The organism is Kaistia geumhonensis (assembly GCF_030815145.1).
Lineage (GTDB): Bacteria > Pseudomonadota > Alphaproteobacteria > Rhizobiales > Kaistiaceae > Kaistia > Kaistia geumhonensis.
The window spans coordinates 622,687-849,502 of record NZ_JAUSWJ010000001.1 but is presented as its reverse complement, the minus strand read 5'-3'; the positions used below and the strand labels follow the sequence as shown (position 1 = coordinate 849,502).

202 protein-coding genes, 1 tRNA gene and 1 riboswitch (2 of these 204 running past the window's edge) are annotated in these 226,816 nt (G+C 67.2%); of the genes, 112 read left to right on the top strand and 91 right to left on the bottom strand.

From position 1 onward, the window contains the following. Both QO015_RS03930 and QO015_RS03925 read right to left on the bottom strand, forming a co-directional pair. Positions 1-736, bottom strand: partial view of a nucleoside hydrolase gene (locus tag QO015_RS03930; protein WP_266281317.1) — the 5' portion only. It extends 212 nt beyond the left edge of the window; the window shows 736 of its 948 coding nt (coding positions 1-736); its start codon is at positions 734-736; its stop codon lies beyond the left edge, outside the window. Further along, entirely contained in the window at positions 733-1,515 is a 783-nt protein-coding gene (locus QO015_RS03925; protein WP_266281319.1) for a glutamine amidotransferase, read from the bottom strand. The genes QO015_RS03930 and QO015_RS03925 overlap by 4 nt, the downstream gene beginning before the upstream one ends. Before the next feature lie 277 nt (positions 1,516-1,792). Between QO015_RS03925 and QO015_RS03920 the strand changes: the two genes are divergently transcribed. The 3 genes from QO015_RS03920 (at position 1,793) to QO015_RS03910 (ending at position 4,574) form a co-directional block, all read left to right on the top strand. After that, positions 1,793-2,674: an alpha/beta hydrolase gene (locus QO015_RS03920; protein WP_266281321.1), complete on the top strand. Its 882-nt coding sequence runs from the start codon at positions 1,793-1,795 to the stop codon at positions 2,672-2,674. Positions 2,675-2,750: 76 nt separating this feature from the next. After that, positions 2,751-3,764 carry a LacI family DNA-binding transcriptional regulator gene (locus tag QO015_RS03915; protein WP_266281323.1) on the top strand — a complete coding sequence of 338 codons (1,014 nt, stop codon included), beginning with the start codon at positions 2,751-2,753 and terminating at the stop codon, positions 3,762-3,764. Positions 3,765-3,914: 150 nt separating this feature from the next. Further along, positions 3,915-4,574 carry a DUF2076 domain-containing protein gene (locus tag QO015_RS03910; protein ID WP_266281325.1) on the top strand — a complete coding sequence of 220 codons (660 nt, stop codon included), beginning with the start codon at positions 3,915-3,917 and terminating at the stop codon, positions 4,572-4,574. Between the two features lie 11 nt (positions 4,575-4,585). On the opposite strand, the gene QO015_RS03905 is transcribed toward QO015_RS03910, so the two are convergent. Then, the gene (locus tag QO015_RS03905) at positions 4,586-5,554 is read right to left on the bottom strand and encodes a nucleoside hydrolase (RefSeq protein ID WP_266281327.1); all 969 of its coding nucleotides are present in this window, start codon (positions 5,552-5,554) and stop codon (positions 4,586-4,588) included. Between the two features lie 123 nt (positions 5,555-5,677). Then, complete coding sequence (locus tag QO015_RS03900) at positions 5,678-6,202, bottom strand: winged helix-turn-helix transcriptional regulator (RefSeq protein WP_266281329.1); 525 nt, start codon at positions 6,200-6,202, stop codon at positions 5,678-5,680. A 96-nt stretch (positions 6,203-6,298) separates the two neighbouring features. Here QO015_RS03900 and QO015_RS03895 point away from each other — a divergent pair, with 96 nt between their 5' ends. Continuing rightward, a complete protein-coding gene (locus QO015_RS03895; protein WP_266281331.1) occupies positions 6,299-6,940 on the top strand; it encodes a dihydrofolate reductase family protein in 642 nt (213 codons plus the stop codon). A 10-nt stretch (positions 6,941-6,950) separates the two neighbouring features. Here the strand turns inward: QO015_RS03895 and QO015_RS03890 are convergent, their stop codons facing one another. Together QO015_RS03890 and QO015_RS03885 are read right to left on the bottom strand one after the other, a co-directional pair. Further along, positions 6,951-7,388, bottom strand: coding sequence for a universal stress protein (locus tag QO015_RS03890; protein WP_266281333.1), 438 nt, complete (start codon positions 7,386-7,388; stop codon positions 6,951-6,953). A gap of 90 nt (positions 7,389-7,478) precedes the next feature. After that, the gene (locus QO015_RS03885; protein ID WP_266281335.1) at positions 7,479-8,318 is read right to left on the bottom strand and encodes an SDR family NAD(P)-dependent oxidoreductase; all 840 of its coding nucleotides are present in this window, start codon (positions 8,316-8,318) and stop codon (positions 7,479-7,481) included. A gap of 239 nt (positions 8,319-8,557) precedes the next feature. Between QO015_RS03885 and QO015_RS03880 the strand changes: the two genes are divergently transcribed. After that, a complete protein-coding gene (locus QO015_RS03880; protein ID WP_266281337.1) occupies positions 8,558-8,929 on the top strand; it encodes an MAPEG family protein in 372 nt (123 codons plus the stop codon). 3 nt (positions 8,930-8,932) lie between these two features. Here QO015_RS03880 and QO015_RS03875 read toward each other — a convergent pair whose 3' ends face one another. The 6 genes from QO015_RS03875 to QO015_RS03850 all read right to left on the bottom strand — a co-directional run bounded on the left by QO015_RS03875 (position 8,933) and on the right by QO015_RS03850 (position 16,044). Then, the gene (locus QO015_RS03875; protein WP_266281339.1) at positions 8,933-10,360 is read right to left on the bottom strand and encodes a gamma-aminobutyraldehyde dehydrogenase; all 1,428 of its coding nucleotides are present in this window, start codon (positions 10,358-10,360) and stop codon (positions 8,933-8,935) included. A 14-nt stretch (positions 10,361-10,374) separates the two neighbouring features. Continuing rightward, complete coding sequence (locus QO015_RS03870; RefSeq protein ID WP_266281341.1) at positions 10,375-11,187, bottom strand: ABC transporter permease; 813 nt, start codon at positions 11,185-11,187, stop codon at positions 10,375-10,377. Next, on the bottom strand, positions 11,177-12,094 hold the full coding sequence (locus QO015_RS03865) for an ABC transporter permease (protein WP_266282474.1): 918 nt from the start codon (positions 12,092-12,094) through the stop codon (positions 11,177-11,179). Before QO015_RS03865 ends, QO015_RS03870 begins: the two co-directional genes overlap by 11 nt. A gap of 17 nt (positions 12,095-12,111) precedes the next feature. Continuing rightward, positions 12,112-13,119 (bottom strand): ABC transporter ATP-binding protein, encoded by a 1,008-nt coding sequence (locus QO015_RS03860; protein ID WP_266281343.1) that lies wholly within the window; start codon positions 13,117-13,119, stop codon positions 12,112-12,114. A 157-nt stretch (positions 13,120-13,276) separates the two neighbouring features. Then, on the bottom strand, positions 13,277-14,386 hold the full coding sequence (locus QO015_RS03855; RefSeq protein ID WP_266282475.1) for an ABC transporter substrate-binding protein: 1,110 nt from the start codon (positions 14,384-14,386) through the stop codon (positions 13,277-13,279). A 149-nt stretch (positions 14,387-14,535) separates the two neighbouring features. Continuing rightward, positions 14,536-16,044 (bottom strand): CoA-acylating methylmalonate-semialdehyde dehydrogenase, encoded by a 1,509-nt coding sequence (locus QO015_RS03850; protein ID WP_307288566.1) that lies wholly within the window; start codon positions 16,042-16,044, stop codon positions 14,536-14,538. A gap of 108 nt (positions 16,045-16,152) precedes the next feature. On the opposite strand from QO015_RS03850, the gene QO015_RS03845 reads away from it, so the two are divergent. From QO015_RS03845 to lhgD, 4 genes are all read left to right on the top strand, one after another. Continuing rightward, entirely contained in the window at positions 16,153-17,049 is an 897-nt protein-coding gene (locus QO015_RS03845) for a LysR family transcriptional regulator (protein WP_266281345.1), read from the top strand. Positions 17,050-17,114: 65 nt separating this feature from the next. Next, positions 17,115-18,560: a mannitol dehydrogenase family protein gene (locus tag QO015_RS03840; protein WP_266281347.1), complete on the top strand. Its 1,446-nt coding sequence runs from the start codon at positions 17,115-17,117 to the stop codon at positions 18,558-18,560. A gap of 99 nt (positions 18,561-18,659) precedes the next feature. Then, positions 18,660-19,514, top strand: a complete 855-nt coding sequence (locus tag QO015_RS03835) for an aldo/keto reductase (protein ID WP_266281349.1) — start codon at positions 18,660-18,662, stop codon at positions 19,512-19,514. Between the two features lie 80 nt (positions 19,515-19,594). After that, positions 19,595-20,800, top strand: coding sequence for an L-2-hydroxyglutarate dehydrogenase (lhgD, locus tag QO015_RS03830; RefSeq protein WP_266281351.1), 1,206 nt, complete (start codon positions 19,595-19,597; stop codon positions 20,798-20,800). A 3-nt stretch (positions 20,801-20,803) separates the two neighbouring features. Here lhgD and QO015_RS03825 read toward each other — a convergent pair whose 3' ends face one another. Beyond that, positions 20,804-22,849 (bottom strand): NAD(+) synthase, encoded by a 2,046-nt coding sequence (locus tag QO015_RS03825; protein ID WP_266281353.1) that lies wholly within the window; start codon positions 22,847-22,849, stop codon positions 20,804-20,806. Positions 22,850-23,075: 226 nt separating this feature from the next. Between QO015_RS03825 and QO015_RS03820 the strand changes: the two genes are divergently transcribed. Beyond that, positions 23,076-24,149 carry an NAD(P)-dependent alcohol dehydrogenase gene (locus tag QO015_RS03820; protein WP_266281355.1) on the top strand — a complete coding sequence of 358 codons (1,074 nt, stop codon included), beginning with the start codon at positions 23,076-23,078 and terminating at the stop codon, positions 24,147-24,149. A gap of 100 nt (positions 24,150-24,249) precedes the next feature. On the opposite strand, the gene QO015_RS03815 is transcribed toward QO015_RS03820, so the two are convergent. Beyond that, complete coding sequence (locus tag QO015_RS03815; RefSeq protein ID WP_266281357.1) at positions 24,250-24,978, bottom strand: esterase family protein; 729 nt, start codon at positions 24,976-24,978, stop codon at positions 24,250-24,252. A 344-nt stretch (positions 24,979-25,322) separates the two neighbouring features. On the opposite strand from QO015_RS03815, the gene QO015_RS03810 reads away from it, so the two are divergent. Together QO015_RS03810 and dnaE are read left to right on the top strand one after the other, a co-directional pair. Beyond that, the gene (locus QO015_RS03810) at positions 25,323-26,333 is read left to right on the top strand and encodes a zinc-dependent alcohol dehydrogenase (protein WP_266281359.1); all 1,011 of its coding nucleotides are present in this window, start codon (positions 25,323-25,325) and stop codon (positions 26,331-26,333) included. Between the two features lie 494 nt (positions 26,334-26,827). Further along, positions 26,828-30,307, top strand: a complete 3,480-nt coding sequence (dnaE, locus tag QO015_RS03805; protein ID WP_266281361.1) for a DNA polymerase III subunit alpha — start codon at positions 26,828-26,830, stop codon at positions 30,305-30,307. Positions 30,308-30,417: 110 nt separating this feature from the next. On the opposite strand, the gene QO015_RS03800 is transcribed toward dnaE, so the two are convergent. Further along, positions 30,418-30,981 carry a hypothetical protein gene (locus QO015_RS03800; protein WP_266281363.1) on the bottom strand — a complete coding sequence of 188 codons (564 nt, stop codon included), beginning with the start codon at positions 30,979-30,981 and terminating at the stop codon, positions 30,418-30,420. Between the two features lie 241 nt (positions 30,982-31,222). Here QO015_RS03800 and rpsB point away from each other — a divergent pair, with 241 nt between their 5' ends. The 15 genes from rpsB (at position 31,223) to QO015_RS03725 (ending at position 46,669) form a co-directional block, all read left to right on the top strand. Then, entirely contained in the window at positions 31,223-31,999 is a 777-nt protein-coding gene (gene rpsB / locus QO015_RS03795; RefSeq protein ID WP_266281365.1) for a 30S ribosomal protein S2, read from the top strand. A 109-nt stretch (positions 32,000-32,108) separates the two neighbouring features. After that, positions 32,109-33,035, top strand: coding sequence for a translation elongation factor Ts (gene tsf, locus QO015_RS03790; RefSeq protein WP_266281367.1), 927 nt, complete (start codon positions 32,109-32,111; stop codon positions 33,033-33,035). 109 nt (positions 33,036-33,144) lie between these two features. Further along, positions 33,145-33,867, top strand: coding sequence for a UMP kinase (gene pyrH, locus QO015_RS03785; RefSeq protein ID WP_266281369.1), 723 nt, complete (start codon positions 33,145-33,147; stop codon positions 33,865-33,867). 48 nt (positions 33,868-33,915) lie between these two features. Then, positions 33,916-34,461, top strand: coding sequence for a ribosome recycling factor (frr, locus tag QO015_RS03780; protein WP_266281371.1), 546 nt, complete (start codon positions 33,916-33,918; stop codon positions 34,459-34,461). Positions 34,462-34,477: 16 nt separating this feature from the next. Then, complete coding sequence (locus tag QO015_RS03775; RefSeq protein WP_266281373.1) at positions 34,478-35,260, top strand: isoprenyl transferase; 783 nt, start codon at positions 34,478-34,480, stop codon at positions 35,258-35,260. Beyond that, positions 35,257-36,117, top strand: a complete 861-nt coding sequence (locus tag QO015_RS03770; RefSeq protein ID WP_266281375.1) for a phosphatidate cytidylyltransferase — start codon at positions 35,257-35,259, stop codon at positions 36,115-36,117. Before QO015_RS03775 ends, QO015_RS03770 begins: the two co-directional genes overlap by 4 nt. After that, on the top strand, positions 36,114-37,343 hold the full coding sequence (gene dxr / locus QO015_RS03765) for a 1-deoxy-D-xylulose-5-phosphate reductoisomerase (RefSeq protein WP_370877392.1): 1,230 nt from the start codon (positions 36,114-36,116) through the stop codon (positions 37,341-37,343). The genes QO015_RS03770 and dxr overlap by 4 nt, the downstream gene beginning before the upstream one ends. A 28-nt stretch (positions 37,344-37,371) precedes the next feature. Beyond that, positions 37,372-38,511 (top strand): RIP metalloprotease RseP, encoded by a 1,140-nt coding sequence (gene rseP, locus QO015_RS03760; protein ID WP_266281377.1) that lies wholly within the window; start codon positions 37,372-37,374, stop codon positions 38,509-38,511. Between the two features lie 204 nt (positions 38,512-38,715). Continuing rightward, entirely contained in the window at positions 38,716-41,061 is a 2,346-nt protein-coding gene (gene bamA, locus QO015_RS03755) for an outer membrane protein assembly factor BamA (RefSeq protein WP_266281379.1), read from the top strand. An 85-nt stretch (positions 41,062-41,146) separates the two neighbouring features. Next, a complete protein-coding gene (gene lpxD / locus QO015_RS03750; protein WP_266281382.1) occupies positions 41,147-42,217 on the top strand; it encodes a UDP-3-O-(3-hydroxymyristoyl)glucosamine N-acyltransferase in 1,071 nt (356 codons plus the stop codon). Then, complete coding sequence (fabZ, locus tag QO015_RS03745; protein WP_266281384.1) at positions 42,214-42,669, top strand: 3-hydroxyacyl-ACP dehydratase FabZ; 456 nt, start codon at positions 42,214-42,216, stop codon at positions 42,667-42,669. The genes lpxD and fabZ overlap by 4 nt, the downstream gene beginning before the upstream one ends. 9 nt (positions 42,670-42,678) lie before the next feature. After that, positions 42,679-43,491, top strand: coding sequence for an acyl-ACP--UDP-N-acetylglucosamine O-acyltransferase (gene lpxA, locus QO015_RS03740; RefSeq protein WP_266281386.1), 813 nt, complete (start codon positions 42,679-42,681; stop codon positions 43,489-43,491). Further along, positions 43,472-44,362, top strand: coding sequence for an LpxI family protein (locus tag QO015_RS03735; protein ID WP_266281388.1), 891 nt, complete (start codon positions 43,472-43,474; stop codon positions 44,360-44,362). The genes lpxA and QO015_RS03735 overlap by 20 nt, the downstream gene beginning before the upstream one ends. Further along, on the top strand, positions 44,359-45,546 hold the full coding sequence (gene lpxB / locus QO015_RS03730) for a lipid-A-disaccharide synthase (protein WP_266281390.1): 1,188 nt from the start codon (positions 44,359-44,361) through the stop codon (positions 45,544-45,546). Before QO015_RS03735 ends, lpxB begins: the two co-directional genes overlap by 4 nt. 91 nt (positions 45,547-45,637) lie before the next feature. Further along, positions 45,638-46,669: a CorA family divalent cation transporter gene (locus tag QO015_RS03725; RefSeq protein ID WP_266281392.1), complete on the top strand. Its 1,032-nt coding sequence runs from the start codon at positions 45,638-45,640 to the stop codon at positions 46,667-46,669. 86 nt (positions 46,670-46,755) lie between these two features. Here the strand turns inward: QO015_RS03725 and cydX are convergent, their stop codons facing one another. Genes cydX through QO015_RS03710 form a run of 3 tightly spaced genes read right to left on the bottom strand, consistent with a single transcriptional unit; the run spans position 46,756 to position 49,661 of the window. Continuing rightward, positions 46,756-46,893, bottom strand: a complete 138-nt coding sequence (gene cydX, locus QO015_RS03720) for a cytochrome bd-I oxidase subunit CydX (protein WP_266281394.1) — start codon at positions 46,891-46,893, stop codon at positions 46,756-46,758. A 15-nt stretch (positions 46,894-46,908) separates the two neighbouring features. Continuing rightward, the gene (gene cydB / locus QO015_RS03715; RefSeq protein ID WP_266281396.1) at positions 46,909-48,060 is read right to left on the bottom strand and encodes a cytochrome d ubiquinol oxidase subunit II; all 1,152 of its coding nucleotides are present in this window, start codon (positions 48,058-48,060) and stop codon (positions 46,909-46,911) included. A 14-nt stretch (positions 48,061-48,074) separates the two neighbouring features. Further along, positions 48,075-49,661: a cytochrome ubiquinol oxidase subunit I gene (locus QO015_RS03710; protein ID WP_266281398.1), complete on the bottom strand. Its 1,587-nt coding sequence runs from the start codon at positions 49,659-49,661 to the stop codon at positions 48,075-48,077. Positions 49,662-49,907: 246 nt separating this feature from the next. On the opposite strand from QO015_RS03710, the gene QO015_RS03705 reads away from it, so the two are divergent. Together QO015_RS03705 and QO015_RS03700 are read left to right on the top strand one after the other, a co-directional pair. Beyond that, positions 49,908-50,945 carry a glycosyltransferase gene (locus QO015_RS03705; RefSeq protein WP_266281399.1) on the top strand — a complete coding sequence of 346 codons (1,038 nt, stop codon included), beginning with the start codon at positions 49,908-49,910 and terminating at the stop codon, positions 50,943-50,945. 60 nt (positions 50,946-51,005) lie between these two features. After that, entirely contained in the window at positions 51,006-51,980 is a 975-nt protein-coding gene (locus tag QO015_RS03700; protein ID WP_266281401.1) for an urea transporter, read from the top strand. A 5-nt stretch (positions 51,981-51,985) separates the two neighbouring features. On the opposite strand, the gene QO015_RS03695 is transcribed toward QO015_RS03700, so the two are convergent. Further along, positions 51,986-53,263: a DUF1576 domain-containing protein gene (locus QO015_RS03695; RefSeq protein ID WP_266281402.1), complete on the bottom strand. Its 1,278-nt coding sequence runs from the start codon at positions 53,261-53,263 to the stop codon at positions 51,986-51,988. 157 nt (positions 53,264-53,420) lie between these two features. Here QO015_RS03695 and cydD point away from each other — a divergent pair, with 157 nt between their 5' ends. Further along, the gene (gene cydD, locus QO015_RS03690; RefSeq protein WP_266281403.1) at positions 53,421-55,199 is read left to right on the top strand and encodes a thiol reductant ABC exporter subunit CydD; all 1,779 of its coding nucleotides are present in this window, start codon (positions 53,421-53,423) and stop codon (positions 55,197-55,199) included. Beyond that, the gene (gene cydC, locus QO015_RS03685) at positions 55,196-56,848 is read left to right on the top strand and encodes a thiol reductant ABC exporter subunit CydC (RefSeq protein ID WP_266281404.1); all 1,653 of its coding nucleotides are present in this window, start codon (positions 55,196-55,198) and stop codon (positions 56,846-56,848) included. Before cydD ends, cydC begins: the two co-directional genes overlap by 4 nt. Here cydC and QO015_RS03680 read toward each other — a convergent pair. Beyond that, complete coding sequence (locus tag QO015_RS03680; RefSeq protein ID WP_266281405.1) at positions 56,845-57,426, bottom strand: TetR/AcrR family transcriptional regulator; 582 nt, start codon at positions 57,424-57,426, stop codon at positions 56,845-56,847. The two genes, cydC and QO015_RS03680, sit on opposite strands and share 4 nt — an antisense overlap. A gap of 154 nt (positions 57,427-57,580) precedes the next feature. Between QO015_RS03680 and QO015_RS03675 the strand changes: the two genes are divergently transcribed. Next, the gene (locus tag QO015_RS03675; RefSeq protein ID WP_266281406.1) at positions 57,581-58,219 is read left to right on the top strand and encodes an FMN-dependent NADH-azoreductase; all 639 of its coding nucleotides are present in this window, start codon (positions 57,581-57,583) and stop codon (positions 58,217-58,219) included. A 69-nt stretch (positions 58,220-58,288) separates the two neighbouring features. On the opposite strand, the gene QO015_RS03670 is transcribed toward QO015_RS03675, so the two are convergent. Beyond that, entirely contained in the window at positions 58,289-60,283 is a 1,995-nt protein-coding gene (locus QO015_RS03670) for an aq_1923 C-terminal domain (RefSeq protein ID WP_266281407.1), read from the bottom strand. 79 nt (positions 60,284-60,362) lie between these two features. Beyond that, on the bottom strand, positions 60,363-61,517 hold the full coding sequence (locus QO015_RS03665) for an aq_1923 C-terminal domain (protein ID WP_266281408.1): 1,155 nt from the start codon (positions 61,515-61,517) through the stop codon (positions 60,363-60,365). A 233-nt stretch (positions 61,518-61,750) separates the two neighbouring features. On the opposite strand from QO015_RS03665, the gene crcB reads away from it, so the two are divergent. Genes crcB through QO015_RS03650 form a run of 3 tightly spaced genes read left to right on the top strand, consistent with a single transcriptional unit; the run spans position 61,751 to position 63,941 of the window. Next, a complete protein-coding gene (crcB, locus tag QO015_RS03660) occupies positions 61,751-62,137 on the top strand; it encodes a fluoride efflux transporter CrcB (RefSeq protein WP_266281409.1) in 387 nt (128 codons plus the stop codon). Between the two features lie 33 nt (positions 62,138-62,170). Beyond that, positions 62,171-63,175 carry an RluA family pseudouridine synthase gene (locus QO015_RS03655; protein ID WP_266281410.1) on the top strand — a complete coding sequence of 335 codons (1,005 nt, stop codon included), beginning with the start codon at positions 62,171-62,173 and terminating at the stop codon, positions 63,173-63,175. After that, entirely contained in the window at positions 63,168-63,941 is a 774-nt protein-coding gene (locus QO015_RS03650) for an ATP12 family chaperone protein (protein ID WP_266281411.1), read from the top strand. Before QO015_RS03655 ends, QO015_RS03650 begins: the two co-directional genes overlap by 8 nt. A 19-nt stretch (positions 63,942-63,960) precedes the next feature. On the opposite strand, the gene QO015_RS03645 is transcribed toward QO015_RS03650, so the two are convergent. Then, the gene (locus QO015_RS03645) at positions 63,961-64,371 is read right to left on the bottom strand and encodes a hypothetical protein (RefSeq protein ID WP_266281413.1); all 411 of its coding nucleotides are present in this window, start codon (positions 64,369-64,371) and stop codon (positions 63,961-63,963) included. Between the two features lie 211 nt (positions 64,372-64,582). Here QO015_RS03645 and QO015_RS03640 point away from each other — a divergent pair, with 211 nt between their 5' ends. After that, complete coding sequence (locus QO015_RS03640; RefSeq protein ID WP_266281414.1) at positions 64,583-66,115, top strand: acyl-CoA carboxylase subunit beta; 1,533 nt, start codon at positions 64,583-64,585, stop codon at positions 66,113-66,115. Between the two features lie 197 nt (positions 66,116-66,312). On the opposite strand, the gene folK is transcribed toward QO015_RS03640, so the two are convergent. The 5 genes from folK to QO015_RS03615 form a co-directional block, all read right to left on the bottom strand. Further along, positions 66,313-66,813 (bottom strand): 2-amino-4-hydroxy-6-hydroxymethyldihydropteridine diphosphokinase, encoded by a 501-nt coding sequence (folK, locus tag QO015_RS03635; RefSeq protein ID WP_266281415.1) that lies wholly within the window; start codon positions 66,811-66,813, stop codon positions 66,313-66,315. Then, positions 66,806-67,177 (bottom strand): dihydroneopterin aldolase, encoded by a 372-nt coding sequence (gene folB / locus QO015_RS03630; RefSeq protein WP_266281416.1) that lies wholly within the window; start codon positions 67,175-67,177, stop codon positions 66,806-66,808. The genes folK and folB overlap by 8 nt, the downstream gene beginning before the upstream one ends. Then, a complete protein-coding gene (gene folP, locus QO015_RS03625; RefSeq protein ID WP_266281417.1) occupies positions 67,174-68,046 on the bottom strand; it encodes a dihydropteroate synthase in 873 nt (290 codons plus the stop codon). The genes folB and folP overlap by 4 nt, the downstream gene beginning before the upstream one ends. A gap of 4 nt (positions 68,047-68,050) precedes the next feature. Beyond that, the gene (locus QO015_RS03620) at positions 68,051-68,647 is read right to left on the bottom strand and encodes a short chain dehydrogenase (protein WP_266281418.1); all 597 of its coding nucleotides are present in this window, start codon (positions 68,645-68,647) and stop codon (positions 68,051-68,053) included. A gap of 76 nt (positions 68,648-68,723) precedes the next feature. Further along, positions 68,724-69,563, bottom strand: a complete 840-nt coding sequence (locus tag QO015_RS03615; RefSeq protein WP_266281420.1) for an alpha/beta fold hydrolase — start codon at positions 69,561-69,563, stop codon at positions 68,724-68,726. 218 nt (positions 69,564-69,781) lie between these two features. On the opposite strand from QO015_RS03615, the gene QO015_RS03610 reads away from it, so the two are divergent. Next, positions 69,782-71,785, top strand: a complete 2,004-nt coding sequence (locus tag QO015_RS03610) for an acetyl-CoA carboxylase biotin carboxylase subunit (RefSeq protein ID WP_266281422.1) — start codon at positions 69,782-69,784, stop codon at positions 71,783-71,785. A gap of 12 nt (positions 71,786-71,797) precedes the next feature. Here the strand turns inward: QO015_RS03610 and QO015_RS03605 are convergent, their stop codons facing one another. Then, on the bottom strand, positions 71,798-72,955 hold the full coding sequence (locus QO015_RS03605) for a ceramide glucosyltransferase (protein WP_266281424.1): 1,158 nt from the start codon (positions 72,953-72,955) through the stop codon (positions 71,798-71,800). 224 nt (positions 72,956-73,179) lie between these two features. Here QO015_RS03605 and QO015_RS03600 point away from each other — a divergent pair, with 224 nt between their 5' ends. Continuing rightward, the gene (locus QO015_RS03600; protein ID WP_266281425.1) at positions 73,180-73,851 is read left to right on the top strand and encodes an HAD family hydrolase; all 672 of its coding nucleotides are present in this window, start codon (positions 73,180-73,182) and stop codon (positions 73,849-73,851) included. Then, the gene (locus QO015_RS03595) at positions 73,848-74,129 is read left to right on the top strand and encodes an acylphosphatase (RefSeq protein ID WP_266281426.1); all 282 of its coding nucleotides are present in this window, start codon (positions 73,848-73,850) and stop codon (positions 74,127-74,129) included. The genes QO015_RS03600 and QO015_RS03595 overlap by 4 nt, the downstream gene beginning before the upstream one ends. 11 nt (positions 74,130-74,140) lie before the next feature. On the opposite strand, the gene lipB is transcribed toward QO015_RS03595, so the two are convergent. Beyond that, the gene (lipB, locus tag QO015_RS03590) at positions 74,141-74,869 is read right to left on the bottom strand and encodes a lipoyl(octanoyl) transferase LipB (protein ID WP_266281427.1); all 729 of its coding nucleotides are present in this window, start codon (positions 74,867-74,869) and stop codon (positions 74,141-74,143) included. 144 nt (positions 74,870-75,013) lie between these two features. Between lipB and QO015_RS03585 the strand changes: the two genes are divergently transcribed. Both QO015_RS03585 and mgtE (QO015_RS03580) read left to right on the top strand, forming a co-directional pair. Next, a tRNA-Leu gene (locus tag QO015_RS03585) sits at positions 75,014-75,098 on the top strand. Positions 75,099-75,309: 211 nt separating this feature from the next. After that, complete coding sequence (gene mgtE, locus QO015_RS03580) at positions 75,310-76,740, top strand: magnesium transporter (RefSeq protein WP_266281428.1); 1,431 nt, start codon at positions 75,310-75,312, stop codon at positions 76,738-76,740. A gap of 14 nt (positions 76,741-76,754) precedes the next feature. On the opposite strand, the gene QO015_RS03575 is transcribed toward mgtE (QO015_RS03580), so the two are convergent. Beyond that, entirely contained in the window at positions 76,755-77,306 is a 552-nt protein-coding gene (locus QO015_RS03575) for an AAA family ATPase (RefSeq protein WP_266282480.1), read from the bottom strand. Between the two features lie 210 nt (positions 77,307-77,516). On the opposite strand from QO015_RS03575, the gene QO015_RS03570 reads away from it, so the two are divergent. The 5 genes from QO015_RS03570 (at position 77,517) to QO015_RS03550 (ending at position 82,542) form a co-directional block, all read left to right on the top strand. After that, positions 77,517-78,461, top strand: a complete 945-nt coding sequence (locus QO015_RS03570) for a Gfo/Idh/MocA family protein (protein WP_266281430.1) — start codon at positions 77,517-77,519, stop codon at positions 78,459-78,461. Continuing rightward, entirely contained in the window at positions 78,461-79,621 is a 1,161-nt protein-coding gene (locus tag QO015_RS03565) for a DegT/DnrJ/EryC1/StrS family aminotransferase (RefSeq protein ID WP_266281432.1), read from the top strand. The genes QO015_RS03570 and QO015_RS03565 overlap by 1 nt, the downstream gene beginning before the upstream one ends. Before the next feature lie 59 nt (positions 79,622-79,680). Continuing rightward, entirely contained in the window at positions 79,681-80,832 is a 1,152-nt protein-coding gene (locus QO015_RS03560) for a GGDEF domain-containing protein (protein ID WP_266281434.1), read from the top strand. Between the two features lie 74 nt (positions 80,833-80,906). Next, a complete protein-coding gene (locus QO015_RS03555; protein WP_307288515.1) occupies positions 80,907-81,734 on the top strand; it encodes an aldo/keto reductase in 828 nt (275 codons plus the stop codon). 16 nt (positions 81,735-81,750) lie between these two features. Further along, entirely contained in the window at positions 81,751-82,542 is a 792-nt protein-coding gene (locus QO015_RS03550; protein ID WP_266281435.1) for a YdcF family protein, read from the top strand. A 6-nt stretch (positions 82,543-82,548) separates the two neighbouring features. On the opposite strand, the gene QO015_RS03545 is transcribed toward QO015_RS03550, so the two are convergent. From QO015_RS03545 to QO015_RS03530, 4 genes are read right to left on the bottom strand one after another with little or no spacing between them, the layout of a single operon-like run. After that, positions 82,549-82,971: a GFA family protein gene (locus QO015_RS03545; RefSeq protein ID WP_266281436.1), complete on the bottom strand. Its 423-nt coding sequence runs from the start codon at positions 82,969-82,971 to the stop codon at positions 82,549-82,551. After that, on the bottom strand, positions 82,968-83,252 hold the full coding sequence (locus QO015_RS03540; RefSeq protein ID WP_266281437.1) for a DUF3253 domain-containing protein: 285 nt from the start codon (positions 83,250-83,252) through the stop codon (positions 82,968-82,970). The genes QO015_RS03545 and QO015_RS03540 overlap by 4 nt, the downstream gene beginning before the upstream one ends. A 2-nt stretch (positions 83,253-83,254) precedes the next feature. Beyond that, complete coding sequence (locus QO015_RS03535) at positions 83,255-83,959, bottom strand: DUF599 domain-containing protein (RefSeq protein ID WP_266281438.1); 705 nt, start codon at positions 83,957-83,959, stop codon at positions 83,255-83,257. 15 nt (positions 83,960-83,974) lie between these two features. Then, positions 83,975-84,172 carry a hypothetical protein gene (locus QO015_RS03530; RefSeq protein WP_266281439.1) on the bottom strand — a complete coding sequence of 66 codons (198 nt, stop codon included), beginning with the start codon at positions 84,170-84,172 and terminating at the stop codon, positions 83,975-83,977. 106 nt (positions 84,173-84,278) lie between these two features. On the opposite strand from QO015_RS03530, the gene QO015_RS03525 reads away from it, so the two are divergent. Then, the gene (locus tag QO015_RS03525; protein ID WP_266281440.1) at positions 84,279-84,716 is read left to right on the top strand and encodes a DUF1489 family protein; all 438 of its coding nucleotides are present in this window, start codon (positions 84,279-84,281) and stop codon (positions 84,714-84,716) included. Positions 84,717-84,772: 56 nt separating this feature from the next. On the opposite strand, the gene panC is transcribed toward QO015_RS03525, so the two are convergent. After that, positions 84,773-85,621 (bottom strand): pantoate--beta-alanine ligase, encoded by an 849-nt coding sequence (gene panC, locus QO015_RS03520; RefSeq protein ID WP_266281441.1) that lies wholly within the window; start codon positions 85,619-85,621, stop codon positions 84,773-84,775. A 151-nt stretch (positions 85,622-85,772) separates the two neighbouring features. Here panC and QO015_RS03515 point away from each other — a divergent pair, with 151 nt between their 5' ends. After that, entirely contained in the window at positions 85,773-86,402 is a 630-nt protein-coding gene (locus QO015_RS03515) for a DnaJ domain-containing protein (protein WP_266281442.1), read from the top strand. Positions 86,403-86,461: 59 nt separating this feature from the next. Here the strand turns inward: QO015_RS03515 and QO015_RS03510 are convergent, their stop codons facing one another. After that, positions 86,462-88,015, bottom strand: a complete 1,554-nt coding sequence (locus QO015_RS03510; RefSeq protein ID WP_266282482.1) for a serine hydrolase — start codon at positions 88,013-88,015, stop codon at positions 86,462-86,464. Between the two features lie 399 nt (positions 88,016-88,414). On the opposite strand from QO015_RS03510, the gene QO015_RS03505 reads away from it, so the two are divergent. Then, a complete protein-coding gene (locus QO015_RS03505; protein ID WP_370877391.1) occupies positions 88,415-88,747 on the top strand; it encodes a phasin family protein in 333 nt (110 codons plus the stop codon). Positions 88,748-88,831: 84 nt separating this feature from the next. On the opposite strand, the gene QO015_RS03500 is transcribed toward QO015_RS03505, so the two are convergent. The 5 genes from QO015_RS03500 to QO015_RS03480 form a co-directional block, all read right to left on the bottom strand. Beyond that, positions 88,832-89,014: a hypothetical protein gene (locus QO015_RS03500; protein WP_266281443.1), complete on the bottom strand. Its 183-nt coding sequence runs from the start codon at positions 89,012-89,014 to the stop codon at positions 88,832-88,834. Positions 89,015-89,135: 121 nt separating this feature from the next. After that, positions 89,136-89,318 (bottom strand): YgdI/YgdR family lipoprotein, encoded by a 183-nt coding sequence (locus QO015_RS03495; protein WP_266281444.1) that lies wholly within the window; start codon positions 89,316-89,318, stop codon positions 89,136-89,138. A 358-nt stretch (positions 89,319-89,676) separates the two neighbouring features. Beyond that, positions 89,677-90,519 carry an HAD family hydrolase gene (locus QO015_RS03490; RefSeq protein ID WP_266281445.1) on the bottom strand — a complete coding sequence of 281 codons (843 nt, stop codon included), beginning with the start codon at positions 90,517-90,519 and terminating at the stop codon, positions 89,677-89,679. Positions 90,520-90,609: 90 nt separating this feature from the next. Then, on the bottom strand, positions 90,610-94,323 hold the full coding sequence (locus QO015_RS03485; RefSeq protein WP_266281446.1) for a vitamin B12-dependent ribonucleotide reductase: 3,714 nt from the start codon (positions 94,321-94,323) through the stop codon (positions 90,610-90,612). A 783-nt stretch (positions 94,324-95,106) separates the two neighbouring features. Next, entirely contained in the window at positions 95,107-95,511 is a 405-nt protein-coding gene (locus tag QO015_RS03480) for an NADH:ubiquinone oxidoreductase subunit NDUFA12 (RefSeq protein WP_266282485.1), read from the bottom strand. Between the two features lie 230 nt (positions 95,512-95,741). On the opposite strand from QO015_RS03480, the gene QO015_RS03475 reads away from it, so the two are divergent. Then, complete coding sequence (locus QO015_RS03475) at positions 95,742-96,167, top strand: organic hydroperoxide resistance protein (protein WP_266281448.1); 426 nt, start codon at positions 95,742-95,744, stop codon at positions 96,165-96,167. Positions 96,168-96,244: 77 nt separating this feature from the next. Here the strand turns inward: QO015_RS03475 and QO015_RS03470 are convergent, their stop codons facing one another. Next, entirely contained in the window at positions 96,245-99,115 is a 2,871-nt protein-coding gene (locus QO015_RS03470; RefSeq protein WP_266281450.1) for an Rne/Rng family ribonuclease, read from the bottom strand. Positions 99,116-99,910: 795 nt separating this feature from the next. Here QO015_RS03470 and QO015_RS03465 point away from each other — a divergent pair. The 4 genes from QO015_RS03465 to QO015_RS03450 all read left to right on the top strand — a co-directional run bounded on the left by QO015_RS03465 (position 99,911) and on the right by QO015_RS03450 (position 106,636). After that, positions 99,911-101,197 (top strand): N-acetylmuramoyl-L-alanine amidase, encoded by a 1,287-nt coding sequence (locus QO015_RS03465; RefSeq protein ID WP_266281451.1) that lies wholly within the window; start codon positions 99,911-99,913, stop codon positions 101,195-101,197. A 294-nt stretch (positions 101,198-101,491) separates the two neighbouring features. Next, on the top strand, positions 101,492-103,915 hold the full coding sequence (locus QO015_RS03460; protein ID WP_266281452.1) for a penicillin-binding protein 1A: 2,424 nt from the start codon (positions 101,492-101,494) through the stop codon (positions 103,913-103,915). A 315-nt stretch (positions 103,916-104,230) separates the two neighbouring features. Then, positions 104,231-105,598, top strand: a complete 1,368-nt coding sequence (gene mgtE / locus QO015_RS03455) for a magnesium transporter (protein WP_266281453.1) — start codon at positions 104,231-104,233, stop codon at positions 105,596-105,598. A gap of 180 nt (positions 105,599-105,778) precedes the next feature. Next, the gene (locus QO015_RS03450; protein WP_266281454.1) at positions 105,779-106,636 is read left to right on the top strand and encodes an NYN domain-containing protein; all 858 of its coding nucleotides are present in this window, start codon (positions 105,779-105,781) and stop codon (positions 106,634-106,636) included. Between the two features lie 3 nt (positions 106,637-106,639). Here QO015_RS03450 and QO015_RS03445 read toward each other — a convergent pair whose 3' ends face one another. Further along, entirely contained in the window at positions 106,640-107,236 is a 597-nt protein-coding gene (locus tag QO015_RS03445) for a DUF4893 domain-containing protein (protein WP_266281455.1), read from the bottom strand. Positions 107,237-107,343: 107 nt separating this feature from the next. On the opposite strand from QO015_RS03445, the gene prfB reads away from it, so the two are divergent. Next, positions 107,344-108,472 (top strand): peptide chain release factor 2 gene (prfB, locus tag QO015_RS03440; RefSeq protein WP_266281456.1). Its coding sequence is split into 2 segments (ribosomal slippage): positions 107,344-107,412 and positions 107,414-108,472, totalling 1,128 coding nucleotides; the frame shifts between segments, so codons are not numbered across the junction. Between the two features lie 96 nt (positions 108,473-108,568). Here the strand turns inward: prfB and QO015_RS03435 are convergent. The 4 genes from QO015_RS03435 to QO015_RS03420 all read right to left on the bottom strand — a co-directional run bounded on the left by QO015_RS03435 (position 108,569) and on the right by QO015_RS03420 (position 112,863). Next, on the bottom strand, positions 108,569-109,816 hold the full coding sequence (locus QO015_RS03435; RefSeq protein WP_266281457.1) for a M23 family metallopeptidase: 1,248 nt from the start codon (positions 109,814-109,816) through the stop codon (positions 108,569-108,571). Between the two features lie 339 nt (positions 109,817-110,155). Continuing rightward, the gene (locus QO015_RS03430) at positions 110,156-111,367 is read right to left on the bottom strand and encodes a peptidoglycan DD-metalloendopeptidase family protein (protein ID WP_307288501.1); all 1,212 of its coding nucleotides are present in this window, start codon (positions 111,365-111,367) and stop codon (positions 110,156-110,158) included. Between the two features lie 183 nt (positions 111,368-111,550). Next, positions 111,551-112,393 carry a ferritin-like domain-containing protein gene (locus QO015_RS03425; protein WP_266281458.1) on the bottom strand — a complete coding sequence of 281 codons (843 nt, stop codon included), beginning with the start codon at positions 112,391-112,393 and terminating at the stop codon, positions 111,551-111,553. 2 nt (positions 112,394-112,395) lie between these two features. Beyond that, positions 112,396-112,863, bottom strand: coding sequence for a peroxiredoxin (locus QO015_RS03420; RefSeq protein WP_266281459.1), 468 nt, complete (start codon positions 112,861-112,863; stop codon positions 112,396-112,398). A 262-nt stretch (positions 112,864-113,125) separates the two neighbouring features. Here QO015_RS03420 and QO015_RS03415 point away from each other — a divergent pair, with 262 nt between their 5' ends. Together QO015_RS03415 and QO015_RS03410 are read left to right on the top strand one after the other, a co-directional pair. Then, on the top strand, positions 113,126-116,512 hold the full coding sequence (locus tag QO015_RS03415) for a YhdP family protein (RefSeq protein WP_307288498.1): 3,387 nt from the start codon (positions 113,126-113,128) through the stop codon (positions 116,510-116,512). 62 nt (positions 116,513-116,574) lie between these two features. Then, a complete protein-coding gene (locus QO015_RS03410; protein WP_266281460.1) occupies positions 116,575-117,390 on the top strand; it encodes a class I SAM-dependent methyltransferase in 816 nt (271 codons plus the stop codon). Positions 117,391-117,397: 7 nt separating this feature from the next. Here QO015_RS03410 and tyrS read toward each other — a convergent pair whose 3' ends face one another. Further along, positions 117,398-118,651 (bottom strand): tyrosine--tRNA ligase, encoded by a 1,254-nt coding sequence (tyrS, locus tag QO015_RS03405; protein ID WP_266281461.1) that lies wholly within the window; start codon positions 118,649-118,651, stop codon positions 117,398-117,400. A gap of 100 nt (positions 118,652-118,751) precedes the next feature. Further along, a complete protein-coding gene (locus tag QO015_RS03400) occupies positions 118,752-119,828 on the bottom strand; it encodes a 3-deoxy-7-phosphoheptulonate synthase (protein ID WP_266281462.1) in 1,077 nt (358 codons plus the stop codon). Between the two features lie 281 nt (positions 119,829-120,109). On the opposite strand from QO015_RS03400, the gene QO015_RS03395 reads away from it, so the two are divergent. Next, positions 120,110-121,210 carry an anhydro-N-acetylmuramic acid kinase gene (locus tag QO015_RS03395; RefSeq protein WP_266281463.1) on the top strand — a complete coding sequence of 367 codons (1,101 nt, stop codon included), beginning with the start codon at positions 120,110-120,112 and terminating at the stop codon, positions 121,208-121,210. 166 nt (positions 121,211-121,376) lie between these two features. Beyond that, positions 121,377-123,263: a potassium/proton antiporter gene (locus tag QO015_RS03390; protein WP_266281464.1), complete on the top strand. Its 1,887-nt coding sequence runs from the start codon at positions 121,377-121,379 to the stop codon at positions 123,261-123,263. Here QO015_RS03390 and QO015_RS03385 read toward each other — a convergent pair. Continuing rightward, positions 123,260-123,871 (bottom strand): hypothetical protein, encoded by a 612-nt coding sequence (locus QO015_RS03385; RefSeq protein WP_266281465.1) that lies wholly within the window; start codon positions 123,869-123,871, stop codon positions 123,260-123,262. The genes QO015_RS03390 and QO015_RS03385 overlap by 4 nt on opposite strands. A 79-nt stretch (positions 123,872-123,950) precedes the next feature. Continuing rightward, on the bottom strand, positions 123,951-124,607 hold the full coding sequence (locus tag QO015_RS03380; protein ID WP_266281466.1) for an alpha/beta hydrolase: 657 nt from the start codon (positions 124,605-124,607) through the stop codon (positions 123,951-123,953). A 249-nt stretch (positions 124,608-124,856) separates the two neighbouring features. Here QO015_RS03380 and QO015_RS03375 point away from each other — a divergent pair, with 249 nt between their 5' ends. From QO015_RS03375 to QO015_RS03325, 11 genes are all read left to right on the top strand, one after another. Next, positions 124,857-126,014: a cysteine desulfurase family protein gene (locus QO015_RS03375; RefSeq protein ID WP_266281467.1), complete on the top strand. Its 1,158-nt coding sequence runs from the start codon at positions 124,857-124,859 to the stop codon at positions 126,012-126,014. 48 nt (positions 126,015-126,062) lie between these two features. Then, complete coding sequence (gene sufB / locus QO015_RS03370) at positions 126,063-127,541, top strand: Fe-S cluster assembly protein SufB (RefSeq protein WP_266281468.1); 1,479 nt, start codon at positions 126,063-126,065, stop codon at positions 127,539-127,541. Between the two features lie 48 nt (positions 127,542-127,589). Next, positions 127,590-128,627 carry a glycosyltransferase family 9 protein gene (locus tag QO015_RS03365; protein ID WP_266281469.1) on the top strand — a complete coding sequence of 346 codons (1,038 nt, stop codon included), beginning with the start codon at positions 127,590-127,592 and terminating at the stop codon, positions 128,625-128,627. 23 nt (positions 128,628-128,650) lie between these two features. Further along, positions 128,651-129,400, top strand: coding sequence for a Fe-S cluster assembly ATPase SufC (gene sufC, locus QO015_RS03360; RefSeq protein WP_266281470.1), 750 nt, complete (start codon positions 128,651-128,653; stop codon positions 129,398-129,400). A gap of 7 nt (positions 129,401-129,407) precedes the next feature. Continuing rightward, positions 129,408-130,721, top strand: a complete 1,314-nt coding sequence (gene sufD / locus QO015_RS03355) for a Fe-S cluster assembly protein SufD (protein ID WP_266281471.1) — start codon at positions 129,408-129,410, stop codon at positions 130,719-130,721. Continuing rightward, positions 130,718-131,968, top strand: coding sequence for a cysteine desulfurase (locus tag QO015_RS03350; RefSeq protein ID WP_266281473.1), 1,251 nt, complete (start codon positions 130,718-130,720; stop codon positions 131,966-131,968). The genes sufD and QO015_RS03350 overlap by 4 nt, the downstream gene beginning before the upstream one ends. Before the next feature lie 43 nt (positions 131,969-132,011). Continuing rightward, positions 132,012-132,398: an SUF system Fe-S cluster assembly protein gene (locus QO015_RS03345; RefSeq protein WP_370877390.1), complete on the top strand. Its 387-nt coding sequence runs from the start codon at positions 132,012-132,014 to the stop codon at positions 132,396-132,398. 10 nt (positions 132,399-132,408) lie between these two features. Further along, entirely contained in the window at positions 132,409-132,849 is a 441-nt protein-coding gene (locus QO015_RS03340) for a VOC family protein (RefSeq protein ID WP_266281475.1), read from the top strand. A gap of 92 nt (positions 132,850-132,941) precedes the next feature. Beyond that, entirely contained in the window at positions 132,942-133,325 is a 384-nt protein-coding gene (sufA, locus tag QO015_RS03335; RefSeq protein WP_266281476.1) for a Fe-S cluster assembly scaffold SufA, read from the top strand. 6 nt (positions 133,326-133,331) lie between these two features. After that, the gene (gene tenA / locus QO015_RS03330; RefSeq protein WP_266281477.1) at positions 133,332-134,003 is read left to right on the top strand and encodes a thiaminase II; all 672 of its coding nucleotides are present in this window, start codon (positions 133,332-133,334) and stop codon (positions 134,001-134,003) included. A gap of 6 nt (positions 134,004-134,009) precedes the next feature. Continuing rightward, entirely contained in the window at positions 134,010-134,372 is a 363-nt protein-coding gene (locus tag QO015_RS03325) for a TfoX/Sxy family protein (RefSeq protein ID WP_266281478.1), read from the top strand. Between the two features lie 55 nt (positions 134,373-134,427). Here the strand turns inward: QO015_RS03325 and QO015_RS03320 are convergent, their stop codons facing one another. Both QO015_RS03320 and QO015_RS03315 read right to left on the bottom strand, forming a co-directional pair. Beyond that, complete coding sequence (locus QO015_RS03320; protein ID WP_266281480.1) at positions 134,428-134,565, bottom strand: hypothetical protein; 138 nt, start codon at positions 134,563-134,565, stop codon at positions 134,428-134,430. A gap of 99 nt (positions 134,566-134,664) precedes the next feature. Next, positions 134,665-138,150: an acyl-[ACP]--phospholipid O-acyltransferase gene (locus QO015_RS03315; protein WP_266281482.1), complete on the bottom strand. Its 3,486-nt coding sequence runs from the start codon at positions 138,148-138,150 to the stop codon at positions 134,665-134,667. A gap of 212 nt (positions 138,151-138,362) precedes the next feature. Between QO015_RS03315 and QO015_RS03310 the strand changes: the two genes are divergently transcribed. Next, positions 138,363-138,962: a TetR/AcrR family transcriptional regulator gene (locus QO015_RS03310; protein WP_266281483.1), complete on the top strand. Its 600-nt coding sequence runs from the start codon at positions 138,363-138,365 to the stop codon at positions 138,960-138,962. A 48-nt stretch (positions 138,963-139,010) separates the two neighbouring features. After that, on the top strand, positions 139,011-139,688 hold the full coding sequence (locus QO015_RS03305) for a Crp/Fnr family transcriptional regulator (RefSeq protein WP_266281485.1): 678 nt from the start codon (positions 139,011-139,013) through the stop codon (positions 139,686-139,688). 76 nt (positions 139,689-139,764) lie between these two features. Here QO015_RS03305 and pgi read toward each other — a convergent pair whose 3' ends face one another. Next, positions 139,765-141,420 carry a glucose-6-phosphate isomerase gene (gene pgi / locus QO015_RS03300; protein ID WP_266281486.1) on the bottom strand — a complete coding sequence of 552 codons (1,656 nt, stop codon included), beginning with the start codon at positions 141,418-141,420 and terminating at the stop codon, positions 139,765-139,767. Between the two features lie 167 nt (positions 141,421-141,587). On the opposite strand from pgi, the gene QO015_RS03295 reads away from it, so the two are divergent. After that, positions 141,588-142,835 carry an ROK family protein gene (locus tag QO015_RS03295; protein ID WP_266281488.1) on the top strand — a complete coding sequence of 416 codons (1,248 nt, stop codon included), beginning with the start codon at positions 141,588-141,590 and terminating at the stop codon, positions 142,833-142,835. A gap of 10 nt (positions 142,836-142,845) precedes the next feature. Here QO015_RS03295 and QO015_RS03290 read toward each other — a convergent pair whose 3' ends face one another. Continuing rightward, a complete protein-coding gene (locus tag QO015_RS03290; protein ID WP_266281489.1) occupies positions 142,846-144,030 on the bottom strand; it encodes a pyridoxal phosphate-dependent aminotransferase in 1,185 nt (394 codons plus the stop codon). A gap of 129 nt (positions 144,031-144,159) precedes the next feature. Here QO015_RS03290 and QO015_RS03285 point away from each other — a divergent pair, with 129 nt between their 5' ends. The 6 genes from QO015_RS03285 (at position 144,160) to aat (ending at position 149,909) form a co-directional block, all read left to right on the top strand. Next, on the top strand, positions 144,160-145,548 hold the full coding sequence (locus tag QO015_RS03285) for a M48 family metalloprotease (RefSeq protein WP_266282490.1): 1,389 nt from the start codon (positions 144,160-144,162) through the stop codon (positions 145,546-145,548). A gap of 58 nt (positions 145,549-145,606) precedes the next feature. Further along, complete coding sequence (locus tag QO015_RS03280) at positions 145,607-146,425, top strand: DsbA family protein (protein ID WP_266281490.1); 819 nt, start codon at positions 145,607-145,609, stop codon at positions 146,423-146,425. A 146-nt stretch (positions 146,426-146,571) separates the two neighbouring features. Continuing rightward, positions 146,572-147,009 (top strand): type II 3-dehydroquinate dehydratase, encoded by a 438-nt coding sequence (gene aroQ, locus QO015_RS03275; RefSeq protein WP_266281492.1) that lies wholly within the window; start codon positions 146,572-146,574, stop codon positions 147,007-147,009. A gap of 34 nt (positions 147,010-147,043) precedes the next feature. Then, entirely contained in the window at positions 147,044-147,508 is a 465-nt protein-coding gene (accB, locus tag QO015_RS03270; protein ID WP_266281493.1) for an acetyl-CoA carboxylase biotin carboxyl carrier protein, read from the top strand. Between the two features lie 14 nt (positions 147,509-147,522). Continuing rightward, positions 147,523-148,866, top strand: a complete 1,344-nt coding sequence (gene accC, locus QO015_RS03265; protein ID WP_266282491.1) for an acetyl-CoA carboxylase biotin carboxylase subunit — start codon at positions 147,523-147,525, stop codon at positions 148,864-148,866. A gap of 365 nt (positions 148,867-149,231) precedes the next feature. Then, on the top strand, positions 149,232-149,909 hold the full coding sequence (gene aat, locus QO015_RS03260; RefSeq protein ID WP_266281494.1) for a leucyl/phenylalanyl-tRNA--protein transferase: 678 nt from the start codon (positions 149,232-149,234) through the stop codon (positions 149,907-149,909). Here the strand turns inward: aat and QO015_RS03255 are convergent. Beyond that, a complete protein-coding gene (locus tag QO015_RS03255; RefSeq protein WP_266282492.1) occupies positions 149,846-150,265 on the bottom strand; it encodes a DUF2155 domain-containing protein in 420 nt (139 codons plus the stop codon). The genes aat and QO015_RS03255 overlap by 64 nt on opposite strands. Positions 150,266-150,677: 412 nt before the next feature. On the opposite strand from QO015_RS03255, the gene QO015_RS03250 reads away from it, so the two are divergent. From QO015_RS03250 to QO015_RS03210, 9 genes are all read left to right on the top strand, one after another. Next, a complete protein-coding gene (locus QO015_RS03250) occupies positions 150,678-151,616 on the top strand; it encodes a DMT family transporter (protein ID WP_266281495.1) in 939 nt (312 codons plus the stop codon). Positions 151,617-151,624: 8 nt separating this feature from the next. Further along, positions 151,625-152,428 carry a bifunctional hydroxymethylpyrimidine kinase/phosphomethylpyrimidine kinase gene (thiD, locus tag QO015_RS03245; protein ID WP_266281496.1) on the top strand — a complete coding sequence of 268 codons (804 nt, stop codon included), beginning with the start codon at positions 151,625-151,627 and terminating at the stop codon, positions 152,426-152,428. A 549-nt stretch (positions 152,429-152,977) separates the two neighbouring features. Then, positions 152,978-154,297, top strand: a complete 1,320-nt coding sequence (gene proS / locus QO015_RS03240; RefSeq protein WP_266282493.1) for a proline--tRNA ligase — start codon at positions 152,978-152,980, stop codon at positions 154,295-154,297. 61 nt (positions 154,298-154,358) lie between these two features. Next, positions 154,359-155,627 (top strand): lipoprotein-releasing ABC transporter permease subunit, encoded by a 1,269-nt coding sequence (locus tag QO015_RS03235; RefSeq protein ID WP_370877389.1) that lies wholly within the window; start codon positions 154,359-154,361, stop codon positions 155,625-155,627. Next, positions 155,624-156,352 carry an ABC transporter ATP-binding protein gene (locus QO015_RS03230; RefSeq protein WP_266281497.1) on the top strand — a complete coding sequence of 243 codons (729 nt, stop codon included), beginning with the start codon at positions 155,624-155,626 and terminating at the stop codon, positions 156,350-156,352. The genes QO015_RS03235 and QO015_RS03230 overlap by 4 nt, the downstream gene beginning before the upstream one ends. Beyond that, positions 156,349-156,627 carry a TM2 domain-containing protein gene (locus QO015_RS03225; protein ID WP_266281498.1) on the top strand — a complete coding sequence of 93 codons (279 nt, stop codon included), beginning with the start codon at positions 156,349-156,351 and terminating at the stop codon, positions 156,625-156,627. Before QO015_RS03230 ends, QO015_RS03225 begins: the two co-directional genes overlap by 4 nt. 150 nt (positions 156,628-156,777) lie before the next feature. Then, a complete protein-coding gene (locus tag QO015_RS03220; RefSeq protein WP_266281499.1) occupies positions 156,778-158,133 on the top strand; it encodes a UDP-glucose dehydrogenase family protein in 1,356 nt (451 codons plus the stop codon). A gap of 203 nt (positions 158,134-158,336) precedes the next feature. After that, the gene (gmd, locus tag QO015_RS03215; RefSeq protein WP_266281500.1) at positions 158,337-159,410 is read left to right on the top strand and encodes a GDP-mannose 4,6-dehydratase; all 1,074 of its coding nucleotides are present in this window, start codon (positions 158,337-158,339) and stop codon (positions 159,408-159,410) included. 33 nt (positions 159,411-159,443) lie between these two features. After that, positions 159,444-160,655 carry a WcaI family glycosyltransferase gene (locus tag QO015_RS03210; protein ID WP_266281502.1) on the top strand — a complete coding sequence of 404 codons (1,212 nt, stop codon included), beginning with the start codon at positions 159,444-159,446 and terminating at the stop codon, positions 160,653-160,655. 42 nt (positions 160,656-160,697) lie between these two features. On the opposite strand, the gene QO015_RS03205 is transcribed toward QO015_RS03210, so the two are convergent. The 11 genes from QO015_RS03205 to QO015_RS03155 form a co-directional block, all read right to left on the bottom strand. Then, a complete protein-coding gene (locus QO015_RS03205) occupies positions 160,698-161,063 on the bottom strand; it encodes a hypothetical protein (RefSeq protein ID WP_266281503.1) in 366 nt (121 codons plus the stop codon). A 491-nt stretch (positions 161,064-161,554) separates the two neighbouring features. Then, positions 161,555-163,066 carry a CYTH and CHAD domain-containing protein gene (locus QO015_RS03200; protein WP_266281504.1) on the bottom strand — a complete coding sequence of 504 codons (1,512 nt, stop codon included), beginning with the start codon at positions 163,064-163,066 and terminating at the stop codon, positions 161,555-161,557. A gap of 18 nt (positions 163,067-163,084) precedes the next feature. Beyond that, entirely contained in the window at positions 163,085-164,347 is a 1,263-nt protein-coding gene (locus QO015_RS03195; protein ID WP_266281505.1) for an MgtC/SapB family protein, read from the bottom strand. Between the two features lie 78 nt (positions 164,348-164,425). Continuing rightward, positions 164,426-166,237 (bottom strand): allophanate hydrolase, encoded by a 1,812-nt coding sequence (gene atzF / locus QO015_RS03190; protein WP_266281506.1) that lies wholly within the window; start codon positions 166,235-166,237, stop codon positions 164,426-164,428. Beyond that, the gene (gene uca, locus QO015_RS03185) at positions 166,237-169,890 is read right to left on the bottom strand and encodes an urea carboxylase (protein ID WP_266281507.1); all 3,654 of its coding nucleotides are present in this window, start codon (positions 169,888-169,890) and stop codon (positions 166,237-166,239) included. Before uca ends, atzF begins: the two co-directional genes overlap by 1 nt. Before the next feature lie 5 nt (positions 169,891-169,895). Further along, positions 169,896-170,558, bottom strand: coding sequence for an urea amidolyase associated protein UAAP2 (locus QO015_RS03180; RefSeq protein ID WP_266281509.1), 663 nt, complete (start codon positions 170,556-170,558; stop codon positions 169,896-169,898). Positions 170,559-170,567: 9 nt separating this feature from the next. After that, entirely contained in the window at positions 170,568-171,404 is an 837-nt protein-coding gene (locus tag QO015_RS03175; RefSeq protein WP_266281511.1) for an urea amidolyase associated protein UAAP1, read from the bottom strand. Then, positions 171,401-172,237 (bottom strand): ABC transporter ATP-binding protein, encoded by an 837-nt coding sequence (locus QO015_RS03170; RefSeq protein ID WP_266281513.1) that lies wholly within the window; start codon positions 172,235-172,237, stop codon positions 171,401-171,403. The genes QO015_RS03175 and QO015_RS03170 overlap by 4 nt, the downstream gene beginning before the upstream one ends. 9 nt (positions 172,238-172,246) lie before the next feature. Beyond that, positions 172,247-173,068, bottom strand: a complete 822-nt coding sequence (locus tag QO015_RS03165) for an ABC transporter permease (RefSeq protein WP_266281514.1) — start codon at positions 173,066-173,068, stop codon at positions 172,247-172,249. Positions 173,069-173,309: 241 nt separating this feature from the next. After that, positions 173,310-174,347, bottom strand: a complete 1,038-nt coding sequence (locus tag QO015_RS03160) for a putative urea ABC transporter substrate-binding protein (protein ID WP_266282495.1) — start codon at positions 174,345-174,347, stop codon at positions 173,310-173,312. Between the two features lie 121 nt (positions 174,348-174,468). Beyond that, positions 174,469-174,579, bottom strand: a riboswitch (guanidine-I (ykkC/yxkD leader). 104 nt (positions 174,580-174,683) lie between these two features. Further along, entirely contained in the window at positions 174,684-175,586 is a 903-nt protein-coding gene (locus QO015_RS03155; protein ID WP_266281515.1) for an AraC family transcriptional regulator, read from the bottom strand. 184 nt (positions 175,587-175,770) lie between these two features. Here QO015_RS03155 and QO015_RS03150 point away from each other — a divergent pair, with 184 nt between their 5' ends. From QO015_RS03150 to QO015_RS03120, 7 genes are all read left to right on the top strand, one after another. After that, the gene (locus QO015_RS03150; RefSeq protein WP_266281516.1) at positions 175,771-177,264 is read left to right on the top strand and encodes an alpha-glucosidase/alpha-galactosidase; all 1,494 of its coding nucleotides are present in this window, start codon (positions 175,771-175,773) and stop codon (positions 177,262-177,264) included. 143 nt (positions 177,265-177,407) lie between these two features. After that, positions 177,408-179,492: an ABC transporter substrate-binding protein gene (locus QO015_RS03145; protein ID WP_266281517.1), complete on the top strand. Its 2,085-nt coding sequence runs from the start codon at positions 177,408-177,410 to the stop codon at positions 179,490-179,492. 78 nt (positions 179,493-179,570) lie between these two features. Continuing rightward, positions 179,571-180,581 (top strand): ABC transporter permease, encoded by a 1,011-nt coding sequence (locus QO015_RS03140; protein WP_266281518.1) that lies wholly within the window; start codon positions 179,571-179,573, stop codon positions 180,579-180,581. After that, positions 180,578-181,759: an ABC transporter permease gene (locus tag QO015_RS03135; RefSeq protein WP_266281519.1), complete on the top strand. Its 1,182-nt coding sequence runs from the start codon at positions 180,578-180,580 to the stop codon at positions 181,757-181,759. The genes QO015_RS03140 and QO015_RS03135 overlap by 4 nt, the downstream gene beginning before the upstream one ends. A 4-nt stretch (positions 181,760-181,763) precedes the next feature. Further along, a complete protein-coding gene (locus tag QO015_RS03130; protein WP_370877388.1) occupies positions 181,764-183,434 on the top strand; it encodes an ABC transporter ATP-binding protein in 1,671 nt (556 codons plus the stop codon). 38 nt (positions 183,435-183,472) lie between these two features. Then, entirely contained in the window at positions 183,473-184,840 is a 1,368-nt protein-coding gene (locus QO015_RS03125; protein WP_266281521.1) for an alpha-glucosidase/alpha-galactosidase, read from the top strand. Between the two features lie 126 nt (positions 184,841-184,966). Then, positions 184,967-185,425, top strand: coding sequence for a hypothetical protein (locus tag QO015_RS03120; RefSeq protein ID WP_266281522.1), 459 nt, complete (start codon positions 184,967-184,969; stop codon positions 185,423-185,425). A gap of 33 nt (positions 185,426-185,458) precedes the next feature. Here the strand turns inward: QO015_RS03120 and QO015_RS03115 are convergent, their stop codons facing one another. The 6 genes from QO015_RS03115 to QO015_RS03090 all read right to left on the bottom strand — a co-directional run bounded on the left by QO015_RS03115 (position 185,459) and on the right by QO015_RS03090 (position 192,142). After that, the gene (locus QO015_RS03115) at positions 185,459-186,043 is read right to left on the bottom strand and encodes a LysE family transporter (RefSeq protein WP_266281523.1); all 585 of its coding nucleotides are present in this window, start codon (positions 186,041-186,043) and stop codon (positions 185,459-185,461) included. A 7-nt stretch (positions 186,044-186,050) separates the two neighbouring features. Further along, complete coding sequence (locus QO015_RS03110) at positions 186,051-187,592, bottom strand: tryptophan halogenase family protein (RefSeq protein ID WP_266281524.1); 1,542 nt, start codon at positions 187,590-187,592, stop codon at positions 186,051-186,053. A 25-nt stretch (positions 187,593-187,617) separates the two neighbouring features. Then, positions 187,618-188,424 (bottom strand): CDP-diacylglycerol--serine O-phosphatidyltransferase, encoded by an 807-nt coding sequence (pssA, locus tag QO015_RS03105; protein WP_266281526.1) that lies wholly within the window; start codon positions 188,422-188,424, stop codon positions 187,618-187,620. Further along, positions 188,424-189,122, bottom strand: coding sequence for a phosphatidylserine decarboxylase (locus QO015_RS03100; protein ID WP_266281528.1), 699 nt, complete (start codon positions 189,120-189,122; stop codon positions 188,424-188,426). The genes pssA and QO015_RS03100 overlap by 1 nt, the downstream gene beginning before the upstream one ends. A gap of 76 nt (positions 189,123-189,198) precedes the next feature. Further along, positions 189,199-191,091, bottom strand: a complete 1,893-nt coding sequence (locus tag QO015_RS03095) for an ABCB family ABC transporter ATP-binding protein/permease (protein WP_266282496.1) — start codon at positions 191,089-191,091, stop codon at positions 189,199-189,201. A gap of 190 nt (positions 191,092-191,281) precedes the next feature. After that, positions 191,282-192,142, bottom strand: coding sequence for a LysM peptidoglycan-binding domain-containing protein (locus tag QO015_RS03090; RefSeq protein WP_266281529.1), 861 nt, complete (start codon positions 192,140-192,142; stop codon positions 191,282-191,284). Positions 192,143-192,713: 571 nt separating this feature from the next. Between QO015_RS03090 and QO015_RS03085 the strand changes: the two genes are divergently transcribed. Further along, positions 192,714-193,328: an LOG family protein gene (locus QO015_RS03085; protein WP_266281530.1), complete on the top strand. Its 615-nt coding sequence runs from the start codon at positions 192,714-192,716 to the stop codon at positions 193,326-193,328. A gap of 5 nt (positions 193,329-193,333) precedes the next feature. On the opposite strand, the gene cimA is transcribed toward QO015_RS03085, so the two are convergent. Further along, a complete protein-coding gene (gene cimA / locus QO015_RS03080) occupies positions 193,334-194,932 on the bottom strand; it encodes a citramalate synthase (RefSeq protein ID WP_266281531.1) in 1,599 nt (532 codons plus the stop codon). Further along, entirely contained in the window at positions 194,929-195,330 is a 402-nt protein-coding gene (locus QO015_RS03075) for a hypothetical protein (protein WP_266281533.1), read from the bottom strand. Before QO015_RS03075 ends, cimA begins: the two co-directional genes overlap by 4 nt. 103 nt (positions 195,331-195,433) lie before the next feature. Here QO015_RS03075 and QO015_RS03070 point away from each other — a divergent pair, with 103 nt between their 5' ends. Then, positions 195,434-196,882: a DHA2 family efflux MFS transporter permease subunit gene (locus tag QO015_RS03070; protein WP_266281535.1), complete on the top strand. Its 1,449-nt coding sequence runs from the start codon at positions 195,434-195,436 to the stop codon at positions 196,880-196,882. Here QO015_RS03070 and QO015_RS03065 read toward each other — a convergent pair whose 3' ends face one another. Both QO015_RS03065 and QO015_RS03060 read right to left on the bottom strand, forming a co-directional pair. Next, positions 196,883-197,656 (bottom strand): RlmE family RNA methyltransferase, encoded by a 774-nt coding sequence (locus QO015_RS03065; protein WP_266281536.1) that lies wholly within the window; start codon positions 197,654-197,656, stop codon positions 196,883-196,885. It abuts the gene before it with no gap. Continuing rightward, entirely contained in the window at positions 197,653-198,741 is a 1,089-nt protein-coding gene (locus tag QO015_RS03060) for a Ppx/GppA phosphatase family protein (protein WP_370877387.1), read from the bottom strand. Before QO015_RS03060 ends, QO015_RS03065 begins: the two co-directional genes overlap by 4 nt. A gap of 501 nt (positions 198,742-199,242) precedes the next feature. Here QO015_RS03060 and eno point away from each other — a divergent pair. From eno to QO015_RS03045, 3 genes are all read left to right on the top strand, one after another. Beyond that, positions 199,243-200,520: a phosphopyruvate hydratase gene (eno, locus tag QO015_RS03055; RefSeq protein ID WP_266281539.1), complete on the top strand. Its 1,278-nt coding sequence runs from the start codon at positions 199,243-199,245 to the stop codon at positions 200,518-200,520. A 218-nt stretch (positions 200,521-200,738) separates the two neighbouring features. Continuing rightward, positions 200,739-201,356, top strand: coding sequence for a helix-turn-helix domain-containing protein (locus QO015_RS03050; RefSeq protein ID WP_266281540.1), 618 nt, complete (start codon positions 200,739-200,741; stop codon positions 201,354-201,356). A 96-nt stretch (positions 201,357-201,452) separates the two neighbouring features. Beyond that, positions 201,453-202,670: an alpha/beta hydrolase family protein gene (locus QO015_RS03045; protein WP_266281541.1), complete on the top strand. Its 1,218-nt coding sequence runs from the start codon at positions 201,453-201,455 to the stop codon at positions 202,668-202,670. A 12-nt stretch (positions 202,671-202,682) separates the two neighbouring features. On the opposite strand, the gene QO015_RS03040 is transcribed toward QO015_RS03045, so the two are convergent. Further along, positions 202,683-203,957, bottom strand: a complete 1,275-nt coding sequence (locus tag QO015_RS03040; protein WP_266282497.1) for a DNA polymerase IV — start codon at positions 203,955-203,957, stop codon at positions 202,683-202,685. 150 nt (positions 203,958-204,107) lie between these two features. Between QO015_RS03040 and gatC the strand changes: the two genes are divergently transcribed. The 3 genes from gatC to QO015_RS03025 are packed head-to-tail and all read left to right on the top strand — an operon-like array spanning position 204,108 to position 206,243. Further along, complete coding sequence (gatC, locus tag QO015_RS03035) at positions 204,108-204,395, top strand: Asp-tRNA(Asn)/Glu-tRNA(Gln) amidotransferase subunit GatC (RefSeq protein ID WP_266281543.1); 288 nt, start codon at positions 204,108-204,110, stop codon at positions 204,393-204,395. 48 nt (positions 204,396-204,443) lie between these two features. After that, positions 204,444-205,928: an Asp-tRNA(Asn)/Glu-tRNA(Gln) amidotransferase subunit GatA gene (gene gatA / locus QO015_RS03030; protein WP_266281544.1), complete on the top strand. Its 1,485-nt coding sequence runs from the start codon at positions 204,444-204,446 to the stop codon at positions 205,926-205,928. Positions 205,929-205,934: 6 nt separating this feature from the next. Then, positions 205,935-206,243: a chorismate mutase gene (locus tag QO015_RS03025; RefSeq protein ID WP_266281545.1), complete on the top strand. Its 309-nt coding sequence runs from the start codon at positions 205,935-205,937 to the stop codon at positions 206,241-206,243. Positions 206,244-206,263: 20 nt separating this feature from the next. Here the strand turns inward: QO015_RS03025 and QO015_RS03020 are convergent, their stop codons facing one another. From QO015_RS03020 to QO015_RS03005, 4 genes are all read right to left on the bottom strand, one after another. Further along, entirely contained in the window at positions 206,264-206,521 is a 258-nt protein-coding gene (locus tag QO015_RS03020; RefSeq protein ID WP_266281546.1) for a YjhX family toxin, read from the bottom strand. Positions 206,522-206,755: 234 nt separating this feature from the next. Beyond that, on the bottom strand, positions 206,756-207,982 hold the full coding sequence (locus tag QO015_RS03015; protein WP_266281547.1) for an SAM-dependent methyltransferase: 1,227 nt from the start codon (positions 207,980-207,982) through the stop codon (positions 206,756-206,758). An 8-nt stretch (positions 207,983-207,990) separates the two neighbouring features. Beyond that, positions 207,991-208,779, bottom strand: a complete 789-nt coding sequence (locus tag QO015_RS03010) for a DUF1365 domain-containing protein (protein WP_266281549.1) — start codon at positions 208,777-208,779, stop codon at positions 207,991-207,993. Next, positions 208,776-210,101 (bottom strand): NAD(P)/FAD-dependent oxidoreductase, encoded by a 1,326-nt coding sequence (locus QO015_RS03005; protein ID WP_266281550.1) that lies wholly within the window; start codon positions 210,099-210,101, stop codon positions 208,776-208,778. The genes QO015_RS03010 and QO015_RS03005 overlap by 4 nt, the downstream gene beginning before the upstream one ends. Positions 210,102-210,259: 158 nt before the next feature. On the opposite strand from QO015_RS03005, the gene QO015_RS03000 reads away from it, so the two are divergent. From QO015_RS03000 to QO015_RS02990, 3 genes are read left to right on the top strand one after another with little or no spacing between them, the layout of a single operon-like run. Further along, a complete protein-coding gene (locus QO015_RS03000; RefSeq protein ID WP_266281552.1) occupies positions 210,260-210,814 on the top strand; it encodes a sigma-70 family RNA polymerase sigma factor in 555 nt (184 codons plus the stop codon). Further along, complete coding sequence (gene chrR / locus QO015_RS02995) at positions 210,811-211,452, top strand: cadmium/peroxide/UV radiation responsive anti-sigma factor ChrR (protein ID WP_266281553.1); 642 nt, start codon at positions 210,811-210,813, stop codon at positions 211,450-211,452. Before QO015_RS03000 ends, chrR begins: the two co-directional genes overlap by 4 nt. Before the next feature lie 38 nt (positions 211,453-211,490). Beyond that, on the top strand, positions 211,491-212,315 hold the full coding sequence (locus tag QO015_RS02990; RefSeq protein WP_266281554.1) for a DUF1295 domain-containing protein: 825 nt from the start codon (positions 211,491-211,493) through the stop codon (positions 212,313-212,315). On the opposite strand, the gene QO015_RS02985 is transcribed toward QO015_RS02990, so the two are convergent. Beyond that, on the bottom strand, positions 212,312-212,731 hold the full coding sequence (locus QO015_RS02985) for a DUF2177 family protein (RefSeq protein WP_266281556.1): 420 nt from the start codon (positions 212,729-212,731) through the stop codon (positions 212,312-212,314). The two genes, QO015_RS02990 and QO015_RS02985, sit on opposite strands and share 4 nt — an antisense overlap. A gap of 107 nt (positions 212,732-212,838) precedes the next feature. Next, positions 212,839-214,089, bottom strand: a complete 1,251-nt coding sequence (locus QO015_RS02980) for a porin (protein ID WP_266281557.1) — start codon at positions 214,087-214,089, stop codon at positions 212,839-212,841. 766 nt (positions 214,090-214,855) lie between these two features. Here QO015_RS02980 and QO015_RS02975 point away from each other — a divergent pair. The 6 genes from QO015_RS02975 to QO015_RS02950 all read left to right on the top strand — a co-directional run bounded on the left by QO015_RS02975 (position 214,856) and on the right by QO015_RS02950 (position 223,144). Continuing rightward, positions 214,856-215,659, top strand: a complete 804-nt coding sequence (locus tag QO015_RS02975) for a sugar transferase (RefSeq protein WP_266281558.1) — start codon at positions 214,856-214,858, stop codon at positions 215,657-215,659. 257 nt (positions 215,660-215,916) lie between these two features. Further along, positions 215,917-217,194 (top strand): efflux RND transporter periplasmic adaptor subunit, encoded by a 1,278-nt coding sequence (locus tag QO015_RS02970; RefSeq protein WP_266281559.1) that lies wholly within the window; start codon positions 215,917-215,919, stop codon positions 217,192-217,194. A 56-nt stretch (positions 217,195-217,250) separates the two neighbouring features. Beyond that, entirely contained in the window at positions 217,251-220,415 is a 3,165-nt protein-coding gene (locus tag QO015_RS02965) for an efflux RND transporter permease subunit (protein WP_266281560.1), read from the top strand. A gap of 41 nt (positions 220,416-220,456) precedes the next feature. Continuing rightward, complete coding sequence (locus QO015_RS02960) at positions 220,457-220,930, top strand: hypothetical protein (RefSeq protein WP_266281561.1); 474 nt, start codon at positions 220,457-220,459, stop codon at positions 220,928-220,930. A gap of 84 nt (positions 220,931-221,014) precedes the next feature. Next, on the top strand, positions 221,015-222,310 hold the full coding sequence (locus QO015_RS02955; protein ID WP_266281562.1) for an amidohydrolase family protein: 1,296 nt from the start codon (positions 221,015-221,017) through the stop codon (positions 222,308-222,310). A 51-nt stretch (positions 222,311-222,361) separates the two neighbouring features. Beyond that, the gene (locus QO015_RS02950; protein WP_266281563.1) at positions 222,362-223,144 is read left to right on the top strand and encodes an endonuclease/exonuclease/phosphatase family protein; all 783 of its coding nucleotides are present in this window, start codon (positions 222,362-222,364) and stop codon (positions 223,142-223,144) included. A 43-nt stretch (positions 223,145-223,187) separates the two neighbouring features. On the opposite strand, the gene QO015_RS02945 is transcribed toward QO015_RS02950, so the two are convergent. The 6 genes from QO015_RS02945 to trpD form a co-directional block, all read right to left on the bottom strand. Next, positions 223,188-223,454, bottom strand: a complete 267-nt coding sequence (locus QO015_RS02945) for a hypothetical protein (protein WP_266281564.1) — start codon at positions 223,452-223,454, stop codon at positions 223,188-223,190. 157 nt (positions 223,455-223,611) lie between these two features. After that, the gene (locus tag QO015_RS02940; RefSeq protein WP_266281566.1) at positions 223,612-224,823 is read right to left on the bottom strand and encodes a molybdopterin molybdotransferase MoeA; all 1,212 of its coding nucleotides are present in this window, start codon (positions 224,821-224,823) and stop codon (positions 223,612-223,614) included. Continuing rightward, positions 224,820-225,299, bottom strand: a complete 480-nt coding sequence (gene moaC, locus QO015_RS02935; protein WP_266281568.1) for a cyclic pyranopterin monophosphate synthase MoaC — start codon at positions 225,297-225,299, stop codon at positions 224,820-224,822. Before moaC ends, QO015_RS02940 begins: the two co-directional genes overlap by 4 nt. Next, positions 225,296-225,811: a GNAT family N-acetyltransferase gene (locus QO015_RS02930; RefSeq protein ID WP_266281570.1), complete on the bottom strand. Its 516-nt coding sequence runs from the start codon at positions 225,809-225,811 to the stop codon at positions 225,296-225,298. Before QO015_RS02930 ends, moaC begins: the two co-directional genes overlap by 4 nt. Before the next feature lie 2 nt (positions 225,812-225,813). Continuing rightward, positions 225,814-226,611 carry an indole-3-glycerol phosphate synthase TrpC gene (trpC, locus tag QO015_RS02925; protein WP_266281572.1) on the bottom strand — a complete coding sequence of 266 codons (798 nt, stop codon included), beginning with the start codon at positions 226,609-226,611 and terminating at the stop codon, positions 225,814-225,816. A 4-nt stretch (positions 226,612-226,615) separates the two neighbouring features. Beyond that, on the bottom strand, positions 226,616-226,816 hold the 3' end of the coding sequence (trpD, locus tag QO015_RS02920; protein WP_266281573.1) for an anthranilate phosphoribosyltransferase. Its footprint extends 813 nt past the window's final position; 201 of the gene's 1,014 nt are visible here — the last part of the coding sequence; its start codon lies beyond the right edge, outside the window — the gene reads right to left on this strand; the stop codon is at positions 226,616-226,618.

The window sequence follows — 226,816 nt, the reverse complement described above, 5'->3', positions numbered from 1 at the left end:
CGGCGAGGATCGCGCACGGGTCGTGCAGCGGCATCTCCGCCGGGGCGAAGACGCCCGGCCGATGCGTTGTCCGCAGCGAGGCAAGCAACTCGGCTGCGAGCGCCGCGGCCGGCCCGGGCAGCGCGGCGACCCGCGCGACCAGCGGATCGTCGATCGGCACCGTGGCGCTCGCATCGACAGGCACCATGGTGACCGGGATGCCGGAGCCATAGACGATCGCCGCCGCTTCGGGATCGCAGAGGATGTTCCACTCCGCCGCGGCCGTCTTCGTGCCGAGACCCCAAGCCCCACCGAGCGTCACGATGCGGCCGATGCCATCCTTCACCTGAGGATGGCGGCGGAGCGCGAGCGCGAGATTGGTGAAGGGGCCGGTCATCACGATCGTGAGCCCCGGATGGGCCCTCGCGGCGGCGGCGATCTGGTCGACCGAATGCAGCGGGTCGAGCGCGACTCGGTCGAGATCCGGCCGGTCGGAGTCGAGCCCGCTCTCGAAATCGAGGATCCGAGCGATCATGCGTTCCCTGAGTAGCGGCCCCTCGGCGCCCCTCGAGACCGGTACCGTCCTCGGGCGCGCCGCAGCGACGGTGATGGCGGCATTTTCCGCTGTCCGGTCGAACGCGAGATGGCCGGCGCCGGTCGTCACCGCGACGAGATTGACCGCCGGGTGGCCGAGCGCAGCGAGGATGCCGACGGCATCGTCGTTGCCGGGGTCGCAGTCATGCAGGAGATCGATCACGTGCGCCCACCGGATGCGTCGGCGCCCAAGGGCAGGCGACCGGTCCAGGCGCAGAGATTGGACCAGAGCGTGCGGTAGCCGGGCCAGTTCACAAAGTCGGTCGGGCACCAATGCGGGCTGCAATCCGACATGAAGGCGGCCGCGCGGCCGGTGCCGGTCTCGGTCAAAGCGAGAAGCGGGTCACCGGCGACAGTGGCGACGAGCGCGGCATTCGGTGCGAGCGTCACGCGGTTGTAGCCGAGAAGGGCCGGAAGCGGACCCTCGATGCCCGCCATCACCGGATGGCCAGGTTCCACGATCGTGCCGACGACGCCTTCGGGATGCTCGCGGCGGTCGTCGGTCGCCTGAAGGCGTACCGGCAGGCAGGCCTCGACCGCCGTATCCTTCCAGCAGCCCTTCCCCTCGATGCCGGTGAAGGTCAGATAGCCACCGACCATGATCAGCCCGCCGCCGTTGCGCACATATTCGGCAATCGCATCGAGCTTGTTGGCGGACTTCTGCGCGTTCAGCCAAGTGTTGGGGTGCAGCAGCAGCGTGTTGGCGCCGATATCGCTGAGGATGATCGTCGAATAACGGGAGAGAGCCTCCGCCGTATCGGGGAAGCGTGTCGGCGCGACGTGGTTCTCGATCACGTCCACCTCGTAGCCGCTCTCCTCCAGCGCCGCCTTCAACGAGGAATAGCCCTCGCCAAACGTGGTCGTGACGAAGGTGTCGAAGCCTTTGGTGTGCATCGCCGTCGTGACCCAGGTCTCCCCGGCGATGAGAATTCTTCCCTTCATGACGCCCTTCGCTCTTCTGGAGCCGCGCGCTCGTCCGCCTCCGCACGAGTGCGCGGCAGCGCCCCCGGATCGGACAGGACCGTCCCGGCTCTCTGGTGGACTGGACAACTGCGAGAATGCGCAATATGCCGTGCGGAGAGCATTCTACACGAGTAGATTTTGCCTCGCAAGCCGAACGGAGCGATTGTCCGCCGCGATGCCGGAGGCGCGGTGTTGCGGAATCCGGTCGATCCGATCTACCGATCATTCCCCGCCCAGCGAGAGCACGAGCACCGTCATGCCGCTATATCGAGCGTTCGAAACCCAGGAAGAACTCGACTGGGAATACAAGCCCGAGATCCGCATCGAGGACCCCAAGGCCTTCGAGAAGATCATCGCCGGCCGCATCGCCACCGCGAAGGCGGCGCTCGCGGTCCTGGAGCGGACGGCGGACGTCTATTACGGCCCGACGCGGATGGAGAAGCTCGACATTTATCCGGCTGCCGAGCCGAACGCGCCGATCGTGGTCTTCATCCATGGCGGCTACTGGTTCGACGGCCGCCTGAAGAAGGAGAACTATGTCTGGGTCGCCAAAGGCTTCGTTGCGCGCGGCGTGACGACCGTCGTCATCGACTATGACGTCTGCCCGAAGGTCACGATCGACGAGATCGTGCGCCAGTGCCGCGCGGCGGTCGCCTGGGTCTACAAGAACGCCGAGACCTTCGGCGGCGACCGCGAGCGGCTCTATGTGACCGGCAATTCGGCCGGCGGCCATCTGACCGCGATGATGGCGATCACCGACTGGGTGGGCGACTACATGCTCCCCGCCGATGTTATCAAGGGCTGCTGCCCGATCAGCGGCCTCTACGATCTCGAGCCGTTTCCCTACACATGGCTGCAGCCGAAGATTCAGCTGACCGGCCAGCAGATTCGCCGCAACAGCCCGATTCTGAACGTGCCAGAGGGTGGCATTCCGCTCCTGATCAGCTGGGGTGGCAATGAAAGCGCGGAATTCCATCGCCAGTCCGAGGATTTCGGCGCCGCATGGCGTTCGCGCGGAAACAGCGCCATTCTGCATGCGCAGTCCGGTTGCGACCACTTCACGGCGATCGAGGGCTTCGTCGATCCGGACAGCGCCTTCCTCGGCATGGTGATGGATCACATGCGCGCCTGCTGGTGATAGGGCTGCGCTCGACCCGTCCTCCATCCGGAGCGGCGGCAAACCGGCGGAACGAGAACGCGACAGGGAGCGGGGAATGGTCACGCGCGCGGACGTCGCCAGAAGGGCAGGGACGTCGACCGCCGTCGTCAGCTACGTCGTCAATGACGGGCCGAGGCCGGTGGCGGCCGAAACGCGCCAGCGCGTCCTCGATGCCATTGCCGAGCTCGGCTACAGGCCGAACCGCGTTGCGCAGGCGCTGCGCGGCCAGCGCTCGCGCGTGCTTGGCCTCATCGTGCCGGACATCTCCAATCCGTTCTATGCCGAGCTGGCGCGCGTCATCGAGAACTCGGCCGACCTCCTCGGCTATACGCTGGTTCTCGGCAACAGCGAGCAGGATGCGCAGCGCGAGCTGCGCTATGTCCGCACCTTCCTCGACCGTCAGGTCGACGGTCTCTTCCTGATCAGCGGCTCGAGTTCGGAAGAGCTGATGACGCTCTCCTCCGAGGTCGCCATTCCCTTCGTTCTGCTCGACCGGCGTATCAATTACGCGCCCAACGCCTATCTGATCGCGACCGATGGTGTCGCCGGTGCCAAGACGGCGACTCGGCACCTTCTGGACCTCGGCCATCGCCGGATCGCGGCGCTCTGCGGCCCTGCGAAGATGCCGAGCGAGCGCGCCAAGGGCTATATCGAGGCGATGCGCGAGGCGGGGCTGGAGCCGAGGCTCTATCACAGCGCCGATTTCGATCGCGCCTCGACCTATGAGCTGGCCAAGGTCATCCTCGGCGACGAGGATCGCCCCACCGCGCTCTTCGCGACCTTCGATCTCGCCGGCATCAGCGTCATCCGCGCCGCCACCGATTGCGGCATGCAGATCCCGCGCGACATGGCCGTCATCGGCTACGACAATATCCAGGAAGGCCTCTATTCGACGCCGCGCCTCACCACCATGAGCCAGCCGACCGAGGAACTCGGCACGCTGGCGACGCGGCATCTCATCGGTCTCGTCGAGGGCCAGATCACGCGGACCTTCGGCATGCGCCTGCTGACGCCGCAACTCGTGATCCGCGAGAGCTGCGGCATGAAGGAACTCGGGAAACGCGCGTAGCCGTGGGCGGGAGCCGACGCCAGCGGCAAGGACGCGAGTCTCGCGCCCGCCGACCCACGCCGATTTGTCTCGCCAGTTCTCGACACCGCCATTTTCGCTCTCCATCTCCTCCCTGTGCTCCGCGAGGAGCGATGAACGGGAGACGACCTGATGAGCATGAGCAACGAAGACCGCGCCGCGATCGATCGGCTGTTCGGGCGGCTCGCGGAGACCGAGCGGCACGCGCCGCCGCGCGATGCCGAGGCCGAGGCCTTCATCCGTGATCATGTCGGCCGCCAGCCCGGCGCGCCCTATTTCATGGCGCAGACCATCGTTATGCAGGACTACGCGCTGAAGGATGCGGAGAAGCGCATCGCCGATCTGGAGAGCCGGCTCTCGGCGCGCGACCAGCCCGGCAGCCTCTATCCGTCGGGCTTCGGCGCGCAGGGGCAGGCGGCGGCGCAGCCGGCCGCGCAGGGTGGACCCTGGTCGCAGGCGCCCGCCGCGCCGCCGGCGGGCCCATGGTCGCAGAACGCGGCCCCGCAGGGCTCGCGCTTCGGCGGCGGCGGCTTCCTGGCCGGCGCGGCGCAGACGGCGATGGGCGTCGCCGGCGGCGTTCTGCTCGGCAACGCCATCGGTTCCATGTTCGGCGGCGGTTTCGGAGGCTTCGGCGGCGGCGAGCGCGTCGTCGAGGAGAACAATACCGTGAACGAGGACGTGACGGTGAACGACGACAACCAGTCGGTCGCCGACGCCGATACGGGGCCTGCCGATGACGGTGGTGGCGGCTTCTTCGACGACTTCTTCGGCGGCGGCGACGATACGGTCTGACGCCCGGCGGCTCAGCCCCTGCGCGCGAAGGCCTCCGTCAGCAGCGAGAGGAACAGCGCCCTGTCGGCGCCGAACGCCACATGGCAGTTCGGCGCCTTCCTGCGGAATGCTTCCGTGCGCACCTGCGTGTCGATGACGGTGCGGCCGACGGTCAATGTGCCGACGGTCTCGACATCGACATGCAGGAACTCGGTCGTGATCACCTCCGGCCGGATGAGCGAGGCGACGGCGAGCGCATCGTGGATCGGCGCATGGCCGCCCCCCGGCAGCGGCTGCACCGCGTCATAGGCCGCGATGCGATGCTTGACGAAGAGCGATGCCGCATGGCCGGCCGGCGTGCCCAGCGCCTCGAAGGACGCGCTGTCGGCATGGGAGAGCGATGCCTGATAGGTCGCGTCGAGCGGCACCAGCGTCACCTTGCGGAAGCCGGCCTGGAACACCATCGCCGCCGCTTCGGGGTCGGCCCAGATGTTGAATTCCGCTGCGGCGGTGACGTTGCCCCAGCCATGCGAGCCGCCCATGATCACGACTTCCGGCACACGGTCGGCGAAGCCTGGGTCGAGCGCCAGCGCCGCCGCGATGTTGCTGAGCGGCCCGACCGGAACCAGCGCGATCTCGTCGGTCGCGGCGCGATATGTCTCGATCAGGAACTCCACCGCTCCGCTCGACCGCGCCTTCAGCGACGTTTTTGGCAGCGGCAGATGCGGCCCGTGGATGCGGCTGCTCTGGTCGCCCTCCTTGCGCGGCGTCGGGAAGGTCCAGCGCACCAGTGGCCGCGCCATGCCCTGATGGACCGGTATCTCCGGCCGCCCGATATGCTCGAGGACTCGCAGCGTATTGTCGGTGCAGTTCTCGACCGCCGTGTTGCCGTTGACCGTCGTGCAGCCGACGAGCTCCAGCGAGGGATGCAGCGCGGCGAGCATGATCGCGATCGCGTCGTCCGTACCGGTATCGACGTCGAGTATGAGCTTCCTGGCCATGGCGGAGGGAGGGTCCTTGGGGAGGGCGCGCGAAAGCGCTGATGCGGGGCGCACAAAGTCTCGCGAGGCGGTGGGGGAGCGTCAAGCCGCATGCTGCGCCACCCCCTGCCGAATGAGCGGGCATCAGCCGCGCCGATCGCCTTCCATCCGCGCGCGCGTCTCGAGGAAAGCGGCCGTCAGTTCCGCCAGCACCTCCGACCGGATCTCGCGATTGGCGCCGCGGATCGGGTCCTCGACATGGATCTGTCTCAAATCGTCCATGAAGGCCTCCCACATCGGCGGGCCGCCCTTTTCCAGGAGCTCGGCGCGGATGCTGAGGTCCTCGCTCACCGGCAGGTGCCGGCGGCCCCAGGCGCCGAGCGCGGCGAGCACGGGCACGAGTTCGATCGCGACCTCCGTCAGGCTGTAGATCGCCTTCTGGCTGTGGCTCGGGTCGTCCTGCCGGTCGATGAGGCCGAGCGCCACGAGGCGCTTCAGCCGCGCCGCGAGGATGTTGGAGGCGATGCCCTCGTCGGACCGGTTGAGCAGGTCGCGGAAATGGCGGCGGTTGCCGAACATCATGTCGCGGATGATGACCAGGCTCCACCGGTCGCCCAGCACTTCCATGGCGAGATTGATCGGGCATCCCGAGCGGCGCTCGATTTCCATGATCATTCTCCAGCGAAACCGGTTGCAAAATAGGATCGGTTATGGGACAAGACAACCAGTTGCACAATGCAATCGGTTTGCCGGGAGGAATCGATCATGGGCAAGGTTCGCGTCGGCGCCTTTTCAGTGTCGATCGACGGTTATGGTGCGGGCGCCGAGCAGAGCCTCGACGACCCGCTGGGGAAAGGCGGCCGCGATCTGCATCGCTGGTTCTTCGATACGCCCTTCTTCCGGGCCATGATCGGCAAGGAGGGTGGCACCCCCGGCATCGACGCCGACTATGCCGATCGTTCGATGTCCGGCTTCGGCGCCTTTATCCTCGGCCGCAACATGTTCGGGCCGATCCGCGGCGAATGGCCCGACGAGGAATGGAAGGGCTGGTGGGGTCCCAATCCGCCCTATCATGCGCCGACCTTCGTCCTCACCCATCATGCCCGCGCGCCGATCGTGATGGAGGGCGGCACGACCTTCCATTTCGTGACGGGCGGCATCCATGAGGCGCTCCGGCGCGCGCAGCAGGCGGCTGGCGATCTGGATGTGAAGATCGGCGGCGGCGTCAGCACCGTCCGCCAGTATCTCGAAGCCGGCCTGATCGACGAGCTGCATTTCGCCGTCTCGCCGGTCCTGCTCGGTCGCGGCGAGGCGATGTTCGCCGGTATCGACCTGCCCGGCCTCGGATACCGCGTCGTCAAGCACGACACGACCCCGCTCGCGATGCATGTCGTGCTGGCGCGATAGCAGGGCCGGCTCAGCGATAGACGAGAACCGGAATGCCGGAATGGGTCAGCACCTTCTGCGTTTGGCTGCCGAGGAGAACCGCATCGAGGCCCCGCCGGCCGTGCGAGGCCATGGCGATCAGGTCCGCGCCGCGGTCCATCGCGGTCTCGATGATGGCGCGATAGGGCTCCTCGGCGACGACCCGAACGGTCTCGCACCGCACGCCGGCGGCCAGGGCCTTGCCGGCGGCATTGGCGAGGATGTCGTCGGCCCAATGGACGGCGTGCGCCTCATAGCTCTTCTGCGTCTCGCCGAGCTGGTCGGGATTGAGCGAAAATGTATGGAACGGCTCCACGACGGAGAGAGCCGTGATCCGCGCGTCCGTCTCTCTCGCCAGCGCGATCGCATTGTCGAGGGCGATCGTCGCCAGCGGCGAGCCGTCGGTGGGCACCAGGATATGCTTGAACATCGGGTTCCTCCCGTGATTGCACGAAAGGAGCATGCACCCCGATCCTTGGGCGGCCGTTGACCCGCATCAAGCTCCGGTCGATTGCGGCGGTCAGAGCTTCCGCTGCTCGACGCCGGTGAAGCGCAGCGCGCGGCCGTCTTCGGCCGCGAGCGCGTGCATCTCGGCCTCGAGCTGGTCGCGATCGTCGACGCCGCGCAGCAGCCGCCCCGCAAGAGGGTCGAAGCGGCCGGCGGCGATGTCGGCGATCAGCGCTGCGGCACGGGTCGGCGGAACATTGATGCCCTCGTCGAAGAGCTGCTGGATGCCGGGAAGCCAGGCCTGGCCCTCCGGGGAATTGAGCTGCAACTCGGTCATCGAGGTCCGGACGAGGCCCGGATCGACCGCGAAGGCGCGGACGCCGCCGTCGATGGTCGTATCGTTGAGGCACTCTGTGAAGCGCATGATCGCCGCCTTGCTCGAAGCATAGCCCGAGCCGTGCGGGAAGCTGTTGCCCGTGCCGCCGCCGACCAGATTGACGATCCGGCCGCGACCGCGCTTCAGCATGTCCGGCGCCACCACGCGGCAGGTGTGGAACGTACCCCGCAGATTGATCTCGACGTCCGACCACCATGTCTCGGGATCGCAGTCCCAGATCGGGCCGAAGGCGCGGAACGAGCCGTGATTGTTGACCAGCGTGTCGATCGGGCCGAGTTCGACGGCGACACGCGCCAGAACGCCCTCCACGGCAACGCGATCGACGAGATCGACGGGAAGGGGCAGGGCGGTGCCGCCCTCGGCCGCGATGAGCGCTGCCGTCTCCTCGATCTCGCGGGCGGTGCGGGCGAGAAGCCCGACCTTGGCGCCGGCGGCGGCCTGATGCCGCGCGATCTCGCGGCCGATGCCGCGGCCAGCGCCTGTGACGACCGCGACGGTGCTTTCGAGCGATGCCATGGATGATCCTCGTTGGGGCGCCCGGGGATGGCGCTAAATCGATTCAATCATCCACGGACCAAGCGGCCGGTGCAAGAGGTGATCATCGGGCAAACGCGCGTGTCGGGCGGCATCGATGGAACCCGCCCGAAGCCGCCAGTCGGCGGAAAGCTGGTCGCGAGGCTCAGGGGATCGACAGGATGTCGCCTTGGCCGGAAGATCGCCGCCGTCGAGACCACTCGATCCTGAAGGGGGAAACCATGCTGCCGATCACCAGCGCCGTCACGGTCTACTGCGCACTGCTGCTCCTGGGCCTCAGCTTCTATGTGAGCCTCGGTCGTATGAAGACCGGCGTCACCGTCGGCTTCGGTCATGACGAGGACCTTCTGCGCCGGATCCGCGCGCAGGGAAACTTCACCGAATATGTGCCGCTGGTGCTGATCCTGATCGGGATCTCCGAATATCGAGGCGCATGGGCAACAGGGCTCTGGATCGTGGCCCTGCTGCTCGCGGGAGGCCGCGCGCTTCACGCCGCCGGCATGCTTGGCGGCTTCCTGCCGCTGCGCGGGGCCGGCATGCTTGCGACTTACGCGGCGCTTCTCGGGGGAGCAGGCCTCGTCGCCTTCGGCTGAGCATCAGCCATGCGCCACCATCACATGGCGCACGACAGTGTAGTCCTCCAGCGCATAGGCCGAGAGGTCCTTGCCGTAGCCGGAATGCTTAAGGCCGCCATGCGGCATCTCGCTGACCAGCATGAAATGCGTGTTCACCCAGGTGCAGCCATAGCGCAGCTCGGCGGCGACCTTCATGGCGCGGCCGACATCCTTCGTCCAGACGGATGAGGCGAGGCCGTAGTCGCTGTCATTCGCCCAGGCGATCGCCTCTTCGGTGTCGGTGAAGCGCGTCACCGAGACGACCGGGCCGAACACCTCGCGGCGCACGATTTCGTCGCTCTGCAGCGCGCCCGCGATCACGGTCGGCTCGTAATAGAAGCCGCCGCCGCCGACCGTGTTGCCGCCGGTCGCAATCTCGATGTGCTTCTCGGCCTTGGCCCGGTCGACGAAGCCCGCGACACGGTCTCGCTGGCGCGCCGAGATCAACGGCCCGAGCTCGTTCTTCGTGTCGTCGGCATCGTTGAAGACGAGCGAGGACGCCGCCGAGGCGAGGTCGGCCACGAGACGGTCGTGGATCTTCGGCGCGGCATAGATGCGGCAGGCGGCGGTGCAGTCCTGCCCGGCATTGTAGTAGCCGAAGGCGCGCAGGCCGTTCACGACGGCGTCGATATCGGCGTCGTCGAAGACGATGACGGGCGCCTTGCCGCCGAGCTCGAGATGCGTCCGCTTCACGGTTCCGGCGGCGGCCTGGATGACCTTCTGGCCTGTCGTGATCGCGCCGGTGACCGAGACCATGTCGATGCCCGGATGGTTGATGAGCGCATCGCCGACACTGGCGCCGCGGCCGAAGACGATGTTCACGACGCCCTCGGGCAGGATCGCCGCCAGCGTCTCGGCGAAACGCAGCGCGGTCAGCGGCGTTTGCTCGGAAGGCTTGAAGACGACCGTGTTGCCGCCGGCGAGCGCCGGCGCCAGCTTCCAGGCCATCATCATCATCGGATAGTTCCAGGGCGCGATCGAGCCGACGACGCCGACCGGGTCGCGCCGGATCATCGAGGTATGCCCCGGCAGATACTCGCCCGCCACCTGGCCGGAGAGGGTCCGCGCCGCGCCGGCGAAGAAGCGGTAGCAATCGGCGATCGCCGGAATCTCGTCGTTCAGCATCGCATTGATCGGCTTGCCGCAATTCTCCGCCTCGAGCGTCGCGAAGGCGAGCGCGTCATGCTCGATCGCGTCGGCGATCTTGAGGAGATAGGTCGCACGCTGTGCCGGCGTCGTGCGCGACCAGGACGGGAAGGCGGCGCGCGCCGCGGCGACGGCGGCGTCGACCTGTTCGGTTGTCGCCTCGGGAATGGTGACGATCGTGCCGCCCGTGCGTGGGTTGAGGATCGCTTCCTCCGCGCCCTTGCCGTCCTCGAAGCGTGATCCGATCAGCATGCTGGTCTGCATGATTGTCTCCGATGCTATTTGCCGGCGCCGGCGACATGTTCGCCGTCACGCGTGAGATAGAAGGCCGCGAGGATGGGCAGGAAGGTCGCCGCCACCACGAAGAGCGCGACGACATTGGTGACCGGGCGCTGGCGCGGCCGGATCAATTCTTCCAGCATCCAGAGCGGCAGCGTCTGCTGCTGCCCCGCCGTGAAGGTGGTGACGATCACTTCGTCGAAGGAGAGCGCGAAGGCGAGCATGCCGCCGGCCAGAAGGGCCGTCGCGATGTTCGGCAGGATCACGTGGCGGAAGGTCTGGAAGCCGTCGGCGCCGAGATCCATCGACGCCTCGACGAGCGATTGCGAGGTCCGGCGAAAGCGTGCGACGGCGTTGTTGTAGACGACGACGATGCAGAAGGTCGCGTGACCGAGCACGATCGTCCAGAACGAGAACGGGATCTCGAAGGTCGCGAAGGCCGAGCGCAGCGCGATGCCGGTGATGATGCCCGGAAGCGCGATCGGCAGGATGACCAGCAGCGAAATGGTTTCGCGGCCGAAGAAGCGGCTGCGGCTCACGGCTGCGGCGCAGAGCGTGCCGAGGACCATGGCGATCACGGTCGCGACCGCCGCGACCTGCAGCGAGAGGACGATCGCCGCGGTCACGTCGGGCCTGTTCCAGGCGACGGCGAACCATTTCAGCGTCAGCCCCGGCGGCGGCCAGACGAAACTCCGTTCCTCGGTGGTGAAGGCGTAGACGAAGATGATTAGCAGCGGCCCGAGCAGATAGACGAGCCCGCCCGCCGCGGCGAGGCGCAGGAAGAGCGGGGCGCGGCCGTCCTCAGAGCGCATCGAACGCTCCGAGCCGTTTTGCGATGGTGAGATAGATGCCCATGATCACCACCGGCACGACGGTGAAGGCGGCGGCGAGCGGGATGTTGCCTGCCGTGCCCTGCTGCGCATAGACCGCCTGGCCGATAAAGAGGCGCGAGGTGCCGACGATCTGCGGGATGATGTAGTCGCCGAGCGTCAGCGAGAAGGTGAAGATCGAGCCCGCGACGATGCCGGGGAAGGCGAGGGGCAGGATCACATGCCGGAACGTCGCCGAAGGGCGCCCGCCGAGGTCGGAACTGGCGTCGACGAGATTGGCCGGCACCCGCTCCAGCGCCGCCTGCGTCGGCAGGATCATGTAGGGCAGCCAGACATAGACGAAGACGAGGAAGGTGCCGATGGAACTCACCGACAGCGAGTTGCCGCCGACGCCGGGGATGGCGAGCACGAGATCGAGCAGCGGCGTCAGGTGCAGCGTCTCGAAAAGCCAGTTGAGGATGCCTTCCTTCGCGAGGATCAGCTTCCACGCATAGACCTTGACCAGATAGCTCGACCAGAGAGGCAGCATGACGGCGAGGTAGAACAGGGCTTTCCAGTGTCCCCGCGCATAGCGCGCCGCCATATAGGCGATCGGGAACGCGATGATCGCGTCCGCCACAGTGACCAGCGCCGCCATGACCACCGTGCGGCGTATGATGTCGAAATTGGCCGGTGTCAGCAGCTGCGCATAGGTCGAGAGCGTGAATTCCGGCACCACGAGGCCGGAAAAGTCGTCGAGCGAATAGAAGCTCTGCATCAACAGCGTCAGCAGCGAGCCGACATAGACGATGCCGAGCCACAGAACCGGCGGTGTCAGCATCACGAGCACGGGCAGGCCCGGCCGCCGCCAGAACACGTCGCCGAGCCGGCTGCCGCCCGAAGAGCGCATGGGCTCCGCAGAGGCGGTCACGCGTCGCTCTCCATGAGATGCAGCGCGTCGCGATCGAACATTATCGTCACCGTCTCGCCTTCGGCCGGCAGTGCCGATGTCGAGGGGAGGGCGGCATGGAGGCGGAGACCGGCTGCCTCGATCGCGAGGCGTGTCACGGGGCCGAGATAGCTGCGCGCGACCACCGTTCCGCTGAGGCGCTCGCCGCCGCCGATCTCGCCTCCGTCGACACGGATCGCCTCGGGTCGCAGGCTGGCCCAGCGCCGCTCGCCGGTGAACGTCTCGACGAGTTCGGGCGGCAGGACATTGGACGATCCGACGAAATCGGCGACGAAGGGCGAGTTCGGCGCGCGGTAGATCGTCTCCGGCGTGCCGACCTGGCGGATGCGCCCTTCGCTGAACACGGCCACGCGGTCCGCCATCGACAGCGCCTCGCCCTGGTCGTGCGTCACGAAGATGAACGTGATGCCGAGCCGCTTCTGGAGGCTCTTCAGTTCCTCCTGCATGCTCTCGCGCAGCTTGAGGTCGAGCGCGCCGAGCGGCTCGTCAAGCAGCAGCACGCGCGGATTGTTGACGATGGCGCGGGCGAGTGCCACGCGCTGGCGCTGGCCACCGGAAAGCTGGCCCGGCCGCCGCGCGCCATACCCGCCGAGCTTGACCATTTCCAGCGCAGCTTCGGCCGTTCGGGCGCGTTCGGCCTTCGGCACCCTCTTCAGCATCAGCGAATAGGCGACGTTCTCCGCGACATTCATGTGCGGGAACAGAGCGTAATCCTGGAAGACGGTGTTGACGTTGCGGCGATAGGGCGGCACGCCCTCCACGCGCTCGCCGAAGATCTCGATATGGCCGGCGCTCGGCTGCTCGAAGCCGGCGATGAGGCGAAGGCATGTCGTCTTGCCCGAGCCGGATGGGCCGAGCATCGCGAAGAACTCGCCCTCCGCGATCTCGAGATCGACTGCATCGAGCGCCTTCACGCTGCCGAAATGGCGCGAGACGCCGCGAAGCGAGACGGCTGATCTGCTCAAGTGCCCCCTCCCGAACCCTCGCCCGCTTTGCGGGATAGGGGGCCGTTCCGGTTCATGTCGCCGAGGGCGTCACGTGGCGCGAGCAGGCCTGTCGTCGGGCGCGAGCGGCCCTCTCTCCCGCAAAGCGGGGGAGAGCTGGCGAGGGGGTCTTTCACGCTCAGCCGCCCATGACCGCGATGTAGTCGGTCACCCAGCGCGAATAGGGGACGCAGGTGCCCTGGCTGGCGCATTTGGCGACGGGTGTCTTCCAGAAATGGATCTTCGAGAAATTGTCGAAGCCATTGGTCGCGCAGCCGCCGTCGCCGAGCAGCGCATTGCCCTTGCAGGCGGCCGGTACGACCGGCACCGATCCGAACCAGGCCGCGACGTCGCCCTGCACCTTCGGCGACAGGGAATGCTCCATCCACAGATAGGCGCAGTTCGGATGCGCGGCGTCGGCGGCGAGCATGGTGGTGTCGGCCCAGCCGGTGGCGCCCTCGTCGGGAACGGTCGAGGCGATCGGCTGCTTGTCGGCCTGCAGCGTGTTGACCTGGAACGGCCAGGACGAGGAGGCGACGACGCCTTCGGTCTTGAAGTCGTCGACCTGCACGGCCGCGTCGTGCCAGTAGCGGCCGACGAGCTGGCGTTGTCCTTTCAACAATTCCAACACCGCAGAATATTGATTTTCGTTGAGTTCGTACGGGTCCTTGATGCCGAGCTCCGGCTTCGTGGCCATGAGATAGGTGGCGGCGTCGGCGATGTAGATCGGCCCGTCATAGGCCTGCACGCGGCCGGCATTCGGCTTGCCGTCCGGGAAATCCTGCTTCTCGAAGACGACGCTCCAGCTCTTCGGCGCCTCCTTGAAGACATTGGTGTTGTACATCAGCACGTTGGGGCCCCACTGATAGGGCGTGCCGTAATGCTGGCCGTCGACCGTGAACCAGGCGCCGTCCTTGAGGCGGTCGTCAAGCGTCGACCAGCTCGGAACAAGCGCCGTGTCGATCGGGACCACTTTCTTGCCGGCGACGAGGCGGAGCGAGGCGTCGCCCGAGGCGGTGACGAGGTCGAACCCGCCCTGGTTCATCAGCGTCACCATCTCGTCCGAGGTGGCGGCCGTCTTCACCGAGACCTTGCAGCCGGTCGCCTTCTCGAAATCGGTGACCCAGTCATAGGCCTTGTCGGTCTCGCCCCGCTCGATATAGCCGGGCCAGGCGACGATGTTGACCGCGCCTTCGCCGGGACCGACGGAGGTCGCCTGCGCGAAGGCCTGGCCGCAGAACGCGGCCATCGCCGCGAAGGCGACCGTCGTGTTGAGGATGGTTCTCACGGTTGCTGCTCCCTGTTCCCCGGGAGTGCCGGCTCTGCGTCCGGTCGTCTCCCAATGGCCCAAGCTTAGTCGGGAACAGGCCGATGGCAAATCCAATCGGCGGCGCGTCCTCAGCCCATGGTGGGCATCACGAAGTCCGCGCCGGCGCGGATGCCGGTCGGCCAGCGCGTGGTGATGGTCTTCAGCTTCGTATAGAAGCGGATTCCCTCGGGCCCGTGCATGTGGTGGTCGCCGAACAGCGACTGCTTCCAGCCGCCGAAGGAATGGAAGGCCATCGGCACCGGGATCGGCACGTTGATGCCGACCATTCCGACCTGGATCTGATGCGCGAACTCGCGCGCCGCGTCGCCGTCGCGGGTGAAGATCGCGGTGCCGTTGCCGAAGGGGTGCTCGTTGATCATGCGGGCGGCCGTCGCATAGTCCGGCACGCGGGCGACGGCGAGGACAGGTCCGAAGATCTCTTCCTTGTAGATCGTCATGTCGGTGGTGACATGGTCGAACAGCGTGCCGCCTACGAAGAAGCCGTTCTCGTAGCCCTGTAACTGCAGCCCGCGCCCGTCGACCACGAGCTTCGCGCCTTCGGCGACGCCGGCGTCGATATAGCCGCGCACCTTGTCGAGATGCTGCTTCGTGACCAGAGGCCCCATCTCGGCTTCCGGATCGGTGCCGGGGCCGACCTTCAGCGCGCGGATCTTCGGCTCGAGACGCGCGATCAGCGCTTCGGCCGTCTTCTCGCCGACGGGAACCGCTACCGAGATCGCCATGCAGCGCTCGCCGGCCGAGCCATAGGCGGCGCCCATCAGCGCGTCGACCGCCTGGTCGAGATCGGCATCCGGCATGATGATCATGTGGTTCTTGGCGCCGCCCAGCGCCTGGCAGCGCTTCCCGTGCTTCGCCGCCGTCTCGTAGATATACCGGGCGATCGGAGTGGAGCCGACGAAGCTGACGGCGGCAATGTCGGGATCGGTTAGGATCGCGTCGACCGCGTCCTTGCCGCCGTGAACGACATTGAAGACGCCGTCCGGTAGGCCCGCTTCCTTCAGCCAGTCGGCGAGGAGCAGCGAGGCGGACGGATCGCGCTCCGAGGGCTTCAGGATGAAGCAGTTGCCGGCCGCGAGCGCGACCGGGAACATCCACATCGGCACCATGGCCGGGAAGTTGAACGGCGTGATGCCGGCGACGACACCGAGCGGCTGGCGGAGCGAATGGCTGTCGACCCGCGTACCGACATTCTCGGTCACTTCACCCTTGAGAAGCTGCGGCGCGGCGGTGGCGAACTCGACCACCTCCATGCCGCGCTGGATTTCGCCCTTGGCATCCGAGAGCACCTTGCCGTGCTCTTCGGTGATGACCGCGGCGAGCGTGTCGATCCGCTCCTCGATGATGTGGAGGAATCGGTTGAGGATGCGTGCGCGGCGGAGCGGCGTCGTGCCGGCCCAGACGGGAGCCGCCGCCTTCGCCGCCGCAACGGCGGCCTTGACCTCGGCCGCTCCGCCCAGGCGAACGGCGCGGATCGCCTCGCCTGTGGCCGGATTGAACACCGGCTGCGTCGCCCCGGAGGCGCCGGCCGAACGCCCGCCTCCGATGAAGTGGTCGATCGTCGAGGTGCTGGTCATCATCGTTTCTCCCGCGTCGCTGCCAAGGTGGCAGCAGGGTGATGCCGCATCGTTCCGTGCACAGCAACGATCAGTCTTGCGGCTCCGTTGTGCAGAAATTAAAGTCGCGGCATGGATTGGGATCGCATCCGCATCTTCCTGGCCGTCGCCCGCACCGGGCAGATTCTCGGCGCCGCCCGCCAACTCGGCCTCAATCACGCGACGGTCTCGCGCCAGCTCACGGCGCTCGAGGACGAGGCGAACACAAGGCTCGTGGAGCGACGCACTACGGGCTGCGTTCTGACGCCGGCCGGCGAGCAGCTGATGGTGGCGGCCGAACGGGCCGAGTCCGAGTTCCTAAGGGTCGAGGCGGGGCTGACCGGCGCCGATGCCGGCATCTCCGGAACGGTTCGCGTCGGAGCGCCGGACGGGCTCGGCAACTATTTCCTCGCCTCCGCGCTCGGCCGCCTCGCCGCCGAGCATCCCGAACTGGTCATCCAGCTCGTGCCGCTGCCGCGCACCTTTTCGCTGTCGCGGCGCGAGGCCGACATCGTCATCACGCTCGACCGGCCCTCGAGCGGACGGCTGATGGTGCGCAAGCTGACCGACTACAGCCTCGGCGTCTATGCGTCGGAGGACTATCTCGCGCGGACCGGTCCGGTGCGGACGGAAGCCGACCTCGCCGGGCGGCTGCTCGTGACTCAGATCGAGGATCTCGTCTACAGCCGCGCGCTCGACTATCAGGCGCGGCTCGCCGGTGCCAGCACGCACCATTACGAGTGCGGCAGCGTCGTCGCGCAAGTCGAGGCGGTTCGCGCCGGAATCGGCATCGGCTTCCTGCACGACTATGCCGCCGCTCGCGATGAGCGGCTCGTGCGACTGCTGCCCGAACTCGCTGCCGAACGCAGCTACTGGCTGACCACGCATCCCGATACGCAAGGCGTGCGGCGCGTTACCTCGGTCGCCGATTTCATCACCGAGAGCGTCAGGACCGCCCGGGCCGAATTCATGCTGCACTCGGCCGCGTGAACCGGCCTGCGCTTGGCCGGGGTCCACCGCTCGGCTATGGAGGCCGCAGAGGCGGAGGAGAGACGATGCGGCTTTCGGAAGTAACACTCGCGCAGCTGCCGGCGACCGTGCGCCGTCCTGGCTATGACCGAAGCGCCACGACGCCCGGCATCGTTCACCTGGGCGTCGGCGCGTTCCATCGCGCGCATCAGGCGGCCTATATGGAGGAATGCCTGGCAGCGGGCGAGCGTGGTTGGGCGATCCTCGGTGCATCGCTGCGCCGCGGTGATACGCGCGACGCGCTGGAGCCCCAGGACGGGCTCTACACCCTCGCCATCCGCTCTGGCGAGACCGAGCGGCTTGACGTCATCGGCTCGATCACCCGCCTTGTCGTCGCTCCCGAAGATCCGGAGGCGCTGGTCACGGCGATGGCCGATCCGGCCGTCCGCATCGTCACGCTGACCGTCACCGAGAAGGCCTATCTCCGGAACGCCGAGGGAGGTCTCGATGCCGCGCATCCCGAGATCGCGGCCGATCTCGCAGACTCGGCCCGTCCGCGCACGCTGCACGGTTTCATCGTGGAGGCTCTCGCGCGACGCCGCGCGGCCGGCGTCGCGCCCTTCACGGTCCTTTCCTGCGACAACCTCCCGAACAATGGTCGCACGACGCGCCGCGTGATCGCCGCCTTCGCCAGGCTGCGCGATGCCGATCTCGGTCGCTTCGTCGAGGAGGAGGTGGCCTTTCCGTCCAGCATGGTCGATCGCATCGTGCCCGCGACGACCGACGCGGATCGTTCCCGCGTCGCCGCGACGCTCGGCATGGACGACGCCTGGCCGGTGATGACCGAGCCCTTCATGCAATGGGTGGTCGAGGACCATTTTCCCGCCGGTCGGCCGGATTGGGAGCGCTTCGGCGTCACCATGGTCGCCGACGTCACGCCCTATGAGGAGATGAAGCTCCGCCTTCTCAACGGCACGCATTCGTCCATCGCCTATCTCGGCCAGCTTCTCGGCCGCGAGACGGTTGCAGAAGCCTTCGCCGATCCGGCCATCCGCCGTTTCGTCGAGGTGCTGTGGGAGGATTTCATCGTGACGCTGCCCGCGGATGCGGGGCTCGATACGTCGGACTACACCGCGCGCCTCGCCGAACGCTACGCCAATACGGCGCTTCGCCATCGCACAGCGCAGATCGCGAATGACGGCTCGCAGAAGCTGCCGCAGCGGATCGTCGCGGCGACGCTGGAGCGGATGGAGCGAGGCCTGCCTGTCGACCGATCGGCCTTCGTGCTCGCGGCCTGGATCACGGCGCTCCAGGCGCGCGGAACGCCGCCCGCGTTCACCGATCCGCTCGACAGCGCCTTGACGCCGATCCTGTCAGCGGGTGGCCCGGAGGAAGCGACGGTCGCGGCCGTCTTCAAGGCGGCGGGTCTCGCGGCCGGCAGCAGCCATCGCGAAGAACTCATCGAGGCGACGGCTCGCGCTCTGGCGGCCATAAGGCGCGACGGTGTTGCGGCCGCCCTCGCAGGGCTGTGAGCGCCGCGAGCCTTGCGGCGCGCTCCTCCCGGACCTAGCTGCTTGGAGCGAGCGACGTGGCCGATGGTCCGCCGCAGTCTTTCCCTCGCGGAGCCTTCCATGACCGATACACCCAATGCAGCCGCTTCCGGCACCTTCGCCGTCGGCGGCGATATCGAGGTCCATCGCCTCGGCTTCGGCGCCATGCGCGTCACCGGCCAGGGCATCTGGGGACCGCCGGCCGACCGCCCCGAAGCGCTGCGCACGCTGAAGCGTCTGCCCGAGCTCGGCGTCAACTTCATCGACACGGCCAATTCCTATGGTCCCGATGTCTCGGAAGAACTGCTCAAGGAGGCACTGCATCCCTATTCCGGCCTCCTGATCGCCACCAAGGCCGGGCTCGAGCGCCCCGGACCTGACAACTGGGTGATGAACGGCCGGCCGGACCGTCTCCTGGAGGAGACGAAGCGCAGCCTGAAGAAGCTCGGCGTCGAGCGCATCGATCTCTGGCAGCTGCACCGCATCGATCCCAAGGTGCCGCGTGACGAGCAGTTCGGCGTCATCCGGCGGATGATCGACGAGGGGCTGATCCGCCACGCCGGCCTCAGCGAGGTCTCGGTCGACGAGATCAAGGCGGCCAGCGCCGTCTTCCCCGTTGCGACGGTGCAAAACCGCTACAACCCGACGGATCGCGGCAGCGAGGCAGTGCTGGAGCATTGCGAGCGCGAGAAGATCGGCTTCATTCCCTGGTCGCCGCTCGGCAACGGCGCGTTGGCGCGGGCGGGTTCGGCCGTCGACAAGGTCGCGCGCGAACTCGGCGCCACGCCATCGCAGGTGGCGCTGGCCTGGGCTCTGAAGCGCAGCCCCGTGATGCTGCCGATCCCCGGCACCTCCAAGGTCGCCCATCTCGAGCAGAATGTCGCGGCGGCGAGCCTTCGCCTCAGCGACGCCCAGTTCGCGGCGCTCGGCAGCTGAACCCTATCCGATCTTCGCCCTTTCCGCCGGCCGCCCGTAGTGAAACACTGGCGCCGGCGGGTTTCGGCAGCGGAGCGAGCGTGTCTTACGATTATTGCGTCATCGGCGGGGGAATCGTCGGCCTGGCGACCGCGATGCAGCTTCTGGAGCGCCGTCCTGGCGCGTCCGTCGTCCTGCTGGAAAAGGAAGGCCGTCTCGCCGCCCACCAGACGGGTCACAACAGCGGCGTCATCCATGCCGGCGTCTACTATGCGCCGGGCAGTCTCAAGGCCGAACTCTGCCGTGCCGGCGCCGCGGCGACCAAGGCTTTCTGCCGCGACAACGACATCCCGTTCCGCACCTGCGGCAAGCTGATTGTCGCGACCAACGCGGCCGAACTGGAGCGCATGGGCGCGCTCGAGGAGCGGGCTCGGCGCAACGGCATCGAGCTGACGCGGCTCGACCGCGCAGGGCTTGCCGAAGCCGAGCCCGAAATCGAGGGGCTCGGCGCTCTGCATGTGCCGGCCTCGGCGATCGTCGACTACAAGCGCGTTGCCGCCGCATTCGGCGAACGCATCCGGGCGAGCGGCGGCGAGATCCGTCTCGCTTCGCCCGTCACCGCGATCCGCGAGACGGCGAGGGGAATCGAGGTCGATACCGACCGCACCACCATCAATGCGCGCATGCTCGTCGCCTGTGCCGGCCTCCAGTCCGACCGGCTGGCACGGCTCGCCGGACTGCCCATTACCCACCGCATCGTGCCGTTCCGCGGCGAGTATTTCGTGCTCGACAAGAAGCACGAAGGGCGCATTCGTCATCTCATCTATCCCGTGCCGGATCCGGCGCTGCCCTTCCTCGGCATTCACCTGACGCTGATGATCGACGGTTCCGTGACCGTGGGGCCGAATGCCGTCCTCGGTCTCTCGCGCGAGCGGGAGGCCAAGTGGTCGGCCGATCTCGCCGATCTCGGCGCGATGGCGGGCTTTCCCGGCTTCTGGCGCATGGCGCAGCGCAACTGGCGGACGGGCGCGACGGAGTTTCTGAATTCGATCTGGCGCCGCGGCTATCTCGACCAGTGCCGGAAATACTATCCGCCGCTCGAACTCGCCGATCTGAAGCCCTATCCGGCCGGCGTCAGGGCGCAGGCCGTGGAAGCGGACGGCCGCATGGTCGACGATTTCCTGATGCTCGAAAGCGCGCGCATGCTGCATGTCTGCAATGCGCCGTCGCCTGCCGCGACCTCGGCCCTGCCGATCGCCGCGCGCATCGTCGATCGAATCGAAGCGAAGCGCGCGGATCTCGGCTGAGGCTCAGGCCTCCGGTACGTTGGCGAGCAGCTCGTCCAGCCAGACCTTGGCCTCGGCGTCCGACGGCATGCGCCAGTCGCCGCGAGGCGAGAGCGACCCGCCCGACGACATCTTCGGACCGTTGGGCAGCGTCGAGCGCTTGAACTGGTTGGCGAAGAACCGGCGGATGAAGACCTGCATCCAGTGCCGGATCTCGGCGAGCGAATAGGCACGCTTCTCGGCCTCGGGCATGTCCTGCGGCCAAGGCCCGGACGCCGCGTCGCCCCAGGCCCGAAGCGCCAGATAGGCGATCTTCGAGGGCCGGAAGCCGAAGCGCGTCAGGTAGTAGAGGGTGAAGTCCTGAAGCGCGTAGGGGCCGACGATCGCCTGCGTCGACTGGATCGGCTTGCCATCGGCCACGGGTACCAGTTCGGGCGAGATTTCGGTCGCGAGGATCGCGTAGAGGATGGTTGCCGTCTCGGCGCTGACGTCACCCGAGGCGGCGACGAAGCGGATCAGATGCTGGATCAGCGTCTTCGAGACCGACGCGTTGACGTTGTAGTGCGACATGTGATCGCCGACGCCGAAGGTGCACCAGCCGAGCGCCAGCTCCGAGAGATCGCCCGTACCGACGACGAGCGCGCGGTGCTGGTTGGCGAGGCGGAAGAGATAGTCCGTCCGAAGGCCGGCCTGCACGTTCTCGAAAGTGACGTCATAGACCGGCTCGCCCCCTGCGAAGGGATGGCCGAGATCGGCCAGCATCTGCCGCGCGGCCGGCCGTATGTCGATCTCCTCCGCGGATACCCCGAGCGCGCGCATCAGCGCCCAGGCGTTCGACTTGGTGTGATCGGAGGTAGCGAAGCCCGGCAGGGTATAGGCGCGCACGTTCTCGCGCGGCAGTCCCAGCCGGTCCATGGCCCGAACGGCGACGATCAGCGCCTGTGTCGAGTCGAGGCCGCCCGAGACGCCGATCACGCAGTGCTTCAGCCCGGTTGCGGCGAGGCGCTTGGCAAGGCCCTGGATCTGGATGTTGAAGGCTTCGTAGCAATCTTCGCGCAGCCGCGCCGGATCGGCTGGCACGAACGGAAAACGCTCGACGATCCTGTCGAGGGCGACGGGCTGCTCCGGCGCGTCCATGACGAAATCGACCGTCCGGAAGCGTGGGCCATCTCCGCGATGGAGCGCGACGCAATCGCCATAGGTGTTGAGGCGAAGCCGCTCCTGCCTGAGGCGCCCGAGATCGACATCCGCGGTCGCAAGGGTCGCGTCCGCCGGAAAGCGCTCGGTCTCGGCGAGCAGGGTGCCATTTTCGAACACCGCGGCCTGGCCGTCCCAGGCGAGGTCGGTCGTGGACTCGCCGGGCCCCGCCGCCGAGTAGGCATAGGCCGAGGCGGTGCGTGCCGAATGGCTGGCGCAGAGCAGGCGCCGCGTATCGGCCTTGCCGATGGTGATGTTGGAGGCCGAGAGATTGAGCAGGATCTCGGCGCCCGCGAGGGCCGCGTGGGTCGAGGGCGGAAGCGGCACCCAGAAATCCTCGCAGATCTCGGCATGCATCGTGAAGCGCACGCTGCCCGTCGAGCGGAACAGGAGATCGGTGCCGAACGGCGCGGAACAGCCGTCGATCTCGACGGTTTCTCCGACGAGGCCGGCGCCCGAGGTGAAGGTGCGCCGCTCATAGAATTCGCGATAGTTCGGCAAATAGGTTTTCGGCACAGCCCCCAGGATGGCGCCGCGATGAATGACGACTGCGCTGTTGTAGAGCCGGCCCTTGTGGCGGAGCGGGGCGCCGACGACGAGCATCGGATGGAGCGTCTCGGAGGCGCTCGCGATCGTGCCGAGCGCGCTTTCGACCGCATCCAGCAGCGCGTCCTGCATGACGAGATCGTCGATGGAATAGGACGATATTCCGAGCTCCGGAAAGAGCATCAGCGCCGTGCCGGAGGCCTCGCCGAGCGCGGCGAGCCGCAGTGTCTCCTCCACGGCGAATTGCGTATCGGCGACGCGCGCGCGAGGCACCACGGCGGCGATGCGGACGAAGTCGTGGCTGTAGAGCGAGGCGAAGGGCTTCATCGGTTCGGCTTTCCGCTATGCGGCTTGCTTGCAGCGGTTTTTTCAGTCTGCGGCTTCGGCGTAGCCCGCAGTCTGCCGGACGACAAGGCCCGGCGCGCCATTTCCATCCCCGCTGGCTCTTGATCGAGGTCAACACCCACTTCGAGACGACGGGTCATGCTGGGATTGCTCGATGGGACGGCGCCGCCCCGACCCCCTCCCGGCGCCCCGCAAGAGGAGACGTGCCATGGCCAGGATGAAAGCCGCCATTTTCGTGGAGCCCGGCAGGATCGTGCTCGACGAGAAGCCGGTCCCCGAGATCGGGCCGCTCGACGCGCTGGTCCGCATCACCACGACGACCATCTGCGGAACCGACGTCCACATCCTGAAGGGCGAGTATCCGGTCGAGCGGGGGCTGACGATCGGCCACGAGCCCGTCGGCGTCATTGAGAAGCTCGGCTCGGCCGTCACCGGCTACCGCGAAGGCCAGCGCGTCATCGCCGGCGCCATCACGCCGAGCGGCACCTCCTATGCCTGCCTCTGCGGCTGCTCCTCGCAGGACGGGGCGGGCACCAAGCACGGCTTCAAGGCCATGGGCGGCTGGCGCTTCGGCAATACGATTGATGGCGCGCAGGCCGAATATGTTCTCGTCCCGGACGCGGTCGCCAATCTCTCGCCCGTCCCCGACCATTTGACCGACGAGCAGGTGCTGATGTGCCCCGACATCATGTCGACGGGCTTCTCCGGCGCCGAAAGCGGCGGCATCCGCATCGGCGACACGGTCGCGGTGTTCGCGCTCGGTCCGATCGGCCTCTGCGCGGTCGCGGGCGCCAAGCTCATGGGTGCAACGCGCATCATCGGCGTCGACACCGTGCCCGCGCGCCTTGAAGTGGCCAAGAAGCTCGGCTGCGATGACGTGGTCGACTTCAAGGCCGGCGACCCGGTCGAGCAGATCATGGCGCTGACGGACGGCCGCGGCGTCGACGTCGCGATCGAGGCGCTCGGCACGCAGCCGACCTTCGAATCGGCGCTGAAGGTGCTGCGTCCGGGCGGCACGCTGTCGAGCCTCGGCGTCTATTCGACCGATCTCAAGATCCCGCTCGCCGCCTTCTCGGCCGGTCTCGGCGACAACAAGATCGTTACCTCGCTCTGCCCGGGCGGCAAGGAGCGGATGCGCCGGCTGATGAACGTCGTCGGCTCGGGACGCATCGACCTGACGCCGCTCGTCACCCATCGCTTCAACCTCGACGACATCGAGGCCGCATACGATCTCTTTTCCCATCAGCGCGACGGCGTGCTGAAAGTCGCGATCACCCCCTGATCACTTCCGATCCGAACTGCCGTCCGCGCCCGAAACGGCCGCATCGATGGTGGTCCGGAGGCCGGGCCGGGCGCTTGGGGAGGCGTCCGGCCCGCCGCATCTAGAGGTAGAGCGGCGCCATCTGTCGCCACGAGCGGGCGCTATGCGCCCGCCGGTCCCAGACATGGAGCGCATGGCCGACGCCCTTGCCGCCCAGGACGCGGCTGAGCGCGCGGTTGTTGTCGAGGAAGGGATCCTCGGCGCCGATCGTCAGCACGATGTCGAGCCGCCGCAGCACCGCCAGCTGTTCCGGGCAGTCCAGCCGCGGCAGGAAATGAGACGGCATGCAGAAATAGACGTCCTCGTCATAGTGGCCGTCGAGAAGGTCCGCGAAGCACTCGACCTTCAGCGTCAGGTCGTAGCGGCCGGAGAAGGCGACGAGGCGGCTGAAGCGCGCCGGCTTGCGGAAAGCGATGCTGGCGGCATGAAACGCGCCGAGGCTGCATCCATGCGCCACGGTCCGTGGATCGGCGTTGAGGCTGTCGGCGAACGGAAGCACCTCTGAGAGGACATAGTCCTCATAGGCAAGGTGCCGGCGGACCCTGTTCGGCGGATCTCGCCAGAAGCAATAGAAGCTCTCGCCCGCGAAGCCGTCGAGGCAGTAGAGCTGCAGGTCGCCGGCCTCGATCCGCTCGGTGAGGCTGCCGACGAGGCCGATATCTTCGTATTCGTGGAAGCGGCCGTCGCGGGTCGGGAAGACCAGCACCCTCTGCCCGGCATGGCCGAAAATGAGCAGTTCCATGTCGCGGCCGAGCCGCGGCGAATACCAGCGGTGATAATCGCGCCGCACCGTGATGCTCCGTCACCCGCGCCGGACGCGCAGACCGAATGGGGCGAGAATAGTCGCGGATTGTGCAGTGCAGATGACGTTGGTGCGCCGCCATCGGCGCAAGGGGAGCGTGCCGAAACTGGTCGCCGCGAGCGGCGACGGCGACGGGGCCCATGTCGATCGTCCGCGCCGGTCTTGATATCGGCGATGACCTGCGTGCCATCGATACGGGTAGAAGCGCCGCGGGGAACCGTTGGCCGTCCGGAAAATGCTGCGGTTTCGATCGAAATCATCCGAAATCGGCGTAGCGGTGACCGGAAGGGACCGTTAGCTTCGCACGTCACCGCCACTTGTCGGACAAGCTTATGCGCTCCATCGTCATCGCCGGTCCCGGCAGGGTAGAACTTTCCGAGCGGCCGTCCCCGGAGCCTGGGCCGGGCGAGCTTCTGCTGGCGCCGCTCGCCGTCGGGCTCTGCCGGACCGACCTTGAGCTGTCCGACGGCAGCATGGTCTATCTCCGCCAGGGCCTCGCGACCTTCCCGCTGACGCCGGGCCATGAGTGGGTCGCCCGCGTGGTCTGTCACGGTGAGGGGGTGCTCGGCTTCGCGCCGGGTGATCTCGTCGTCGGCGAATGCAGCATCGGCTGCAGCCATTGCCGCCTCTGCCTTTCCGGCAGCTATCACCAATGTCCCGACAGGGCAGAAACGGGCATCCTTCGCCAGGCCGGCGCCATGAGCGGGCTTCTTGCCTTTCCCGCTCGCGCGGCGCATCGCGTGCCGTCCGATGTCGCGATAGAGGACGCGGCCTTCGCCGAGCCGGCGGCCGTGGCGCTTCGCGCCGTCCAGCGCGCCGACTGGCGGCCGGGGCGGTCGATCCTGGTCGTGGGCGCAGGCACCATCGGCTGGCTCGTCGCTGCCATCGCGCTCGATTATCACGGCGCGGATGTCGCGATCATGGAGGTCGATGACGACAGGGTCGCCCGCGCAGAAGCGATGGGCGCGCGTCGACCTCAGCCGGACGAGCGCTTCGACATCGTCATCGAGGCGAGTGGCCATCCCGCCGCCCTGCAGCAGGCGCTCGCCGTCCTCGCGCCCGGCGGCAGGCTCGTGGTGGTGGGCCTCTTCGGGCAGCCGCACTTGCCGGTCGATGTCGACCACATCGTGGTCAGCGATCACACGTTGACCGGCTCCCTCGGCAGCCCCGGCGTCTGGCAAACCATGCTCTCCCTGCTGGGCCGAGGCCGGCTGAAACCGTCGGCTCTCGTGACCGGGCGCTATCCGCTTCGCGAGGCGGCGGCTGCGTACGCCGCGCTCGCCGCCAATGCACCCGGCACCGGCAAGTTGCTGATCTTCCCTCAGGACGACGATCGCAACTGACGAGCAACGCCATCGGGCCCGGTGGCGCCGCCGGACATCAGATGCCTGTCTGCTGCGCGATTGCCCCGTCAGCGTGATGGCGGGTGCGCCAACGCCTGTCTTGGCCTCGCTCCATCTCGATGCGAGGGATGCCCAGCTGGTGCTGGGCGTCCCCCTCTCGCGGCTGGATTTCCTATGCCGCTGCCGCCCGCGCCGGTGATCGCCGGAAGAGCACGCTGTTGGACCGGCCCGAGGAGGCGGCAACAAACTTGACGAGTAGAACAGAACGTGAACATATGGGGATATCTTGGTGGTTTCGGAGGATAAGACGATGTCCATGCTGATCCGTGATCTCGCTGCCCTTGCCGCGCTCGCCTCGTTCGTCGCCATGATCACCCTCTGGTCGGAGCTGATCGCCCACGTCGTCTAGCCGGCTGCCGCGGGTCCGCGGCGGTGGACGGGCGGAGACGACTCGCGGGATAAGGTCTGGCGATGGACCTTCGAGCGAGGTGGCTATGAGCGTAACGGGCGAGCGGCGGTCCCTGGCGGCGGGCGGTGTCGGTTTCGTGCATCTTCGGGTGCATTCCGCCTATTCGCTGCTCGAAGGTGCGCTGCCGCTGAAGGCTCTCGGCAAGCTCGCCATTGCCGACAAGCAGCCGGCGCTCGCGCTGACCGACACCGGCAATCTGTTTGGCGCGCTGGAATTCTCCGAGAAGATGGCCGAGCAGGGCATCCAGCCGATCATCGGCTGCCAGCTCGCCGTCTGGTTCGACGATGGCTTCGAGCCGGCCCGCAAGCCGCAAGCGGGCGCGAAACCGCTGGCCGACGTCGTCGCTCTGGCAGCCGACGAGACTGGCTACTGGAATCTCGTTCGCCTCGTTTCCCGCGCCTTCATGGAAACCGACGCCGGCGAGCGGCCCCATGTCTCGATCGCTGACCTCGAGGCTGCGGCCGCCGGGCTGATCCTGCTCACCGGTGGCCCGGCCGGTCCCGCAGATCAGGCGTTCCGCGCAGGGCAGGGCGTCGTGGCCGAGGCGCGGCTGGTGCGGCTCGCGGCGGCCTTCGGCGATCGCCTCTATGTCGAACTGCAGCGCCATGGCCCCGACAGCGAGCGCTGCGAGGCCGATCTCGTCGCGCTCGCCTATCGGCTCGGGCTGCCGCTCGTCGCCACAAACGAGCCCTTCTTCCCGAAGCGTGACGACTACGAGGCGCATGACGCTCTGATCGCAATCGCCGAGGGCGCGGTGATCGCTGAGGAGAAGCGCCGGCGCCTGACTCCGGAACACTATTTCAAGACGCGCGGCGAGATGGTGGCGCTGTTCGCCGACCTGCCCGAGGCCGTGGACAATACGGTCGAGATCGCGCTGCGCTGCCACTACCGGCCGGTGAAGCGCAAGCCGATCCTGCCGCGCTTCGCCGGGGCCGACGCCGATCCGGCCGAAGCGGAGGCGGCGGAGGTCGAGGCGCTCCGCCAGATGGCGCGCGAAGGCCTGGCACGGCGTCTTGCCGCCCATGGCACCGCGCCGGGACTCTCCCCGGAGGACTACGCCGAAAGGCTCGAATTCGAGCTCGGCGTCATCGTGAAGATGAAGTTCCCCGGCTATTTCCTCATCGTCGCCGACTTCATCCAGTGGGCGAAATCGCAAGGGATTCCGGTGGGTCCAGGCCGCGGCTCGGGCGCCGGCTCCCTCGTCGCCTGGTCGCTCACCATCACCGATCTCGATCCGATGCGCTTCGCGCTGCTCTTCGAACGCTTCCTCAACCCGGAACGCGTCTCGATGCCGGACTTCGACATCGACTTCTGCCAGGACCGGCGCGACGAGGTCATCCGCTACGTCCAGCAGAAATACGGCACCGACCAGGTGGCCCAGATCATCACCTTCGGAACGCTGCAGGCGCGCGCGGTGCTGCGCGACGTCGGCCGCGTGCTGCAGATGCCCTATGGCCAGGTCGACCGGCTCTGCAAGCTCGTGCCGCAGAACCCGGCCAATCCGGTGACCCTGGACAAGGCGATCGAGGACGAGCCGCGCCTGCGCGCCGCCCGCGACGAGGACCCGACCGTGGCCCGGCTGCTCGCCATGGCGCAGAAGCTCGAGGGGCTCTATCGCCATGCCTCGACCCACGCCGCCGGCATCGTGATCGGCGACCGCCGGCTCGACGCGCTCGTGCCGCTCTATCGCGATCCGCGCTCCTCGATGCCCGTCACCCAGTTCAACATGAAATGGGTCGAGAGCGCGGGGCTGGTGAAGTTCGACTTTCTCGGCCTGAAGACGCTCACCGTCCTCGAAACCGCATTAGCGCTCATCGCCAAGCGCGGGATAAGACTCGATCTTTCGGCGCTGCCACTGGACGACAAGCCGACTTACGACATGCTGACGCGCGGCGAGACGGTCGGCGTGTTCCAGCTGGAAAGCCAGGGCATGCGCAAGGCCCTGGTCGGCATGCGGCCCGACCGCTTCGAGGACATCATCGCGCTCGTCGCGCTCTATCGTCCTGGCCCGATGGACAACATCCCGGTCTACAACGCGCGCAAGCATGGCGAGGAGAAACCGGACTTCCTGCACCCGCTGCTCGAGCCGGTGCTCAAGGAGACGCACGGCGTCATCATCTATCAGGAACAGGTGATGCAGATCGCGCAGATCCTGTCGGGCTACTCGCTCGGCGAGGCCGACCTGTTGCGCCGCGCGATGGGCAAGAAGATCAAGGCGGAGATGGATGCGCAGCGCGTGCGCTTCGTCGACGGCGCCGTCGAGCGGGGGCTCGCCAAGGAACGGGCCGACATGATCTTCGACCTTCTGGCGAAGTTCGCGGATTACGGCTTCAACAAGAGTCATGCCGCCGCATACGCGCTCGTCTCCTATCACACGGCCTATCTCAAGGCGAACTACCCGACGGAGTTCCTGGCGGCGTCGATGACGCTCGACATGGGCAACACCGACAAAATCAACGATTTTCGACGTGAAGCAATAAGACTCAACATTCAGGTCGACTTGCCCTCGGTCAACCGATCCGGCGCCGTGTTCGACGTCGAGGACGGGCGCATCCTCTATTCGCTGGCGGCCATCAAGGGCGTCGGCGCGCAGGCGGTGGAGCACCTCGTCGAGGCCCGCGGCGGGCGAGCCTTCCGCGACCTCGCCGATTTTGCGGCCCGCATCAATCCCCGCATCCTGAACAAGCGGACTCTGGAGAGCCTCGTCGCCGCTGGCGCCTTCGACGATCTCGAGCGCGACCGGGCGCGCGTCTTCGCCGGCATCGAGCGGATCATGGGCATCGGCAACCGTCTGGTCGAGGACCAGACCGCCGGGCAGGACGGCTTCAACTTCGGCGGGGCAGGGGCGGGGGAGCCGCTGGTGCTGCCGATGGTCGATTCCTGGCTGCCGGCGGAGCGGCTGCAGAAGGAATTTGCCGTCGTCGGATTCTATCTTTCCGCGCATCCGCTCGACGAATATGCGCCGGTGCTGAAGAAGCAGCGCGTGCAGAACTGGGCGGACTTCTCGGAGGCGGTGCGGCGCGGCGCGGCGGCCGGCCGTCTCGCCGGAACGGTCACCGCGCGGCAGGAGCGCAAGACGAAGTCCGGCAACCGCATGGGCATCGTCCAGTTCTCCGATCCGACGGGACAGTTCGAGGCGATCCTCTTCTCCGAGGCGCTGAACGAGTTCCGCGACCAGCTGGAGCCGGGTCGCTCGGTGGTCGTGCAGGTGGCGGCCGAGGACCGGCCGGAGGGCATCAGCGTGCGTGTCGTCTCGGTGAAGCCGCTCGACGACATGGTGTCGGGACTGAAGCAGCTCCGCGTCTTCCTCCGGGCCGAGGAGCCGCTCCGAAGCATAGAGCGCCATCTCTCGCGCGGCGGCGACGGCGATGTCAGCCTCGTGCTGCTGCTCGACGAGGGGCAGCGCGAGGTCGAGGTGCAGTTGCCCGGCCGCTACCAGCTCACGCCGCAGATCGCCGGAGCGCTGCGCGCGGTGAACGGCATCGAGCATGTCGAACTCGTCTGACGAGGGCCGGAACGCGCTCCCGACCTCCCGCGGGCCGTGCCGGCCAAGCAGCAGAGGCATGGCGGATCAGGCCGTTCCTGGCCTTTCCGGATTCGCTTTGTGAACTGGGGTCAGTAGCTCGCCGGAGAGAGCAGCGTGATCGCGACGACCATGGCGACGGCATAGGCGAGGGTCGCGACGACCTGGACCCGCCGCGTTCCGACGAAGCCGATGATCGGAAGGGCGATGAGCACGACGTTGATCGCATCGGAAAGCGAGATGGTTCCGGGTGACCAGAAGACGTGGTTGACGGCAAGCGCGGTGACGTTGAAGGCGGCGAGCGCAAGCAGGCCGAAGCGCCCGTCCTGTTCGAAGAAGTCACGCATGCTCTCGCCCGCCGCGATCTCGTTCGGCGGCAGGACCGACGCGGCGGCTATGAACAGCGTCAGCACAAGCGTGACGAGGATGAGGAACTGGAAATAGGTCCAGTGGGCCGAAAGGTTGGCGAGATCCTCAAGGCTCCACCAGAGCGTCAATTGTTGCGCGAAGATGAAGAACGCCCAGGCGAGCGGGACCCAGTCGAGTCGGGCCCGCCGGCGCGCCCTGAGCGCGGCCACGGCGGAGGCGAGGATCCGGGCGACGCCGAGACCGAGGATCATCGAGAACACTGTCGACATCCAGCGGAACGTGTCCATGCGCTCTCCCGAACCTTGCGCGGCACCCCGGCGGACGCCATATGAGCGCATCGCATGCGGCAGATCCGGCGTCCAGACCCGGCCGATCGCTTGCGTTCTTCCGCTTCGCCGCCTATAAGGCGCGCATTCCACACGTGGGGCTCGGGCTCCGGCGGCGCTTTTGCGTTTGTCGGGACCCACCGGTGCCGATCGAGGATTGGCTTTCCCCACGGAGGTTCAACCGGTGAAGGATACCGTTTAGATGGCTCTTCCTGATTACTCCATGCGCCAGCTTCTCGAGGCGGGCGTCCATTTCGGCCACCAGAAGCATCGCTGGAACCCGAAGATGGCGCCGTATCTCTATGGCGTGCGCAACAACATCCACATCATCGACCTCGCGCAGACGGTTCCGCTGCTGCATCGCGCCCTCCAGGCGGTGAGCGACACGGTGGCCGGCGGTGGCCGCGTCCTGTTCGTCGGCACGAAGCGCCAGGCTTCCGAGCCGGTGGCCGATGCCGCCAAGCGCTGCGCGCAGTATTATGTGAATTCCCGCTGGCTCGGCGGCATGCTGACCAACTGGAAGACGATCTCGCATTCGATCCAGCGCCTTCGCCACCTCGACGAACTGCTCTCGTCGGACGTGCAGGGCCTGACGAAGAAGGAGCGCCTGACGCTGTCGCGCGAGCGCGACAAGCTCGAGAACGCGCTCGGCGGCATCAAGGACATGGGCGGCATCCCCGACCTCCTGTTCGTGATCGACACCAACAAGGAAGCGCTCGCGATCCAGGAAGCCCGCCGGCTTCATATTCCTGTCGCGGCAATCATCGATTCCAATTCGGACCCGGATGGCATCACCTATCCGATTCCGGGCAATGACGACGCCGGCCGTGCGCTGACGCTCTATGGCGACCTGGTCGCCCGCGCCGCGCTCGACGGCATCTCGCGTGCCGCCGGCTCGGCCGGCCTCGACCTCGGCGCCCAGGAAGAGATCTACGAAGAGGCTCTTCCCGAGGAAGCCGGCGAAGTCGCGGCCGCCTGACCCAAGCTGCGCCGCCCTTTCCGGCGGCGTCCCTGACGATCGAAACGACGCAGCCGGGCGCCCATCGCCCGGCTGTTCGTTAGAAAACAAGAGATTGACGAGGCAGACGATGACGATTTCCGCTTCGATGGTGAAGGACCTGCGCGAGAAGACCGGCGCGGGCATGATGGACTGCAAGGCCGCGCTGACCGAGACCGCCGGCGATATCGAGGCGGCGATCGACTGGCTGCGCACCAAGGGCCTCGCCAAGGCCGCCAAGAAGGCCGGCCGCGTCGCGTCCGAGGGCCTTGTCGGCGTCGCCGCCTCGGGTCCGCGCGCCGTCGTCGTCGAGCTCAACTCCGAGACCGACTTCGTCGCCCGCAATGCCGAATTCCAGCAGTTGGTGCTCAACGTCGCCAAGGCGGCGCTCGAGACCGACGGCTCGGTCGAGGCCGTTGCCGCCGCTGCCTTCCCGGGTTCGGAGAAGTCGGTCAAGGACACGATCACCGAGGCCGTCGCCACCATCGGCGAGAACATGAACCTCCGCCGCTCGGCCGCCATCGGCGTCAGCGACGGCGTCGTGGCGACCTATGTCCACTCGGCGACCGCTCCGGGCCTCGGCAAGATCGGCGTGCTCGTCGCGCTCGAGTCGACCGGCGACAAGGAGAAGCTCGCCGCGCTCGGCCGCCAGATCGCGATGCACATCGCCGCGACCAGCCCGCTTTCGGTCTCGACCGATGCGCTCGACCCGGCGGTCGTCGCCCGCGAGCGCGCCGTCTATGCCGAGCAGGCCCGCGAGTCCGGCAAGCCCGAGGCGATCATCGAGAAGATGGTCGAGGGCCGCGTGCGCAAGTATTACGAGGAGGTCGTCCTCCTTCTGCAGGCCTTCGTGATCAATCCCGACCTGACGGTCGAGAAGGCGCTGAAGGCAGCCGAGGCCGATGTCGGCGCGCCGATCAAGCTGACGGAGTTCGTCATGTTCCGCCTCGGCGACGGCGTCGAGAAGGAAGAGACCGACTTCGCCGCCGAGGTCGCGGCCGCGGCCGGAACGAAATAAGTTCTGGAAACAAGCGCTTCCCCGAGACATTAGCGAAGGGCGCCGGATGACATTCCGGCGCCCTTCGTGTATCGGGAGCGTGCCCATTCACGACAGCGAGGACATCGGCATGGCGGCTCCCGCCCGGTATCGACGCGTGCTCTTGAAAGTTTCGGGCGAAGCCCTCCTTGGATCCCAACCCTTCGGCATCGACGAAGCGGTCGTCGACCGCATCGCCGGCGAGGTCGGGCAGGCCGTCGAACTGGGCGTCGAGGTCGCGGTCGTTATCGGCGGCGGCAACATCTTCCGCGGCATGACGATCGCGAAAGCGGGCGGCAACCGCGTCGCCGGCGACCATATGGGCATGCTCGCGACGGTCATGAACTGCATCGGCATGCACGAGGCGTTCGAGCGCCGCGGCATCGCCTCGCGCATCTTCTCGGCCGTGCCGATGCCGACGATCTGCGAGAGCTTCTCGCAGCAGCGCGCCGAGCGGGCGTTGAAGCGCGGCCGCGTCGTGCTCTTCGCCGGCGGCACCGGCAACCCCTTCTTCACGACCGATTCGGGCGCCGCGCTGCGCGCCGCCGAGATGGGCTGCGATGCCCTCTTCAAGGGCACCAATGTCGACGGCGTCTATTCGGCCGATCCCAAGAAGGACCCCTCGGCGGTCCGCTTCGAGCGGATCACCCATGCCGAGGTGCTGTCGCGCGGGCTGCAGGTCATGGACGCCGCCGCCGTGGCGCTTGCCCGCGACAACCATATTCCGCTAATCGTGTTTTCAATCCGGTCGCCGAACGGCTTCATCGAGGTTCTGCGCGGCGAAGGTCGCGCCACGATCGTTTCTGATGAATAGCGTCATCCTGCTGCGGATGCTCGCCGGCACCAAGAACAAGAGGACGTCATGAACTTCGACGATCTGAGCCGCCGCATGCAGGGCGCAGTCACCGCGTTCAAGTCGGATCTGTCGGGCCTGCGCACCGGCCGCGCTTCGGCCACCATGCTCGATCCCATCACCGTCAACGTCTATGGATCGGTCATGCCGATCAACCAGCTCGCGACGATCAACGTGCCCGAGCCGCGCCTGATCACCGTCACGGTCTGGGACCGCGGCACGGCGCAGGCTGTCGAGAAGGCGATCCGCGAGTCGAGCCTCGGGCTCAACCCGATCGTCGAGGGCGCGGTGTTCCGCATCCCGATCCCCGAACTCAACGCCGACCGGCGCAAGGAATTCGTGAAGGCTGCCCACAAATATGCCGAGGGCGCGCGCGTGGCGGTCCGCCATGTACGGCGCGACGGCATGGACAGCCTGAAGAAGAGCGAGGCCGACGGCCTCGGCGAGGACGAGGCGCGGCGGCTGACGGAGAAGATCCAGAAGCTGACCGACGACACGATCGCCGAGATCGATTCGGTGCTCGCCGCGAAGGAAGCGGAAATCCTGCAGGTCTGAACAACCCGGCGATGCCATGAACTCGAAGGCCAATGATTCGGGCGCCGAGATCCTGGCGACGCCGGCGACAGATACCGAGGGGCTCAGCGTCCCGCGGCATGTCGCCATCATCATGGACGGCAACGGCCGCTGGGCGCAGGGCAGGGGGCTTTCGCGGACCGAGGGCCATCGTCGCGGCATGGAGGCGGTGCGCAATGCCGTCGAGACCTCGCGCGAGCTCGGCGTCTCCTATCTGACGCTCTTTTCCTTTTCCTCCGAGAACTGGACGCGGCCGCCGCTCGAGATCCAGTTCCTGTTCGGCCTGCTCCGCCTGTTCATCCAGCGCGACCTCGCCGATCTCAACGCCAAGAACGTCCGCGTTCGTGTCATCGGCAGCCGCGAGCGGCTGACGTCGGACATCAAGGGCCTGCTCGACAAGGCCGAGACGCTGACGATGCGCAATCGCGGGCTGACGCTCGTGATCGCCTTCAACTATGGCGGCCGCGACGAGCTCACGCGGACGATGCGCGCCATCGGCGAGGACGTCGCCGCGGGCCGGCTCCCCGCCTCGGCCATCGACGAGCAGCTGATTTCCTCCCGGCTCGACACGTCCTTCATGCCGGACCCCGATCTCGTCATCCGCACCAGCGGCGAGATGCGTCTTTCCAACTTCCTCCTCTGGCAGGCGGCCTATGCCGAGCTCGTCTTCCTGCCGCTCTACTGGCCGGATTTCGACCGCGCCGCCTATCTCGAGGCCGTGAGGGAGTTTTCCAGCCGCGCGCGCCGCTTCGGCGGCATCGCCGCGCGGAGAAGCCCTTGAGCGAGCAGGACGGGCGCGACAGAGCGGCTTCGCCGGCGCAGCGCAACGCCGATCTCGGCGTGCGCATCGCATCCTCGGCGGTGCTGCTGCCGCTGGCGCTCGCCTGCGCCTGGTTCGGATCCTGGCCGACCTACGGTCTCGTCGCGATCGGCGCGACCCTCGTGTTCTGCGAATGGGCGCTGGTCGTGGATTGCTCGCGCACGCTGGTGCCCCGCACCCCGGCTGTCGTCACGGGCGCCGTGTTCGCCGGGCTCGCTGGCCTGATCGCCGGCTCGGCCGGCGCGGCGGCGGGCTGCGCGGTCGCGCTCGCCGGAGCCCTCGGCGTCGCGCTGCTGTCGCGGTCGGCCTGGCTGACGGCCGGCTCCCTCTATGCGGCCGCCCTGGCGATTCCGATGCCGGCGATCCGCGCCGATGCCGAATTCGGGCTGGCGGCGCTGATCGTCCTTCTCGTCGTGGTCTGGGCGACCGACAGTTTCGCCTTCTTCGCCGGCCGCTCGCTCGGCGGACCGAAGCTCTGGCCGCGCATCTCGCCGAAGAAGACCTGGTCCGGCTCGATAGGCGGCCTGATCGGCGGCGTCGCCTCCGGCCTCGTCGCGGCGTCGCTGTTCGGGGTGCCGCTTTCGCTCGGCCTCGCCATGCTGCTCGTCGCGCTGTCGCTTGCGAGCCAGGCGGGCGACCTTTTCGAATCCGCCGTGAAGCGCCGCTTCGCCAAGAAGGATTCGAGCGGAATCATCCCCGGCCATGGCGGCATGATGGACCGCGTCGATGGTCTCGTCTTCGCCGGCGCGCTTGCGCTTTTCGTCGGCTGGCTGCATGGCGGTGGCGATGCGATCGCTGCCGGAGTCCTGATCTGGTGAAAAGTCCCGTTTCCCTGACGCGTCCGGTTCGCACCGGCGATGCGCCGCGCCGCATCTCGATCCTCGGCGCCACCGGCTCGGTCGGCACCAGCACGGTCGATGTCATTCTCGGCCGGCCGGGCGCCTTCGAGGTCGAGGCGGTGACCGCGGGCACGCGCGCTGCCGAACTGGCCGAGATCGCGATCCGTCTCAAGGCCCGCATCGCGGTCGTGGCCGACCCGTCCTGCCATGGCGCGCTCGTCGAGGCTCTCGCCGGCACCGGCATCGCCGCCGCCGCCGGCGAGGCGGCGCTGATCGAGGCGGCGGCGCGGCCGGTCGATCTCGTGGTGGCTGCCATCGTGGGCGCCGCCGGGCTCGCGCCGACCATGGCGGCGATCGAGGCCGGCTCCGACATCGCGCTCGCCAACAAGGAATGCCTCGTCTGCGCCGGTTCGCTGTTTCTCGGCCGCGCCGAGGCGGCGGGCGTGCATGTGCTGCCGGTCGATTCCGAGCACAACGCCATCTTCCAGGCGCTCGAGGCCGAGAACATGCCGGCCGTGCGCAGCATCACGATCACCGCATCCGGCGGGCCGTTCCGCTCATGGACGCGCGAGGCGATGCAGCGGGCGAGCGTCGCGGAAGCGCTCAACCATCCGCGCTGGTCGATGGGACCCAAGATCACCATCGATTCGGCGACGATGATGAACAAGGGCCTGGAGGTCATCGAGGCGCATCACCTGTTCGGGCTCGATGCCGACCGGCTCGAGGTCGTCGTGCACCCGCAATCGGTCGTGCATGGCTGGATCACCTATGCCGATGGATCGATCCTCGCGCAGCTCGGCGCCGCCGACATGCGCATCCCGATCGCCCATTGCCTCGCCTGGCCGCGCCGCTACGCGACCGAGACCAAGCCCTTCGATCTCGTCTCGATCGGTACGCTCACCTTCGAAAAGCCGGATTTGGAGCGCTTTCCCGCATTGGCGCTGGCGCGAGGCGCCTTGTCGGGCGGCGACCGGGCAACCAATATTCTGAACGCCGCCAACGAGGTCGCGGTCGATGCCTTCCTGAAGGGCGGGATCGGCTTCCTCGACATCGCGGCCTGTGTCGCAGAGACGCTCGACAGGCTTGCGGGCGGAAGCGGGCTGCCGGACATCGATTCGGTGGCTGCGGCGCTCGCGGTCGACGGCGAGGGACGGCGCGTCGCGCGCGCGGTCCTCGGCGGGCGGCGGGCGTTGAGGACGGGCTGAGGCCCGAGCGGAGAAGGACGGAAGGCGGATGGAATCACTCGGCCAGATCGGGCATTTCGGAACGGGAGCGCTCGGCTATCTCATTCCCTTCCTGTTCGTTCTCACCACCGTCGTCTTTGTCCACGAGCTCGGCCATTTCCTCGTCGCGCGCTGGTGCGGTGTCCGCGTCAAGGCGTTCTCGATCGGCTTTGGGCCCGAGCTCTTCGGGTTCGACGACCGCCATGGCACGCGCTGGAAGCTCTCCGCCATCCCGCTCGGCGGCTATGTGCGCTTCTTCGGAGACGAGGATGCGGCATCGACGCCGGACCGCGCGGCGCTCGACGCGCTGACCGAGGAAGAGCGGAGCACGACCTTCTTCGGCAAGTCCGTCTGGCAGCGGGCGGCCATCGTCGCGGCCGGGCCGATCGCCAACTTCATCCTCGCCATCGCCATCTTCGCCGCCATCTTCACGCTCTACGGCCGCGAGGTGACGACGGCCCGCGTCGACCAGGTGGTCGCCGGCAGCGTCGCCGAGAAGGCGGGTTTCCGCCCGGGCGACCTGATCCGCACCATCGACGGCAGCCGGATCGAGACCTTCAACGACCTGCAGCGCATCGTCTCGACGAGCGCCGACCGGCCGCTGACCATCGTGGTCGAGCGCGACGGCGCTCCCGTGACGCTGGAGGCGACGCCGGAGCGGCGCGAGGTGACGGACCGCTTCGGCAATATCCATCGCATCGGCCAGCTCGGCCTGTCGCGCGATACGTCGGGCGGCAACGTGACCGTCGAGCGTTATTCGCTCCCCGAGGCGGTGGTGATGGGCGCGGAGGAGACCTGGATGGTCGTCGACCGCACCTTCGCCTATATCGGCGGTCTCTTCGCCGGTCGCGAATCGACCGACGAACTCGGCGGGCCGATTCGCGTCGCGCAGGTCTCGGGCCAGGTGGCGACGCTCGGCTTCGTCGCGCTCGTCAATCTCGCAGCCATCCTCTCGGTCAGCATCGGGCTGCTCAATCTCTTCCCGGTGCCGATGCTGGACGGCGGGCATCTGCTTTTCTACCTCATCGAGGCCATCCGCGGCCGTCCGCTGAGTCCCCGGGTGCAGGATGTCGGCTTCAGGATCGGCCTCGCGGCGATCATCATGCTGATGTTGTTCACTACCTTCAATGATATCTGGCGCCTCATCTGAGGCGCCGGGTCCGGTGTTTGTGCATCGCAGCAGCCTGCGTGGCAGCCCAGCAACGGACGATTAAATTCTCCCGTGGCACACTGGCCCTTGGCTTGCGATTGGGGTCAAAGCCTGCCACAAACTTTGAGAGTGGTTCAGTCTTGAGGGGTCTTTGACCCCCGCTTAAGGCTGGAAAGTCGGAATCGAAAAGGGCGTTTGAACCCAATGTATCTGTTCAAGGCTTTCACCCGGAAGGGCGCCCGCGCCGCGTATCTGGCGATCGCAGCCTTCGCCCTGTTGGTTCAGATCTCGCTGGTGGGCGCCCCTGCTGCCCATGCCGAGGTGGTGAACAGCATCGTCGTGCAGGGTGGCTCCCGCATCGATTCTGAAACCGTCCGCAACTACATCACGATCGAGCCGGGCAAGAACTTCACCTCCGAGGACATCAATGCCTCGGTGAAGGCGCTCTATGCGACCGGCCTCTTCTCCGATGTGAAGATCGCCCGCCGCGGCAACCAGCTTGTCGTGTCGGTCAGCGAGAACAACATCGTCGGCAGCGTGAAGTTCGAGGGCAACAAGAAGCTCAAGGACGACATGCTGACGGCCGTCGTCGAGACCAAGCCGCGCGGGGTTCTCTCCGAGGATCGCCTGCAGAGCGACGTCGAGCGCCTCAAGGAGCTCTACAAGCGCAATGGCCGTGCCGAGGCCGAGGTCAGCGTCGAGACCTTCCCGCGCGACACCGGCCGCACCGACGTGGTCTTCAAGATCAACGAAGGCACGCGCACCGGCATCTCTTCGATCAATTTCGTGGGCAACAAGACCTTCTCGTCGGGTCGCCTGCGCAACATCATGACGATCAAGAAGACGAACTTCACGTCCTGGCTGTCGAAGCGCGACCAGTTCGACGACGCGAAGATCCAGTCGGACGAGGAGCTGATTCGGCGCTTCTACATGCGCAACGGCTTTGCCGACTTCCGCATCGTCGGCACCGACGTTGCGTTCGACGAGGCGAAGAACCGCTACTCGATCACGATCACCCTCGACGAGGGTGCGCGCTATCGCTTCGGCACCGTGATGGTCGATTCCTCGATCCCCGATGTCGATGGCAACGCGCTGATGCGCTATGTGACGACCAAGCCGGGCAAGATCTTCAACGCGACGCAGGTCGAGAAGTCGACCGAGGCCGTCAGCGTGGCTCTCCTCGAGGAGGGCAAGTCCTTCGCCCAGGTCCGTCCCCGCGGCGACCGCAACTACGAGAACCACACGATCAACCTGACCTATCTGGTTGACGAAGGTCCGCGCCTCTATGTCGAGCGCCTCGAGATCCGCGGAAACACCCGCACCCGCGACTACGTCATCCGCCGCGAGTTCGAGCTTTCGGAAGGCGACGCCTACAACCGCGTGCTCGTCGACCAGGCGGAGCGCCGTCTGAAGAATCTCGGCTACTTCAAGACCGTCAATGTCACGACCCAGCCCGGCAGCTCGCCCGACCGCGTCGTCATCGTGGTCAATGTCGAGGACCAGTCGACCGGTTCGTTCTCGGTCGGCGGCGGCTACACGACGGACAATGGCGGCGGCTTCATCGCCACCGTGGCGCTCACCGAGAAGAATTTCCTCGGTCGCGGCCAGTACCTGAAGGTCTCGCTCGGCGGTGGCCAGAGCGACCGTACCTTCAACCTGGCCTTCACCGAGCCCTTCTTCCTCGGTCGCCGCATGTCGCTCGGCTTCGACGTCCTGTACAACCAGGCGCAGGAGACCGACTACCGTCCGTACAACATGAACACGGCCGGTGGCACGATCCGGCTCGGCCTGCCGATCACCGACGACTTCGACGTCCAGTTCAACTACAAGCTCTACCAGCGCGACGTGACGTCCTGGGGCTCCCAGTACATCCTCGACTGGCCGGCTTTCGCCGAGCTCTACCCGCAGGGCAGCTGGATCAACTCGTCCATCGGTTACGTGCTGACCTACTCGACGATCGACAACTACCAGACCCCGCGCAACGGTACGTTCCTGCGCCTCAGCCAGGACTTCGCCGGTGTCGGTGGCGACGGCCAGTTCGTCCGCACGCAGGCCGATGCACGCTACTACAAGGAGATCCTGCCGGACTCCGACGTGGTGGGTCTCGTTCGCGCCGCGGCCGGTAACATCACCAGCCTTGGCGGCGAGCCGGTCCAGGTGCTCGACAACTTCTACCGCGGTGGCGAAACGGTGCGTGGCTTCGCGTCCTACGGCTACGGCCCGCGCTATGTCGGCGTCGAGGACACCTATGCCATCGGCGGCACGACCTACTACAACGCCTCGCTCGAGGTTCAATTCCCGCTGCCGGTCCTGCCGGAGGAGTTCGGCCTGCGCGGCGCCGTGTTCGCCGATGCCGGCACGCTGTTCGGCTATGACGGCCTCGAGAATCTCGACATCGAGGACAGCTCGATGATCCGCACCTCGGTCGGTGTCTCGATCATCTGGAATTCGCCCTTCGGCCCGCTGCGCGGCGACTTCGGCCAGTGGCTGACCAAGGCGAATTTCGACCAGACGCAGATGTTCCGCTTCAGCGCTGGCACGCAGTTCTGATATCTCCTATAGAAGCAGCGAGGGACCGCCGGGCTCACCGGCGGTCCTTCGCGTTTCTGGACCGGCCTATTCCGAGAGCTGCGCCATGGGCGACCCCGTCTTCTTCCTGCCGGCGGCTTCGCCGACGCTGGCCGAGATCGCTGCCCTGACCGGAGCGAAGCTTGCAGAGGGCGCCGATCCCGAGCGGCGGATCACCGGCGTTGCGGCGCTCGATTCGGCCGGGACGAACGACCTCACCTTCATCGACAGCCCGCGCTACCTGCCGCTGCTCGCCGCGACGCGCGCGGCGGCATGCCTCGTGACGGCGAAGCATCTGGACGCGGTGCCCGCCGGCGTCGTCGCGCTGGAAAGCCCGCGTCCGCATGACGGCTATGTCAGCGTGCTGCGCCTGCTCTTTCCCGCGGCGATGCGGCCCCAGCCCGTGTTCGGACCGGGCGTTTCACCGGGCGCGCATGTCCATGCCGAGGCGCGGCTGGAGGAGGGCGTCACGGTCGAGCCCGGCGCGGTGATCGGACCCGGAGCCGAGATCGGCCGCGGGACGTTCGTCGGCCCCGCCGCGGTGATCGGCGCGCATGTCCGGATCGGCCGCGACTGCCATATCGGCGCCGGCGCCTCCGTGACGCATGCGCTGGTCGGCAATCGCGTGATCCTGCATCCCGGCGTGCGTATAGGGCAGGACGGCTTCGGCTACCAGATGGGCGGCCAGGGCCATGCGAAGGTGCCGCAGATCGGCCGCGTCGTGATCCAGGACGATGTCGAGGTCGGTGCCAACACGACCATCGATCGCGGCGCCAACCGCGACACGGTGATCGGCGAGGGCACGAAGATCGATAATCTCGTGCAGATCGGCCATAACGTTGCGATCGGTCGCCACTGCGTGATCGTCTCGCAGGTCGGTATCTCGGGCAGCGCGACGCTCGGCGACTTCGTCGTGCTCGGCGGCCAGGTCGGCGTCAACGGTCACGTCACCATCGGACACGGGGCGCAGGTCGCCGCGACGGCCAGCGTGAAGGACGATCTCGCCGCCGGGGGGCGCTATGGCGGAGCCCCGGCGCGTCCGATAAAGGAGTGGTACCGCGAGGAGCTGGCGATCCGCCGCCTCGCGCAGCGCGCCAGCGCGCGTCAGAAGGAAGACGAGGGGAAAGAGGTGTCATGAGCGAAGGCGACAACAGCCTCGGATCGGCGGATATCGCGCGGATCCTCGAGCTTCTGCCGCACCGTTATCCGTTCCTGCTGGTCGATCGCATCATCGAGATCAACGGCGATGAAAGCGCGATCGGCATCAAGAACGTCACGTTCAACGAGCCGCACTTCCAGGGCCATTTCCCGGGCAAGCCGGTGATGCCGGGCGTGCTGATCATCGAGGGGATGGCGCAGACGGCCGGGGCGATCTGCCTCGCCGCGCGGCCCGGCAAGCCGCAGCTCGTCTATTTCCTCACCATCGACAACGCCAAGTTCCGCAAGCCCGTGGAACCCGGCGACGTGCTCGAATATCACGTCCGCAAGGTCAAGAACCGTGGCAATCTCTGGCGATTCCAGAGCGAGGCCAAGGTCGCCGGCGTCAAGGTTGCCGAAGCCGACATCAGCGCCATGCTGGTGGGGCAGTAACGGAGTTCCATGTCCAACATCCATCCATCGGCGGTGATCGAGGACGGCGCGCAGCTCGGCGCTGACGTCACGATCGGCGCCTTCGCCTTTGTCGGCCGCGATGTCGTGCTCGGCGATGGCGTCGAGATCAGAAACCACGCCTCGGTGACGGCGCACACCACCATCGGCGCGCGCACCGTGGTCAGCCCCTTCGCCTCGATCGGCGGCACGCCGCAGTCGGTGCATTACAAGGGCGAGCCGGGCACGATCGTGATCGGCGAGGCCTGCGTCATCCGCGAGAACGTCACGATCAATTTCGGTTCGGTCGGCGCGCGTGAAACACGCATCGGCGATCGCTGCTTCCTGATGACCGGCGTCCATGTCGCGCATGACTGCACGCTCGGCAACGACGTCATTCTCGCCAATTGCGCCACGATGGGCGGCCATGTGACCATCGGCGACAACGTCTTCATGGGTGGCCTCTGCGCGCTGCACCAGTTCGTGCGCATCGGCGACCATGCGATCGTCGGCGGGCTCGTGCCCGTCTGGCGCGACATCATTCCTTTCGGCGCGATTCGCGAGGGCGCCGAGGGCCTCGGCGGTCTCAACATCATCGGCATGAAGCGGCGCGGCTTCACGCGGGCGGCGATCCAGCGCCTCCGCGCAGCCTATCGCGACCTGTTCTTCGCGCCGGGCTACCTCGTCGACCGCGTCGAGGCTGTGGCCGAGCGCTATGGCGACGACGAGAATGTCATGCACATCGTCGAGTTCATCCGCCAGCGCGGCAAGCGGCGCATCACCGTTCCCCGCGCTGCTGCCGAACATGCCGGCGACGAGGACTGAGGGCGGCACTTCGCCCGGCGGAGCCGCTTCGGCGGCGCCGCTCGGCATTCTTTGCGGCGGCGGGACCTTCCCGCTTGCCGTCGCCCGGTCTGCCGCGCAATCGGGACGGCGGGTCGTCCTCGTGGCGATCCGCGGCTTCGCGGACCCTGCCGTGGTCGAGGGCGCCGGCTTTCCGGTCGAGTGGGTCCATCTCGGCAAGGTCGGTGCAATGCTGGCGGCTCTGCGCCGACATGGCTGCCGCGAGATGGTCATCGTCGGCTATGTCTTCCGTCCGCGCCTCTCGAGCCTCAGGCTCGACTGGAAGGCCGTGGGGATGCTGCGCTGGTTCCTGCGCGCCCGCCGCGGCGGCGACGGACATCTCCTGTCGCATATCGCTTCCTTCTTCGAGAATGAGGGCTTCATCCTGCGCGGCGCGCATGAGGTTGCGCCCGAGATCCTCGTCGCGGAGGGAACCCTCGGGCGGGTCGCCATGACGGATGCGGAGCGCGAGGACGCGCGAATCGGGTTCCGTCTCCTGCGGGCGATCGACGTTTTCGATGTCGGTCAGGCCGCCGTCGTCGCCGAACGCCACGTGCAGGCGATCGAGGCGGCCGAGGGCACGGACGCGATGATCGCGCGCTGCGGCGAAATGCGGGCCTCGGGCCGCGTGCGCCTGCCGCGCCGCTCCGGCGTTCTGGTGAAGATCCCGAAGCCTGGCCAGGACCGGCGCATCGATCTGCCGTCGATTGGCGTCAGGACCGTCGAGCGCGCCGCCGAGGCGGGGCTCGCGGGCATCGCCGTCGAGGCCGGCGGGGTGATCGCGGCCGAGGCCGAGGCAATGGTCCGCGTCGCCGACGAAAAGGGCCTCTTCATCGTCGGGCTCGCCGAATGACGCTGCCAGAGCAGAGGCCGCTCCGGGTCTTCATCGTGGCCGGCGAGGAATCGGGCGATGCGCTCGGCGGACCGCTGATGCGCGCGCTCGCCGACCGGTTGCAGGGCCGCGTGACGTTCCGCGGCGTCGGCGGGACGCGCATGCAGGCCGCCGGCCTCGTCAGCCTCTTTCCGATGGACGACCTCACGGCCATTGGCTTCGGCGAGGTGATCGGCAAGCTGCCGACGATCGTACGGCGGCTCAGGGAGACGGTCGCGGCGATCCTCGCCGATCCGCCGGACCTGCTGATGCTGGTCGACGCGCCGGATTTCACCCACCGCGTCGCCGCGCGCGTCCGCCGCCGCCTGCCGGACCTCGCCATTGTGAAATATGTCGCCCCGACCGTGTGGGCGTGGCGTCCGGGCCGCGCCCGCGCGATGCGCGGGACGATCGACCGCGTCCTGGCGCTGCTGCCCTTCGAGCCCGAGGTCATGCGCCGTCTCGGCGGCCCGCCGACGACCTATGTCGGACACCCCTTGCTGGGCGCGCTCGACACGCTGCGGCCGGACGGCGATGAACAGGCGCTCCGCGACGGCGAGCCGCCGGTCCTGCTCGTTCTGCCGGGCAGCCGGCGCCGGGAGATCGAACGGCTCGGCGCGGATTTCGGCGCGGCCGTCGGTCTCGTCGCCGCGGCCCGGCCGGTGAGGCCGGTGCTGCCGACGCTTCCCCGCCTCGAGGGGCTGATCCGCGCGGCGACGGCGAGCTGGCCGGTTGCGCCGGAGATCGTCACCGGCGAGGAGGCCAAGCATGCCGCTTTCCGCCGCGCCCGTGCCGCGCTCGCGGCCTCCGGAACGGTCACACTGGAGCTGGCGCTGGCCGGCGTTCCGATGGTCGCCGCCTACAAGGTGTCGGCCTGGGAGGCGGTGATCGCGCGCCGCGTGCTCAAGGGCTTCAGCGTCATCCTGCCCAACATCGTGCTCGGCCGTCCGGTGGTGCCGGAATTCCTGCAGGAGGCGTGCACGCCGGCCGCGCTTGCCGCCGCCCTGGAGCCGCTGCTCGCGGGCGGCCCGGCGCGCGAGGCGCAGATCGCCGGCTTCGCGGAGCTGGACCGGTTGATGAGCACAGGCGGCGTTGCGGCCGAGTTCGTCGCCGCGGATGCCGTGCTCGCCACCGTCAGCGGCCGCGGTGTCATCGGGACGTCATGATCGCCGCGTCGTTTCGTGTCTTGCCTTGGGCGGCCGGCTCCATGCCGCGCGACAACCTCGAGCCTTCGGCGGGTGCGGGCCGGCCATGACCATGACGAGCAAATCCCTCGAAAGCCTGACCCAGACGCCGCCGCCCTCCGGCCGTCCCGTTTCGGGCGTCATCTGGCTCTACCGGTTCGACACGGCGGGCAAGGGCAGCGCGCGTCCGATCGACGAACCTTTCGAGCTGTTCGATCCCAATGACGGCTTCCTGTGGCTGCATCTCGATCTCGTCGACCGGCTGGCGCGGGTCTGGATCGAGAAGACCGCCGGGCTGCCGGCGGCTGCGCGGGCGGTGCTGCTCGGGACCGACGAAATTCCGATGCTCGAATGCGACGACACCGCCGTCTGGGGCGTCTTCATCGACACGATCCAGGATCCGGACGACGACGAACTGCGCGCCGCGCCCATGCGCTTCGTGCTCGGCGACGGCTATCTCGTCTCGGGCCGCCGCCATCCCGTGCGCTCGGCGGCGCTGATGCGCAGCCGCGTCGAGGCCGGCCATCCGGTCCCGGGACCGGTGGCGCTGTTCGAACTCATGATCGTGCAGGTGCTGCGGGCGATCGGCGAGATGCTGCGCGAACTGCGCGATACGGCGGATTCGATCGAGGACCGCGTGCTCGACGACCGCTTCCACGACGAGGCGAGGCGCCTCGCGCCGCTGCGCCGCACGACCGTGCGCCTCCGCCGGCAGCTCGGCTCCTTCCGCGGCGTGCTCAAGCAGTTCGTCGAGGATCAGACGGGGCGCTCGATCCAGGAGGGCTCGCGCGAGGCGGCCGAGCGGCTCTTCCAGCGGATCGAGGCGCTCGACCAGGAATTGCTCGAGCTGCAGGACCGCGCCCGCTTCCTCCAGGACGAGATCGCCGCCAAGCTCGCCAACACCACCAACCGCCATCTCTATGTGCTGTCGATCCTGACCGCGATGCTGATGCCGGCGACGCTGGTGACCGGCATCTTCGGCATGAACACGTCCGACCTGCCGCTGGAGCAGGGGGGCCACGGCACTTTCGTCGCGATCGGCATAGCGATCGGCGCATCGGCGCTCGTGCTCTATCTGCTGCGCCGGCTCGGCTTCTTCGAATAAGCGAAAAGACCCGCCGCAGCGCGTGCTGCGACGGGCCAGTTGGCCTTCCGGCGGGCGGCGGGCCGACCGGAAGGTAGCGGAATGGTCTATCGGCGTTTCGGGGAGGGAGAGGCGGCGACCTTGCGGGCGGTCAGCGCGTCGTCGCGCATCTCGTACCACATCGCGTTGAGGATCGCGAAAGCGCAGGCCAGGCTGATGCCCAGGATCCAGGAGAAGTACCACATGACCGAGACCTCCTCTCAGTAGGCGTTGGGGTTCTTGCCGAGCTCGTCGCTCGTCACCTTGCCGCGCATCACGCGATAGACGAAGGCGGTGTAGGCGAGGACGATCGGCAGGAAGACGAGGGTCGCGAGCAGCATGATCCACAGCGTCAGATGCGAGGACGATGCGTCCCAGACCGTGAGGCTGGCATTGGGATCGAGCGAGGACGGCAGCAGGAACGGGAAGATCGAGAGACCGGCCGTCGAGATGATGCCGAAGATCGCCAGCGCGGTGGAGACGAAGGCGAAGCCCGCGAGCCGCCGCTGATAGGCGAAGAGGGCGAGCGCGCTGCCGAGGAAGCCGGCGAGCGGCGCGACCATCATCCAGGGATGGCGGCCATAATTGGCGAGCCAGGCGCCGGCCTCGGCCACAGCCGTCTTGCCGAGCGGATTGGACGGGCCGCCGGTATCCTGGATGCCGGTCACGGCATAGCCCTTGAAGCCGAGGGCGATCCAGATGCCGGCCAGCGCGAAGAGCACGATCGTCGCCAGCGCGGCGTAGCTGCCATAGACGCGGGCCCGCTCATAGATCGCGCCGGACGTCTTCATCATCAGCATCGACGCGCCATGGGCGACCAGCATCGCGAGGCTGACGAGGCCGCTGAGCAGCGCGAAGGGCATCAGCAGACCGAAGAAGTTGCCCTCGTAGACGACGCGCATCGCATCGTCGAAGCGGAAGGGAACGCCCCGCAGCACATTGCCGACCGCGACGCCGAAGATGAGCGCCGGGATGAAGCCGCCGACGAAGAGGCCCCAGTCCCAGAAGGCGCGCCAGCGCGGCTCGGTGAGCTTGGAGCGATACTTGAACCCGACCGGGCGCAGGATGATGGCGATCAGGATCACCATCATCGCGAGATAGAAGCCGGAGAACGAGGTGGCGTAGAGCGCCGGCCAGGCGGCGAAGATGGCGCCGCCGCCGAGGATCAGCCAGACCTGATTGCCTTCCCAGACAGGGCCGATCGTGTTGATCACGATGCGCCGCTCGTCGTCGTTACGGGCGACGAAGGGCAGCAGCGCCGCGACGCCGAGGTCGAAGCCGTCCATGATCGCGAAGGCGATCAGGAGGACGCCGAGCAGCAGCCACCAGATGAGGCGGAGCGTCTCGTAATCGAGGGGAACGAAGGGGATCATGGGTCAGTCCCTCATCACTTGATCTGCGGCTCGGCCGCGACGGCGGCCGGGAGGACGCCCGCGCCCTGGGGCTCGGGCCGTTCGGGCGCGGCGGGACCCTTCCTGATCGCATGCAGCATCAGGTAGATCTCGACGACCGCCAGGCTGGAATAGATCAGGAGGAAGATGCCGAGGCTGATGACGAGATCGGCGACCGTCAGGCCGGAGGCCGCATAGAAGGTCGGCAACACGCCCTCGATGCTCCAAGGCTGCCGTCCGGCTTCCGCGACGAGCCAGCCGACCTCGACCGCGACCCAGGGCAGGGGAATGCTGAACACCGCGACCCACAGCATCCATCGCTTCTCGCCGAGCTTGTGGCGGGAGGCGACCCAGAAGGCGACGGCGAAGAAGCCGATGAAGTAGAAGCCCAGCCCGACCATCACGCGGAAGGCCCAGAACATCAGCGGCACATCCGGGATCGTGAGCTCGGCCGCCTTGGCGATGTCAGCCTCGGTCGCGTTCTCGATGTCGGGCCGATAGAGCTTGACGAGAAGGCCGTAGCCGAGGTCGCGCCAGCTCTTGTCGAAGGTGGCCCGGGCCTCTGTGTCCGTCTTGTCGGAACGAACCTTCTGCAGGGCCACATAGGCGGCGATGCCGTTCCTGATGCGGACCTTGGCATCCTCGACGAGATTGACGATGCCGGGCAGTTCCTGCGTCAGAGACCGCGTGCCGATGATGCCGAGCACATAGGGGATGCTGATCGCGAAGCTGTTCTCCTGCTTCGCGCTGTCCGGGAAGGCGATGAGATTGATCGCGGCCGGCGCCGGCTCGGTGTGCCACATGGCCTCCATCGCCGCGACCTTCATCTTCTGGTTCTCGGTGGCGAGATAGCCGCTCTCGTCGCCGAGCACGACGACCGAGAGGGACGCCGCGAGGCCGAAGCTCGCCGCGACCGCCATCGAGCGCTTGGCGATCTCGATGTGGCGGCCCTTCAGGAGGTACCAGGCGCTCACCGCCATGACGAAGATCGCACCCGTGACATAGCCGGCGCTGACGGTGTGGACGAACTTCGCCTGCGCGACGGGATTGAAGATGACCGCCGCGAAATCGGCGATCTCCATGCGCATCGTGTCCGGATTGAAGATGGCGCCGACCGGATTCTGCATCCAGCCATTGGCGATCAGGATCCAGAGCGCGGAGAAGTTCGCGCCGAAGGCGACCAGCCAGGTGACGATCAGGTGTCCGACCTTCGACAGGCGATCCCAGCCGAAGAAGAACATACCGATGAAGGTTGCCTCCAGGAAGAAGGCCATCAGCCCTTCGATCGCCAGCGGCGCGCCGAAGATGTCGCCGACATAGTGACTGTAATAGGACCAGTTCATCCCGAACTGGAACTCCATGACGACGCCTGTGGCGACGCCCATGGCGAAGTTGATGCCGAACAGCGTGCCCCAGAACATGGTCATGCGCCGCCAGATCTCGCGGCCGGTCATGACATAGACGCTCTCCATGATGGCGAGGAGGAAAGAGAGGCCGAGCGTCAGGGGAACGAAGAGGAAGTGATACATCGCGGTGGCTGCGAACTGCAGGCGCGACAGGGTGACGACGTCGATGTCGAACATGGGCAACCCTCATGCGTGATGATCGACGGTTGCACGAGCCGTGAGAGCCGGGCTTGATTCCGATCAAGCCTCGCCGCCAGGCTTCAGCTTCGGACGAGATGACGCACCCCGGGGCGCATCGGGCAGGAGGCAACCACGGCGTGTGCCAGCGAGCCGGCGCCCTTGTACGCCGGCGCGGTATGGGCGATCGTTCGCATCTCGATCGCGCATTACCTGCGGTTGCCGGCTCGGAGGGAGCAAGCGCCCGTGCCAGTCGATGTCGTCAACTTCATCGTCTCCGACCGCAATCCCTATAACGAGCGTCTCTATGGCGGCGCCGACCGGCGCTATCGGATGCGTCCCGGCACGATCGACGATGCGCTCGATGCGCTCGCAAGCAGCGCCTCAAACCTCTTCCACCTGCACTGGGAGGAGAGAATCCTCGTCGAGCAGCCGGAAAGGGACGCGGCGGCGGCGGCCATGGCCGCTTTCGAACAGCGGCTCGACGCATTCGTGGGGCGCGGCGGCCGCCTCGTCTGGACGGTTCACAACGCGCTGCCGCACGAGCCGCGCCATCTGGACCTGTTCTTCGCGCTCCGTCGCCGCCTCGCCGGGCAGGCGTCGCTCATTCTCGTCCATCACGAGGCGGCGGCCGAGGCGCTGGCCGGCCAATGCGCCATCGACCGATCGAAGCTCGTCCTCCTGCCGCATCCCGCCTATTTCGGCGCCTACGAGCCGGAGGCGGACACCCTCTCCATCGAGCCCGACTGGCAGGCGACACGGCTCCTGACCGTCGGCATGCTGCGCGCCTACAAGGGGCTCGATCTGCTGGCGGAGGCGGCAAGGCTGGCGCCCGATATCGGCATCGACGTGATGGGCGAGCCCGGCCCGCGCTTCTTCGAAGAGATGCAGCCGCTGCTGGATGGAGCACCCTCGATCGCCGTTTCGCCGCGCCGGGTGGAAGATGGCGATCTTCCGGCGCTCATTCGGCGCGCGCGCGGGCTCGTGCTCCCCTATCGCTCGCTGCTGAGCTCCGGCGTGGCGCTGCTCGCCATGACCTTCGGCCGGCCGATCGTGGCGCCGGACGTCCGGCAGCTGCGCGATATCCTTCCGCTGGCCGCGCGGCGGTTTCTCTACAAGCCCCACAATGCCGGATCGCTCGCGGCGCGCATGCGGGAACTCGTCACCCTCGAAGCGGACGAGCAGAGGCAGCTCCGAAGCGACCTTCAGCGCGCCGCTATGCGCTATCACCCGGAGCGCGTCGGCGCGCGGCTGTTCGATCTTCTCGACGCCGTTCGCCGCTGATACCTGCTTGCGCCGGCCATGGCGCCGGGTGCACGCTTCCGGAAGGCGGGGGACCTGGCGATGGAACGGATTCTGCAGGGTTTCGAGCGCGCGGCGGGCGCATCGCCGGCGATCCGCTTCATCGATGTCATGCTGCGCGGCGCCGGCCAGGTCATGTTCATGGACAACCCGCTGACCGGGCTGTTCTTCGTGGCGGCGATCGTCTGGGGAGCATTCGCCGTCGACGCGCCGCTGGTCGCGCTCGCCGGGCTGCTTGCGCTTGCCGTCGCGACCGGAACGGCGCTTGTCGGCGGCTTCGATCGCGCCTCTTGGCGGGTCGGGCTCTACGGCTACAATGCCCTCCTGACCGGGCTCGCGCTCGGCACCTTCCTTGCGCCCGGCGCGATGCACTTCGTCTTCGTGGTGATCGCTGGCGCCTTCTCCGTCGTCGTGAGCGAGGCTGTCGGCCGGTTCCTGAAGGTCCATGCCGTTCCCGGCCTGACCTTCGGCTTCGTCCTCACGGCCTGGCTGTTCCTGCTCGCCAGCCACGGCTTCGCCGGGCTGCCGGCCGGCGGACTGCCCACGGCCGTGCTGCCCGGCGGCGCGACGGTGGTCGCCAGCGATCCGCTCGCGCCGGGCGCCTTTCTCGCAGGCGTCGCGCTCAGCATCAGTCAGGTGTTCCTGAAGGACAGCATCATCGCCGCGCTGCTCTTCCTCGCCGGGCTCGCGGTCGCTTCGCTGCCGGCGGCGCTGCTCGCCCTCGCCGGCGCCGTCATCGCGGTCGCGGTGGCGCATCTTGCCGGCGCGGAGAGCGATCTCGTCACGGGCGGGCTGCTCGGCTTCAGCCCGGTGCTGACGGCGGTGGCGCTCGGTACCGTCTTCGGCAAGCCGACGCCGCGCGGGCTCGCCTATGCGGCGTTCGGCACGGTGGTCACGGTGATCGCGCAGGCGGCGCTCAACGCCGGCCTCGCGCCGTTCGGCCTGCCGGCGCTCACCATGCCCTTCGTGCTGGTGACCTGGCTGTTCCTGCTCGCCCGGCCCGCGCCCGCAGCCTGATCCGTTCAGGCCTCGACCTTCCTGCCCTTGATCACGGCGACGACCGGGCCGAGGACGGAGGCGACGAGGCCGGCCGCGAAGCCGTTGTTGTAGAGCACCAGCCCGCCATGCAGGTCGCCGACGGCGAGCGCGGCCGAGGAATGGATGAAGCCGGCGACGATGCCCCAGTGCCAGCCGAACCGTCCCGCGATCGGTGCCAGCGTCGTGCCGAACAGGGCCGCGAGCTGCAGCGAGGGATCATGCGCGTTCCAGGGCTTGGCCAGAGTGCCGATGAAGACCCCGATCATCACGGGCAGGAAGTTGGCCGGGTGCTTTCCGGCGGCCGCGAAGCCGACGATCGTCATCAGCGCGCCGATGGTCGGCCCGTTGAGGTCGCCGCCGATCACGACGAGATAGAGCGTTCCGAGCGCGCCCGAGACGCCCATATTGACCAGCGTGGCGCCGAAGCCGGCCGCGCCGATGAAATCGGCCGGCGCCTGGCCGCTCATGCGGAGGATCGAGCGGAAATGCCGGGCCGCGCCGCGGTCATGCCAGAGCCCGAGGGCGGCGAGCGCCGCGAAGAGCGCGAACAGAAAGGCCCCGAGCAGCAGATTGTTGCCGCGCGTCCAGATGAAGACGGGCGCCGGCACGAAGCCGTAGGAGCGATAGAGCGCGACGACCAGCGTGCCGAGAATGCCGGCGGCGAAGCCCATATTGTAGAGGCTGAGCCCGCCATGCGCCTTGAACAGCTGGGCCGCGACCGGGACCAGAACCAGCCCCATGCCGATGCCGGTCGCCACCGCCAGCGGCAGCGTCACCATCGGCGAGAGCGTGGTCGAGAACAGGATCTCCGAGACGACCGGTGCCAGCGCGCAGCCGAAGAAGGCGGTGTTGAGATGGGCCCCGAACGCTTCGCCCTTCAGGCGGCAATAGAGCCAGACGCCGCCGACGATCGGCCAGACATTGAGGAGGTTCTTCCCGAATAGGGCGAAGCCGAGCACCAGCAGCAGCGCTGCGACGGCGCCGCCGGTCATCTTCGCCCGGCAACGCCAGTAGAAGCCGCAGGCGACGAGCGTCAGCAGGCCGGCATTGAGGAAAGCCGCGCCCTTGCCGCCGACGCCGATATAGTCGGTCACCAGCGTGTCGCGCACCAGCTGGATGGCGACGAGGCCCTGCAGCGCGGTGCGCGGGCCATCGACCAGAAGGCCGAACAGCACGAAGGCGCCGGCGAGCCCGGCGACCGTCGACAGGATGAAACGATCGGAGGTCGCCGCGGCGGGGGCGTCTTCGGTCGCGTCCGGCATCTTCACTCTCCTCGCCGCTGCGCTCGCCCGGCGTGGCCGGGAGCATAGCCCGAGTCTCGTCGGCTGTTCAGTTGGCACGGTCACCGAGGGCTGTGCGCAGCGGCCGCGTTGCACAACTGCGGCCGAAAACGCATCCTTGCCTCGAAGCGGGATGGTCATGAGCACGATCGAGCACAATCCCACACGCCCTTCGCCGCTGGCCGGCGCGGAAAGCGGCGCGTGGCTCAAGGCGCAGAAGCGGGCCGGCGGCGCCTGGCTCAGGATCGCCATCGCCGTTCCGCTGGTCGCCGGCGTCTTCACGGTCGCGCAGGCCTATGTGCTCGCTGTGCTGATCGACCGGGCGCTCGCGGGAAACGTGCCACGCGCGGAGCAGGCCGGTCTCGCCGCGCTTCTGGTCGCCATCGTCGCCGCGCGCGCTCTGCTCGCCTATGTCGGCGAGCGGGCAGGGGCCCGAGCCTCCGAGGATGCGAAGCACGCCATCCGCGGCGCGCTGCAGGCCTCGCTCGTCCGCCGCTCGCCTGAATGGTTCCGCGACAAGAGTTCCGGCGTCATCGCCGCGCAACTGGTCGATTCGGTGGAGGCGCTCGACGGCTATTTCGCCCGTTTCATGCCGGCGATGATCGCGGCGGCGATCCTCCCGCTCGCCTTCGCTATCGGCCTGATGCCGATCGACCTCGTCATCGGCGTGCTCTTCTTCGTGACCGCGCCGCTCATTCCGGCCTTCATGGCGCTGGTCGGATGGGGCGCCGAGGCGGCGAGCCGCCGCCATCTCACCGCCTTCACGCGGCTTTCTGGCCTCTTCGCCGACCGGCTGCGCGGAATCGTCGTGCTGAAGCTCTTCGGCCGGGCCGAGGACGAGGTGGCCCGAGTCCGCGCGGCGAGCGACGATGTGGCGGCGCGCACGCTCGGCGTGCTCAGGATCGCCTTCCTGTCCTCGGCCGTGCTGGAGTTCTTCGCCGCCATCGGCGTCGCCGGCGTCGCGCTCTATGTCGGCCTCACCTATCTCGGCTATATCGACCTGCGCGGCGCGCCGCTCTCCCTGCAGGCGGGTCTCTTCTGCCTGCTGATGGCGCCGGACGTCTATATGCCGCTCCGGACGCTGGCCGCGCATTATCACGACCGCGCGGCCGCCAAGGCGGCGGTCGCCGACATCGCCTCGGTGATCGGCCTGCCCGGCACCGACGCCGATATCGCGCCGGCACGCTCCGGGCAGGCGCTGCCGCAGGGGCCGCTCGCGGTCACGCTCGCCGGTGTCGGCGTCGATGCGCCGGGGCGGGGCACGGTGCTTCGCGAGGTGACGCTCGACATCCCGCCCGGCACGAGCGTCGCGCTGCTGGGGCCGAGCGGCATCGGCAAGTCGACGCTGGTCGAGGCGATCGCGCGGCTTCGCGCGGCCGAGGGCGGGATCGCGATCGGCGGCGTGCCGCTTCCGGAGATCGGCGAGGAGGAGCTGCGCTCGCGCGTCGTCCTCATCCCGCAGCGGCCGCGTCTTTTTCACGGCTCCATCGCCGACAATATCCGCCTGGCGCGGCGCGGCGCCGACGAGGCGGCGGTCGAGGCGGCGGCGCGCGCCGCCCTCGTCATGGAGTTCGCCGATCGCGGCGAGGGGCTGGCGACGCCGGTCGGCGAGCGGGGCAGGGGCATTTCCGGCGGCGAGGCGCACCGCGTCGCGCTGGCGCGCCTCTTCCTCACCGATCCCGGCCTGGTTCTGCTCGACGAGCCGACCGCCCATCTCGACGCGGACACCGAGGCGCGGATCGTCGATGCGATCCTCGCCTTTTCCGAAGGGCGGACGCTGATCGTGGCGACGCACTCGCAGGCCGTTGCCCGGCGCATGGACCGCATCTACCGCATCGCCGGTGGCCGGTTGCTGCCGGTTCCTCACCGGCCGGCTGCGGCCCGGGAAAAGCTGCGCGAACAGGGAGAGCGGACATGAGGCTGCTCTTCTCGCTGGTCCGCAAGCGGCTGGGGGCGTTTTCGCTGGCGCTCTTCCTCTCGATCCTGACATTGGCGGCGGGAATCGGGCTCCTCGGCGTCTCCGGATGGTTCCTGACCGGCGCCGCGCTCGCGGGAGCGGCGGGCGCGACCTTCGAGCTCTTCGCGCCGTCGGCGCTGGTGCGCGGTTTCTCCTTCCTGCGCATCGGGGCGCGCTATGGCGAGCGGATAACCGGCCACGCCGCGACGCTGTCGCTGCTTTCGGATCTGCGCGCCGCCGTCTTCGGGCGGCTCATCCCGCTGGTGCCGCTGAAGGGCGTGTCCAGCCGCACCGGAGACTTCGTCGCCCGCCTCACATCCGATATCGAACAGCTCGATCTCGTCCTGTTGCAGGCGCTGCTGCCGCTGATGACGGCGCTGGCCGGCGCGGGCGGGCTCGCGCTGCTGCTTGCGCTCACGCTGCCCGAGGCCTTGCCGATCGGGCTCGCCGGCTTCGCGGCCACGGCGCTGGCCGTGCCGCTGGTGCTGGTCGCCACCGGCCGGGCGGTCGGCACCGCGACGGTCAAGGCGTCGGCCGATCTCAGGATCGCCGCGCTCGACGGCATGGACGGCCATCTCGATCTCGCGGCGCTGGGCGCGCTGGCGAGCGGCGAGAAGCGCTTCAGCGAGGCGGCGGCTGTGCTCCGCCAAGCGAAGCTCGCCGAAGCGCGCCGCATTGCGCTCGGCCCGGCGCTCGCCCAGCTCGGCGCCGGACTGACGATGGCCGGCACCCTCTGGCTCGGCCTCGCGGCGGTCGAAGAGGGGCGGCTCGCGGGGCCCGTGCTCGCCGGCATCCTGCTCGCGATCCTGGCGCTTTTCGAAGTGACGGGCCCGATCCTGCGCGGTGCTGCCCGGCTCGGTAGCGCCTTGGCCGCCGGCCGGCGGGTGGAGGCGCTCGTCTCGGCGGCCCCCTCGGTGCGCGATCCGGTGGCTCCGGCGCGGCTGCCGGGCGTCGGGACGCTGGAGATCGAGACGGTCGGCTATGCCTATGACAACGGCCGCGCGGTCCTCGCGGATGTGAGCCTTACGGCAGGGCCCGGCGAGCGGATCGCACTGATCGGGACCAGCGGCTCCGGCAAGTCGACGCTTCTCTCCCTGATCATGCGCCTCGACGACGTCACGTCCGGCGCCATTCGATATGGCGGGATCGACATTCGCGATGCGACGCTCGCCGACCTCCGCGCCCATATCGCACTGCTGACGCAGGATGCGCCCGTCTTCATCGGCACCGTGCGCGACAATCTCAGGATCGGGTCGCCCTTCGCCGATGATGCCACGCTGCATGCGGCGCTGGGCAATGCCCGGCTCGATGCCTTCGTCCGGTCGCTGCCGAACGGGCTCGACACCTGGCTCGGCGAGGCCGGCGCGACGCTCTCGGCCGGGCAGGCGCGGCGGCTCTGCCTTGCGCGCACCCTTCTATCGCCGGCGCGGGTCATCCTGCTCGACGAACCGACCGCCGGCCTCGACGCCGAGACGGAAACCGAGTTCCTCGGCGATCTCCTGACCGCCGCCGAAGGGCGGACGCTGATTCTCGCGACGCACGCCGCCGTCGATCGCGCTGCGGTCGAACGCGTGCTGCGACTCGAGCGGGGACGCCTGGTGCCGGCCTAGACGACAGGCGAAGCCGCAGCCGGCTGCTGGTGTGCGGAGATGAGCGGCCCGGCGAGGCGGCAGAGGCTGGAGCCGGGGCCGTCCGGACCAACACTCCGATAGGCGGCGCGCGAGCCTTCGACGAGCAGGAAGAGCTGGTCGGCCAGAAGCTCCGGATCGCGCAGCTCCGCTGAACGACAGAGCGCGACCAGCCTCTCCCGATGGGTACGCTGGGCCGCCTCGACGGCCTTGCGCCCCGGATGCTCGGGATCGGCGATCTGGATGGCGGCGCTCATCATCGCGCAGCCGCTGTGATCGATTCCCTCTCCGTGGCCGCCTACGGAATGCAGCCAGGCCCTGATCTGCGCCAGCGGATCGCCGGGATGCGCAGCTTCGAGATCGTCCCAGACGCGGACATTCTCCGCCGCCAGCGCGCGGAGATATTCCGCCACCAGCAACTCCTTCGATTCGAAATGCCGGTAGAGCGTCATTTTGTTGGTGCCGGCCGCCTCGGCGATCGCCTCGACGCCGACGCCCTGGATGCCGTGGCGGAAGAACAGCGTCCGCGCCGCATCGAGGATGCGCTGGCGCGGCGGCACGCGCTCCCCTGGGGGAGAGCGGTGAACAGGCTGTTCACGATCAGGCGTGTCCACGGGCTTGAAATCCTGTTACCCGCCGGTAACATTTACGCATGTTACCGAACAGTACCGATCTTGGTCGGGTGTGCCCACCAAGATAGTGAAGGGAACCGCCATGACCAATATCCTTTTCGTTTCGTCGAGCCCGCGCGGCGCCGCCTCGCAGTCGACCAAGGTCGCCGAGCAGCTCGTCGCCGGCATCCGTGCCGAGGACCCTTCGGCCACCGTCACACGCCGCGACCTCGCCCGTCATCCGCTGCCGCATGTCGACGAAGCCTATCTCGGCGCCGTCTTCGCGCCGGCCGAGACGCATACCCCCGAGCAGACCAAGCTCCTCGCCCTTTCGGACGAACTGGTCGCCGAGATCCAGGCCGCCGACGTCATCGTCATCGCTTCGGCCATGATCAACTTCACCGTCACCTCGCAGCTGAAGGCCTGGTTCGACTTCATCGCCCGCGCCGGCAAGACCTTCCGCTATGGCGCGAACGGCCCCGAGGGCCTCGTGACCGGCAAGCGCGTGGTGGTCGTCGAGGCCAAGGGCGGCATCTATTCCGACGGACCGATGAAGCCGCACGACTATCAGCAGCCCTGGATCCGCTTCATCCTCGGTTTCCTCGGCATGACCGATGTCGAGATCATCCAGGTCGAGGGCCAGGCGATGGGTCCGGAGCGCGCCGAGCAGGGCGTGGCCGAGGCGGCCGAGAAGGCCGGCGCCACCGCGCGGGCCCTTGTCGGGAGACGCGCCGCCGCCTGACGGCCGACGCGAAAAAGAAAAGGGCACCGGACCGGATGGTCGCGGCGCCCTTCTTGCGTCTGAGCGGTGTTACGGCTGCGGCGCTGCCGGCGCGGCCGGGGTCGTCGTCTTGACGTCGATCGACAGCAGATCGGGCAGCGAGCGCGGATCGGCTTCGGCGGCCGCGATGATCCTGGTGAGCGGAACCGGCGTCGCCGGCGTCGCGGTCAGCGTCATCGTGCCGGGCGTGCGGATGAAGGCCTGCAGTGCCGGCGCAAGCTTCTCCTGGAAGCCGGGATTCTTGAGCACGAGCATCAGCGTGAGCGGCATCGCGCCGGCGAGATCCTCGCGATATTTCTCCGGCGTCTGGCCCTTCTTCTTGGCCTCCATCGCGATGGCACGGTCGATGATCGATCCATCCTTGACCACGGCCTTGCCGCCCTGGAACAGGAGGCTCGGCAGCGCGGCCTCGAGGCCCTTCGGGTTCTCCAGCGCCTGGCGCGTGAGGCCCGTGAGCACCGCCTCGGCGGCGATCGAGCCGAAATCCTTGATGTCGAACCGGAAATCGCTGAGCGTCAGGCTCTGGTCCGCCTCGCGCCAGTTGAGCTTGAAGCCATAGTTCGCCTGCACCTGCTGGTAGCCGAGCTCGGCGAACATGGCGCGGGCGCGGGCATCGTCGATCAGCGACTGGTCGACGACCAGATTGCGGAAGTCAACCGAGACCTGCGTCGGCACCGGGCCGATATAATTGCCGAGATCGACGCGGCCGCGATCGATGGCGCCGACCGTCTTGCCGTCCTGGACGACGGAGACATTGACCGCCTCGGCATATCCCATCGTCGGGATCAGCGGCAGCGGATCCGACTCGACGCCTGCTTCCTCGGCCCGCACGGCCGCTACGATCGCCTGGAGCGAGGGGAACTTGAAGCCGCCCATCGCCGCCCGCTCGGCGCCGACCGAGGTCTTGTCCGAGGCGACGTCGAGATCCGCGATGCCGATCTCGCCGATGCCGTCGCTGGAATAGTCGTTGATGTGGAAATCGCCGAGATGGAAGCGGTCGACGCCCGGCGCGGTCACGTCGAGATCGACAAAGCGGAACGCGTCCCAGCCGAAGGCGTAGAAGACATTCGGGATCGCATCGAGCGCCTTCTGGCCGAGTTCCTTCTCGGACATCTCGGGATGAGCGAGCATGTCGTCGAAGAAGGCGGCGAAGCTCGCCGGCGGCTGGCGGACCTTCAGGTTCTCCAGCTCGATGCTGCCGAAGCGCGTCTTGCCGCCGGGGATCTCGAAGGAGAGGTTGGTATATTTCTCGAGCGCCAGCGCATTGCGCCAGCGACCGTCGCCGACCCCGCCCTGGTAGCGATCCGGGTCGAACACGTCGATGATCGCGTTCAGGTCCATCTTGAAGGCTTCGAGCTTGTCGGCCCGCATGTTGACGAGCCCGTCGGGGCTCGGCGTCTCCTGTGTGAAGGGACCGGCGACGACGTGGTCGATCATGCCCTTCTGCATCCCCGTCAGCGTGAAGCTGCCATAGGAGGCGTTGGTCGTCTGGTTCTCGAAGGTGGTGGTGGAATCGAGGCTGTCGATCTTGAGCGACGCGATCGTCGTCTGGGCGGCGATCGCATAGGCCTTGATCATGGCGGTGAAGGGCCGCGCCGGATCGAAGACGAAGCCGGTGAAGCTCGGGACCGTCACCGTGTCGGCGGTGATCGGGCCAAGCTTCACATCGGCGAAGGCGCCGAACACGGCACGGCTGTCGCTGGTCGTCACGGAGACCGCCGTGAAGCCGCCATCCGGCGTCTGGCCATAGCCCGTGACCGCCACCTGGCCGAACGCGATCTCAATCTTGGTCGAGAGCGTCTCGCTGCGGATGGTGAGGTTTTTCAGCGTCGCGGTCCGCGATGCGTCGTCATAGGTGAGCGACTCGTAGCCGGCTACCCAGTTGGGCGAGGCGTCGATGCTCGTGACCCAGCCGCGGATCGCGGTCTCGACGGGCTCCTCGGCCATCGCGGGAGCGGCCGCGACGACGAATGCGGCCGAAAAGCCGAGAACGAGGAGACGGGTCTGCGTGCTCCGGCGGGCCATGGCGGCGCTCCTGGATCGGAAGGACGGATCGGGGCGGGGAGGACGCCCCGGCATTGGCCGGGGCGTCCGTCGTCAGGGCTCAGTTATTGGCCTGGACGTCGATGCCGAGCAGGCCCGGGATCGAGGACGGCGCGGACATCGCCGACTGGCCGATGGACTGGATCAGCACCGGCTGCGCGGGCTTCAGCATGACTGTGAAGCTCTTCGGGTCCTTGAGGAAGGCGGTCACCGCATCGACGACCTTCTGCTGGAAGGCGGGGTCGTTGATGTTGAGCTGGCTGAAGCCGAGCGGCAGCGCGGCCGGCAGCATCATGGCGAGGCTGTCACGAGTGGTGCCCATCGACTTTGCCTGCATCTCCAGCACCTTGTTGGCGATGCCGGCGTCCTCGAAGCGGATCGTCGCGTTCTCGAGCGTCGCCGTCGAAGCCAGCGCGCTCATGTCGTCCTGGCTCTGCAGCTTGTCGCGCGGCAGGCCGCCGAACGAGCCGGTGATCGTCAGCTTGCCCATGTCCTTGCCGTCGACCTCGACCTCATTGATCGAGAGCGACTGCTTGGCGTCGTCATAGGAGGCGCCGACATTGAAGTTGAGCAGGAGGCTCTGATAGCCGAGCTGGTCGAGCGTCGCCTTGGCCTGCGGTTCGGTCGCGATCACCGCCTGCGGCACCGACACGCCGGCGACGGAGAACTTCACGTCGCCCGGCTGGCCGTTCACGACATTGGTGAGGTCGATCGAGACCTTGTCGACCTTGACCGGCTCCGGCTGGTCCTTCTTGTTCGTCGCCGAGATGCCGGCGATCTCGAAATGCGAGAACGGCGTCAGCTTGACGTCGCCGGCGAGCTCGGCCGGGGTCGGTACCACGGCGTCGTTGGAGAGGCCGGTCGTCCAGTTGAGCGTGTTGTCGCCCTTGAGCAGCTTGCCGCCGTCAAAGGCGATCGACGTCGCCGTGAAGCCGCCCGGCTGGCGGTCGGCCGGATTGGTGACGACGATGGCGGGGATGGTGACCTCGCCGTTCTTCTTCGAGAGGATCTTGAAGTCGCTGACTGTCACGACATCGCCATTGGCGGTGGCCGAGCCGTAGCTCGCCTGGCCGTCGCCGCGCGCCTGCACGACGGCGACGATGTCGTCGGCGACCTTCTTGGCGTCCGAGGCGGCGAAAGCCGCGCTCGACATCAGCAGCGCCGAGAGCACCGCCAGGCCGGACACGGCGGAGCGGCCAGCAAACGAAACTTTCATCTTGTCCTCCAGGGAACGGTTTCTTGGCATCGGCAACCTGCCGGATACGCAGTCGGCGGCATTCTGTAATGAAGTTCGTGGCGAGAGCAAGAACGCCACGGCCAAGCGGTGAACGCCGTCATAGCGCGTGCGTTGCAAGGCGAGCGGATGGCGATCGGTCGCGCCCGGCGCTCTTTGCTTTGGGCGCCGCCCCCTTATCATTGTCCGCTGCGCGTCATCCCCGGACGGATCCCATGCTCGCGATCTTCGCCATCTTCTGCGGCGCCGGCCTCGGCGGCGTCCTGCGCTACGGCATCACCGTCGGCGGCGGCAAGCTGCTCGGGCTCGATTTTCCCTGGGCGACGCTCGCCATCAACATCACGGGATCCTTCGTGATGGGCATGGCCGCGGCCTGGTTCGTCATCAAGGGCGCCGCCTCAGGCCCGCCGGAGTGGCGGCTTTTCCTGACGACGGGCGTTCTCGGCGGCTACACGACCTTCTCAACCTTCTCGCTCGACGCCGTCTATCTCTGGGAGCGCGGCGCGGCCGGGCAGGCGGCGATCTATGTCCTCGCCTCCTTCGTCATCTCGCTTGCGGCGCTCGGCGCTGGTCTCGCGCTCGTCAGGGCGCTCATCGGATGATATGAGGCGCCTTCGAAAGAAGGACTCCCGCCGATGGCGACCGTCGTCACCAAGACCGTCCAGCCGGACGAGGCCGATATGCGCCTCGACCGCTGGTTCAAGCAACATTATCCCGGCCTCTCGTTCGGCCATCTCCAGAAGCTGCTCCGCTCGGGCCAGGTCCGGGTCGACGGCGCGCGCGCCAAGACGAACGACCGGATCAACCCTGGCCAGACGATCCGCATCCCGCCGCTCGGCGTCGACGAGGCCGGCGGCAGCCCGCATGTCGCGCGTCCGGCCGGCGCGCGCGGCGGCGTCGCCGACCAGCTGATGGAGATGTGCCTCTATCAGGACGACCAGGTCTTCGTCTTCAACAAGCCCTGGGGCCTCGCGGTCCAGGGCGGCTCGGGCCTCGCGACGCATGTCGACGCGATGCTGGAGGCGCTGCGCGACGCCAAGGGCCAGAAGCCGCGCCTCGTCCACCGCCTCGACCGCGAAACGAGCGGCGTCCTCGTCGTCGCCCGCACGCGCCTTGCCGCCTCCAAGCTCGCGGCGAGCTTCCGCGCCCGCACGACGCGCAAGATCTACTGGGCGCTCGTCAAGGGCGTTCCCCGCCCGACACAGGGCCGTGTCTCGACCTGGCTCGCGCGCGACGGCGGCCCCTCGGGCGAGAAGATGAAGGTCGCACGCCATGGCGACGACGATGCCAGCCACGCCGTCTCGCTCTATTCGGTCGTCGACGTCGCCGGTCAGAATCTCGCCTGGCTGACCATGCGCCCCGTCACCGGCCGCACGCACCAGCTGCGCGCCCACGCCGCCCATATCGGCCACCCGATCATCGGCGATTCCAAATACTTCGAGGCCGACACCAACTGGAACTTCCCCGGCGGGATGCAGAACAAGCTGCATCTGCATGCCCGGCGCATCGTCATTCCCCATCCTTCCGGCGGAACGATCGACGTCACGGCGCCATTGCCGCCGCATATGCTGCAGAGCTGGAATCTCCTCGGCTTCGAGACCGATCTCGGCGGGGAGGCGGAGCCGGACGAGAATGAGTGATCTGTTCGATATCGGCCCCGATGGCCACGAGCCGCGCGATCCGATGCGCTCGGCGCAGGCACCGCGCCAGCTGCCGAAGCGCTTCTACAAAGAGGTCACGGCCGAGCCGGGCGAGGACGGGCTCCTTGCCATCCGGCTCGACGGCCGCCCGGTGAAGACGCCTGCCCGCGCCGTCCTCGCCGTCGCCAATGAGGCTGTCGCCGAAGCGATCGCGGCGGAATGGCGCGCGCAGGAGGCCGTGATCGACCCGGCGGGCATGCCGCTCACCCGCCTCGCCAACTCGGCGATCGACGGCGTCGCGCGCGATCCGGCCGCGGTGCGCGCCGAAATCCTCAATTTCGCCGGCACCGATCTCCTCTGCTACCGCGCCGACGGCCCGGAACGGCTGGTGGCGCTGCAGGAGGAGCACTGGACGCCGCTGATCGACTGGATGGACGAGCGCTTCGGCGCCCGCTTCATCCTCGCCGAGGGCGTGATGCATGTCGCCCAGTTCCCCGAAACCATCGAAGCGGTCGATGCGGCGCTGGGTGAACCGGACCCGCTGGCGCTCGCTGCGCTCTCGACCATCACGACGCTGACCGGCTCGGCGATCCTGGCGCTCGCCGTACTGCATGGCCGCCTGACCGCTTCCGAGGCCTGGGCGGCCGCGCATGTCGACGAGGACTACGAGATCAGCCTCTGGGGCGAGGACGACGAAGCCACGGCGCGCCGCGCCGCGCGGTGGCGTGAGATGCAGGCGGCGGCGCTTGTGCTCGCCGCCCGCTGACGCGCCGCAGCCAGAGACGTCAGGGCTTGCGGGCGAGAATCGCGGTGGCGGAGAACGCCTGGCCCTTGTGCTCGCCGATCCAGCCCCACAGAAGCGTGTCGCCCGTCCGCATGAGCACGACATTGCCGTTGAGGCAGCCATGGCCGGTCGCCGGATCGACGCCGCCGCGGGTGATCGTCTCGACATAGAAGCTCGTCGCGCCCTTTTCGCCGACCTTTTCCAGCGTTCCGCCGCAGGACTGGTCGGCATAGTCGATCGCGGCCGGCTCGCGCGCGAAATCGATGGCGACGGCGTAGGAGCCCGGCTCGTTCGACTGCTTGAACGATCCGGTCCACTGGCCCGAGATCGGCTCGGCCGCGGCGAGGCCCGCGCCGGCGATGAGCGCCGCGGCCGGGAGGGCGACGAGGACGATCCGGCGAAGCGATGTCATGGGTCTCTTCCCTGAATTTCAGGCGACGGAATCATCGCCGCGCACAAGCCTAGCGTGCATCGGTTTCCGTTGTGTTGCAGACGGAGTGAAAGTCCGAAAGATCAGCTGGTCGCGCCATGCGCCGCCGGCCGCATCGCCTCCCGCCCCGTTTCAACATCGGCGCGAGGCGCTATAACTCGGCTGCGACCGGCATGCGGGGGAGGGCGAGGCGATGAAGCATATCCTTGAGGAACTCGAGGTCCGGCGTGCCGCGGCGCGGCTCGGCGGCGGCGAGAAGCGCATCGCCGCGCAGCATGCGAAATCGAAGCTGACCGCGCGCGAACGGCTCGAGGTTCTGCTCGACGAGGGCTCCTTCGAGGAGTTCGACATGTTCGTGCAGCACCGCGCGACCGATTTCGGCATGGAGAAGACGCGGATCGCCGGCGACGGCGTCGTCACGGGCTGGGGCACGGTCAATGGCCGGCCGATCTTCGTCTTCGCCAAGGATTTCACCGTGTTCGGCGGTTCCCTCTCCGAGGCGCATGCCGAGAAGATCACCAAGATCCAGGACATGGCGCTGAAGAACGGCGCGCCGATCATCGGCCTCTTCGACGCCGGCGGCGCCCGCATCCAGGAGGGCGTCGCGGCGCTCGGCGGCTATGGCGAAGTGTTCCAGCGCAATGTGCTCGCCTCGGGCGTCATTCCCCAGATCTCGGTCATTCTCGGCCCCTGCGCCGGCGGCGACGTCTATTCGCCGGCCATGACCGACTTCATCTTCATGGTCCGCCATTCGAGCTACATGTTCGTCACCGGGCCGGATGTCGTGAAGACGGTGACCAACGAGACCGTGACGGCCGAGGAACTGGGCGGCGCCAGTGTGCATACGACGCGCTCCTCAATCGCGGATGGCGCCTATGACAACGACGTCGAGGCGCTCATGGCGATGCGCCGGCTCGTTGACCTCCTGCCGATGAACAACCGCGCGGCGCTCCCGGAGATCGAGAGCGCGGACCCGGCCGACAGGATCGAGATGTCGCTCGATACGCTCGTTCCCGACAATCCGAACAAGCCCTACGACATCAAGGAACTGATCCTGAAGGTCGTGGACGAGGCCGACTTCTTCGAGATCCAGGAAGCCTTCGCCCGCAACATCGTCACCGGCTTCGGCCGCATCGAGGGCCGCACCGTCGGCATCGTCGCCAACCAGCCCATGGTGCTTGCCGGCGTCCTCGACAGCGACGCGTCCCGCAAGGCCGCCCGCTTCGTGCGCTTCTGCGACGCCTTCTCGATCCCGATCGTCACCTTCGTCGACGTGCCCGGCTTCCTGCCCGGCACGGCGCAGGAATATGGCGGCCTCATCAAGCACGGCGCCAAGCTGCTCTTCGCCTATGGCGAGGCGACGGTTCCGAAGATCACGGTGATCACGCGCAAGGCCTATGGCGGCGCCTACGACGTGATGGCGTCGAAGCATCTGCGCGGCGACATCAACTATGCCTGGCCCTCGGCGCAGATCGCCGTCATGGGCGCCAAGGGCGCGGTCGAGATCATCTTCCGCGCCTCGAACGGCGATGCCGAAGCGCTGGCGGCGCGCACGAAGGAATATGAGGACCGTTTCCTCTCACCCTTCGTCGCCGCCGAGCGCGGCTATATCGACGAGGTGATCATGCCGCATTCGACCCGCCGCCGCATCGCAGGCGCTCTGCGCCTCCTGCGCGGCAAGGCGCTCGAAAACCCCTGGAAGAAGCACGACAACATTCCGCTCTGACGCTGGGCGAGAACGAGCCTGAACCGCAGTACCAGGCGGCGTGCCATGGCCGCGAGCTTCATGTCTGCGGTCAACAGCCTGCTGCTCGCGAAGCGCCTTGTCCAAGGCCGATTGCAGCACCTCGGCGTGGTTGCGCTCGATGCCCTCGTCATGTTCGCCGTCGGTGATGCCCGTCGGGCTCTTGATCCTCGCCCGCGTCAGACCGGGCCGGCGAGGCTGATGTCCGGCCGCGCCGTGACGCCGCCGGCGTCGATCGCGGCCCGCGAGGCGGCGACGGTTCGGCCCTCGATCACGAGGTCCGGCGCGATGTCGGCGAGCGGCACGAGCACGAAGGCGCGTTCCGCCAGTCGCGGATGCGGCAAAGCGAGGCCCGGCTCGTTGATCTGCATCCCGCCATAGTCGAGGATATCGATATCGAGGGTGCGCGGCCCCCAGCGGACCGACCGCTCGCGTCCGTGGCGGCGCTCGATGGCGAGGCAGAGATCGAGAAGCGCCCGCGGCGAGAGACTTGTTGCGATCGCGACGCAGGCATTGAGGTAAGGCCCCTGCGGGACAGGCCCCCAGGGCGGCGTCTCGTAGACCGGCGAGATCGCGGTCACCGTGACGCCGGCCGATTCCGAAAGCGCCGCGACCGCGGAGCGCAGCATCGTCTCGCGGTCACCGAGATTGCTGCCGAGCCCGAGATAGGCGTCAACCAAGACGTCGCCTCCGCTCGATGGAAATGGCGACGGTACCGGTCGCAACCTGCACCGGCGCTTCCGGCTTCGTGACCGTCAGGGCGACGGCCTCGACGCGAGAAAAGGTATCGAAGATCTCCGTCGCGATCGCTTCGGCGAGCGCCTCGATGAGGCCGAAGCGGCGCCCGGTGACGACGCGTTCGACGGCCGCGATCAACTGGCCGTAATGCACCGATTTCGACATGTCGTCGGAGATGCCGGCTTCCCGAAGGTCAACCTCGCAGGACAGGTCGATGCGAAAGCGCTGGCCGAGCACCTCCTCCTCGGGCAGGAGGCCGTGGAAGGCGAAGAAGCGCAGGTCGCTGATCAGGATGCGGTCGGTCATTGTGTGGCCATGTCCCGCTCGGGCGTCTCCGCCCTCGATGCGGCCGGGATGGCAAGAATGGCATCGGCCACCGCCAGCGCCTCGCGATGCGGCGCGACGTCATGGGCGCGGACGATCGAGGCGCCCCTGGCCGCCGCGACCAGATGCGCGCCGAGCGTTCCGAGCAGCCGCTCGCGCGGCTCGCGGCCGGTCAGGTTGCCGATGAAGCGCTTGCGCGAGGCGCCGACCAGCACCGGATGGCCGAGCGCGACAAGCCGCGGCAGGTCAGCCAGGATCGCCAGATTCTCCGCGGCATCCTTGCCGAAGCCGAGGCCGGGATCGATCACGATGCGCTCGTCGGCGACGCCGGCCGCGCGGGCGGTCCCGATGGCGCGGTCGAAGAAGCGCAGCATGCCGTCCATGATGGCGCCGGGGCCGTAGGTCAGCTCCCATTCCCAGTGGCCGATGACGATGACGGCGTCATGGGCCGCCGTGGCGCCGGCAATGGCGGGATCGCGCCGGAGCCCCGTCACGTCGTTGACGATCCGGACGCCGGCCCGCAGCGCGGCATCGGCGACGCTCGCCTTGTAGGTATCGATCGAGAGCGGCGGCCCGCCACTCGCCGCGAGTTCCGCGATCACCGGCATGATGCGCTGCAACTCGGTCTCGGCATCGATCGCGACCGCGCCGGGGCGGGTCGATTCGCCGCCGATATCGATGATGTCGGCGCCCTCGGCGGCCATGCGTCGCGCCGCCGCGACAGCCTCGGCGACGGCGAGATGGTCGCCGCCGTCGGAGAAGCTGTCGGGGGTGACGTTGAGGACGCCCATCACGAGCGTGCGGCCGGTGCCGCGTCGGTCGAGCAGGAGCGGGGGTCGGGAGCGATCCATCCTGTCAGAGAACCGGGAAGACCTGCCCCGTCAGGGCGCCCTCGACGCTCTTCGAGAAGGCGAGGGCGGCGCGCGCGGCCGGGACGGGCTCGTGGCCGCGGAAGAACGGACCGTAGCCTTCCATGGATTCGGTGAGCACGCCCGGGCTGACGGCGTTGATCCGCTGCGGCGCGAGCTCGATGGCGGCGGCGCGCACGAAGCTGTCGATGGCGCCGTTGACCATCGAGGCCGAACTGCCGGCGACGATCGGATCATGCGACAGCACGCCGCTCGTCAGCGTGAAGGAGCCCCGTTCGGAGAGATGCGGCCGGCCGATCAGCACGAGATTGACCTGGCCCATCAGCTTGTCGGCGATGCCGATGCCGTAGTCCTCGGCGCCCATCGTGGCGAGCGGCGCGAACTTCACCTTGCCGGCCGTCGACACCACGGCATCCACGGTTCCGAGCTTCGCGAAGGCCGCGCGGATCGAATCGGCGTCGGTGATGTCGAGCGCGATGTCGGCACCGCTCCGTCCGGCGCGGATGATCTCGTGGCGGGTGCCGAGTTCAGCCGCGACGGCCGTGCCGAGGACGCCCGAGGCGCCGACGAGAAGGATCTTCACGCGCAATCTCCGAAGCTTGGGCCAGGGGACGGAAACCTCCGTCCCTCAGGTCATTCCTTAGCGGACGGCGGGTCGATCAGGAACCGTCCAGAAAGCCGGTCAACAACCGGTTGAACGCCGCCGGGTCCTCGAGGAGGCCGGAATGGCCGACATCCGGCAGGATCGCCAGCTCGGCTCCGGGAATGAGCCGGGCGAGCTCGCGCGTGTGCTCCGGCTTGATCGCTTCTTCGAGCGCGCCATCGGCGATCATGGTCGGAACGCGGATGCTGCCGAGCTGTTCGGGCGTGAAATCCGGCTCCTCGTTCCACATCGCCGTCACGTCGCGAACCGTCGCCTCGTGGTCGTCGACGAGGCTCGCGACATCGACCTTGATCTCGGAAAGCAAGGTGGGGGCGGAACTCGGGATCAGGCCGTCGGGGTTGAAATTGGCGCCATAGGTGAACAGGCGGGTGATGCGATCGGGGTGATGGATGGCGATGTCGAGGCCGATGATGCCGCCGTCGCTCCAGCCGGCGAAGGCGGCCTTCCGGATCTTGAGGTGATCCATCAGCGCGATCACGTCGGCCATCATCAGGTCATAGGAGATCGCCTGGCCGGATCGCGTGCTCCGACCCTGGCCGCGGCTATCGACGACGACGACGCGGTGATCGGGCCTGAGGACCGGAATCTGATAGCGCCAGTCGACCGAGCTGCCGAGGCCGCCATGCAGCAGGATGACCGTGTCGCGACCCTTCGGATTGTAGATGCCGTACCAGATCCGGACCCCGTTCACATTGGCGAAGCCGGCATGGTCCGGATGCGGCAGCAGGGACTGTGGCGCGGCTGGCATGGCACCGACATAGCCGAGTTCCGCCATCGGAACCGTGCAGAGCGCCATGGCGACGAGGGGAACGAGAAGTGCGCGGACGGGACGCATGACGGGGTTAACTCCACCACAGCCGGCGCTGCGCTGCCCCACCACAGAGCCGCCGATCACCCGCTTTCTAGCAAATCGTGCGTCCGGCGCGAATCACGATCTCTCCACTCGCTGAAGCACGGCCCGGCCCGGCTTGCGGGCGACGATTGCGGCCGCTTCGGCGCCGCCCTAGAAAGGGAAAAGCGTGCCGGCTAGCGGACACGGCCGGGGGAAACGGAATGTTCGGCAAGATCCTGATCGCAAATCGTGGCGAGATCGCCTGCCGGGTGATCAGGACCGCGCGGCGGATGGGCATCGCCACGGTCGCGGTCTATTCCGAGGCGGATCGCGACGCGCTGCATGTCGAGATGGCCGACGAGGCGGTGGCGATCGGCCCGGCGCCGGCCTCGCAATCCTACCTCGTCATCGACCGCATCGTTGAGGCCGCGCGGCAGGCCGGCGCCGAGGCGGTGCATCCTGGCTACGGTTTCCTCTCCGAGCGGCCCGCCTTTCCCGAGGCGCTGGAGGCGGCCGGCATCGCTTTCATCGGTCCCAATCCGCGCGCCATGGCGGCGATGGGCGACAAGATCGAATCGAAGCGCGTCGCCGCCGCGGCGCATGTCTCGACGGTCCCCGGCCATCTCGGCGTCATCGCCGATGCCGAGGAGGCCGTGGCGATCGCGCGCCAGATCGGCTTTCCGGTCATGATCAAGGCTTCGGCCGGCGGCGGCGGCAAGGGCATGCGCATCGCCCGCGACGAAGCGGCGGTGCGCGAGGGCTTCCGCCTCGCCACCTCGGAGGCCCGGTCGTCCTTCGGAGACGATCGCGTCTTCGTCGAGAAGTTCATCACCGATCCTCGCCACATCGAGATCCAGCTCATCGCCGACAAGCATGGCCATGTCGTGTGGCTCGGCGAGCGCGAATGTTCCATCCAGCGCCGCAACCAGAAGGTCATCGAGGAGGCGCCTTCGCCGCTGCTCGATCCGGAAACGCGCCGCGCGATGGGCGAGCAGGCCGCGGCCCTTGCCCGCGCCGTCGGCTATGACTCGGTCGGCACGGTCGAGTTCGTCGCCGGCCAGGATCGCAGCTTCTTCTTCCTCGAGATGAATACCCGACTGCAGGTCGAGCATCCGGTGACCGAGCTCGTCACCGGTCTCGATCTCGTCGAGGAGATGATCCGTGTCGCCGCCGGCGAGCCGCTGCGCTTCGGGCAGGACGACGTCAAGCTGAAGGGCTGGGCGATCGAGAGCCGCATCTATGCCGAGGATCCCTATCGCGACTTCATGCCCTCGATCGGGCGGCTGACGCGCTATCGCCCGCCGGCCGAGGGCACGCATCGCGACGTCACCGTGCGCAACGATACCGGCGTCGTCGAAGGATCGGAGATCGCCATCCACTACGATCCGATGATCGCCAAGCTCGTGACGCATGCGCCGACGCGCGAGGCCGCGATCGACGCGATGGCGGATGCGCTGGACGGCTTCGAGCTCGACGGCATCCGCCACAACGTGCCGTTCCTCGCGGCGCTCATGGCGCATCCGCGCTGGCGGGCCGGTGCTCTCTCCACCGCCTTCATCGCCGACGAATTTCCCGGCGGTTTCGCGGGCGTGACGCCCGACGACACCGCGCTCGAGGGTCTCGCGGCGCTCGCGCTCACCTGCGAACGCGCCGCGACGACCCGTCTCGCCGGGCTGCCGGGACGGCTGCGGCCCGGCGCCGCGCCTGCGGCGGACGCCTTCGCCGTGAAGATCGCGGGCGGCCTGCGCAAGCTTCGGATTCTCAGCCGCGAGGCCGGGGTCACCGAAATCGAGACCGAGGCGGGACGGCTCATCTCGGTCAAGGGCCATTGGTCGCCCGGCCAGCGCGTCTGGCGCGGCTCCATCGACGGCACGCCGGCGGTGGTGCAGGTCCAGCGCATCGGCCCGGACTGGCGCCTCGTCCATCGCGGCGCCGACCTTCTCGCCCGCGTCATGAGCCCGCGGGTGGCGGCGCTCGATGCGCTGATGCCGGAAAAGCGCGTCTCCGACAGCGCCAAGGCGCTGCTCTGCCCGATGCCGGGGCTCGTCGTCTCGATCGCCGTCGAGCCGGGTCAATCGGTGAAGGCGGGCGAGACGCTGGCTATCGTCGAGGCGATGAAGATGGAGAACATCCTGCGCGCCGAGCGCGATCTGGTCGTGGATGTCATCAAGGCCAAGGTCGGCGACAGCCTGCCGGTCGACGCGGAGATCATGACTTTCGCCTGACCGGATGACCGGTCAGTCGGCCGCGGCGAGGCTGTCTTCCTTGACGTTCATCTGGTTGCCGCGCCATTCGAAGCCGCTGCCCGACACGGCGGCGAACCACAGCACGGGCAGCGAGAGGTCGCGCGCGATCAGCGCCAGCGTCGGACGAATGCCGGCGCGCCAGCCGAGGCCGATCGCCATCAGCACCTCGGCGCCGTACCAGGCGACGGCATAGGCGGCGACCACCCAGAACGGGATCGTTCCGGCGGTGGCGAGCGCCGCCGCGACGATGATCGGGAACAGGCCGCCGACCACAAGTTCGGCGCAGAAGAAGACGGGGAACGTGACGCGGCGCAGCCGCGCCCAGCGCAGCTGCCGGCTCCAGACCGCCTTCAGCGTCCGCCGGCCGATCGGCTGCGGGAAGGGCAGGTGGACGAGATGGACGTCGAGCCCGGCCCGGCGGATCACCTTGGTCGAGGCGGCGTCCTCGGCAGGATCGGCTGCGAGGGCCTCGATCGAGCCGTGGCGATCGAGATTCTCGCGCCGCCAGAGCATAGACTTGCCCTGCGCGAACCCGTTGCCGATCGCGTCCGAGAAAAGCTGCCAGCGGGCCTGGAAGGTATTGAGGAAGGCGCATTCGATCTCGCCGAAAGCCCCATCCGGCGCATCGCCGAGCGGCGGCGAGCAGACGAGGCCCGTGCCGGGCACCCAGCGATCCAGCAGGCGCAGCAGATAGTCCGGCGGCATCAGCACATTGCTGTCGGCCATGACGATCCAGTCATGGCGCGCCGCCTTCCAGCCCTTCACCAGATTGTTGAGCTTCGGATTGATGCTGATCCGATCGTCACCGACGAGGAGGCGCGACGGCACCTCGGGATGCTCGGCCATGATCCGCCTTGCCAGCGGGATGACCGGGTCCTTCTCGCTCGCGACGCAGTAGACGATCTCGAATTCCGGATAGTCGATCGTATAGGCCGAGCGGATGGTCTCCTCGATAGCGTTCTCGAGGCCGCAGAGCGGCCTGAGGATCGAGACCGGCGGATGGGCCGGCAGCTTGGCCGGAATGCGCCCTACGGCGAAGCGGCCGCGGACCGTGACGATCAGGATGGAAATGAAATGGACGGCGGCCGTGACGATGCAGAAGGCAGCGCCGAGCAGGACCAGCAGGAGCTCGAGTTCGGCGTCCATCATGCGGTCTCGCGGAAGCTAAGGCGGGCAATCTGCAAGGCACACTTCATTTTGTGGCGAATCCCCGTACCGGCCGCCGTGTGGCCCGGACCCCGGCTCAAAGGTGGTGACTGAACCTGGTAACGGCCTGATGACGACAACGAATAACTAGACGGGAGGTTGCCACCCGTGCAAGACCCCGCCCGCAAAGGCGCGGGAATGCCGCGCCGACGCTGGGACAAGGTATCATGACGACCACCGGACCGACGGCTCTTTTCGATCTCGACGGCACGCTGACCGACCCCTATCCCGGCATCAGCGGATCGATTCTCTACGCGATCGAGCGGTTGGGGCGCCCGCCGGTCGACGAAGCGACGCTGCGCGCCGCGATCGGCCCGCCGCTCGAGGCGAGCTTCGCGGCCATGCTCGGCGGCGACGCGATCCTCGCCAAGGAGGCGCTTGCGCATTACCGCGAGCGCTACGCGCCGGTCGGCCTCTATGAAAACAAGGTCTTCGACGGCATTCCGGAAGCGCTGGCGACGCTCAAGATGAACGGCATCCAGCTCTTTGTCGCGAGTTCCAAGCCCCGCGTCTTCTGCGAGCGCATCATCGAGCATTTCGGACTCGGCTCGTTCTTCACGACTGTGCACGGCTCCGAACTCGACGGCACCCGCGTCGACAAGGGTGATCTCATCGCCCATGTGCTCGCGAGCGAAGCGATCGACGCCACGCGCTGCGTGATGATCGGCGACCGGCGTCACGATATCTCCGGCGCGCGCCGCAACCACCTTCGGGCCATCGCCGTCGGCTGGGGTTATGGCACGGCCGAGGAATTCGCCGAAACCCCGCCGGACCGGATCGTCCCGGACGTGCCGGCTCTCGCCGACGCCGTTCTCTCGGAGCTCGGGCTGGCTCAATGAGTCGCGCCAGCCTGCATGTCAGCATCACAGGCCGCGTGCAGGGCGTCGGTTATCGCGCCTTCGTCGAAGAGCAGGCGGTATCCCTCGGCCTCTCGGGCTGGGTGCGCAACCGGCGCGACGGCAGCGTCGAGGCTGTGTTCTCGGGCGAGGCCGAGGTGGTCGAGCAGATGATCGAGACCTGCCGGCGTGGTCCGCGCCATGCGGTGGTCGACGCCGTTACGGTTCTCGGCGAGGCGGAAGCGCAGGACGGCCCGTTCCTCGTCGCGCCGAGCCTCTGAGGGCGCGTCGTCTAGAAGCCGCTGACCGTCGGCCCGAACAGCCGCTCGAATTCGGCCCGAAGAACCGAATCGACCTCGGTCATGGACACGATGTGACCGAGATCGGCGAGGCTGGTGACGCCGTGCTCGCGGACGCCGCAGGGTACGATGCCGTCGAAATGGCCGAGGTCCGGATCCACATTCAGCGAGATGCCGTGGAACGTCACCCAGCGGCGGACGCGGATGCCGATCGCGGCGATCTTCGATTCGGCGCCGATCCCGCGATCCGGCTGCCGCACCCAGACACCGACCCGGTCGTCGCGACGCTCGCCGCGGACGTTGAAGCCGGCAAGCGTCGCGATGATCCAGCCCTCGAGCGCGGCGACGAAGAGGCGGAGATCCTGGCGCCGCCGCGACAGGTCGAGCATCACATAGGCCACGCGCTGCCCGGGCCCGTGATAGGTGTATTGCCCGCCGCGTCCCGTCTCGAAGACGGGAAAGCGCGCCGGCGCCACGAGATCCTCGGGTTTCGCACTCGTTCCGGCCGTGTAGAGCGGCGGATGTTCGACGAGCCAGACGCGTTCATTGGCTTCGCCGGCGGCGATCAGCGCGGCGCGCCGTTCCATCTCGGCGATGGCATCAGGATAGTCGACAGGTTCGTCCGCGATCACCCATTCGACCGGCGGGCTGCCGGCGCGCGGCATGAGCGCGATATCGAGCGTGTCGCGCGAGGTGGGCAGGCGGTCGGTGGTGGCGTCCATGCCGCCTATATAGTCGAGACCGAGGCGGATTTCGCGATTGATCCACAGGCTCGGCTCTCCATGCCGGCAAGCGAGAATGCCCGCTTGTATCCGACCGGGGCATTTGCTAAATCCTCGCCGCGCCGGTTCGCCGGCTCGGGTTCCGCGGTTGTGGCGGAATTGGTAGACGCGCAGCGTTGAGGTCGCTGTGCCGCAAGGCGTGGAAGTTCGAGTCTTCTCAACCGCACCAGAACCCGACAAATCCTCACGAAAGCGGCGGCCCTCGGGCCGCCGTTTCCGTTTTCGGCCTTCCCTCACGATGGCGGCAGCGACCGGTTGCCGCGCTCGCGCGCCAGCCGCGTTTTCCTTTGCGGCGGCGATGGCGGGCCGCTAAGTCTCGATCGGGCCTTCGAGAGCCTCTTCAGCCACCCGTCCGTCGACCCTGTAACCGCGGAGCTTGCATGTCCGATCCGGCAGGCGAATCGACGACCATCGAGCGCGATCCACCGGCCGCGCCGGCCGCGCTGCCGCCGCTTCGCGACGAGGACGACAACCTCTCAGCGGCGTTCCTCGACGCCGTCGTCGCCGCGATCGAGGCCTCGGACGCGGAACGGGCGCGCCTCCTCACCGAAGACCTGCACGAGGCGGATGTCGGCGCCATTCTCGAGCAGCTCGACGCCGAGCAGCGCCCGGCCCTGATCCAGCTCCTCGGCGACGCCTTCGACTTCACGGCGCTGACCGAGCTCGACGAGGCGACGCGCGTCGAGATTCTCGAGGATCTCCCCGCCGAGACGGTCGCCGAGGGCATCAGCGAGCTCGATTCGGACGACGCGGTCTACATCCTCGAGGATCTCGACAGCGAGGAGCGCGAGGAAATCCTCGCGCAGATGCCTTCGATCGAGCGTCTGGCGCTGAAGCGCAGCCTCGACTACCCGGAAGACAGCGCCGGCCGGCGCATGCAGACAGAGTTCATCGCCGTGGCGCCGTTCTGGACGGTCGGCCAGACGATCGATCTCATGCGCGAATCGGACGACCTGCCGGAGAGCTTCAACGAGGTCTTCGTCGTCGATCCCGCCTTCCGCTTCCTTGGCCGCGTGCCGCTCGACCGCCTGCTGCGCAGCGCGCGCCCGGTCAAGATGGGGGAGATCGTCGACGAGGGGGCGCAGATCGTCGAGGCCACGGACGAACTCTCCTCCGTGGCGAGGCTCTTCCAGCGCTACAACCTGATTTCGGCGCCGGTGGTCGACGAAAGCCGCCGCCTCGTTGGCATCATGACCATCGACGACGCGGTCGACGTCATCGAGGAAGAGGCGGACGCAGACATCAAGCGCCTCGGCGGCGTCGGCGACGAGGAGGTCTCGGATCGCGTCCTGTCGATCGCGCGCAGCCGCCTGCCATGGCTGTGCATCAATCTCTGCACGGCGATCCTGGCTTCCTTCGTCATTGGCCTCTTCGAGACCGAGCTCCAGAAGATGGTGGCGCTGGCTGTGCTCATGCCCATCGTCGCCAGCCAGGGCGGCAATGCCGGCACGCAGACCATGACCGTCGCCGTGCGCGCGCTAGCGACCCGCGCGATCGGCCCGCATAACGCGCTTCGCGTCGTCGGGCGCGAACTGGTGGTCGGCTGCATCAACGGCCTGTTCTTCGCCTGCATCGTCGCCGGTGTCGCGGTCTGGCGATTCGGCATCGCCGATCTCGGCGTCGTCATCGCGGCGGCGATGCTCGTCAACCTGATCGCGGCGGCGCTGGCGGGCATCCTCATCCCGTTGGTGATCCACCGCTTCAAGTTCGATCCCGCGATCGCCTCGGGCGCCTTCGTCACCACCGTGACCGACCTCGTCGGCTTCTTCTCCTTCCTCGGCTTCGCGGCGCTGTGGTTCGGCTTCGGCTGATCGGATCCGGAGCCTCAGGCTTCCGCGCCGTTCGGCGGCAGGCGGTAGGCTCCGCTCGCGAGCGCTTCGACGATGCTTTCCAGCGTACGCTGCCGGTCGAGCCCGCCAATGGCGAGCGCATGGCGCTCCAGCGGGCCGAGATCGGCGAACTGCCCATGCAGCGCGGCGATGGTCGCCGGATCGGTCAGCGTCTCGCCGCCGCGTGACCGGCAACGCGCGATGGCTTCATCGAGATCGGGTCGCAGCACGATGTAGTGCAGCGGGACCTCGATGCCGGCGAAGGCGGAGAGGAACCACGGCCCGATGATGCCGTCCAGCACGACGAAATAGCCGCCGCGTGCGAAGCCGGCGACGACGCCGGAAAGGACCTCCATCACGATGCGGTTCTGAGTATTGGCCTCCGGCAGATAGGGCGCGATGGCGCCGTGCCGGATGAATCCCCAGAAGTCGTCGGAATGGAGATGTACCTTCGGCGATCCCGGCAGCGCGGCGAGCTGCGCGGCCGCCGTCGTCTTGCCCGATCCGGGCGGGCCCGTGAGGATGAGGATTTCGCCGGCATGGGTGATCATGGTGGCGATCTTGCCGGAGGGCGGCGCGGCGCTCAACCGCTCCGGCATGCGCCTGACGCGTCGCGCATTATTTCCCGCCGGGGAAAAATGTGAATCCGCGGATGCTGCGGCGCATCGACTTTCGGCCGAAAATCGCTAGACGAGGAACCGTCGCGCTCCCGGACCCGCCGGGTGCCGGCGAGGCACGAGACGAGGGAACGGCGCGGATTGGACAGGCGCGAGATCAGGACGGGGGTCGTCGGCCTCGGTTATTTCGGTTCGTTCCATGCGCGCCAGCACGCCGCCAGCCAGAAGGGCCGCCTCGTCGCCGTCGCCGATTTCGATGCTGACCGCGCCGCTGCCGTCGCCGCCGCGCATGGGGTCGAGGCCGTCACCGATCACCGCGATCTCATCGGCCGGGTCGATGCCGTCTCCGTCGCGGTGCCGACCTCGCTGCATCACCGCGTCGCCAGCGACCTCATCGATGCCGGCATCCATGTCCTGATCGAGAAGCCGATCGCCGATACGCCGGAAGCAGCGCGCGATCTCATCGCGCGCGCCGAGGCGAAGGGCGTCGTGCTCCAGGTCGGCCATATCGAACGCTTCTCGCCGGTGTTCTCCGTGCTTGCCGAGGAGGCCGGCCGGCCGCGCGCCCTGGAACTCACGCGCATCGGGCCATGGAAGGGCAGGGCGATCGACGTCGACGTCGTGCTCGACCTCATGATCCACGACATCGATCTCGCACTGACGCTCGCGGGTGCGGAGGTCGTCGATGTCGCGGCGATGGGCGCCGCCGTTCGCGCGCCCACCAACGATTTCGCGCATGCATTGCTGCGCTTTGCCAATGGCGTGACCGCGCATCTCAACGCCAGCCGCGTCGCGGATCGGCAGGAGCGGACGATCCGCGCCGTCGATGGCGCCCGCGTCGTCACCGCCGATCTCGCCGCCCGCACGGTCACCGTCGCGGAAGGCGAGTCCCGCCGCGAGATCGCCGTACCGGCGAGCGATAACCTCGCCCTCGAGATCGCATCCTTTCTCGACGCCGTCGCGAACGGCCGTCCGGCCGTCGTGGATGGCGCGGCCGGTCTCGCCGCGCTCGTCGTCGCCGAGCGGATCATGGGCGCCATCGCCGGCCTTCCGGCGGCGGCACCGAACAACGGAGGTTCGACCTGATGGTCTCCCAGTCCCGTCCCGCCGTGGCGGTTGCGCCCGGCCGCGTCGCCTTCTTCGATCTGCAGCGCCAGCAGCGCCGCATTCACGACGATGTGCGGGCGCGGATCGACTCGGTTCTCGTCCATGGCCAGTTCATCCTGGGTCCCGAGGTCGAACAGCTCGAGGCGAAGCTTGCCGCCTTCGCCGGCGTGCCGCATGCCATCGGCGTCTCCTCCGGCCGCGACGCGCTGATGATCGGCCTCATGGCGCTCGGCGTCGGTCCCGGTGACGCGGTCTTCGTGCCGGCCTTCACCTTCGCCGCCACGGCGGGTGCCGTCTGCTCGGTGAACGCGACCCCGGTCTTCGTCGATGTCGACGCGACGACATTCAATCTCGATCCGGCCGATCTCGAGCGGGCCATCGCCGAGGTCGAGGCCGCCGGCGTGCTGAAGCCGCGTGCGGTCATCCCGGTCGATCTCTACGGCCTCCCGGCGGATTACGAAGCCATCGGCCGCATCGCGGCGAAGCATGGCCTCACGGTGTTCTCGGACGCGGCGCAGAGCTTCGGCGGCCGCGCGGGCAACCGCCGCGTCGGCGGCATGGCGCCGATCTCGGCGACGAGCTTCTATCCGACCAAGCCGCTCGGCTGCTACGGCGACGGCGGCGCGATCCTGACGGACGACGACCGCATCGCCGAGGCCGTGCGCACGCTGCGCTCGCATGGCCGCCAGGGCACGGGCGACGTCGCGGTGCGGAACGGCATCACCGGCCGGCTCGACACGATCCAGGCCGCCATCCTGCTGGCCAAGTTCGAGATCTTCGAGGAGGAACTGGCGCGGCGCGAGGCGATCGCCCGGCGCTACGACGCAGGCCTTTCGGGCGTCGTCGGGCTGCAGGCGCGGCCGGAGGGCATGGTTTCCGCCAGCGCGCTCTACACGATCACGTCCGATCGCCGCGACGCGCTGAAGGCGGCGCTGGACGCGGAAGGCATCGGCAACGCGCTCTTCTATCGCGTGGCGCTGCACCATCACCCGGCCTTCGCTGAGGTCGGCAAGCGGCCGCTCCCGGTTTCCGAGCGCCTGGCCGAGACTGTCCTCAGCATTCCGATGAACCCGGACCTGACCGACGAGGAGGTCGATCGGGTGATTGCGGCGATCCGCCGCTTCGCCGATATGGTCTGACTTCAGGCAAGCCAAAAACTGCGGCAGAATCGCCGCTCCGATCATGTAGGATGGTCGGGATGACGCTCGACCCGGCCACCTTGTTCCTGGTGTTGATCGGCTTCTGCCTCGTGTCCGGGGTAGGGCTCGGCATGCGGCTGCATAATCGCCCGGGCGATCGTCACCTGGCCTACTGGTCGGTGGCCTTTCTGCTCGGTGCCCTCGGTCTGATCGGCCTCGCGTTCCGCAACTACCTTCCTCCACGCGTCTCCATCGACGGCGCGAATGCGGTGGCTCTCATCGCCTTCGGCGTCGCCTGGAACGGCATCCGCGTCTTCACCGGCCGGCGCCCGAACTGGCTGGTGGTGGCGACGGCGCCGGCGATCTGGCTCCTCGCCTGCCAGGTGCCGGTGATCTATGCCTCGCAGCCCTTCAGGACGGCGGTCGCCTCGACGCTGATCACGATCCTGACGCTGATGCTCGCGCAGATGCTGTGGAGCCGCGGCAAGGAGAACCTGCCGGCGCGCCTGCCGCTGGCGGCCCTTTGCACGCTGCATGCGGGGGCGACCATGGTCCGCGCGATCGTCGCTCTCGTCGTCGGGCTCGACGGCAATGTCGATCTCGATCCGCTCTTCGTCTCCCTCGGCCTGCTCGAGCCGATCTTCGTCCTGTTCGGCGTGGTGATCTTCGGCCTCGTGCTGACGCAGCAGCGCCGTGAACTGGTCCTCTCGCGCAAGGCCGCCCTTGACGGGCTGACGGGCCTGCTCAATCGCGGCGCCTTCATCGAGGAAGCCGCGGGCCGGCTCGCCGAGGCTCGGGCGGACGGGCGCAGCGCCGCGCTGCTCGTCTTCGACATCGACTATTTCAAGGAGGTCAACGACAGCTTCGGCCATGCCGCCGGCGATCGCGCGCTCGCCGCTTTCGCCGCTGCCGCGCGGCAGGTGGTCCGCGCCAGCGATCCCGTCGGGCGGCTTGGCGGCGAGGAGTTCGCGACGCTGCTGGTCGGGGCCGATCGCGAGGTCGGGGCCGCCATCGCCGAACGGATCCGCGCCGAGTTCGCCAGGCGCGCCAGCCTTCTGGAGAGCGGCCGCCTCCGCGTGACCGCCAGCGCCGGCGTCGCGGCGACCGACAGTGGCCACGTCCCGCTCGAGACGCTGATGCTGCGCGCCGACGAGGCCCTCTATGCTGCCAAGCGCGCCGGCCGCGACCTCGTCAGCCACGCCGCCGAATAGCCGCGCTTGACGCCGCCCGATGCGGCGGCGGAAAGTGCCGCCCCTCCACTCCGCTGACATTTTTGAAGGAGACGATGATGATCCCCGTCATCACCGCGCATGGCGCCGCGATCCCCGCCATCGGGCTCGGCACCTGGGGCCTCTCCGGCAAGGCGGCGACCGAGGCGGTCGCGGAGGCGCTCAAGGCCGGCTATCGCCATGTCGACACCGCCATCGGCTATGGCAACGAGGTGGAAGTGGGCGAGGGCATCCGCCGCTCGGGCGTGCCGCGCGACGAGATCTTCGTCACCACGAAGATCCCGTCCGAAGAACTCGAGGACGCCGCGATGCTGCGCGCGGCCGAAGGCAGCCTGAAGCGCCTCGGCCTCGACGCCGTCGATCTCCTGCTCATCCACTGGCCGAGCCGGACGCTGTCGGCGGCGACGACGATCCGCTCGCTGAACGGCGTCAAGCGGCGCGGCCTCGCCCGGCATATCGGCGTTTCCAACTACACGATCCGCCTGCTCGACGAGGCATGGGCGGCGACCGAGGAGCCGATCGTCGCCAACCAGTGCGAGCACCATCCCTATCTCGATCAGGCGCGCCTGCGGGCCGCCACGAAGCGCCACGGCATGGCCTTCGTGTCTTATTGCCCGCTCGGCCAGGCGGAGGTGCTGGACGAGCCGGTGGTGCAGGACATCGCTGGCCGGCTCGGCTTCTCGCCCGCGCAGATCGTGCTGCGCTGGCAGTTCCAGAAGGGTTGCGTCAGCATTCCGAAGAGCGCGCGTCCGCACCGCATCCGGCAGAATCTCGACATCTTCGGCTTCGCGCTGGACGAGGCCGACATGGCGGCGATCGACAGTCTCGGCAGCATCGGCCGCCGCATCTGCGACTTCAGCTTCGCGCCCGACTGGGACGCGTGAGGAGACCTGTCCGGCGATGTTCTTTGTCGCGGCCAAGCTGATCTGGTTCGTCATCCAGCCCTCGACGGCGCTCATCCTGCTGCTCGTCGCCGGCATCGTCATCATCGGCATCGGTCGGCCCCGCGCCGGAATCCTGGTCGTCATGCTGGCGACGACGGGCCTGCTCGTCGCGGGCATCCTGCCGCTCGGCGTGCTGATGACGCTGCCGCTCGAGAACCGTTTTCCGCGGCAGGAGCCGGACGGGCCGGTGACCGGCATCATCGTGCTCGGCGGCGGGATCGACCAGTCCATCGGCGCCGCGCGCGGCGTGACCACGCTGACAGAGGCCGGCGAGAGATTGACCGAGGCCGTCGCGCTCGCGCGGCGCTATCCTGAAGCGCGGCTCGTTTTCACAGGTGGCATTGCCAGCCTCACGCCCGAGGGGCCGACGGAATCCGATGCCGCGCGGCGCTTCTTTGCCGAGATGGGTATCCCGGCCGACCGGCTGACGGTCGAGGACCAGAGCCGCGACACCGCCGAGAATGCCCGCTTCACCAAGGCGCTGGTCGACCCGAAACCCGGGGAGCGCTGGCTGCTCGTCACCTCCGCCTGGCACATGCCCCGCTCCGTCGGCTGCTTCCGCGCCGTCGGCTGGCCGGTGCTCGCTTGGCCGACCGACTACCGCAGCGCCGGACCGCAGGATCTCACTTCGCTGATGCCGCGCGCCTCCTACGGGCTGACCATGGTCGACGTCGCCGCGAAGGAATGGGTCGGCCTGCTCGCCTATCGCCTGACAGGCCGCACGGACGCGCTGTTCCCCGCGCCCTGACGGCGATCAGGTGATGTGACCGGCATATTGCGGGAGGTCGTCGGTGATCTCGTGCCAAGGCGCCTTCGAGGCAACGAAGATATGCGCCGAGGGCCGGATGCTCGGGGCATCGGCCAGCGTGCCCATGGCGACATGCGCCTTCCTACCGTGATCGAGCATCGAGTAGAGCAGCGAGCCGCATGTGCCGCAGTGAACGTCATGCGCCGCCTCGCCGCCATAGACCAGCGTCCTGTCGCCGCCCGCGACGAGCCGCAGATGCTCGCTCCCGATGCCGGCGAACGGCTTGAAGGCGGAACCGGTGGCGCGCCGGCACCCGGAGCAGTGGCAGTTGAACGCATAGCTGAACGCGTCACTGACCTCGTAGCGAACCGCGCCGCAATAGCAGCCGCCCGAAAGGACGCGCGGGCTCGCGCCTTCGGCCCCGCTCATGCCTCGGCCTTCACGTCCGCGGCGCGGGCGATCCGATACACGCCCTTGAATTCCCGCGGATCGACGATCCTGCCCTTGCGCAGGATCGCGGCTGAGCCTTTCTCGGCGAGACCGACCGCGACCTCGCGGATCGCGGGCATCAGCAGCCGCCAGCGCTTTTCGTCGGGTCCCGCGATGGCGCGGGCGAGCTCGGTCGGATCGAGGCTGCGGCCCTCCGCCAGGGCGTCGAGCCGCTCGGCCATGAGGGCCGACACCTGCGCACGGTCGGCGCTGCGAGTCATGATCAGTTCTCCGGCTGTCGGGCAGCCTCGATCACCAGCCGCGCCGACGGCGAGAGGAACTGGCGATAGAGCTGGACGAGAAGGATGGCGGTCGTCGTCACGATCAGCACATAGCCGTTGACGAACCAGCCGAGATAGCCGACCGCGAAGAAGAAGGCGCGAAGGCCGTGGTTGAAGTGACGTCCGGCGGCGATGGTGAAGCTCGCCGCGCGATCGGCGGCGGCGATCGCCTCGGCCTCGCCGGCATGGGCGGCCGACGGCGTCGCACCGACAAGGATCGAGGCATAGTTGAACAGGCGGTAGGCCCAGCCGAACTCGAAGAAGGCGAAGCCGAAGATGAGGATGAGTCCCACCGCCTTGACCTCGAACAGACCGCGCGGCGAGGCCGGCGACAGCGAGAGGTCGCGCATCACGACATAGACATGATCGGTGGCGTTCAGGAGCGCGAAACCGCCGCCGATCGCGATGAGCGAGGTAGAGGCGAAGAAGGCCGTGCCGTTCTGCAGGCCGCCCATGATGCCGGTGTCGATCATCCTGAGATCGCGACGCGCCATGGTCCGCATCCAGCGCCGCCGCTGACGGTCCATGGCCGAGGACAGCGACCGGCCGGAATCGGCGAAGTGATTGATCACCAGCGAATAGGTCGCCCACGCGCCGACGAACCATAGAACGGCGACGATATCGATGCGGGAGGCGATGCTGAACATGCTTGCCCCCGCCGTTCAGCCGGATCGCCGCGCGAGCATGCGCGCGATCGGCCGGCGGGCGAGCACGAGGACGGAGAGGATGATGAGCCCGGCCGCGCCCGCGACCGGCGAGCGCAGCATCATGCCGGTGGCCGTCAGGACGAGCCCTGCGATGATGCCGGCGGTCGCAACGCGGCTGGCGCGCTGTTCGAGATCGGGCGTCGGAAGGGTCATGGCGCGCGGGGTCCTGTCGGCATCGTGCAAGCGAGTCTTAGTCGCCTCTGTGGAAAAAGGGCAGCCCGCCTTTGACGGCGGGGCGCCGCGGCGCGAGGCTCGCCACATGCCGCTTCATATGATCAAGCTTTGCGTCGGCGTCGAGACCGTGGACGAGATCGTCCGCTGGATCGACGAGGATCTCGGTCGCAAGCGCCGGCTCGGCCTGCCGGCGGAGGATACGCATGTCACGCGCATGATGCCGCGCCGTATCGCCGAGCTCCTCGACGGCGGCTCGCTCTACTGGGTCGTGAAGGGACAGGTGCAGTGCCGACAGCGTCTCCTCGACCTCCGCGCCGTCACCGGCGCCGACGGCATCGAGCGCTGCGAGATCGTCTTCGATCCCGAAGTCATCCTCACCGAGTGGCAGCCGAAGCGTCCGTTCCAGGGCTGGCGCTATCTGGAGCCGAAGGATGCGCCGCGCGACCTCGCTGCGATCGGCGGAGCTGGCGACGACCTGCCCTCGGCTCTCAAGGCCGAACTCGCGGAACTCGGGCTCCTGTAGCGAGCTGAATCGAAGTGCGAGAGTCCGGCGCCAACGCGCTGGCGAGACTCGCCTTTTCAGACCGCGATGTTGTCGATGAGCCGGGTTCGTCCGAGCCACGCGGCGGCGAGGAGACGCAGCGGCTGGTCCGCAACCGCCGCCGGCTGGGCCAGCGTCTCGGCATTGCGCAGTTCGAGATAGTCGGGGCGGAAGCCGGCCGCCTCGAGCGCATTGAAGCCCTGGCGCAGATGATGCGCGACGTCGCCGCCCGAGCGGATCGCAGCCGCCGTGGCCTCGAGCGCGGCCGCGAGCTTCGGCGCGGTCCGGCGTTCGTCGGGCGAGAGATAGGCGTTGCGGGAGGAGAGGGCGAGGCCGTCCGCCTCGCGCACGGTCGGCAGCGCGACGATTTCGGTCGGCAGGCGGAGGTCCTTCACCATCTGCCGGACGACGAGCAACTGCTGGTAGTCCTTCTCGCCGAACATCGCGATGTCGGGAAAGCCGCCGAGCAGCAGCTTCGCGACGACGGTAGCGACGCCGGCGAAGAAATGCGGGCGATAGTCGGTTTCGAGCCCGAGGGCCGGCCCGGCGAGCGAGATCGTCGTCGCGTGGCCGGGCGGATACATCTCGGCCGCATTCGGCGCAAACACAGCCTCGACGCCGAGAGTCGCGAGCTTCGCGACGTCGCTGTTCTCGGTGCGCGGATAGGCGGTGAAATCTTCCTTCGGTCCGAACTGGGTCGGATTGACGAAGATCGTCGCGACAACCCGGTCGACGCGCCGGCGCGCCTCCTCCACCAGCGCGAGATGGCCGTCATGGAGCGCGCCCATGGTGGGGATCATGCCGACCGTGAGGCCTTCCGAATGCCAGCTCGCGGTGTTGGCGCGCAGATCGGTGAGCGTGCGGAGGAGAACGGGGGGACGGTTCATGGCGATTCCTCTGCCCAATCGCGACTCCTTCGCGCAAAACGGAGCCTGTGGGAAGAGGTCTCGCGTGAACCGCGCACCATTGCGGCGGGGGGCGGGAGACGGCATCTGTTGGGATCGGGCCGCATGAGGCGGACCGGACCGGAAAGGGACGATGGGCTTCATCCTGCCGCTCGCCGCCGTCGCGATCATCGCCATCGCGCTCGCCTGGACATTCGGCCCGAAGACGGGGCCCGACCGATTGCAGAAGGCGATCCGCAAGGGAGGGGCGGGGACGCTGTTCGCTCTCGCGATCCTCTTCTCCGTCACGGGAAAGATCTGGGCGGCGGTGCCGCTGGTCGCGGTCGCGCTGTCGCTGTGGCGGCCGGCCTTCCTGGAGCGGTTCGGCGCCATCCGCGGCGGCCGCATCACCATGGGGCGCTTCGCCGGGCGCCGGCTGGACGAGCTCGACGCCAACGCGCTGCTCGCCCTTCACGCGGAACTGGCCGGCCGACCGGCCGACCGCTCAGTCCTCGAAGCGTATCTCGACCGCCGGATACCCGGCTGGCGTGAACACGTCGAGCGAGATCCGGCAGGCGGGCCGCGCCGCCCTGCGGGCACGGGCGCCATGACAGATGAGCAGGCCTACAAGATCCTTGGCCTTTCGCCCGGCGCCACCGAGGCTGAAATCAGCGCGGCCTACCGCCGACTGATGAAGCGCGTCCATCCCGATCAGGGGGGCTCGACGTTCCTTGCCGCGCAAATCAACGAGGCTAAGGAAAGACTCCTCGGCAGACATCGTTAGGCTCCCATACGCAAGAACATGAAAGGGAGAAAGGGGAGAGGCGGACCCGGGGCTTGCGCCTAGTCCGGGATCGCCAGGCAGCTCACATCGCGCTTCTTGAGATAGTCGCAGGCCGCGCGCGCCTTGGCCTTGTTCTCGAATCCGGCGAAGCGGGCACGGTAGAAGGTCGAGTCACCCTTCTTCACGGCCTCGACGCTCGGCGTCGCCGAGGCGAGGACCTTGCCGCCCTTCGCCCTGGCCGCCTGGAGCAGCGACTGCGCGCCATCCTCGCTCGGAGCGGCGGCGATCTGAACCTTCCATCCCGAAACGCCCGAGCCGGAACGGACCGGCGCCGGATCGTCGGCATCGCCTTCGCCGATCACGCCCTCGGTCGAGGCCGTCTCGTCATCGGCGGTTGGCACCGGCCCGGCGACCGAGGCGGTCACGACGACCGGGCGGGCGACGCCCTTGCCGCTCGGGCCCTGCTGGAAGACCATGCGCGGACCCTCGTCGGCCGGCTCGACATCCGAGGCGAGCGCCAGCGGCTCGACTTCGGGCTTGGCATCCGGGATCGGCGCCGCCACGGAGGCTTCGACGACCTGCGGCGCGGCCTTGGGCCTGGCGGCGAGCGGCACGGGCGCGGCGGCGGCGGCCACCACATCGGGGCGGACAACCGGCTTCGGCGCGGCGGCCACGGCCACCTGCACCGGCTCGTCGACCGGATCGGGCGCGGCCTGCGGTGCCGGATTGCCCTTGAACATCTTGGCGATCAGCGAATTGCTGCCGCCCGTCGAGGCGGCCGGCATGTATTTCTCGATCAGGCCGACCATCTGCTTGTCGCGCGCCGCGCCGGAGCTTCCGCCCATGACCGAGGCGACGATGTAGCGGTTGTCGCGCTTCACCGAGGAGACGAGATTGAAGCCCGAGGCGTTGGTGTAGCCGGTCTTGATGCCGTCGACGCCCGGAACGCGGCCGAGCAGCTTGTTGTGATTGCCGATGACGCGGCCGTTATAGACAAAGCTCTTCGTCGAGAAGTAGCGGTAATAGCTGGGATAATGCGCCTGCAGCGCGCGCCCGAGCGTCACCATGTCCCGCGCCGTCGTCCACTGGTTGGGATTGGGCAGGCCGGATGCGTTGCGGAAGGTGGTCCTGCTCATGCCGATCGAACGCGCCGTCGCCGTCATGCGCTGAGCGAAGGCGCTTTCCGAACCGGCGAGGTTCTCGGCGATCACGACCGCCGCGTCATTGGCCGAACGGGTGATGAGGCCGAGCATCGCGTCGCGCACCGCGATCGTCGAGCCGGGCTTGAGCCCGAGCTTGGTCGGCGACTGGCGCGAGGCGAAGGTGGATACCTTGAGGCGGCTGTCGAGGCTCAGCTTGCCGCTGTCGAGCGCGCCGAACAGCATGTAGAGCGTCATCATCTTGGTCAGCGAGGCGGGGTGGCGCAGCGCGTCGGCATCCTGCGCGTAGAGCACCTTGCCCGTCTTGGCATCGACGACGATCGCCGATTTCGGGGCGGCCACGGCATCGGCGACCGTCGTGGTGACCATCGCTCCGGCGACGAGAAGGGCGGCGAAGGCGCCCTTGGCGGTCCTGGCCTGAAGGCGGCCAAGCGGGCTGGTACCCCACAGCATCACGAACGAAACTCCACGTCTTGCAGCCTCGCCACCCGAGGGCGACGGTGCCTGAATGTTGGGACGGGACCGGAGCTTTTGTGAGGCACCGGAAGAATTCCTGTTAGCGGCCAGGAGAACCGGGCCCCCGCGCCCGACGCTCGAGCGCCTGCCTCCATCCGATCCCGGTAGGAGCGACAGTTCCTGCCGTCCCGACCGATCCGTGAAGAAAGCCTAGGGAATCGCCGTTACGAATCCGTAAAAGTTGACGAATCCCTTTCCGACACCGCGCTTTTCGCAGCGCGGCAAGCGTTTCGCCGCGCTGATTGTGCAGCGCAGCATTTTTTCTTGACAGATGTGGCGGAATTCGGGTTCAGTTTGGTAGGGTTCGATTTCCGCGTGGGCAGACGGGGGTTCGTGATGATCAAGGGTATCGACGACATCCAGCAGGCGTCGAAGGACAGCATCGAGCAGGCGATGAAGAGCGTGGAGGCCATGAACAAGGGCATCCAGGCGCTCGCCGTCGAGACGGCCGACTATCAGAAGAAGAGCTATGAGCACGGCGCCGCGGCGCTGGAGAAGCTGATGGCGGCGAAGAGCGTCGAGAACGCGGTCGAGATCCAGAACGAATATCTGAAGGCGACCTACGAGGGCTATATCAGCGAGCTGACGAAGATCGGGTCCATGATGACCGACTTCGCCAAGGACGCCTATCGCCCGTTCGAGAGCGTGTTCGGCAAGCTGCCGAAGTAGGCGTCTTTCACAGCGCGTTCAAAGAGTTGCAGCCCGGCCTTCGCGCCGGGCTTTGCTTTTCATGAGGGCGCGCGCCTTTCAGCGTCAGTTGCTGGAGCGCGGATGGCCGCGGCACTGGTTGATGTTGTCGCTGCCGCCCGTGCCGCAGGCATTGACGCCCTGCATCGCCTGAATGGCCGGGTCGAACGGATCGCTGGTTCCGCTGCCGCAGCCGGCCAGAGAGCCGGCGACGCCAGCAAGCGCCAGCACCAGGACGAATACGCGCATTCCCTCACTCCTCGTGACCTCGTCCCGGCGCCGCTGAAGTGGCGGCGCCGAGGACCTCAACGGGGAGAAAAGTCTCGCGAACCGGCGTCGCGCGCAAGGTCCCGCGACGGCGTTCCCCGGCTCAGCGGTTGCTGGAGCACTGGTTGATGTCCTGCGTGCCCCCCGGACCGCAGGCATTCACAGGCTCGAAGGCCCGGATCGCGGCGGCGTTCCGCTCGGCGGTGGTCATGCTGCTGTCGGTCGAGCAGGCCGCGAGCCCGCTGGCGCCGAAGGCAAGGGCGAGGACGATCATCATCGTGCGCATGGCACTCACTCCGCATGGTTTCTCAAGAGAGAGATGGGCATTGCCGACGCACAACGCCAAGCACGGAAGCGTGAGTGGAAAAGGGGAGAGGCGCCTCAGGTGGCGATGCCGTGCGCTATGGCTTCGAGCAGTGCCTCGACCTGAAGTGCGCTTTCAGTGGGTATCGACCAGCGACAGCGGCGCCTCATCAGTTGTCTCTCCCCTCGGGCGTCATCTGCCTGCTGCGAAGTGCACGCTCAAGCGGCCGGACCGGTGGCCCATGTCTGACGGTGGTCACCAGATCCCGCTCGCTCCGGATAGAGGATCCGAGCGCGGCTTATCAGAGAAAGCCTTGAGTCAGGATGCTCTTCCACAAGGATTAGTCGTCAGCACGCGTTACTTGAGCGGCAGACCTAGATGCGATAAGATCAATTTGTGCTTTTACAATTCGATCTATTCTGCTTCCATCTTCATGAACTGCCGGAGCGACACAATGGACTCGCCCGTCGTTCTTGTAGGCGTCGGCTTTCCCTTTGGCTCCAACGGTGTGTGGCTTGTATACGGCAATTGACAATCCTCCCTGCTCCTTTACCAAGCGAAAGCAGGGGATGTCCGTTGAGCCATCACCAATAAAGATCATATTTTCGAAGGGAACCGGCCTATCTTGTTTGGCGACAAACCTGTTTACTTCTGAATTATCACTCAAATCATGGGCGTCTTTGTTTATGCGAAATAGGTATTGGGTTTTTGTGGTATAATTGACAGCTAGCGCAGGCCAATCGGCCACGCCGTTCTGATTGAATATAAACTTTGATGCATAGACCTGCGTAAATTTCGATGAAATTGGAGTTCCGGCAAATATCTCCGCATTTCCAGAGGATATCAAGAAGTGGTCAACGCGAATTTCTCTTATTCGAGCGTATTCAGTTATTCTGTCGAACCAGCCGATAACCCCATCGAAAAGCTTGATCTGCTGTCCATGATTTTTGAAGTTCTCACGACGCACGGGGACCTCAGCTGAGGCCGCCTTTTTCAGCATCAAGTTCATATAAACTAGCACTTCATCGGCTTGATGCTCTCGCGTGACGCGCTTTACTTCCGACCAGAATGCAGCCGGCTTCATGCCTATGTCCGGAAGGAACTGGTGTTCTTGCATATTGCCGGGAGCTAACGTTCCATCGAAATCGTATGCAATTGCCATGCGTACATATTTCTTGGCCATATGAGATGCAGTTCCAAGAATCTATCGTTGAGAGCTAGCCACAGAATAAGGGCCGGCATTTCTGCCGGCCCGATGTTTCCATAAGCCCAGTTACGAACACCCGCTGGTGCCGCCGCAGGTGTCGCATTTCAGGCAGGTGCCGTTGCGGACCATCGTGAAGTTTCCGCATTCGGTGCAGCTCTCGCCCTCATAGCCCTTCATGCGGGCGATCGCCGCCTGTTCGGCGTTGGAGGCCTTGGGCTGCGCCGTCGCTGCGGGCTCGACGATGCCGACCATCGTTTCGGAGACCGTCTCCGTCTCGGTGACGACGTCGCGCTTGAAGGCGAGGGCGGTTCCACCGCCAATGCCCGTCGTGCGCAGCGAGGTCACGGTCGTGGCCGTCACCGCCGGTGCCGCGGCGGCGCCTTTCGACTCGCCGGGCCGCTCGATCAGCTTGAAGCGCTCCGTCTTGCCGCGGACGAGGCCGTGGCTGACCGGCGCCGGGCGCGCGGTCGGCTGGTCGCCGCCGCCGAGCGTCGTGGCGTTGTTGTCCTCCGGCACGACATGGGCGAGGTCGTTGCGGCCGAGATAGGACACGGCCAGCTCGCGGAAGACATAGTCGAGGATCGAGGTCGCGTTCTTGATCGCCTCGTTGCCGGTGACCATGCCGGCCGGCTCGAAGCGGGTGAACACGAAGGCCTCGACATATTCCTCAAGCGGCACGCCGTACTGCAGGCCGAGCGAGATGGCGATGGCGAAGTTGTTCATCATCGCACGGAAGGCGGCGCCTTCCTTGTGCATGTCGATGAAGATCTCGCCGAGGCGGCCGTCGCGGTATTCGCCGGTGTGCAGATAGACCTTGTGGCCGCCGACATTGGCCTTCTGGGTGTAGCCGGTTCGGCGGTCGGGCATCTTCTCGCGCCGGCGAACCTCGCGTTCGATGATCCGCTCCACGATGCGCTCGGCGACCGCCTCGGCGCGCTGCGCCGCGGGCTTGGCGACCAGGGTCTCGACCGCTTCCTCCTCGTCCTCGCCGTCATCGGCGAGGAGCTGCGAATTCAGCGGCTGCGAGAGCTTGGAGCCGTCGCGATAGAGCGCGTTCGCCTTCAGCGCCAGCTTCCACGACAGCATATAGGCGTTCTTCGCGTCCTCGACGGTCGCGTCGTTCGGCATGTTGATGGTCTTGGAGATGGCCCCCGAGATGAAGGGCTGCGCCGCCGCCATCATGCGGATGTGGCTCTCGACCGAGAGGAAGCGCTTGCCGAGCTTGCCGCAGGGGTTGGCGCAGTCGAACACCGCATAGTGCTCGAGCTTCAGATGCGGCGCGCCTTCGAGGGTCATCGCGCCGCAGACATGGATATTCGCCGCCTCGATGTCCTTCTTCGAGAAGCCGAGCGCCGGCAGCATCTCGAAGGCCGGGTCGTTCAGCTGCGCTTCGGTAAAGCCGAGCACCTGCTTGCAGAACTCTTCGCCCAGCGACCACTTGTTGAACACGAACTTGATGTCGAAGGCCGAGGCCAGCGAGCCCTCGAGCTTCTCCAGCACTTCGTCGGTGAAGCCCTTGGCCTTGAGGCTGGTGTGGTTGACGCCCGGCGCCTGGCGCAGCGAGGCATGGCCCACGGCATAGGCCTCGATCTCGGCGATCTGATGCTCGGCATAGCCGAGCGAACGCAGTGCCTCCGGCACGGCGCGGTTGATGATCTTGAAATAGCCGCCGCCGGCCAGCTTCTTGAACTTCACCAGCGCAAAATCGGGCTCGATGCCGGTGGTGTCGCAGTCCATCACGAGGCCGATCGTGCCGGTCGGCGCGATCACCGTCGCCTGCGCGTTGCGGTAGCCGTGCTGCTCGCCGAGCGCGAGCGCCTGATCCCAGGCCGCGCGTGCGGCGTCCGAGAGGCGCTTGTCCTTGAGCGAGCCATGGTCGAGCGGAACCGGGAAGGTCGAGAGGCCCTCATAGCCGGTCGTCTCGGCATGGGCGGCGCGGCGATGATTGCGGATCACGCGCAGCATGGGCTCGCGGTTCTTCGCGAAGCCGGGGAAGGGACCCTGCTCCTTGGCCATCTCGGCCGAGGTGGCATAGGCGGTGCCGGTCATGATCGCCGTCAGCGCGCCGCAAATGGCACGGCCCTCGGCCGAGTCATAGGGAATGCCCGAGGTCATCAGGAGGCCGCCGATATTGGCATAGCCGAGGCCGAGGGTGCGGAACTGGTAGGAAAGTTCGGCGATCTCCTTGGACGGGAACTGCGCCATCAGCACCGAGATCTCGAGCACTACGGTCCACAGCCGGCAGGCATGGATATAGCGCTCGACGTCGAAGGCGCCGTCGGCATTGCGGAACTGCAGCAGGTTCAGCGAGGCGAGATTGCAGGCCGTGTCGTCGAGGAACATGTATTCCGAGCACGGATTGGACGCGTTGATGCGCCCCGAGGCCGGGCTGGTATGCCACTCGTTCATGGTGGTGTTGAAATGCAGGCCCGGATCGGCCGAGGCCCAGGCGGCGTGGCCGATCTGCTCCCAGAGGTCGCGCGCCTTCAGCGTCTTCGCCACCTTGCCGTCGGTGCGGCGCATGAGCTTCCAGTCGCCATCGGTCTCGACCGCGCGGAGGAACTCGTCGGTGATCGAGACGGAGTTGTTAGAGTTCTGACCCGAAACCGTCAGATAGGCCTCCGAATCCCAGTCGGTGTCGTAGACCGGGAACTCGATGTCCGTGTAGCCCTGCTTGGCGAACTGGATGACGCGCAGGATGTAGTTCTGCGGCACCAGCGCCTTCTTGGCGGCGCGGATCTCGCGCTTCAGCGCCGGGTTCTTGGCCGGGTCGAAGCAGTCATCGCCCGAGCCCTCGCAGTTCACGCAGGCCTTCATGATGGCCTTCAGGTGCTGCGCGTTAATCTTGGAGCCGGTCACGAGCGCCGCGACCTTCTGCTCCTCGTGCACCTTCCAGTTGATGTACTTCTCGATATCCGGATGGTCGGCGTCGACGACGACCATCTTGGCGGCGCGGCGCGTCGTGCCGCCCGACTTGATGGCGCCCGCGGCCCGGTCGCCGATCTTGAGGAAGCTCATCAGGCCCGACGAGCGGCCGCCGCCCGAGAGCTTCTCGCCCTCGCCGCGCAGCCGGGAGAAGTTCGAGCCGGTGCCCGAGCCATACTTGAAGAGGCGCGCCTCGCGCACCCACAGGTCCATGATGCCGCCCTCGTTCACGAGGTCGTCCGACACCGACTGGATGAAGCAGGCATGCGGCTGCGGATGCTCGTAGGCCGTCTTGGAGCGCGTCAGCTTGCCGGTCTTGTAGTCGACATAGAAATGGCCCTGGCTCGGTCCGTCGATGCCATAGGCCCAATGCAGGCCGGTGTTGAACCACTGCGGCGAGTTCGGCGCGACGCGCTGCGTCGCGAGCATGAAGCGATGCTCGTCGAAGAAGGCCTGCGCGTCCTCCTCGGTATCGAAATAGCCGCCCTTCCAGCCCCAATAGGTCCAGGTCCCGGCGAGGCGATCGAACACCTGACGCGAATCGGTCTCGCCGACATAGCGCTCGGCCTCCGGCAGTTCGGCGAGCGCCTTCTCGTCGGCGACTGAGCGCCAGAGGAAGGAGGGGACGTCGTTTTCCTCGACGCGCTTGAGGCGCGCCGGCACGCCGGCCTTGCGGAAATATTTCTGGGCGATGATATCGCTCGCCACCTGGCTCCAGGTGGCGGGGACCTGGATGCCCTCGAGGCGGAACACGACCGAGCCGTCCGGATTGCGGATCTCGCTCTTGGTCGTCCGGAACTCGATCCCGGCATAGGCCGACTGACCCGAGGTGGTGAAGCGCCGTTCGATCCGCATCCGCTTTCGTCCCTTGCTCCGGCGCCTGCCCGGCCGCGCCGTCGGCCCGATGGCCGATTTCCGTTCTGCTCAACGAGTCACGGGCGACAAGGCTCCGTGGATCGTCATCATCTAGTGGATGACTATCGCGTATACCCCTAAATATAGGGTTACCGACACCATCCAGCCACAAAAAAGCAGGCGTCCGGACACAGCGCATAAGGGAGCGCTGCGTGAAGCGTACGCCTGCTTCGCGCTTGAAACCACATGTCTAAAAGGGTTTGGACCCTCGACGGCCGACCGTCTGGCGGGGGCGTCGTTTACGAGTTGGAAGCTATTCCGAGTCTCCCGGAGGGTCAAGGAATAGTGGTGCCCGAAGCTTGGGCGGCTACATGTCGTGTGTGCTGCTCCGTTGGCCACGGATCGCGCATGCGATCTGGGGATCATTCCGCGACAGCGCGCCCGAAGCCGAGGCGGCACAAGGGGTTGCATCGGCCGGCAGCCCGCGGCGCGCTGTGGATGAGCGGTGCGAAGCCACCGTCACGGCGCCGTCATATGGCGTTTCGATGTCCACAGGATCGGTGGTTTGGGCAAGGTGAGGGGTCATCGCCGAGGTCGGCCGTCGCGCATGCCGAGAGGCACAGCCGCGATGGCACCATGCGGCCGCATTCGCCCAAGATCGAGATTGTCCGAAGAGATCCCGTAGGCGCGCGGAGGCAAGCCACCGATTCGGCCAGGTTGATTGCTGCCTTCCAGGACCTGTCTATTTGCCGCGAGCCGCGAGCCGTCGCGGCGCCTTTTCGCTCAGGGCGTCCAGGCGTCGTAGTCGCCTGTCACGCGCGGACGGTGATCGGCGCCGACGATCGAGCCCTTCGGGCGATAGGCGTTCGGCGTGCCGGTCGGGTTGGGGCGGTGCGGCTTCTGCCACTCGCGCGGCTTGTAGGTCTGCTGCGAGGGTGGGGTGTCGGTGCGGTGATGCATCCAGCCGTGCCAGCCGGTCGGGATCGCCGAGGCCTCGGCATAGCCGCTATAGATCACCCAGCGACGCTCGGCGAAGCCGCCGGCGGTCTGAGACTTGTCGGGCGCGCGATAATAGGTGTTGCCGAACTCGTCGGTGCCGACCTTCTCGCCCTTGCGCCAGGTGTAGAACCGCGTGCCCATGGTCTGGCCGTTCCACCAGGTGAAGAGTTCGGTCAGGAACCAGCCCATTTCGGCACCCATGTCTCGCAACGATTGCGATGACTTATGCCGCTCCCCGTCGCGCAAGTCAAAGGCGGTCGCGGCCGGCGGGCGTCTCGTCCCGCGCTTTGCGATCATCGGTCGCGCCTCGCCGGCGCCCGCATGGCTGGCATGACGAAAAAACATATCGCCTGCGAGTAAATCGTGTGCGATATAAATCGCAGCGGCGCAGTGCTGCATCGTTTCGAGGGAGATACGTGATGAAGGTTCTCTACAACACGGCCGCGACGGCGACGGGCGGCGGACGCGACGGTCACACCCGCAGCGAAGACGGCGAGATCGACCTGCAGCTCGTCGTGCCGCGCGAGCTCGGCGGCCCCGGCGGTCCCGGCGCCAACCCTGAGAAGCTGTTCGCGGCGGGCTACGCCGCCTGCTTCCTCGGCGCGCTGCGCTTCGTTGCCGGACAGCAGAAGGTGAAGCTCGGCAACGACGTCACCGTGACGGCCAAGGTCGGCATCGGCCCGCGTGACGATGGCAAGGGCTTCGGCCTCGACGTGGCGCTCGACGTCGCCGTCCCCGGGGTGGAGCGGGCGGTGGCGGAGGATCTCGTCGCCCGCGCCCACATCGTCTGCCCCTATTCGGACGCGACGCGGTCGAACCTCGATGTCCGCCTGACGGTCCTCTGATCCGTCTACGCGAAATGGAAAGGGCCCGGAGCTCGGCGCCGGGCCCTTTGTGATTCAATAGCGGAAGCGGACGGGCGTCAGCTCGAGCGGCGGCGCCACCAGCCGACACGCTTCGGACGATTGTCCTCCTCGACCGTATCCGAGACCGGATCGCTTGGCGGCTCGTCGGCCACCACCGATTCGTCCGGCTCCTGCGGACCCTCGGCAGCCTCGATCGCGTCCTCGTCGATCACGCGGAGATCCGACGTCTCGTCCTCGGGCTCGTCGTCCTCGTCATCGCCCATTTCGGGCATGTCGAGTTCGGCTTCGTCCTCGATCGGATCGAGCAGCGGCGCCTCATACTCGGCCATATCCGCGATCGGTACGTCGCGGGCGACAAGACGCTCGCCGGCATCCTCGGGGTCGATATCGCGGATGCCTTCCGGCTCGTCCTCGACGAAGCCGCTGGACAGCACCTCGCCGGTCTCGTCGAGCTGGAGGCGAGCCTCGCCTTCTTCGGCAGAGGCCTCCTCGATGACCGACGGTTCGCCATCGCCCTCGGCGACGGCATCCGTCTCGGCCCCGGCTTCGGTATCCACGGTGCCGTCTTCGCGGCGGCCGCGGCGGCCGCCCCGACGGCCACGGCGGCGGCGGCGCTTGTGCTCGCCATTCTCGCCATCGCCATCCGGCCGGGCCGAACCGTCGCCAGCCTCGTCGTCGCCTTCCTCGCCGGCTTCCTCGGACTCTGCCGCCTCGACGGCTTCGCCCGACTCGGCGGCTTCACGGACTTCCTCGCCGTTGCCGGCCTCGTCATGGCCGTCGCGGGAGCCCTCGCCGCCGCGGCGCCGACGGCGGCGACGACGCTTGCGGCGCGCGCCGCCTTCGTCCTGGCTCTCGGAAGCGGGACGCTCGGTCTCCGTCTCCTCCTCGTCCGCCTCGACCTCGTCCTCGATCTCCTCGTCGACCGGCTCGATCGAATCGGGCTGGACGATCGCCCGCGCCACGGGCGCCAGGGGCGTCTCGCGCGGCGTCACGGGCTCGCCGCGCTCCAGCGTGTAATGGGCGGCGGAGGTGACGCCGTCGTCGGCGAGCACGGTGATCGAGATGCCGAAGCGCTCCTCGATCTCGGCGAGATGGCCGCGCTTCTGGTTGAGGATGTAGAGAGCGACCGCGGTGCGAGTGCGGATGATGAGGTCGTGCGTCGCGCCCTTGAGCAGCGTGTCCTCGACCGAGCGCAGGACATGCAGCGCCACGGAAGCCGGCGCGCGCACATGGCCGGTGCCATGGCAGTGCGGGCAAACCTCCATCGAGCTCTCGACGACGCCGGTGCGGATGCGCTGGCGCGACATCTCCATGAGGCCGAAATGCGAGATCCGGCCGACCTGGATGCGCGCCCGGTCGTTCTTCAGCGCCGCCTTCAGCTTGTTCTCGACCGCGCGGTTGTTCCGCTTCTCCTCCATGTCGATGAAATCGATCACGATGAGGCCGGCGAGATCGCGCAGGCGAAGCTGGCGGGCGACCTCTTCGGCCGCCTCGAGATTGGTCTGGTAGGCGGTGTCCTCGATATTGTGCTCGCGCGTCGACCGTCCCGAGTTCACGTCGATGGCGACGAGCGCCTCGGTCTGGTTGATGACGAGATAGCCGCCCGACTTCAGCGTCACCTGCGGCGAGAACATCGCATCGAGCTGCGCCTCGACGCTGTAGCGAGCGAAGATCGGCTGCGTCTCGCGATAGGGCTGGACGTTCTTGGCATGGCTCGGCATGAGCATGCGCATGAAGTCCTTCGCCTCGCGGTAGCCTTCCTCGCCGGCGACGAGAACCTCGTCGATATCCTTGTTGTAGAGATCGCGGATCGACCGCTTGATGAGGCTGCCTTCCTCATAGACGAGGGTGGGCGCCGAGGAGCGCAGCGTCAGCTCGCGCACGTTCTCCCAGAGCCGAAGCAGATATTCGAAGTCGCGCTTGACCTCGGCCTTGGTGCGCGTGGCACCCGCCGTGCGCAGGATGACGCCCATGCCCTCCGGCACGTCGAGATCCTGAGCGACTTCCTTGAGGCGCTTGCGATCGGCGGTGTTGGTGATCTTGCGCGAAATGCCGCCGCCGCGCGCCGTGTTCGGCATCAGCACGGAATAGCGGCCGGCGAGCGACAGATAGGTGGTGAGGGCGGCGCCCTTGTTGCCGCGCTCTTCCTTCACGACCTGGACGAGCAGGACCTGGCGGCGCTTGATGACTTCCTGGATCTTGTACTGACGGGCACGGGCGCGGCGGCGCTCGGGAAGCTCCTCCAGCGCATCCTCGGCACCGACCGACTCGACGCTGTCCTCGGGATTCTCCTCTTCCTCCTCGTCATGGCCGATCTCCTCGACGCTGTGGTCGGAAGGAGGAGCCTCGAGGTGGGAGAAACTGTCGGCGCTGTCGTCCGGCGGGCCGTTGTCCTCGACGGCTTCGGCCTCGCCCTCGGTGGCTTCGCCGGCCTCGACCGGCGCTGCCGTCTCGGGCGCCTCGCCGGTCTGCTCGGCCGAGACCTCGGCGGAGCCTGCCTCGCTCGGGACGGCGGGCGCGGTCTCGGCACCACCCTCGGCGGGCTCGGAGCTGATGCGCTCGACGGGCTGAGCGGCGGGCCGGTTCTTCTGCGAGCGGCGCGCGGCCTGGCGCGCGGCGCGCTCCTCGGCCTCGCGTTCCTCCTGCTCCTCGGCCTCGATCAGCGCCTGCCGGTCGGCGACGGGAATCTGGTAATAGTCGGGATGGATTTCGGAGAAGGCGAGGAAGCCGTGGCGGTTACCGCCATACTCGACGAAGGCCGCCTGGAGCGAGGGTTCGACCCGCGTTACCTTGGCGAGATAGATGTTGCCGCGCAGCTGCTTGCGCGAGGCGGATTCGAAGTCGAACTCCTCGACACGGTTGCCGCGGACCACCACGACCCGGGTCTCCTCCGGGTGGGTGGCGTCGATGAGCATCTTGTTGGCCATGACGGAAAATCTCCATGGCTCCGGCGCTGAACGCTCCGGCTGGCGCAAGGCGCCGATGCCGCGCGGACCGCGCGGGAGCCATCATGTTGCATGAGGAAATGGTTCGCGCGCCATGCCGCGTCCGCCGCCGCCGCAACTGCGTCACCGGCCGAAAGAGGCCGGTCTGCAGCGCTGCGGGTCATAGGCGGAAGGAACATGAATACGCGCTTCGAGCCTGTTCGGTCCGGCGGCGCGGAGCCCGTGCCGCACGGGGCGGCCCCAGGCACGGATCGTCCTGAGGCCTTGAGTAGCAGGCGGGCCTTGCGCGTGAGGTCTGGGGACGACCATGCGCGGCGAGGATGCCTGTCCCATCCCCGACCGAGCACCGAACTGGCTCCGGATCGCTTCCGAGCCCTGCGCAATTGCTGCAGCAAGTCCCGATCGTCCGTCGCATCGTGCCGGAGCATCGCGATGAGGCGACTGTCCGGGCGGAGGATGAATTCCGTGCAACCCTTGTATGGAAGACGGCGAGTCTGCGCAAGACACTTGGCGCGATGCCTGGCGGCGCCTTCAGCGCGGGCGTGAGACGCCCCGCGAGACACGCCGCGACGCGCGGCCGACAAGTCTCGATGCCGAAGAGACAGAGGGCCGCATGACGCTTGGCCGCATCGCATCGTGGCGCCGCTGCGGCTAGTCGGAGCCCGGATCCGCGGCCGGCGGGCCCGGCAAAAGTCTTAATGCGCGATTAACCAATCGACGCTAATCGTCTACGGACCGTTAAGAGCGGCGGGCCGACCGACCAACCGAACGAGCGGAATGTTTCATTCAATTCGATCCGGATTCATCGCGCGCTGCGCGGCGCTCCTGCTCGGCACCTTCGCCGGCGGCATATTCGCCGTAACCGGCGCGGTCGCCATATCGGCAGCCGAACCCGTCACCGAGAGTTCGGCGGGCGTCGTCGCCACCGACGCGCGCGCCGTCGGAGACGACAGCCGCACGCGCTTCGTGATGGATCTCTCCGCCGAGGCGGCCTTCACGGTCTTCCCGCTGGACGAGCCGGACCGCATCGTGATCGACCTTCCGGATGTCGGCTTCGCGCTGCCCAAGGAGGCCGAGCACGAGGTGAGGGGGCTCGTCTCCGCATTCCGGTATGGCCAGATCTCGGCGGGCAAGTCGCGCGTGGTGCTCGATCTGAAGCAGCCGGTCTCCGTCGACAAGTCGTTCGTGCTGCCGCCGGCCGACGGCCAGCCGGCGAAGCTCGTGGTCGATCTCGTGCCGACGAGCCGCGCATCCTTCGCCTCGGCCGTGCGCCTTTATCGCGAGCGAGAGAAGGAGGCGATCGCCGCCGCCCGCCCCGCGACTCCCGCGCCCTCGGACGGACGCCTGCGCATCGTACTCGATCCCGGCCATGGCGGCATCGATTCGGGCGCCATCGCCAAGTCGGGCACGCTGGAGAAGAACGTCGTGCTCGCCTTCGCCAAGGAGCTGGAGCAGAAACTCGACGAAAGCGGACGCTACGAGGTGCTGATGACGCGGTCGGACGACAGCTTCATCTCGCTCGGCGGCCGCGTCGCCTTCGCCCGCTCGCACCACGCCGACCTCTTCGTGTCGATCCACGCCGATTCATTCTGGGGCGGCGATGTGCGCGGCGCGACGATCTACACGCTTTCGGAGAAGGCGTCGGACCGCATGGCGGCCCAGATCGCCGAATCGGAGAACAAGTCCGACATCCTGGCCGGTGTCGCGGTACCCGAGGATACCACTGAGGTCTCCGACATCCTGATCGATCTCGCTCGTCGCGAGACCAAGAATTTCTCGGTCGTCTTCGCCCGCAACATGATCAAGGAACTCGGGCCGAAGGTGCGCTTCTTCAAGCATCCGCACCAGCAGGCCGGTTTCATGGTGCTGAAGGCGCCTGACGTTCCGTCCGCCCTCGTCGAGCTCGGCTATCTGTCCAATCCCGAGGACGAGAAGCTGCTGGCGTCGCCGGCCTGGCGCGAGACGACGGCCGAGGCCATGGCGCGCGCCATCGACACCTATTTCCGCCTGCGCGTCGCACAGACCACGACCGGCTCGCTCGAGCCCGCCACCTCGGCGCCGTGATGGCTGTTGCCGCAAGACCACGGCGATCGGCGCAGTGGCCGGGCAAGGGGCGGCGCCCCACAATCTCCACAAATCGACTGGAAGAACGGCAGGCAAGGGTCTATCGGTGCCGCGATCAGAGGATCGGTCGCGGCCGTGCGCCGGGCACCAGCCCGCAAAAGGCGCCGCCGAAGGGCCGGAGTCGGTTCGCGGAGCGACAGCTTCCGGGCGATTGGATAGAATTCTGACCGGGGCGCGCCCCGAAGGTCCGGCGGCAATGCCGATGATGGCGGGCCAGCGGGGAACGCGAGCGATATGTTTCTGCGACTGATCGGCTACATTTTCGGGATAGGCGCCGTGTTCTTCTTGGTGGTTGCAGCTGGGGTGGCCTGGTATGTGTCGGGCCTGACGGGCGGTCTGCCCTCCGTCGAGGTGCTCGCGAAATACGAGCCCCCTGTGATGACGCGCATTCATGCGACGGACGGCCAGCTGGTCGCCGAATATGCGCGCGAGCGGCGGCTCTATCTGCCGATCCAGGCGATCCCCGATCGCGTCAAGGCCGCGTTCATCTCGGCCGAGGACAAGAATTTCTACCAGCATTCCGGCCTCGACTATGCCGGCATCATGCGCGCCGGCGTGCAAAACATCGCCGCGCTCTCGTCGAACGGCCGCATGATCGGCGCCTCGACGATCACGCAGCAGGTCGCCAAGAACTTCCTGCTCACCAACGAGCGCACGATCGACCGCAAGATCAAGGAAGCGATCCTGTCGCTCCGGATCGAGCAGGCGAACTCCAAGGACAAGATCCTCGAGCTCTACCTGAACGAGATTTTCCTCGGCCTCGGTTCCTATGGCGTCGCCGCCGCGTCGCTCGCCTATTTCGACAAGTCGGTGCACGAGCTGACGCTCTCCGAGGCGGCGTATCTCGCTGCGCTGCCCAAGGGCCCGAACAACTACAACCCCTTCCGCTATGCCGATCGCGCGATCGAGCGACGCAACTGGGTCATCGACCGCATGGTCGAGAACGGCTATGCGACGCCGGACGAAGGCGAGGCTGCCAAGGCGCAGCCGCTCGGCGTCAAGACCCGCATCACCAGCCCGCATATCTTCGCCGCCGACTATTACGTCGAGGAAGTGCGCCGCCAGCTGATGCAGATGTATGGCGAGAAGGCGCTCTATGAGGGCGGCCTTTCGGTGCGCACGTCGCTCGATCCCGCGATGCAGGTCATGGCCCGTCAGGCGCTCATGGACGGTCTCGTCAGCTTTGACGAGGATCGCGGCTGGCGCGGTCCGGTCAAGAATGTGCCGATCGGCGAGGACTGGGGCGAGGCGGTCGGGACCATCAAGCCGCTCTCCGACATCTATGAATGGCGTCTCGCCATCGTCACCAAGGTCGACAAGGGAGAGGCCGAGATCGGCCTGCAGCCCGGCCGCAGCGAGACGGGCAAGCTGCTCGCCGAGCGCGAGACCGGCGTGATCCCCGCATCCGAGATGAAGTGGGCGCTGCGCGGCAAGAAGAATGTCGACGGCGTGCTCAAGGTCGGCGATGTCGTCTATGTCGAGCCGGCCGACGGCAAGCCCGGCTCCTATCGCCTGCACCAGGTGCCCGAGATCGAGGGGGCCATGGTCGTCATGGACCCGCATACCGGCCGCGTGCTCGCCATGGACGGCGGCTTCTCCTATGCCGAGAGCGAGTTCAACCGCGCGACCCAGGCCCAGCGCCAGCCGGGCTCCTCGTTCAAGCCCTTCGTCTATGCGGCGGCGCTCGACAACGGCTATACGCCGTCGTCGGTGGTGCTCGACGCGCCGATCGAGATCGATCCGGGCTTCGGCCAGCCGATGTGGCGGCCGGAGAACTACGCCCAGAAGTTCTATGGCCCTTCGACGCTTCGCACCGGCATCGAGCAGTCGCGTAACGTCATGACCGTGCGCCTCGCGCAGGACATGGGCATGCCGCTGGTCGCGGAATATGCCAAGCGCTTCGGCGTCTACGACAATCTCGCCCCGTTCCTTCCGAACGCTCTCGGCGCGACCGGCACCACGGTCCTGCGCATGGTCGCCGGCTATTCCGTGTTCGCCAATGGCGGCCGCCAGGTGAAGCCGACGCTGATCGACCGTATCCAGGATCGCTTCGGCAAGACGATCTTCAAGCATGAGGAACGCGTCTGCGAAGGCTGCGACGCCGACAGCTGGAACAACCAGGACGAACCGGTCATCACCGACAACCGCGAGCAGGTGCTCGACCCGATGACCGCCTACCAGATCACCTCGATGATGGAAGGCGTCGTCCAGCGCGGCACCGCAACGATCGTCAAGCAGGTCGGCAAGCCGATCGCCGGCAAGACCGGCACGTCCAACGACTACAAGGACGCCTGGTTTATCGGCTATTCGCCCGATCTCGTGGTCGGCGTGTTCTTCGGCTACGACCAGCCGCGCCCGATGGGCCGCGGCATGACCGGCGGCGAGATCGCGGCGCCGGTCGCGGCCGAGTTCTTCAAGCTGGCGCTGGCCGACAAGCCAGCCGTGCCGTTCCGCATGCCGGAGGGGCTGACGCTGATCCCGATCGACCGCCGCACCGGCATGCGTGCCGATCCCGGCGCGCCAAACACGATCATGGAAGCCTTCAAGCCGGGCACCGGCCCCGCCGACACCTATTCGGTCATCGGCTCGTCCGACGGCGGCACGGTCTCGTCCGAATCCGACCGCGCTGTGATGGGCGGAACAGGCGGGCTCTACTGAGCGCAGCCTGCCATCGCGGGAGATGTGAGGCCGCCGATTTCGGCGGCCTTTTCTTTTGCCACGACCATCCCTTTCGCGCTGCAACGATGCCGCATCGTGTGAACGGGAATTCACTTGACCGGATCAGGCGTTTGGCGCACCCAACAACGGCGCCCGGGACAGCTGGTCCCGATCCGTTACCCCCCTGGACTGCAATGTCGAACGACAGTCGAAGTCGAATGAGCCGGCCGACCGTGCCTGCCTGCTGACCGTTCGCCCCGAGGGGAGACGGCTCACCGCACGCAGCCGCGTCGGCTGGTGGAAAAGAGGTGAGCCATGGAAGATTCCGACCTCCGTGAGGGCGCGGGTGCGCCCGCCGTCGCGCTTGATCTCGAGCATGCGCATGTTGCCGACGTCGTCGAGCATCTGAACGAGCAGGACGCGGGCGACGCGGCCGGCGTTCTCGCCAAGCTCACGGAAGAGCGCGCGGTCGAACTGCTCGATCATCCCGAATTCGAGGATGCCGCCGAGATCGTGGCGACGCTGCCCGTCGACCGCGCCGCCTCGCTGCTGGCCGGCGTCTCGGCCGACCGCGCCACCGATCTCCTCAGCGAGATGGAGGAGCCTCAGCGCTCGCGGATCATCGCGAAGCTCGACCACGAGACGCGCTCGGCCGTCTCGCATCTCGCGCGCTATCCCGAGGGCAGCGTCGGCGCCATCATGACGACCGAGGTGGTCAGCGTGCCGGCCAACTGGACCGTCGCCGCGACGCTCGACTATATCCGCAAGGTCGAGAAGAGCCGCGAGACGATCTACACGATCTGCCTGCTGCATCCCGAGACGGGCGCGCTGCTGCAGACGGCGACGCTGCGCCGGCTCATCACCGCGGATCCGGCCGCGCCCGTCCTCGCGGCGGCCCGCCACAACCGGCCGATCACCGTCACGCCGACGCTCGACCAGGAAGAAGCGGCGCGGCTCTTCACGAAATACGACCTCCTCGCCGTGCCCGTCATCGACGAGCGGCGGCATCTCATCGGCATCGTCACGGTCGACGACATCATCGACGCGATCGTCGAGGAGAGCACGGAGGACGTCCAGAAGTTCGGCGGCATGGAGGCTCTCGACGAGCCTTACATGGAGATCAGCTTCGGAAAGATGATCCACAAGCGCGCCGGCTGGCTCGCCGCGCTGTTCATCGGCGAGATGCTGACCGCCACGGCCATGCAGCATTTCGAGGACGAGCTGCAAAAGGCGATCGTACTGACGCTCTTCATCCCGCTGATCATGAGCTCGGGCGGCAATTCCGGCTCGCAGGCGACCTCGCTCATCATCCGCGCCCTGGCGCTCGGCGAAGTGCGGCTTCGCGACTGGTGGCGCGTGGCGCTGCGCGAACTCCCCAGCGGACTTACGCTCGGCCTGATCCTCGGAGCGATGGGACTCACCCGCATCGTCGCCTGGCAGTTGCTCGGGCTGCACGATTATGGCGCCCACTGGTTCCTGGTGGCGCTCACCGTCGGCTGTGGTCTCGTCGGCATCGTCACCTTCGGCTCGATGACCGGCTCGATGCTGCCCTTCGTGCTGAAGCGGCTGAACTTCGACCCGGCCAGCGCCTCGGCGCCCTTCGTCGCGACACTCGTCGACGTCACCGGCCTCGTGATCTATTTCTCGATCGCGTCGGTTATTCTGGCGGGAACGCTATTGTAGGTGAAGCCACGAGACCCCAACTGTTCGCTTGTGGTTTACGAACGCACGCTGCGAAACTGATTGCGGCCCTGTGTGGTTTCTGGTATTGATTTCTTACTCCATCGGCGCCCGATACACTTTTGCGGGCCGGTGGCATAAAAGGGCTCCTGCGGGAGCCCTTGCTATTTCGGGGATATCTTCGTGGATCGGGTCGCTATTTTTGTCGATGCCGGCTATCTCTTTGCGCAAGGAAGTGTGGCGCTGAGCGGTAGTCGCGTTCGTCGCGAGCGCCTAGCGCTGGAGCCTGTTGCTGCGGTACACGCTCTTAAATCTATCGCGGCCGAGCAGGCAAGCGACTGCCGTATCCTCCGGATTTATTGGTATGACGGTGCGCTCGGTGGTCCACGCGCGACAGCCGAGCAAAGTCACATTGCAAATTTGGACGACGTAAAGCTTCGCCTCGGGATGGTGAACGGAGTGGGTGAGCAGAAGGGCGTCGACTCACTCATTGTCACCGACTTGATCGAGCTTGCTCGGCTGAAGTCAATATCAGACGCTGTACTCCTATCGGGCGACGAGGACGTCCGCGTGGGAGTTCAGATTGCGCAGAACTATGGTGTCCGGCTGCATTTGTTGGGAATCGAGCCGGCGCGCGGCTCGCAGTCGGCCAATCTGCTGCAAGAGGCGGATACGACACGCGAGTGGAGCCGCGATACGATAGCGAGCTTCCTTTCGATCAAGCCAGAGACACCGATCCCAGCCGCGCCGGTATTTGAAGGCAATCTCGATCCGCTCGTTGGTGACGGAGCTGCCCGAGCAGAGGAGCGTATAGCTGGGTTAGTGCGCGGCTTCGTAAGCGCTCTGTCCACGTCCGAACTGCAAGGGATCATTGTGTATTGGGAGACTTCGCGTGGGGTTCCGATGGAACTCGACCGCAGGTTGCTGCCGACATGCCGAGATGGTCTCGGGCGAGAGTTGGATCGTGAGGAGATTCGCCACATGCGAGCGGAATTCCAACAAGCGGTGCGCGCAATGATCGCCGTGGCCGGCGGTGGCTGACGGCTACTTCCGCTCGAGCTCGATGATGTCGAAGGTCGATTCGAATTTCGGGGCCGGCAGTTCGAGGCGGTAGCGCTTGGGGCCGGCCTTCACGAGAAAGCCGACCATATCGCGGTCGGCATCGGCCTTGTAGCGGCGGGGCTGCTCGTCGCCATAGTGGCCGGCGCCATAGAAGAGCAGGCGCTTCTCCGAATCGTCGATGAAATGGCCGGTGAAGCGCTGCGAGCCGGTCGTCTTCACGAGGCGGTAGCCGAGGTCGTCCTCGTCGATGCGGCACTTGAACCAGCCATAGACCGTGAGCGGCAGCGTGCCGCCGAGCTTCACGGTCCGGCAGCGATAGTCGCCGCGGATGTCGGTGCCGAGGATCGGCTGCGGGGCGCCGGCGAGGACCGCGTCCAGCACCTTCACATCGGCCGCGATACCGCCCGACTTCGCCTCGTCGATCGCCTTCGATCGGCTTGCGTCGAAGCCCGCGATCCGGGCCTTGTCCGAAGCGGTGAGGGTCCGTGCCGCCATCGTCCCGTCGGCATGCGACAGAGAGGGCGCGAAGGCTGCGAGCAGAAGCACGAGGGTCGCGAGGGAGCGGGCAGGTCGGTTCATCAGGCCTCTCATCGGTTTACAGGCGGGGAGGGCGTCACTATGTTCGCGCAACGCCGCGGGGCGACGTCCAGTTGCCGCCGCCAGCCATCTCCAAGCGGACCTAGCATATGCGAGCCGAGATCGAGACGATCGTCGACGAAATCAAGCAGGGCGTAACCCTGCTGAGGAGGCATCTTTGACTGGGATCGTGCCCAGCGTCGCCTTTCCGAACTGAACGCCCTCTCCGAAACGCCGACCTTCTGGGACGATCCGCAGAAGGCGCAGAAGCTGATGCGCGAGCGGCAGTCTCTCGAGGACGGCATCCGCGCCGTCGAGGCGTCCGAGCGCGAGCTCGCCGATAATCTGGAGCTCATCGAACTCGGCGAGGCGGAGGGCGATGCGTCTATCGTGACCGAGGCCGAGAACGCGATCTTCGCGCTCAAGGACGTCGTTCGCCGCCGCCAGATCAATTCGATGCTGTCCGGCGAGGCCGACGGCAACGACACCTATGTCGAAATCCATGCCGGCGCCGGCGGCACCGAGAGCCAGGACTGGGCCAACATGCTGCTGCGCATGTACACCCGCTGGTCGGAGCGCACCGGCAAGAAAGTCGAGCTGCTCGAGATCCACGATGGCGAAGAAGCAGGCATCAAGTCGGCGACGCTCCTCGTCAAGGGCGAGCAGTCCTATGGCTGGCTGAAGACCGAGTCGGGCGTGCATCGCCTCGTGCGCATCTCGCCCTATGATTCGAGTGCGCGCCGCCACACCTCCTTCGCCAGCGTATGGGTCTATCCGGTCGTCGACGATTCGATCGACATCGAGATCAACGAGAGCGACTGCCGCATCGACACGTACCGGGCGCAGGGCGCCGGCGGTCAGCACATCAACACGACCGACTCCGCGGTCCGCATCACGCATATTCCCTCGGGCATCGTCGTGCAGTGCCAGAACGAGCGTTCGCAGCACAAGAACCGTGCCGCCGCCTGGGACATGCTGCGCTCGCGCCTTTACGAGGCCGAGCTGGAGCGTCGCGAGGCGGCCGCCATGGCGACCGAATCGTCCAAGAAGGACATCGGCTGGGGTCACCAGATCCGGTCCTATGTCCTGCAGCCCTATCAGCTCGTGAAGGACCTCCGGACCGGCGTCGAAAGCACCGATCCGCAGACCGTCCTCAACGGCGAGCTGAACGAGTTCATGGAAGCCGCGCTGGCGCAGCGCCTCGGCGGCGCCGATGTCGAGGTGGCGGATATCGACTGATGAGCGGGAGCGGGCAGGACCCGCTCCTGCAACACCGGACGTGACCCACGGCGTCACGGGCATTGCCCGCGCGCCGGGACGCCCGACTGCCTCGACCTAAAGCAACTGCGCGATCTGCCGGCCCGGCACGATATAGGTCATCGGATCGATGGCGCGGTCGTTGACGCGGATCTCGTAGTGGAGATGCGTGCCCGTCGAGCGGCCGGTCGAGCCGACCTCGCCGATGATCTGGCCGGTCTTCACTTTCTGGCCGACCTTGACGTTGATCGCCGAGAGATGGCCGTAGCGGGTCACGATCCCGTTGCCGGCGTCGATGTCGACCATCTTGCCATAGCCGCCTTCCCAGCCCGCCGAGACGATCGTGCCGCCGAGCGCGGCCGGCACCGGGTAGCCCATCGGCGCGCGGAAATCGACGCCGGTATGCATGGCCGGCCGGCCGAGGAAAGGATCACTGCGCGCGCCAAAACCGCTCGAGATCGGCGCATTGCCGAGCGGCGCCTTCCAGGGGAGGGAAAGCGCAATGCGGCGGGTGGCGGCGAGGCGGTCGAGTTCGCTGCTCAGCGTCTTCACGCCGAGCGCGAAGCGTGCGGGGCTTGGATCGTCCGGCAGCGGCACGAAGGGCCCGCCGACGGCATCGTCATTGCTGCGGCTGCCCGGCGCCTTGCGCCCGACCTTCTGAAGCACCGCGGCGATGCGATCGGCGCGCGAGGCGACCGAACGGGTGAGTCCGGCGATGGTTGCCTCCTGGGCACGCTCCATCGCGTTGACCTCGGCCTCGATCTTCGCGATGCGTGCGGCGTCCGCCGGCGTCAGATGCCCGTCAGCCCCGCCGTCGACGACACTGGCAAGCTGAACGCTCGGCTTGGCGACCGGCACCGCGCTGGCGCTCGGGCTGCCGGACTTGCTGCCCTTCTTGGGCCGAGGCGTCGCGACGGGCATCTTGACGTCGAAGCCGGCGCGCTTCGCCGCGTCGGCGATCCTCGTCAGCAGGTCCTGCCGCTTGGCCAGCTGTTCCTGGCGGTCGAGCACGCGTCCCAGCGCCTGCTGGACGGTCGACTTGTCGATCTGCTGCCGTTCGGTCAGGCGGTCCATTTCGCCTTTGAGGTCGGCCAGCTTGTTCTCGTAGTCCTCAGACAGCTTGGCGGTCAGCTCCGCCTCGCGACGCTGGCGGATCACGGTCTCCATCGCCTGCCGAAGCACCGCTTCATCGGCCTCCGTGAAGACCGGAGTCTGTTCGCGGCCGAGATAGAGCGCGACGCCACCGGCCGAAAGGCCGACCAGCAGAAGGACCCCGACCACGACCATCGCGACGAGGCGACGGCTGACATGGACGGCGTGCAGCATGTCGCCATGGGCGACAATGACCCGCGTTCCGGTTCTGGCTGGCTTTTGACGGGGAGCCGGGCGCCGCTTTGCTTCCGCGCGTCCCGAGGACGGTACAGGAGGATGCGATGGCTGGCGGTGGGCAGTCTGCATGGCGTCGGTTCAACCTGGCGCGTCGTCGGAAGCGGGGCCGCCCGGAAGGTGCCGGCCCGAACTTCACTACAGACTCGACAGGGTAAATCCTCTGTTACCTGCCTGCGTAAAAAGCAGATGGTTTCGGGTTGGAAGGGTGGCGGACGGGCGCTGGACGGGCCGGCGGTGAATCATGGGGAAGATTCGAGCTTGCGCCACCGATGACCGCTACAGCAGCTGCGCCATTTCCCGGCCGGCGATCAGGAAGCGCATCGGGTCGATCGCGTCGCCGTCGAGGCGGATCTCGTAATGGAGATGCGGGCCGGTCGAGCGGCCTGTCGAGCCGACGCGGCCGATCTTGCCGCCGGCCTCGACATGGTCGCCGACGCGCACCGTGATCGCCGAGAGATGGCCGTAGCGGGTCACGACGCCGTTGCCGTGATCCACGTCGACCATGTTGCCGTAGCCGCCGTTCCACTCGGCGGCGATGACCGTGCCGGCGGCGACGCTGCGGGCAGGCATGCCGCGCGGCGCGCGGAAATCGATCCCGGTGTGCATCGCCGGGCGCCCGAGGAACGGATCGAGCCGCGGACCGAAGCCGCTGCTGATCGGGGCGCCGACGATCGGCTGACTCCAGGGGAGGGCCAGCGCGACCTTGCGGAGGCTCGCAAAGCGCGCAAGCTCCGCCGAGAGCATCGTCACGTCGGTCATGAATCGTTCGTCCTGCGTGCCCTCGGGCAGCGGAACGAACGGCCCGCCGACATCTTCCGTGGCGGACGGGCGCGGAACCTTTCGGCCGACCCGCTTCAGGATCGTTGCGATGCGGTCGGCTCGCGAGGCGACGCTCGTGCGCATCGTCGCGACCGCCATGTCCTGCGCGGTCTGCATCGAGTCGAGCTGACTCTCGATTCCGTCGATGCGATCGGCGCCGGCGAGCGGGGCGAGCGGATCGCGCGCCGTCGCGCCCGTGATGCTGGCGAGCGTCACCGAAGGACGGGCGACGCCGTCGGCGCTCGCCTGCTTGCCGTGGTCATTCGTGTCGTGGCTGGCGTCCTTGCGCGGCGGCAAAGGCGGGGGCACCTCGAAACCGGCCTTGCGTGCTGCGTCGGTCAGCTTTTCCAGCATCTCCTGGCGCTGGCCGAGCTCGTCCTGCCGATCGAGGAGCTGCTCGACCTTCTGCTCGACCGTCGCATGGTCGACCGCGCGGCGGGAGCGGATGCGCTCGATCTCGTTGCGCAGTGCCGTGATGCGATCCTCGTAGCCCTCGCGCAGCGTCGCCTCCTCCCCGCGCTCCTGCCTCGCCCAGTCGTCGCGGAAGACGAGATAGGCGGTCGAGCCGAAGTAAAGCGCCGAGAAGAGCACGAAGCAGACGCCGGCCAGAGTCATCAGGCCGGGGCTGAGATGGATGGCCTGCAGCCGGTCGCCGCGGGCGATGATCACCCGGGTTTCGGGCTTCTGCGCCCGTGCGCGTCGCTGGCCGGCCGCCGCACCGCGACCATCGAACGGCTCGGAGGGGGCACGCGAAGCACGGGGTGACGGCATGGACGCTCCAACCTTGCGCTGACGGCAGGTCCGGCGTTCTCGGAGGCCCGCCGGTTCAGCGATGATTAGAAAGCGTTAAGGTTAAGCCTTGGTTGAAATCGAGGCTTCCAGCGGTCGCACGAGGGGGCGGTAGAAGCCCGGCGTCATGCCGGCCTCGGCCCGCGCGGCGTCGTTGAAGGGCGGTTTCAGCGGCCCGCGGAAATGCTTGATGACGAGCTTGCGGAAGGTCGGCTCCGGCGCCAAGCCGTGGCGGTCGCACAGGAAGCGGAACCACTTGCAGCCGAAGGCGACATGCCGCCGCTCGTCGCGATAGATGATGGCGAGGATGGCGGAGCCCGCCTCGTCGCCCTGCTCGGCGAGCTTGTCGACGAGCGGCGGCGTCACGTCGAGCCCACGCGCCTCCAGCACGAGCGGAAGCACGGCGAGCCGCGCCATCAGGTCGTGTCCCGTTTCCTGCGTCGCCTGCCAGAGCCCGTCATGCGCCGGCAGGTCGCCATAGGCGCCGCCCATCGCCTTCAGATGATCGGCGAGCAGGGAGAAGTGCTTCGCCTCCTCGAGCCCGACCTGCACCCAGTTGTCGAAGAAGGACCGGGGCATCGGAACGCGCGCGAAGCGGCCGACCAGGTCCCAGGTGAGGTCGACCGCGTTGAGCTCGATATGGGCCAGCGAGTGGATGAGGGCGAGACGGCCATGCGCCGAGACCGGCGAGCGCTTGGGCAGTTCGCGCGGCGGCACCAGAATCGGGCGCTCGGGCCGGCCCGGCCGCTCGGGCATCGGCCGGTCGAGCGCTCCACGCAGCGACAGCCGCCGGCCGAACCAGCCCTTGGCGGCGTCATAGGCGACCGCGACCTTCTCCTCGAGATCGGCGGTCGCGACGATGAGCGCGGCCGCATCGGCCAGCGAAGCGAAGGTCGGCGATGCCATGCTCAGAGGGCCCGGGCGGCTTCGAGGACCTCGGCGACATGACCCTTCACCCGCGACACCGTCCAGGCACGGGCGATGCGGCCTTCGGCATCGATCAGGAAGGTGGTGCGCACGACGCCCATATAGGTCCGCCCATACATCTGCTTCTGCTGCCAGACACCATAGGCCTGGCAGACCGACGTGTCTTCGTCGGCGGCGAGGGTGACGCCGAGTCCGCGCTTCTTGGCGAACTTCTCGTGCGAGGCGACCGAATCGGGCGAGACGCCCAGCACCGCTGTTCCCGCAGCCTCGAATTCGGCCAGCATGGACGTGAAATCGAGCGCTTCAGCCGTGCAGGTCGAGCCGTCGTCGCCTGGATAGAAGTAGAGCACGAGCTTGCGTCCCGCATAGTCCTTCAGCGTGGCGGTGCCGCCGCCGGTGGTCGGAAGCGAGAAGTCGGGGGCGGGGGCGCCAGCAGCCGGAGCGGTCATTTGCCATCCTTTCGTCGGGTTTGTCTGGCGTCAGAAATAGAAATCATGGATAGCTTTCAAGGCGCGTCGCGCCTGATTGCGGTGGGAGACCGCGTCCGCTAACCGAGGACTGAGAACGGCCCCGCCTGAGCCGTCCGCCCGAAGGGCGACCGACGAGGAGCGACAACACCTGACAATGCGGCTTGACCAGTTTCCTTCGGCGCGGGCGCATCGCCCCCTGGTCGCGAGGGCGCCGAGGCGTCGGCGCGGCTGGTTGGGCGCCGTGGTGCGGTTGGCGAGCGCGGCGGTCGTGCTCATGGTCGTCCTGGTCGTTGCCGGCGCGGCGATCCTCGCGGTCGGCCCCGTCGATCTCGGCGTCCTGCGCGAGCGCGTCGAGCAGTCTGTGCGCAATCAGGTCGGTCCCGGCTACGAGGTCAGCGTCGGCGGCGCCTCCATCGACGTCGATCCCGTGATGGGGCTCATGGCCCGGATCGACGAGATTCGCGTGCGCGATGCCAGTGGCACCTCGGTCGCGCATGTGCCGACGGCCCGCTTCGGCATCGATCCACTGTCCCTGCTGCGCCTGAGGCTCGACATCTCGGAGATCGAGATCAGCGAGCCGGACATATCGCTCGTGCGAGGCGACGATGGCCGCATCTTCCTCGGCATGCCCGGGCGGCCGGCGCCGCCCCCGCCGGCAGTGTCCGCGTCGGCCCAGCCCGAACGCTCCCCGGTCGACGATCTGACGCCGCCCGTTCCGCCGGCGATCAAGGCGCTCGACGGCGGATTCCCGGACCTCTTCACGGCGCTTCATATCCTCAACCGCGCCCTCGATCCGGCGATCGACGCGGCGATCGACCGTAACTTCCACAGCCTCGGCATCGATGCCGCGACGATCCACATCTGGGACGCGAAGCGGCTCCAGCAGCGCGAATTCCCCCACACCGACATCGCGCTCACGCTCGATACCGGCGGGACGGTCAAGGCGAGCTTTTCGACCTCAGGCTATTCAGGCCGCTGGGGCATCGTCGGAGAGCGGGCGGTCGATCCGAAATCCGGCGAGCGGACGCTGTCGATGTCGTTCTCGCAGCTCACGATCGCCGATATCGAGCCGAATTTCGGAAGGCCCGAGAGTCTGGTGCAGTCCGACATTCCGCTGTTCGGACGGGCGACGGTGGTCCTGGAGGCCGATGGCGACGTGAAGGATGCGCAGTTGCGCTTCGATCTCGGTGCCGGTCAGTTCGTATCGGGTTTCGGCAAGGATACCGTTCTGCTCGACGAGGCGACGATCCGCGTGCACTGGGACGTGGCGAAGCGAACTCTCGTGCTCGAGCCGTCGCGTTTCCAGTTCGGCCCGACGCACGCCATCCTCACCGGTGAGATCAGGCCGCTCGGCGACCAGTCCGACGGCCGCTACAGCTTCGATTTCGAATCGCGCGGCGCTTATCTTGCGGCGGACTCGAACTCGCCGCCGATCGTCGCCGACCGGATCGCGCTCGTCGGCAAGGCCGATTTCCCCGGCAAACGGATCGACATCACGGATTTCGATATCACGACCCCGGTCGCCTCGGTCGCGGCCGCCGGCACGATCGGGCTGGATGGGCCGACGCCCTCTCTCGCCCTTTCGGCGTCGTTCACGCCGATGTCGATCTCCGCCCTGAAGCAGATCTGGCCGCCGACCCTCGCCGGTCCCGCGCGCAAATGGGTCATGGAGCATGTGAGCGGCGGCCATATCTCGGCGGCGAGGTTCGAGTCGGCCGTGCCCGGCGGCGTGCTGTTCACCGGCGAGCGCGTCACCATGCCCGAGGACTATATGCGCCTCGACGCCCGCCTCGAGGACGTGACCTTCACCACTGTCGGCACGATCCCGCCGATCACCGGCGTCAGCGGCAATGCCGTCGTCGCGGGCTCGACCTTCGGCATCGACATCGACCGCGGCACGATCACAGCGCCGAACGGCAAGTCCGTCGCCATCACCAACGGTATCTTCGCGGTGCCGAACACAGCGCAACCGAACGCCGAGAGCCGGATCGAGGCCGAGTTCGAGGGCGATGTCGGCGCCATAGCGCAGATCGCGAATTCCGAGCCGATGCGCGCCCTGTCGCGAAACGGGCTGGATCCGGTCGATCTTTCCGGCAGCGGCAAGGGCAGCCTGTCGATCAGCATGCCGCTGAAGCCGGGTCTCCTGCCGAGCGACATCCAGTGGCGCGCCAGCCTCGACACCACGGGGTTCGCGAGCGCAGCGCCGATCGAGGGGCGGAAGGTGGCGGCCGGCGCCTTCTCTATGATTGCGACGCCGCAGGCCTTCTCCATCGCCGGAAAGGCGACGATCAACGGCGTGCCGGCGACCATCGACCTCACCCAGCCGATCGGCGACCATGACGGCGACGGCAGCAGCGACGAGGCGCGCAGGAGCGTCCAGCTCATTCTCGACGCGGCGGCCCGCAAGCGGCTCGGCATAGGGCTCGACAATGTCATCGGCGGCACTCTGGGCGCTTCGATCACCGATCTCTCCGACGGCCGCAAGGGGCAGCACTATGTCTTCGACCTGAAGCAGGCGCGGCTCGTGCTGCAGCCGCTCGGCTGGTCGAAGGGCGTCGGTGTACCGGCCAAGCTCGAATTCGACCTCCTGCCGCGCGATCAGGGCGGCTATCTGGTCGAAAACATGGTTGCGACCGGCGAAGGCTTCGGTTTCCGCGGCAAGGCGGTCCTCGATGCGAAATACGGCGTCGTGTCGGCCGAGATCGACGATGTCGCGCTGCGCAAGGGCGATGACGTGTCGGTGACGCTCACCCGCAAGGGCGGCGGCTACGGGATCGTGGTGCGCGGCGCGGCTTTCGACGCGCGCGGCCTCATCGCCAGCTTCAAGCAGGGCGCCGTCGCGCCCAACGACGCGGCACCCGATCTCTCGATCGATGCCCGCATCGACCAGATCGCCGGGTTCGGCAAGGCGAAGCTCGGCAAGGCGGCCATCGTCATCGAGACGAGCGGCGGCACCGTCGATCGCGCGACCCTCAAGGGAGCGCTGCCGGGCGGCCCCATCACGATGACCTATACCGACGCCGGGGCGGGCGGCGCCGCCCTCGACCTGCAATCGACCGATGCCGGGAACGCCATTGCTTTCGTCGATCTCTACCGGCGCATCAGCGGCGGCCAACTGCGGCTGACCGGAACGCGGAGCGGTGCCAGGGGCCCCATGAACGGCGTGTTCGACATCGCCCAGTTCGCGATCGTCGACGAGTCCTCGATGCGCAAGCTCGTCTCGGCCAGCAACGGGACGGGCGAGAACGCACAGCCGAGCGGCCTCGATCCCGACCATGTGCCCTTCGACCGGGCGCGCATCGACTATACGAAGCGCGGCTCGGTCATCGTCATCAACGATGGTGTGTTGCGCGGGGCGACCGTCGGCGCGACGCTGAACGGCACGATCGATCTCGCCCGGCAGGTGGTCCAGATCGCCGGCACCTATCTGCCGGCCTATGCCGTGAACAACCTGTTCGGCCGCGTGCCGCTGCTCGGCCTCGCGCTCGGCGGCGGCAGCCAGGGCGGACTGTTCGGCGTGACCTTCAAGGTCGAAGGCCCGATCGCCAGCCCCAGCCTCACCGTGAACCCGCTTTCGATGATCACGCCCGGCATCTTCCGGAAGATCTTCGAGTTCCCGATCAATTGATCGGGCTGCCCGGTTGGGAGGCGTACACTCCTCCCGTTCGTGCAGGTTCGGGGAGGACGGCCATGCCGGATATCGAGAGGCCGCAATTCGGCGGAAACGTCGCCGAGGTCTATGACAGCAACCTCGTGCCGCTGATCTTCGAGTTCTACGCGGCGCGACTTGCGGAGCGGATCGTCGAGTCGAACCCGCGGCGCGTCCTCGAGATCGCCGCCGGAACCGGGGCTGCCACGCGGGCGATCGCTGCCGTGCTGGGGCCGGGCTCTACCATCTTGGCGACGGATCTCAGTCAGCCCATGCTCGACCGGGCAGCCGTCAGGCAAGGAAGCGATCCGCGCGTCACCTTTCAGCAGGCGGATGCGATGTCGCTGCCTTTCGCAGACCGAAGCTTCGATGCGGCTGTCTGCCAGTTCGGCGTGATGTTCTTCCCTGACAAGATCGCCGCCCACCGGGAAACCCGGCGGGTACTCGAACCGGGCGCGCGCTATATCCTCGATGCGTGGGACAGGATCGAGGACAACACCCTAGCGCTCGCTTGCAGCGAAGCGCTGGCCGGGCTCTTTCCGGACGACCCGCCCGACTTCATGCGCCGCATACCGCATGCGTATTTCGACCCGAAGACGATCACGCATGATCTGGAGGCCGCAGGGTTCTCGGGCGTGAGCGTCACCCGCGTCGCCAGCATCTGTCGCGCAGCCTCCGCTTCGCAGGCCGCACTCGCCTATTGCCAGGGAACGCCGATGCGCGGCGAGATCGAGACGAGGCGCCCGGGACATCTCGATGACGTCACGGGCGTTGTTTCAGCCGCGCTCGAACGGCGCTTTGGAACCGGAATGATCGAGGCGCCGATGAGTGCGCTGATCGCAGAGGCCGTCGCCTGAGCGACCGTCAGCTCGGGCGGACGAGGATGTGCTTCTTGCGGCCGAGCGACAGCTTGACGACGCCCTCCGGCGTCAGTGCGGCGGGACCGACCATCGCCTTCTCGTCGTCGAGCGCAACGTCGTTGACGCGCAGGCCGCCGCCCTTGATCTGGCGGCGTGCCTCGCCATTCGAGGCGACGAGGCCGGCGCGGACGAAGAGCGCGAGCGCTCCGATCCCGGCCTCGAACTCGCCGGCCGGCACCTCGATCGTAGGCAGCGACTCGGCCAGCGCGCCCTGCTCGAAAGTCTGGCGGGCCGTCTCGGCGGCCGCCTCGGCGGCGTCGCGGCCATGGACGACGGCAGTGGCCTCGGTGGCGAGGATCTTCTTGGCCTCGTTGATCTCGGAGCCGCCCAGCGCTTCCAGCTTCGCGATCTCGTCGAGCGGCAGGCGCGTGAAGATCTTCAGGAAGCGGCCGACATCCGCATCCTCGGTGTTGCGGAAATACTGCCAGAAGTCATAGGCGCTGAAGAGGTCGGCGTTGAGCCAGACGGCGCCCTTGGCGGTCTTGCCCATCTTGGCACCCGACGAAGTGGTGAGCAGCGGCGTCGTCAACGCATAGAGCTGCGGCCGGTCCATCCGGTGCGCGAGGTCGACGCCGTTGATGATGTTGCCCCACTGGTCGGAGCCGCCCATCTGCAGCACGCAGCCATAACGGCGGTTGAGCTCGACGAAGTCGTAGCCCTGCATGATCATGTAGTTGAATTCGAGGAAGGACAGCGACTGCTCGCGATCGAGCCTCAGCTTCACCGAATCGAAGGAGAGCATCCGGTTGACGGAGAAGTGCCGGCCGACATCGCGCAGGAACTCGACATAGTTGAGCTTCAGCAGCCAGTCGGCGTTGTTGACCATGATCGCATCGCCCGGCGCATCGCCGAAGCGCAGGATCTTCGCGAAGATCTGCTTGATGCCCGCGATGTTGCGCTCGATCTCCTCGACGGTGAGCAGCTTGCGCTGGTCGTCGCGGAAGGAAGGATCGCCAACCATGGATGTGCCGCCACCCATCAGCGCGATGGGCCGGTGGCCGGTCTCCTGCAGCCAGTACAGCATCGTCGCCGAGATCAGGTTGCCGATATGGAGGCTCGTCGCGGTGGCGTCGTAGCCGACATAGGCGGTGATCGGGCCGGCGAGCGCCGCGGCGTCGAGGCCTTCCGGATCGGAAATCTGGTGAATGAGCCCGCGCGTCGAGAGGACGTTGAGGAAATCGGACTTGAACGCGGTCATCGAGGATCCCGGAACGTGAGAAGACTCAGGTGCGGCTCGCTTTAGCAGCCGCCGCCGAAAAGATCATCAGCGGCGGCGGCCATGAGGATTGGCGGGGATTTCAGCCGGCGAGCGCGATCGGCTCCGCCGCGCGGCGCTGCCGCACGGCTTCGGCGAGGCGTTCCAGCACACCCTCCGACGTCGCCCAGTCGATGCAGCCGTCGGTGATGCTCTGGCCATAGACGAGCGGCTTGCCGGGAACGAGGTCCTGGCGGCCGGCGACGAGGTTGCTCTCGATCATCACGCCCATGATGCGCTTGTCGCCCGCCGCGACCTGTGCGGCGATCTCGTCGACCACCCGCGGCTGGTTCTCCGGCTTCTTGAGGCTGTTGGCGTGGCTTGCGTCGATCATCAACGCCGGCGCCAGCTTCGCCTTGACGAGCTCGGCCGCCGCGGCCTCGACGCTGGCGGCGTCGTAGTTCGGCTGCTTGCCGCCGCGCAGGATGATGTGGCAGTCGTCATTGCCGGTCGTCGCCGCGATGGCCGAGCGGCCATCCTTCGTCACGGCCAGGAAATGATGCGGCTGCGAGGCGGAGAGCACCGCGTCGACGGCGATGCGCACATTGCCGTCGGTGCCGTTCTTGAAGCCGACCGGGCAGGAGAGGCCCGAAGCGAGTTCGCGATGCACCTGGCTCTCGGTCGTGCGCGCGCCGATGGCGCCCCAGCCGACGAGATCGGCGAAATACTGCGGGGTCGTCATGTCGAGGAACTCGCTGCCCGCCGGCAGGCCGAGATCGTTGATTTCGAGCAGCAGGCCGCGGGCGAGGCGCAGGCCCTTGTCGATGTGGAAGCTGCCGTCGAGATCGGGGTCGTTGATGAGGCCCTTCCAGCCGACCGTGGTGCGCGGCTTCTCGAAATAGACGCGCATGATGATCTCGAGCTCGCCCTTCAGCCGCTCGCGGACGGGAAGGAGGCGCTTCGCATAGTCGATCGCTGCGGCGGGGTCGTGGATCGAGCACGGGCCGATCACGACGGCGAGGCGGTCGTCGCTGCCATGCAGGATAGCGTGCAGCGCGCGTCGGGCACCGGAAACGGTGCGGCTCGCGGCGTCGGTGCGGGGGAATTCGGCCATGACCTCGGCGGGACGCGAGAGTTCCTTGATCTCGCGGATGCGCAGGTCGTCGGTGGTGTCGGGCACGGTTCGGGCTCCTTGGAGTTTCCCGGCCGGCGGCAAACAAAAAAGCCGCCAACTCGGTTTGGCGGCTTCGGGTCGGATGCTTCGCTCGGTTAGTTTGCGCGCGCTCCTGCCTTCGCCGCCGGGGACGAATAGCTAAAGTACCAGCCGAAGAAGAAGGCGCGGGCCGAGATGTTCATGAGCGAGCCTATAGCCGAGCCGCTAGGCTTTGTCACCTCAAAGATTGACGCGCCGTCCGGGCGACGCGAAAGAGGGCACGACGACAAAGGACAAAGACCCGAATCATGCGCAGGATCGTCGCCCTCGGCCTGATGAGCGGCACGTCGATGGACGGCATCGACGCCGCGCTGATCGCGACCGACGCGGAAGACGTCGAGGCCTTCGGCCCGACGGCGTTTCGCCCGTATAGCGTGGCCGAGAGGGCCGTTCTCCGCGCAGCGCTCGCCGAGGCCGCGGGCCTCGCTGATCGCGACGCCCGGCCCGGCGTCCTCGCCGAGGCGGAGCGGATCGTCACCGACGCCCATGCCGAGACGGTCGAAAGCCTGCTGGCGCGCGCCGATGTCGACGCCGGCCGCGTGACGCTCGTCGGCTTTCACGGACAGACGGTCTTCCATGCGCCGGATCGGCGGCTGACGGTGCAGATCGGCGACGGCGCGGCGCTCGCGCGGCGGCTCGGCATTCCCGTCGTCTATGATTTTCGCGCCGCCGACGTCGCGGCGGGCGGGCAGGGCGCACCGCTGGTGCCGATCTTCCACCGCGCGTTGGTCCGCGCGGCAGGGCTCGAAGGCGATGTCGCCGTGGTCAATATCGGCGGCGTCGCCAATGTCACCCGCGTGGGCGCCGACGACTCGCTGGTCGCCTTCGATACCGGGCCGGGCAACGCGCTGATCGACGATCTCGTGCGCGAGCGCACGGGCGCGGCGATGGATCGCGACGGCCGGCTCTCGCTTGCCGGCACGGTGCAGGCGCAGACGCTGGCCGAACTCATCGCTCATCCCTGGTTCGACCTGCCGCCGCCGAAGTCGCTCGACCGCGATGCCTTCTCGCGCGCTCCCGTGGCCCGGCTGTCGACGGAAGACGCGGCGGCGACGCTCGCCGCCTTCACCGCGGAGGCCATCGTCCGCGCCATCGACCTCGCCGGCGGCGCCGATGCGATCGTCGTCTGCGGCGGCGGAGCGCACAATCCGGCGATCCTCCGAAATCTCGAAACGATGGGCGGCGTACCCGTCACGACGGCCGACGCGCATGGCTGGTCGGTCGACTTCATCGAGGCGCAGGCCTTCGCCTATCTGGCCGCCCGGCATGTGGCCGGCCTGCCCATCAGTTTCCCCGAGACGACCGGCTGTCCGCATCCCATGACCGGCGGAATTCTCGTGCGGCCTTGACAGCCGGCGCCGCACACGCTGCGCTCACGATCGAACCACTCGGTTCGGCCACATTTTCAGCGTCTGTCCGTTTATTCTGACCTGATACTGCGGGTGGGTCGCGGCCGGCCGCGATCCGGCCTGTCGACCCTCCCATGCTGCGAAGAGAGCGGGGCCGCCGCCCGACATGATCGAGACCACATACCTCGCCATCCTGATCGGATCGCTGCTCGTCGGCGTCGCGGTCTTCACCTCGATCTTCTCGACGCGCTTCGGCGCGCCGCTGCTGCTCGTCTTCCTGCTGCTCGGCCTCGTCGCCGGCGAGGACGGGCTCGGCATTCGCTTCGACGATGCGCGCGTCGCCTATTTCATCGGATCGATCGCGCTCGCCGTCATCCTGTTCGAGAGCGGTTTCGAGACGCGTTTTTCCTCCTTCCGCGTGGCGGCGCTGCCGGCCCTCACGCTGGCGACGGTCGGCGTGATCATCACCGCCGTCATCGTTGGCGCCGCCGCCCGTCTCGTCTTCGGCTGGAGCTGGATTTCCGCGCTTCTGCTCGGCTCGATCGTCGCCTCGACCGATGCCGCGGCGGTCTTCTTCCTGCTCCGCGTCGGCGGCATCACGCTGCGCGACCGCGTCCGGTCCTCGCTGGAAGTTGAATCGGGCTCGAACGACCCGATGGCGATCTTCCTCACCATGGCGCTGGTCGGCCTCGCCACGGCTGCGGCGGGCGAGGGTGAGGCCGTGCTGAGCCTGCTTCGGTCGTTCTTCCTGCAGATCGGCCTCGGGACGATCACCGGTCTGATCGGCGGCTATGTCATCGTGCGTATCGTCAACCGGGTCGAGCTCGAGGCGGCGCTCTACCCAATCCTCCTGATCGCGCTGGTGCTCGCCCTCTTCGCCGCTACCGGAATGGCGCAGGCGAGCGGCTTCCTCGCGGTCTATGTCGCCGGTCTTGTCGCCGGCAACATGCGCATGCGCCAAGTGCTCGCCGTGCGCCGCGTTCTGCAGGGCATGAGCTGGCTGGCGCAGATCGCCATGTTTCTGACGCTCGGCCTCCTCGCGACGCCGCACGAGTTCGGCCAGGTGCTGCTGCCGGCGATCGCCGTTGCGGCGGTGCTCATCTTCATCGCGCGGCCTGTCGCCGTCTGGATGTCGCTGATCCCGTTCGGCTTCTCGCGCAACGAGACCGCATTCATGGCCTGGGTCGGCCTCCGAGGCGCCGTGTCGATCCTGCTCGCGATCCTGCCGATGGTCGGCGGCGTCGCGCACGGTCAGGCGATGTTCAACGTCGCCTTCATCGTCGTCCTCTGTTCGCTCGTTCTGCAGGGCTGGACGATCGCCCCGGTGGCGCGGTTCCTGGGGCTGGTGGTTCCGGCCCGCTATGGCCGCGTCGAACGCATCGACCTCGAACTTCCCGGGCGCGGCGACCATGAGGTCGTCACCTATCGCGTGGCGCCCGACAGCGCCGTCGGCCGCGGCAGGCGCATCCCGCGCTGGGCTCGCCCGGCGCTCATCCTGCGCGACGGCCGTTCGCTGCGGTTTGAGGCGGCCGGCCCGCTTCAGCCGGGCGATCAGGTCTATATCGTCGCTGCGACCGAACATATCCGGCTGCTCGACCAACTCTTCGCGCGACCCTCCGGAGGCACCGACAGCGCAGTCCTGTTCGGCGATTTCGCGATCGATCCCGACATCCGCGTTGCCGACCTCGCCGAGGCCTATGGCTTCGAAGTGGGTGACGGCGACGGCAGCGAGCCCGTCGCGGCGATGATGCGCCGCAGTCTCGGCGGCGATCTCGAGGAGGGCGACCGCGTCGCGGTGGGCCCCGTCGATCTGATCGTCCGCCGCCTCGACGACGACGACCAGATCGCCGAAGTCGGCCTCGCGCTCGAGCGACGGGCGCCGCCGCGCAAGCTGCCGCTCTTCCAGAACTGGCGCGACATCGTCGCCTATCTCAAGGCGCGCAAGACGCGCCGCGCCGCTGCGCAGGCCGCCGCGCAGGCTGCCGCTCTCGCCGCCGCCGTGACCGGCCTCGCGCGGGATGACGGCACCGGGGATGGTGGAGCCGAGGTCTAGCTCAAGGACAGCCGCCACTGGTCGCGCGCCAGAAGCCCCATCGCCAGCGGGAAGGTCACGAGCCACAGCGCGCCGATCCAGATCAGCCCCGGCCAGGCGGTCTGGAGGATCAGGAACGGCGCGATCAGTCCGTTGGCGATCATGGCGAGTCGGGTCGCCCGCGGCTGGATCGCCGGCGCGGCGACGAGGGTCGAAAGGCTCATGAGTGTGTAGCCCGTCAGGTCGACCGCGGTGAGCGGCTGGCCCTGGCCGCAACAGGAGAAGAGCGTCGCGATCATGCTGTCGCCGGCGAGCTTGCCGGGAATGACGGCGGAGAGCTGGATCGCGTAGACGCTGCTGACGAGTGTCGCATACATGATCGCGAGGCCGATGGCGCCGAGCGTCCTCGGGTCGCCGGCGGGCAAGCGCGTCGCGTGCAGCCCGGCCATCGCCAGCACGAAGCTCGGCGCGAGCGCCAGCGAGGGCGCGAAGATCAGGATCTCGTCGAGCGGGAAAGTGAGGACGCCGGCGACCTGAAGGATCTGCGGCACGCCGTAGCCGAGGCTGAAAACCAGCGCCGCCAGTGCCCACCGGTAGCCGAACCGGGCGTATTCAGATGGAAGGGCCATGGGTGCCTCCGTGAGGAGGCACCATCCTGGCGCGCAGCGCCGGCGCGGCCTTGATGCAGCGCAAGCGCGGCCGGTGCGATCACGCGGCTTCGGTGATCGCCTTAAGCCGCTTGTCGACATAGTTGCCGCAGATATCGATCAGCGGCTCGACCTGGCCCTCGAAGAAGTGGTTGGCGCCGGGCATGATCTGCTGCTCGACGGTGATGCCCTTCTGCGTCTTCAGCTTGTCGACGAGGGTCTGCACGTCCTTCGGCGGCGCAACCTTGTCCTGGTCCCCGTGAATGATGAGGCCCGAGGACGGGCAGGGCGCGAGGAAGGAGAAGTCGTAGAGATTGGCCTGCGGCGCGATCGAGATGAAGCCCTCGATCTCCGGACGGCGCATCAAGAGCTGCATGCCGATCCAGGCGCCGAACGAGAAGCCGGCCACCCAGCAGGCGCGCGCGTCGGGATGAACCGTCTGCACCCAGTCGAGCGCCGAGGCGGCATCTGAGAGCTCGCCCTCGCCGTGGTCGAACTCGCCCTGGCTGCGGCCGACGCCGCGGAAATTGAAGCGCAGCACCGCGAAGCCGCGCTTCGCGAACATGTAGAACAACTGGTAGGTGATCGCGTTGTTCATCGTGCCGCCGAACTGCGGGTGCGGATGCAGGATGATGGCGATCGGGCCATTCTTGGTCTTGGACGGCTGGAAGCGCCCCTCGATGCGGCCCGCCGGGCCGGTGAAGATGATTTCGGGCATGGAGTGCGTCGCACCTCTCGCATGTTCAGCCGCCGGACGCGCCCCCGGGCGGCCGGTCTTTGAACTTGACTATGATGTTCAGGGTTTCTAGAACACCTTAGAACAATTCGAACGGAGCCGGGGCGACCCGGCCTTTGAAGCCGGCCTTGTAGCATGATGCGGGGCTCGGATTTCAAGCATAATGAGACAAGCGGCCGCCCGGCGGGCGGGCCGCATCCGCGCCGGGGTCACCGGCGCCTGGAGGCGGGTTTGACGCGGGCGCGCATCTATCTCGATCACAATGCCGGGGCGCCGCTGCGGCCGGAGGCCCGTGCCGCCATGATCGACGCGCTCGGATCGGTCGGCAATGCCTCGTCCGTGCATGCCGAGGGGCGCGCGGCGCGCGGGCGGATCGAGACGGCGCGGCGCCAGGTGGCGGCCCTGGTCGGCGGTTCCGCGGATCGCGTGGTCATGACGTCGGGAGGCACCGAGGCGAACGCTACCGTGCTCTCGCCGCTGCAGCGGGTCGGCGGCGGCATGCTGGAACTGGACGCACTCTTCATCGGCGCCACCGAGCATCCCTCCGTTATGGCCGGCGGGCGCTTCCCGCCCGAGGCCGTTCGGACGATCGCGGTCGATCGCGAGGGCGTCGTCCGCCTCGACGATCTCGAAACGAAGCTGGCCGCGCTCGCGGGCGAGGGCAGGCGGGCGCTCGTCTCCGTGATGCTCGCCAACAACGAGACCGGTGTGATCCAGCCGGTCGCCGCGGTCGCGGGCATCGCCCGGCGGTTCGGCGCGCTGGTGCACAGCGACGCGACACAGGCTGCCGGCCGCATTCCGGTCGATATCGCCGCGCTCGGCGTCGACTTCCTGACGCTCTCGGCGCACAAGCTCGGCGGCCCGCAGGGCGTCGGCGCGATCGTGCTTGGCGGCGATCTCGTCTCGCCCGTTCCGCTGCTGACCGGCGGCGGGCAGGAGAAGAACGCGCGCGCCGGAACGCAGAACGTCGCCGGCATCGTCGGCTTCGGTGCGGCGGCAGAGGCCGCGGCCGCCGATCTCGGCCGCGCGGAAGAATGGCGGCGCTGGCGCGATGGGCTTTCCGTGCTGCCGGGCGCCGTGCTTGTTGGCGCCGGTGCCGAGCGGCTGCCGCAGACAGCGGCGCTGGCGCTCGAAGGGGCAAGGGCGGAAACGCTGGTCATTGCCTTCGATCTCGAAGGCATTGCGCTGTCGGCCGGCTCGGCCTGCTCCTCCGGCAAGGTGCAGGTCTCGCATGTGATGAAGGCGATGGGGCTCGGCGATGCGCTGGCCGCATCAGTGATCCGCGTCAGCTTCGGTTGGGAAACCGGGCGCGACGACATAGATAGGTTCGATGAGGCGTGGGCCAGAATCGTGCAACGGCTGGTGCCGGGCGCGACGAGGGCCGCATAAGTCATCGCGGAAACCGCGGTTCTTGAAACCGCGGCGACGGAGTTGGAAATGCCTGCAGTTCAGGAAACGGTGGATCAGGTCCGCCGCATCGATGTCGATCAGTACAAGTACGGTTTCGTTACCGAGATCGAATCGGAAAAGGCCCCCAAGGGCCTCTCCGAGGACGTGGTCCGCTTCATCTCGGCCAAGAAGAACGAGCCGGACTGGATGCTCGAGTGGCGGCTCGACGCCTATCGTCGCTGGCTGACCATGACGGAGCCCACCTGGGCGCGCGTCCACTATCCGAAGATCGATTTCGAGGAGCTGTACTATTACTCGGCTCCGAAGAGCACGCCGGGTCCGAAGTCGCTCGACGAGGTCGATCCGGAACTGCTGGCCACTTATGAGAAACTCGGCATTCCGCTGCGCGAGCGCGAGATCCTCGCCGGCGTCGAGGGCGCGAACGACCGCCGCGTCGCGGTCGACGCCGTGTTCGACAGCGTCTCGGTCGTCACCACCTTCAAGGAGGAGCTGAAGAAGGCGGGCGTCATCTTCTGCTCGATCTCCGAGGCGATCCGCGAGTATCCCGACCTCGTGCGGAAATATCTCGGCTCGGTCGTTCCGACGACGGACAATTTCTACGCGACGCTGAATTCGGCCGTCTTCTCCGACGGCTCCTTCGTCTATGTGCCCGAGGGCGTCCGCTGCCCGATGGAGCTCTCGACCTATTTCCGCATCAACGAGCGCAATACCGGCCAGTTCGAGCGTACGCTGATCATCGCGGAGAAGGGCGCCTATGTGTCCTATCTCGAGGGCTGCACGGCGCCGCAACGCGACGAGAACCAGCTTCACGCCGCGGTGGTCGAGCTCGTCGCGCTCGAGGATGCCGAGATCAAGTATTCGACGGTCCAGAACTGGTATCCGGGCGACAAGGACGGCAAGGGCGGCATCTATAATTTCGTCACCAAGCGTGGCGATTGCCGCGGCGCGCGCTCGAAGATCTCGTGGACGCAGGTCGAGACCGGCTCGGCGATCACCTGGAAATATCCGTCCTGCATCCTCAGGGGCGACGACAGCCAGGGCGAGTTCTACTCGATCGCGGTCTCGAACGGCCATCAGCAGGTCGACAGCGGCACCAAGATGATCCATCTCGGCAAGAACACGAAGAGCCGGATCATCTCCAAGGGCATCGCGGCCGGCCGCTCGGACAACACCTATCGTGGCCTCGTCTCCGCTCATCGCCGGGCGAGCGGCGCGCGCAATTTTACCAATTGTGACAGCCTGCTGATCGGCGACCAGTGCGGCGCGCATACTGTGCCCTATATCGAATCGAAGAATGCGAGCGCCGTTTTCGAGCATGAGGCGACCACCTCGAAGATCGCCGACGACCAGCTCTTCTACTGCCTGCAGCGCGGCCTTTCTTCGGAAGAAGCGGTGGCGCTGATCGTCAACGGCTTCGTCAAGGACGTCATCCAGCAGCTTCCGATGGAATTCGCCGTCGAGGCGCAGAAACTGATCTCGATCAGCCTCGAGGGCAGTGTGGGATAGCCGATGTCCGCTGGAGCGATCAGTGCCGCGTTTGCGGACCGGCGCCCCGTGGCGCTCGTGCTCAGCACCGGCGAGGCGATGGGCGATGCGCTGACGCGCATCGCCGGCTATCGCGCGCTGCGCATCGCCTTCCCGGCCCACCGCATCGTGCATGTCTGCCGCTGGTCGTCGAGCCTGCTCGGTCCGCTGGCATCCCTCGCTGCGGAACTCGTGGACGAGATCATCGAAGGCCAGTCGCTGACGCGCGGCCCGCGACCCGTCCGCGACATCATCCGTGGTGTTGGCAATGTCGAGATCGTGATCGATCTTCGCTCCAACATGGGGGCTGCCTGGAGCTTCGTCGCGACCGCGGGCATTCGCCTGCGCTATGTCGCCAATGTCGCTCTTTATGGGCTGCGCCGTGGATTTCGCGCCTCCTTCGAGGCACGGCCGGAAAGTAACAGCCGCAGGTTCCACCGGGCGGTCGAACTGGCCGCCGGCCGGCTGCTGCCTTTCGATCCGTTCGTCGCGGTCGGCGGTGCGGCCGCTCTCGCGGCCGAGCGCGTGATGCCCGAGGGCGCACGCTTCGTGCTGCTCGCGCCCGGCACGGCGCATTCGCCGAAGGCCTGGCCGCCGGCCAACTGGGTCGCGCTCGCGCGGCACCTCGCGACGCGGGGCGTGCAGCCGCTCTTTGCCGTGGGCCCGCAGGAGCTCGGCGAACGGGCCTGGATCGAGCGCGAATTGCCGGGGACGGCCGTGGTGGATATGCGCTCGGTGCGCGGGACGGGGGATCTGCCCTGGCTTTTTCACGCGCTGGCCGCGCGGGCGGTCGGCAGCGTCACGGTCGAGGGCGGCATCGGTCATCTCGTCGCCACGACCGGACGGCCGCTCGTGACGATTTCCGGCGCGACGGATCTGCGGCGATGGCGACCGGTCACGCCCTACCACTGGTCGGCATCTGCGCGCGATTTCGGGTCGCGCCGGACGGAGGACGTGCCGCTGGAGGCCGTCGTCGCCCGTGCCGAGGAAATGATCACCTTTGCGGACAGAACCCTGTCCACCATCTCCATCCTGCCGGCGGCCTCGATGAAGCGCCTTGCCGGCTGACGAAGACCAGGAACGAAACGTCCATGCTCTCCATCAAGAATCTCCATGCCTCGATCGACGGACGCGAGATCCTGCGCGGCATCGATCTCGATGTGCCGACCGGACAGGTCCACGCCATCATGGGGCCGAACGGCTCGGGCAAGTCGACGCTCTCCTACGTCCTCGCCGGCCGCGAAGGCTACGACATCACCGACGGGTCGATCCTGTTCGACGGCGAGGAGATCGTTGAGACGCCGGCCGAGGAGCGCGCCGCCAAGGGCATCTTCCTCGCCTTCCAGTATCCGCTGGAGATTCCGGGCGTCGCGACCATGACCTTCCTCAAGGCGGCGATGAACGCCCAGCGCAAGGCGCGCGGCGAGGCTGAGCTCACCACGCCGGACTTCATGCGCCGCGTGAAGACGTCGGCTGAAAAGCTGAATGTCACTCAGGAAATGCTGCGGCGACCGCTCAATGTCGGCTTCTCCGGCGGCGAGAAGAAGCGCAACGAGATCCTGCAGATGGCGTTGCTGGAGCCGAAGCTGGCGATCCTCGACGAAACGGATTCCGGCCTCGACATCGACGCCCTGCGCGTCGTCTCCGACGGCGTCAACGCGCTCCGCTCGCCGGATCGCTCGATGCTGGTCATCACCCACTACCAGCGCCTGCTCGACCATATCGTGCCGGATGTCGTGCATGTGATGGCCGCTGGCCGCATCGTTCGCTCGGGCGGGCCGGAGCTGGCACTCGAACTCGAGGCCAACGGCTATGCCGACTATGTCGGCGCGGCCGCGTGAGGGCATCATGAACGCCGAACTCCGCAGCTTCCGCACCGAGGCCGAGACCGCGCTCGCCGAGGACTTCGCCGCGGCGCGCGACAGCCTGCCCGGCAGCGATATGGTCAAGGCCGCCCGCGAGCGCGCCTTCGCCTCGTTCCAGACCAAGGGGCTGCCGCATCGCCGCACCGAGCCGTGGCGCTATACCGATCTGCGCGCGCTTCTCCGGACCGTTCCGCCGCGCGCGGCGGGCGGCATGACTGCGTCGGAGCCTGCTGCCGATCCGCTGCCCGGCCTCGATCGCGCCCGGCTGGTGATCGTCGACGGCGTGTGGCGGCCTGACCTTTCCGATCTCGACGGGCTCGATGGCGTCGCCGTGACCGCGACCGAGCGGCTGCTGGCCGAGGGCGACGAGCGCCTCGGCGGACAGGCCGGCCGTCTCGACGATGCGATGGTGGCGCTCAATACCGCCATGATGGCCGGCGGCGTCACAATCGACGTTCCGGCCGGCATCGATCTGTCGCGCGCCGTCGAGATCGCCCATGTCACGACCGGCACGGTCGCGACCTATGTGCGGAACCATGTTTCCGTCGGCGCCGGGGGTTCGCTGCGGCTGATCGAGACCTTCTCCGGTGTCGACGCTGCCTATCAGGCGAATGTCGTGACCGAGGCGGTGATCGGCGATCGTGCCAAGGTCGTGTGGGCCAAGCTGCAGGCAGAAGGCGCGTCGGCCGTGCATATCGGGACGCTCGCGGCCTCGATCGGAGCCGAGTCGCAGTTCGACCATCTGACCCTGATGACCGGCGCCGCGCTTTCGCGCTCGCAGAGCTTCGTGAGCTTCGGCGGCGAGTTCGCCCGCGCCGGCCTGTTCGGGGCCACCATGATCGGCGGCCGCCAGCATTCCGATATCATGCTGGGCGTCGATCACGCCGTGCCGAACGGCGCCAGCCGCGAACTCTTCAAGGCCGTCATGGACGGCCGGGCGGAGGGCGTCTTCCAGGGCCGCATCGTCGTGCGGCCGGGCGCGCAGAAGACCGACGGCCGGATGATGACGCAGGGGCTGCTGCTCTCCGAGGAAGCGACTTTCTCGGTGAAGCCGGAGCTGGAGATCTTCGCCGACGACGTCCAGTGCGCCCATGGCGCCACCAGCGGCCAGATCGACGAGGACATGCTGTTCTACCTCCTGGCGCGCGGCATTCCTCGCGCCGAGGCGGAGACACTGCTCGTCACCGCCTTCCTCGCCGAAGCGATCGAGGGCCTCGGCGACGAGGCGATCGGCGAGGCCTTCGAGGTGGTGGCGCGCGAGTGGCTGGCGTCGCGCGGAAGGACGGTCTCGCCATGAGCGCGTCTTCCTTCGCGACGCCGAACACGGCCTATGACGTCGAGGCGGTCCGGCGGGATTTCCCGATCCTGTCGCGCATGATCCACGGCAAGCCGCTCGTCTATCTCGACAACGGCGCCTCGGCCCAGAAGCCGAAGGCGATGCTGGACGCGGTGGTGAAGTCCTATTCCGAGGACTATGCCAACGTCCATCGCGGGCTGCATCATCTCTCGAACGTCGCGACGGAAGCCTATGAGAAGGCACGGGAAACGGTGCGCCGCTTCCTGAATGTCGGATCGGTCGACGAGATCATCTTCACCAAGTCGTCGACCGAGGCGATCAACCTTGTCGCAGCCTCGCTCGGCGTCTGGGAGATCGGCGAGGGCGACGAGATCGTACTCTCGATCCTCGAACACCATTCCAACATCGTCCCCTGGCATTTCCTGCGCGAGCGCAAGGGCGCCGTCATCCGTTGGGCGCCGGTCGCCGAGGACGGAACGTTCCTCATCGAAGAATTCGAGAAGCTGATCGGCCCGCGCACCAGGCTCGTTGCGATCACGCATATGTCCAACGTCACGGGCACGGTCGTGCCGGTGAAGGAGGTCGTGCGGATCGCGCATGCCCATGGCGCCAAGGTGCTGATCGACGGCAGCCAGGCCGCCGTTCACATGCCGGTCGACGTCCGTGACATCGACGCTGATTTCTATGCGATCACCGGACACAAGCTCTACGGCCCGACCGGGATCGGCGTGCTTTATGGCAAGCTGGATCTCCTCGCCGCGATGCCGCCTTTCCTCGGCGGCGGCGAGATGATCCGCGACGTGACGGAGGATCTCGTCACTTATGCCGCGCCGCCGCACCGCTTCGAGGCCGGCACGCCGCCGATCGTCGAGGCGATCGGGCTCGGCGCCTCGCTCGACTATATCGATGCGCTTGGACGGGAGGCGATCGCGGCGCACGAGGCGGACCTCGCCGCCTATGCCCATGAGAGGCTCTCGGCCATCAACAGCCTGCGCATCTACGGAACGGCGCGCGGCAAGGGCGCGATCGTCGCGTTCGACATGGCGGGCGCGCATCCGCACGACATCGCGACGGTACTGGATCACGAGGGCATCGCCGTCCGCGCCGGAACGCATTGTGCCCAGCCACTCTTGCAACGCTTCGGCGTCACCGCCACCTGCCGCGCATCCTTCGGTCTCTACAACACGCGCGGCGAGGTCGACCGGCTCGCCGAGGCGCTGCTGAAGGCGCAGCGCCTGTTCTCCTGACACCCGATCGATCCCGATTGATCCCCAAGCATCGGACAGAGCCATGACCAGCGAAACCATGGACGAGAAGGCGGCGGAGGCCGCGCTGCCGCTGGCGACCCCCGGCGCCATCCCGCCGGAAGAGCTGGAGCGGCTGACGGGCGACATCGTGGCCGCGCTCAAGACGGTCTACGATCCGGAGATTCCGGCCGACATCTACGAACTCGGCCTTATCTACAAGGTGGACATCGACGACGACCGCAACGTCGCCATCGACATGACGCTGACGGCGCCGGGCTGCCCCGTCGCCGGTGAGATGCCGGGCTGGGTCGAAAACGCCGTCGGCGCCATCCCCGGCATCGGGCGCGTCGACGTCACCATGGTGTTCGATCCGCCCTGGTCGCAGGACCGGATGTCGGACGAGGCGCGCGTCGCGCTCGACTGGTACTGAGGATCCGGACATGCCCGCGCCGCGCATTTCCGGTGTTCTGGAGACCGCGCTCTATGTCGACGACATGGCGCGCGCCGTCGCCTTCTATCGGGACGTCGTCGGTCTGAAGCTGATGGTCGGCGAGGGCGACCCCCGCTTTGCCGCCTTCGATGCCGGCCCGTCGAGCGTGCTCCTCGTGTTCCGCCGTGGCGGCACGCTTGCCGATATCGAGTTGCCCGGCGGCCGCATTCCGGCGCATGACGGCAGCGGCCCGATGCATTTCGCGCTTCGCATCGCCGATGGCGACTACGAGGCCTGGCGGCGGCATCTCGAGGAGGTTGGCGTCGCGATCACAGCGGAGATGGTGTGGCCGCAGGGCGGGCGCAGCCTCTATTTCGCCGATCCTGACGGCCATGTCGTGGAACTGGCGACGCCCGGGATCTGGGCCAACGATCCTTTGAGGAATTCCTGAGTAATCGCCGCATCTTGCGGTAGCGGGTGCGATCGCCGATCTTAAGGGCACGAAACGAAGCGCGACCTCTGTCGCGGAAGTGGAGAAATCCGATGGGCGTCCGTTCACGCTTTGCCGTCATGTCGCTGACCGAGGCCGCCGCCGACCGCATCCGCGAGATCGTCGAGGACAGCGACGAGCCGGTCGCCGGCCTCAGGATCGGCGTCAAGAAGGGCGGCTGCGCCGGCATGGAATACACCATGCTGAAGGTCGCCGAGCCCGATCCGAAGGACGAACGCATCGACGCGCATGGCGTCAGCGTATTCGTCGATCCCTCGGCCGTGCTGTTCCTGATCGGTACGACGATGGATTTCGAGACCACCAAGCTCCGCTCAGGCTTCGTCTTCCGCAATCCCAACGAGGTCTCCGCCTGCGGTTGCGGCGAATCGGTGATGCTGAAGCCCGGCGAACTGCCGCCCGTTCCGGCCGCTGGCTGATCGTCGATGGTCGCAGTTCTGTTCGAGCGGCTGAAGCGCGACGCCGCGTCGGCTTGGTCCGCCTATATCGACCATGAGTTCGTGCGCGGGCTCGGCGACGGGTCGCTGCCGAAGCCGGCTTTCCAGCACTATTTGGTGCAGGACTATCTCTTCCTGATCGAGTTCGCGCGCGCCTATGCGATCGGTGTCTACAAGGCTCCGGATCTCGCCGAGATGCGCAAGGCGGCCGACGGCATCGGCGCGATCCTCAACGAGACCTCGCTTCACCTTCGCCTCTGCGCCTCGTGGGGTCTCTCTCCCGACGCGGTCGCCTCGACGCGGCAGGCGCGGGCGACCATCGCCTATACGCGCTTCGTGCAGGAGGCGGGCCTGCGTGGTGACATGCTGGACCTCGTGGTCGCGCTCTCGCCCTGTGTCGTCGGTTATGCCGAGATCGGGGCGGTGCTCGCGGCGCGCGGGCAGGGGCTCGACGACGGCGCCAACCCCTATGCGGCGTGGATCGCGGAATATGCGGGCGAATCCTATCAGGCGCTCGCTTTCGACAGCCTGGCGCAGATCGACCGCCTCGCCGCCCGCTCGCTGACGGAAGCTCGCTATCCGGCGCTGCTCGCGCTGTTCGAGGAGGCGGTGCGGCTCGAGGCGGATTTCTGGCAGATGGGCCTCGACGGATCGATGTGAGGCGTCATGGCCGACCGCGACTTCCTCGAGGAACTGTTCGAGCCTGTCGGCCGCGTCGAGCTGAAGCGCATGTTCGGCGGGCTCGGCGCTTTCCGCGACGGGCTGATATTCGCGCTCGTGCTCGACGATGCGATCTATCTGAAGAGCGACGACGCGACCCGCGCCCGTTTCGAGGCCGAGGGATGCGGCCCCTTCACCTATGCAAAGAAGACCGGACAGTCGGTCTCGCTCAGCTACTGGCGCTTGCCGGAGCGGCTGATGGACGACACCGAGGAATTTCGCATCTGGGCTCTCGAAGCCGTCGCCGTCGCGCATCGCGCCGGACCGGGAAAACCCGCGTCTGCGCGGAAGCGGAAGTCGGCCCGATAAGGTCCGGCCCGGTCATCGTCGATGCAGGGTCGGAGCGCGTTTCGGGCCGTTCGGTTCAGCCGTTCGGGCACATCACCGGGGCGCTGACGGACGAACCCGCCTGATTGCACGACCCGGGCGAGCCGAGCTCCTGGTTCGACTGGCAGCCCACGAGGGCGAAAGTGGCGACGATCAGAGCAAAAGCGATACGCATGGCAATCCCCAGCACGAATAGACTGACTCTAGCGATGGCCATCCGCCCTGTCGAGACGGGTGGCCGGACGCTCGGTTCCTGCACTATGGGTGCAACGGATTAAGGATTGATGGCGACGGCCGCGGACGGCACCCCGCCGCCTTCGCCGGCCTGCGCCGAAAGGGCGAGTTCGCGCAGCGCGCCGAGATCGACCTTGCCGGAGCCGAGCAGCGGCAATCTTTCGACGGCGACGACCGACTTCGGCAGCTGGATTTCCGAGAAGCCCTTGGCGCGGCCGAAGCGCTGCAGTTCGCCGAGCTCGGGATGCGGCCGCTCGGTCACGAGCACGATCTCCTCGCCCTTGCGCTCATGGGGGACCGCGGTCGCCGCGCTCGGATGGTCCGGCCAGAACTCTCCGGCCAGGGTCTCGATGGCGGCCAGCGACACCATCTCGCCGCCAACCTTGGCGAAGCGCTTGGCGCGCCCGGCGATGGTAACGAAGCCGCGGCCGTCGACCGTGACGATGTCGCCGGTATCGTACCAGCCACCTGCCGGCGGCTCGAGCCGACCCGGTGCCTCGGCGCGGAGATAGCCGCGCATGACATTGGGACCGCGCACGAGGAGCCTGCCGCCTTCCTCGATGCCCGCGACGGGCTCCAGCCTCAGCTCGATGCCGGGCAGCACACGGCCGACCGAGCCGGGCCGGTTGGCCATCGGCGTGTTGATCGCGATCACCGGCGCGGTTTCGGTGGTGCCGTAGCCCTCGAGGATGCGCAGGCCGAACTTTTCGGAGTAGAGGCGGCGCGTCTCCGCCTTCACCGCCTCGGCGCCGGCGAAGATGTAGCGCACGCTGTAGAAATCATAGGGATGCGCCATCCGCGCATAGCCGGCGAGGAAGGTGTCGGTGCCGAAGAGGATGGTCGCGTTCACGTCATAGGCGATCTCGGGAACGATCCGGTAATGCAGCGGCGAGGGGTAGAGCATCTGCCGCACGCCCGAATAGAGCGGCAGCAGGCAGCCCGCCGTCAGCCCGAACGCATGGAAGAGCGGTAGCGCGTTGAGGACGACATCCTCGCGCGAGAAGTCGATGACGCTCGAGATCTGCTGGCGATTGGCTTCGATCGCGGCATGGCTCAGCGAGACGCCCTTCGGCAGGCCTTCCGAGCCCGAGGTGAACAGCACGACGGCCTCGTCATCGGCGCCGCCGTTCCGGCCGAAGCGGAGGCGGCTCAGCCACAGCGGCGCGATCCCGCCGATGAGCGCAAGGAGCTTTGCGAACGGGCCGATCTCGTCGCGGAGGTCCTCCAGATAGAGGATGGTGCACGACGGGGCGAGCACACCGATCAGAGGCTGGAGCCGCCCCTTCTCGACGAACTGGCGCGAGGTGACGACGAGCTTCAGTTCGGCCGCCCGGCGCGCGGCATCGATCGCGGCCGGGCCGGCGGAGAAGTTGAGCATCGCCGGCACCCGGCTCCCCGCCTGCAGGGCGAAGAAGGTGACGACGGCCGCGATGGTGTTGGGCAGCAGCACGCCCACCCGCTCGCCGGCGCTGGTCCGCTTGGCAAGCGGCCGGCCGAGCGCGAAGGCGCCGCGGATGATCTCGCGATAGCCGACGGGCGAGCGCGTGACGTCTTCCAGCACGGGCCGGGCGCCGTTGAGGCTGCGGGCATGGACGAGGCTCTCGAAAAGCGTGCGCCGCGGCTCGCTCGTGGAGAACACCATCCCGGTCATGATGTCCTGCAGATGGGCCCCGGCCTCGGCGCGGCGCCGGCGGCCGACGAGCCCGGCGGGCAGTTCGATCGTGCGCGGCGGCAGCACGGTCAGGTGGATGCGCGGGAACAGGCGACGCTTCACCTTGCCCTTGAGGCGCGAGAAGATCGAATACTGCGCGCCGGCGATGCGCAGCGGGATGACCGGCACGCCGGCGAGCGCCGCGATCATCGCCGGTCCGTCATAGACCTTCATGAGCGCGCCCGTCACGGTGATCCGCCCCTCGGGGAAGATGACGAGCCTCCGCCCTTCCTTCACCAGCTTCACCATGGTGCGCACGGTGAAGGGGCTCGTCGGATCGACCGGAACGAGATCGAAGAAGCGGAAAGCCGGCTTGACCCACCAGCGATCGGCGATGAAGCGATTGATCGCAAACACCGGTCTGCCCGGCAGCAGGCAGCCGATCAGCACGGCATCGAGGAACGAGGTGTGGTTCACCACGACCACGGCCGAGCCTTCGCCCTCGCCATAGTTCTCAAGCCCCTCGACGCGGGCGCCGAAGAAGAGTTGCAGCAGGCGATGTCCGAAGGCCTTGATGACCTCGTCGGGAATAAGGCGCAGGCAGACGATCGCGGCGCCGATATTCGCGATGCCGAGCCAGAACAGTAGCTGCAGCGTCGTGACGCCGGCGGCGAGGAGGGCGGCGGAAACGATGGTGCCGCCGACCATCAGCGCCGCGTTCATGATGTTGTTGCCGGCGATCGCCGCCGAGCGCTCGTTCTCCGCCGCGCGCGACTGGAGCAGCGCATAGAGCGGCACGGTGAAGAGTCCGCCGCCGAAGGCGATGCCCACGAGGTCGAGGAGCACGCGCAGGCCAGCCGCCGAGGTCGCGAAATCGACGACGCTGAGAAGGTCGGCGCCGGGCAATCCGCCGAGCGCCGGGGCCGAGCGCGCGAGATCGATCATGAACAGGGCCATGATGAGCCCGCCGATCGGCGTGTGCCGCGCCGAGATATGGCCGCCGAGCAGCTTGCTCGTCGCCGCCGAGCCGAGCGCGATGCCGACGACGAAGGCCGCGACGAGGAGATTGGCCACCACTTCGTCCACGCGCAGCGTCGACTTCGCGAATTCCGGGAAGAGCGACATCACGACGAGGCCGATCATCCAGAACCACGAGATGCCGAGCACGGCGAGGAACAGCGATTTGCGCCGGCGGATGGCGGCGAAGGCGCCGCGATTGGCCTCCACGAAGGAGAAGCGGAAGGGCGGCGCATCGGCCGCCGGCGGGGCAGGGGGAACGAAGAAGGCCGCGACAGCGCCAGCGAGCGCCGCTCCGACGAGCCCGGCCACCGCGATCCAGGTACCGCCCAGCCCGATCGTGAGACCGCCGAACAGCGTGCCGAGCAGGATCGCGACGAAGGTCGATCCCTCGAACAGCGCGTTGGCGGCCACGAGCCGTTGCCGTTCCACGAGCTGCGGCAGGATCGAATACTTCGCCGGCCCGAAGATCGTCGATTGCACCGCGTAGAGGAACATGCCGAACAGCGCGAGCGGCGCGGAATGGATGACGATCGCCGTCGACGAGACGAGCGCCAGGATGACCTCGGCCACCCGCGTCCAGCGCACGACGAGGCGCTTGTCGATCGAGTCGGAAAGGCGTCCGGAAATGCCCGAGAACAGGAAGAAGGGCAGCATGAACACGCCGCCGCCGAGCGTCACCGCAACCTGCGGCGAGAGACCGAACAGGTCGGCACCGCCATAGGCGACCATGAAGCCGAAGGCGCTCTTGAGCGCGTTGTCGGCAAACGCGCCGAACCACTGCACGATGAAGAGCGGCAGGAATCCGCGCGTGCGGAGCAGCGAGGGCGGGGCTGCGGAAGAGGGGGCGGCGTCCATGGATCGAGCCTCGAACGGTTTCTGCGCGGTGGCAAGGACAGTCTGTTCTGAACAATGTTCAATTGCCTAGCACTGTTTTGAACATCGTTCAATATGGTGCTAGGGTGATGCGGCAACATCGCTGACGCCCGGCGATCGTCGCGCTTCCGCTCCGCGTGACAGGAAGGACAATGGCCCGCCGCAACGACCACACACCGGACGAGCTTCGCGCGATGGCGCTCGGCGCCGCGCGGGAAATCGCCGCGGCCGAGGGGCTGCGCGGGCTCACCGTGCGGCGCGTCGCGGAGAAGATGGGCTATGCGCCGGGGACGCTCTACAATCTCTTCGACAGCCTCGACGCTCTCATCCTGGCTCTCAACGGCGAGACGCTTGCGCGCCTCGGCCGGGACCTGGTGGCGGCCGGGGAGAGTGAGCCGTCCGGCCGCGCCACTGCTCTGGTCGATGCCTATTTCGATTTCGTCGAACGCCAGCCCTTGCTCTGGTCGGTCATCTTTGAGCACCGCATGCCGGGCGAGGGGGCTTTGCCCGGCTGGTACAGCGACGGTCTGTCGATGCTGATCGACGGCACGGTCGCTGCGCTCGCGCCTCTGCTCGGGGCGTGGCCGGAGGAACGCCGCCGCGCCGCCGTCGTCGCGATGTGGGCCGCGCTGCACGGCCTCTCGATGCTGGCGGTGAGCGGCAAGCTGGGGCTGGTCTCCGACGAGACGCCACGCAGCCTCGGACATCTCTTGGTGACGCGGGTCATCGGCGGCGAAGGGTGTGACCTCGGTCGCTCGTCAGTGTTGTCGTCAAATGCTAAGGCGAGCCAATGATGCGGGGGTGCCGGGCAGCCGGCGCCGAAGAGGGGCGGGGGGACTGACGTGCAGATCGCCGACATGGTTTCGAGGCTGGCGAAGACCAGCTTCTTCAACGGTCTCGAGAAGGACGACCTGGTCCGCCTCGCCCAGATCGCGCGCGTCGCCACCTACCCCGCCGATACGGTGCTCTTCTCGCAAGGCGATGAATCCGACGGCCTCTACGCGGTGGTGCGCGGCATCGTTCGCATCTTCATCACGGCGGAGGACGGGCGCGAGCTCACGATCCAGCTGTTCGAGGAGGGCGAGGTGATCGGCGAGATCGCGCTGATCGACGGGCTGCCGCGCAGCGCGGGCGCGGCGACGCTGACCGAGACGCAGCTGATCTTCGTGCCACGCCAGCCATTCATGGCGCTGCTCGATTCATCGCCCCGTCTGCAGCGTCAGATCCTGCTCGGACTGTGCGAACGCCTTCGCCACACCAACGATCAGATGAACCGCGCCGTCTTCCATGACCTGCGCCATCGTCTGCTGGTGCTGCTGCGCCAGCTCGCGCTCATCCATGGCAGCATCGACAAGGATCGCGCCGTCGTCGCGCTCGACCTGACCCAGGGCACGCTGGCGCAGATGCTCGGCGCCAGCCGCGAGGCGGTGAACAAGCAGATCCGGGCGCTGATCAAGGAGGGCCGCCTGTCGCTCGACGGCCATCACATCATCATCCACCGCTCCGTGAAGGAGCCGTAGCGGCGCGGCGGGCAAACGACGGGACCTTACCCTCTCCCACCGGGAGAGGGCACGGTGAGCGGCTCGGCCCTGCGCCTCAGGCCCTCAGCGCGGCGATCGCGGCGACGAGGCCGGCGGTCGAAGCGTCGCGCTTGTCGGCGCTTTCCTTGCCTTCGATCATCGGCAGCAGTTCCTTGGCGAGCTGCTTGCCGAGCTCCACGCCCCACTGGTCGAACGAATCGATGCCCCAGATCGTGCCCTGCACGAACACCTGATGCTCGTAGAGCGCGATCAGGCGGCCGAGCGTGAACGGATCGAGCAGCTGGTAGAGGATCGTGTTGGTCGGGCGGTTGCCGGGGAAGGTCTTGTGCGGCGCGAGGCGGTCGGCCTCGGTCGGCGGCTTGCCTTCGGCGATCAGCTCGGCGCGCGCCTCCTCGGTGGTCCGGCCCTTCATCAGCGCCTCGGTCTGCGCCAGGCAGTTGGCGAGCAGGAGATGCTGGTGCACGTCGTCCTTCTCATGGGCGCGGGCGCCGACGATGAAGTCCGCCGGAATCGGATCGGTGCCCTGGTGCAGCAGCTGGTAGAAGGCGTGCTGGCCGTTGGTGCCGGGCTCGCCCCAGACGAGCGGGCCGGTCGGCTGCGTGACGGGGCTGCCGTCGAGCATCACGCGCTTGCCGTTCGATTCCATGTCCTGCTGCTGGAGATAGGCGGCGAAGCGCAGGAGGCGCTGGTCGTAGGGCAGCACCGCTTTGGCCGGGAAGCCGAGCACGTTGCGGTTCCAGACGCCCACCATGCCGAGCAGCACCGGCAGGTTGCGATCGAGCGGCGCGTCGCGGAAATGGAGATCCATCGCATGCGCGCCGGCGAGGAAGGCGCGGAAATTCTCCGGGCCGACGGCGAGCATCACCGGCAGCCCGATCGCCGACCACACCGAATAGCGGCCGCCGACCCAGTCCCAGAAGCCGAACGTGCGGTCCGAGGCGATGCCGAACGCGTTGACCTTGTCGAGCGCCGTGGACATGGCCGCGAAATGGTCGCCGACCGCCTCCTCGCCGAGCGCCTCGACGATCCACTGCCGGGCGGTGCCCGCATTGGTCATCGTCTCGACGGTGGTGAAGGTCTTCGAGGCGACGAGGAACATCGTCGTCGCCGGATCGAGGTCCTTCAGCGTGTCGTGGATGTGCGCGCCGTCGACATTGGAGACGAAATGCGCGCGCGGGCCATCGTGATAGGGGCTCAGCGCCCGCGTCACCATGGCCGGGCCGAGGTCGGAACCGCCGATGCCGATATTGACGACATCGGTGAACTTGCCGCCCTTGCCGGCGATCGCGCCGCTGCGGACCTTGTCGGAGAATGCGCTCATCGCGTCGAGCACGGCATGGACGTCCGGTACGACGTCGTGGCCGTCGACCTTGTAGCTCTCGCCGGGCTGCGCGCGCAGCGCGATGTGCAGCACCGCGCGGTTCTCGGTGACGTTGATCTTGTCGCCGGCGAACATCATCGCGCGGCGGCCTTCGACATCGGCCGCGCGGGCGAGGTCGAGCAGCGCCACGACGGCGGCGGTATCGATGCGGTTCTTGGAATAGTCGAGCAGCATGCCGTCGGCCGACAGCGACAGGCGCTGGAAGCGCTGCGGATCGGCCGCGAACATCTGGCGCATCGACTGCGCCTCGACGCGATCCTTGTGGCTACGCAGGGCGGCGAAGGCGTTCGCGACGGCAGCCGCCGCAGCGGCTGTTCGGACGGCGGACATGGCGTTCATCCTCGGCATCTGTGGCGGAGCGCATCCGACATACGACGGCTGCCGCGCTTCGGCAAGGCGCAGCTCCGCCGGAGCAACGGCGTGAAAGGCCTTGGAAACCAAAGCATGATCGACCATTCTGCGCCGCGTTACAGACGGAACCGTTTCAGAGCAGCGTCTTGCAAAGCAAAGCCGATACCGAACTCGTCCGCCGGCAGAATCGCGGCCTCGTCCTCGAGGCGCTGCGCCGGGAAGGGATGATGGCCCGGGTCGAGCTCGGCCGCATCACGGGGCTCAGCCCGGCCACGATCTCGGCCATCACCGCCGATCTCCTGACCGAGAACCTGATCGTCACCGCCGCCATCGACGACAAGGCCGAGCGGCCGATCGGCCGGGGCCGGCCGCGCGTCGCGCTGTCGCTGAACGCCGAGGCCGCCTATGTGCCGGGCGTCAAGATCTCGCTGAACTCGGTGACGCTGCTGCTTGCCGACTATTCGGGCCATCTCGTGGAGACGAGCCGTCATCCGATTCCGACGGTCGGTCCCGAGGCGCCGGAGTTCGTCCCGCGCCTCGCGGCGCTCATCCGCGACGAGCTCGGCAAGCGGGGCATTCCGCTCCGTCAGGTGCCGGTGATTCCCGTCGCCATTCCCGGCGTCGTCGACCGCACGACGGGCCGGCTCGTCTGGAGCCCGACCGTCTCGGTCGATGTCGGCGCCGTTCCCGGGCCGCTATCCGAGGCGCTCGGCGTACCGGTCTCCATGACCAACGACGTCGACATGATGGCGCAGGCGCTGAACTCGCGCGATCCCAAGCGCTTCGGCGGCACCTTCGCCATCATCTTCATCGCCTATGGCATCGGCATGGGCCTCTACATCAATGGCCGCCTGTTCTCCGGCGCCTTCGGCTCCGGTGCCGAGTTCGGCCACACCAACCACATTCCCGGTGGCCCCCTTTGCCGCTGCGGGCGGCGTGGCTGCGTCGAGGCCTATGTGGCCGATTATGCGATCTATCGCTCGGTGGAGCGCCTGCCGCCCGACGAGCCCCCGGCCGACATCGATCCCGACGCGGACACGATGGCGAAGCTCGAGGCTCGCGCCCGTTCGGGCGAGGATCGCGTGCGCGCCGCCTATCATCAGGCGGGGCTCGCGCTCGGCTACGGTCTGTCGCGGCTGATGGGCATCATCAATCCCGAGCGGGTCGTGCTCACGGGCCGCGGCGTCGCGGCCTTCGACCTGATGCGCGAAGGTTTCCAGGCCGGCATCGACGAGGGTCTCGTCGCCGAGATCGGCCGCATGACCGAGATCGAGGTACTGTCCCCCGAGGACGACCTCGTCGATGTCGGAATTCTTGCCGGCGCGCTGCAGCGTCTCGACCGTGAGGTCTTCGCTAGCAGCGACCACGAGCCGGTCGCGCCGCGCCGCCGCTGAAGGCTCGGGCTCAGCGCTTCAGCCAGTCCTCGAGCCGCTGCACCGCCTCGGCGACCTCCGCCTCCGATCCGGCGAACGAGAAGCGGATGTGACCGTCGCCGCGCGAACGGTCGAAATCGAGGCCGGGCGTCGCGGCGACACCGGCTTCCTCGAGCATCGCCCGCGCGAAGGCGGCGGAGTCGTTGGTGAAGCGGCGCGTCGAGGCATAGACGTAGAAGGCGCCGTCGACGGGAAAGAAGTCGTCGAAGCCCATGGCGGGCAGGCGGTCCAGCAGCAGGCGCCGGTTGGCTGCGTAGCCGGCCTTGATCGCCTCCAGTTCGTCCGTCGCCTCGAAGGCGGCGAGCGCCGCGCGCTGAGAGAGGTCGGGCGCGGAGATGTAGAGGCTCTGCGCGATCCGCTCGACAGGACGGACCAGCTCCTGTGGCAGCACGGTCCAGCCGATCCGCCAGCCGGTCATGCAGTAGTATTTGGAGAACGAGTTGATGACGATCGCCCTGTCGGAGAAGGCGAGGGCGGTCTCCTCGCGTCCCTCATAGACGAGGCGGTGGTAGATCTCGTCCGAGATGAAGCGGATGCCCAGCCGATCGCAGGTCTCGGTCAGCGCCGCGAGCGCCTCGGGCGCCATCAGCGTGCCGGTCGGATTTCCGGGGCTCGCGACGAGCACGCCGGCGAGCGGCGCCGACTCGTGGGCGCGTTCCAGCATTTCGGGCGTGATGACATGCCGGTCCCGCGCGGCCGTCGGCAGTTCGACGACATGCAGTCCGAGCGCGGCGAGGATGTTGCGGTAGGCCGGATAGCCCGGCGAGGCGATGGCAACCCGGTCGCCATGGTCGAAGGCGGCGAGGAAAGCGAGATTGAAGCCCGCCGACGAGCCGGTCGTGATGGCGACGCGGCCGGCTGGGACGTCAACGCCGTAATGCTCGCCATAATGGCGGGCGATCCGCTCGCGCAGCGGCCGCCAGCCGAGCGCCTCGGTGTATCCGATCCGCTCGTCTTCCAGCGCCGCACGCGCGGCGTCGCGCACCCGCTCCGGCGTGCGTGCGCCCGGCTCGCCGATCTCGAGATGCAGCACCCGGCGTCCCGCCGCTTCGAGCGCGTTGGCGGCCGATTTCACGTCCATGGCGATGAAGGGAGCGACGGCGCTGCGGCGCGAGGCGCCGGCCTCGTTCAAGGGATCGTGTCTGGTCTCGTCCATCGGTCCGGCTTGCTGGTGGAGGGGGCGTCCTGTTATTGCCCCATTTGCCGGCCATCGATCGGATGGCGGCATTCGGCCGCGCTTTCCTAGCGCGCCGGGAGGCGGAGAGGAAGAACGGGGTTGGAGAAGATGCTGGGCGCGATCGGGCGGAACGGGCGGAAGGCGGTCGCCGGCCTCCTCGCGGCCACGCTGGCGGCGACGCTCGCCATCCCCGCCGAGGCGCAGAGCACGCGCTCCCGGAAGTTCGTCCGCGACGCCGAGACCGAGGCGCTGCTGCAGGACTATGTGCGGCCGATCTTCAAGGCCGCCGGCATCCGCGCCAATTCGGTCGAGCTGTTTCTCGTCCAGGATCCGGCCTTCAACGCCTATGTCCCGTCCGGCCGGACCATCGTCGTCAATACCGGCGCCATCATCGATTCGAAGACGCCGAACGAGCTGATCGGCATGCTCGCGCACGAGACCGGCCATCTTGCCGGAGACCACACGGCGCGCCTCAACGAGCAACTCGCCAATGCCCAGACCATGGCGACCCTCGGAGCGCTCGCCGGCATCGGCGCGGCCGTGGCCGGCGCCGCGGCGGGGTCGGGCGAGGCAGCGCGCGCCGGTTCGGGCATCATCGCCGGCTCCGGCGAGATCGCGCGCCGCTCCGTCCTTTCCTATCAGCGGTCGGAGGAGATGGCGGCGGACCAGTCGGCGTTGATCTACCTGAAGAAGACGCAGCAGTCCGCCAAGGGCATGCTCGATACCTTCAAGCGATTCGCCGACAACACGCTCTTCGCAGCCCGCACGGCGAACCCGTATCTCTTGAGCCATCCGCTGCCGCGCGAGCGCGTCGACATGATCCAGCGCGAGGCGACGGCGAGCCCCTATTACAACAAGAAGGACCCGCCCGCGCTCGTGGCGCGCCATAACATGGTCCGTGCCAAGCTGGTGGGTTTCAGCGGCAGCATGGACGAGATCATGCGGCGCTACCCGCCGAGCGATACCTCCCTGCCGGCGCAGTACGCGCGCGCCATCGCCGCCTATCGCAACGGCAACTCGCAGGCCGGTCTCAAGATTCTCGACGGCCTCCTCAAGGCGCAGCCGAAGAACCCCTATTTCTGGGAGCTGCAGGGGCAGATCAACCTGGAGAACGGCCGTGCCGGCCAGGCAGTGCCCGGCTTCCGCAAGGCGGTCTCGCTCGCGCCGAAATCCGGCATGCTCAAGGTCCTGCTCGGGCAGGCGCTCGTCGAGACCGGCGATCCGAAGACCACCGACGAGGCGATCAAGAATCTCACGGTCGGCCTTCAGGTCGATCCGAATATGGGCATCGGCTATCGCAGCCTGGCGCGCGCCTATGCGGCGCGCGGCGACATCGCGCTCGCGGATCTGGCGACGGCGCAGGGCGAGTTCGCCGGCGGCAACTATGCCGCGGCGCGCCAGCACGCCGCGCGGGCGCAGAAGGGCCTGAAGCCCGGCTCGCCCGCCTGGATTCGCGCCGACGACATCGTGTCCTATCATCCCGACAAACCCGGCTGACGGCCGCGCATCCGTTTCGCGCCGCCCGCCGCCGACCCGACCAGCAGAGGTTTCACCGATGAACGCGCCGCACCCCGTCATGACATCAGGACCGCTCGCGAGGCGCGCGTTCGGCCGCTTCGGCGTCACTGCGGCCATGGCCGTCGCCCTGCTCGCCGGCACCGCCGCGCCGTCTCTCGCCGACGACACTCCCTTCAGCGCAGGTCAGCAGGAGGCGATCGGCGGTATCGTCAAGGATTACCTGATGGCGCATCCGGAGGTGGTCCGCGAAGCGCTGCAGGAGCTGCAGCGGCGCGACCAGGAAGCCGAGGAAGCCGCGAAACGCGCCAATCTCGCCAAATACGAGGACCAGCTCTTCAATTCGGGCAAGCAGGTCGTGCTCGGAAACCCGGACGGCGACGTCACGCTGGTCGAGTTCTTCGACTACAATTGCGGCTACTGCAAGCGCTCGCATGCCGACATGAAGCGCCTCCTGGAAGAGGACAAGAACCTCAAGATCGTCCTCAAGGAATTCCCCGTTCTCGGCCAGGGCTCGGAGGAGGCCGCGCAGGTCGCCGTCATCGTGCACGAGATGGCGCCCGAGAAGTATGAGGCCTTCCACGACGAGTTGCTGATGACGCGCGGCGAGGTCAACGGCGCGCGCGCGCTGGCCGTGGCGGCCGATATCGGCCTCGATGCCGACGCGGTGAAGGCGCGTCTCAAGGAGCCGATCATCGGAGAGACGATCTCCGAATCCTTCGGCCTCGCCCAGGCGCTCGGCATCAACGGCACGCCCACTTATGTGCTGAAGGGCGACATCGTCGTCGGCGCCGTCGGCTACGACACGCTCAAGAACAAGATCAAGTCGGTCCGCGAATGCGGCAAGGCGACCTGCTGATTGGGCGCCGCCCGATCCGGACATCGACAGCGGGGCGCGCGGCCGGGGCTTTTCCTTTGCCGGGCGACCCCCTATAACCGGCGCGCTCCGGCCGCCGCATTCCGGCGAAGCCGGGGGCGGTTCATAGTCGAGGCGGCAGCCTGCTGATGTCGATCTCCGTCCTGGTCCTCAACGGCCCCAACCTCAACATGCTCGGCAAGCGCGAGCCCGGCGTCTATGGCGCCCGGACGCTCGCCGAGATCGAGGTGGAGACGCGGGCCTTCGCGGAGGGCATCGGCATCGCGATCGACTTCCGCCAGACCAATCACGAAGGCGTGCTGGTCGACTGGATCCATGAGGCCCTCGGACGGTTTCAGGGGATCGCGATCAATCCCGGCGCCTACACGCACACCTCCGTCGCCCTGCAGGATGCGCTGCGCGCGGTCGGGCTCCCGACCGTCGAGGTGCACCTGTCGAACGTGTTCGCGCGCGAAGCCTTCCGCCACCACTCCTATGTGTCCCCCGTCGCTCTCGGCGTCATCTGCGGCTTCGGTCCGCTCGGCTATCAGCTGGCCCTGACCGCGCTGAAGAAGCATCTCGCGTGAGCCGGAGGACCCTTCCCATGAAAGTGCTCAACACATGACCTCGAAGCCATCGACCATCGATCAGGAACTGATCCGCCAGCTCGCCACCCTGCTGACGGACACGGATCTCTCCGAGATCGAGGTCGAGCAGGGCGACCTGCGCATCCGCGTCGCGCGGAGCGTCACAGCGGCGCCGGTGTCCTATCACGTCGCGCCGCCGGCTCCGGCCGCCGCGCCCGTTGCGGCCGCTGCCGCGCCCGCCGCCGAAGTGAACCATGCCTCGCATCCGGGCGCCGTGCCCTCGCCGATGGTCGGCACGGCCTATCGCTCGCCCGAGCCGGGCGCCAAGCCCTTCGTGGAGATCGGCCAGACGGTTCGCGAAGGCCAGACGGTTCTCATCGTCGAGGCCATGAAGACGATGAACCAGATCCCCGCGCCGCGCGCCGGAACCGTGAAGGCGATCATGGTCATTGACGGCCAGCCTGTGGAATATGGCGAGCCGCTCCTGGTGATCGAGTGAGCAGCGGCAAGCCGATGTTCAACAAGATCCTCATCGCCAATCGCGGCGAGATCGCCCTCCGGGTGCTGCGCGCCTGCAAGGAGCTCGGCATCGAGACGGTGGCGGTGCATTCCACGGCCGACGCCGACGCGATGCATGTGCGCCTCGCCGACGAGAGCGTCTGCATCGGCCCGCCGCCCGCCCGCGACAGCTATCTCAACATTCCCTCGCTGCTGGCCGCCTGCGAGATCACCGGCGCCGACGCCGTGCATCCGGGCTACGGCTTTCTCTCCGAGAATGCCCGCTTCGCCGAGATCCTCGAAGCGCACAACCTGACCTTCATCGGCCCGCGGTCAGAGCATATCCGCATCATGGGCGACAAGATCGAGGCGAAGCGCACGGCGCAGCGGCTCGGCATTCCGGTCGTTCCCGGCTCGGCCGGTGCGCTGAAGGACGAGGCCGACGCGCTGAGGACGGCGGCCGAGATCGGCTATCCCGTGCTCATCAAGGCTTCGGCCGGCGGCGGCGGACGCGGCATGAAGGTGGCGCGCTCGGCCGCGGAACTGCCGATCGCCTATTCGACCGCACGTTCGGAAGCGAAGGCCGCCTTCGGCGACGATGCGGTCTATATGGAGAAGTATCTCGAGAAGCCGCGGCATATCGAGATCCAGGTGCTCGGCGACGGCAAGGGCTATGCCGTGCATCTGGGCGAGCGCGATTGCTCGCTTCAGCGCCGCCACCAGAAGGTCTGGGAAGAGGCGGGCTCGCCCGCGCTCAATGCCGAGGAGCGTGACCGCATCGGCGCCGTCTGCGCCAAGGCGATCGGCGATCTCGGCTATTCCGGCGCCGGCACGATCGAGTTCCTCTACGAGAACGGCGAGTTCTACTTCATCGAGATGAACACCCGCCTCCAGGTGGAGCATCCGGTGACCGAGGCCGTGACGGGCATCGACCTCGTCAACGAGCAGATCCGTGTCGCCGCCGGCAGCGGGCTCTCTTTCCGCCAGGAAGAGGTGAAGTTCCAGGGTCACGCGATCGAGTGCCGCATCAATGCCGAGGACCCGCGCACCTTCGCGCCCTCGCCGGGGCTGATCACCTATTACCATCCCCCGGGCGGGCTCGGCGTTCGCGTCGATTCAGGCGTCTATCAGGGCTACAAGATCCCGCCCTATTACGACAGCCTGATCGGAAAGCTGATCGTGCATGGCCGCAACCGCGTCGAATGCATGATGCGGCTGCGCCGCGCGCTGGACGAGTTCGTCGTCGACGGCATCAAGACGACGATCCCGCTCTTCCGCGACCTGGTGGACGACCAGGACATCGCCGATGGCCGCTACGACATCCATTGGCTCGAGAAGAAGCTCTCGATCGGCCATTGAGCTTCTGCGGCGACTCCGGCTGAGGTGCAGCGACGGTTGTCGAGTTCAGCCATGGTGCCCGGCTTGATCCGGGCATCGCCGTCGGTCTTTGGCGGCAGGAGAGTGTGCGAACCGCTCCCCTGAGCTGAAGGAAAGCAGTCAATGGCCGGGTAAAGCCCGGCCATGATGTCCTCGTCCAGTGCCGGAAGCGTTTGGCCCTTATGCGTGCTGACCTTCGGAGCTTTGGCTCCCGGGCGCCTCCGCCAATCCCCATCTCTTCCCCGCCGCGCCTTCTACCGCACCGCAACTCGTGCGATGCTGCGAATCGTCGCGGGGGCGCGCGGCGAAGTGCGGACGGCATGGGGCCGCCGCGCACGGGCGACGGCATGGCCAGACAATCCGACTCCTCGCTGCAGATCACGCCGCAGGTTCTTCTCAAGGCTTATGCCTGCGGCATCTTTCCGATGTCCGATTCGGCCGATGATCCCGGCCTTTACTGGATCGAGCCGGAAAGTCGCGGCATCTTCCCGCTCGAAAGCTTCCATGTCCCGCGGCGCCTCGCGCGCACCATGCGACAGGAGCCCTACGAAATCCGGATCGACACCGATTTCGCCGGCGTGATCGACGGCTGCGCGGGCGACGAGACGTCGCTCTATCGCGACAAGACCTGGATCAACGGACGCATCCGCCGCCTGTATGGCGAGCTTTTCGAGCTCGGCTTCTGCCACACGGTCGAGGCCTGGCAGGACGGAAAGCTCGTGGGCGGGCTCTATGGCGTGCGGCTGCGCGGCGCCTTTTTCGGCGAGAGCATGTTCAGCCACGCCACGGACGCGTCGAAGATCGCGCTGGTCCATCTCGTGGCGCGTCTCAAGGCCGGCGGGTTCCGCCTCCTCGACGCGCAGTTCACGACGGATCATCTGCAGCGCTTCGGCGCCGTCGAGATCGACCGCGCCGCCTATCACGAGCGGCTGGAAGCAGCGCTCGCCGTGGACGCCGACTTCTACCGGCTGCCGGGCGGCGCGACGGTCGATGAGGTCTTGCAGCTCGCGAGCCAGACGTCATAGACCGCATGGTCGACGGCGTGCAGGCCCGGGCTGTCGGCGAACATCCATCCGGTGAAGATGCGGCGCACCTTGCGGGCGAGGGTGATCTCGTCCACCTCCACGAAGGCATCGGTGCGCGGCGGCTCGGTCGGCGGGCGCGAATAACAGACGCGCGGCGTCACCTGCAGGGCGCCGAACTGCACCGTCTCGTTCATGTAGACGTCGAAGGTGATGATCCGGCCGGTGATCTTGTCGAGCCCGGCGAACTCCGCGACCGGATTGGTGAGCCGCGTCGGCCCTGCCGGGGCGGGCGCGACGGCATCCGGCGGCATCGCGCCGGGCGCTGCGGCGTCGGGCGCCTGCGGCGCTGCCGGCATCTCGGGCATCGAAGGATCGGGGAGGGCATCCTGGGCGCTTGCTGCTGCGAGGCCGGCGAGAATGAGGGTCGTCGCGCCGAGGAGGCGCAGGGAACACGCGATCATGAAGGGGCCGCCGGAATCCTGGGAGCGCAGTCGATGAACGCTGCCTAGCACGCGATTTTGGTCGCGAAAAGGCGGGCGGTCGGCGTCCGCCGTTGCACCGGCGGCGCCGTGCCCTCTATGATCCATGCCGCCGGGCGCTGCGACAGGCTCGCAAGTTTCGGCATCCGGACGATCTGACCTGTCTGCGGCCGCCGCCCGGCGCCCGGCCGGGCGGGTTTTCGTCGGGGTCCCGCCGGCCCGAGGGCCGTTCATCCTCCGCGCCGCCTCGGCGCTCAGCTGGAACGGGTCCGCCGCGGGCCCTGAGGCCATGGAAGCCGCCCACCACCGGCACCCTCTGTTCGGTGTCATGCTGAAAGTGATCTCGACCATCGCCTTCACGGCAATGGCGACGCAGATCAAGCTCGTCTCGGACCGCATTCCGGCGGGCGAGGTGGCGTTCTTCCGCTCGGCCTTCGCGCTCATTCCGGTTCTCTTCTGGGTCGCGACACGCGGCCAGCTTACGACGGTGTTCCGGACGCCCCGCATCGGGGGGCATCTCCTGCGCTCGATCGCCGGCGCCAGCTCGATGTTCTGCGGCTTCACGGCGCTCGCCCTGCTGCCGCTCTCCGATGCCACCGCGATCGGCTATGCCGCCCCGCTTCTTACCGTCATCCTCGCGGCCGTGCTGCTCGGCGAGACGATCCGTGTCTATCGGTGGACGGCGGTGGTGGTCGGCCTCGTCGGGATCGTGGTCATCGTCTCCGGCTATGTCGAGACCGATGGTCCGGACCGCAGCACCATCGGCGCAGCCTTCGCGCTGGCCGGCGCCGCCTTCGGCGCGCTCGCGGCGACGCAGACGCGGCGCCTGACCTGGTCGGAGGACCCCTCGACCATCGTCGTCTATTTCTCGTCCTTTACCGCGCTGTTCATGCTCGTCACGCTGCCCTTCGGCTGGGTGCTGCCGACGGCAACCGAATGGGTGCTGCTCGTCGGCTGCGGCATCTGCGGCGGTATCGGGCAGGTGCTGCTGACGCAGAGCTATCGCTATGGCGAGGCCTCGCTAATCGCGCCCTTCGAATATGTCTCGATGGTCTGGGCGATCCTCGTCGGCTATCTCCTGTTCGATACCCTGCCGGGCCTTTCGATGCTGATAGGTTCGGCCATCGTGATCGCGTCGGGCCTTTTCGTCATCTATCGCGAGCAGAGGCTCAATCTCGCCCGCGCACGCAAGGCGGCGGTGAAGACGCCTTTCGACCCGGAGCAATGAGGACCGCCATGACCGCCATCGCAGTGACCATCGCCGGCTCGGATTCGGGCGGCGGGGCCGGCATCCAGGCCGATCTCAAGACCTTTTCCGCGCTCGGCGTCTACGGCGCCTCGGTCATCGCGGCTCTGACGGCGCAGAACACGCTCGGCGTGACGGCCATCCACGATGTCCCGGCGGCGTTCGTCACGGCGCAGATCGACGCCGTCTTCTCGGATCTCGACGTCGGAGCCGTGAAGATCGGCATGCTCTCGCAGCCGGACGTCATCCGTGCCGTCGCGGCCGGACTCGACAGGTTCGACCAGCGCGAGGTGGTGCTCGATCCGGTGATGGTGGCGACGAGCGGCGACATGCTGCTGCGCGAGGAGGCTGTGGCGGTGCTGGTTGCCGACCTGCTGCCGCGCGCCGCGCTGGTGACGCCCAACATGCGCGAGGCCGCTCGTCTCGTCGGTGCGCCGGTCGCCGCCAGCGAGACGGAGATGATGGCACAGGCAGAGGCGATCCTCGACCTCGGCGCGCGGGCGGTGCTGCTCAAGGGCGGCCATGGCGAGGGTCCCGAAAGTGCCGATCTGCTGCTGTCGCCGACGATCCGCCGCTGGTATCGCGCGCCCCGTATCGCCACACGCAACACGCATGGGACCGGTTGCACGCTGTCCTCGGCGATCGCGGCGGGCCTTGCGCTCGGCGAGGACCTCGAGGCGGCGGTCGAGACGGGCAAGCGCTATGTGAGCGAGGCGATCGCGGCAGCCGACCGGCTGTCGATCGGGAAGGGCCACGGGCCAGTCCACCATTTTCATCGCTGGTGGATCGAGTGAAAACACCGCGCTGGTCAGATCGACGACTGAACAGGGTTAACAGTATAGCGTAAGCAAAAATCCCCATATTCAGGCAATAAAAAAAGCAAGGCTCGCGAGAGCCTTGCTTTGTCGAGTTCGCGTTCTATCCCCTCGTAGCCGAGCAACCTGCCCCTGAGGGCATTGCGAATTGTTTATTCGGACCCGGCGGCTGCTGCCTTGCGGCGCGCCGGAGGGGAGCTTCCTCCCAAGACTTAGACCGCGATGCCTGTTGGTGGAGCCGTGCTTGTAAATGCCGACCCCTTTCTTATGGCAGGGGACGTTATCCAATGCCGGGGTGCTTGTCACCAATTTGTGCATGACCCGCTCACTTTTTTTGCGTCAGCATGGCTGACCTTAGTGAAGCGTTCCGAGACGTGTTGCGATGCGCCGATCTGCTTGCATTGCACCATCATGGTCACACTGCCCAAAGCATGGGCTGCCCAGAACGCGGCGGGTGGCAGTTTCCCTTGAAATCCGAGCCGTTTGTGGCTTGATGACGCCCCGAATTCGACTCGTCCGGAGCTGATGATGCGCCTTTCCCGTTCCTTCCTGCCGACGCTCCGCGATACGCCCAAGGAGGCCGAGATCGTCTCGCACCGGCTGATGCTGCGGGCCGGTCTCATCCGCCAGCAGGCGGCGGGAATCTATGCCTGGCTGCCGCTCGGCCAGCGTGTGCTTTCGAAAATCGAGCAGGTCGTGCGCGAGGAGCAGGACAGGGCCGGGGCCATCGAGATTCTGATGCCGACGCTGCAGTCCGCCGACCTGTGGCGCGAGAGCGGCCGATACGACGACTACGGCAAGGAGATGCTGCGCATCAAGGACCGGCACGAGCGCGACATGCTCTACGGTCCGACCAACGAGGAGATGGTCACGGACATCTTCCGCAGCTATGTGCGGTCCTACAAGGAGCTGCCGCTCAACCTCTACCATATCCAGTGGAAGTTCCGCGACGAGGTGCGCCCCCGCTTCGGCGTCATGCGCGGCCGCGAGTTCCTGATGAAGGACGCCTATTCATTCGACATCGACGAGGCGGCGGCGCGGCGCGCCTATAACCGCATGTTCGTCGCCTATCTGCGCACCTTCGACCGGCTCGGCGTGAAGGCGATCCCGATGCGCGCCGATTCGGGCCCCATCGGCGGCGACGCGACGCACGAGTTCATCGTTCTCGCCTCGACGGGCGAGAGCGCCGTGTTCCTGGACCGCGAGGCGCTCGACGTTCCCGTGCCGGGAACCGATGTCGATTTCGAGGGCGATCTGACGCCGATCGTCTCCGCCTGGACGGCCAAATACGCCGCGACCGAGGAAATGCACGACAAGGCGGCGTTCGAGTCGCTCCCCGAAGAGCGGCGGCTCGAGGCGCGCGGCATCGAGGTCGGCCAGGTCTTCTATTTCGGCACGAAATATTCGACGCCGATGGGCGCCAAGGTCACCGGTCCTGACGGCGCGGACCACGACGTCCATATGGGTTCCTACGGCATCGGCGTTTCGCGGCTCGTGGCGGCGATCATCGAGGCGAGCCATGACGAGGCCGGCATCATCTGGCCCGAGGGCGTCGCGCCGTATCGCGTCGGTCTCGTCAACCTGAAGGTTGGCGACGCGGCCACCGACGCGGCCTGCGACGGTCTCTACGAGCGCCTCACGAAAGCCGGAATCGAAGTCCTTTACGATGATGTCGACGGACGGGCCGGCGCCAAGTTCGCCACCATGGACCTGATCGGCCTGCCCTGGCAGCTCATCGTCGGTCCGAAGGGCCTCGCGAGCGGCGAGGTCGAGCTGAAACGGCGCGCGACGGGCGAGCGGGAAACGCTTACACTCGACGCGGCGGTGAATCGGCTGATCGCCGGCTGAAAGCCGGTGAGGCACCGTCGGCTGCAAGGCGCGGTCCCCGCGCGCTCGGGACAGGATTGCGATGGCGGAGCCGACCGGCACCAAGGCCTTTTCACCTTTTGAGTGGATGCTGGCGGGGCGCTATCTGCGGGCCCGCCGGCGTGAGACGTTCATCTCGATCATCGCCGGCTTCTCCTTCGTCGGCATCATGCTGGGCGTAGCGACGCTCATCATCGTGATGGCCGTCATGAACGGCTTCCGATACGAGCTGATCGGCAAGATCCTCGGCGTGAACGGCCACATGATCGTGCAGCCGATCGACACGCCCTTCACCGATTTCGCCGATGTCGCCTCGCGCATCGCGATGGTGAAGGGGGTCAAGGCTGCGATTCCCTTCGTGGAAGGCCAGGTCCTGGCCTCCGGCGCGTCGACGTCGAACGGCGCGCTGGTGCGCGGCATCCGGGCCGAGGACCTGCCCTCCGTCCCCGGCGTCGCCAGCAACATCCGCCAGGGCACGCTGAAGGATTTCGACACGGCCGGCGGTGTCGCCATCGGGACGCGCCTCGCGACCGCGCTCGGCCTCTCGATCGGCGACAAGATCACGCTGGTTTCGCCACGCGGGGCAGTCACGCCGATGGGGGTGACGCCGCGCGTGAAGGCCTATCCGGTCACGGCGATCTTCGAGATCGGTATGTCGGAATATGATTCGACCTTCGTCTTCATGCCCTTCGCCGAGGCGCAGCTCTATTTCAACCAGGACGACAAGGCCTCGGCCGTCGAGGTCTATCTCGACGATCCCGAGATGGCCGGCACGCTGACGCCGATGATCGAGACCGCAGCCGGTCGGCCGGTGCTCATAACCGACTGGCGGCAGCGCAACATGACCTTCTTCTCCGCCCTCGAGGTGGAGCGGAACATGATGTTCATGATCCTGACGCTGATCGTGCTGGTGGCGGCGCTCAACATCATCTCCGGCATGACCATGCTGGTGAAGGACAAGGGCCACGACATCGCCATCCTGAGAACAATGGGCGCGACGCGCGGTGCGATCCTTCGCGTCTTCTTCCTGACCGGCGCGGCGATCGGCACCTTCGGCACGCTGTTCGGCGTCATTCTCGGCACGGTGGTGTGCTGGAACGTCGAATCGATCCGCCAGTTCGTCTCCTGGCTGACGCGGACGGAGATCTTCTCGCCCGAACTCTATTTCCTATCCCGCCTTCCGGCGCGGATGGAGCCCGCCGAAGTGACGAGTATCGTCATCATGGCGATCGTGCTCTCCTATCTCGCGACCATCTATCCGGCATGGCGGGCCGCCCGCCTCGATCCCGTGGAGGCGCTGCGCTACGAATGAGCGAGACCGTGACCGATCCCCAGCGGCCGATCGAGCGCCGCGCCGCGCCGCCGCCGGTCCTGCGCCTGCAGGGCATCGAACGACATTATCGCGAGGGCGCCGGCCGGCTGTCCGTTCTGAGCGGCGCCGATCTGTCGGTTTCGACGGGCGAGATCGTCGCGCTCGTCGCACCGTCGGGCGCGGGCAAGTCGACCCTTCTCCACATCGCCGGTCTGCTGGAGCGGCCCGACAAGGGCGACGTGCTGATCGACGGCAATTCGGTGACCGCCGTCACGGATGCCGACCGGACGGCGATCAGGCGCAACAAGATCGGCTTCGTCTACCAGTTTCACCATCTCCTGCCCGAATTCACGGCGCTGGAGAATGTGATGATGCCGCAGTTGATCCGCGGCCTGCCTCGCAAGGAGGCGGCGACGCGCGCCGAGGCTCTGCTCGCCTATATGCGGCTCGCCGAGCGCAAGAATCATCGCCCGTCCGAGCTTTCGGGAGGCGAGCAGCAGCGCGTGGCGATCGCCCGCGCCGTGGCGAATGCACCGCGCCTGCTCCTCGCCGACGAGCCGACGGGCAATCTCGATCCGACCACCGCCCATTACGTTTTTGATGCCCTGGCCGCTCTGGTGCGCGCCTCCGGACTTGCTGCGCTGATCGTCACTCACAACATGGACCTCGCCGAACGCATGGATCGGCGCATCACGCTTTCAGGCGGAAAGGTCGTCGAACTGTGAGCCTCTCGACCGAGCAGCAGCTCTTGATCGAAGCGCGCGTCGCCAATGACGGGCCGAGCGTCTTGGTCGCCTATCTGTTCTGGTTCTTCCTGTGGTTCGTGTCGGCGCACCGCTTCTATCTCGGCCGCCCGGGCAGCGCCGTACTCCAGATTCTCAGCTATTTCGTTCTGATCGGCTTCATCTGGGTTCTCGTCGATATCTTCCTCATCCCGGGAATGGTGAGGCAGCGACAGAACGATCTCCGCATGCGCTACGCCGCCTCGCTCCGGGGCTGAGGTGCAAGCGCGCAACATTCGCTCCGGCCCGTAAGGGCCTGGCAGCGTTCCGGGTCTTGTGCGGCGCACAATTTCCGGTCAATGTCCGCGTCGATCGCCGGGGCTCGCGCAGCCGGACCCCATGGCTATGCCGAATTGAGGAGACTGACCGTGAAGATTGCGATGATCGGTTCCGGCTATGTCGGTTTGGTGTCCGGTGCGTGTTTTGCGGATTTCGGCCATAGCGTGGTCTGCGTCGACAAGGCAGTGGCCAAGATCGAGGCGCTGGAGCGTGGCGAGATTCCGATCTACGAGCCGGGGCTCGATGCGCTGGTCGCTGAGAATGTGAAGGCCGGTCGGCTCTCGTTCACGACCGAGCTCGCCGGTGCCGTGGCCGCGGCGGACATGGTATTCATCGCGGTCGGCACCCCGTCGCGACGTGGCGACGGTCATGCCGATCTCTCCTATGTCTACGCGGCGGCGCGCGAGATCGCGCTGGCGGTGACGGGCTTCACCGTGGTGGTGACGAAGTCGACCGTTCCGGTGGGGACGGGCGACGAGGTCGAGCGGATCATCCGCGAGACGAACCCCGCCGCCGATGTCGCTGTCGTGTCGAACCCGGAATTCCTGCGCGAAGGCGCCGCGATCGGCGATTTCAAGAAGCCGGACCGCATCGTGGTCGGCCTCGAGGACGAGCGGGCGCGCGAGCCGATGGTCGAGGTCTACCGGCCGCTCTACCTCAATGCCTCGCCGATCGTATTCACCTCGCGTCGCTCTTCCGAGTTGATCAAATATGCGGCGAACGCGTTCCTGGCGATGAAGATCACCTTCATCAACGAGATCGCCGATCTCTGCGAGGAAGTGGGCGCGGACGTGCAGGCGGTGTCGCGCGGCATCGGCCTCGACAATCGGATCGGCTCGAAGTTCCTGCATGCCGGCCCCGGCTATGGCGGCTCCTGCTTCCCGAAGGACACTCTGGCGCTGGTCAAGACGGCGCAGGATCATGGCAGCGCGGTGCGGCTGATCGAAACCACGGTGGCGATCAACGACCAGCGCAAGCGGGCGATGGCGCGGAAGGTCATCGCGGCCTGTGGCGGGGATGCTCGCGGCAAGGTCGTGGCCGTGCTCGGGCTGACCTTCAAGCCGCGCACCGACGACATGCGAGAGGCGCCGTCGCTGTCGATCATCCAGGCGCTGCAGGATGCCGGAGCGAAGGTCGTGGCGCACGATCCGGTCGGCATGGAGGCGGCGAAGCCGCTTCTCGACGACGCAGTCAGCTATGCCGAGAGCCCATACGAGGCGGCGGCGGGCGCGGATGCTCTGGTCCTGGTGACGGAATGGGACCAGTTCCGGGCGCTGGATTTCGCGCGGCTGAAGGCGGCGATGCGCGCGCCGGTTCTCGTCGACCTGCGCAATGTCTACAGCCCGGACGAGGTGGCTCGCCACGGCTTTACCTACGAGGGCGTCGGGCGGGCTGCGACGGCGGGCGATGTCGAGGCATCGATCCTCGGTACCGCCGCGGAGTAGCTGCTCGAAGCGGGCTGGCGGTGCACCGGCTTCCGGCCTATGAAGGGCCGGCGCGGACGGTTGGGGGCCGGTCGCGGGGCAGCTTTGTCGCGGACGCACATTTATGTTGCACTGCGATATAAACGGTCCATACATGTGGCAAGCAAGCCTTGCCGCACGACTGGGGCAGATTTCTCAACTTCTACTGAACGGCGACAGGATTCATGGTTTCAAAGACGGGGAAGACGGCGCTGATCACCGGCGCGACGGGTCAGGACGGCGCCTACCTCTCGGAGCTCCTGCTCGAGAAGGGCTATGTCGTTCATGGCGTGAAGCGGCGCTCGTCGTCGTTCAACACGGGGCGCGTGGAGCATCTCTACCAGGATCCTCACGAGAAGGATCCGCGCTTCATCCTGCATTACGGCGACATGACGGATTCGACCAATCTGATCCGCATCGTGCAGGAGACGCAGCCGGACGAGATCTACAATCTCGCCGCCCAGAGCCATGTGCAGGTCAGCTTCGAGACGCCGGAATACACGGCCAATGCCGACGCGATCGGCACGCTGCGCCTGCTGGAGGCGATCCGCCTCCTGAAGCTCACCGAGAAGACTCGCTTCTACCAGGCGTCGACCTCGGAACTCTATGGCAAGGTCCAGGAGATTCCGCAGAGCGAGAAGACGCCGTTCTATCCGCGCTCGCCCTATGCCGCCGCGAAGCTCTACGGCTACTGGATCGTGGTGAACTACCGCGAGGCCTATGGCATGCACGCCTCGAACGGCATCCTGTTCAACCATGAGAGCCCGCTGCGCGGCGAGACCTTCGTCACCCGCAAGATCACCCGCGCTGTGGCGGCGATTCATCACGGCAAGCAGGACCGCCTCTATCTCGGCAATCTCGACGCCAAGCGCGACTGGGGCCATGCCCGTGAATATGTGCGCGGCATGTGGCTGATCTTGCAGCAGGACCAGGCCGACGACTACGTGCTGGCGACGGGCGAGACCCACACCGTGCGCTCCTTCGTCGAGAAGGCCTTCTCCCATGTCGACATCGCCATCGAGTGGCAGGGCGAGGGCGTCGAGGAGAAGGGCATCGACAAGAAGACCGGCCGCGTGCTGGTGGCGATCGATCCGCGCTATTTCCGCCCGACCGAAGTCGACCTCCTGATCGGCGACCCGGCCAAGGCCAAGGCGAAGCTCGGCTGGACGCATGAGACGGACCTCGACGGGCTCGTCGCGGAGATGGTGGCCGAGGATCTCAAGGTCATGGCGCACGCTCCGGTCATGCACAACGCCTGACCTTCGACAGGACGGATCGAGCCCGGGAAGCTCATGACCCACAAGGTCCTCGTCTACGGCATGAACTACGCCCCCGAAATGGCGGGCGTAGGCCGCTACACCGGCGAGATTGCCGAGCATCTGGCGGCGGAGGGCAAGTCGGTCGTCGTCGTGACGACGCCGGCTCACTATCCCGGCTGGCGCGTGCAGGCTCCCTATCGCAACGCCTACCAGACCGAGACGCTGAACGGCGTCACGGTCGTTCGTTGTCCGCTGCTTCTGCGCGAGCGGATGGAAGGTGTCTGGCGGCTGATCGCGCCGATCAGTTTCGCCGCGACCTCCCTTCCGGCGGTGCTCTGGCAGTTTATCCGCCATCGTCCCGATACGCTGCTCTGCATCGAGCCGACGCTGATCGCCGCTCCCGCGGCCCTGCTGGCGGCCAAGCTCACGGGCGCTCGCAGCATTCTGCATGTCCAGGACCTCGAGGTGGACGCGGCCTTCGCCGTAGGCCATCTCGGCAGCAAGACCTGGCTGAAGCGTCTCGGCTATGCCTTCGAGCGCGTCGTGATGCGCGGATTTGATCGCGTCGTAACCATCTCCAATCGCATGGCCGAAAAGATCGCCGAGAAGGGCGTGCCGGAGGCCAGGGTCAGCGTCATCCGCAACTGGGTCGATCTCGACCAGATCTTCCCGCTCGATGGGCCGAGTCCCTACCGGCAGGAACTCGGTTATGCCGACGACGATTTCGTCGTTCTCTATTCGGGGAATATCGGCGCCAAGCAGGGGCTGCATGTCCTCCTCGACGCGGCCGAGCGTCTCGCCGGCGATCGCTCGATCCGCTTCGTGATTGCGGGGGAAGGGCCGGCCAAGACCGATCTCGTCGCGCGCTACGGCAAGCTCGACACGGTGCGCTTCCTGCCGTTCCAGCCCTATGAGCGGCTCAACGCCTTCCTCAACATGGCGGACCTGCATGCGCTGCCGCAGGACGCCAACGCCGCCGATCTGGTGCTGCCGTCGAAGCTCGGCGGAATGCTCGCCTCGGGCAGGCCCATCGTCGTGACGGCGGCGTCCGGCACGGAGATCTTCGAGTTTCTCGGCCAGGCGGCCTTCATCACGCCGCCGGGCGATTCGGAGAAGCTTGCCGAAGCGATCCGCGACGTGGCGCGCCAGAAGCTCACCACGGATCGCGTGCTGCAATCCCAGCTCTCGGCGCAGCTGTCGCGAAGCGACGGCCTCAAGCGGTTCACGGAAGCGCTCGAGACCTGACGGGGGCCGGGCGATCCGGCCTTCTCTGCATCAACGGATCGGTCAGTCTTTTTTCGGCTTCGAACTCGCGGCCGAACCGTTGATCAATCGCGCCAGCCAGTATGGCAGCCACAGCGGAAGCCCGCGATAGGGATGGCCGATCGGCAACTTCTTGCCGAGCCGGCGGGCGCGGCTGGCTTCCTCGCGGGCGCGCTTTTCGTCCATCGGCAGCGGATAGACGCTCACGATCGGATCGGTCGGCTCCAGACCCCGTTCGCCAGTGCGCGATCCCGACGATCGCCTCTGACTGCGCCGCCGCGTCGCAGGCGTCTGTTCTGGCATGGAGTGCCTCCCGAGCGCGCCGCGCACTGCGGCGCGGTCGGCTTGATTCCCTAGCATGAGTCGAAGTCCGTTGCGGACTTTCACCATGGAACAGATCGAAGGTGCAACTTCTCATCAATGATCGTCGTCACAGCTCCGTGTCAGAAACGCGGGAACGGGATCATCGTCTGCAAAGGCGCGAGACGGAAGGCGGCGGGACTGTTGCCGACACTGACATGCCGCACGCCAAAGAGTCGCGCCATTCTTGCGTCTATTGCGCGACAGGACCACGTGTCGTATCTGGCGTGTTGCGATGCAATCGGGCATATTGCGCTGCGGGATCATCCTTTCGGATGACCCCATTCTCCCACCGGATGCGGGAGTGCGGCAATGAACGATCTTCGTCCTGTCGACCCATTGGTGAGCCGGTACCCTCTTCCGCTCACGCCCGAACGCGCCCGCCGGGAAGCGATGCAGGCGCGGCGCAATCGACTGAAGCTGCCGAAGGGGCATCCCTATCGCTGGCTGCCGACCTGGGTGCCCTATGGGATCGCCCGGACGCTCTCGGGCTCCGCGCGAAGCTCCTTGCCCGACGGCGCTCATTGAGCGGAAGGCGCGGCGCCGCGCCAGTATCTGCGACACTTCCTGAGGCTGCGGAACGCCGCGTCGGCGTCGTGGACGCCACCCTTTTCGGCGCGTGAGTCCGGCTTCAGTCCGAGCGAGGCCGAGAGCGGCTTGCCGAGCCAGACCTTGCCGAGACGCCAGGCGCTGTCGCGATCGTTGAGCGCTCCGAGCGCGCCCTGCAAATCACGAAGATCGTTCATGAGGTCGCCCGCCCGTTTTTCGGATTTCGCATCAGCGAAGAGGCCGGCAAGGAACTCGGTCGCGTCGCGCAGCCATTTGGCGCGAATGCGCAGCTTGTGCCGCGCGGCGGGTCGCAGCCGCCCCGGCCGGCGGCTGTCTCGGATGGAGCGCCAGCGCTCGTCCAGCGCCGATGCAGCGGCGGTAACGGCGGGGACGTCGGCGGCGCTGTCCGTCGCGAGGTGTCCTATCCCCTCGGCAAAGGCCAGCAGATCGAGCAGCGCCTCGGCGAACGCGCGCGAGGCGAGGACCGTTCGGGCCCTGAGCAGCGCGGCATTGCGGGCGCGGGCGATGGTCGAGAGCTGGTCGGCCGCTTCCATCTGGTTGACGGGGATGACGGCCTGCAGGATGTCCAGATCGCGGGCCTCGCCGAGCCTCTTGAAGGCCTCGCGAATGGTTGCGGCCAATACGGGCGGCAGCGTGCCGGGCAGCATGGCGTCGGCGAGGTCAAACAGTGTCCGTTGCTTGCGCAGCAGCACGCGGAGCCGGTGGACCGCCTCGGCGTCGCTGTCGGTCATGACGGTCGCGCGTTCGACCGCGATGGCGCGCACCAGCGGCTCGGCCAGGCTGCGCAGCGCCGCCGCGGCGGTCGCCTGCGGATCGAGCGGCAGGACGGTTCCCGTGAAACTGTCCGCCTTGCCGCCACAGAGCCGATAGCCACGATCGGACTTTGCGAGCGGCTGGAGATGCAGCGGTATGGCGATGAGCGCCGACCGGGCCAGCGCGAACAGGGCGGCCGGATCGCCGGAAAGCAGTTCGAACTCGACCTCGGCGATCGGCTCGCTGCGTTCGCCAGCGATGATCCGGCCTTCGTCGGTGCTGACCTCGACCACCCCGTCGCCTTCCTCGATCGTCCATGCGCTGCGCGTCACGACCATCGAGAAGCGCGGCTCCAGCCGGCCGCGCACGCGGTGCAGCAGATCGGGCGGCAGTCCTTCGGCCAGCGCCGGCTCGTCCAGCATGCCATCGGCGACGACACGCTCGTGCTCGTCTCGGTGCAGCAAGCCGGAGCCGCCCGGCCGCTTGCCCTTCAGCGTCTGCACCACCGTGTCGCCCGAGCGTCGCAGCCGCAGTGAGAAGCCGGCCTCGTGGAGCAAGTTATCGGGCGTATCGAAATAGGTCGCTTCCAGCAGTTGCCGCTTGTCTGCGAGGCCCGCGAACATCCGATGTGCGCGAAGGGCCGGGAGATCCGCGGCATCGATGGCGAATTTGAGTTCGGTCTCGACCCCTCTGTCGGCTTCGTCCTTCATTGCTGGCGATCATCCTTCTCAGGGGTATGCGGCGCCGAGGACGAGACCCGAGGCGCCGCCCACGGCGATCGCAGCGAGGCTGAAGAAGGCGATGCGCCCGCCGAAGCGACGATCGCCGACCGCGGCGCCATAGCCGGCGCGAGCCAGCGCGTTGACGCCGACGCAGATGAGGATCGCGTAACCTGCCTCGGCGATCCCGATCGATCGACCGGCGAGCCGGGCGGTTGAGAGAGTGAAGGCATCGACATCTGCGAGTCCCGACAGCGCTCCGAGTGGATAGAGACCGGCGGCTCCGAAGCGCTGGCTGACTAAGGCGGCAAGGAGGCCGACGCCGGCGAGGAGACCCGCGAATCCGAGAACGGGCAGAAGCTCGAACGGGTTCCCGAGCGCGACGCCGCCTTCTCCGGCGGGCGCTCGCTGGAAGGCGAGCCGCACGGCGGGGGCGGCGAGCACCAGCGCCGCCGGAACCGCATAGGCCACGAGGAGCGGCGCCAGGGCGGGCTGGATCGCCGCCGCGACGACAAGGACGCGGGTGATGGAAACCGCGCCCGCCGCGGCCGCCCCGGCTGCGAGCAGCCTTCCGTCCTCGCCCCCTGCCGATCGGCGGGCGAAGGCGACCGTGACGGCGGTGGACGAGACCATCCCGCCCGTGAGAGCCGCCACCAGCACGCCGCGTGAGGGGCCGAGTACGCGCATGCCGAGATAGCCGGCATAGGAAAGCCCGGCGATGAGGATGGTCAGCATCCAGATCGCGCGCGGATTGAGCGCTCCGAGCGGATCGAGCGCGCGATCGGGCAGCAGCGGCAGCACGATGACGGTCATCGCCAGGAGCAGCAGGCTGGACCGCATCTCCGCCCAGGTGATGCGCGCCACGAGCGCGTGCAGCCACTCGCGCGCCGCGAGGAGCGCGGCGGTTGCGATGCCGCCGGCGGCGGCGATCTCGCGGTCGCCCACGACGCTGAGGACGCCGAGCATGAAGACGAGCATCGCCGCCACGGTGCCGGTGACGCTGAAGTCGCGGTCCGCCCGGCTCTCGTCGCGCTTGAACCAGGCGAAGATGGCGATGAAGCCGACGAAGCCGAAGCCGATCAGCACCGGCGCTTCGGCCGCCCGAGACACGGCGGCCACAATGCCTCCGAGGAGCCCGGAGAGCGCATAGGTGCGCAGGCCCGCCGTGCGGCTCCCCGGCGAGGCCTCCCGCTCGCGCCAGCCGCGCTCGAGGCCCACGACGAGCCCGATGCCAAGGGCCAGCGCCAGTCTGAGAGCCAGATCCGAGTCCATGCCCTTCCCCCGATCACGGCAAAGGATACCGCAATCGGGGTGCCAAGACTCGATCTCGATCAAGTCATGCGGCGACCGTCAGACGATCGCCGTCTTCTCGGCGATATAGGCGCGCCAGCCGCCGAGCGCGGTGATCTCGCGGGCGCCCTTGACGGCATAGGGCTCACAGAGGAAGCCGGTCGCTTGCGACCCGTCGTCGAGCGTCACCTTGCCGACGCCGAGCGGCGCGGGAATGGCGTTGACGAAGGCGCCGAAAGCGGCCGCCGAAAGCCCCCACACTTCGACCGCGAGGCCGTCGCCGGCAAAGCCGGGATCGCGGATGAGGCCCGGCTTCGGAGGCACGGTGTCGGGGAGGACGTAGAGACGATAGTCGGCGGCCGTGCGGCAGGTCTTCAACAGCCGGCCGCCTGCGGTGGTCAGCTGCGGGTTGAGCGGCATGCCCGAGAGATGCGCGCCGACGACGACGACCGGAAGAAGCTCCTCGGCCGGGGCAGCGATGCGGCTCGCCTCTGGCAGCAGGGCCGCCGTGTCGCGGCCCATGCCGAAGGGCGATGCCCGGTGCAGCCGGTCGCCCAGCTCCGCCAGCGCTGCATCCGCGAAGGCGGGGCCGATCAGCGTCACGCCGCCGGGCATTCCGTCCGGCCGGAAGCCGGCGGGAATCGCAATGGCGCTGCAATCGAGCAGGTTCACGAAATTGGTGTAGCGGCCGAGATTGGAGTTGAGGCGGATCGGATCGGCCTTCATCGCCTCGACCGTGTAGGCCGTCGGCGCAGTCGGCAGCAGCAGCACGTCCATCAGCGCCCATTGCGTGTCCGTCAGCTTGCGCAATTCCTCGAGACGGTACTGCCCGCGAAAGGCGTCGACCGCCGAATAGGCGCGCGCGCCCTCCACGATCGTGCGTACGGTCGGGTCCATCGCCTCGGCGTTGTCGTCCACGAAGGTCTCGATCGCGGCCAGCCGCTCGGCGACCCATGGGCCGCCATAAAGCAGCGCGGCGCATTCGCGGAACGGGGCATAGTCGATCGGCACCGCCGTGCCGCCGAGCGCCTCGAGCCGGGCGATCGCCGCGTCGTAGAGCGCTTCCGTCGCGTCGTCGCCGAAGAACTCGCGCTCCTCGGCATCGAGGACGCCGAAGCGGAAGCCACCCGCCGGCAGGGCCGCCGCCGGAAGATCGCGCGAATAGGGATCGGCCGCGTCGTACCCGGCCGCGACGCGGCGCACGAGGTCGGCATCGCCCGCCGTCCCCGCCATCACGGTGATGCAGTCGAGGCTGCGGCAGGCCGGCACCAGCCCGCTGCCCGAGAGCATGCCGCGCGAGGGCTTAACCCCGACGAGATTGTTGAAGGCCGCAGGAATGCGCCCGGATCCTGCCGTATCCGTCCCGAGCGCGAAGGCAACCTGTCCCGAGGCGACGGCGACCGCCGAGCCCGAGGAGGAGCCGCCCGAGACATAGGCCTCGTTGAACACGGAGCGTGGCGCGCCATAAGGCGAGCGGGTGCCGTTGAGGCCGGTCGCGAACTGGTCGAGATTGGTCTTGCCGACGACGATGGCGCCGGCTGCCTTCAGCCGCGCTACGACCGTCGCGTCGCGGTCCGGACGATAGGCGAAGGCGGGGCAGGCGGCGGTCGTCTCGAGCCCGGCGACGTCGATATTGTCCTTCACCGCGAAGGGGATTCCCCAGAGCGGCTGGTCGTCGGAGGGGGCTCCGGCCGCCACGAGCGCCTCGGCCGCCGCGACCAGCGCCGCGTCGTCGAAGCGCGAGATCCAGACGGCGCGGTCCGGCCAGGCTTCGATGCGCTCGATCACGGCGCGGATGACGTCGACCGGCGTGAAGGCGCCGCTGCGATAGCCCTTCGAGAGCGTCGCGATATCGAGAAAAGTCGGCAGCATCACGGGGCTCCTTCAATCAGCGCGACAATATCGCCGGCGCGCACCGTCCGTCCGACCTGACAGCGCAGGCCGGCGACACGGCCCGCCACGGGCGTCGCGATTTCCATTTCCATCTTCATCGATTCGACGATGACGACCGGCTGGCCGGCCTCCACCATCGCGCCTTCATCCACCAGTATCTTCCAGACATTGCCCGTCATATGCGCGGCGACGGCCTGCTGGCCGTCCGGAATGTCGGTGTCGCTCTCTGCCGCCGGCCCGCCGTCGTCGCTGACGAAGCTGTCGAGCCCGCGCGTCTTCCAGTCGAGCCGCTCGGCCTCGAAGGCGGCCTGCTGTCGCGCCTTGAACGCCGCGATGCCTTCGGCATTGTCGGCGAGCGACCTCGCATAGTCGGCATGCGAGAAGCGCGTCTCCTCGATGCGCACGGGGTAGCGCCCATGCGGGAAGGCGGCGCGCGCCTCCGCGAGCTCCGCCTCGCTCACTTCGAAGAAGCGGATGCGGTCGAAAAAGCGCAGCAGCCAGGGATGGCCCGGCGTGAACTCCGGCGTCTGCCGCCAGGCGTTCCACATCTGGATCGTCCGCCCGAACAGCTGGTAGCCGCCCGGCCCCTCCATGCCATAGATGCAGAGATAGGCGCCGCCGATGCCGACCGCGTTTTCCGGCGTCCAGGTGCGGGCCGGATTGTATTTGGTCGTCACGAGGCGGTGTCGCGGATCGAGCGGCGTCGCCACCGGCGCGCCGAGATAGACGTCGCCGAGCCCGAGCACGAGATAGTCCGCGTCGAACACGATGCGCTTCACATCCTCGATCGTGTCGAGGCCGTTGATGCGGCGGATGAATTCGATGTTCGACGGACACCAGGGCGCATCAGGCCGCACCAGTTCCTGGTACTTGCGCATTGCCAGCTGGACCGACGGATCGTTCCAGGAGAGCGGCAGGTGGACGATGCGCGACGGCACGGTCACGTCGTCGACAGCCGGAAGCGCGGCTTCGATCGCCTGCAGCGCATCGATGAGACGCGCCATCGAAAGGCTCGTCCCGTCGAAATGAACCTGCAGCGAGCGGATGCCGGGGGTCAGGTCGATGATGCCGGGCAGCTTCGCCGCCGACACGGCTTCCATCATCAGGTGGACGCGGAGACGGAGCGCGATGTCGAGCGCCATCGGGCCGAACTCGACCAACAGATTGTCGTCGCCGGCGCGGCGATAGACGACGCGCACCGGGCCGTCATCGCGCGTGGCGAGGACAGGCGAGGCGGGGTGCGGTGGAAGGCCCGCCGCACGCTCTCTCCCCCACAAGGGGGGAGAGGGCTGATCGCGGCTGGCATCGATGATGGTGACGGGCTCCGCCCGCTCCCACTCCTGCGAAGCGGGGGAGGGCTGGGGACGGGAGTCTTCAGCCGGAGCGCCCTGGCCTTCAGCCTCGACGAACCTCACGCCGTCCCCGGGCTTCAGCTGCCCCATCTTCCAGAGTTCGTCGCGGGCGATCACCGCCGGGCAGACGAAGCCGCCGAGGCTGGGGCCGTCCGGGCCGAGAATGATCGGCATGTCGCCGGTGAAGTCGATGGCGCCGATGGCATAGGCGTTGTCATGGATGTTGGAGGGGTGCAGCCCGGCTTCCCCGCCATCGGCGCGTGCCCATCGCGGCTGCGGGCCGATCAGGCGGACGCCGGTGCGCGAGGAGTTGAAGTGAACCTCGTACCGGGCCGAGAACAGCGTCCCGATGTCGTCTTCGGTAAAGAAGTCGGGCGCGCCGTGGGGGCCGGAGCGGACGCCGATCACCCATTCCCGCACCAGGTCCGGCCGCTCGGCCTCGGACACGGCCAAGGGCTGCGTCACGGCGAGGTCGCCGATCTTGAGCACGTCGCCGGCCACCAGTGTGCCGGTGGCGTGGCCGCCGAACCGGCCGAGGCTGAAATTCGCCCGCGAGCCCAGGAAGAGCGGAGCATCAATGCCGCCGCGGACCGCCAGATAGGCGCGCTGGCCGGGACCGCCGACCGGCCCGAAGGAAAGTACGGCTCCGGCCGGGACCGCGACCGGCTCGAAGGCCGCGATCAGCGCTCCGTCCAGCTTCGGCGCCATGTCGGCGCCGGTGATGGCGATCACGGCGGCGCGGTGGAAGCGAAGCGTCGGCCCTGCGACCGTCATCTCCAGCGCCGCCGCCCGCTCGTCATTGCCGACGATGCGGTTGGCGAGGCGGTGCGAGCGGCTGTCCATCGGTCCGGATGGCGGCACGCCGACATTCCACAGGCCGAGGCGGCCGGGCCAGTCCTGCACGCTGGTCTGGGCGCCCGGCGCGATCACCTCGATCGCGCGTGGCTCGAAGGGGAGGGTCCTGAGCGCGGCCGTCGAGACCTCGCCGCTCCGGAACATCTCCGACCGCGCGATGGCGCCGAGATAGTCGAGATTGGTCTCGATGCCATCGACCCGCGAGGCTGCGAGCGCGGCTTCGAGCTTCTCGATCGCGCTCGCGCGGTCGGGTGCCGCGACGATCACCTTGGCGAGCAGCGGATCGTAATAGGGCGTCACCTCCGTGCCGGTCTCGATCCAGCGATCGACCCGGACATCCTCCGGGAACCGGACCTCGGTCAGAAGCCCCGTCGACGGCCGGAAATCGGCCTGCGGATTCTCGGCATAGAGCCGGGCCTCGATTGCCGCGCCGCGCGGAACGAGCGTCTCCTGTAGCGGCAGTGTCAGTTCGCCGGCCGCCTGGCGGATCATCCATTCGACGAGGTCGATGCCGAACACCGCCTCCGTCACCGGATGCTCGACCTGCAGGCGCGTATTGACCTCGAGGAACGAGACGTCTCCGCGCGCCACGTCATAGATGAACTCGACCGTACCGGCCGATTCATAGGCGACGCTCTCGCCGAGGGCGATGGCGGCCCGGTGCAGCGTGGCGCGTACCTCGTCGGGGAGGCCCGGGGCCGGCGTCTCCTCGATCACCTTCTGGTTGCGCCGCTGCAGCGAGCAGTCGCGCTCGCCGAGCGCCACCACGCGGCCCTGCCCGTCGCCGAAGATCTGCACCTCGACATGGCGGGCACGCGCCACGAAGCGCTCGAGATAGACGCGCGCATCGCCGAAGCTGCTGCCGGCCATGCGCTGCACGGCCTCGAAGCGGGCGGAAAGCTCGGCCGCGTCGCGGCAAAGCTGCATGCCGATGCCGCCGCCGCCGGCGGTGCTCTTCAGCATCACCGGATAACCCACCACCTCGGCCGCCGCGAGCGCCTCCCCGGCCGAGGCGATCAGGCCGCTGCCGGGAAGGAGGGGGACGCCCGAAGCCTCGGCCAGCGCGCGGGCGGTGTGCTTGAGCCCGAACGCCGTCAGATGTTGAGGCCGCGGCCCGATGAAGCGGATGCCCTCGGCCGCGAGGCGCTCGGCGAAACCTGCATTTTCGGAGAGGAAGCCATAGCCCGGATGCACGGCCTCGGCGCCGGTTGCACGGCAGGCCGCGACGATGGCGTCGATGTTGAGATAGCTGTCCTTCGCTGGCGAAGGACCGATGGCGACGCGCTCGTCGGCATCGAGCACCGGCCGCGTGAAGCGGTCGGCCTCGGAATGGACGGCGACGGAGGCGATGCCCATCCGGCGCAAAGTCCGGACGATCCGGCCGGCGATCTCGCCCCGGTTGGCGATGAGAACCTTGCTGAACATGGCTGTCAGGCGATCGCCGGGTCGAAGATCATCACGCGCACCGGCGTCGGATTGAAGCCGTTGCAGGGATTGTTGACCTGCGGACAGTTGGAGATGGCGGAGATCAGGTCCATCGCCGCGAGGATGTCGACATGGTCGCCCGGCCGCGAGACGCCGTCGACGATGGCGAGCTTCCCGTCCGGCTCGATCGGCACATTCATGAAGAAGTTGATGTTCGGCACGATGTCGCGCTTCGTCATGCCATGGCGGCTCATCGCGACGATGAAGTTCTCGCGGCAGGCATGCATGTATTTGGTGTGATGGCCGAAGCGCACGATGTTCGCCTCGCAGGAGCAGGCCCCCGCCGAGGTGTCGTGCCGCCCGCATGTATCGGCGACGACGGTCGCCAGCACATTGCCGATATTCGACATCAGCCGCGTGCCGGTCGTCACATAGGGCGCGCCCTGTTCCAGGATCGTGTCCTGCGCGCTGTAGCGCTCCGAGGTGTCGGCCAGCGAATAGAACAGCGTGTCGACGGCCTGCTGGCCCTCGACATCGATGATGCGCAGCACCTGGCCGCGGCGGACGATGCCGGTCCAGGGCTGGTTGGCGGGAATGGTGAAGTCGTAGATCGCTTTCGCCGGGTCGAGGGCGACGGGGAGGGCGGAGAAGTTCGGGCGCTGGTTCATGATCGTCCCTCAGGCCAGCGCATAGGCGGCGTTGTTCTCGAAGCCGCGTCGGGCTTCGGCGGTGGCCGTGCGGCAGAGATCGTCCGCAGCCGGCATCGGCAGGCGATGCAGGATCGCGTCGATTGGCCCCGGTGCGAAGGCGGCGTCGGGCGCCAGCGGATGCGGGCAGTTGGAAACGGCGACGATGAGGTCGAGCTCGGCGCGCAGATCGACGAAGTCGCCCGCCTTGACGATGCCGTCTCGCCAGACGAGCGCGCCCTCCCCGCCGACAGCGACCGGCGCGAAGAAGGTGATGACCGGAGCGAGATCGCGGAGGCCGAGGCCGTGCTTGGCGGCGGCGAGCAGCATGTTCCCGCGCGTCGAGCGCAGGTCGGCCTGGCCATATTTCCGCAGATTGGAAGCCGGTGTCGAGCCGCCGACGATCGTGTCATGCGCGCCGGTCGTGTCCTCGACGATCGAGAACAGGACCCGCCCCATGTCGGAGAAGAGCACGCGGCCCTTCCGAAGCTCCGCCGTCCACTGGATCTTGACGGTATCGGCGCTGTTGTAGCGCTCGCTGGTATCCCGCGCGTTCCAGGCGAAGAGCGAGACGCCCCCGGTCGCGGACGTGTTGACGAGCCTCAGCCCGTGGCCGGCGGCGATCGTGAAGGTCGTGTACCAGCCGCCGGGGATCGTCTCGCGATGGATGATGTCCGCGTCGGAAAGCGGTGCGGCGCCGGCCTCCGTCGGCGGCGGCAGCGCGCGCGGCGCGGCGCTGTCGCCTGCGGCCTTCAGTTCTTCATAGCGCTTGCGCAGCGCCTCGATCGTCGCGGCCTTGTCGATGGCCGGGTCTGTCGCCTCGTTCACGGCGTGGCTCCCTCGATGGCCGGGTCGTCCCGGTTGGCTCCCGTCAGAGGCGCCGGGTCGTCCCGGCCGGGCAAGGATGATGTCCGCGATGGTCTCGGCTGGCCGGCGATCCGCCTCGGCCAGACCTCGATGTCGCGCGTGATGGTCGCGCCGTAGCGCCCGCCGTCGGACGGCTCGTTGCGCCGCCGCTCGAAGGCGATGACGCGGGTCGCGAGGGTGAAGGCTTCCGACATGTCGTGCGTCACCATGACGACGGTCAGCGGCCGCTCGTGCCAGAGCCGCTGCATCAGTAGATGGATTTCGGCGCGGATTCCGGGGTCGAGCGCGCCGAAAGGCTCGTCAAGCAGCAGCACCTTGGGCTTCGCGATGAGCGCCTGCGCCAGGGCGAGGCGCTGCTGCATGCCGCCCGAGAGCTGAGAGGGATATTTCGCCTCCGCGCCACCGAGCCCGACGGCGGCGAGAACCTCGCGCGCCTCCGTCTCCGCCGCGCGGCGGGCGCCTCCGAAAAGGCGGCCAAGGAGGGGCGCGGCCTTCAGCTCGAGCCCGAGCACGACATTGCCGAGCACAGTCAGATGCGGAAACACGGAATAGCGCTGGAACACGACGCCACGTCCGGAATCCGGCTCGTCCGGAAGCGGAGCACCGTCAATAGCGATGGTGCCGCGGTCCGGCCTCTCCTCGGAGAGAAGCATGCGCAGGAAGGTGGTCTTGCCGCAGCCGGACGGCCCGACCAGCGCGACGAACGCGCGAGGCTCGATCTCGAGGCTGATCGCCTCCAGCACGACACGGTCGTCGTACTCTTTCCAGACGTCCTTGACGCTGATGACGCTCATCGCCGCCCCTCAGCCCGTCGCACGGGCGGCTGCGAACCAGGGGAAGGCGCGTCGCTGCAAGAGCGCGAGCCCGCGGTCCATCAGGAAGGCGAGCAGCGTGATCCAGATGACATAGGTGAGGATCACGTCCATCGCGAGATAGCGCCGCACGAGGAAGATGCGGTAGCCGAGGCCCGACTCGGAGGCGATGGCTTCGGCGGCGATCAGGAACAGCCAGGCCGGCCCGATCTGCAGGCGGAGCGAATCGATGAGCCGCGGCAGGGTCTGCGGCAGCACCACGCGCAGCACGATCTGCCAGGTCGAGGCGCCGAGCGTCTGCGCCTTGATCATCTGCTGCGGCGGCAGGTCGCCGACCCTGAGCGCCACGTCGCGGACGAGGCAGGGCGCGACGCCGATGACGATCAGCGCGATCTTCGATGCCTCGCCGAGGCCCATGGTGATGAAGAGGATCGGCAGCAGCGCTAGCGGCGGCACCATCGACACCACGGCGACGAACGCGCCGAGGCCGGCGCGGAAATAGGGCAGCAGGCCGATCGCGATGCCGAGGACGAGGCCGATCGCGACGGCGATCGCCAGCGCCGCGGCGAGGCGGTAGAGGCTCGCCTCGGTATCGACCAGCATCAGGATGTCGCCGGTGCGCGGGTCGGTCGAGAAGGCCATGCGCTGCAGCGCCGCGCCGAGCGACGAGAGGCTCGGCAACAGCTTGTCGTTCGGGTTCTCGGCAAGCCGCGCCGCCGAACCGACGAGATAGGCGCCGAGCACGACGATGAAGGGCAGCAGCGCGAGAATGCGCCCGGCACCCGCGTTCGGCCGACGATTGATCAGCCGCATGACGAGCGCTCCCCTGGTCCGTTCGCCCCGCGCGGCGACAGCCGAACCCGCCCGTCATCGAGCGCGCAGCCGGGCGAGGGGCAACTCCCTCTCCCGCGAATCGGGGGAGGGTTGGGGAGGGGGCGCGGCGGAAATGATGGGGCAGCGTCCAAGCCTGGACGACCGCCATGGGCGGCCGCCCGGACCGAGCTCCCGCAGGCCGTGGCATCCCACATCATGCGCGACCCGCCCGGAACCACGCTCAGAGCTTTCCGGCTGCGGCGTCGGCCATGTATGCGTCCGTGAAGCGGAACTTCACATTGCCCGTGTCGCCGAGCACCTTGCCGTCGGCGAGCTCGATGCCGACGACGTCGGCCGAGTCGGCGCCGTTGCCGAGCAGGCCATGGTCGAACAGGAAGCTGCGCACATGGTCCATCGTGGCGCCGATCTCCGGGCTCTTGGCGAAGGCGGCGGCCTCGTCCGGCTTGAAGAACATGCGCGTCGCCTTGAGCTGCGCTTCGTAGCCGGCGAGATCGGTGCCGGAAGCCTTGCCCATCGCCTCGCGGGCCGCCTTACCTTCGGGCGTGTCCGACGACATGATCGCCATGGTCTCGTACCAGGCGCCGGCGAGCGCCTTGCCGAAGGCGGGATTGTCCTTCAGCGTCTCGGTGTTGACGGCCGTGAGGTCGATGATCTCGCCGGGGATCTGCGAGGAATCGAACACCTTGTTGGCGCCCGGCGTCGCTATGATCTCGGCGACCAGCGGGTTCCAGGTGACGACGGCGGTCACCTCCGGCGTCGCCCAGGCTGCCACCATGTCGGCATCGGAAGTCGAGACGACGCTGAGATCGCGCTCGGTGAGGCCGATCGAGGCGAGGGCGCGGGCGAGCAGGTAGTGCGAGACCGAGAACTCGACGAGGTTGACCTTCTGGCCCTTGATGTCCGCCAGCGCCGTCTTGTCCTTGAGGATGACCGCGTCATTGCCGTTGGAGAAGTCGCCCACGAGGAGCGCGGTCGTGTCGATGCCGCCCGCGGCCGGGATCGAAAGCCCGTCCATATTGGTCAGCGTGACGGCATCGAAGCCGCCGGCCGTGTACTGGTTGATCGATTCGACATAGTCGTTGACCTGCACGACATCGATGCTGATGCCGTATTTGTCGGCCCATTTCTTGACGATGCGCTGCTCGGCAGCCCACTGCCATGGCATCCAGCCGACATAGATCGACCAGGCGAGCTTGAAGTCCTTCTTGGGCGCGGCATCGGCGGAGCCGGCGAAGGAGAAGGCGAGGGCCGTGGCCATCAGGCCGGCGGCGAGGCTGCGTCTCAGAGCTTTCGTCACGTGCATTGCCAACTCCGGTCAAGGTTTCGCTGGAACCGGGAATTGGCAAAGACCTGAGCGTCGCCAATTCCTGGCCACTGAGGTCTCCCGGGATTTTATCCCGCCGTGCCCGGCGCGGATGTCTCCCGCGCCGGCGGCAGCTCTCGGACCAGCATTCCCTCGGAGGGGAACCGGAACCCTAGCCACCAACTCAATGCAGAATGAAAAGCAAGGCGCGTGCCAGCGTGCCGGGCATGGTTTGGCGTATACAATCGCCCCTTCGCTGACCGGTCTTTAGGCGTCGTGCCGAAAATGCGGTCAGCCGGGGCGCTCGCCGGCGGCCGAGGTCGCGTACATGCCGGTCGTGCGGAACTCCGTCGGGCTCGTGCCGAACACGCGGCGGAAGACCTTGGCGAAATAGTTGGGGTCGTCGAAGCCGACCAGCACCGCCACATCCTTCACCGAGACCGAGGCGTCGCTGGCGAGCAGCGACGCGGCGCGGCGCATGCGCTGCTGCAGCACGAACTCGGCCGGCGGCAGCCCCTCGTGTTCGGTGAAGACGCGGGTGAAATGCGCCCGCGTGAAGCCGGCGACCTCGGCGAGGTCCGGTACTGCGAGCGGCTTGTCGAGATTGGACAGGATGAAGCGGATGGCGCGCGAGATCGCGTCGTCCTCGGTCGGCAACACCGTGTGGGAGCCGAACACGTCGTCGAACAGCGCCATGGCGGCCTCATAGGCGATCGCCGATGCCGCACCGGGCGTCTCGCCTTCGCCCTCCACGAAGCGCAGCGTGCAGCGCGCGAGATGTTCGATGGTCTCGGGGCGCAGCCGCAGCACCGGCCCGTTGGCGGCCAGGATCTCGCGATGGATCCTGAGGGCCTCGCGACCATGCATGGATATCCAGAAATATTCCCAGCGGTCCCCGGCCTCGAGCCAGTAGCGGTGATTGTGCGGGATCATCACCAGCATCGTCTCGCCCGGACGGATGCGGTAGCGCCGCCGCTCGTAGCGAAGCTGCCCGACGCCGGAAATCGTGTGCTGAAGCACCGTGAACGGCGTCTGGCCGCGCTGCATGCCATCCCATTCATAGGGCGGTTCCGTGCGGATCTCGTAGCCCGAACTGGTCGGCATCGTGTGCAGGTGATGACGGCCGCGCGGCAGCGAGACGGTCTTCATCACCGGCGCGTAGGCACGCAGTTTCTGGAGCACAATTTCACCCATGAAAGCACAAAATCTCTCTGGTCGCGGTTCCGCGCTTCGGAATAACTAATGCCACGAACCGTCGGCTGCGGCCACCTTGGCCCGGGCGGTGACGCATGGTCATGCCGATGCCCGAGGGCGACGCCATCATGCGGGCGGAGCGGAATTCGGCCGCTGTCGCGGTCGGCACGGATCGAGGGAGCGAATGTCCGGTTTGAAGATCGCCATCATCGGCGCTGGAAGCGTCGGCTTCACCAAGAAGCTGATGACAGACATCGTATCGGTGCCGGAGCTGCGTGACGTCGAGTTCGCGCTCACCGATGTCAGTGAGCACAATCTTTCGATGATCAAGCAGATCCTCGACAAGATCGTCGAAGCCAACGGCCTGCCGACCCGCATCACCGCGACGACCGATCGCCGTCGCGCGATCGAAGGCGCGAAATACATCATCAGCTGCGTGCGCATCGGCGGGCTCGAGGCCTATGCCGACGATATCCGCATCCCGCTGAAATACGGCGTCGACCAGTGCGTCGGCGACACGATCTGCGCGGGCGGCATCCTCTACGGCCAGCGCAACATCCCGGCGATCCTCGACTTCTGCAAGGATATCCGCGAGGTCGGCGCGCCGGGCGCCAAGTTCCTGAACTATGCCAACCCGATGGCCATGAACACCTGGGCCGCCATCGAATATGGCAAGGTGGACACGATCGGCCTCTGCCACGGCGTGCAGCATGGCGGCGAGCAGATCGCGGCGGTGCTCGGAGCGAAGCCGGGCGAGCTCGACTATATCTGCTCGGGCATCAACCATCAGACCTGGTTCATCGACGTCCGCTTCAAGGGCCGCAAGGTCGGCAAGGACGAACTGGTCGCCGCCTTCGAGGCGCATCCGGTCTATTCGCAGCAGGAGAAGGTGCGCATCGACGTCCTGAAGCGCTTCGGCGTCTACTCGACGGAATCGAACGGCCATCTCTCCGAATACCTGCCCTGGTATCGCAAGCGCCCCGACGAGATCGAGCGCTGGATCGACATGTCCGACTGGATCCATGGCGAGACGGGCGGCTATCTCCGCTACTCGACCGAGAGCCGCAACTGGTTCGAGACCGATTTCCCGCGCTTCCTGGAGGACGCCGGCAAGCCGCTCGACCACGGCAAGCGCTCGAGCGAGCATGCGAGCCACATCCTCGAGGCGCTGGAGACCGGGCGCGTCTATCGCGGCCATTTCAACGTCAAGAACGACGGCGTCATCACCAATCTGCCGTCCGATGCGATCATCGAGTCGCCCGGCTTCGTCGATCGCTTCGGCCTGAACATGGCCGCCGGCATCACCTTGCCCGAGGCCTGCGCGGCGACCTGCATTTCCTCGATCAACGTCCAGCGCATGTCGGTGCACGCGGCTGTAAACGGCGATCTCGATCTCCTGAAGCTCGCCGTGCTGCACGACCCGCTGGTCGGCGCGATCTGCTCGCCCGACGAGGTGTGGCAGATGGTCGACGAGATGGTGGTGGCGCAGGCCAGGTGGCTGCCGCAATTCGCCGGCGAGATCGAGGGCGCCAAGGCCCGGCTCGCGAAGTCCACGGTCAAGACGCGGGACTGGCAGGGCGCGGCGCGCCGCGAGGTGCGCTCCGTCGATGTCGTCCGCGCGGAAAGCGCGAAGAAGCGTGCGGTCGAGCTGGACGAGGCGGCGCGTCCGTCGCTCTGAGGCTCGGAATCGTCCGGCGCGGCGGTGTCTTGGCCGCGCCGTTCTCGGATGGTCGTCGTCGTGGGGATGACGGTGGCGGCGGCCTGTTGTGGGAAGTCGGGCGGGTCGAGCGAAACTCACCTGCCGCGATCAAGGGAGGAACCATGAAGACCTATATGATGGCGCTCGGAGGAGCGGGCCTGCTTCTCGGCGTGTCCGTCGCGGCGGCTCTCGCCCAGACGGAATCGCCGACCGTGCCGCCCGATCCGCCGAAGTTCGACGCGCAGGGCCAGGTCGACTATGTCGGTGTCGCGGACATCCTCGAGTTCAAGGCGCTGCCCGAGTATCACGAGCCCGACTGGGTCACGAAGAACTTCGTCGACAAGGGCAAGCTGCCCCCGGTCAAGGATCGCCTTCCCAAGGAGCCGATGGTCTACAAGACCGGCAACATGGTCGACGGCGTCGGCGTCTATGGCGACACGATGCGCCATGTCATCGGCGGCCGGCCGGAAGGCTGGAACTATATCGGCGGCCAGTCGCAGGGCTGGGGCGGCATCGACATCGGCCTGTCGGAGTGCCTGACCCGCTCGGGTCCGCTCTTCCAGATCAAGGCCGACGAGCTCGAGCCGCTGCCCAACCTCGCCAAGAGCTGGGAATGGTCCGAGGACGGCCACAAGCTGACCATGCACCTCATCGAGGGTGCCAAGTGGTCGGATGGTGCGCCCTTCGGTGCCGACGACCTGATGTTCTACTGGCAGGACAACGTCAACGACCCGAACGTGACGCCGCTCAACGGGGCGACGCCGGGCACGTTCGGCGAGGGCACGACGCTCGAGAAGATCGACGACTACACGGTCGTCTGGACCTTCAAGCAGCCCTTCGCCAAGCAGTATCTCTACCAGATGGCCTATGGCACCTTCTGCCCCGGCCCGGCTCACATCCTGAAGCCGCAGCATCCCAAATACTCGAAGAACACCTACGAGCAGTACAAGAACGCCTTCCCGCCGGAATACATGAACATTCCGGTCATGGGCGCCTGGGTGCCGGTCGAGTATCGTCCTGACGACATCATCGTCATGCGCCGCAATCCCTATTACTGGAAGGTCGACGAGAAGGGTAACCAGCTGCCCTATCTCAACGAGATGCACTACAAGCTCTCGACCTGGGCGGACCGCGACGTGCAGGCCGTGGCCGGCTCGGGCGACTTCTCGAATCTCGAGCAGCCCGAGAGCTTCGTCGAGGCCCTGAAGCGTTCGGCGAGCCCCGACGCGCCGGCCCGCCTCGAATTCGGACCGCGCATCATCGGCTACTCGCTCTATCCGAACTACTCGGCCAATGGCTGGGGCGAGCCGGACGAGCGCGGGCAGGCCGTGCGCGATCTGAATCGCAACGATCACTTCCGCAAGGCGGTGACCGAAGCTGTCGACCGGGCGCGTCTCGGACAGTCGCTGGTGAAGGGGCCGTTCACGGCCATCTATCCGGGCGGCATCTATTCCGGCACGACCTACTACGACAAGGACTCGACCGCCTACTATCCGTTCAACCTCGAGAGCGCCAAGGCGGAACTCGCCGAAGCCGGTCTCAAGGACACGGACGGTAATGGCATCGTCAACTTCCCGGCCGGCACCGCCGGCGGCAAGGATGTCGAGGTCACGCTGCTGGTGAACGGCGACTACCAGACGGACAAGAGCCTCGCCGACGGCATCGTTCAGATGATGGAGCCGCTTGGCATCCGTGTCATCCTGAACACCGTCGACGGCAAGCAGCGCGACGCGCTCGCCCAGGCCGGCAAGTTCGACTGGATGGTTCTCCGCAACCAGGAAGAACTGACCTCGGTCGTCCAGAAGACCGTGAACCTTGCTCCCGTCGGCCCGCAGACCAGCGCCTTCCACCGCGCCGGCAAGGACGGCCAGCTCGACCTGCTGCCCTTCGAACAGCAGCTGGTCGACATCGTGAACAAGTTCATCGCCTCCAGCGACAATGTCGAGCGCAAGGATCTGATGAAGCAGTACCAGAAGATCTACACGGACAACGTCTATGGCGTCGGTCTCGTGCAGTATCCTGGCGCGCTGATCATCAACAAGCGCTTCGCCAACATCCCGAAGGGCACGCCGATCAACCTGTTCAACTGGGCCGAGGATTCGATCATTCGTGAGCGCGTCTTTGTCCCGACCGACAAGCAGGGCAAGTACGAGCTGCATGCGGATACTCTGCCGGGTGCGCCCGGTTCCGCCGGCCCGGTGAACTGATCCCGCGATCGCTATCGCAATCGGACAAGGAGGCTCCGGCCCCCTTGTCCTCCCACCCGATCACGGAGACCGAAGCCGATGTTGCGCTTCCTCGCGATCAGAATTCTCTCGGCGATCCCGGTCCTGCTGGTCTTGAGCATCGTCACCTTCGCCATCATCCAGGCGCCGCCCGGCGACTATGGCGATTTCATCCGCTCGCAGCTGATGAACCAGGGCGGCGCGTCGGCCGTCGTCGCCGAGGCGCAGGCGGATGCCTACCGCAAGGCGCATGGCCTCGATCAGCCGATGATCGTCCAGTATTTCAACTGGATCAGCGGTATCGTCACGCGCGGCGACTTCGGCCAGAGCTATTTCTACAACAAGCCCGTCGCGACCGTCGTCGCGGAGCGGTTGCCGCGCACCCTGCTGCTGGCGCTCGTGTGCCACATCCTGGCATCGCTCATCGGCATCGCCTTCGGCATCATCGCGGCGACGCGGCAATACAGCTGGATCGACTCGGTCCTCGCCTTCGTCTCGTTCCTCGGCACGACGATCCCGCGCTTCCTGATCGCGATCGTCATCGTCTACATCCTCGCCTTCCGCCTGAACGTGCAGGAGATCGGCTCGTTCTTCTCGCCGCAATATGGCGGCGCGCCCTGGTCCTGGGCCAAGTTCGTCGATCTCGTGAAGCATGTCTGGCCGGTCGTCGCGATCGCGACCTTCGGCGGCCTCGCCTACAACATGCGCGTGATGCGGGCCAATCTGCTCGACACGCTGAACGCGCAATATGTCGAGACGGCGCGGGCGAAGGGGCTCTCCGAAGGCGCCGTGGTCATGCGCCACGCCGTGCCCAATGCCCTGCATCCGCTCATCATGTATCAGGGCGTGGTGCTCCCCTACATGCTCACCGGCGAGATCGAGGTCGCGATCGTGTTCTCGCTCGCGACCGTCGGCCCGGCCATCGTTCAGTCGATGGGCGTCGGCGACGTCTATGTCAGCGCGACCTTCATGATGGTTCTCGCGGCGACGCTGATCGTCGGCAACATCATCGCCGACATGCTCTTGGCCCTGCTCGATCCCCGCGTCCGGCTCGGCGGAGGAAAAGAATGACCGACACGAATTCGGCGGCCGAGGCCACTGCGCATGCCGAGGAGGCCGTGCGCAAGGAGCATGAGCGCGAGGCGGCGGCGAAAGCGCAGGGCGGACGCTTCGCCCATGGCAACGAGACCTATCTGGCGCTCGTCTGGCGGCGCTTCCGCCGCTCGGTCGTCGGCATGATCGGTCTGGTCATGGTGCTGGCGCTGCTGCTGATGGCGGTGTTCGCGGACTTCTTCGCGCCGGTGAACCCGAAGGAGAACGGCGTCGCCTTCGCGCCGCCCGAGACGCTGTCCTTCTTCACGAAGGATGGCAGCTTCACGCTGTGGCCGCGCGTCTATCCGATCATCGAGAATGGCGAGTTTGATCCGGTCACCTTCCAGCCGCTCACCGGCCCGGACTACGACAACCCGCACGAGATCGGCTTCTTCGTGCGCGGCTACGATTACAAGATCTTCTGGCTGATCCCGTCCAATATCCACTTCTTCGGTGGACTGGACGGGAAGCCCGTCCATCTGCTCGGCACCGACAAGTTTGGCCGCGACATCCTTTCGCGCGCCATCGTCGGTTCGCGCATCTCGCTCACCATCGCGCTCATCGTCGTGTTCCTGACCACGACGGTCGGCACGGGCATCGGCATCACCTCCGGCTATCTCGGAGGACGGTTCGATACCTGGATGCAGCGCTTCGTCGATATGGTCCTCGCCTTCCCGCAATTGCCGCTCTATCTGGCGCTGACCTCGCTGATCCCGATCACCGCGCCGTCCAACGTCTTCATCGCCTTCGTGATCGGCGTGATGGCGGCGCTCGGCTGGGCGCAGCTCTCGCGCGAGGTTCGCGGCAAGACACTGGCGCTCGCCCGCGTGGATTATGTCCGGGCTGCCATGGCGGTCGGGGCGGGCGATGGCCGCATCATCGCGCGGCATATCCTGCCGAACGTGCTGAGCCATGTGATCGTCTCGGTCACGCTGGCGATCCCGGCGATCGTGCTGCTCGAATCCTTCCTCGGCTTCCTCGGCTTCGCCGTGAAGCCGCCGCTGATCTCCTGGGGCTTGATGCTGCAGGATACCGGCTCCTTCTCGGTGATCGGGTCCTATCCCTGGATCCTGTCGCCGGTCGGCTTCGTGCTGGTCACGGTGTTCGCGTTCAACGCGCTCGGCGATGGCCTGCGCGATGCGATCGATCCCTATTGAGGCAATGGTCATGGCCGAGACGGAGACTTTCTGCCCGCCCGAGCGTACCGACCTCAATCAGCATGGTCGCGAGCTCATCGTCGATGCCCGCAATATCGGCGTCACCTTCAAGGTCGAGGGTGGCACCGTCCAGGCGGTGCGCGACGTGTCCTTCCAGCTTCATCGCGGTGAGACGATCGCGGTCGTCGGCGAGAGCGGTTCCGGCAAATCGGTGACCGCGCGCACCATCATGGGCCTTCTCTCGAAGCGCGCGAAGATCACTCCCGGCGCCCGCATCCTGTTCGAAGGCAAGAACATCCTGGAGTTCTCCTCGACGCAGCGCCGGCGCCTTCGCGGCGACCGCTTCGCGATGATCTTCCAGGAGCCGATGAGCTCGCTGAATCCGGTCTATACGATCGGCCAGCAGATCTGCGAGGTCATCCACCTGCACAACAAGGTGAGCCGGGGCGAGGCGATGAAGCGCGCCGAGGCACTGCTCGCCGAGGTGAAGATCCCCGAGCCGGCGGCGCGGTTGAAGCAGTATCCGCACCAGCTTTCGGGCGGCCAGCGCCAGCGCGTCATGATCGCCATGGCGCTCGCCAACAATCCCGACGTGCTCATCGCCGACGAGCCGACGACGGCGCTCGACGTCACCGTGCAGGCGCAGATCCTCAATCTCATCAAGGATCTGCAGGCCCGCCACGGCATGGCGGTGATCCTGATCACGCATGACCTGACGATCGTCCGCCAGTTCTCGGACTATGTCTATGTGATGCAGAATGGCGAGGTGAAGGAGCACAATCGCACGGAGGAGATCTTCCGCGCGCCGCGCCACACCTATACCCGCCACCTCCTGGCTTCGGAGCCGAAGGGCGCCGCCAATCCGCTGCCGGCCGGGACGCCGGTGATCCTCGAAGGCAAGGATGTCCGCGTCGCCTTCACGCTGAAGCGCGGCGGCTTCTTCAAGCCGGAATATTTCCCGCTGATCGCCGTCGACAATCTGAGCCTCGACCTTCGCCGCCACGAGACCCTCGGCCTCGTCGGCGAGAGCGGCTCGGGCAAGACGACCTTCGGCCAGGCGCTGCTTCGGCTCATCCCCAACAATGGCGGCGAGATCACCTTCGACGGCGAGCGCATCGAAACCCGCAGCCGCGCCGAGATGCGCCCCCTGCGATCGCGCATGCAGATCGTCTTCCAGGATCCCTTCGCCTCGCTCAATCCGCGCATGTCGATCGGGCAGATCATCGAGGAAGGGCTGATCGTCAACGATATCGGCTCGGATCGGCGCGACCGGCTGGAGCGCGTCAGGAAGGCGCTGCGCGACGCGGGCATGCCGGACACGATCCTCTCGCGCTTCCCGCACGAGTTCTCCGGCGGCCAGCGCCAGCGCATCGCGATCGCCCGCGCCATCGCCATGGAGCCGGAGTTCATCCTGCTCGACGAGCCGACCTCGGCGCTCGATCTCTCGGTGCAGGCGCAGATCATCGATCTCCTGCGCAAGCTGCAGGACGAGAAGGGATTGAGCTATCTCTTCATCTCGCACGACCTCAAGGTCGTGCGGGCGCTCTGCCACCGCGTGATCGTCATGCAGCACGGCAAGATCGTCGAACAAGGCCCGGTCGCGGACGTCCTGACCCATCCCAAGAACGACTACACGGCACGGCTCGTCCGCGCCGCCTTCGAGATCGCCGCCTGAGCAGCAGTCGGCAAGCGCATATCTGACTGGAGTCGAACATGCCCCATCCCAAGATAACCTTCATCGGCGCCGGTTCTTCCGTCTTCATGAAGAACATCGTCGGCGACATCCTCCAGCGTCCGGCGCTCGCCGGCGCCGAGATCGCGCTCATGGACATCAATGCCGAGCGCCTCGAGATGAGCGAGGTCATCGCCAGGAAGCTCGTGCAGACGCTCGGCGTGCCGGCGACGGTCACCAGCTTCAGCAACCAGCGCGAGGCGCTGGACGGGGCCGACTTCGTCGTCGTCTGCTTCCAGATCGGCGGCTATCAGCCCTCGACGGTGGTCGATTTCGAGATCCCGAAGAAGTACGGTCTGCGGCAGACGATCGCCGATACGCTTGGCGTCGGCGGCATCATGCGCGGCCTCCGCACCGTTCCGCATCTGTGGAGCATCTGCGAGGACATGCTGGCGGTCTGCCCGAACGCCATCATGCTCCAGTATGTGAACCCGATGGCGATCAATACCTGGGCGATCTCGGCCAAGTATCCGACGATCAAGCAGGTCGGCCTCTGCCATTCGGTGCAGGGCACGGCGCACGAGCTGGCAGACGATCTCGGCATTCCCTACGAGGAAATCCGCTACCGCGCCGCCGGCATCAACCACATGGCGTTCTATCTCGAGTTCGAGCATCGCCAGGCGGACGGCAGCTACCGCAATCTCTATCCCGATCTCTTCGCCGCCTATCGCGAGGGCCGGGCGCCGAAGCCGGGCTGGAACCCGCGCTGCCCCAACAAGGTGCGCTACGAGATGATGACGCGCCTCGGCTATTTCGTGACCGAGAGCTCGGAGCACTTCTCCGAATACACGCCCTATTTCATCAAGCGCGGCCGCGAGGACCTCATCGAGAAGTTCGGCATCCCGCTCGACGAATATCCGAAGCGTTGCATCGAGCAGATCGAGCGCTGGAATGCGACGGCCGAGGAGTACCGCAAGGCCAATCGCATCGAGGTGAAGGAGTCGAAGGAATATGCTTCGGCGATCGTCAACGCGGCCTGGACCGGTCAGCCGGAAGTCATCTACGGCAATGTCCGCAACACCGGCCTGATCACTTCGCTGCCCGAGGGCTGCGCCGTCGAGGTGCCGTGCCTCGTCGACCGCTCCGGCATCCAGCCGACCCATATCGGCACGCTGCCACCGCAGCTCACCGCCATGATGCGCACCAACATCAACGTGCAGGAGCTGACCGTCTCGGCCCTCATGACCGAGAACAAGGAGCACATCTATCACGCGGCGATGCTCGACCCGCATACGGCGGCCGAGCTCGATCTCGACCAGATCTGGGCCCTCGTCGACGAGCTGATCGAAGCTCACGGCGACTGGCTCCCGGCCTGGGCGCGTGGTCCGCGGCGGAAGGTTGCGGCCTGATCCCCCAGCGCTGCGCCTTCCAGAAGGCCCGGCCGCCCCTCCCGGCGGCCGGGCTTCTTCATGTCCGCTTGATCCGCCGGCGATGCTTCGGGGAAACTCTTTGCCATTCGGGCGGAGGCGGCGGGATTGAATCTCATTTCGGCCTATGAGGCGGAGTACCGGCTGATCGAAAGCTGGCTCGACACGGTCTTCCCGCAGGCCTGCATCGATGCCGGTCTGCCGCTCGTCCACTCCGCGCCTCCGGCCCATGTCGGCGACGTCGCCCGGGACGAGCGCTGGTTCTCCGTCGCTCGCAGCGATGCTGTCCCCGCGCTCCTCCAGGTCTACTGCAACACCAATCGCTGCAATGTCGTCATCCTGATGCCGGCCGAGGCGCCGGAAAGTCAGCTCGCGGACAAGATCGCGGCGACGACGGTGGGCGCGCAGAAGATTGGCTGGACGTACCACTGGGTCGACCCGCGCTGCGTCGTCTGCTTCTTCGAGGGCATGGATCTCGGGGCACCGTCCGGCCTCAACGCGGGCTGGATCGCGCGCGACACCGCCCGCATGCTTCGCTGGCTGCTGTCGAAGGGCACGACGTTCTGACGGTCGTGGACCGGTGAGGTGGGCCTATGCGCCTCACGCCACCAGCGCGGTGATCCCGACGCTACCGACCCAGAGCGCGAAGAGCGCGAGCGTCGCCGCCGTGGCGCGGCTGATGCGGGCCGGCGTCGCGAGGCTGCCGGCCGATCGGGCGAGAAAGACGCCCGCGAGGGCCCACCCGAGGGAGGTGAGGCTCGCCAGTCCCAGAAAGGCGAGACCATAGGGAAGAAGGGCGGCGGGCGACAGCGGCGGGAAGATCGCGAAGGCGAGGACCAGCGTCTTCGGATTGAGCATCGTCGTCACGAGCAGGCGCCCGGCCGTGACGGCCCGTGCCGCTCCCGGCCTTGCGGCGTGCCGCCAAAGCCCGACGGCCGACCACAGCAGCCAGATGGCCGCCGCCAGCCTCAGCGCGGCGGCAGCGCGCGGGTCCGCTCCGCTGAGCGGCCCGAACAGCGCGACGAGCAGCGAGACGGCGAAGCCGTAGCCGAGGAGGACTATTCCGATCAGGCGAACCGCGCCGATGCCGCGTTCGGCACCCGCCGCCGCGAGCAGCGCATTGGTCGGCCCCGGCACGGCGAGCAGCGCGAAAACCGCAAGGACGAAGGTGAGCGGCGCGTCCATCGCCGCGTCAGCCGAGGGCGTTCACATGACGAAGGAAGTCGCCATGTCCGAGTGCCTTCGCCGCCGCTGCGCGATATTCGCGCACCAGGCCCTCATAGGTCTCGCGGGCGAACTGGCGCAGCTTCGGATCACGAGCCATCTCGGCTCGCGCCAGCTGCGGATCCAGCAGTCCGAGCCCGTCGAGCACCGGGTAATGAAGCTGCGTCTCGACATGCGGCAGCCCGCCGAGGAAGGACGGGAAATGCTCGCGGCGTGGCATCTCCTTTTTCCACAGTGCCAGCCGCTGCTTCGTCTCGGGGTGCAGCCGCTCGGCGCTGACATTGCTCCAGAACGCGGTGTCCTCACGTTCTGTAACGTAATGCGTGTTGATAAATGTCCGGAAATCGTCGACCTGACGTCCGATTCTGCGGTTGTAGTCGGCCCTGTCGGCGTCGTTCATGTCGCCCGGATGCTTCAGGTAATTGTCGGCGAACAGCATGAGCTGAACGATCGAGCCGTGGATCGACGTCGCCTCGAGCGGCTCCAGGAAGGAAGACGCTAGGCCGACGGCGAGGCAGTTGCCGAGCCAGGGCGTCGCAAGGCGGCCGATCTGGAAGCGGATGTCGTCGCGCACTTCGACGGGATGGCCGAGCACGCGCTCGATCTCGGCATGGGCCTCGTCGGGCGTCTTGAATTCGTCCGAGAAGACATAGCCGCAGCCATAGCGTCCCTGTGTCGGGATCTGCCACATCCACCCGGCCTCGAGCGCCCAGGCGAGGGTATAGTTGGCGATCTCGTCGCCTTCCTTGATGTCGATCCAGAAGGGCAGGGCGCGGTTGACGGGCAGTTCCCGGGCATAGGACACCCAGGGCGCTTCGAGTTCCTTGACGATGATGCGTTTGCGGAAGCCGGTGGCGTCGACGAAGAAGTCGCCTTCGAGCCGGCTGCCGTCGTCGAGCGAGAGTGCGCGAATGAACCCTGTCTCGCCGTCGCGCTCGACCCCCGCGATGGTGGCATCGACCGTGGCGACGCCGCGTGAGCGCTCCTTGAGGAACTTGCCTACCCGCGCCTGATCGAAGTGGAAGGCGTGGTGAAAGGGGCCGAGTGGCAGCAGTGTGCCGTCATCCTTGACGGCGTAGGGCGCCTTCTTCTGTTCCAGCAGCGGCCCGAACAGGTGCATGTCCTGCAGCTTTCGGCCAGCCGCGACGGCATAGACGTTGAGATAGTCGGAGGGGGCCCCCTGCGGTGGCTTCACAACCTGATGCGGATCGTCGATCGGCCCGTCATAGGTGAAGCCGACGCGGCGCCAATCCTTGTGCCGGATGCCGAGCTTGAAGGTCGCGCCGGTCTCGCGGAAGAACTCGAGCTCGTTGAGGTTGAAATACTGCATCAAGACGCGAAGCGCAGCGGTCGATCCCTCGCCGACGCCGACGGTCGGGATCTTCGAGGATTCGACCACGGTCACGCGCGCGTCGAGCTTCAGCCGCCGCGCCTTGTCGTTGATGATGAATGCCGCTAGCCAGCCGGCGGTGCCGCCGCCGACAATCACGAAATGTGGTTGAGCGCCCAAGAACTTCCCCCGTTCTCCGCCCGATTCAGGCGTGTCTGTCGGCCTCTTCGAGCCGCCTGAAATGTCGCCAGCCGAAGGGCAGGGCGACGAGGTAGGCCGTGGCACCGAAGGCCAGAACATGCCAGGGGTAGCTGAGCAGCGAGGCCGCTACGACCACGACGACCACGAAGAGCGGCAGCACGATCTCGCGCGGGACCCGCGATCCCATCTTCTTGCCGGACCATGTCGGCAGCTTGCTGACCATCAGGAGCCCGATGGCCAGCGTGTAGATGAAAACGATCGGAACGCCGACCGAGGCCACCGGAATCTCGAGATTCTCGAGATAGACCGGCAGCATGACGATGAGCGCCCCTGCCGGCGCCGGTACGCCGGTGAAGAAATTGCCGTGCCAGTCCGGCTTGGTCGGTCCGTCGATGGCGACGTTGAAGCGCGCAAGGCGCAGCGCCGCGCAGATCGCGAAGACGAGGGCGGCGATCCAGCCGAGCGAGTGCACCTGATCGAGCGCCCAGACATAAAGGATGAGCGCCGGCGCGACGCCGAAATTCACGAAATCGGCGAGGGAATCGAGTTCGGCGCCGAAGCGGGAAGTGGATCGCAGAAGACGTGCCACGCGCCCATCGACCGCATCCAGAACCGCGGCGATGACGATGAGCCCGATCGCCTCGCCATAGCGGCTCTCGATCGCCATGCGGATCGCCGTCAACCCGGCGCAGAGACCGAGCAGGGTGATGAGATTTGGCAGGATCACGCGGATCGGAATCTGGCGGACCTGTCGCAGGCGCGGTCGGTTCGAACTCTCGTCGGGGTCGAAGGGCGGAAAGATGGTTTCCATCAGTCGATCCTGATCGTGCGGTCGGACGGGCCGCCGAAACGCGCGATCACGGATTCGCCCGCGATCGCGGTCTGCCCTTCGGCAACGAGCGCGACATAGCCGTCGGGCAGATAGACATCCAGCCGCGAGCCGAAGCGGATGAGTCCGAAACGCTGACCGGCCGTCAGGGTTTCATCCTCGCGGCTGAAGCACACGATGCGACGCGCGACGAGGCCGGCGATCTGGACGACGCCGACCTTGCCATGGCTGGTGTCGATCACAACGCCGTTGCGCTCGTTGTCGTCGCTGGCCTTGTCGAGCTCCGCATTCAGGAACTTCCCCGGCCGATAGGCGATGCGCAGGATCCTGCCGCTGACCGGTGCGCGATTCACATGGCAGTTGAAAACGTTCATGAAGATGGAGATGCGCGTCCGCGGTGCCGGCCCGAGCTCGAGCTCCGGCGGCGGCGTGGCCGGGCCGACCTGCGAAATGCGGCCGTCGGCCGGGCTCACGACGATGTCAGCGCCGAGCGGCGTGACGCGCGGCGGATCGCGGAAGAAATAGATGCACCAGACGGTGGCGACGAGGCCGATCCAGAAGAGCGGCGTCCACAGCCAGCCGAGAAACAGCGCCAGAAACGCGAAGATCGCGATAAACGGATAACCCTCGCGGTGAATCGGGACGAGCGCCGCGCGGATCGATTTCAGAATGGAATCCATGCTCACCCTGCCTTGGAGCCGCGATAGAGCCCCGATAAATCACGGATCGGCGGCAGTGTGAAGCGCGCGTCGCTGCTCACGAAACAACCTCGGGCGCCGGTCGCGGGCCGCGCACGACGATGCCGAGCGTATCGCTCTCCTCGACCTGCCGCAGCCTTTCGGCGGCCTCGGCGGCCTCGCGCTGGCGGTTCCACATCGATGCGTAGAGTCCGTCCTCGCGGATCAACGCCTCGTGGCGACCGCGCTCGACGATGCGCCCGCCCTCGAGAACGATGATCTCGTCGGCATTCACCACTGTCGAAAGCCGATGCGCGATGACGAGGGTAGTGCGCCCCTTCGAGACGCGGTCGAGAGCGCCCTGGATTTCGCGCTCCGTGTGCGTGTCGAGCGCCGAGGTGGCCTCGTCGAGCACCAGGATCGGTGGCGCCTTCAGGATGGTCCGCGCGATGGCGATGCGCTGCTTCTCGCCGCCCGAGAGCTTCAGTCCGCGCTCGCCGACCTCGGTGTCGTAGCCCTTGGGCAGCGTCTCGATGAAGCCGGCGATCTGGGCCATGCGCGCCGCCTCGCGAACTTCCTCCTCGCTCGCGCCGGGCCGGCCGTAGCGAATGTTGTAGGCAATGGTGTCATTGAAGAGGACAGTATCCTGCGGAACCATGCCGATAGCCGCCCGGACGCTCTTCTGCGTCACGTCGCGGATATCGGTGCCGTCGATGGTGATCCGACCGCCGGTCACGTCGTAGAAGCGGAACAGGAGCCGCGAGATGGTCGACTTGCCCGCGCCCGATGGTCCGACGATCGCGACCGTCTGCCCGGCGGGGACCGTGAAGCTGACGCCCTTCAGGATCGGCCGCTCGACATCGTAGTGGAAGGTGACGTCCTCGAACCGCACCGTGCCTTCGCTCACCGCGAGAGCTGGCGCGCCCGGCTTGTCCTGCACCTCTTCCGGCACTTCGAGCAGGTCGAACATCGCCTCGACATCAGCGAGGCCCTGCTTCAGCTCGCGATAGATGGTGCCGATGAAGTTGAGCGGGAAAGAGAGCTGGATCAGCAGCGCGTTGATCATCACGAAGTCGCCGAGCGACTGCGTGCCGTTCAGGATCGCGACAGCGGACAGCACCATGCAAACGGTCATTCCGGTGGTGAAGATCACCGTCTGGCCGATATTGAGCCAGGCGAGCGAGGTCCAGGTCTTGACCGACGCAGCCTCGTAGCGGGCCAGCGACACGTCGTAGCGCGCCGATTCCATGTCCTCGTTGCCGAAGTACTTGACCGTCTCGTAGTTGAGCAGCGAGTCGACGGCCTTCGAGTTGGCCTCGGTGTCCGAAGCGTTCATCGTGCGGCGCAGCGCGATGCGCCAGTTCGAGGCGACGATCGTGAACCAGACATAGGCGACGATCGTCGCGACGATGACGCCGAGATAGGTGAGGTTGAACTGCCAGGCGATCACGATCGCCGCCAGCACGAATTCAAGCAGCGTCGGCGCCGTGTTGAGGATGATGTGGTCGACGATGGCATCGACGCCCTTCATCCCGTGGTCCATCGTCCGCGACAGGCCGCCGGTGTGGCGCTGGAGGTGAAAGCGAAGCGACAGGCGGTGCATGTGCACGAAGGCGCGATGGCCGAGCTGGCGGATCGCATGCTCCGAGACGCGCGCGAAGAGCGCATCGCGTAACTGGTTGAAGACGTTGAGCATGATGCGACCGCCGCCATAGGCGACGACCAGCATGATGGGGACCGTGAGGAGCGCGGCGGTCCCCGTGGCGGCCGCACCGGCGGCGGGGTTGCCGCTCAGCGCGTTCGTCGCCCACTTGTAGAAGAACGGCACCATGACCGTGATCAGCTTGGCGATCACGAGGACGACCAGCGCGCCGACGACGCGGGCGCGAAGGTCGGGCCGATCGGCCGGCCAGATATAGGGCCAGAGCTGGCGAATGGTGTGGATGGCCGGGCGTTCGTCGGGACGCTTGATCGCGCCTGACGCTCCGGCCTTGCCCGCGGCGGAAGGGCCGCTCGTCTCGGCGCTGGTGCTCACGCCCGATCTCCTTCAAAGGCGCCGCCGGACGGCGCGAAGCGGTCCGGGGCGCCGGGCCCTTCAGGGCACCTGCGACACCGCCGGACGGCGCTTTTCGCGAAATTTCATTACATGTGGGGATGCAGCCTCATTCCGTCCAGCGGGTATCGCCGGCGGGGAGGAGGAAGACCTGGCCGGGATAGATCAGGTCCGGATTGCGGATCTGATCGTTATTGGCCTCGTAAATGGTCGAGAAGCGGACACCCTTGCCATAGAGCTTGCGCGAGATGGTCCACAGATTGTCGCCGCGCTTGATGACGACCTTTTGAAGGTCGGCGCTCCCCGTGCTTGCGACGCCGGCCGAGCCGCCACCTGCGGTTCCGACGCCCATCAGCGTCGCGACGTCGCCCGTCTGCTGGAAGGGGACCTCGGCGCGAGCGATCACCTTGCCGGTGTCTTTCTCGATCCTGTCGGCGCGGATCGTATGCTGGCCGGAGCCGACGGCACGATCGGTCGCGATCTGCCAGCGGCCGTCCTCGTCCGCCGTCGCATCACCCACCACGACGCCGTCGACATAGATGCGGACGATGCCGCCGATCGCCGCCGAGCCGGAGATGAAGAGCTTGCCGTCCTGGAAGGCGACGGCATCGACAGTGACGTCGGGCTTCGGGCCCGAAGCCGTGCCGTCAGAGGGCTGGGGCGTCTGCAGCACCTTGGTGGCGCCGCCCGGCTCGTCGAGCACGACGAGGGGGCTGCTGCCCGGCTTTTCGGGAACGCTGACGGCGACGCTCTGTTCGGACAGTGTCTCGGTCTTCTTGTCCGGCGAGGTCGTGCGGATCGTCAGGTCGTGCGAACCCGGTTCGAGAGGTGCGTCGAGCGTCATCGCCCACTCGCCGCGATCGTTGGCCGTGCCCTCCGCGATCGTCTTCGCGCCGTCCATGATCTGGACACTGGCGTTCGGCTCGGCCGTTCCCGCGACGACCGCCTCGCCGCTCGGCTCGACGCGCACAACGTCGAAGCTCGGGGCAGCGTTCGCGGATGCCGAGGCGTTAGGGGCCGGAGTTGCCGGTGCGGAAGCGGCGGACTCCGAAGCCGGAGCGGTGGCCGTGGCGTTGGACGAGGGAGACGTCGGTGCAGGCGCGGCGGCAGTCTCAGCGGGGGCGGAATCGGATGGGGCGGCTGGTTTTGCGGCGCCGTCCGCAGCCGGCGGTACCACCGAGACCTCAACGGTCTCTCCAGCCTTCTGGTCCGGCCGAGATGACAGAGCATAGTAGCCGCCGATGATGAGGACCACGATGACGATGACCGCTGCGATGCGGCCCGCCCAGCTCTGACCCGCGTTACCCTGTTCAGCCATTGACGAAAGGACCTGCTCTACCGGACGGAGACTCGACTCCGCTGCCCCATGAGCCCGTTTTCCTTTGCCGGCAGGCATTCTACTGCCTGCGGAACGGGCTTTTCATGGCCTTTTATACGCGCTTTCGCTCTGCTCACAAGCCGCCCGGAAGCGGCATTTTCCCTTGGGACGCCGCCATTCCGGACCGCTTGACGCCTCGGGTTGCGGATGCGAGGAAGGTCGCATGACCCAACTTCGTTCGATCTGCGTCTATTGCGGCTCTTCGGCGGGCGGCGATCCGGAATATGCCGCCTCCGCGATGGCCCTCGGCCGGGCCATGGGCCAGGAGGGTATCGGCCTCGTCTATGGCGGCGGCTCGATCGGCCTCATGGGCATCGTCGCGCGCTCGGTCATGGAAGCAGGCGGCCACGTCACCGGAATCATCCCGCAGTTCCTGAAGGAACGCGAGGTCATGCTCGAGACGGCGCACGAACTGGTCGTGACCGCCGACATGCACGAGCGCAAGCGGACGATGTTCGATCGCGCCGACGCCTTCGTCGCGCTGCCGGGTGGCATCGGCACGCTGGAGGAACTCGTCGAAATCCTGACCTGGGCGCAGCTCGGCCAGCACAAGAAGCCGGTGCTGATCGCCAATATCAACGGGTTCTGGGACCCGCTGGTCCTGCTCCTCCGCCATATGGCCGACGAAGGCTTCATCCGCGACGGTTTCGAGGTCCGCTATCTCGTGGCGGACCGGGTCGAGGAGGTCGTCCCGAAGCTGCGCGCCGCCATCGCGTCGACTCCGCGGGCGAAGCCGGCGCCAGGCGCCGGCGACGCGATCCCGATCGGCGATATGTAATCGCGTCAGCCGCTGCGGATGCCGGACCGCACCAGCTTGTAGATGATCGAATCGATCAGCGCCTCGAACGACGCGTCGACGACGTTCTCCGAGACGCCGATGGTCATCCAGCTCTCGCCGGTGTCGTCGCGGCTCTCGATCAGAACGCGGGTGACCGCCTCGGTGCCGCCATTGAGGATACGGACCTTGTAGTCGACCAGCTCGAGGTCGGCGATCACGTCCTGATAGACGCCGAGATCCTTGCGCAGGGCTCGGTCGAGCGCATTGACCGGACCGTTGCCCTCGGCGACCGTCAGGAGCCGCTCACCGCCGACGATGAGCTTCACCACCGCCTCGGAGACCGACACCTGCTCGCCGAGCGCATTGTGACGGCGTTCGACCGTGACGTGGAAGCTCTCGACGGTGAAATAGTCCGGGACGCCGCCGAGCGTTCGACGCGCGAGAAGCTCGAAGGAGGCATCGGCGCCTTCGTAGGAATAGCCGATCGCCTCGCGCTCCTTGACCTCGGCGAGCAGCGCATCGAGACGGCGGTCGCCCTTCTCGACGCTGATGCCGAGTCGCGCCAGTTCGGCGAGAAGGTTGGAACGGCCCGCCTGGTCGGAGACGAGCACGCGGCGATGATTGCCGACCTGTTCGGGCCGCACATGCTCGTAGGTGCTCGGATCCTTGACGATCGCCGAGGCGTGGATGCCGGCCTTGGTCGCGAAGGCGGAAGCGCCGACATAGGGGGCCTGCCGGTTTGGCGCGCGGTTCACGATCTCGTCGAACCGATGCGACAGCTGCGTCAGCCCTGTCAGTGCCGCTTCGCTGATGCCCGTCTCGAAGCGGCCGGCATAGAGCGGCTTCAACATCAGCGTAGGGATGATCGAGGTGAGGTTGGCATTGCCGCAGCGCTCGCCGATGCCGTTGAGCGTGCCCTGGATCTGGCGGGCACCGCCGCGGACGGCCGCGAGCGAATTGGCGACCGCCTGCTCGGTGTCGTTATGGGCATGAATTCCCAGATGGTCGCCCGGAACATGCTCGCTCACCGCGCGGACGATCGCCTCGATCTCCTCCGGCTGGCTGCCGCCATTGGTGTCGCAGAGCACGATCCAGCGCGCGCCGGCCTCAAAGGCGGCGCGGGCGCAGGCGAGGGCATAGGCAGGATTGGCCTTGTAGCCGTCGAAGAAGTGCTCGCAATCGACGAGCGCTTCCTTTCCGGCGCCGATCGCCGCCTCGACTGACTGGCGAATGCCCTCGACGTTCTCCTCGAGCGTCGCGCCGAGCGCGAGCCTCACCTGGTGGTCCCAAGTCTTGGCAACGAAGCAGATCGCGTCCGATTGCGAGGCGAGCAGCGCCGCGATGCCGGGGTCGTTGGAGAGGCTGACGCCGGCGCGCTTGGTCATGCCGAAGGCGGTGAAGCGGGCACGCGCCGTGCGCTTCTCGGTGAAGAAGCGGGTGTCGGTCGGATTGGCTCCAGGATAGCCGCCCTCGACATAGTCGACCCCGAGCTCGTCCAGGAGGCCTGCAATCAGGATCTTGTCGGCGACGGAAAAGTCGACGCCGTTGGTCTGGGCGCCATCGCGCAGCGTGGTATCGAAAAGGGTGATGCGTTCCCGGCTCATTCTTTCGGCCCTGCCTCGTCGTCGGCTTCGGAGCGGACATCCCAGGTGGTCCAGAGGGCACCCGTTTCCTCGTCCTTGCCGTCGATAATGACCAGACCCATGCCGTCGAGCGCCTTGCGAATGCTGTCGGCCTTCGCGAAATCGCGGGCGCGGCGGGCGTCGATACGGTCCTCGATCAGGCGTTCGATCAGCGCTTCATCGAGATGCGGGGTGGTCATGGCAGAGTCTTTCGAAAGGGCCGGCGCGGATTTGCGGCCGGTTTCCGCACCGTGCGGAAGGTGGACGGTCATACTCTCGTGGCCGCGGCAGGCCAACCGGAATTTGTTACGGTCTTCGCGACGGAAGCCGATCACGCGATCGTTGAAACCCGAAAGCCTTGCATCTTCGTAAGGCTCCATTACTTCCCCGCCGTATCACGACCCGCCCGACAAGCGAGTCCGGCATCATCCTTCCGCAGCAGCCACGCCATGCGCCGGCCTGCGAACGCCCGGACGCCATGCAATGCCCGCCCGCCTGCTGCCTGACCGCATTCTCCTTCCGCTGATCGTCGCCTGCGCGCTGTTCATGGAGAATCTGGATTCGACCGTTCTCGCCACGGCCCTGCCGACGATCGCGCGAGACTTCGGCATCAGTCCCATCAACCTGAAGCTCGCGCTGACTTCCTATCTCCTCACCATCGCGGTCTTCATCCCAGCATCCGGCTGGGTGGCTGATCGCTTTGGCGCCCGAACCGTCTTCCGCGTCGCGATCGTCCTGTTCACGCTCGGCTCGATCTGCTGCGGCCTATCCAACTCGATCGAGGAGATCGTCGCATACCGAATCCTGCAGGGCCTCGGCGGTGCCATGATGGTTCCGGTCGGACGGCTGGTGATCCTGCGCTCGGTGCAGAAGTCCGAACTCGTCGGCGCGCTCGCCTGGCTGACCGTTCCGGCGCTGATCGGTCCGGTCGTCGGACCGCCGCTCGGCGGCTTCATCACGACCTATTTCGACTGGCGCTGGATCTTCTGGATCAACGTGCCGATCGGCATCCTCGGTCTCTTCCTTGCGACACTCTACATTCCCGACATCCGCGGCGAGGAGCGCGTGCCGTTCGATTATCCGGGCTTCGTGCTGTCCAGCTTCGGCATCGCCGGCTTCGTCACGGGCTCGACCTCGCTCGGTCTCAACCTCATGCCGCTGCCCTATGTGCTGGCGCTGCTGCTGGGCGGAGGCGGGCTGCTGGTCGCCTATGTCGTCTACAGCCGGCGCCTCGCCAACCCGATCCTCGACCTGTCGCTGTTCGCCATTCCGAGCTTTCGGGCCAGCGTCATCGGCGGCCTGCTGTTCCGCATCGGCATCGGCGCCATGCCCTTCCTGCTACCGCTGATGCTGCAGCTGGGATACGGGCTGACGCCGTTCCAGTCGGGCTCGATCACGTTCGTCTCGGCCATTGGCGCCATCGCGATGAAGTTCGTTGCGCCGCCGCTCCTGCGCCGGTTCGGCTTCCGCAGCGTGCTCATCGCCAATTCCTTCATCGCGGCAATCTTCATCGGCATGCCAGCCGCCTTCGACATTGGCACGCCGCTGCATCTCATCACGGCGCTGCTGTTCATCGGCGGTTTCTTCCGCTCGCTGCAATTCACGAGCGCCAATGCCTTGTCCTTCGCGGATGTGCCTCAGGCGCGCATGAGCCGCGCGACCAGCCTCACCAGCGTCTTTCAGCAGCTCGCCATGTCGATCGGCGTCTCGGTCGGCGCCATTGCGCTGGAGCTTTCGCTGGCCGGCACCGATGGAACGATTGAGGTCGGTACCTTCCACCCGGCCTTCATCGCCATCGGCCTGATATCAATGAGTTCGGCGATCTTCTTCATGCGCATGCCGCGCAATGCCGGCGAGGAGATGGCCGGCCGCAAACTGAAGCCGAAGCCGCTCGCCCCGGATCCGGTGACGGCGATGCGCGAGCGCGCCTGATCAGGGGCGCCAGCTCTCGTCCTCGCCGGGGCCGTCGTCGTGACCTTCCGGCTCGTCGGCCTGTGCGGCGCGGCGACCCTTGAAGCCCTTGGCAAGGATGAAGAGTTCCACCGAGCCGGCTCGGCTCGCCGGCGGCTTCAGGTGATGGACGGTCGCGAAGTTCTGCTTGAGCGTCGTCAGCAGCGAACTCTCGGCGCCACCGCGAAAGACCTTCGACAGGAACGAGCCGCCCGGTTTCAGCACATCGAGCGCGAAGTCGGCGGCGACCTCGCAGAGGTAGGTGGTACGCAGGTGATCGGTCTGCTGGTGGCCGGTCGTCGGCGCCGCCATGTCGGAAAGCACGACATCGGCCGGGCCGCCCAGCGCCGCCTTGAGCGCGGCGGGTGCGTCCTCGTCGAGAAAGTCCTTCTGGAACAGGATGACGCCCGGAAGCTGGTCCATCTCCAGATAGTCGATGGCGACGACATGCGGATCGGTGTCCGACGAACGGACGCGTTCGACCGCGACCTGCGACCAGCCGCCGGGCGCTGCCCCAAGGTCGACGACCTTCATGCCGGGCGCCAGGATGTGATGCTTGTCGTCGATCTCGATCAGCTTGTAGGCGGCGCGCGATCGATAGCCCTCGCGCTTCGAGCGGGCGACATAGGGATCGTTGAGCTGGCGTTCGAGCCAACGGGTGGAAGAAGCCGTGCGGCCACGCGCCGTCTTCACACGAACCGTCAGTTCGCGCCCACCCGGTCCCTTGCCCGTGCCTTTGCCCCCAGGAGTCTTCATTGCGTCCGCCCGCCCTGTCGTGCCGCGCGGCGCCAGACGCCGTCCTCCGACATCATTTCAACGAGGATGCCCTCGCGCAGGCCGCGATCGGCGACGCGCAGGCGCTGGCAGGGCCAACGCCGGCGGATCGCCTCCAGAATCGCGCAGCCGGCGAGAACGAGATCGGCGCGCTCACGACCGATGCAAGGATTGGCCACACGCGCGGCGTAGTCCATGCCGGTGATCACCGCCATCATGCGGTTGACCTCGTCGGCCGACAGCCAGGTTCCGTCGACCTTGCGGCGGTCGTAGCGCGGCAGGCCGAGATGCACGCCGGCCAGCGTCGTGACGGTGCCCGAAGTGCCGAGCATGTGGAGGTTGCCCCCGGCGATTGCCTTGTCGAGCGCCGCCGCCTCTGGAAAGGCGGCGAGCATCGCCGCGACCTCGGCCACCATAGCCTCGAACACGCGCTCGTCGACCAGCTCGCCGCCATGGCGCTCGCTGAGCGTGACCACGCCGACCGGTAGCGACACCCAGGTACGGATCCGGTCCGACATGCGGCGGCGGTTGCGGTCGGCCGGGCGGGTCAGGTCGATCCACACGAGTTCCGACGAGCCGCCGCCGATATCGAACAGCAGCGCACCGCTGGTGTTCGGGTCGATCAGGGAGGCGCAGCCGGCAACGGCGAGTCGGGCCTCGGTCTCGCGGCTGACGATCTCGAGCGAAAGGCCGGTCTCGGACTGGACGCGATCGAGGAAATGCGCGCCGTTCTCGGCGGCGCGGCAGGCCTCGGTCGCGATCAGGCGCCGCCGCGAGACGCCGCGGTCACGAAGCTTGGATTCGCAGATGCGGAGAGCTTCGACGGCCCGGTCCATCGCCGCGTCGCCGAGCCGCCCGCTGCGTCCGACGCCTTCGCCGAGGCGCACGATGCGCGAGAAGGCATCGACGACATGGAAGCCGCGATCGCGCGGCCGCGCGATGAGGAGCCGGCAGTTGTTGGTGCCGAGATCGAGCGCGGCGTAAAGGCCGTCCCCCTGGCTGCGCGACGCAATCGGCGGCGCGGTGGGCCGGGGAGGGGACGGCTTCTGAATGGGTTGAGGCGGCACGGCAGGCCTGCGCTCGGCTGCGCGAGGCCCTGGTGTCTGCCCGACGCGCGCCTCGGCGCCCGCTGCATAGACGGGTCGCCGCTTCTTGCGGCGGCGGCCCTTCTTCTTCGACGGAGCCGGACCGGCAGCCGGTCCGTGTCCGTCACGGGACACCACAGGGTCGGCGCCAGCCGGCGCACCCCTTGCGGGCGCCCCGGAATCCGCGTGAAGCGGTTCCTCGCCCGATATCGTCACTTCAAGATCCTCAGCCGCTGCGGCGCGGAAACCGTCCGGCGCGCGGCTCATCGAGTGCGTAGTTGGCCAAGAGTGTAAGCAGCATGGCGCGCCGGTACAAGCGCGCCCCTCCGGTGGACCAGCACCGCGCGGCGCCTGCGTCATGGTTTCGTCATGCCGCCATGGCAGGCAAGCCGCGGATTGGCGGCCCTTTCGAGGGCTTCCGCAGCCGCGAAGGCCGCGCTAGAAGCGGTCGACGTCTTCCGCCGCCTGCCACAAGGACACGACATGACCGCGATCATCGACATCACCGCCCGCCAGATCCTCGACAGCCGCGGCAATCCGACGGTCGAGGTCGATGTGCTGCTCGAGGACGGCTCGCTGGGCCGCGCCGCCGTGCCCTCGGGCGCCTCGACCGGCGCGCATGAGGCCGTCGAGCTGCGCGACGGCGACAAGTCGGTCTATCAGGGCAAGGGTGTCCTGAAGGCTGTTGAAGCGGTGAACACCGAGATCTTCGACGCCATCGGCGGCATGGAGGCCGAGGACCAGGCTCTCATCGACACGACGATGATCGAGCTCGACGGCACCCCGAACAAGTCGCGCCTCGGCGCCAACGCGATCCTCGGCGTCAGCCTCGCGCTCGCCAAGGCGGCGGCCCAGGCGGCCGGCCAGCCGCTCTACCGCTATGTCGGCGGCGTCAATGCCAAGGTTCTGCCGGTCCCGATGATGAACATCATCAATGGCGGCGCCCATGCCGACAATCCGATCGACTTCCAGGAATTCATGATCCTCCCGGTCGGCGCCCCTTCGCTGGCCGAGGCGGTCCGCTGGGGCTCGGAGGTTTTCCACACGCTGAAGAAGGCGCTCAAGGACGCCGGTCACAACACCAATGTCGGCGACGAGGGCGGCTTCGCGCCGAACCTGCCGTCGGCGGTCGCCGCGCTCGACTTCGTCACCAAGGCGATCGAGAAGGCCGGCTACAAGCCGGGCGAGGACATCTATCTCGGCCTCGACTGCGCCGCGACCGAGTTCTTCAAGGACGGCAAATATGTCTATGAAGGCGAGGGCGTCACGCGCTCGATCGACGAGCAGGTCGCCTATCTCGCCGATCTCGCCGCCAAGTTCCCGATCATCTCGATCGAGGACGGCATGAGCGAGGACGACTGGGCGGGCTGGAAGCAGCTCACCGACGCGATCGGCAAGAAGGTTCAGCTCGTCGGCGACGATCTCTTCGTGACCAACACGACCCGCCTTTCGCGCGGCATCAAGTCGGGCACCGCCAACTCGATCCTCGTCAAGGTCAACCAGATCGGCTCGCTGACCGAAACCCTCGATGCCGTCTCGATGGCGCACAAGGCGGCCTACACCGCCGTCATGTCTCACCGTTCGGGCGAGACGGAGGATTCGACCATCGCCGATCTCGCGGTCGCCACGAATTGCGGGCAGATCAAGACCGGCTCGCTGGCCCGCTCGGACCGGACCGCCAAGTACAACCAGCTCATCCGCATCGAAGAGCAGCTCGGCATTCAGGGCGAGTATGCCGGCCGCGGCATCCTCAAGGCCTGACGCCGCCGCGACGGTGACAAGCGCGTCGGTTGTGCCTAGACTCGCGTCTCATCTACCGGGACGCGAGTCGCTGCGGACACGTATCGCGCATTTCCGCGGCTAGATCACGGCACGGCAACGGCCGTGCCGTCTGACCACCGATGTCCGCCCGGACGACACATGTCGGGTGAGCGGATGATCGCGGAGTATCCCGCGCCGAGCGGCGGACGCGCCGTCGTATGAGCCAGAGCCCCGACATTGGGCAGCGCATTCGCGACATGCGCCGCCAGCGGCGGCTGACCCTGCAGCGCGTCGCCCAGCTCTGCGGACTCTCCGTCGGCTTCCTCAGCCAGGTCGAGCGGAACATCACCCGCCCGTCGCTCGATTCGCTGACCGAAATCGCCGGGGCGCTCGACACCACGATTGGATCCATCCTGCACCAGCCCGATCTTCCGATCGCCGTCTCGCGTAGCGAGGGTCGGGTGGCGCATCAGGTGCGCGACAGCGCCGCGGCCTATGAGCGGCTGTCGACGAGCTATCCCGGCCAGATGCTGACGGCCATCAAGCTGACCCTGCCGGCGCCTTTCCAGTCACGGACCTTCGCTTTCCCGGGCGAGCAACTCACCTATACCCTCGCCGGCACCGCCCGTTACGTCATCGAGGGCGTCATCTTCGAGCTCCAGCCGGGCGACTCGCTGCATTTCTCCACCGCTCGTCCGCATCGGCTGCTGAACGAGAGCGGTGCGCTGCTCGAACTGCTCGTCGTCAGCACGCAGCAGCTCTTCGACGAGTATCACCGCATCATGCCGCAGATCTTCCAGCGCGACGGCGCCGCGCGGAACGGCGCCGCGCCCTGACCACCACCAGGGATCGCTTGACCGTGACGGAACGGCGGACCGATCATCGTCCGGTGCTCCAATCGATCCCGTCCGCCGCTATCCGGAGACATCGAGATGACGTCTGTCGCGCGCCTCGCCGCCGTTCTTGCGGCCATGGCATTCCTGATCTTGGGCGGGCCAGCGCCGGCCGGCGCCTCCGGCGCCCCTGTGAGGGTCTCGTCTACCGTCAGCTATGAGGAGATCGGCCGCTGGGATGCGGCGAAGCTGAACGGCATCCTCACCAAGGACGCGCCGGCCTTTTTCGGCATCGACGTGACCTATACGCCCGCCGTGAACGCGGTCCGGCTCTATCGGATCACCTACGGCTCGGTGGTTCCGGAGAAGGGCAACCAGCCGATCGTCGCGACCGGTCTCCTTGCCGTCCCCGATACGGGGGGCAAGAGCTTCCCGCTGCTCTCCTACCAGCACGGGACGGTGTACGGGAAAGAGCAGGTTCCCTCCTTCCCGGAGCAATCGACCGAGACGCAGCTAGCCCTCGCCCAGTTCGCCGGCCAGGGATATGTCGTGATCGGCGCCGACTATTTCGGCATGGGCGCGTCAACCGAGCCGGAGGGCTATGTCGTGAAGGCGAGCCAGCAGCAGGCGCCCTTCGACATGCTGCTGGCATCGAACGCCGTGCTCGAGCACCTCGGGATCGAGACGACGAAGCTCTTCCTCGGCGGCTGGTCGCAGGGCGGCTACGTCACCATGGCCTTCCTTCAGAGGCTGGAAGAAAGCGGCGTCAAGGTCGACGCCGCGGCAACGGCCAGCGCGCCGGTCGACGTCTATGCGCTGCTCAGCGGTAATCTCGATTTCCCGCGCGAGAACGACGCGACCTGGATGCCGACCATCTTCATCCTCGCCGCCTTCTCCTACGAGAACTACTACGGCGTTCCCGGCCTCGCCCGGTCGCTCATCAAGGACGAATACTACGAGGCGGCGCGCAAGCTTTACGAGCGGGAGCCGGTGGAGGCGAAGGATATCCCGACCAAGGTCAGCGAACTGGTGCGGAAGGATTATTTCGATCCGACTTTCTTCGGTCGTTCCGTGCTTGGCCGTCTGGCCGCGGGAAACGATGTCTATCGCTGGATCATCCGCACGCCGGTCCGCAACTTCTATGGTGAGTCCGATGAGGCCATTCCGACCAATCTCGGCCGGCTCGCGATGACCTATCAGCAGGCGATCGGCAGCGGCAACACGGCGGTCGAGGCCGTCTCGACCGGCGAGACGACCCATCGCGGCACCTATGCCAAGTCGGTGCCGCTCTGGAAGAGCTGGTTCGACGGTCTCTGAGGGCCCTGGGGCTCAGGTCTCGCGACGGAACGTTAGGCCGTGTTCCACCGCCCCGCGGCCGAAGCGGTCTCTGACCTTGTCGATCGCCGCCTCCGCCGCCGCGCGCTTGGCGGCGGCCGGGTCGAGGAGATCGTCGGGGTCGGCCAGGACCGGGTCGGCGAACTGCGAAAGCGAGACGCCGATCAGCCGATAGGCGGTGCCGTCGATCTCGCGGGCGAGGAGTTCCTCGGCCGAACGGAAGATCCGGTCCGCCAGCTTTGTCGGATCGGAAAGATGACGCGCGCGGGTGCGCAGCTTGAAGTCCGCGCTCTTCAGCTTCAGCGTCACCGTGTGCGCGGCGAGGCCGGCGCGCTTCAGCCGCCCGGCCGCCTTTTCGCAGAGCCGGCGCAGGATCGGGCGGAGGTCGGCAAGCTCGGCGATGTCGTCGTTGAAGGTCGTCTCGGCGCCTATCGACTTGGCGTCGTGGCGGGGATCCACAGCCCGGCGGTCGTCGGCGCGGGCGAGACGGGCAAGGCGGAGGCCCATCGAGCCATAGCGCCGCGCGAGCTCCGTTTCTTCCATCCGCTGCAATTGGCCGATCGTGCGGATGCCGTCCTCGGCCAGCCGCCGCTCGAACGCCTTGCCGACGCCCCAGATCAGCGAAACCGGCTGCGGCGCGAGAAACCCGACGGCCTCGGCGCGACCGATGACAGAGAAGCCGCGCGGCTTGTCCTGGTCCGAGGCGATCTTGGCGAGGAACTTGTTGAAGGAGAGGCCGACCGACACGGTGATGCCGATCTCCTTCTCGATGCTCCGTGCGAAGCGGGCGAGCAAGACGGCCGGCGGCGCGCCGTGCAGCTTCTCGGTGCCCGAGAGGTCGAGGAATGCCTCGTCGATCGAGATCGGCTCGACGAGTGGCGTCATCCTCAGCATCCGCTCGCGGATTTCCCGCCCGACGGCGACGTATTTCTCCATGTTCGGCCGAATGACGACCGCGTCAGGGCAGAGCTTCAGCGCCTGGAACATCGGCATCGCCGAGCGCACGCCCTTGATGCGCGCGATGTAGCAGGCGGTCGAGACGACGCCGCGCCGCGCGCCGCCGATGATCACAGGCTTGTCGGCGAGGCTCGGATCGTCGCGCTTCTCGATCGAGGCATAGAAGGCATCGCAGTCGATATGTGCGACCGAGAGCGCGAACAGTTCGTCATGACCGAGGATGCGCGGCGAACCGCAGGCGCGGCAGCGTCGCCCGAGGCCCGCCGGGGTGAAACAGTCGCGACAGAAGGCTGGCTGAGGTGCGGCGTTCATCATCGCGGTCGGAAGCTTCGGCGCAGCCCGCGAGCCTAGACGACCGTCCGTCCGCCCACAATTCCCGCACTTGGTTGCGGCGCGGCAAGCGGCGGTGATATAGCGGGTCCGGCCGCTCCGGGCGGCCCCGTCCACCGCAGGGAACCGACCATGTCCGTCGACATCGCCACCGTCAAGCGCGTCGCCCGACTCGCCCGCATTGCCATCTCGGAGGAGGAGGCGGTGTCGTTCCAGTCGGAGCTGAACGCGATCCTCGGCTTTGTCGAGCAATTGAACGAGGTCGATGTCGCCAATGTCGAGCCGCTCAACTCGGTCGTCGCACAACGCATGAAGATGCGCGACGACGTCGTGACGGACGGCTTCTATGCGGAGAAGGTTGTCGCCAACGCGCCCGCGTCCGACGACGGCTTCTTCATGGTGCCCAAGGTCATCGAATAGGCGTCACCGCCGCCCGCGACCCGAACCGATTTCTGCAAGGCGATACCGATGACCCGTGCCGACGACCTGACCGCCCTTTCCATAGCCGAGATCCGCGACGGCCTCGCGGCCCGGTCCTTCTCCGCGGTCGAGCTCACCAAGGCCTATATCGCGGCAATCGAGGCCGCGCGCTCGCTCAATGCCTATATCGTCGAGACGCCGGAGAAGGCGCTGGCGATGGCCGAGGCCTCCGACGCTCGTCTCGCGGCCGGCGAGCAGCGCCCGCTCGAGGGCGTGCCGATCGGCGTCAAGGACCTGTTCGCGACCGAAGGCGTGCACACCCAGGCGGCGTCCAACGTCCTCTCCGCCTTCAAGCCAACCTACGAGTCGACCGTCACCGCCAATCTCTGGGCCGACGGCGCGGTCATGCTCGGCAAGCTTAACATGGACGAGTTCGCGATGGGCTCGTCCAACGAGAGTTCCTATTACGGCCCCGTCACCAATCCCTGGCGCAAGGAGGGATCGAACCTTCCGCTCGTTCCGGGTGGCTCCTCTGGCGGTTCCGCGGCGGCGGTCGCGGCGCGGCTTTGCGCCGGCGCGACGGCGACCGACACTGGCGGCTCCATCCGCCAGCCCGCGGCTTTCACCGGCACCGTCGGCATCAAGCCGACCTATGGGCGCTGCTCACGCTGGGGCATCGTTGCTTTCGCCTCGTCGCTCGATCAGGCCGGACCGATCGCCCGCAATGTCCGCGACGCAGCGATCCTGCTGAAGTCGATGGCCTCCGTCGATCCCAAGGACACGACTTCGGTCGATCTTCCGGTCGGCGACTACGAGGGATCGGTCGGCCAGTCGGTGAAAGGGCTGCGGATCGGCATTCCGCGCGAGTATCGCATCGACGGCATGCCGGCCGAGATCGAGGCGCTCTGGCAGCAGGGCATCGACTGGCTCAAGGCCGCCGGCGCCGAGATCGTCGACATCTCGCTGCCGCACACGAAATATGCTCTGCCGGCCTACTACATCGTGGCTCCGGCCGAGGCTTCGTCCAATCTCGCGCGCTATGACGGCGTTCGCTACGGGCTTCGCGTGCCGGGCGAGGATATCGTCGGCATGTACGAGAACACCCGCGCTGCCGGCTTTGGCCGCGAGGTGAAGCGCCGCATCCTGATCGGCACCTATGTCCTCTCGGCCGGCTATTACGACGCCTACTACGTCAGAGCGCAGAAGATCCGCACGCTGATCAAGAACGATTTTGACGTCGCCTTCGCCGCCGGAGTCGATGCGGTGCTGACGCCTGCAACACCGTCGGCCGCCTTCGGCCTCGCCGAGATGGCGATGGCCTCGCCTGTCGAGATGTATCTGAACGACGTCTTCACGGTGACGGTGAACATGGCCGGCCTGCCGGGCATCGCGGTGCCGGGCGGTCTCGACAAGAGTGGGTTGCCGCTCGGACTGCAACTGATCGGCCGTCCGTTCGAGGAGGAGACGCTGTTCCGCCTCGGCCATGTCATCGAGGACGCGGCCGGCACCTTCTCGCCGACCCGTTGGTGGTGATCGGCCATGGCGAAGTCTCCGGCAGAGTGCCAGACCAAAGCTGACATCCGCACCGAGATCGATCGCCTGGACACGGAACTGGTGATCCTGCTCGCGCGGCGTTTCGGCTATGTGCGGCGCATGGCCGAGCTCAAGACGTCACCCGACGAGGCGCTGGTTCCGGCCCGCGTCGAGGAAGTGCTCGCGCGGGTCGCTGAACGCGCGACCGATCTGGGGCTCGATCCTGGTCTCGCCCGATCGCTGTGGACAACGCTCATCGATTGGAACATCGAGTATGAGCGCGAGGCGATCGCCCAGAGGACCGGCGGCGCCTGAGCACCGCCGGCATTCTTGCGTCATCTGTTGTCGAGCTGCGCCCTGACGGCGAACAGGCCCTGCCGCGTGATGCGATAGGGTCCGCCGCTGCTTGACGCGATGAAGCTGCGTCGGCGCAGCCTCTGGAAGAGGTCGAGCGTGACATCGGCGAGCCGCCAGCCGTCACGAGTGATGCAATCGACCTCTATGATGCGGCCGTCCTCGCCCTTTAGATGCTGGATGAGGCCGCCCTGAGCGAGTGCGTGCAGCACGCGCTGCTCGCGTTTGGAAATGTTCATGATGGAAACGTCGAAGTGCCGGTGATCGAAGCCGCGTGTCAGCGGGCCGGGAGCGCATCGCTCTCGGGCTTCTTTCCCTGCCGCACGGGCAGGGGATCAGCGGGACTCTGACGTGGTAAACATCCAAACTCCTGTCGGACAGCAGTCATCTAGCGAGCGTTGCCGCGCTGCGCAAGGACATGGAGGCTGCTTCGGTCCGACCGCGGGCCGGCGTTGCGCGCCGGCAACGCTGCCTCAGGCGGCCGGCTTCTCGAGGACATAGATGCCGACATCGATCGCTCCGGCCCGGAACCCGCCCTCACAATAGGCGAGGTAGTAGTCCCACAGCCGGCGGAAACGCGTGTCGAACTTCATCTTCTCGATCTGCGGCCAGGCGGCGTGGAAGCGTGTCCGCCATTCGGCGAGCGTCCATGCATAGCTCGCGCCATGCAGTTCCTCATGTGCGAGCACGAGACCGGCCGCGCGGGCCTGCGCCTTCAGCATGGCGGGGGTGGGCAGCATTCCGCCCGGGAAGATGTAGGTCTGGATGAAATCGGGATTGCGCCGATAGGCCTCGAACCGGTTCTCGTCGATGAGGATCGACTGGATCACCGCCTTGCCACCCGGCGCGAGTCGCCTCCAGAGCGTCTCGAAGTAGGAGGGCCAGTATTCCTCGCCCACCGCCTCGATCATCTCGACCGACACGATGCGGTCGAACACGCCGTCGACGTCACGATAGTCCTGGAGGCGCAGATCGGCCAAAAGCGCGGCGCCGGCCAGTCTCGCCCGCGCATAGGAGAGCTGCTCGGTCGAGAGCGTGACGCCGGTCACGGCACAGGATTTCTCCGCCGCGAGCCGCTCCGCGACGGCCCCCCAGCCACAACCGATCTCGAGCACACGCTCGCCGCCGGCAAGGTCGAGAAGATCGACGATCCGGTCGAGCTTGCGCTGCTGCGCCGTCTCGAGCGTGTCACCGTCCGCGCGGATCGCAGAGGAATACTGCATGCCGCGATCAAGCCAGCGCTCGTAGAAATCGTTGCCGAGATCATAGTGGAAGCTGATATTTCGCCGGCTTCCTTCTCGGGTGTTTCTCCGCCCGCGGTGCTCGAGGCGGCGCCGGAGACGCGACGCGAAGAAGCCTTCTGCTGGCGATCCAAGCGATTCCTCGTTGAGCGCGAGAAGCTCGATCAGAGCAGGCAGGTTTGGCGACGACCAGTCGCCCGCTATGTAGCCCTCGGCGAAGCCGGTCGCTCCCCCGGTGAGCACGCGGCGCAGCGCCCGGATGTTCGCGATCGAGATCGTGGCTTCGGGACCGTCGAGAGCGCCCTGGCGCTCGACTCGGCTGCCGGCCGGTGTCACGACGACGAGGCGGCCGTGCCTGAGCCCCCGCGTCAGCATGCGCACCAGCGGCCCAGCGAAGTCGGGCAGCAGTCGCGCGCCGATGCCCGGTCTCGATTCGATCATGCGCTCGCGTACCGACATGCGACCTCTCAGGCTTGTCTTTCGGGAATCAGGGTGACTGCGTCGGCGGGCGGGGCAGGGCGGCGCGTCAGTGGAACGCCCTTCAGCCACAGCTTCAGCGCCTCGTAATGAATGCCGGCGATGACCTTCAGCGTCAGCAGAGGGTGGCTCACGAGCGCGCCGAAGAGGCCGGCATCGGTCATCGGCCGCCGGACGCCCGACATCGCCGTTGCGATCACGAGTCCGTCGGCGTCGAAGCCGTTCACGCCGAGCGCCACCTGATCATCGGGGACGCGCACGGTGAAATCGTAGGAGAGATCCATGCCCATGAAGGGGGAGACGTAGAATTCCTTGCGGCAGCCATGGCGAAGTACGGCGCCGGCCGCCGCGTCCTCGCCCGCCGGCGCAATATAGAAATGCCGCTGTCCGAAGGTGTTGTTCACTTCGTAAACGATCGCTCCCACCCGGCCGTCTGCATGATGGCAGAAAAAAATGCTGATGGGGTTGAATACGTATCCGAGCACGCGGGGCATCGTGAGGAGGCGCATCGGTCCAGCGGGCGGCGCGATGCCCGCCGAGACGAGCCGGCGCTCGATCTGCTGACGCAGCGAGCCGCGTCCATCCCATCCATGGTCGGCATCGTGGAAGGACAGGAGGTTGAAGCGGTTACGGGAGAATACGCGCAGCCGGGCGTCTAGCGCCTCGATCTCGTCGAGGTCGAGCAGCATCCAGAATACGCGGTATTTCAGCGCGTGCCGGCGCGGCCTTGCGCGCCGATGCGTCACCTTTCCGGTGAAGAGCGCCGAGGCGCCGCTCATTCGGCAGCCTCCGCCGGAACGATCGGCAGCGAGGCAGGAATCCGGCCGTTCTCGTTGGCGACACGCCACGGCCGCCTGACGCCGCCGAGACGTTCGGCGACGGCAAGGCCCGACTGGAGCCCGTCTTCGTGGAAGCCGGCCCCGAAATGCGCGCCGCAGAACCAGAGCCGCCGCCGACCCTGCATCGCCCAGAGCGGCGCCTGGGCCGCCGTCGCCGAAGCATCGAGGATCGGATGCTCGTAGACTTCGCTGTGAACGAGCGTTCCGGATCGCGGCGGACGCGGCGGATTGAGGGTGACGAAGAGGTTGCGCCCCGGGATGCCCTGAAGCTGGTTCATCCAATAGGTTACTGTGAGGGCGTCTCCATGCTCGATATAGTTCCAGCTCGACCAGACGCCCTTGCGCTTCGGCATCAGGCTCTCGTCCAGATGGAGCGCCGCGAGGTTGCGGCTGTATTTGAAGGCGCCGAGCAGCGCCGTTTCCTCGCGGTCGGGATTGTCGATGAGCGCGAGCGCCTGGTCTGCGTGGGTCGCCAGCACGGCGTGATCGAAACTCTCCGACCCGCCGCGCGAATCATGCACGGTCACGGCGTTTGCGCTGCGGGTGATGCGCCGGACCCCGCAGCCGAGCCGCAGCGAGCCGGCGAGCAGCGACGCGAAGGCCTCGACGTAGCGGCGGCTGCCACCGTCGACGGTGCGCCATTCGGGGCGGCCCCTGACGAGGAGCAGTCCGTGATTGATGCAGAAACGGACGAAGCCTGCGGCGGGATAATCGAGGATGCGGTCGGCGGGCGCCGACCAGATGGCGGCCGCCATCGGCAGCAGGTGATCGTCACGGAACGCCGTGCTGTAGCCCTTCATGGCGAGATAGTCACCGATCGTCGGGCCGTCGGCTACGGCCGAAAGATCCTTCGGCGCCTCGCGGTAGAATCGCAGGATGTCGCGCAGCATCGACCAATAGGCCGGCCGCACCAGGTTCGTCTTCTGCGCGAAGATGCCGCCGAGGCCGGTCCCGGAATATTCGAGGCCGCCGCCCCGCAGCGAGACCGCGAAGGACATGTCGGACGGCTTGGTCGCAATATTGAGATGTTCGAACAGCGCCGTGAGGTTCGGATAGGCCGGCTCGTTGTAGACGATGAAGCCGGTATCGACCGGCACCGAAGTGTCGCCGAGCCTGGCCGTCACCGTATTGGAATGGCCACCGAGCCGGTCGCCGCGCTCATACAGCGTGACCTCGTGACGGCTCGACAGCAGCCACGCGGCGGAAAGCCCGGAAATACCCGAGCCGATCACCGCTATCCTGAGGCGCCGTCCTTCGCTCACGCTTGATGCTCCATCGCCATCGTTGCTGGTGATGACACATACGGTCGCGATCGAGGATTGGATGCATGATCCGAACGCGATATCCGTCCGTAAGAGGGGGCATGAACCAGGATGTCGGTCGAAGAACGAGACGGCAGGTGGAGCAGGGGGCGTTGCTGATGCAGCAACCCGACTCGGCCGAGCTTGGGCGCCTTATCGAGGCTGTGGGGTTGAACCGCGACCGCGCGGCCTTCGCCCGGCTCTTCGAGCATTTCGCGCCGCGGCTGAAGACCTATCTCATGCGCGCCGGGGCAGCTCCCTCGGCGGCCGAGGATTTCGCGCAGGAAGCGATGTTGACGGTCTGGCGAAAGGCCAGCCTGTTCGATCCGCGTCGCGCCGGCGCATCGACCTGGGTGTTCACCATCGCCCGCAATCTGCGCATCGACGCGCTCCGCCGCGAGAAGCTCGACAGTCGCGAGCCAGACATCACGGAGCTGCCGGACGATCCGCTGACGCCGGACGCGATCCTTGCCGGTGCGGACGATACGATCCGGGTCGGATCGGCGCTCTCGGCCCTATCCGACGATCAGGCCCGGCTGATCAAACTGTCCTATTTCCACGAGAAGGCTCATGCCGAGATCGCGCGCGAACTCGGCATTCCGCTTGGAACGGTCAAATCGCGTCTGCGTCTGGCCGTGATCAAGCTCCGGAGCCTGCTGAGCGAGACGCAATGACGAGGATTGTCCATATTCCCGCCGAGGAAACCCTTCTGGCCTATGCGGCCGGGACGCTGCGCGCGCCCGAAGCGGCCGTCGTTGCTGCCCATATCGCGCTCTGCCCCGAGTCGGAGCGTTTCGTCGCCGATCTTCAGGCGCTCGGAGGCGCTCTTCTCGGCAGCCTTTCGCCGACGGCGCTCTCCGCCGACTCGCTCGGCCGGATGATGGCCCGCATCGACGCCGATGGCGGCGAGGCCGGCGCCGAGTTGCCGATGAACGACATGTCCGACCTGCCGGAGCCGCTGCGGCGCTATCCGCTCGGCCCCTGGCGCTGGCTCGGTCCGGGTACACGCGTGCGCAGCGTCGGCGTGCCGAAGGACGGGGATTGCCGCGTTCTCATGTTCAGCATCGGGCCCGGTCGCAAGATGCCGCAGCACACGCATGACGGCGTCGAGATGACCCTGGTCCTCGAAGGCTCCTATCGCGACGAGAGCGGCCATTTCGGCCCTGGCGATTTCGAGGAGGCCGATACGGCGACGGACCATCAGCCTGTCGTCGACTCGGACATCCCCTGCCTTTGCCTTGTCGCGCTCGACGGCCAGATCCGCCTGTCCGGCCTCGTCGGCCGCATGATCCAGCCCTTCGTCCGGCTCTAGCAAGGGGTCGGACGGGGCTCCTCTCGGAGCTTCCAGCCATGTCGGCCAACCTCGCGACGCTTTTTGTCGGACTGATCGCTGCCGCGATCGTTCTCGTCGCTGCCATGACTTCTGCATGGCTGGTGCAACGCCGCACCGGCAATGCCGGATGGTCTGACGCGTTCTGGTCGTTCGGAACGGGCGCGGCCTGCCTCGTGGTGGCTTTGCTGCCGGTCGCCGGGACGGGATGGCCGACGACGCGCCAACTCATCGTCGCCCTCGCCGTGGCGGTCTGGTCGATCCGGCTCGGGAGCCATATCGCGGCGCGCTCGCGCGCGGCGACGGAGGAGGATGCCCGCTATGCGGCGCTCCGGCGCGAATGGGGCGCGGACTTCCAGCGCCGCCTCTATGTTTTCCTGCTGATTCAGGCCGGCGCCGGCTGGCTGCTGACGCTTCCGGTGCTGGCCGCGGCCCAGAATCCGCGGCCGGGCCTTACCTGGCAAGACGGCCTTGCGATCGTCGTCTTCGCCGCCGCCGTGTTGGGCGAGTCGGTCGCCGACCGGCAGATGCGCGCCTTCCGCGAGGCGCATGCAGGCGAGCACGGCCGCATCTGCGATACCGGGCTGTGGGCCTGGTCGCGACATCCCAACTATTTCTTCGAGTGGCTGGGCTGGTGCGCCTATCCGGCGATGGCGATCGGGCTCGGCTACCCTCTCGGATGGCTGTCGCTGGTCGGACCGCTGCTCATGTATTGGCTGCTGGTCCATGTCTCCGGCATTCCGCTCCTGGAACAGCATCTCGCCGCCAGCAGGCCGGACGCATTCCGTCGCTATGCGGAACGCGTGCCGGCCTTCTTTCCTCGTCGTCCGCGGCGGACGAGCTAGATCGCCATTCCCGTCCAGCGGCCGATCATCCGCACCGCGAGAACCGCGAGCAGGGCCGTCACGCCGCTGAGCAGCGTTCCCCAGGCCATGTCGATGACGGTGATGGTCGTCCCCCAGCCGCGCATGGTCGCGTAGTTGGTGAGGTCGTAGGTGCCGTAGGCGAAGAGGCCGAGCAGGGCGCCCGTGACGAACACGCTCGCCGTTTCGCCGCTCCGCAGCGCCGGCAGCACCGCGAACCAGGCGAGACCGGCGGCATAGAGCAGGTAGAAGATGATCGCCGGCACCGGACGGAAACCGTCGATCAGAAGGTCGCCGAGCAGGGGCCGGTAGATTCGCGCCGCCATCGTTCCGAGCCAGACGCTGTCGATGGCGGCGAAGATCACGAGCGTGACGACATAGGAGACGGGATAAAGCATGGGATCCTCTCTGGAGTTCCCACGAGAAACGAACGGCCGGCGGAACTGGATCGTCCCGCCGGCCGCATTGTGTCACGAGGTGCGCAAAAGGCGCGGCCTCGATGCGCTTACCAGGAGCGCTTCATCCAGAGGTTCACGGCCCAGATGTCGCCGTCGGTATCGTCGGCGACGCCGCGATCGATGTCGGCATGCGAATACTGGCCGTCGAGCATCAGGTCGAGTCCGTTGACCGGGGTCCAGCCGGTCGACGCGACGAGACGATAGGCGTCGATCGTGGTGTTGTCGAAATAGCCGTCGCCATCATAGGAGGCGTAACCGCCCGAAACCGCCGACCAGACGGCCGGGGTCCAGACATGCTTGTAGGAAGCGAGAGCCGACCAGCTCGAACCAGGCGCCACGGCCGCGAAGAAATTCGCGTCGATCGAGTTGGCGCCGTTGCCCACGATGCCGGCCACCGAGGTGCCGCCGGCGATGCCGGTGTAGGAGTTGGCGTTGTCGCCATACGAAGCCGTGACGAAGAACTTGTCGCCCTTCGAGAAGCTGTCGAGCGAGAATTCGGCGCTGCCGCCGACCGCCCAGCCATCCTGCGCATCGTAGAAATAGGGATTGAGGGCCGTGCCGGTGCCGGTGCGGTCGATAGCGTCGTTGACATAGGCGGCGGCGATCTTCGCGGAGAAGATACCCGAAGCATAGGTCAGGGCGCCGACGATGTCGGGGATATTGTCCTGGCCGCCGAGGGTCAGGTCGCCCGGTGCGGCGCCACGGTCGCGCTGGTCCTCGATGGAGAGCGCGAGGCCGACCCCGTTGATGGCGTAGGTGAACTGGATGTGGTCGGTCTTGGTGTCGGAACCGAAGGCGCCGGTGTCGGTGTAGCCCCGGCCGAAATCGAACAGCGAGGTGAAGCGGCCGGCCTTGACCGGGCCGATCGAGAGCCAGGCGCTGTCAACATAGGCCGAATTGGTGGCCGAGTTGATGATCTGCGTCGCCGACTGCGAGAAGTTGCCGGCATTGCCCGTCTTGGCGCGATAGTCCAGGAAACCGGTGAGGTTGCCGAACTCGGTGACCGACGACGCGGTCAACTGGACCGAGGCCTCGGTGTAGAAGTTCGACCAGTTGCTGTTCGGATAGATCGAGTTGTAGATGCCGAAATCGGTGTCGCCGAAGGCGGTGCCGAACTTCACATAGCCACCGACCTTGATGCAGGTGTCAGTGCCGGGCGAGTAGAAGAAGCCCTTGCCGAAGGCGTCGCACACCTTCACGTAGTCCACCGGCTCGGCGACCGTGAGATCCGCGGCCTGCGCGCTGCCGGCGGCGAAGATCGCCGCGGCGGAGCCGAGAAGCAGATGCTTGAAATTCATGTCTGACCTCTTCCTGAGGAAGACCCTCGGCACGAACCGAAACACGCCGGAAAGCGGAAGTCTTCCGCCGTCCAAGCTTATCCGTAGGCCGGGTGCCCCCATTTGCTGTATTCACCGGCCTTTTTAGAAGCCGTCGCCCGTTGCGACCCCTCGCATCGGGTTGCCGGGAGACTAGCCACAGCTTCCGTCTTCGGCATGTGAAGAACGTGTCACAATCTCCGTCCTCATCTTACGACAAGGCTCTGTGGCGCAAATGTCTCAGCGCGTCTGGCGGCGAAAATGACAGTAAAACGACAAGCCGGTTAACGATACAAGACTCATACAACCAGCGTCGGGTTGTTGCTCGTTTTGGGCGAGCTTCCGCCTGGCGTCGACCACAGCTTCCAAAGTGGCCTGTGTGACACCGCAGCCACTTGCAAAATCTCGATAATGCTGAACAAATCATGTTGCGACGGGCAGGCGGATTTCGGGAGCAGGGAAATCCGCGGCCAGTCGGCGTGGGTGATTGAACGGTCGGCTTGGCGGCGATCTGTGGATCGACGACGAGCGGACCTCCGGTTCGTCGCGTGGGAATGTCTGGAGCTGCGAGGGGCGGCTTCAGATCAGGTCGGGCAATACTGCTCGCCGTGACTCGGGACGGAAGTCGGAATGCCAGCCGCATTAAGGCCTTATCCAGCTCATAGTCTTTGCGCTCCGGCGCGGGGTGTCTGCCTCGAGAACGGGCACGACTCCACTTCGGAAGCCGAAAAAAGGCGCTTGCCCGCTCGTGGAGCTGGGGTTACAAAACGTCCATGCTGCTCTGCACCGAAAATGGTGCATCGCAAAATCGGGCGATCCGCGGGGACTACCGATGTATTTTGACGATTCCGCTCAGGCGCTTGCTCAGGACGTACCGGCCGTTGGTCTCTTCCGCGGCGCGGAAAATATCGCTGATCAGGAGGCGGTGCCCAGCGCAAGGCTGGCCAAGAAGGCGGCCGATATCAATGCCTCCACCTTCAAGAGGCTGCTGGACATCGTTGGTGCTGCCGGCCTTCTCCTCGTGCTGGCCCCGGTGCTGGTCATGATCGCGATCGCGGTCAAACTGGAAAGCAAGGGGCCGGTGCTTTTCCGGCAGAAGCGCTACGGCGTCGGTCGGGAGATTTTCACTCTCCTGAAGTTCCGGTCGATGTCCGTGATGGAGACGCACGGCGCCTTCAAGCAGGTTTCGGCTGGCGACAACCGCATTACGCGCGTCGGCGCCTTCCTGCGTCGCACCAGCCTCGACGAACTCCCGCAGCTCTTCAATGTGCTGAAGGGCGACATGTCTCTGGTCGGGCCGCGTCCGCATGCGGTGCCGATGGACGACACCTTCGGACGCATCCTGCCGAACTATGCCGACCGGCACCTCGTTCGCCCCGGCCTCACGGGCCTCGCGCAGATCGAGGGTCATCGCGGACCGACGGATGCGATGAACAAGATCCAGATGCGCCTGCGGTGTGACCGCGCCTATATCCGCAAGTGGACGCCGCTCTACGACGTCAAGATCCTTCTGCTGACGCCGACGTCTCTGCTGCACGCAAACGCCTTCTGAGGCGTCGTCGCCGAGAGGCGTTCATCCCTGTTGCATCGATCGGGCCGCCGCGCTTTCCAGCCGGCGGCCTGTTTTGTGATACGCAGCCCGGATTCGCGAGCCTGTGCATGTTTCCTTCGTAATCCCGGCGGTATAAACGGCTCCGCCACCAACAGGCGGGGAATCGCTCGCCCGGAGCGTGGAGTTCACGTATCGTGCCGGAATGCCGGAATGCCGGGTGTCGGCCGCGGGTCCGGGCTGTGGAGTGTGGGGGCGGAATGATCGTTGCGGGAAGAACTGTATCGGGTCCCGGCCGCGCGGCGCTTGCCGGCGCCGCTGGCGTCGCCCTCCTGGCCCTGGTCGGCTGCAACGACAAGAACGCCTATGTGCCGCCGCCGCCCACGAAGGTCACGGTGGCCAAGCCGGTGCAACAGCCGGTTACGCTCTACATGGAGCTGACGGGCAATACCGAAGCGGTCAATCAGGTCGATCTCGAGGCCCGCGTGCAGGGCTTCCTGACCGGTATCAAATATACCGACGGCCAGGCGGTAAAGGCGGGCGACCTTCTGTTCACGATCCAGAAGGACACCTATCAGGCGCAGCTCGACCAGGCGCAGGGCGCGCTTGCCTCGGCCAAGGCGGCCCAGGAAAACAAGCAACTCGAGTTCAACCGCCAGAATACGCTCGTACAGCAGCAGGTCACTTCGGTCGCGAAGGCCGACGACGCCAAGGCGCAGCTTGATCAGGCGATCGCGGCGACGCAGCAGGCCCAGGCCGACGTCGAGGTGGCGCAGATCAATCTCGGCTACACCAGCGTCACCGCGCCCTTCGACGGCATCGTCACGAACCACCTGCAGGATGTGGGTGCGCTGGTTGGATATACCGGCCCGACCAAGCTCGCGACCATCGTGCAGATCCACCCGATCTATACCTATTTCACCGTCAACGAGCGTCAGGTGCTTCTCATCAAGGAGGCGCTGGCCAAACAGGGCCGAACGCTCCGCGACGTGCACGATTTCCCTGTCGAGATCGGCCTCACCGTCGACAGCGATTATCCCTACAAGGGCGTGATCGACTACATCGCGCCTGCCGTCGACCAGAATACCGGCACGCTGACGGCGCGCGGCGTTTTCGACAACGCGAACTCGGCGCTTCTCCCTGGCCTGTTCGCCAGGGTCCGCGTGCCGCTGCAGCAGCAGCCGGATGCCATTCTCGTCAACGATACGGCGATCGCTTCCAGCCAGGCTGGCAGCTACGTCCTCGTGGTGAATTCAGAGAAGAAGGTCGAGCAGCGTCTCGTGAAGACGGGCCAGCTCGAAGGGCAGCTGCGCGTGATTACCGAGGGCCTCACCAAGGATGATCAGGTGATCATCGGCGGCGGCATGCGCGCCGTGCCGGGCAATGTCGTCGATGTGCAGGACGGCCAGATGGCCGCCGCGCCGCCTCCGGACCTTACGCCGACTTCCGCGGCGAAGCCGGCTGCGGCGGACGCGAAGAGCCCTGCGCCGGCGGCTTCCGCCCCGGCCGCGGCGCCGGCTGCGATCGCAAATCCCTGAGGCGAGGCCGACATCGACGTTCGGCGACCAATGGACGGACCGAGGGGGCGGCGCCCATGATTTCCAAGTTCTTCATCGAGCGGCCCGTTCTCTCGAACGTGCTGGCGCTCGTCATCGTGCTGATCGGCGCAGTCGCCGTGTTCACGCTGCCGATCGCGCAATATCCCAACGTTGTGCCCCCGACGGTCGTCGTGACGACGACCTATCCCGGCGCGAGCGCTCGCACGATCATGGATACCGTCGCCCTGCCCATCGAGGAGCAGGTGAACGGCGTCCAGGGCATGATCTACATGCAGTCGACGAGCGCGAGCGACGGCACCTACAACCTCACCGTCACGTTCGACATCGGCACGGACCCGGACCAGGCGCAGGTTCTGGTTCAGAACCGTGTCGCGATCGCGCTCGCCTCGCTTCCAGAATCCGTCCAGGTTCAGGGCGTGAACGTGCAGAAGAAGTCGACGGCCGTCCTGCAGTTCATCACGCTCTTCTCGCCCGACAATACCTATGACGGGCTCTATCTTTCCAACTACGGCGTCATCAACATCCAGAACGAGCTGGCGCGCATTCCCGGCGTCGGCAATGTCATCGTCAACGGCGCCGGTCCCTATGCCATGCGCATCTGGATGGACCCGGACAAGCTTCAGGCCTTCGGCCTGACGCCGACGGATGTCGTCGACGCGATCCGCAAACAGAGCCAGGAAGTCACCGCCGGCATGACCGGCATGCCGCCAGCGCCGAAGGGCCTCAATTTCCAGTACACGGTGAACGTCAACGGCCGCTTCAACGACGCGCCGGACTTCGAGAATATCATCGTCAAGGTCAACAACACCAATGGCGGCCAGATCGTCCGCGTCCGTGACATCGGACGTGTCGAGCTGGGCTCGCAGAGCTACAGCCATACCTCGACCTTCAACAACGCTCCGACCGCCGCGATCGGCATCTTCCAGCTGCCGGAGGCCAATGCGCTCGGCGTCGCCGAGGCGGTGAGGGCGAAGATGGAAGAACTCTCGAAGGCCTTCCCGCCCGGCCTCCAATACGAGATTCCGTTCGATACCACCCGCTTCGTCTCGGCCTCGATTGACGAGGTCTACAAGACGCTGATCGAGGCGGCGATCCTCGTCCTGATCGTTATTCTCGTCTTCCTGCAGGATTGGCGCGCCGTGCTTGTGCCGGCGACGACCGTGCCGGTGACCATCATCGGCGCCTTCGCGGCGATGGCGGCGCTCGGATTCAGTGTCAACACGGCGACGCTGTTCGCCATCGTGCTGGCCATCGGCATCGTGGTCGACGACGCGATCGTCATCGTCGAAGGCGTGTCACGACATATCGAGGAGGGGAAAAGCGGACACGACGCGGCCATCAAGGCGATGGACGAGCTGTTCGGGCCGATCATCGGAATCACGCTCGTGCTGATGGCTGTGTTCCTGCCGTCGTCCTTCCTGCCGGGCTTGACCGGGCAGATGTACAAGCAGTTCGCGCTCGTCATCGCGGCGACAGCGTTCATCTCGGCCATCAACGCGGCGACGCTCAAGCCGACCCAGTGCGCGCTCTGGCTGCGGGCGCCGACGCCTCGTGAAAAGCGCAACATCTTCTTCCGCGGCTTCAACCGGGTCTTCGACTGGTGCGAGCAGAGATATGTCGGCCTGATCCGGCATATGGTGAAGGTGTCCTATCTCATGGTCCTCGCCGCGCTCATCCTCGTAGGCACGGCCTTCTGGGGCATGTCGCGTATTCCGACCGCCTTCCTCCCGATCGAGGACCAGGGCTATGTCGTGATCGCCGTCCAGCTGCCGGAAGGCGCATCGCTCCAGCGGACCGACGCGGTGATGAAGCAGGTCTCGGCCGAAGCCAAGGCGACGCCGGGCGTCGAGAACGTCATCGCCATCAGCGGCGTCTCGGTTCTCGACAACAGCGCGACGCTGTTCAATTCGGCAGTGCTCTATGTCGTGCTCAAGGACTGGTCGGTGCGAGGGCCGGACGAGAGCCTCAAGGTCATCTACGAGAAGCTCACGGAGCAACTGAGCGGGCTTCAGGAAGCCACCGGCTATGTGCTGGTGCCGCCGCCCATCCAGGGCATCGGCAATACCGGCGGCTTCACGATGGAAGTCCTCGTCAAGAACGGCAGCTCGGACTTCCACCAGCTCCAGGCGGCCGTCACCGCGCTCGAGCAGCGGGCGGCGACGCAGACCGGGCTTCAGCGCGTCAATTCGAGCTTCAGCGCCACCACGCCGCAGCTGACGCTGAAGGTGAACCGCATTCTCGCGGAGACGCTCGGCGTCACGGTGGGACAGGTGTTCTCCACCATCGAGGCCTATCTCGGCTCGACCTATGTCAACCAGTTCACCAAGTTCAACAACGTCTTCCAGGTCTATGTTCAGGCCGCGCCCGAGAGCCGCGTCTCGCCGCAGGACGTGATGAACCTGAAGGTCCAGACCAAGACGGGCGAGATGGTGCCGCTCGGCACGCTCGTCTCGTTCGAGGACACCGACGGCCCGCCGCTGATCACGCTCTACAATCTCTATCCGGCGGCGACGCTGGCGGGCGGCGCGGCGCCGGGCTTCTCGTCCGGGCAGGCCATGAGCCTCATGGAGCAGATCGCCGAGGAAACCCTGCCGCCCGGGTACGGCATCGACTGGACCGCGATGTCGTATCAGGAGAAGATCGTCGGCAACGATCTCTACTTCGCCTTTGGCCTCGCCATCGTGCTCGTCTATTTCGTGCTGGCGGGCCAGTATGAGAGCTGGCTGCTGCCCTTCGCAGTGCTGCTAGCGGTGCCGCTGGCGCTGCTCGGCACGGTGATCGCGCTGACGGCGGTGGGAGCGGCCAACAACCTCTACACGCAGATCGGCATCATCTTGCTGATAGCCCTGGCGGCGAAGAACGCGATCCTGATCGTCGAATATGCCCGCGACCAGCGAAACGAGGGCATGGAGATCGTTGAAGCCGCGGTGCAGGCGGCGAGGCTCCGCTTCCGGCCGATCCTGATGACGTCCTTCGCCTTCATCCTGGGCGTCATGCCGCTCGTCTTCGCAACGGGCGCCGGAGCTGCCTCGCGCCGCTCGATCGGCATCTCGGTGGTCAGCGGCATGCTCGCCTCGACCTGTCTTGCCGTCCTGTTCGTGCCGTCCTTCTATGTGGTGATCCAGCGGCTCGCCGAACGCGGCAAGAAGGGGAAGCCGGCGGCCCTGCCGCCGCAGGAACCGATCGCGGCAGCGGAATGACGCAGTACGGCGGGGTAACGGGATACGGGGAGGATCGCGTGATGTGTCGTGACGAAATCTGGCGCGCCGGGCCTATGGCGCCTGTGCGGGTCTTTGCCGGCTCGGCATTGCTCTTGGTCGCGCTGCTGGCGTCCGCGCCCGCCATCGCGCAGTCGACCAACCAGCAGATCGAGACAATGGAGCAGAAGCTCGATTCGAACGCGACCATCGACATGGGCGCACTCGGCTTCCAGGACGATCTCGCGAAGCTCGAACAGTGCCAGTCGGGCTGCAAGCCGCTCATCGAGCAGATGATGGCGAAGTATCGCACCGATCCGAAGTTCGGCGGCGATCCGAAGCTCGGCGCCTCCGACGCCACCCAGCTCGCGGCGGCTCTCGCAAACGCAGCGGCCACGCTGCCGAAGGCGGAGGCGACCGCGATCGGCGAGCAGGTGACCACCTCGCTCGGCGCGGATGCCGGTGCTGCCTTCAGCTCCGCCTATGCCGCGACGACGGCGCCCTACAATCCTCAGTGAACGCGGCCGCCCGCCTCGGGCGGGCGCTTGCAATGGCCTGCATGTCCTGATCCGATAGGCGGGTCAGAGACATGCAGGGATTCCATGGCATTCGATCTCATCGTCCGGAACGCGACGCTTCCCGATAGTCGTCCGGGGCTCGATATCGCGGTCGAGGGCGACCGCATCGCCGCGATCGCGCCGTCGATCGAGGCGGAGGCAGGCCGCATCATCGATGCGCAGGGCTATCTGGTCGCTCCGCCTTTCGTCGACTGCCACTTCCACATGGACGCGACGCTGTCGCTCGGCCTGCCGCGGATGAACCAGTCGGGCACGCTGCTCGAGGGCATTGCTCTTTGGGGCGAACTGAAGCCCCTTTTGACACATGAGGCTGTGATCGAGCGGGCGCTGCGCTATTGCGACCTCGCAGTCTCGCAGGGCCTTCTAGCGGTGCGTAGCCATGTCGATGTCTGCGACGATCGGTTGCTTGCGGTCGAGGCGCTGGTCGAGGTGCGCGAGAAGGTGAAGCCCTATGTCGACCTGCAGCTCGTCGCTTTCCCGCAGGACGGCTACTACCGATCGCCCACCGCCGCGAAGAATCTCGAGCGGGCGCTCGATATGGGGGTGGACGTGGTCGGCGGCATCCCGCACTTCGAGCGCACCATGGCGGATGGTGCGGCGTCAGTGCGAGCGCTCTGTGAGATCGCGGCTGAACGCGGCCTGATGGTCGATCTTCACTGCGACGAGAGCGACGACCCGATGTCGCGCCATATCGAGACTCTGGCGGCGGAGACGCAGCGGCTCGGCCTTCACGGGCGCGTAGCCGGATCGCACCTGACCTCGATGCATTCGATGGACAACTATTACGTCTCGAAGCTGCTGCCGCTGATGCAGGAGGCGGGCGTCGCGGCGATCGCCAATCCGCTCATCAACATCACGTTGCAGGGCCGTCACGACACCTATCCGCGCCGCCGTGGTCTGACGCGTATCCCCGAGATGCGCGCGCTGGGCATTCCGGTCGCGCTCGGGCAGGACTGCTGCATGGATCCCTGGTATGGGCTCGGCCAGGCGGACATGCTCGATGTCGCCAACATGGCCGTCCATGCCGTGCCGATGACCAGTCGCGAGGCGATCCGCTGGTCTTTCGACGCCGTCACTACAGTGCCGGCGCGCATCCTAGGGCTTGAGAATTACGGCCTCGCCCCGGGTCGCAATGCCGATTTCGTGCTCCTCCAGGCCTCCGATCCGATCGAGGCGGTTCGCATGCGCGCTGCCCGGCTGGCGGTTGTTCGCCGGGGCAAGGTCATCGCGGAGGCGCCGCCGCGGTTGACGCGGCTCGACATCGCCGGGCGACCGTCGACGCTCGATCCTGCATCCTATCGGCCTCATGCGCCGCACTGAGGGAACCCGCCGCGCCGGAGCAGGGTTGCCCGGCTGGGAAGGTGCTTGAAAATGGGTCGATTCCGGATTCTCTCCTACAATGTCCATGCCTGCATCGGCATAGACAAGCTCCACGCTCCGGACCGGGTCGCGCATGTCATTGCGGCCTGCAAGCCGGACATCGTCGCCTTGCAGGAGATCGACGTCGGACGGGCGCGCTCGGGCGGCATCGATCAGGCGCATACGCTGGCGCAGCTTCTCGGCATGAAGGCGCATTTCAACCCGTCGACACAGAATGGTCACGAGCACTATGGCGATGCGATTTTGACCGCATTGCCGATCCGGCGCATCAGGACCGGCCGCCTGCCGGGCTTTCATGACCGTATCAAGGTCGAGCCGCGCGGCGCCCTCTGGGCGTCGGTCGATGTCGGCGGGGCCGAGGTGCAGATCGTGAACACGCATCTCGGCGTCTGGCCGCATGAACAGATGCTTCAGTTGACGACCCTGCTCGGGCCCGAATGGCTCGGTCATCCGGAATGCCGCGATCCGGTGGTCTTTGTCGGCGATTTCAACGCTCCGCCGGGACTCATGCCCTATCGTCGCCTGGCGTCGGAGTTTACCGATGTGCAGAAGGAGTGGGGTGCGCGGAAGGCGAAGCCGACCTTCCCCGGCCGCATGCCGACGCTGCGCATCGACCATGTCTGGCTGCGCGGCAAGGCGCATATCGAAAATGTCGAAGTGGTTCGGACGCCGCTTTCCCGCGTCGCCTCCGACCATCTGCCGATCGTCGTCGACATCGACGTGGCATCAGCCGAAGCGCGCCATCATGGCGGCCACAAGAAGCGCGGCCGCTGACGATCGCGGCAGCGCGGGTTGGCGAAAACGGCGGCGCGCGCTTTCACGCGCCGCGGGTAAACCAGCTGATCAGCCGGGCACGGACGGGCAGGGAACGCAACTTCCGCTCGGGTGCACGGCGAAGCGGGGGCTGGGGCAGTGGCGCGTTGTTGAACCGGCTCAGATCCGCCATCAGCTGCTCATAGCGGCCGAGGCCGGAACTGTTCATGTGGCAAAGCATGAGTGCGCCGGCGGCGAAGCTCGATCCGAGCCCGAGGTTGCGCGAACCCTTGGGCGAACCCTTGGCGGCATTTCCAGTCGTGCGATCCATGATCTCCCTCCCGGCGTACGACGCTCGTCGTCCAACGCTCCGATGCAGGATTCGTTCCAGGCGATGCGATGCGGGTGGCCAGTTATCAATACGCCCGCTCCCGTCAAAAGTGAATGCTTTATTAACAGGAACCAGCTTCGCCTCTTTTTTACTCAAATCATGGCAAGATGACGACGCGGCATCTCGCCCCTTTCGCTTCGGCGTCGGCATGAGGCGGGCGGACGATGAGGCATTCGGCCCGGTGGAAGGCGGAGAGCATCGCGCTATCCTGCCGTTCCAGCGGCGTGGCGACGCGGCCGCCGTCGTCGTCGATGGTGAGCCGCGCGCGGATGTAGTCCTGCCGGACATCGTTGGCGCGCACCTGGCTGCCGAGCCGGGCTCCGACGGTGGGATCGACAAACGGCATTCCGAGAAGAGCTTCGACAAGCGGCCGCAGGAACAGCAGGGCGCAGACGAGGCTCGAAACCGGATTGCCCGGGAGACTGAGAACGCGGGTCGCCTTCAGCCGCCCGAAAAGCAGCGGCTTGCCCGGCCGCATGGCGATGCGCCAGAAATCGAGCGTCATCCCGCGATCTTGAAGCACGTCACGCACGAGATCGTGATCGCCGACCGAGGCGCCGCCGATCGTGACCAGCACATCGGCGCCCATCGCGGCATCGATGGCCGCGGCCAGCGCGGCGCGATCGTCGCGGACGATGCCGAGATCGCGGACCAATCCGCCGAGGCTTTCGACGAGTGCTCCGATGCCGTATCCGTTGGACGCCACGATCCCCGACCCGCCGTCGCCGGAGCCGGGAGGGACCAGCTCGTCCCCCGTGGCGATGATCGCGACGACCGGCTTGCGGCGAACGGGGACCTTGGCGTGATCCAGCGCCGCGGCGAGGGCAAGCTGGCGCATGCCCAGGCGGATGCCCGGCTCGATCACGCGATCGCCGGCGCAGAAATCGAGACCACGCCGCCGGATATGCTGTCCCGGTCGGACGGCCTCTCGCGCTTCGATCCGGCCATCGGGAAGGACAGCGGCGTCTTCCTGCAGCAGAATGGCGTCGGCGCCATCCGGGACACCGGCGCCAGTGAAGATGCGCACCGCCTCGCCGGGGCCGACCAGGCCTGCGAAGGCATGTCCGGCCGGAGCGGAGCCGATGACGCGGAGCGTCGCGGGGAGGGCTGTGGAAGCTATGTCGGCGGCGCGCAGCGCATAGCCGTCCATGGCCGAAACGTCGTGCGGCGGCTGAGTCCTGAGCGCATGGAGCGGCTCGGCCAACACGCGCCCGACTGCCGCGGCGAGCGGAACCTCTTCGGCGGCCAAAGGCTCCACGCCGTCGAGAACCCGGCGGATCGCTTCCTCGACCGGGAGCAGCGGCTTCACGGCTCTGCCTTCCAGTGGCCGGACCGTCCACCCTGCTTCTCGACCAGACGGATCGGGCCGATCGTCATGCCGCGGTCGACCGCCTTGGCCATGTCGTAGATCGTGAGGCAGGCGACCGAAACGGCGGTGAGCGCCTCCATCTCGACGCCGGTCCGGTCCGCCACCTTGGTCGTCGCCCGCACGACGAGCCCCGGCAGGTCCTCGTCGGCCTCGATGTCGATCGCGACCTTGGCCAGCATGATCGGATGGCAGAGCGGCACGAGTTCATGCGTCTTCTTGGCGGCCATGATCCCGGCGATCCGGGCCGTGGCGATGACATCGCCCTTGGCGGTCATGCCGCGCATGATGAGCCGCAGCGTCTCGGCCTCCATGCGCACGGCGCCTTCGGCGATGGCGGTGCGATGGGTGACGGGCTTGTCCGACACGTCGACCATCTGGGCAGCGCCGGTCTCGTCGAGATGGGTGAGCCTGGTCATCGAACGATCTCCTTGCGCATGAAGACGCGACGTTCGACGGGAACGCCGGCCGCCTGCTCCGCCCCGCGCAGCAGATGAAAGGCCGGGCCCCAGTCGCCCTGCTCGACCGGCGTGAAACCGCGCCGCGCATAGAAGGGCGCGTTGAAGGGGACATCGGCGAAGGTGGACAGGGTAACGGCGGGGAGATTGCGCCGTCCGGCCTCGATGCCGAGTGCCGCGAGCAGCGCGCCACCGGCGCCGCGACCATGATGGGCAGTCGCCACCGACAGTTCGTAGAGATGCAGGCCGTCGTCCAGCACACCGGCCAGCGCGAAGCCGATGAGCGTCCCATCCGCTTCTGCGCCGAGGGCGACACCCTTCGCGGCTATGGCGCGGATGAACGCCTCCGACGACACGTCGCCTTCTGCGATCGAATCCAGGCCGACCTCTCGAAACCGCGCGGCGGCGTCGCGCTCGATCGCCGGGACCAGCGCCACATCGTCCGGCCGGAGGGCACGGATCGTGACTGCCATGGTCACGCGACCGGGGTCAGGAGGGTGCGGGTCGCCTCCGCCACGTCCTGCTGGCGCATCAGGCTTTCGCCGACGAGATAGGTGTCGATGCCCGCTGCCTTGAGACGCGCGACATCCGCGGGGGTGAAGATCGCGCTTTCGCCGACGATCACGCGGTCCTTGGGAATGCGGGGGGCAAGCCGCTCCGAGGTCTCCAGCGTCGTCTCGAAGGTGCGGAGGTTGCGGTTGTTGATGCCGATGAGTGGCGAGCGCAGCTGGAGCGCGCGGTCGAGCTCCTCGTCGTCATGCACCTCGACCAGCACGTCGAGCCCGTTGGCGATCGCCGCGTCCTCGATCTCGCGGGCCATCGCATCGGGAAGGGCCGCCATGATGATCAGGATGCAGTCGGCGCCCCAGACCTTCGATTCGAACACCTGGTAGGGCTCGTAGATGAAATCCTTGCGCAGCGCCGGCAGATCGACCGCCTCGCGCGCCGCCGCGAGATATTCCGGCGCCCCCTGGAACCACGGCCCGTCGGTCAGCACCGAGAGACAGGCCGCGCCGCCTTCGGCATAGGCCCTGGCCAGTGCCGGCGGGTCAAAGTCGGGCCGTATCAACCCCTTGGACGGGCTAGCCTTCTTGATCTCGGCGATGAGCGCCGGCCTGCCCTCGGCATGCTTGCGCCGGATGGCATCGGCGAAGCCGCGCGAAGGCGGCGCATCCAGCGCGCGCGCCTCCATCTCGGTGGGGCGAATTCGCTCCTTGGCGAGCTCGATCTCGTCGCGCTTCGTCGCCTCGATCTTCTTCAGGATGTCGGTCATCGGTTCAGCCTGTTGTGACGGCGACGAGCTTGTCGAGACGGGCCAGGGCAGCGCCGGTGTCGATCGACTGCGCGGCGCGCGCGACGCCTTCCGCGATCGTCGCCGCCTTGCCGGCGACGACGAGGGTCGCGCCAGCGTTGAGCAGAACCGTGTCGCGATAGGCGCCCGACGCTCCGCCGAGCAGGGCGCGCAGCGCCGCGGCGTT

What these genes read in the sequence shown, in the direction of transcription:
- QO015_RS03200 (WP_266281504.1), bottom strand. Translation starts at nt 163,066, where the DNA reads ATGAAGGACGAAGCCGACAGAGGGGTCGAGACCGAACTCAAATTCGCC.
- QO015_RS03490 (WP_266281445.1), bottom strand. Translation starts at nt 90,519, where the DNA reads ATGGCCAAGAAATATGTACGCATGGCAATTGCATACGATTTCGATGGA.
- QO015_RS03155 (WP_266281515.1), bottom strand. Translation starts at nt 175,586, where the DNA reads ATGGGTGAAATTGTGCTCCAGAAACTGCGTGCCTACGCGCCGGTGATG.
- QO015_RS02960 (WP_266281561.1), top strand. Translation starts at nt 220,457, where the DNA reads ATGTGTCGTGACGAAATCTGGCGCGCCGGGCCTATGGCGCCTGTGCGG.
- QO015_RS03250 (WP_266281495.1), top strand. Translation starts at nt 150,678, where the DNA reads ATGGAAGCCGCCCACCACCGGCACCCTCTGTTCGGTGTCATGCTGAAA.
- QO015_RS03910 (WP_266281325.1), top strand. Translation starts at nt 3,915, where the DNA reads ATGAGCATGAGCAACGAAGACCGCGCCGCGATCGATCGGCTGTTCGGG.
- QO015_RS03380 (WP_266281466.1), bottom strand. Translation starts at nt 124,607, where the DNA reads ATGCCCGAAATCATCTTCACCGGCCCGGCGGGCCGCATCGAGGGGCGC.
- QO015_RS03655 (WP_266281410.1), top strand. Translation starts at nt 62,171, where the DNA reads ATGGCGACCGTCGTCACCAAGACCGTCCAGCCGGACGAGGCCGATATG.
- QO015_RS03640 (WP_266281414.1), top strand. Translation starts at nt 64,583, where the DNA reads ATGAAGCATATCCTTGAGGAACTCGAGGTCCGGCGTGCCGCGGCGCGG.
- QO015_RS03100 (WP_266281528.1), bottom strand. Translation starts at nt 189,122, where the DNA reads ATGGATTCCATTCTGAAATCGATCCGCGCGGCGCTCGTCCCGATTCAC.
- QO015_RS03315 (WP_266281482.1), bottom strand. Translation starts at nt 138,150, where the DNA reads ATGGACGCCGCCCCCTCTTCCGCAGCCCCGCCCTCGCTGCTCCGCACG.
- QO015_RS03775 (WP_266281373.1), top strand. Translation starts at nt 34,478, where the DNA reads ATGAACTCGAAGGCCAATGATTCGGGCGCCGAGATCCTGGCGACGCCG.
- QO015_RS03865 (WP_266282474.1), bottom strand. Translation starts at nt 12,094, where the DNA reads ATGCGCTCTTCGGGCGGCAGCCGGCTCGGCGACGTGTTCTGGCGGCGG.
- QO015_RS03925 (WP_266281319.1), bottom strand. Translation starts at nt 1,515, where the DNA reads ATGAAGGGAAGAATTCTCATCGCCGGGGAGACCTGGGTCACGACGGCG.
- QO015_RS03015 (WP_266281547.1), bottom strand. Translation starts at nt 207,982, where the DNA reads ATGTCGGTACGCGAGCGCATGATCGAATCGAGACCGGGCATCGGCGCG.
- QO015_RS03130 (WP_370877388.1), top strand. Translation starts at nt 181,764, where the DNA reads ATGGTCATGGCCGAGACGGAGACTTTCTGCCCGCCCGAGCGTACCGAC.
- QO015_RS03595 (WP_266281426.1), top strand. Translation starts at nt 73,848, where the DNA reads ATGAGTCGCGCCAGCCTGCATGTCAGCATCACAGGCCGCGTGCAGGGC.
- mgtE (WP_266281428.1), top strand. Translation starts at nt 75,310, where the DNA reads ATGTCCGATCCGGCAGGCGAATCGACGACCATCGAGCGCGATCCACCG.
- QO015_RS02930 (WP_266281570.1), bottom strand. Translation starts at nt 225,811, where the DNA reads ATGGCAGTCACGATCCGTGCCCTCCGGCCGGACGATGTGGCGCTGGTC.
- dnaE (WP_266281361.1), top strand. Translation starts at nt 26,828, where the DNA reads ATGAGCGTAACGGGCGAGCGGCGGTCCCTGGCGGCGGGCGGTGTCGGT.
- QO015_RS03230 (WP_266281497.1), top strand. Translation starts at nt 155,624, where the DNA reads ATGAGCGAGACCGTGACCGATCCCCAGCGGCCGATCGAGCGCCGCGCC.
- QO015_RS03710 (WP_266281398.1), bottom strand. Translation starts at nt 49,661, where the DNA reads ATGTTCGACATCGACGTCGTCACCCTGTCGCGCCTGCAGTTCGCAGCC.
- QO015_RS03475 (WP_266281448.1), top strand. Translation starts at nt 95,742, where the DNA reads ATGAAGGTTCTCTACAACACGGCCGCGACGGCGACGGGCGGCGGACGC.
- frr (WP_266281371.1), top strand. Translation starts at nt 33,916, where the DNA reads ATGAACTTCGACGATCTGAGCCGCCGCATGCAGGGCGCAGTCACCGCG.
- QO015_RS03645 (WP_266281413.1), bottom strand. Translation starts at nt 64,371, where the DNA reads ATGACATCGCTTCGCCGGATCGTCCTCGTCGCCCTCCCGGCCGCGGCG.
- moaC (WP_266281568.1), bottom strand. Translation starts at nt 225,299, where the DNA reads ATGACCAGGCTCACCCATCTCGACGAGACCGGCGCTGCCCAGATGGTC.
- QO015_RS03435 (WP_266281457.1), bottom strand. Translation starts at nt 109,816, where the DNA reads ATGCTGCACGCCGTCCATGTCAGCCGTCGCCTCGTCGCGATGGTCGTG.
- QO015_RS03605 (WP_266281424.1), bottom strand. Translation starts at nt 72,955, where the DNA reads ATGATGGACGCCGAACTCGAGCTCCTGCTGGTCCTGCTCGGCGCTGCC.
- QO015_RS03480 (WP_266282485.1), bottom strand. Translation starts at nt 95,511, where the DNA reads ATGGGCTGGTTCCTGACCGAACTCTTCACCTGGTGGAACGGCCAGACC.
- QO015_RS03515 (WP_266281442.1), top strand. Translation starts at nt 85,773, where the DNA reads ATGGGCTTCATCCTGCCGCTCGCCGCCGTCGCGATCATCGCCATCGCG.
- QO015_RS03075 (WP_266281533.1), bottom strand. Translation starts at nt 195,330, where the DNA reads ATGGAGCCTTACGAAGATGCAAGGCTTTCGGGTTTCAACGATCGCGTG.
- tyrS (WP_266281461.1), bottom strand. Translation starts at nt 118,651, where the DNA reads ATGACCGCGTTCAAGTCCGATTTCCTCAACGTCCTCTCGACGCGCGGG.
- QO015_RS03125 (WP_266281521.1), top strand. Translation starts at nt 183,473, where the DNA reads ATGCCCCATCCCAAGATAACCTTCATCGGCGCCGGTTCTTCCGTCTTC.
- QO015_RS03485 (WP_266281446.1), bottom strand. Translation starts at nt 94,323, where the DNA reads ATGCGGATCGAACGGCGCTTCACCACCTCGGGTCAGTCGGCCTATGCC.
- QO015_RS03840 (WP_266281347.1), top strand. Translation starts at nt 17,115, where the DNA reads ATGCGGCTTTCGGAAGTAACACTCGCGCAGCTGCCGGCGACCGTGCGC.
- accC (WP_266282491.1), top strand. Translation starts at nt 147,523, where the DNA reads ATGTTCAACAAGATCCTCATCGCCAATCGCGGCGAGATCGCCCTCCGG.
- QO015_RS03915 (WP_266281323.1), top strand. Translation starts at nt 2,751, where the DNA reads ATGGTCACGCGCGCGGACGTCGCCAGAAGGGCAGGGACGTCGACCGCC.
- QO015_RS03045 (WP_266281541.1), top strand. Translation starts at nt 201,453, where the DNA reads ATGACGTCTGTCGCGCGCCTCGCCGCCGTTCTTGCGGCCATGGCATTC.
- cydC (WP_266281404.1), top strand. Translation starts at nt 55,196, where the DNA reads ATGAGGCTGCTCTTCTCGCTGGTCCGCAAGCGGCTGGGGGCGTTTTCG.
- QO015_RS03670 (WP_266281407.1), bottom strand. Translation starts at nt 60,283, where the DNA reads ATGGCCCGCCGGAGCACGCAGACCCGTCTCCTCGTTCTCGGCTTTTCG.
- QO015_RS03040 (WP_266282497.1), bottom strand. Translation starts at nt 203,957, where the DNA reads ATGAACGCCGCACCTCAGCCAGCCTTCTGTCGCGACTGTTTCACCCCG.
- trpC (WP_266281572.1), bottom strand. Translation starts at nt 226,611, where the DNA reads ATGACCGACATCCTGAAGAAGATCGAGGCGACGAAGCGCGACGAGATC.
- QO015_RS03445 (WP_266281455.1), bottom strand. Translation starts at nt 107,236, where the DNA reads ATGAACCGACCTGCCCGCTCCCTCGCGACCCTCGTGCTTCTGCTCGCA.
- QO015_RS03555 (WP_307288515.1), top strand. Translation starts at nt 80,907, where the DNA reads ATGATGATCCCCGTCATCACCGCGCATGGCGCCGCGATCCCCGCCATC.
- QO015_RS03725 (WP_266281392.1), top strand. Translation starts at nt 45,638, where the DNA reads ATGACGAGCAAATCCCTCGAAAGCCTGACCCAGACGCCGCCGCCCTCC.
- QO015_RS03195 (WP_266281505.1), bottom strand. Translation starts at nt 164,347, where the DNA reads ATGGACTCGGATCTGGCTCTCAGACTGGCGCTGGCCCTTGGCATCGGG.
- QO015_RS03145 (WP_266281517.1), top strand. Translation starts at nt 177,408, where the DNA reads ATGAAGACCTATATGATGGCGCTCGGAGGAGCGGGCCTGCTTCTCGGC.
- gmd (WP_266281500.1), top strand. Translation starts at nt 158,337, where the DNA reads ATGGTTTCAAAGACGGGGAAGACGGCGCTGATCACCGGCGCGACGGGT.
- pssA (WP_266281526.1), bottom strand. Translation starts at nt 188,424, where the DNA reads ATGGAAACCATCTTTCCGCCCTTCGACCCCGACGAGAGTTCGAACCGA.
- cydD (WP_266281403.1), top strand. Translation starts at nt 53,421, where the DNA reads ATGAGCACGATCGAGCACAATCCCACACGCCCTTCGCCGCTGGCCGGC.
- QO015_RS03650 (WP_266281411.1), top strand. Translation starts at nt 63,168, where the DNA reads ATGAGTGATCTGTTCGATATCGGCCCCGATGGCCACGAGCCGCGCGAT.
- QO015_RS03845 (WP_266281345.1), top strand. Translation starts at nt 16,153, where the DNA reads ATGGATTGGGATCGCATCCGCATCTTCCTGGCCGTCGCCCGCACCGGG.
- QO015_RS03510 (WP_266282482.1), bottom strand. Translation starts at nt 88,015, where the DNA reads ATGCTGTGGGGTACCAGCCCGCTTGGCCGCCTTCAGGCCAGGACCGCC.
- QO015_RS03550 (WP_266281435.1), top strand. Translation starts at nt 81,751, where the DNA reads ATGTTCTTTGTCGCGGCCAAGCTGATCTGGTTCGTCATCCAGCCCTCG.
- QO015_RS03535 (WP_266281438.1), bottom strand. Translation starts at nt 83,959, where the DNA reads ATGTTCAGCATCGCCTCCCGCATCGATATCGTCGCCGTTCTATGGTTC.
- QO015_RS03505 (WP_370877391.1), top strand. Translation starts at nt 88,415, where the DNA reads ATGATCAAGGGTATCGACGACATCCAGCAGGCGTCGAAGGACAGCATC.
- QO015_RS03410 (WP_266281460.1), top strand. Translation starts at nt 116,575, where the DNA reads ATGCCGGATATCGAGAGGCCGCAATTCGGCGGAAACGTCGCCGAGGTC.
- QO015_RS03870 (WP_266281341.1), bottom strand. Translation starts at nt 11,187, where the DNA reads ATGCGCTCTGAGGACGGCCGCGCCCCGCTCTTCCTGCGCCTCGCCGCG.
- QO015_RS03700 (WP_266281401.1), top strand. Translation starts at nt 51,006, where the DNA reads ATGGAACGGATTCTGCAGGGTTTCGAGCGCGCGGCGGGCGCATCGCCG.
- QO015_RS03235 (WP_370877389.1), top strand. Translation starts at nt 154,359, where the DNA reads ATGGCGGAGCCGACCGGCACCAAGGCCTTTTCACCTTTTGAGTGGATG.
- gatA (WP_266281544.1), top strand. Translation starts at nt 204,444, where the DNA reads ATGACCCGTGCCGACGACCTGACCGCCCTTTCCATAGCCGAGATCCGC.
- QO015_RS03420 (WP_266281459.1), bottom strand. Translation starts at nt 112,863, where the DNA reads ATGACCGCTCCGGCTGCTGGCGCCCCCGCCCCCGACTTCTCGCTTCCG.
- tenA (WP_266281477.1), top strand. Translation starts at nt 133,332, where the DNA reads ATGGTCGCAGTTCTGTTCGAGCGGCTGAAGCGCGACGCCGCGTCGGCT.
- folP (WP_266281417.1), bottom strand. Translation starts at nt 68,046, where the DNA reads ATGGATCGCTCCCGACCCCCGCTCCTGCTCGACCGACGCGGCACCGGC.
- QO015_RS03885 (WP_266281335.1), bottom strand. Translation starts at nt 8,318, where the DNA reads ATGGCATCGCTCGAAAGCACCGTCGCGGTCGTCACAGGCGCTGGCCGC.
- QO015_RS03610 (WP_266281422.1), top strand. Translation starts at nt 69,782, where the DNA reads ATGTTCGGCAAGATCCTGATCGCAAATCGTGGCGAGATCGCCTGCCGG.
- QO015_RS03855 (WP_266282475.1), bottom strand. Translation starts at nt 14,386, where the DNA reads ATGGCCGCGTTCTGCGGCCAGGCCTTCGCGCAGGCGACCTCCGTCGGT.
- QO015_RS03545 (WP_266281436.1), bottom strand. Translation starts at nt 82,971, where the DNA reads ATGAGCGGGGCCGAAGGCGCGAGCCCGCGCGTCCTTTCGGGCGGCTGC.
- QO015_RS03395 (WP_266281463.1), top strand. Translation starts at nt 120,110, where the DNA reads ATGCGCAGGATCGTCGCCCTCGGCCTGATGAGCGGCACGTCGATGGAC.
- QO015_RS03025 (WP_266281545.1), top strand. Translation starts at nt 205,935, where the DNA reads ATGGCGAAGTCTCCGGCAGAGTGCCAGACCAAAGCTGACATCCGCACC.
- QO015_RS03495 (WP_266281444.1), bottom strand. Translation starts at nt 89,318, where the DNA reads ATGCGCACGATGATGATCGTCCTCGCCCTTGCCTTCGGCGCCAGCGGG.
- sufD (WP_266281471.1), top strand. Translation starts at nt 129,408, where the DNA reads ATGAACGCCGAACTCCGCAGCTTCCGCACCGAGGCCGAGACCGCGCTC.
- QO015_RS03280 (WP_266281490.1), top strand. Translation starts at nt 145,607, where the DNA reads ATGAACGCGCCGCACCCCGTCATGACATCAGGACCGCTCGCGAGGCGC.
- cydX (WP_266281394.1), bottom strand. Translation starts at nt 46,893, where the DNA reads ATGTGGTACTTCTCCTGGATCCTGGGCATCAGCCTGGCCTGCGCTTTC.
- QO015_RS03565 (WP_266281432.1), top strand. Translation starts at nt 78,461, where the DNA reads ATGGTCTCCCAGTCCCGTCCCGCCGTGGCGGTTGCGCCCGGCCGCGTC.
- thiD (WP_266281496.1), top strand. Translation starts at nt 151,625, where the DNA reads ATGACCGCCATCGCAGTGACCATCGCCGGCTCGGATTCGGGCGGCGGG.
- QO015_RS03070 (WP_266281535.1), top strand. Translation starts at nt 195,434, where the DNA reads ATGCCCGCCCGCCTGCTGCCTGACCGCATTCTCCTTCCGCTGATCGTC.
- QO015_RS03170 (WP_266281513.1), bottom strand. Translation starts at nt 172,237, where the DNA reads ATGAGCGTCATCAGCGTCAAGGACGTCTGGAAAGAGTACGACGACCGT.
- lipB (WP_266281427.1), bottom strand. Translation starts at nt 74,869, where the DNA reads ATGGACGCCACCACCGACCGCCTGCCCACCTCGCGCGACACGCTCGAT.
- QO015_RS02970 (WP_266281559.1), top strand. Translation starts at nt 215,917, where the DNA reads ATGATCGTTGCGGGAAGAACTGTATCGGGTCCCGGCCGCGCGGCGCTT.
- QO015_RS02990 (WP_266281554.1), top strand. Translation starts at nt 211,491, where the DNA reads ATGTCGGCCAACCTCGCGACGCTTTTTGTCGGACTGATCGCTGCCGCG.
- QO015_RS03065 (WP_266281536.1), bottom strand. Translation starts at nt 197,656, where the DNA reads ATGAAGACTCCTGGGGGCAAAGGCACGGGCAAGGGACCGGGTGGGCGC.
- QO015_RS03890 (WP_266281333.1), bottom strand. Translation starts at nt 7,388, where the DNA reads ATGTTCAAGCATATCCTGGTGCCCACCGACGGCTCGCCGCTGGCGACG.
- QO015_RS03340 (WP_266281475.1), top strand. Translation starts at nt 132,409, where the DNA reads ATGCCCGCGCCGCGCATTTCCGGTGTTCTGGAGACCGCGCTCTATGTC.
- QO015_RS02950 (WP_266281563.1), top strand. Translation starts at nt 222,362, where the DNA reads ATGGGTCGATTCCGGATTCTCTCCTACAATGTCCATGCCTGCATCGGC.
- QO015_RS03350 (WP_266281473.1), top strand. Translation starts at nt 130,718, where the DNA reads ATGAGCGCGTCTTCCTTCGCGACGCCGAACACGGCCTATGACGTCGAG.
- QO015_RS03895 (WP_266281331.1), top strand. Translation starts at nt 6,299, where the DNA reads ATGGGCAAGGTTCGCGTCGGCGCCTTTTCAGTGTCGATCGACGGTTAT.
- pgi (WP_266281486.1), bottom strand. Translation starts at nt 141,420, where the DNA reads ATGTCCGCCGTCCGAACAGCCGCTGCGGCGGCTGCCGTCGCGAACGCC.
- QO015_RS03465 (WP_266281451.1), top strand. Translation starts at nt 99,911, where the DNA reads ATGTTTCATTCAATTCGATCCGGATTCATCGCGCGCTGCGCGGCGCTC.
- QO015_RS03425 (WP_266281458.1), bottom strand. Translation starts at nt 112,393, where the DNA reads ATGGCATCGCCGACCTTCGCTTCGCTGGCCGATGCGGCCGCGCTCATC.
- QO015_RS03165 (WP_266281514.1), bottom strand. Translation starts at nt 173,068, where the DNA reads ATGCGGCTGATCAATCGTCGGCCGAACGCGGGTGCCGGGCGCATTCTC.
- QO015_RS03085 (WP_266281530.1), top strand. Translation starts at nt 192,714, where the DNA reads ATGACCCAACTTCGTTCGATCTGCGTCTATTGCGGCTCTTCGGCGGGC.
- QO015_RS03810 (WP_266281359.1), top strand. Translation starts at nt 25,323, where the DNA reads ATGCGCTCCATCGTCATCGCCGGTCCCGGCAGGGTAGAACTTTCCGAG.
- QO015_RS03115 (WP_266281523.1), bottom strand. Translation starts at nt 186,043, where the DNA reads ATGGACGCGCCGCTCACCTTCGTCCTTGCGGTTTTCGCGCTGCTCGCC.
- uca (WP_266281507.1), bottom strand. Translation starts at nt 169,890, where the DNA reads ATGTTCAGCAAGGTTCTCATCGCCAACCGGGGCGAGATCGCCGGCCGG.
- QO015_RS03390 (WP_266281464.1), top strand. Translation starts at nt 121,377, where the DNA reads ATGATCGAGACCACATACCTCGCCATCCTGATCGGATCGCTGCTCGTC.
- lpxA (WP_266281386.1), top strand. Translation starts at nt 42,679, where the DNA reads ATGTCCAACATCCATCCATCGGCGGTGATCGAGGACGGCGCGCAGCTC.
- lpxB (WP_266281390.1), top strand. Translation starts at nt 44,359, where the DNA reads ATGACGCTGCCAGAGCAGAGGCCGCTCCGGGTCTTCATCGTGGCCGGC.
- pyrH (WP_266281369.1), top strand. Translation starts at nt 33,145, where the DNA reads ATGGCGGCTCCCGCCCGGTATCGACGCGTGCTCTTGAAAGTTTCGGGC.
- QO015_RS03820 (WP_266281355.1), top strand. Translation starts at nt 23,076, where the DNA reads ATGGCCAGGATGAAAGCCGCCATTTTCGTGGAGCCCGGCAGGATCGTG.
- proS (WP_266282493.1), top strand. Translation starts at nt 152,978, where the DNA reads ATGCGCCTTTCCCGTTCCTTCCTGCCGACGCTCCGCGATACGCCCAAG.
- QO015_RS03525 (WP_266281440.1), top strand. Translation starts at nt 84,279, where the DNA reads ATGCCGCTTCATATGATCAAGCTTTGCGTCGGCGTCGAGACCGTGGAC.
- QO015_RS03345 (WP_370877390.1), top strand. Translation starts at nt 132,012, where the DNA reads ATGACCAGCGAAACCATGGACGAGAAGGCGGCGGAGGCCGCGCTGCCG.
- QO015_RS02965 (WP_266281560.1), top strand. Translation starts at nt 217,251, where the DNA reads ATGATTTCCAAGTTCTTCATCGAGCGGCCCGTTCTCTCGAACGTGCTG.
- QO015_RS03675 (WP_266281406.1), top strand. Translation starts at nt 57,581, where the DNA reads ATGACCAATATCCTTTTCGTTTCGTCGAGCCCGCGCGGCGCCGCCTCG.
- eno (WP_266281539.1), top strand. Translation starts at nt 199,243, where the DNA reads ATGACCGCGATCATCGACATCACCGCCCGCCAGATCCTCGACAGCCGC.
- QO015_RS03020 (WP_266281546.1), bottom strand. Translation starts at nt 206,521, where the DNA reads ATGAACATTTCCAAACGCGAGCAGCGCGTGCTGCACGCACTCGCTCAG.
- QO015_RS02955 (WP_266281562.1), top strand. Translation starts at nt 221,015, where the DNA reads ATGGCATTCGATCTCATCGTCCGGAACGCGACGCTTCCCGATAGTCGT.
- QO015_RS03460 (WP_266281452.1), top strand. Translation starts at nt 101,492, where the DNA reads ATGTTTCTGCGACTGATCGGCTACATTTTCGGGATAGGCGCCGTGTTC.
- QO015_RS03615 (WP_266281420.1), bottom strand. Translation starts at nt 69,563, where the DNA reads ATGCGTCCCGTCCGCGCACTTCTCGTTCCCCTCGTCGCCATGGCGCTC.
- QO015_RS03800 (WP_266281363.1), bottom strand. Translation starts at nt 30,981, where the DNA reads ATGGACACGTTCCGCTGGATGTCGACAGTGTTCTCGATGATCCTCGGT.
- QO015_RS03540 (WP_266281437.1), bottom strand. Translation starts at nt 83,252, where the DNA reads ATGACTCGCAGCGCCGACCGTGCGCAGGTGTCGGCCCTCATGGCCGAG.
- QO015_RS03160 (WP_266282495.1), bottom strand. Translation starts at nt 174,347, where the DNA reads ATGGCCACGGCCCTCGCCTTCTCCTTCGCCGGCTCCGCCGATGCCGCG.
- QO015_RS03210 (WP_266281502.1), top strand. Translation starts at nt 159,444, where the DNA reads ATGACCCACAAGGTCCTCGTCTACGGCATGAACTACGCCCCCGAAATG.
- QO015_RS03695 (WP_266281402.1), bottom strand. Translation starts at nt 53,263, where the DNA reads ATGCCGGACGCGACCGAAGACGCCCCCGCCGCGGCGACCTCCGATCGT.
- QO015_RS03530 (WP_266281439.1), bottom strand. Translation starts at nt 84,172, where the DNA reads ATGACCCTTCCGACGCCCGATCTCGAACAGCGCGCCAGCCGCGTTGCG.
- QO015_RS03470 (WP_266281450.1), bottom strand. Translation starts at nt 99,115, where the DNA reads ATGGCCAACAAGATGCTCATCGACGCCACCCACCCGGAGGAGACCCGG.
- QO015_RS03205 (WP_266281503.1), bottom strand. Translation starts at nt 161,063, where the DNA reads ATGGTGAAAGTCCGCAACGGACTTCGACTCATGCTAGGGAATCAAGCC.
- QO015_RS03500 (WP_266281443.1), bottom strand. Translation starts at nt 89,014, where the DNA reads ATGCGCGTATTCGTCCTGGTGCTGGCGCTTGCTGGCGTCGCCGGCTCT.
- QO015_RS03010 (WP_266281549.1), bottom strand. Translation starts at nt 208,779, where the DNA reads ATGAGCGGCGCCTCGGCGCTCTTCACCGGAAAGGTGACGCATCGGCGC.
- panC (WP_266281441.1), bottom strand. Translation starts at nt 85,621, where the DNA reads ATGAACCGTCCCCCCGTTCTCCTCCGCACGCTCACCGATCTGCGCGCC.
- rseP (WP_266281377.1), top strand. Translation starts at nt 37,372, where the DNA reads ATGGAATCACTCGGCCAGATCGGGCATTTCGGAACGGGAGCGCTCGGC.
- QO015_RS03735 (WP_266281388.1), top strand. Translation starts at nt 43,472, where the DNA reads ATGCCGGCGACGAGGACTGAGGGCGGCACTTCGCCCGGCGGAGCCGCT.
- tsf (WP_266281367.1), top strand. Translation starts at nt 32,109, where the DNA reads ATGACGATTTCCGCTTCGATGGTGAAGGACCTGCGCGAGAAGACCGGC.
- mgtE (WP_266281453.1), top strand. Translation starts at nt 104,231, where the DNA reads ATGGAAGATTCCGACCTCCGTGAGGGCGCGGGTGCGCCCGCCGTCGCG.
- QO015_RS03600 (WP_266281425.1), top strand. Translation starts at nt 73,180, where the DNA reads ATGACGACCACCGGACCGACGGCTCTTTTCGATCTCGACGGCACGCTG.
- QO015_RS03325 (WP_266281478.1), top strand. Translation starts at nt 134,010, where the DNA reads ATGGCCGACCGCGACTTCCTCGAGGAACTGTTCGAGCCTGTCGGCCGC.
- rpsB (WP_266281365.1), top strand. Translation starts at nt 31,223, where the DNA reads ATGGCTCTTCCTGATTACTCCATGCGCCAGCTTCTCGAGGCGGGCGTC.
- QO015_RS02945 (WP_266281564.1), bottom strand. Translation starts at nt 223,454, where the DNA reads ATGGATCGCACGACTGGAAATGCCGCCAAGGGTTCGCCCAAGGGTTCG.
- chrR (WP_266281553.1), top strand. Translation starts at nt 210,811, where the DNA reads ATGACGAGGATTGTCCATATTCCCGCCGAGGAAACCCTTCTGGCCTAT.
- QO015_RS03880 (WP_266281337.1), top strand. Translation starts at nt 8,558, where the DNA reads ATGCTGCCGATCACCAGCGCCGTCACGGTCTACTGCGCACTGCTGCTC.
- QO015_RS03835 (WP_266281349.1), top strand. Translation starts at nt 18,660, where the DNA reads ATGACCGATACACCCAATGCAGCCGCTTCCGGCACCTTCGCCGTCGGC.
- QO015_RS03905 (WP_266281327.1), bottom strand. Translation starts at nt 5,554, where the DNA reads ATGGCCAGGAAGCTCATACTCGACGTCGATACCGGTACGGACGACGCG.
- sufB (WP_266281468.1), top strand. Translation starts at nt 126,063, where the DNA reads ATGCCTGCAGTTCAGGAAACGGTGGATCAGGTCCGCCGCATCGATGTC.
- aat (WP_266281494.1), top strand. Translation starts at nt 149,232, where the DNA reads ATGGCCAGACAATCCGACTCCTCGCTGCAGATCACGCCGCAGGTTCTT.
- QO015_RS02985 (WP_266281556.1), bottom strand. Translation starts at nt 212,731, where the DNA reads ATGCTTTATCCCGTCTCCTATGTCGTCACGCTCGTGATCTTCGCCGCC.
- folB (WP_266281416.1), bottom strand. Translation starts at nt 67,177, where the DNA reads ATGACCGACCGCATCCTGATCAGCGACCTGCGCTTCTTCGCCTTCCAC.
- QO015_RS03850 (WP_307288566.1), bottom strand. Translation starts at nt 16,044, where the DNA reads ATGATGACCAGCACCTCGACGATCGACCACTTCATCGGAGGCGGGCGT.
- cydB (WP_266281396.1), bottom strand. Translation starts at nt 48,060, where the DNA reads ATGATCCCCTTCGTTCCCCTCGATTACGAGACGCTCCGCCTCATCTGG.
- QO015_RS03000 (WP_266281552.1), top strand. Translation starts at nt 210,260, where the DNA reads ATGCAGCAACCCGACTCGGCCGAGCTTGGGCGCCTTATCGAGGCTGTG.
- aroQ (WP_266281492.1), top strand. Translation starts at nt 146,572, where the DNA reads ATGTCGATCTCCGTCCTGGTCCTCAACGGCCCCAACCTCAACATGCTC.
- QO015_RS03665 (WP_266281408.1), bottom strand. Translation starts at nt 61,517, where the DNA reads ATGAAAGTTTCGTTTGCTGGCCGCTCCGCCGTGTCCGGCCTGGCGGTG.
- gatC (WP_266281543.1), top strand. Translation starts at nt 204,108, where the DNA reads ATGTCCGTCGACATCGCCACCGTCAAGCGCGTCGCCCGACTCGCCCGC.
- QO015_RS03385 (WP_266281465.1), bottom strand. Translation starts at nt 123,871, where the DNA reads ATGGCCCTTCCATCTGAATACGCCCGGTTCGGCTACCGGTGGGCACTG.
- QO015_RS03140 (WP_266281518.1), top strand. Translation starts at nt 179,571, where the DNA reads ATGTTGCGCTTCCTCGCGATCAGAATTCTCTCGGCGATCCCGGTCCTG.
- QO015_RS03310 (WP_266281483.1), top strand. Translation starts at nt 138,363, where the DNA reads ATGGCGCTCGGCGCCGCGCGGGAAATCGCCGCGGCCGAGGGGCTGCGC.
- cimA (WP_266281531.1), bottom strand. Translation starts at nt 194,932, where the DNA reads ATGAGCCGGGAACGCATCACCCTTTTCGATACCACGCTGCGCGATGGC.
- QO015_RS03875 (WP_266281339.1), bottom strand. Translation starts at nt 10,360, where the DNA reads ATGCAGACCAGCATGCTGATCGGATCACGCTTCGAGGACGGCAAGGGC.
- QO015_RS03150 (WP_266281516.1), top strand. Translation starts at nt 175,771, where the DNA reads ATGTCCGGTTTGAAGATCGCCATCATCGGCGCTGGAAGCGTCGGCTTC.
- QO015_RS03920 (WP_266281321.1), top strand. Translation starts at nt 1,793, where the DNA reads ATGCCGCTATATCGAGCGTTCGAAACCCAGGAAGAACTCGACTGGGAA.
- QO015_RS03285 (WP_266282490.1), top strand. Translation starts at nt 144,160, where the DNA reads ATGCTGGGCGCGATCGGGCGGAACGGGCGGAAGGCGGTCGCCGGCCTC.
- crcB (WP_266281409.1), top strand. Translation starts at nt 61,751, where the DNA reads ATGCTCGCGATCTTCGCCATCTTCTGCGGCGCCGGCCTCGGCGGCGTC.
- QO015_RS03900 (WP_266281329.1), bottom strand. Translation starts at nt 6,202, where the DNA reads ATGGAAATCGAGCGCCGCTCGGGATGCCCGATCAATCTCGCCATGGAA.
- fabZ (WP_266281384.1), top strand. Translation starts at nt 42,214, where the DNA reads ATGAGCGAAGGCGACAACAGCCTCGGATCGGCGGATATCGCGCGGATC.
- QO015_RS03825 (WP_266281353.1), bottom strand. Translation starts at nt 22,849, where the DNA reads ATGAAGCCCTTCGCCTCGCTCTACAGCCACGACTTCGTCCGCATCGCC.
- sufA (WP_266281476.1), top strand. Translation starts at nt 132,942, where the DNA reads ATGGGCGTCCGTTCACGCTTTGCCGTCATGTCGCTGACCGAGGCCGCC.
- QO015_RS03560 (WP_266281434.1), top strand. Translation starts at nt 79,681, where the DNA reads ATGACGCTCGACCCGGCCACCTTGTTCCTGGTGTTGATCGGCTTCTGC.
- sufC (WP_266281470.1), top strand. Translation starts at nt 128,651, where the DNA reads ATGCTCTCCATCAAGAATCTCCATGCCTCGATCGACGGACGCGAGATC.
- QO015_RS03050 (WP_266281540.1), top strand. Translation starts at nt 200,739, where the DNA reads ATGAGCCAGAGCCCCGACATTGGGCAGCGCATTCGCGACATGCGCCGC.
- QO015_RS03135 (WP_266281519.1), top strand. Translation starts at nt 180,578, where the DNA reads ATGACCGACACGAATTCGGCGGCCGAGGCCACTGCGCATGCCGAGGAG.
- bamA (WP_266281379.1), top strand. Translation starts at nt 38,716, where the DNA reads ATGTATCTGTTCAAGGCTTTCACCCGGAAGGGCGCCCGCGCCGCGTAT.
- QO015_RS03320 (WP_266281480.1), bottom strand. Translation starts at nt 134,565, where the DNA reads ATGCGTATCGCTTTTGCTCTGATCGTCGCCACTTTCGCCCTCGTGGGC.
- accB (WP_266281493.1), top strand. Translation starts at nt 147,044, where the DNA reads ATGACCTCGAAGCCATCGACCATCGATCAGGAACTGATCCGCCAGCTC.
- atzF (WP_266281506.1), bottom strand. Translation starts at nt 166,237, where the DNA reads ATGCTGCCGACTTTTCTCGATATCGCGACGCTCTCGAAGGGCTATCGC.
- QO015_RS03255 (WP_266282492.1), bottom strand. Translation starts at nt 150,265, where the DNA reads ATGCCGGCAGCGCCGCAGGCGCCCGACGCCGCAGCGCCCGGCGCGATG.
- QO015_RS02980 (WP_266281557.1), bottom strand. Translation starts at nt 214,089, where the DNA reads ATGAATTTCAAGCATCTGCTTCTCGGCTCCGCCGCGGCGATCTTCGCC.
- QO015_RS03180 (WP_266281509.1), bottom strand. Translation starts at nt 170,558, where the DNA reads ATGAACCAGCGCCCGAACTTCTCCGCCCTCCCCGTCGCCCTCGACCCG.
- lpxD (WP_266281382.1), top strand. Translation starts at nt 41,147, where the DNA reads ATGGGCGACCCCGTCTTCTTCCTGCCGGCGGCTTCGCCGACGCTGGCC.
- QO015_RS03290 (WP_266281489.1), bottom strand. Translation starts at nt 144,030, where the DNA reads ATGGACGAGACCAGACACGATCCCTTGAACGAGGCCGGCGCCTCGCGC.